This is a genomic window from Flammeovirga sp. SJP92 (genome assembly GCF_001583495.1).
GTDB lineage: Bacteria > Bacteroidota > Bacteroidia > Cytophagales > Flammeovirgaceae > Flammeovirga.
Window position 1 is genome coordinate 1 of sequence record NZ_LQAQ01000020.1, and the last position, 199,596, is coordinate 199,596.

Below are 199,596 nucleotides of genomic sequence, written 5' to 3' on the forward strand. Positions count from 1 at the left end.
GCCTGCTACGCTAAACATTAAAAGTGATGATGTAAAAAGATCATAACAATGTATCAAAACCGATACTGTAATCATACTTCACACAAACACGTAGCAGGCTACGTGGCTACGGGAGTTTACAACATCATACTAAACTTAGACTAAACCTGAAACCAGGGACACGAATGTGAAGCGAAAGCATCATCCGTGTCCTAGAAATTATTTTGATAAAAAAGGTATAAAAAATAAAACAATGAAAGCATCATTATACGAAGGAAATCAAACCTTCACTGTTGTTGAAAAAGAAATAGAAGCACCTGCTGCAGGTGAGGTGAGAATTAAAGTAGCCTATTGTGGGGTGTGCGGTACCGATGTACATATTTATCATGGTATGATGGACAAGCGTGTCAGCATTCCTGTAACGATCGGGCATGAAATGTCGGGTACGGTAGATGCGGTTGGTGAAGGTGTGGAAGGGTTTCGTGTGGGCGAAAAAATCACAGTTCGTCCATTAGACAACAGAGGTGAAACGCCTGCTGATAAAGGACACAGTCATATTGCAAAAGCATTGAAGTTTATCGGAATTGACAGCCCAGGCGCCATGCAACAATATTGGAATGTTCCTGCTTTCACATTGCATAAACTGAAAGAGGAAACGGACCTTAAGTTAGCGGCACTTATTGAGCCTCTATCAGTAGCTTGCCATGATGTACGCATGAGTAAATTGAAAAAAGGCGAAGTGGCCGTTGTTTTAGGTGGAGGTCCTATCGGTTTGCTTGTTGCAATGGTGGCCAAAAGCAAAGGAGCTAGAGTTATTATTTCAGAAGTGAATGATGCTAGAATTAAAATGGCAGAAGACATGGGCTTTGAAGTAGTCAATCCTGTCATCACTGATTTAGTAGCCTATGTTGACCAACAAACAGAAGGCGGATTAGCGGATGTTGTATTCGAAGTAGCTGGCGTGCAAGCTTCATTAGATGTAATGACGGAAGTGGCAGGTATCCGTGGCCGTATTGTAATGGTGGCCATTCATGGAGAGAAAAAGCCCGTGGACCTGTTTAAGTTCTTCTGGAAAGAATTAGAGTTGATTGGTGCTCGTGTCTACGAAAAAGAAGATTACGAAGAGTCAATCCAATTGATCACAGAAAACAAATACAATTTCGATAAGATCATCACGGGCACAAAACCACTGGATGAAATCCAACAGATATTTGAAGACATCGACAACAATCCAACAGGGATGAAATTCTTGATCGACTGTCAATAGAATTTATTCTATCGGGCACCATAGTTAAAACTATGGGCTGGTGATAAACAAACCATTCCAAGACTGAAGTCTTGAAGGTTAAAAACGGAAATAACACTTTAGTGTTGTTGGAGTCAATATCACCTGCCCATGACTTCAGTCGTGGTGCACAAAACACTTACATCACACAGAAAAAAAATAAAGCAATGAGCGTTTTAAATACATTTAGTTTAGAAGGAAAAGTAGCATTAGTTACAGGTTGTAAAAGAGGTATCGGCATGGGTATGGCCGTTGCATTAGCGGAGGCTGGTGCCGACATTATTGGCGTAAGTGCCTCTCTTGAAAAAACAGGAAGTAATGTGGAAAAGGCAGTAACGGCATTGGGTCGTAAATTCTCTGCTTACACTTGTGATTTCTCCAACCGAGAGTCACTTTATGCTTTCATTAAAGAAGTGAAAGCAGACCACCCCGTTATTGATATTCTAATCAACAATGCGGGTACTATCCTTAGAGCTCCTGCAGTAGAACATCCCGACGAAATGTGGGATAAAGTAATTGAGGTAAACCAAAATGCACAATTCATCTTAACGCGTGAAATTGGTAAAGAAATGGTGGCTCGTGGCTCAGGTAAAGTGGTATTTACAGCATCACTTTTAACTTTCCAAGGTGGTATTACAGTGCCAGGTTATGCCGCTTCAAAAGGAGCAATTGGTCAGATGACTATGGCTTTTGCAAACGAGTGGGCCTCAAAAGGCGTGAACGTAAACGCTATTGCACCAGGTTATATCGACACAGACAACACTGAAGCATTACGTAACGACCCAGTAAGATCGGAACAAATCCTAGCACGCATTCCTTCAGGTCGCTGGGGTAAACCAAAAGATTTCGCAGGTCCAGCAGTATTCCTTTGCTCGGAAGCAAGTGCCTACATGCAAGGTGCAGTAATGCTTGTTGACGGCGGATGGATGGGGCGTTAAATTAAACAAAGGTACCATTTGTAGGGACGTTGTATTGCAACGTCCTCGCGAACCACAACACGAACCACTTTCCGTCTGTCTTCCCTTATACTTAATCCCTTCATTTTAACTTTTAAAAAACAATCATGCATATAAAATCACAATTTTTCGAAGACTACACACTAGGAGACTATAGAGAAACTCTTGGCAGAACGATTACAGAAACAGACTTTGTTGTTCATGCAGGACAAACAGGTGATTTCTTCCCCCACCATATGGATGCGGAATGGTGTAAAACGCAACCTTTTAAGGAACGTATTGCACACGGCACATTGACATTTAGTGTGGCCATTGGGATGACCGCAACGGAGATTAATCCAGAGGCATTTTCTAAAGGGTATGATCGTTTACGCTTCGTAAAGCCAGTACATATTGGTGATACCATTCATGTGAAAGTGACAATTTCTGAGAAATCAGAATCCAAGAAGCCGGAATTAGGTCAGGTGATTGAGCACGTGGAAGTCATCAATCAAAGAGATGAATTGGTTCTGGTTTGTGATCATATATTGTTAGCAAAGAAAAAAGGGTAGTAGGTTAATTATTAGAATGAGAAAACATGTTTCAAGTGTTAAGCGAAAGCGTCACTTGGAACTATTCTTTGGCGAAGTCTCCCGACTTCGAAATGAATAGATATTTCACTTTTGTGTTTCGAAGTCGGGAGACTTCGCCAATGTGTCATCACAAGTGACGCTTTCGCTTAACACTTGCGATATAAAAAAAAGAAATGCTTGACCTACTACATTTCAACTATCTACATCCCAACTTGGTGTATATTACATCATTTTGGGATTATTCTTTATCCGAAGGAACACCGCCGATAGAAACATTGATAGCGTCCACAGTATTTAAGATTTCACTAATAATATCGTCTTGAGAGACATTCTTTAATTGGGAAGTCAGCCCCGATACCACCAACACGGCCATCACTTCATTATTGATATCATACACAGGCGCGGCAAAGTCAGTAACCCCTTCCGTCAACGTACTTTTCTGCACAAAACATTTAAGGTCTTTCAAAGCCGACAATTCTTTCTCCAAACCTGCTTTTTCACCTTTCGATAACGCTTGGTATTCCTCCGATGCCTCCAAAATTCGCTCTCTTTCCGCTTCCGATTTATGGGCTAAAATAATCTTTCCCGAATTGGTCTGAGTGATTGGAAATACGCCCCCCACTTCCACAGATAGCGAAATAGGTGTCATGCTCTTCGCTTGGCAAATAATCAGTAGTTTATTCTGGTAGAAAAAGCTCAAGTGACAAGACTGATTAATGGTCTGAGAAAGCTGTTCCAAATAAGGCATAGAAGCTTTCACCAAGTAATCAATGGAAGAGTGATGATGGGACAGCTGGAACAAACGTAATGTCAATTGATACTTGCCCGAAATAGGCTCTTTATTGATATAACCTCTCTCCTCAAGGCACACCAACATACGGTAAATCTCGTTGGGTTTACGGTTGATCCCCGTTCCAATCTCCACCTGAGATTGTGGGACCGATTGAGCAGATAAAAATTCTAAAATATCTAATCCTTTGTCGAGTGCGGGAGAGTTATAAGTAGGCATATGCTAAATTTAGTTTCAACAAAAATAAGAAATTGTTCAAATTACAGGGTGTAAATCCTTCAGTATTTTTGAAAGTCTTATTTTCAATTTTATATCACAAGAATAATAGCTAAAATCAAAGAAACAAACTTAATGAAATGAATTTTTACACATCATCATACACCGAACATGTTGGGCCTGGCCTGTCAGGAAACGGCATCGGCATTCAATATTTTAATATCAATCCAACCACTTCCAAAATCACTTTACTGGAAAGTTACGAGACCATCAACCCTGGGTATTTTGCATTAAACTCAAAAGAAGAATTACTCTATACTTTCCAAGAAAGACAGCAAAACTTAGCTCCAAAATTACTTTGTTTTAAAACCAAGCAAGGAAAATTAGAACTACTCCAATCATTAGAAATCAATGGAGGATTACCCTGCCATATTTTACACCTCAAAAAGTACAATTGCTTAATCGTGAGTTGTTATGAAACCGGCAATTTCTTGAAATATGATTTAGACGAAAGTGGCATTCCTCTCCCCTTTTCTCAAAACATAAAATATACAGGAGGAAGCATCAATCAAGAACGTCAAGAAGGACCTCACGCTCACTTATCCTATTACGACGAAGCCCATGATCTTCTACTTCTAGTCGATTTAGGAAATGATAAAATCTATAGTCTGAAATACCAAAACAATCAGTTCGTACAAACCAACGAAGTAAACGTTCCTGCAGGTGGCGGCCCAAGGCATTTGGTACAACACCCTAACAATAACTACAGCTTTGTATCTAATGAAATGACAGGTGAAGTCAGTCTCCTCAAATGGCAAAACGACGCTTGGCAGTGGATCAAAAACGTCTCCATCATGACGCAAGACCACAATAATGTCGCCTCCGCTTCCGCCATCAAATTATCAAAATGCGGTCGATTTGTCTACTGCGGAGTAAGAAGCACCAACAGTATTTCCATCCTAAAATTTGATCCCGAAACAGAAGATTTAAACCTTATCGAAGAGGTACCGACGCAAGGCATCACTCCTAGAGATTTTGAAATTTCTCCCAACGGAAAACTTTTGATTGTAGGAAATCAAGACTCTGAATCTTTAGTTGCTTATTCTGTTTGTGAGGATAGTGGAATGTTGGAGGTTGTAGAGAAAGTGGAAGGGGTGAGGTCGGTTTGTTGTGTGGGGTTTGGGTGAATTATAGAAATTAAATATTAAAAATGCCAACTGCTAATATGTTATTAAAAGCAGTTGGCATTTTTTTATTTTAGGGAGTAAATAAAATAATAATAAGACTTAAGATAAAGGGTCAAAGATTGACTTCTTTAAAAAATTGGGATATTATTTGTTTTTTAGAATCACCCCAAGGCATAACTTTCTCAACTGGATATGAAATATGTAATACTCTTTTTGCTCTAGTAACAGCGACATAAGCAGCATTTTTTTCTTCATCTAATTTTTTAGAGTCATTTAATGATGAGTAGTATGGAAAAGTCCCTTCATTCATTCCCATTAAAAATACCACATCAAATTCCTTTCCTTTAGCCATATGTACTGTACTCAAGGTCAGAGATACTTGTTCTTTTACCTTAGAATGATCACCGTAACCCATCGTAATATATTTTCTAAAATTATGGTAATCCTTTTTCGTGTAGTTTTTACTTCTCGTAAAGTTGCTCCATAACTTTTTAAAATACTCATAATCACCAATTAGCAACTCATAATCCTTATCATTTTCATCTAAGCTACCAATATATTTTTGTATACTTCTAAAGATTAAAGCAGGTGATTTCTCTTCTTTTAAGATAACTAAGACCTGTACTAAAAAATCACTTATTTCATTATTTTTCTTTAAATCTGATAAAATATTTATTGCTTTTGTTTCTTCAGTATATTCAATTCTATAAAGGTCAAGTAACTGTTTATAATGAAATTCATCTCGTTGATTAATAATCACTCTACTACCTAAGTCAAATGCTTTAAAAAATTTAGATTCGAATTGTAAACCATTAGATGACCCTAATAATTCATAGGATAAATTTCTTTCTTTTAGTTGAGTTATTAATTGATTGAATACATATCGATTTCTAGCTAGTACCACAAAACTATCCAATGAAACTTTTTCTACAATGTCATTTAAAAAGGTTTCATTAGATAAGTAGTAATCTATTTTGTCAAGTATATATTTCGCTTCTAATTCTTCATTATCAAATTCTTGTAAATCAACATAACCTTCAATTGGAATATTTGCAATTGTGGCTACCTTATCTTTCCTTAATTGATTAGCAAGCTCAACTACTTTTTTCGATGACCTATAATTATTTGTTAATGATTTAATAATTATTTCTTTGTGAAATACTTCCTCTAATTTTCTTTTAGAGAAAAAATAAGGACTTGCTCCATTAAATTGATAAATACTTTGATTTTCATCACCAAGCATCAATAAATCATCATTAACTAAGTATTTAATAATATTAAAATGTGCAAAGTTTAAATCTTGAGCCTCATCTACACATATATATTTGTAAATCCTTTTATATAGAGATAGAGTTTTTGGATTATCTCTAAATAATTCAAAAACTTTCAATAAAACATCATCATAATCAATTGCATTTTGAGCCTGAAGAGCTGATTTATAAGAATTGTATAACCTAATATTTAAAGCCCAATTTGGTTTGTCATTATCTAAGTCTGTTTCTAATTTCCTTTTAATTCTACTAAAAAAAGTAAGAGCATTTGAAAAAAAATATTTTTTCTTATTACCTTCTGGTAAATTTATATAAGCTTCTTCAAATTCAGGGTTATCTTGAATAAGATCAGCTAAAATAGATTGTTTATCAATATCAGATTCAAAAATATGTGGAACATTCTCATACCCTAACTCACGATATTTTGACTGAATTATATTCATGCAAAATTCATGTATAGTTCCAATAAATACTTTATCTTCAATTTTATCAATATCACTTAAACGACTATTCATTTCCTCTGCCGCCTTAGCTGTAAAAGTTAAGCATAGAATTTTACCTTTTACTTTCTTTTCATTAATTAAATATCTAACTCGTTCTGTTAGTACTAAAGTTTTCCCACTTCCTGCCTTAGCAGTAACTGATATTAATCCGCTTTCTAGTCGAATTATTTCTTTTTGTTCTTCAGAAAGTTTCATATTTATATATCTAATGTGTCTTTAATTTCTTGAAACAATTCATCGATAATTGTTGGCAATCTAACATCACCTTGACTAATTATTTTTTCAGAATATATTGGGGCTATTTTTGTTTTCTTTTGTCTTAACTTTTCTAATACTTCATCTCTTGTTAAACGTGTTATTCTTTGAACTGTTGATGGTCTAGCTCTTTCATCTTTACCTACCATCTCTAAATCAATAATACTTTCTTTTAAGAGGTCTAGAAAATCATCTTCAATCAAATATTCTTCAATATCATAATTTAAACAAAAAACCCTTCCATCATTTTCTAAATTTGAGATATTTGCATTACTTAAAGCAGCACTTAAATTTCTTCTAATGTTATCATTATCATAATCTGAAAGTATAAACCATGGTATTTTTAATCCTTCGCAGAAATTTAAGAACGGAAAATATTTTCCTCCTCCATCAACGCTAATTACATTGATCCCTAATTCAAATAACTCTTTTCCAAAGAATTGTTTTCCTAAAATTGGTAAAGCTTGTTCTTCACTTTCTCCTTCAACTAGAATAATAGCATTACTAAAATATAACTCACCTCTTGTGTTTAAAACTTCTCTCTGTATTTTTCTTAAATCTTCGGGAGTAGATCTAACTAATTGGATATCATTTATTATAGTACCTAGTTCATTTTTAACAAAAAATCTGACTTCAGAAAGTTGTACTAGAGCTGATATATATGGAGAATGTGTACTTACAATCACTTGTCCGTCAACATCACTTAATTGTTTATATAAATGCCTTTGAGCATTAGGATGTAGGTGTGACTCTGGCTCTTCTAATGCTAAAAAATGATTATATGCTTCCCCTTCTTCTTCAGCAACTTGCTTTTCCCATGAAACAAAAGCTTTAGATGCTAATAACGAAGCCCAACTTCTTGTCCCCATACCTAAGTACTCAAAACTAAAATCATCAAAGTGTAGTTTTACTCCCTTGTGTATATCATGAATTTTTTTGGGAAATGGAGATACAGCAACTCCTCCATTAAGATTGCTAATTGTATCATTTAAAGATAAAAGGTTATCACTAATGTGAGTTAATACATCACTATTTTCAGTTGCAGAATTATTTAATTCAGTTAACCGATTTTCAATTTCTTGCTTTGCATCTTCATCCCATTTTATTTGTTGAATTAATTTGCCTAATGGAGATGTTTTTAATTTAATATCCTCTTCAATATCCCTTCTTGCATCAATAAATCGAAATGGTAATCCTTTTAATGAAAATTTAATAGCTGCACCTTCTACTCCTTCCCAACCAGCTAGATTTTTTCTATTTATTTCGACTCCTTTTTCAGTAAGACTAAAAGTACTTCTAAAAATGACTTTTTCATTATCTTCAGTCGCATCGATCGCTTCTCCTCCAAAATATGAAGCCCAAATCTCTCCATCAAATTCTTCAATTCGCTCTTTATTATCATTAAGTGGAATTATTTCTATGTCAATTTTAATTTCAGAGGCTCTTTCTGAATTTTCATTAATATAAAAATCATCTAATGTAAGTTGCCGAATATCATTTCCTAAGGCGAAAGATAATGCTCGTAAAAATGATGTTTTACCTACGTTATTCATTCCTACAAGAAGTGTAAAATTTTCTAAAGTTACAGTTGCTTCTTTAAGTGATCTAAAGTTCTGTATTTTAACTCTGTTTATTCTTATATTCATTTCTAAAATCAGTTTAGTTTATTATTTCCATACTCTACACCTTTATCTCTCTAAAAACCACACTCTAAATTGTATTTATTTGGGAGTTCGAGTTTCTAACTTTGCTATTATAACAAGTCTATTTGATTCTTTTTTTAGAGTAACATTTTATATGTGTAAGAATAGTTTAACATATTCTTATATGTTTTTTAGCTTGTTATACAGAATTTAAAGATAGTTCAAAAGCAAGATACTTTACAACATAATATTTAACAATAAATCAATTGTGTTACCTTTTACGCTATACACCACCCCATTTTACAAACCATATGATGGATAGCATACCATAAACACAAAAAAGCCCCTCAATATACCATTTTATACAAAGAAATAATCTCAAAAACTTACTTATTCCGATACCTTACAAATAATCAAACTAAACTCTACAGACACTTCCAACATGTTCCTTCTGTTCCCATTACTATGGGAAAGTGTTTCCCATCTATAGGGGACACCTATTCCCATTACCATGGGACAGTCTTTCCCATGAATATGGGACAAGTCCAACAAAAAATCCTTCTTACTCACCTTTGATATAACTCATAGGAAAATAAGAAGGATAGCTCTAAAACCTGCTTATAAACTTATTTAGCCAACCACTAATGTCGATCCAAGCTTTTCGTACCTTGGTTCTTTTAATAGTCTACTTTTACTGAATTGAGTGGCTAACTCTAATTCATAATTACCACTACTCAAAGCAGGTGTCATAAAAATGACTGTTTTATTTTCATTACTGACTAATTGTGTCACCTTCGTTCTACTCTGATCATCAAGGTTGATGAAGAATAGACCAACTTGATCTTTATAGTCTTCTGTTCCTTCCACTTTTATTCGATCACCATAAAGCGTAACGGCATTATTAGGTGTAATCTGAGCATTGACTTCACTCGTAAAACTATCCACCACTTTTAGTAATACAGGCCCTGTTTTGGCCTGACCCAAGATCGTTACCTTAGTATCTCCTATCAATTCTCTGATGTTCGAAGATAAGTTGACAGTAGCATTCAGTTGATGCTGTTTCGGGTCAAACACCTCTTCATAAAACACGCCACTAATTCCCAATCGGGCATTGATAAACCCCGTATTGATGTTATATCCTTGTGCCAAACCCTCACCTTTGACACGGTCAGCACGGTTCAGTAATTCTATAATAGTCTCTGTCTGATATTCTGAACCTTCTTTTTTAATACGGCTCGCAATAGCCTTATTGTCTAAAGTTCCTTTGCTTCTTACTCTACCGAAATAGTCATTGGGATCGGGAGTGACAGTCAGATCATACAATTGTACGTCTACTTGATTTGTTTTATTTGCCATGATACTAGTTTGTTTTTAAGTATTCATAAAAATTAAAAAGGATTTGAATCATTTCATCAGCATTCCATTTGTGATGCTTTGCATACCTTAAGCAGATTTTAGTAACGTTAGTTTTTTGGTATAGCAATGGAGAATCGTTGCAGTGAAATTTGCTTTCTCAAATCTGAAAACAATGACAGTGAATAGATTAATGTATTACAAGTGTTTCTATTTGTTGAATGAAATAAATAGATTGATTACCGCAAGCAGATATACATTGGTATTATTATTCGTGATGAAACTTTTACTCCATTACACAACCCTACCTCCCAATCTTCCTCAGATAATAATTGATATATTTCTTCTTGATCGAGAATTTCATCATGTGCCATTATACATTGCAAATCAGCAATTTCACCCTCTCTTGTAACTGTAAAAGTTATAAATATTCTACCTTCAACCCCTAACTTTTTAATGTTAGTGGGGTATTTCATATTCTTTGCTAGCTTCTTATATAATTGTGGAAGACCTTTTAAAGGTTTTGCAGGCTTATCTACAATATCATATACAACACCAGTCTTTGATGTTTCATAGTGATCATTACAACTAATAAGATCTTGTTGTGAAAACGCATTTAATGATGAAAAGAGAAGTAATGTGAACAGTATACTTTTTAAGATGATACCATCTATTATATGATCTTTTTCAATTACGATATTTCGAACACCCTTTTCCATGTATGCTAATTTGGTTTGTATGATTTAAACATACAACAAATAATAGTAGCATTCCTCCATAATATGAATGCAAAGAAAGGGTTGAATACCTTTGTTATAAGAAACATCTGTACTGTTTCACGTATTAATTGATCATAAAAGCTTCTTCAAAGTCTCTGCATCGGGCAAAGCTTCTTTTAATTCAGGAGGAAGTGTCTCCGATGTTTTGAAAGTGGAAACACCCATTGGTTTTGATAAATCTCTAAAGCTGTATTCTACTTTTTTATTTTCCTTTTCTTTACATAGGATAATTCCTATCGAAGGGTTTTCATGAGGTTGTTTCACCAAGTCATCCAACGCAGATAAATAGAAATTCATTTTCCCAACATACTCTGGCTTGAACTTTCCTTTTTTCAATTCAAAGGCAACAAGAGACTGTAAGCTTCTATGATAAAAAAGGAGGTCAATAAAATATTCATCCTCTTCTACTACTAATCTATATTGATTACCCATAAAGGTAAAATCAGAGCCTAATGACATTAAGAACTTTCTAATATTCTGAACAATTTCCCCTTCTAATATCCTTTCATCAATTTCATCATCTGCATCTTCCACATTTACAAAATCCAATAAATACTGATCTTTAAATGACCTCAATGCTTTATTAGACAACTTTTGTTTCATGGTATGCTCAAAATTATTAGGCAGTTCATTTTGTAAATGAGATTGGTTTTTAATTTCAGTACGCAAATGACGAACGGACCAGAAGTTTTGGGCTGTTTTGTAGATTATAGTATCATCCCGCTTTTTCTTCTTTAATTTTAGTGATAATCTCTAAATGTTGAGAAAAAGAGACGGATAAAAAAGCCTTTAAATCAATATCTCTTAATTCGGTCGTCAGTGACGAGCTAATTCTATTTTCTCCTTTCTCTAATTTACTCGTCAATGACGAGCAAATTGCATATTCATCTTTCCAAACGTTATAAAAGGATCTCATTTTAGAGATATTCTTCCCTGAAAACCCTCTCAACCCCGGTAATTCTTGTTGAAGTTTAGAAGAAATATCCTCCAATACTTTTGCACCCCATTTATTATTTTGAAACGCTGTCTCTACTAATTCTCCAATCGTAAAATAAAGACGTAACATCTCTGCATTCGCAATTTTGGCTACGGCATATCTACTTTGTAAAATTTGTTGCTTAAGATCTTTAATGAAATTGGCAGGTACTAGCATAAAGTCAATAGTTATATGGTTACAAAAGTAAAGATAGATAAAATAGAACGGATGGTGAATATTTTAGAAATGCTAAACTATCCTTGATAGTACAAACAAAAAAATGCAAACCGCCCTAACGATACCGTTTAAGCAGTTTGCATTTTTTCCGAGTAGATTAAATACATACCTAGTAGCCCCACCGGGAATCGAACCCAGATCTTAAGCGCCGGAAGCTTACGTACTAATCCGTTGTACTATGGAGCCATTTTTTTGTTTTGTGCGAATATACGACCTTGTGCAGACTCAAACAATAGGATTATTTTCAAATTCAAGGTAAAATGATGTATTTTGTATGAGGTATTTCTTTCTTTTGATCAATCTAAACGCTGAATTAACTCGTTTTCAATGAGATTCTCTCTTAAACTATATATTTATCTAATTCCTGTTTTTTTATTGCTTTCTAATGAAGCTTTTTCTCAATGGATGAAAGCGCAGGTGAATCATGACGTATTTATGCGTGATAGTCATGGACCTAATGGACATGTGATGATGACCTTAAAAAACGGGAGAAACTTATTGGCACTTCCTATTGACAGTAACGAGTCTTATATACGTGTTTGGGATTATCAGACGGGAAAGCGAGGCTTTGTGTATAAAAAATACCTGACCTTGTATGAGATTCTGCCTAGGGTAGAGTTGAAAGAGCTTTCCAATCATGGCACGCTGAAACGTGGGGGAACGACCTTGCACTTGGAAAATCAGTTTAAGAAGGATATTAATTTTGAATTGGATCAGATTCCGTATCAGTTACAGCCTTATGAGGAAATCACTTTGAGGATTCGTGAGGGGGAACATGGTATTTGGATCAGCCGGGATGGTGCGTTTCCTTTTTGGGGAAGTTTGACGCTGGCCGACAGTGCGGAATATGTGCTAAAAATCAATGAAACGGAAGAGGTTTTGGTAAGTGAACTGTATCCTATTTTATCGCATCAGGATACGGTGCTGACAGAGTATTATTCTGTAGACACGGTAAATGTCACCCCTAAAGTGAGGGTAGATACGGCGAGGATTGTCAACAATAAACACCCTCAGGATTTGGAGGAATCGAAATCCAAAATTGGAATCAGAGGATATGTAAAATTAAATGCTATTTATGATTTCAATGGGCTTTCGGATGTGGACCGTTTTGTGCCGGTTGAAATTCCTGTTGGTGATGAGCGAAATACCATCGACAGAGGTTTTTATATGGGAGCAAGACAGTCACGTTTGGCGTTTTATTCTAATATCAAAGCGAAAACGGGCTATCTGAAAATCTATATTGAAGCAGATTTTGCGGGGGGAAGTACTATTCAGATGCTTTTCCGATTGAGGCAGGCTTATGCGGAATACGGTTTCCTTACCATCGGACAAACGTGGACCACTTTCGCCAACCTTGAAGCAATTCCTTTGACGGTAGACCGAGAAGGACCGAACAGTTCTATTGCCATTCGCCAAGGGATGGTCCGGTGGGAAAAGAAAGTGGGATATACGGACAATGAATTTGGTGTGGCTATTGAAACGCCCACTACCGCTTTTTCGGACTCCATTGCTGTAGATCAACGACAGAAATATCCTGATATTAGTTCCCGTTATAAGGTCAAATATGACAAAGGGCAGGTACAACTTTCTGGCCTGTTCAGAATCATTTCCCATACAGATATTAACACCAATCATGTCACCAACACGGCCGGTTATGGCATTATGGTGAGTGGTAAACAGTACATCGAAAACAAAGACAATATCCTGTATTTTCAAGCGGTATATGGAAAAGGCATCAGCAGATATGTGAGAGCATTTCGAAATTATTCTATGGACGCTTTTGTGAATCCTGCCGATAACAGCGTTTTTATTCCTCAAACGTCCGGTGGATATCTTTCATTTGAACACCATTGGTCGGAAAAGCTTTTCAGCAACATTACAGGTGGTGTGACTTGGTTGGAAAATGCAGAATGGCAAGCGGAAGACAGCTATAAAAGTAGTTACTACGGCAGTATCAATAGCTTTTGGTTCGCCTTCGATCGTATGCAATTAGGGGTTGGATATATTTATGGAATCCGAAGAAATAAAAACGATGTGCAAGGCTACGCTTCTCGGTTCCAAATGTACATTAGATACGATATTTAATGATGACCATGAAGCAGTTTTCATCCCCTACATATCGTCTTTTCATCACTCTTTTAATGGTTTTCATCCATCAAAATACCTTCGGGCAATGGATGCGTTCTACCGTTGAATATTCTACACATCTCCGTGATCATCGTTCCATCAACAGCCCTGCCTTGATGCATTTGGAAAAAGGTAGAGACATTTTGGCCCTGCCCTTACACGAGGAAAGTCAATTTGTAAAAGTGTGGGATTATCAAACTGGAAAAAGAGGTTTTGTATTAAGCAAAGAGCTAGTGTACATTGATACCCTCGCCAAGGCTGACTTATTTGTTCCCAACTTCCAAGGACATATTCATCGAAAAGAAGCATTGCTTCATATCGAAAACATTGAAGAATATTCCATCATTGTAGAGATAGATCAATACCCTTATGAGATTGCTCCTTACAAAGAAATCAAATTGGCTTTACCCGAAGGGCAACATGGCATTTGGGCTTACAGAGATGGTGCTTTACCGTTTTGGGGTGATATCGAATTAAAAGACAGTTCTGAGTATATCATCCAAATCAAAACAACGGAAGATGAAGATGTGATTATGGCGGATATTCAACCCGTAGAGCATGTGGTAGATACCGTAATTGTGGAAAATCGCTATGAAAAGACATTGACTTTCCTTCCAAAAATAAAGATTGATACCACCAAAATTGTAGACAATAAACACCCTCAGGATCTTGAAATGGCTCAAACCCCTTTTGACATTCGAGGCTACGTCAAACTCAATGGTTTATATGATTTCCATGGTCTGGCTAGAACAGGCGGTTTTCCACCCTACGACATTCCAGTGGGTGAAGATAATATTCTGAATCCCGGTTTTTACTTAAGTGCCCGTCAATCAAGATTGGGTATTTCTTCCAATATTCTCACGGACCAAGGCTACATCAAACTTTTTATTGAACTTGATTTTGTTGGTGGAGGAAATGCATTGGATTACGTTCGACTGAGGCATGCTTATGTCCAATACGGCTACCTCACCGTTGGGCAAACCTGGACCACTTTCACGGACCTCTACTCTACCCCACTGACAGTTGATAATGAAGGTCCCAGCAGTTCGTCTTCCACCAGACAAGGTGTAATTCGATACGAAAAGAAAGTAGGTAAAAGCGACAATGAGTTTGCAATAAGTTTAGAGACACCTACCCGCAATTTCTCTGATACAATTGCCGTTGATCAAAGACAATTATGGCCTGATGTTGCTTCTAGATATAAAATCACATTACCTAGAGGTCAGATTCAAGCGGCAGGACTTTTCAGAGTATTATCACAACACAATCCCGATGATCAAGTAATTTCTAAAATCGGTTATGGATTGATGATTTCGGGTAAAAATTCTTTCAAAGACAAACATAAAATCTACTATCAGATCATTGGAGGCCGTGGCGTCACCCGATACATTTCAGCCTTCTCTTCTTATAACCTTGATGCAGTAGCAAGCCCTACCAATGATATTTATGTACCGTTTTCTGCTGGTGGTTATTTCACCTACGAATATTATTTTAAACCTAATTTATTCCTCAACTTCGTCAATGGCGTCTCTTGGATCGATAATGCCGAGTGGCAACCCGATCATACTTTTGAGAAAAGTTATTACACCAGTGCCAACCTCTTTTGGTTTCCTTTTGACCGTTGCAGAACGGGGTTAAGTATTGTTCAAGGAGAAAGATTCAATAAAGATGGGCAAAGAGGCAGTGCTTGGCGATTTCAAATGTATATTCGATACGATATTTAATGCATGCTCTTCATGTATAAGAGTTCTGACGGATGCTATAATTTTGTTAGAAATCAGGAGATTTCTAGTGATCTTTTAGGCACGAATGACGCTGTCGCTTAACATCCGCGCCAGTGGTTCTGATTTCCTATTCCTAGCGCAAATGTTATGCAGAGCGTCATTTGTGCTTTAGTGATGAAAAGAAGTCTCTGACTTCTAGTAAAACATTTCTACATTAGTGTTATAATTAGTTGAATGAAAGCATGATGAAAATCAAAACCACTTTTACCGGTCTCTTTGGAGCAATCATTTTACTCCTCCTTATCCTTTCCCTGCTTTTTCTCGCTTTATTGAGCAACAGAAAAGAGTTTGGTAAAATGCAGTTCAATCGTCATGAAAGTATAATCGTCAAAAATGAGATTGAAGACAGTAGCCGGGAACTGCATCAACTGTTGTTGCATTACATTACAAGTGAAGATGAAAAATACCACCAAGAGTATAACAAGCTAAAAAATAACATTCAACTCATTAGCATTGATACGTTGCGATTGGATCAAACGGAAGAAAAAAAGATCAAGAAAGGGCTTCAAATGTTAGACCTTCAACTCGAAAAAGAAGCACAAATCCTCCAGCATTATCAGCAATATAATCGTGATTCAGCTTTTCAATATTTATATCAAGAAAGTTATTTGCAACTGATCACTACACTTCATCGAGAGTTGGATCAATTTGAAAGTGATATGATACGAAAAACCCAAAATGTTTGGGAGTTGAACCGAGCAGAAGGCTTCCAATATTTTTATTCCTCCCTTACATTTTTGTTGTTCATTCTGGTCTTTTCATGTATCTCATTTTATCTGATCCGAAAAAGATTACAGCGACAAGAAGTCATCGATTTTCGTTTCAAGGAAAGTGTTGAAGATCTCAAAAAAGTCAAACAGGAACTAGAGAAAAGTGACGAGCGTTTCACATTAGCCGTGGAAGGCACCGGACTTTTGATATGGGATTTTGATACACAAACTAAGATCATCAATTGGTTTCCCAAAGGCTGTAGCTTGTTTGATTATCCTTATGAAGAGATCATTCCAACGCTGGATTTTCTAAGAGGACATATACATAAAGATGATCTGGAGATTTTACAAAAACAGATCGAACATCATAAAGCCACAAGAGAAAAGATTTATTTTGATGCCCGTTTTTATACGAAAGATAAAACGCTGAGATGGTACAGATGTCACGGTGCTCCCGTATATCAGCAAGGGGAACTCGCACGCATTGTCGGTACTTTTAATGATATCACCGAACAACTCCATCAAGATGAAAAAATAGTGGATGCTATTCTCGAAACAGAAGACAAAGAAAGGAGTCGTATCTCTCGTGAGATTCACGACAATCTGCAACAAACCATGTCAACGGCCATTCTCAACCTTGAAAAAGTAAGAGCAGAAGCGGTGATTACGAATGAAGAAGAGGAAAAGCATTTTAATATTGCTTATAGCTATCTCAAAAAAGCCATTCAAGAAAGCCGAACTTTGGCACACAACTTAATGCCAAAAGTGGTCAGTGCTAATGGTTTGGTATCGGCAATTCAAGCTTTAATTTCTGCTTTGCAAGGCACCACCTCTACGGAAATTCATTTTTATGAAAATTTAGGGGAGGAAAGAGTGAAACTTTCTGTAGAGATGACGTTGTATAGAATTGTACAGGAAAGTATCAATAATATGATCAAACATGCCGAAGCTTCTCAATGCACCATACAGTTGTTGAAGCATCCTGATATGATTGTATTAACGATTGAAGATGACGGCGTGGGGTTTGATTTGAATACCAAAGTAGATTCTTTTGGGCTCAATAGTATGAAAACAAGGGCCAATGCTGTTGGTGCCTATTTCCAGATCTCATCACAAAAAACGAAAGGAACAGAAATCATTTTTGAACTTGGAATATAATATGAATACACCTATCAAATTAATATTGGTGGATGATCACATCATGATCAGAGAGGGATTGAAATCGTTCTTGCATCAAGACCAATTTCTAATTGTAGGAGAAGCTAACAACGGTCAGGAGGCATTAGAACTTCTGAAGGAAAACGAAGTCAATGTAGTGGTGACGGATATTATGATGCCCGAAATGGACGGCATTGAATTATCGAAGGCCATCACAAGAGAATATCCTGATGTGCAGGTACTCGCTCTCACTATGATGAATGAAAATTACAACATCAAGAAAATGCTGAGTGCTGGTGCAAAAGGTTATGTACTGAAAGACTGTACGCAAGACGATTTGAGAAATGCTATCAAAACTGTTGCTCAAGGAAAACCTTTTTATTCTTCTGAAGTCACCAATATCATTATGGAAGGACTTTCCAGCATTCCTTCTTCTAAAAAAAGAGTGTCTTCTGAAATCCCATTGACAGGAAGAGAAAAAGAAATACTCCACTTGATCTGTAAGGAATATTCTAATCAAGAAATTGCCAACGAACTCTTTATTTCTACTAGAACAGTGGAAACTCACAAGAGAAATCTTTTGGAGAAAACAGGTGTGAAGAACGTAGCCGGCCTTGTTTTATATGCTATTGAACGAAAACTTTTTGATGATTTGTAAAAAAGAAGGTGAGTTTTTCAAGCACCATAGTTAAAACTGAAGGAGATAAACAAAACCTTTCCAAAACTGAAGTCTTGAAGGTTCAAAGCGGAAACATCACTTTAGTGTTGTTAGAGTCAATATCACCTGCCTATGACTTCAGTCATGGTGCACAATAGAGCTACAATTTTTAAATCTAAGGGAAACACGCAAAAATCTAAACTCCGGTTTATACAGACCTATGCCTCAGCACTGTACTCTACCTTTGTAATATCAAAAATGAAAAATCGGTTTTAAATATTACAAACAATACAAATAGTACAGACATGAAAAAGTTCAAATTATTCGTTTTAGTGATCTCATTGTTTAGCCTTTCAACAATCACATCTTGTAATAACCAAGATGAGGAATTAGGACCAATCACACCGGAGCATCCGATCGTTGATCCTATTCCTACTCCATTCTCAGAATAAATTATAAGGATAGAAAATGAAATGAAGCCTTCATTACAATTGTAGTGAGGGCTTTTCTGCGTTTAGATTTATCCAAACAAAAAAGAGAAGTAAATTAAATTACCACTGGCGCGAATGTTAAGCGAAAGCGACATTCGTGCTTTTCAGATCATCAGAAATCTCCCGATTTCTAAATATTACGAACATTGAAAACATAGTCTACATCACTCTAAGGGAAACACGCAAAAATCACTTATACCGAAATTACAGAACCAACTCCACTACACGCCTATTACTTTTGCATCAGTAATAAAGAAAAAGCAGTAATTGAAAACAGTAACTTAATGGTTTTAGTAAGCGAAATCTTCAAGATGCTAAACTTATAAACCGTTTAGACCTGAGTGGTATTACTCGATTCCCATCAACACCCAGGTTCTAGACATCATAATTAATTGGTTTAAGCCTTCCCTACCTCTGTAGAGAAGGCTTTTTTTTAAACTTCAAATCAACTGTGTGATTCACGTAGATTTCTAAACTCCTGTTTTCCCTCTCAATTCTCCGCCCTGTACACTTTAGTTTTGTATCACAATCAATCAGAAAGAATTATGAAAAAATATCTATTTCTTGTCTTGCTTTTCGCTTTAAGTGAAATGACTTATGCGGACAAAAAGCCAAACATTATCATGATCATGACAGACGATGTGGCACCACAAGATTTGTCGATCTATCATAGAGGATTAGGAGCCGTAAATACTCCAAATATAGATAAGATTGGTAACGATGGAATGATGCTAACGGATTATTACGCACAACAAAGTTGTACTGCAGGAAGGTCTTCTTTTCTTACGGGTCAGTATCCGATCAGAACAGGATTGACTTCTGTTGGACAACCAGGTTCAAAACTAGGACTTAATGCAAAAGATGTAACACTAGGAGAACTATTACAAGATCAAGGGTATGCTACGGCACACTTTGGCAAAAGTCACTTGGGTGACCGAAACGAACATTTACCTACCGTTCACGGATTTGATGAGTTTTATGGTTTCCTATATCATTTAAATATGATGGATATGCCAGAACAACCTGAGTTTCCTGATGACCCCAACTTTGTTGGACGACCACGTAATGTGATCTACAGTAAAGCCACTACTACTGATGATACTACCGTAGATCCTCGTTGGGGAAAAGTGGGTAAACAAGTCATTGAAGACCGAGGTGAACTAGGCAAACTCAGACAAGAAACATTTGATGACGAGGTATTGGAATATTCTCAAAAATGGTTGACAGAAAAGAAAAAAGCAGACGAAAACTTTTTCTTATTCTTCAACCCATCAAGAATGCACCAAGAAATCTATGTCAGTGACAAGTGGAGAGGAAAAAGTGGACATAGCACCTACGCAGATGGTCTTTTACACCTTGACTATCTAGTAGGTGAACTCCTAAACACGTTGGAGGAAATTGGTGAAGCTGACAACACAATTGTGATGTTTACTGCTGACAATGGTGTCAACTTAGCACACTGGCCTAGTGGTGGTACGGCTTCTTTCAGAGGGGAAAAAGGAACTACTTGGGACGGTGGTTTCAGAGTACCAATGTTAGTAAAATGGCCTAAAAATATTCCTGCAGGAACATGGAGCGGTGAATTATTTACAGCAGAAGACTGGGTACCTACTTTAATGGCGATGATTGGAGAAGACAACATCAAAGAAGAACTTTTAGAAGGTAAAGAGGTCAACGGAACAGAGTTTAAGGTACATATTGATGGTTATAATCAGATGGATGTCCTTACTCAAAACGGAAAATCGAAAAGACGAGAATTTTTCTTCTATGCCGAAAACGAACTGCAAGCCATACGTGTAGATCAATGGAAAATCTACCTTGCCGTGAAGGATGAGTGGATAAAAGACTCTGAAAAATTGCCAGGAGGTATGATTGTGAACTTAAAGTTAGATCCTTATGAAAGATCTATTGATACTCCAGGGCATTTCTTATGGATGAAAGAGAAAACATGGGTGTTGCCTACAATTGCTCCTCCATTAAAAGCTTTTGCAGAAAGTATGAAGGATTTCCCTCCAAGACAGAAAGGAGCAGGAATTGGAGCGGCTGCCATCTTAAATCAACTGAATAAGTAGTATTTTATATAAATAAGGAAAAAGGATGTCGATAAAGACATCAACTTAGTTTAGGGTTAAAACCGATGTAAATGATGTAAGCCGAGTGTATTTTATACTTGGCTTACTATAATTTTATTTCAAACCTTTCCATCATTCTTTTGATATTACTATCAGGTACATTATGAATTGATTGCCCTCCATGTCTGTTTTCTACAATCAAAGAAGAAACTTGATAACCGTACTTTTCAGCCATAGAATAGTAATTTTTCATTTCATCTTCAGTAGTAAAAGTATTGGAAACTACAATCAGTTCCTGGTTTCTAGACATACAGAGTTTCACCATTTCTTCACATTGTTTGTGGGCAAAAGTGAGTTTTTTAGGATCAAACTGATATTCTCCGTTATCATTGATCATAAAGTCATCTGCCTCAATAGAACCGCCCATTGCTTGAGCAACTGTTGTCTTTCCTGCACCGGGTAAACCTCTTAGTAATATCAATTTCTTCATTTGTTAACAAAAATAAATAAGAGTTGTATTCAATTTTTAAAGATAAGCAGTAACTTTATATCAGAACTACATCAAAATAAACTTATACCATTTGAATTATTGTTTTGCGATTACTTCCCTACAAAATTTTTAAATAGAACGGCTATTACACTTTTTGCAGATGTATTCAACATAAACAAACCATAATCAGTAATAAGTTATTTCTGATGGAGAACTTAGAAACTAGATTTTTAATGATTACTTCCAAAACAACTAATGGTACGCCTTCAACATATTACCTTTAACAAATTAAGCTTAATCCAAAAAGCAGAAATCGTCCAGTACTTTTCAGACTTCCTTACCTCCATGTACAAGACCGGTAAAAAATTTGAACTTTATAATTATGACGGTGCCTATATACAGGTCAATTATAAGGAAGGGAATAGTATGGAAAACGAAATAGAATCGATCTATGAAATTGATAAGATATCACAATACTGCCCCTCAATTGACTGGAAAAAAATATTGAAATAAAAGGCTTAAACAGTATGTGCTATACTTCTAAGCCTTTTTTATATTAAATGCTCTGCTTTTCTACCCTCATCTAAATTAACGTAATCTTTCAAAGGAAGAGAAGTTTTAAACATGCCCCGTTTACTTTTCAATTAACTTTGCCGAAGCTGCATATTCTTCCACCATGCTATCCACTACTTCTTTTACAGAACGTATAGACTTCACGTATTCAATGGATGGGCCTGCACACCATACTGTTTTATAAGTGGCACTGAAAGCCGACTTCTCAAGCATCTTCATACCTTTGTAAAAAGTGAGCATCTTAGCAAATTTCTTCAACTTTTTGTTTTTATTGAGAAGAGATTCCAGCCAATTTTGTTTGGTTCCGATCTCCTGCATATAAGGTGTATTGATAACCGTACATGGTGTTCCTGAAAGCCTCGTGGTCATCACAATATCTTTGGCGCCATAATCTACACAAGCTTGCTTGTAAGCATCGTTGACACCTCCCTCATGCGTTGCTATAAATGGACTTCCCATAGAAATACCTACCGCACCAAGGTCTAGTTTTTCTTTCCATTGAACACCATTTCCTACTCCTCCAGCAGAAATTACAGGTATATCACAGGCCTTGACAAGTGCTGGCACCAACTCATTGGCAGAGGTAGGTCCTGCGTGTCCACCTGCTTCTTTGTTGACCGCAATTACTGCGTCAGCCCCCAATTCCTGTACTTTCAAGGCATATTTGGTATCCACTACATCACAAAAAACTTTGATGCCCAACGGCTTACACTTCTCAATGATTTTCCGTGGAGATCCCAAAGAGGTAATGATAAAGTCGACCCTAAGTTCCACGCAAGTATTCAATTGTTCTTGTAGCCGAACATTGGATTTGTTGGCAATGAGATTGACACCAAAAGGTTTATCACCAATCGCGGCTCTAATCTCATGAATAGCGGCTCTAAATTCTTTGTCGGTTCTATAGTTTAAGGCAGGAACGGTTCCTGTAATACCGCTTTTGGCGGCTGCAATCAGCATCTCAGCATTGGATACTAAAAACATAGGAGCCATAATTATCGGGTAATCAATACCCAACATTTCAGTTAGTGGTGTGGAAATTTTTTCCATAGTGTGTGTTGTATTGGTTGAAAATAGTATGCATGCATACTAAATATTTTACTACAATATGGACAATTATAATTGGAAAGTCAACCACACTAGCCTAGGCCTATGTAACTGATCGGGATGGAGGCAACTACATGTGACAGGAATTACATCAACAATATCAAATTTTACAATTGAAAAGCTTGATGATTTCTTATTAAAAGAGATGTTTCAAACATGCTCTAAAATATAATGGAGAATGAGAGGAACTTGTATTTTAAATTGAATTATATCATCTGCAATAAAAACCTTTTTGAATCGTGATTGTAATATTGGAGATTTTCAATTTACAGATGAGGCTGACTACCTATAAATGAAGTCCTATTTTTATCCCTTTTTAAATAGTTGTTACAGTATTTTAGGGTATTCGATATTCATACACGGGCAGATACATAGATTTGCTCCTACAGTAATCGATCAACAATATCCTGATGGTTATTGCTGAAATATTCTTTCATATAAGTATCCAACTGATCAAATTCCTCTTTTTCGAATGTTTGTTCTATTTTACCTTCTGAAAAGTGATATATTTTATCAGAAAGCTTTTGTAAAGCACTAAGTGTATGGGATGCAATAAGGATTATTTTCCCTCTCTCTTTTAAGGTATTGATGATTTTTTCTAAGTCAATTGAAGCTTCAACATCCAACCCTAGAAAGGGTTCATCAAGGAGGATAATGGGAGCATCAGCACTTAGCAACATCATCAGTGCAAGCCTTTTTTTCATTCCTGTGGAATAATAATCCACAATCTCATCTAAAGGTAATTCGAAAATGGTATTCCAACCTTCAATATCAAAATCGGGAAATCTTACTTTAAAAACATTGAGATGTTCCTGGCCTGTGATCATGGAATAAAACGTAGGTTTGGCCTCTAAGTAGCCTACCTGCGGTCTTGACAAGACCTCGTTATCCAATAAAGCTTCACCCTTAAAATTTTTCTTCCATTGAGCTATGATCTCAAACAAAGTAGTTTTACCTACACCATTCTTGCCCAATACACCTATGATATTTCCTTTTTCAATAGATATATTGATGTTTTGGAGCACTTTTTTTTCTCCATAAGCAAAAGATATATTTTTTAACTCTAACATAATATATGTATTAAAAATAATAGGATAATTGTCGATTTGCTCTCTTCCATGACCTTATTCCCACCACAAGAGGCAATGGTATTAAGAATGGAATAAAGATACTGATGTAGTAGAAGGCAATAATAAAAGTATTCGCCCTAAAATTTGTATCAGGTTCATAAGTAATATACTTCTGAAGGATCATCAAGAAAAGTACAAAAAACGAACCTAAAAAGAGATAAGCAATCACATAAAACACTTGAAGATAGAAAACCAGGCCTATAATCAGCCCAAAACTATTAATCATTAAGAAAAGAAGTGCCATTTGTCTGATCTTCTTTTTTAAAAATGAAGAAGAGGTATCTGCCACAGCATAAAGTATTTGCCTTGGCTCATTTTGAGTATAAAAACCAAATATAGAAATACTTGACACCACTATTCCTACCAACAAAAATTCAAATCGAAAAAGTCCCACAACAGCTAAAACGATGGAAATAATAATTCCCCATGCACCGCCATTTCTCATTCCCGCCTTCCAGTCATAAGCTGCTTTTGAGAATGGAATAGGAATCACAAAGCCTTGATTTTCCATGGATCTGTTGGTTGGCAAAAAGCTGGCTACCAATGGAAATAGAATGATGAATGGATAGATCGCATTGGAAGGAGAAAAAGCAATTCCCCAAGTAAATAAAACGACCCAGATGATATTTTCTAAAACATAATATAAAGAAGGAAACTTCATTAACTGCATTAAAATCTTCTCATCTTTTCTGTTCGCTTGTGCTGCAGAAAGAAGAGATAACAAAGCCGCATCCACAAAAAAGGCGTGCAACTCTTTAATGTGCATTAAGAAAAACTGGTAAAAACAATAGAAAACAAAAAGTATCACTAACCTTAAGATACCCAAGTCCACTAGAATTCTACCGATCTGTTTTCTTCTTATATTTAGTAAAGATAGAATTAATTTTAAAATCACATTGATCTAATTTAATGATAGTCTTACCAAGATTGTTGTCGCTCGTAAGTAGACAATGAAACGTGGAGATGGTCTCCTGTACCGTTATGTCTCACAATATTAAACCCCAAAGTATTAAAATAAATCTGACTAAACCAAATCATCCAGATCGGCCGGCCATTAGTTCTCAGGTCCATGGCATGCACATAACCGGTGTTTTGTACGAAATGCAAGGACTGTGATTTAGAGGCTAAACCCATTTTTTGATAATCTTCTGGCTCTCTACTCAAAGAGGTGATCAAGACATCTTTATCAAAAAGCAACAGCGTTCTTAAGCTGATTTTTAAGAAAGGATGTAATTGTGTATACTCTTGTTTGATCTGATCCGTTTTTGCATTTTTACCAGTAAAAGAAAATAACGCAAAAATTGTGTAAGTTATTACGAACAGGAAAATAGTCAGTACAATTCTTTTAATTCCTGTAAAACTGACTTTGTATTTTCTGAAGAAAAGCAGATAGCCCACCAACAAATAAAATAGTAAAATCATTGTCATAACCACCACTCCCGCTGAAAGTCCAAACCAAACCGACATGGCATATTCGTGATACATATAGATGCCACTTCTGATCATCATTGTAAAAGGTAATACACACAAAAAAAGGAAAAATGTGGTCAGAAAAAGGAATTTGAACAATGCTCCTTTCCATGAGAATTTCTTTGGGGGTTGTGAGTTTGCTTGATAAGAATGTGATTCGTAATTATAGTTCATTTTCTAGTTTTTAGATCTTTTAAGCCGTAAAGATAAAGAACTTGCTGTTGGCTTTCAAATGAGACTATATTAATAATTTATGACCAAGAGTCACCCAACTTACTTAGAGGTAGTTACTACGTTATTAATCAAGCCTTCGCTAACCACCCAACAAGTATATATTAAGTTTTGAAGTTACTTTTTCTTTTAAAAGTTTAGTGACGTATGGACATTACAAAGTAACGCCCATACTGCGAGTACTAATTTTGTATTTATTAACCGTATAATTAATCTGACACCGATTTTTGTTATTTTTTACAACGCCACCATTTGCCTACTGAGCTTGACAAGCTGATGGGCCGCTTCCATATCTTTTGCATGAGGGTTGGGCGAAGTCATTGGCCAACCACCTTTCCTGCATTCTTTATCTCTATACAAAACACTATGCTGGCTAAAATATGCTCCTGAGTGTTGAGGTGCATCCTCAGAAAGTAATACATGCAGTGAGGTCTGAGCAGACTCTTCATTGCTGTTGGTGATTGAATTTCGAAAAGGATATAAAAAGACTCTAAGTACTTTCATCATCACACCGCTACCGCCAAAATTACTTCTCGCCCAACCTGGGTGAACAGAAGCTGTGCTTACTCCTGTACCTTTCAGGCGTTCACCAAGTTCCATTGCATACAAATTGACCGCCACCTTTGCTTCACAATAAGCATCTACGCCATTGTATTTTCTATTCTTCCAATTGATGTCTTCAAAGTGTACCTTATAGCGGTTTTTGGCATTTCCAGCATGGCCCACTGAAGATAGAATCCCCACCCTAGCGGGTGCACTTTTTTTCAGTTGCTCCAAAAGGAGTTCTGTCAAAAGGAAGTGACCGAAGTAACTTACACCAATCGACATCTCAATACCATCTTTGGTGTATTGTGCCTGATCTCCTGAAAACAGAGCGCCAGCATTACACATCAAACCATCCAACCGGTCATATTTCGCCTTAAACTTTGCTGCAAAATTTCTCACAGATTGCAAGTCGGCAAAGTCCACTTTCATTACTTCGTAACTGCCTTTTAAATCACCAAAGGCTTTCGCTTCCTCCTCTCCGGCATCCACTCTTCTACACGCCATAATTACATGGCCACCTTGCTTGATCAACTGTTTTGAAGTTTCAAGCCCAACACCTGAATTGGCTCCAGTGACTACATATATTTTACCACTTATATCTTTTTGGAGTGTTTTCTCATCACACCAGATTACATTTTTATTCGCCATTTTTCTTATTTGAAAGTTTAAAAACCGAACAATACATTAATGTCTATCATACCAATCAAGCATCTGCTCTGGATGCTCAGAATAATAGGTATAACCATGAAAACGCTGTGATGTACCTTCTATCCAAAAAAGTTTTTTATCCTCTACTTCTATTGCATCATAAATGGCTTGAACATCTTCAGGAAATGTCATTTTATCTGCTTTCACTTGCGTCACAAACGTAGGTATTTTGATATACTTAGCATCAATAATTGGTGATGAATCCTCAATTCTAAAACCAAACTGCTCACGGTAAACTTCTTCAAAAGCTTTCTCTCCACTTTTGCCCAAATACATATTCTTACACAGTTTTTTGACAATGGCTTCACCCGAAATAGGCTGTATCAACATCATTGACTTTACGCCTTCAAAAGCTTCTGGATGTTTTTTCATTGCCACTAAAGTAGAGTTACCACCAAGACACATACTATGCAGATGAATGTTCATATCTTTAGTATCTTCACGTTGCTTCACATAATTCAGTGAACCTACCACATCTTTATATTCAAAAAGGCTTGGATTATACGCATTGCTTTGGGCAGGTGCACTGAAGCCATGGTTTCTTAGGTCATATGCCAACACATTGTATCCCGCCTCTGTCAGTGCTTTGTACTTTGGTAAAAAATTCACTTCAAATCCTCCTGCGTTCGTCCAGGGCTTTATATGTCCCGCATAACCATATCGGTTGCCAGGAGAAAAGTGATTACATATCACTATTTTATTCGATTTATTTTTGGCCGGCATGTACCATCCTTCCAATACAATTCCATCAATAGAAGTAAAAGAAATATCTTCAAAACGCATCCCGTATTCATCTGGTCTTCTTAAAATCGGTGAACGTCGAACAGTTGCAATCATTGGAACTATTCTTTTCATCATCATTCTAGCAATCATCATTGTTCGTTTTAGTGTTCTTAATAGGAAAATAGAAAATCAAGATGGCAGGAAAGTGCTTTTTAACCTTCTTGATATTACAAAGGTAGAGTGATGAGAAATGGAAAAAGTATACATATTGAAGCAATAGAGAAACATATTGAAGAAAGGATTGAAGTATCTTCTAAGGCCAACGGAGGCACTAATAAACTAATGGGTTGAAAATCCCTAGACGGGACTATTGAGAGTATGTTGCAAACATGCTCTAATATATTCTCTCTATTTTCTTGTAGATAAAAACAATCGGCACTATTTTGAATTATTATATCTATAAAAAACTCTCAAACTAATTATTTAAAAGCTATGAAAAAAGCAATTTGGAACGATGTCGTTCTAGCGGAAAGCGATGAGACCATCGTTATTGAAGGAAATCAATACTTCCCTCCTTCTTCTGTGAAAAAAGAATATTTCTCAGAGACAGCAACACACACTACATGTCCTTGGAAAGGGGAAGCTTCTTATTATACCATTGAAGTAGATGGTCAGAAAAATGTGGACGCGGCTTGGTTTTATAAACAGCCTAAAGAAAAGGCCAGTGAAATCAAGGATTATGTAGCTTTCTGGAAAGGAGTGAAAGTGGTCTAATTTTCTGATTTGAAATGAATCATCTGAATTTTAAATCATTCAAATGATCCAGGTATTTATGAATCCTCTCTAGTTTTAAGTAATAGGGAGGATTCTTTTTATTTACCCTCCATAACATTACCTACATCAGGTTGATTTACATTATAATCAAGATAAATTAACAAGCACACTGAAAGCCGTTTTCAATTTCTTTTTATACTCGATAGCAACTTTAAAGCATTACTAACATTCAAAATGACCCTATTTAGGACATTATATGTAAAATAAAAAACAAAGATTAGGGTATTACGAATAATATCCTTTAGATTGGCACTCTATCTTCAATCGAAATATTAAAACCTTCTGCATAAAGGCTAAATAATTAAATAGACAAGAACTCATTATTTAAGTACTAAGTCAAAAATAAATCATAGTTAATTCTAATTTATTTCTTTGTGAATACAACGCTAAAAAACGAATTAATAGTGGTTCTATTGAAAGTTTTTTGAAGGAAGTAATCGCAAAATAATAAATAGAATTAGTATTAGATAATTTTGAATTTGTACTTAAATATTCAAATCAATTACTTAACAATGAATAAACTCTCTTTTAATGCTACATGGTTACTAGCATTAATACCCATTGGTGTTGTCATCTTTGTCGTTGCTCCTCAAATCAAAAACACCTACGACAACTTCCAAGAAAGGGTGCTGGAACATCAGACGAATGTATATAAACTTGATGCGTTAACAAGCTTAGACAATCCTACAACTAAAGCGAAAAATGAGATCAGCAGGCTAAATATTTTAGTCACTGTACATGGAGAAGCACTCAGGAAAGAACGATTTACTTACTATAAGATCATGAGTATGCTTGGTATCATGGCGGTGATGTTTTTAGGTATGTTTGGTTCTAGCTTTTTAACAAGGCGACAAAAGTCTTCTCCCAATAATAAAGAAATCACCTTTCACTACGCCAACCCTCTTGAAGATGACATTGGCCAATATATTTCTTGGTCCGCTGTAAAAGGAAGCTCTAGTAATTTTAGGAGTGAATCTCTAAAGAAAACGAAATTGGGATACAAAATATCCTCTACCAACTATATGAAATTTTTTGCTTGGGGTTTCTTCTTCGTAGGAATCAATCAAGCAGTGTGGACTTTTGTTGAAGCAATAAAGTACGGCACAGATGAATTGACCATTATGAAAATAGGTGGCCTGTTTTTCACTTCAGGAGGCATCTTTATGATCGTAGGTTTATTTCTTTTAGTCCTAACAGGGACAAAAGTAATTATAGATACCCAAAATCAACGTATGATTTTTAGTGCTTCAGAAATAATCCCATTCCAGCAAATACATGCCTTACAAGTACTCCAGAAAATAAGCCGCAGCTCTTCTTCCTCAAGCAGCTACCCTTGTTATGAAGTGAATTTGGTTACGAAAAAGGGTGAGAGACATAACCTTTTCAACCATGGTGATAAAACATTTATTTTAAGCGATATGGCTAAAATCAGTAAGGAACTCCAACTTCCTGTATGGAATAGTGGTGTAGTTTAAGTTATTGGAAGGCATCAAGCACAAAAAAGGCTACCTGACGGTAGCCTAAATTTATTATAAATACTAAGACAAAGTTAAGCGAAAGCTTCATTCATGTCTTACAAGTCATCAAAAGTTCTCCTAATTTCTAAATATCATCAATATTCGAAAATTTAGTTTACAGTGTGATCAATGTCCTGCAAATCGGATCTGTGTCAATTGATGTGTTTTATAATCCATCGTAGATAAATCAGAGAAATTGAATTCTGTGAAGTCTCGATGACCACAAGCCCTTGCCACCACTTTCATTAACCCCGTAGTAGCTTCAAAGAAGTTGGACAATTGCTGAGCAGACTTTTCCATTTCCAACCGAGCTCTTAAATGATCCTTCTGAGTGGCAATTCCAACAGGACAATTGTTAGTAGAACAAGCTCTCATACCCAAACAACCGATGGCTTGCATGGCCGAATTGGAAACGGCAATTGCATCTGCCCCCAGCATCAAAGCTTTGGCAAAATCATCTGCTACTCTTAATCCACCCGTAATAATTAGTGTTATCTCTTTTGCTCCCATTTTATCCAAATGACGTCTTGCTCTAGCTAATGCCGGAATGGTCGGTACATTGATATTATCTTTTAAAATATTTGGAGCAGAACCCGTTCCACCTCCTCTTCCATCAAGGATGATATAATCTACTCCAACGGCCAAAGCGAAGTCAATATCTTCTTCAATTCTTGATGCGGCCATTTTAAAACCAATAGGAATTCCACCTGTCTGCTCCCTTACCTCATTGGCAAATTTTTTATAGTCTTCCACTCCGTGAAAATCAGGAAATGTAGCCGGAGATATCGCCGATTGTCCCTTTTCCAGACCTCTTACCTTTGCTATTTCCTCCGTTACTTTTGTTCCTGGAAGATGGCCTCCTGTTCCTGTTTTAGCTCCCTGCCCTGCTTTAAAATGGAAAGCCTGTGCCTTTTTCACTTTCTCCCATGAAAAACCAAATTTACCTGAAGCCAGCTCATAAAAATACCTTGAATTAGCCTGCTGCTCTTCGGGTAACATTCCTCCTTCCCCGCTGCAAATTCCCGTTCCTGCTTTCTCAGCTCCCATTGACAATGCAATTTTTGCTTCTTTTGACAGTGCGCCGAAGCTCATATCCGATACAAAAATGGGGATATCTAACTGCAAAGGCTTCTTCGCTTTTTTTCCAATCACAGTAGAGGTTGTCACTTCCTCCTCATCCAACAAAGGACGGCGGGATAATTGAGCTGGTAAAAACTGAATTTGCTCCCACCTTGGCAAAGTAGTGCGGTCTACCCCCATGGAAGAAGAAGGGCCGTGTTTACCGATTTTCTTCAAACCATTCTTAGCCAACTGCTGTATATAACTGGTGTAAGGCTCTGTCTCTTCAGGATGCGTATCAGCATACTGCCCCAGATAATCCTCTCTGTTAAAAGGTTGTGGAAATGCTTCTAAATAGGCATTGATCTCATCTTCATCCACATACAAGATACCCTCTTCAATCAGTGCTTGAAACTTATGCAATGCTTCTTCATTATTGTATTCACTTACACCCGTATCATACCGGTAATCCCATCCATGAAGACCACAAATAAGGTTATGCCCACTGATACTTCCATCAGACATCAGGGCTCCTCTATGCAGACAGCGTCCGTACAAAACAGAGACTTCTTCTCCATAACGGACCACCACCAAGTCCAATCCATTGACTTGAAATCCCACTGGCTTTTTTTCAGGAAGCCCAGCAACTTCGGTAAGTTTTACTTTTTTCATTGTGTTGTTTTTGGGTTGATAAGATATAGTTATTATGAGTAGAATGAGGGAAGAAATAGTCTATATCATTTTCCGATTGAATATCAAAGTGAAATCCCCTTTCTGCTCCACTCCTCATGCAAAGTATCGATTCAATAATTTACATATTCTTTTGCTAAAAAGAATCCTTATGTACCAGGAAAAAAATAATCGAACATTTTTAATGTTATTACCTCCCATTTCACACCCGGTAAAAATCTAATTTACAATATATTATAGTCTTGTGTTTGAAATTTTGATAGCACATGACATTTTGCACATTCAATAAACAATCACAAAAAAAGGCTACCATTAAGGTAGCCTGTTCATTAATATTTTTGGTTGGGAGTCAAAGTTTCTAACTCCTCTTTTTCTAGATCTTGTTCTTCTACTTGTTGTTCAACCTTTACTTCTTCTTTCACTTCCTCCTCCTCTTCTACTTTGAAAGATAATAAGACGATAGGAATACAAATAAGCATCACAATTGACCACAATGTAGTGCCAAGCATTATTTTGATATTTTTCATTTTCAATCGCAGTTCATTTCACTAAATCATATCATTAAAGAAATTTAATTTACAATTACGGGGAATCAAAGAAGAATGTTTCATTATTATAATTTTATAAGAAAATTGACTTTTTTTGAAAGATAAGAGTACTTTGATGTTTTACTCCATCAATGAGAAGTATGAACCAAAAGAACGCCAAAAAATTCTTATTTGAGACATTTGCATTACATCCCAAGGATGTTTTTCACCTTGCCCGTACAAGTATTGATCATCATGAGGATCTGATTATGCATTATCATGATTACTACGAGTTTTTTGTCATTTCTGAAGGAGAGGGAATTCATATGATCAACAATGAGGAGTTTACCATTCAAAAAGGATCTGCTTATTTTATACGTCCCAGTGATGTACACACCTTTAAAAAAACTTCCAAAGAGGAATTAGTAATTACTAATTTGGCCATTAAAGCCCACTGCATCCCCCACTATCAGCAACGCTATTTCGAAACTCCCAATCAGTGTTTCTGGAATGAGGACCCACTTCCATTTTCTTACAGCTTCAGTGAGAGTCAGCTTCAAACATTATTAGGACACTTGGAACAAATGAGTATCAGTGAAAACTCTCTACTCACTTTAGACCTTTTGCTTCTGCATCTCTTTGCTTTACTACAAAAACGTCCATACCAAGACGGCCAACTTCCTCCTTGGCTCAACTATACACTACAAGAATTCCGCTCACCTCATTATCTTAAAATGGGAATTGTTGGTTTTATTCAACTTTCCCAACGCTCAGGTGATTATATCAACAGGGTAATCAAAAAAACATTTCAAAAGACACTTACTGAACTTGTTTTAGAAGAACGCTTGAACTTTGCTGCACATCAGCTTGCTATGACCAATGCCACTATCAAAGGAATTTATACCAATGCTGGATTTGAGAATCACAGTTACTTTTTCCGTGTCTTTAAGAAGAAGTTTGGTGTAACGCCTTTACAGTATAGAAATAAAAACCATAAGGTGATATAATAATTATACATCAAAAGAGAAATGCTTTATAATATACTAAAGTGCAGTAATGTTGCAACATTATAACATTTGAAGAATTACTGTAAGCATTACTAAAAATGGAAACATCAAAGTTTTTTAAACACTGCCTCTAACCACTAGAACAGAACACCTCCCCCCAATCGAAACACACCGTTCCCATCAGTTCTCACATTGATAAAAGCTCGACTCTTCTTATAATATTCATAGTTCAAACTCACACCGCCAATCAACGTAGAGCGGCTTTCGATATTCTGTCCATTTTCTATAAAATAAGTAGAGAATCCTGCTTCTACTTTCGGATAAAGTTTGGTAGGAATTAGTCTATAATCAAATAAGATAGGAAAGTGCAATTGATATTTTTTCTCTTCACCAATGTGGTATTCAGAAACTAGTATTTCTGCCTGTATTGAAAAACGCTCATAAATGCCCGGTATATTTTGAATATTAACTGCCTCTCCTATAAAATAGCTTGGAGATGACTGATAATTATGTGTTCCATCCTCATCCAACAACAAGGTTTGGCCTAATCGCCCTCCTGTAACTCCAAAATTAATTTTGAGGGGTGTTTGTTTTTTTTCATAAATAATACACTCTTGGTCAAAACATACCTTATCATGATAGGTTTTAGCAATTTTGATAAAGGAATCATGAGAGTACTTTAGATTATTTACTTGATGTACCATTTTAGCATCCGCTAGAAGATAATTCATCAAATGTATATATTCTTTGAGCTCCTTTCTGTACGTTATCTTGCCATTGTCTACCACTTTTTCAGTGTTCTTCAGCTCATGTAACTCCCCTTCTTTTTGAATGTAATACCGGCCTTTTGCACCTTTATAAAAATAGATATTTACCGCACCACTGATTAGTACCTCCAAGAAAACCTGCTCTTCCTCCCCTTTCAGCTCAAGCGAGCTAGAAATATAATATTTTCCATCTACAAACCGGTAACCTTCTATCTCTCCAGGCAAATACCTCTTCTCAATAGATTGTTCATTAGTTCTAAAATCACATTGTGCACTATTAAACCTAGAAGCACGGTAATCAATTTGACCGTATACTTTCTTTCCTGATTTTTCGATAATATAGCCTGCCCTCCAGTCGTCCTGTGCGAAGGAATCAAAGCTCAGTAACAATAGTAAAATTGTAATCGTATTTCTCATCGTATAATGTTCTTACACTATAATATTAAGTTTGCTTGCAGTAGTTAAAATACATGGAAAGAAGCAAAGGGAGTGTTTGGTACACCATAGTTAAAACTATAGTACACAATATTATCTCTTCACTTTATTCCACATAATTGTCTGCTTTGAAACAGCTAAGTATCAATAATTGATGAGAACAAAAAACAATGCTTTTTGTAATTGGTCTATAAAATAATTTTCCCCTTGTATTGGTTTAATATTTTTGCTTTTGGGGTATGGTCGGGCTTAGTTTTGAAACCTATTCAAGTTCTAGGTAATGTTGATGCTCAACGCCTTGAATAGATATGGAAGACTTATTTATTTATCTACTACTCTAAACCATTTACATGCCCTTCTCTCTAGACCTCTGATATAATCAATTTTCCCATAATTATCTTCAATCCCCTCAGAAGCAAAAAAGCAATGTTTCCTTGATGCACCAACAACACCCTTAAATTGCCATATTTGTCTTCTTGGAATATTTTGAATGTTATATCTCAACCCTAACCAATCTGCTCCGTGAGTATACCATTCTCCGTCATTCAATGATTTTATAGCATCCTCATAACTCGGGTTATTTATATCATCATTTTCTTCTATCTGGGCTCTTTTGGCCATTGCCGCAAAACACAAATTGGCATAGTCAAAAACTTCTTTGTTTTCACCAAGAATAAATTTTGATCCGGTTGTAGCTAACTCTAATTCCTTTTTTGAAAAAGATAATTCGAATTCATCTCTCATGGTTACTTCGCACAAGTCATCATCCCATGTGTGATGAAAAATTTTATCAATCCCAAATATTTGGATTCCTGCTTTAATAATTGCTATTGAAACACAATTACCTGTACCACCTTGTTTAAATGCTTTAATTAATTCCTTTGTTTCCATTGTATATGTTTTACTCTAAGTACTATCATTATCAAAAAATTGAATTCAATCAATCACTTCAACGAAAAAAAACACTTTATCTAAGAGTGTTCGGTTCTGAAGAGGCATGTATTTTATGAGTTACAAACTATTACCTAGTAACCCAAGTCATTATTTTAAATTTCATTGAGTGTAATATTATATCATTACTCATTCTTTCATCAAAAGGATGTAACACAAAGAAAAAGATAGGCTAAACTACATGTTCCAACAACCATAATTTCAATTTCGGAAATAGAATCAAGTTTATTTATCTTTAAATGACATAGTTAGTTACATTTCTTACGTATAACGGTTAGTATAAAGGGTGTTTTAACACCCTTTATACAGTAGTACTTAGCTATATTTTAAAAGAAATCTCTATTGTCAGTGATTTGCTTTAGATTGCTGAATACACCTCTATCATAATCTATTTTACTGCCTTTAATTGCTATAGGAAAATATCCATTTGTACTGGCGACCATTTTAAGGCTTGTTTCACTTTCCATACTAAACCCAAGTTCAGCTTTTGCTATTTCATTAAAACTTGCCACCAGATCGGCATCAAGATTAAATGAAGTTTCGATAACAACTTCGAGGTTTTTGGCAAACATTACACCAGTTAAAATGATGATATTATTTCTATTAGCATTTTTCAAAAGTCTTCGGTTAGAATGATTAAAGTCAGCATTACTAAAATACTCTATGAGCTCACCAATAGGGTATTCTTTGGTTATGGCATTATTATAACTAATAGTGACTTTTTTTCCTTTCTTTAACTTAGCAGATACTTCTAAGTCACCCATTCCAAGAGTTTCTAAGATATTTTCTAAAACTGATATACCAATGTTGAACGAATACTCATCCTTTTTGGAAGTATTTACATCCAAGGCTTCAGCTTGAACCATATTCAAATTATCAGAACTTGAAAAAGCATGAGAAAGATGCTCATAATAAAGCTCAGCTTCATTGAAGGGTCTTTTTAACCATAATTGTAATGGTTTATGACTTCTTAGCGGACCGTCAATTAGATCGTACCCTTGATGCTTTAAGAATTTTTGTAATGACATAATTTTGATGATTAATTTAAAGTTTAGTATGAATAATTACCACTAATATTCTCTATACACCATTGTGTCATATTAAATATAATTGATTACACCATGGCATATATCTAATACACCCTTACACCACAACATCAAGTCTTTAGCTGGTTTTAAAAATAAGTTAGCTTGCTGTTTTAGTTTTCTATGTAAGAGATGCTTCAATATAAGCGCTTTGTTAATAACATCAAATAAAATGAATGATAAATTTGTATTTCACTTTAGAAAAAATTACATACGATACTCGTTAGTCATTTTTGATTACTGCTCCGCCCCATTCTACTAGGACTGATCCTTTTCTTTGGATCTTCGGTAATTTTGATTCAGGCAATGAGCCAATGTTCTTTTTTGATGCTTTTTTAAACTCCATGTACACTCTTAGGTGAGTGTCAAATTGGGGAACACAGGAGATAAAGGCTGTGTTATCTATATTGTCGTTGATTCTGAAATGGATGAAGCTGATTTCATTTTTATTCAATTCGGGTAGCCAATAGGCAATGAAATCGTTGGCTTCTCTGTCTGTTAGTCCGATGTGACTGAGTTTAGATTGTAAAAACGGTATGTAATCTGCTCGCCTTACATAAAAACCTGATTTGTAATCGTAGTGTTCTTTACTGAATGTATAGGTTCCATCCCAAAATAAGTATTCATGTTCTCTTCCATCCTTTGTGTCTATTAGTTTTCCGTCAGGAGAGGCTTTCACTGTCCAGCCTTTATCGTATTTTGGATAGGTATTCAGTAATTTACCTTTAAAATCTAATGTCAATTGAACGGTTTGTTCTTTTTCTGGATAGAGATAGATGATCGGTTTTGCTATAAGCACCGGAATATCATCCACCATTACAGAGAAATTCCTTTGAGATAAAGTATCGAGCTTGATAATATAATTGGAAGACAAATGCCTGCTGTAAAATTCAAGGTATTTATATCTCTTCAACTGTTTTTGACGTATCGTGAATTTGAAATTGTTGCTTTCTTTCGCTTTGAAGATCTTCTTTTGGACCGCATCCTGTTTTAAAGATTTTAAGAGATAAACTTTAAACTTCTTCAATGCAAGAGTATCCGTTTGTTCGGGCGTATCAAAGTTTATAAACGTTCTTTTTCCATAAAATACCTGACCGGTAAGCGTCATCTCTTCTTGTGCTTGCACTTTGCCTGAAAATGCAATGATAAAGCAGAACAGTGGGAATAGTATTAATTTTGATTTCATAAAAATGATAAGTGTACGTACTAAGACAAAATTATTTAATCCTGATTCCAATTTTTGTTTTGAGATTCCTCCCTTAAAAAAACGGTCAATAGAACCACTATTTATTCATTTTTTTGAGTCGCACTCACAAGAAATTATCAATTATTTTGGCTTAGTACTCAGTATTTGAAAAATCCCTACAGCATCACACTAAATTCTTTCATTCACCTCAATTCGTTTGCTTGTTGCTTTAGTTTTCTACAGAGGATGCTTGAATTTAAATATTTTATACATAACACAAAATAAAACACTCCGCAAATTAAAAGACAACTCCTTATTAATAAGTAGTCTAATCACAACCTGTTACACCACCACCGTACATTTTATAACTCTTCCAATCCGGATATTTTAAATAAGTAGAAATCCCTCCATAATTCTTATTTACAAATCCCAATATGTTATGTGTTGTTCCATTGATGTAAAAAGGTGAAAATTCAAAATGAGCCAGTTCTTCAAAATCATCGATAAAATCAATGGTATCACTTTTATTATTCCAAACAGCAAAAACATTTGTGTAAAAGAGTCCATCTTGTTGAAAGTAACAGTAATCACCGTAAATGACATTCATAAAAACAAAAGTGGTATCACCTAATGTCAATTGTTTGCTTTGTTTATCAATAGGAGGTTTTGGGGGATCATAGTCGTCCTCTAATTTTTTCATCGATTGAACCAATAGAGAATCATATTCGGTCATTTTGGGATGGTGCATCAACTTTTGAAAAGCTTCTTCCGTAATATCATCGTCTTCACCTTCTGTATTCCAAGTGAAATGGAAATCATTTTGCAAGTGTGCCACAGCTCCTTCCATATCAGGATCTAAATCTAGTTTTGCGGCAATTGTCATACGTCCCGTACTCATCAACTCTTTGGCGATATCAATTTCTGACCAATTTTCATTCTGCCAACGTACAATGTATCCCCAATAAGGAGTTGCAATATTGACAGCCAAAAACTCCTCAATTTTTGCTTTCGTTTGACGGCCGTCCCTATCGTAAACCACAAAATCTTTTCCCCTTAAATAGCTTAATTGAGCCGGCAGTTTTTTCTGATCAAATTTAGCTTTCACGAGGAATGCCTCAACTTCAACACCTTCATAACCGATCACCTCCGTTACCTCATCCACTTCAAACGTTGTCAGCATATACTTCCCACCCATAATAATAAAATGATTATCCAGAATGTAGGCATCTGTATCTTTATATTTCCCTGAATACTTTACATAACTTTTAAACCCTTGCTGATTTAAATCCTTGGATTGAGCCTTTGCCTGTTGTTGCGTTTCATGGGTTAAGACATTAATATACCAACCAGGATTGAGATTGTCGTATACTGAGGAATTCAAAATTTGCGTCTTAAAGTCATAACGTTTCTGAGATAGGACAGCGTCCTGCAAATTGTCCGCACCACTGAGTATCACCAACCATTTCTCATTCACATTTTCAACTTGTGCATACGCCACAGTATTCAAAAGAATGATAAACCATGTAATAATCACTTTCATTTTACTTTTCATCGTTTGCCTGCTTTAGTTCTTACTTTATCACACCTATTAAAAACAATATCTTCTTGCTGTGTTTAGTTTTTATAGGCATTAGCTGAAGGTAAATCATTTACTTATAACATAAAACAAAATAGGCTAACGAAAGAGATTTTTATATGAGTTTTAAACTTATTTAAAATAGGGTTACTACTTATTTCGTTAATAGCAAAACTGAATATTAGTTACAAGACTTTAATCGTTCTATTTGATTTTTTTGTTCCTCCCTTACGTATATTTCCAGTTTTTCATTATCAAGCTTCCCATCGGCTTTGCGTTCAAGGTTTTCTAAGTGGTCTACAATAGAAGGTTCGTTATCAATAAACTTACTTAATGGATATACCGGAATTTCCCTATCAAATTCCAATAAGAGCATCTGATGCATAGATGACCAAATTGTTTTGATTCCTCTTCGACCCCAATATCGATCATCCTTTGTATGATTAGTTGAAAACCTTAGCCAGGTTATAATTTTTGAAATATCCTTTAAGTTTTCATAAGGATATAAACCTACTGAATACTTTGGTCCAATATTACTAAAAACTCCCCTTAAAGAATCTATTACTATTGATAGGTCTTTTTGTGTTGCTGCAAAATCTTGATCAGTTGGATTACTTAAGTGAGTGTATTGAATTGATTGTTGAACAGCAGGTATTAAAATAGCCCACAGCTCTCTGAGTGCAGACAAATAACTAGCTCTCCTTTGGAAACAAAAACCTAACCACGCAGCAGGAATAGCAATTACAAAAGGTACCAAATCTTTAAAGGTTTGATAAACCACATTTACACTTCCAACCTTATCAGGAAATAGTATTCTTAAACAAATTCCTACAATAACTGCACATGAATAGAAACATACTACAATAACAGTCCACTTACGTAATGTTTTCCGTGTCATATCAACATATTTAGTTTTAGATAAGATGAGGAATCTCTCACACTAAGACTTTAGCTAAATTCAAAATTATGTTCGCTTGTTATTTTAGTTTTTTGTAAGAGATATTTGAATTTAAAAAATTAATGAATAACACAAAACAAAACGAATTCAGAATTTGTATTTCGTTTTCAACTCACAAACAGATATAAATTGCTTTTAAGAGGTGAAAAATGTGTATTCTAGCTAACTTTTGGAAAAAAAGTATAAGATAGGAGAGAATGGGGAAATCAGTTAGGAGAATTATGATAAGAATGCTTAGCCTCTATTTTCTTAAAACTTGATCCACTGTCCCAGCATTTATTTACGAGACAGCTTTTTTATCTAGTAAGTCATTTTATTCAAATTTCAAATATCCTAATCTCAACTCCTTCGGGTAGAATTGAAAATTTAGATTTTATTTTTTGTAATCTGTTTTCTAAAATATTGCGGTATCCACTTTGAACTCCTATTGCAAATACAATATTTATTTTTTTGTTCTTAAAGTTCCCCTCATTAACAATAAAAACATCTTTCATAAGTTGCTCTGCTCTATTTTGAAAACCTTTTCCTATTAACCCAAACGGAGGATTCTTTACATCGATGAATGTGATTTTGTTTTGCTTTTCGTTCACTCCATCAATTGTAATTGGAGAAGAGTTTTGAAAATTTATTGATACATTTCTTTTAACAGGACTACCTAATTCTAATTCAATACTATCAAGTATTGTATTTTCAACATTAAGATATTGTTCTTGAATATTCTTTGCGGTATTTGAAGCAAGGTCAACAAGATTTTTTATATTGACACTGTTATTCTTTTCATCAGATATTTTAATATTATTATTTTCCTCAATCTGAGTTTTTTCCTCTTCGTTCAATTCTTCTGTTACATCTAATTCTTGAGATATTTTAAATCCTTGATAAGCACCTGGTAAATAAGAAACCACAAAGTTATTTTCATCTTTAAAGTTATTTTCATCTTTATAGTCACCTGGGCCATATAACTTTTTGTGATGATATACTACTAAGTACAAGAATGCTACTAATACGATGATAGGAAATAACACCAAAAAACTTATTAATATAAACCTTTCTGTCTCTCCCAAACATTTCGTGGATGTCATTACAATTGAACTACAACCATAAATAAGACTAATAAATAGACCAATTATACCAAGAGGGTTTTTAGTAAATCCGACAGCGTTTGTCATGAATTCTTTCATAATCTTATAATGCCTATAAAAATTAGATAAACACCACAATGCGACTTTAATATATTTTACACCATGGCATGCATATCTATTATTAATAATCCTTACACCAATACACCAAGTCTTTAGCTAAATTTCAAAATATATTTGCTTGCTGTTTTAGTTTTTTTGTAAGAGATGTTTCAATATAAGCGCTTTGTTAATAACATCAAACAAAACGATTTGAAAAATTTGTATTTCATTTTCAATTCGTGAGCAAATGCAATTTTATTTTGAAAGAGCGGAAAATGAGAAGCTTGAACTAACTTTTAGAAAGTTGGGGCATAAAAAAATCCCAGAGAAGGGACGGAGATAAGGAAGAATAAGAAATCAGTTAGAGAAATTGGGGTGTGAAAGGGGAATTAAGCGACGTTTAGACGCACTTCTTCTGTTCCAATGTGTTGATTGGGTTTTTCCAGAGGGTAAATGGTGTTGCTTCTTTGATCAGTTCACGCATCCAATAGTATTTTGGACCGGGTTGGAGTTCTTGTACTCTTATAAGGCGGAAATGCTCCATCCAAAGATCGTAGTATTCCCAATCGTCTTGGTGATGGTAATACTTTTTGCCGATGCGATAGGCGTACCATTTTTTAAGATAGACAAAGTCATAGTCTTTGCCTTTCAGTTTGAGGTCATAATACTGATCTGAAAGCCAATAGATATATTTTCTTTCGGCGTAGAGTTCGTATTTGTTTTTTCGGTAGGGATGCGGTGTAAAGGGGTTCTTCTTTTTGGAACCTACCCACTTTTTTCGGGCGAGGTACAACTTATGAGCGTACTCTGCATTGTATTTTTTGGTTACAGGATGCGTATTGCGTTTGAGCTCGCGGTAAATGGTGGAAGGCGAGACTTCCAAGCCCTCTGCAATTTCTGCAACGGTAAACCGCTTGTCTTCGATTAAGCTTTGGATCACTTTTCTATGGTAGAGTTGAAGGTTTTTCATCGTTGTTAGTCTTTAGGACGAGAATGTTGAGTATCGCCTTTTACAACTTCGGCTTTGGAACTTATGAGTACTGATACGTTCGGATCGTTAAGCGTATCGTAAAAATTAATAGTTTGCATAGTTGCTTTCTTATAGAATTATTTAGCAGATTTTGGTTGTATAAATTTTGCGAAATATTCTTCTAAAGCTCACAATTTGTGCTTCATAAACTGACATTATCTTTATTGATGAATAATTTTTATTGGGAAAATGATAAGCGGTTGGGTATTAATATAAGCTTTGCTCTAAAAAAAAGAATAGCTCGCAGTGACACCTAATGGTAGACTCTACGAACTATTACATTATTAATCAACCTAGTTATTTGCTTTTAAGTACAAAGTCAAAAATAAATCATAGTTAATTCTAATTTATTTTTTGTGAGTACGACGCTAAAAAACGTATTAATAGTGGTTCTATTAAAAGTTTTTTGAAGGAAGTAATCGCAAAACAATAAATAGAATTAGTATGAGATAATTTTGAATTTGTACTTAAGTACTGTGACAAAAGAAATTGAACAATAATTACGTGCACCATGACTGAAGTCATGGGCTAGTGATACTGACTCCGACAACACTAAAGTGTTGCCTCCGTAATCAACCTTCAAGACTTCAGTCTTGGTTAGGTTGCTGTATCACCTGCCCATAGTTTTAACTATGGTGCACGAAACACCCGTTTTCATTTGTCCTAGTACTTATATTTTGTTATCAATCCAGTTGAAAACTTCTTCTTTTACTTTTGGAGGGAAAGAATGCTGTCCATTATTTTCATCAAAGTAAATTACTTCTATGTTATTTTCAACTCCTTTCTCACTGTTGGTGGTCTTTGCTTGTGCAACCATTTTTTCTGTTGAGGCTACATGTCTTTTACTGTACTCAATCTGCATGTCATTCCATTTACCATACTCACTTTTACCTCTTGTCAACAGCATTGGTCGTGGTGAAATACTTGATAAATAGGCAACATCACCTCCTGCTTCTGCTAGTCCAGGGATAACGATAGCTGCAGGTGGTCGTTGGGCACTGTTTTGATCAAAGTAATCTAAAAACTCTACTAAACCACATGAAGAAACACCTAGTTTGACTCTTTCATCGTAGGCCATAAAGTATAATAAGGCAACACCTCCGCCTGAGTGACCGATTGCTCCAATTTTACTTTGGTCAATGCAATCCATAGTGTATAAAACATCGGTTGCTCTTGATAAATCGTACGCCATTTTGCCTGGAACAGAGCGTCCTTTCAGCAAAAGTTGTGCTCCCCAAAATTCAAAAAGCTTCATATCTCTGTCGGCATTCACTTCTAGTGTGTCAGATTCATGTATTCTTCTTCTTTCTGCATGGTTTAATCGATCTGGACAAATTACAATATAGCCTCTATCAAAGAGTTCTTTACCGTAATGCATATCTTCTTGTCCTGCAAGTCCTGCCGTTTCAAGTTTTCCGATGTGTGAACTGCCACCGTCTTGATGAATGGCAATCATTGCTGGCAGTTTTTTATTTTCAGCTCCATTGGGGACAAAGAGATAAGCCTTGATTCTGTCCTCAGGTTCATCAAAAACACCTCCGGCAGGTTCACTTAGGTAACTAATTTTATACCTGGTTCCGTTTTCTAGCTTTACCGTTTCTAAGGTATCGATTTGTAATTCAGGCTTTTCGGGCATAACCCCAAGCAAATCAATTAGTTTTTCGTTTTGTGTTTTTTCTTTTGAACAAGAAAAGAGCATTAGTCCAATGACAATTAGAATAGTTTGTTTCATTTTCTTAAATATTTACGTTTGTATAGGTTATGATAATAACCTGCTTTCATTTCCACTTTGCACAATATTCATTTTGTACAACCTGTCACATTGTAGTTGTTTTTGTACAATAGTTTTGATTCATAATTAGTTATAACTCTTACACTAACCCACCAAATCTTTAGCTAAAATTCAATATAAGTTTGCTTGCTGTATTAGTTTTTTGTAAAAGTTGTGTGAATTTAAATAATTTATATATAACACAGATATTAAATTCGTATTTCATTTTCAATCTAAATAAGGAAATGGTTCGTATTGTGGGGCATAACATGGTTTTTATGGTGGTTCGGTGGACGTTGCAATGCAACATTCCTACAAAACCTCTTTCAATCAATGAGATACTTAAATCGGAAAGATAGCGCTATGTAGAGCCACAATGCCTTGTGGCTCACGAACCATCATAAAACAAAACCTCAAGATAGGTTACCTTGAGGTTTTGTTTGATTTTCACATTTCATTTGAGCATCAGGATATTCACCATATATCAAACCTATTCGATATTTACTTTTTTAAGCTAACATGTGTAGTGTTTGAACTAGAAGTCAGAGACTTCTTATGATCTGTCCAGCACAAATGACGCTATCGCTTAACATTTGCGCTAGGTAAGAATCAGAACCACTGGTGCGGATGTTAAGCGACAGCGTCATCCGTACCTAATGATCACTAGAAATCTCCTGATTTCTATAAAAATTGTATACGTTATTCTATTGCTTCGTATTTATTTCACTTCAAAAGAAGTTTCCAATCGGATATCATCAGAAGCGGCGCCGATCATTACTTTGAAAGTACCTTCTTCTACCACTCGTTTCATTTGTCTATTCCACAAACTTAGATCGTCTGGCGTAAGAATGAACTCAATCGTTTTTTCCTCTCCTGCTTTGAGGTATATTCTTTCAAATCCTCTAAGCTGCATTATTGGTGTGGCTACTGAACTCACTACATCTTGGATATAAAGTTGAGCGATTTCTGTACCGTCTACTGCTGAAGTGTTTTTTACTTTTACGCTCACCGAAAGGTTTTCGTCTTTTGCTATTTGAGTTTTTGCTAACGAAAGGTCTTTGTATTCAAATGAACTGTAGTTTAGTCCGTGACCAAAGGCAAATAGTGGCGTGCTTGCTTCATCAACGTAATGATGAGATGATGACCTTTTATGATTGTAATACAACGGAAGCTGTCCTTCACTTCTTGGGAAAGTGATTGGGAGTTTTGCAGAAGGATTTACTTTTCCTGTAAGGATATCTACAGTTCCCTGCCCGCTCAATTCACCGGCGTACCATGTTTCCAAGATCGCTGTGGCTTGATTCACTTCTTCTGTCAGTACCATTGGACGGCCATTTTGCAATACCAATACTATAGGAGTTCCTGTTTCATGCACTGCATCAATCAATCCTTTATGGTAGGTGCTTAATCGCAAACTTACTTTATCAAGACCTTCACCAGATTCTTCCAAAGATTCTCCCACTACAATAACCGCTACATCTGATTCCGAAGCCACTTCAACAGCTTCTTCATACATAGAAAATCTACTGACTTCAAGATCTGGCTTCACTTGCCAACGCAACCCGATTCCATTGGAGCCTTCCAAACCTGCATGCTCAATTCTGATCTTGTATTGCTCCCCTTTTTCTAATCTGATCGTACGTGTTCGAGTGACATTCCATGACTCTTCATTCCAGCAATCAATAAATAATTCATCTCCAAAATACATTCTCCCTAAATCATCAGCGACCAAAGCGAAAGTATAATCACCTGAGTATTTCGGAACGATATAACCTTCATATTTCGTAGAGTAATTAGATGCACTTACACCTGCCGCAGGACTTAGGTTATGCCAATTTCTGATCAATTCAGACGTTACTTCTGTCACTACTGCTTCACCTGTTAGGTCAGGCGTATTGAAGAATTGTCTTGTCAATCCACCTTGCTTGTTATCCATTGATACTAAAACTTCTGGATCAATATGTTCAAACGCATTGGCAGGTAATTTTGGATTCACGTAAGTCACATCATAATTGGTATTTTGAAAGGCTTCTACAATGGATACTCCTTCTACTTCTTTTGGAGAATAACCTCCTAAATTCACTTCATCAGCCATTTTACCAAGTACTGCAACTTTCTTAATATTGTCAGAAAAAGGTAAGATCTGCTCGTTGTTTTGCAATAATACAATGGATTTGTGTGCTGACTCTAAGGCTAATTCTTGATGCTCTTGAGTGTGATAACGTTGTTCTTTTAAAGAAGGGTCGATGTATGGATTTTCAAATAAACCTAATCGGAATTTCACATACAATACACTTGATACTGCTCTATCAATATCTTCCATACTTAGTGTTTTCTCTTCCAAAGCTTCTTTAACGGAAGTTTCAAATACTTCATGTGAGTAATCATAGAACTGCATATCCAAACCAGCTCTTATAGAATTGGCGATGGCATCTTTTGGAGTGGCAGCAGTGAAGTGACTGTTTTGTTGCTTAGCAATGGCACCTAAATCTGAAATCACCATTCCTTTAAAACCCCATTCGTCCCTTAATAAATCTTTTAATAACCACTCATCTGCAGCGGCAGGAATACCATCCCATTCATGGTAAGCCGCCATGGCTCCTAATGCTTCAGCTTCCTTAAATGCTTTTTCGAAAACATATAAGAAGTTGGTTCTTGCTTCTCTTTCGCCAATGTATACTGGTGATGTATTGCTACCTCCTTCAGGAATACTATGTACACCAAAGTGTTTTGGCTCTGCTACAATTGCATCATCTTTTGTAAGGTCATCACCCTGCATCCCTTTAATGATGGCTACTCCATTTCTTGCCGCTAAATAAGGATCTTCTCCGTAGGTTTCCTGCACCCTGCCCCAACGTGGCTCTCTACCAATACCCAATACTGGTGAAAGGACCATATGCACACCTACTGATCTTGTTTCTCTACCGACAGCATGACCGATTTTCTCCATTAATTCGACATCCCACATACTGCCCATTCCGATAGGTACAGGAAAAGCTGTTGATTTTTTTCCTTGGTAACCGTGCAATGCTTCTTCAATAAAAAGCACCGGAATACCTAAACGAGTTTCTTCTACAAAATACTTTTGCACTTCATTGGATAAAGCAGCGTTTTCAGGATAATAATCATGGATGGAACCCACGCTTTTATCCCCTAGCATTTGCTTTACTTTCTTTACTTCCAATATCCCTTCTTTGGTAAGATCTCCACCGGAATACATATCCAATTGCTGGATTTTTTCTTCTAATGTCATTCTTGACACTAAATCTTTCACCCTTGTTTCTATGGGTAAGTTTGCCTTTTTATAGTCGGGCTTTTTATCCGTTACTCCCGCTGATATAAAGAATAGGGATAGACATAAAATTAGATTTCTCATCTCAGTTTAGTTGTTGTAAAATCGTATTATTTCTGTACTGTCTTTAATTATAAAACATTAAAAGCCCACGACTGAAATCGTGGGCCGATGATCCTCGGTGGAATTGATTTTATTATTGTTCAAGATTTTCAAAAGCATCAATCACATCCAACAACACGCCAGCAGAACCTCTAAACATTCCTGATCCATTGGGTTTGTTGTCTTTGGTGTACCATTCAAAGAAGCCCTTGTTTTTGATGACTCTGTCGAACATAGGTTGTGCTTGTTCCCATGCTTCCTGTTCAAATCCATTGTCGATTAAAGCTGTAATCATTCTTGCTCCAAACCAAGTCCAGTCACCACCATTTTGATAGCCATAAGGATGCATTCCTTCGTTTTTGAAAGTGCCTTCTGGGTAAACAGGATATAAAGTCAAACCGATAGAAGGTGCTCCTGATTCCTTTACATTTTGAATCATTTTATCCAACTGCGTTTTGATTTGTGCTTTGTTCAAGAAGCCCGCTTGAATGGCCACTGCTGTTCCTCCATGATAAAACACTTCATCTTCATCAAAATCAGCAGGGAACGGTGAATCTGTAATGTAAAGATGTGGGCGATATTTCTGACGTTTTTCATCCCATAAATGCTTTGCTACATTGGCCGTGATGTCTTTTCTAACTTTCATCCACTTTGCTTGATCGATCTTATCTCCTCCCATTTCAATCAGATTATTTAATGCGATGACGAACATGGCATTGTCATAAATATCAATGGTCAAATGAGAGTTTTCATCTAACGCTACACCCCAATCGTGTTCGGGCTGTACGTCTCCCCAATCGGCGGTAGTGGCTCCCCAAAGTAATTGGTAATCTTCATCAAAACGTTCGTTTAATAAAAACTGCATGGAAGCTTCCAAGCGTTGAGCTACGGTTTTTCCTACTACTACCTCCTGTAAAATAGATATATCGCCAGTGGCTTTAATGTAGTTGTAAACCGTTTGTACCAAGGATGTTTCCTGGTCTGTTTCTACTGTATTTTTGTGGTAGGCTAAAGTCGGTTTATGAACGCTTTGTGTATAGTAATTCGAATTGAATTCTCCTTGAATGGTCACAAATCCATCTGCTATATTTCCGTCTTCTTCTTGAATATAAAAGAAGTTCAATATGTTTTCTTTGATCAATTGATGATCTACAACTTTGGCAGATTGGGCTACAAAGGTATTGAAATCTCTAATCCATACTTCTGCATAACCGTCTCCTGCATTGAAACCTGACTTCATCAGATTCAACCCCATTTTCTTGATCTCGGGCAATTGCTGATCGCTGGCAATTTGATCGGATAATGTTTCTTGATTTTGTGGGCTTGAGCATCCTATGGCTAAGGAAGCTAGGCCGATTAGTAAATAATTCTTCATTCTTTTGTACTGTTGTGGTTGTTTGTGTTGTTGTTTTTATCGTATGGTTTGTGTTGTGGTTCTTGTCAGGTAGACACATTCCTAATCGGATAGACATCTTCCTAATCGGGTAGACACATAGGTCTACCCCTACGAGGTCCACATGTTTTCGATTTCCTCTAGGGATTTTCCTTTGGTTTCAGGAATGTTTTTGATGATGAAAATGACGCATGGTATGCAAATCAACCCGAACAGCAGAAAAGTCAATGTAGCTCCTCCGCTTTCTAATAGCACCGGGAATACTTGCCCGACTACGGCATTGGCTCCCCAAAGAATTAGGGTACTTATGGACATGGCTTTGGCTCTGTATTTTGTAGGAAATACTTCTGCCGCCACTACAAATTGTACGGGGCCTAAAGAGAAGGCATAACAAGCAATAAATAATAGGATACTGCCTACAATCCATAATCCATTGGTCAAATCCAAAAAGAACAATACGCTTGTGGTCAATAAAGCAATCGTCACGCCGATGGCTCCAAATGTCAGTAATGGTTTTCTACCCCAATGGTCAATTTGCTTTAAAGCTAAGAACGTAAACATGCAGTTCACAATCCCAATGGTCACTTGTCCGCCTAATGAATCTGAAATACTCAAACCTGCTTCTGCTAAAATCGATGGGCCGTAATAAATAATGGCATTGATACCGCAAAGCTGTGAGAACATCATCAAGAAAATGGCAATGCCCATTGGTTTCTTCAGCCAACCGTTGAAAAGTGTATTCAAGGCTACTTTCTCTTTGTTATTTTCTGGCGTTTCCAAATCAATCACCAATTCCTTAGAAACAGCTCTTGCTTCTTCAATTTGTCCTTTGATCTGCAACCAACGCGGGCTTTTGGGAACGAAGAACATTCCAATCAAAAATACAATGGCCGGAATCAATTCTACAGCAAACATCCCTCTCCAATATTGACTGACCATCAACTCGTGCCACTGCCCATTGAATGAAGTTGTTTTTAAAGCAATATCCTGTACAAGATGATTTGAAAAATATGCTCCAAGAATCCCTAATGTAATAGTCAACTGGTAAATGGTCACCAATTTTCCTCTGTGCTTTTTGGGGGCAATTTCACTGATATAAAGCGGTGCCACCATGGAAGCAAAACCGATGGCTATTCCTCCCAAAATTCTATAGATCACAAGGGTTTGAAAACTATCAGAAACCGCACACCCAATAGCTGAAAGCAGGAACAATAAGGCAGAAGCAATCAGAATATTTTTTCTCCCAAAACGATCACTACACCAACCCGAAACACTTACTCCTAAGATAGATCCCAATAAGGCTGAACTAACAAACCACCCCGTAAGAGCAGCTGTTAGTTCATATTGAGATTGTACAAAAGGAATAGTCCCCGAAATTACAGCCGTGTCAAAGCCAAAAAGTAGCCCTGCCAATGCTGCAATAATGGTAACGATGATAACTTTTGTATTCATAAGCTTAGCATTCTTCTGATTTCACCCATGACTTGATTACTTTCACTCTCTCTCCTGATGTGTTCACTAATTTATAAGTACCACTTGCTGCTGGAACTACAAACGTCTCTGCGTAGTTCACCTCAAAAGTGTTGTCGTTAGTGATCACCGTAATGCTTTCTCCTTCTACCAAACTCATCACATGGCATTGATTGTTCAACTCCACTTCCATTTCATTGTCGAATTCCAGACGGTCCACGGCATAGAAATGCTCTTTGTGTGTTGGTAAATTGATGATTTGATAGTCATCACCTTCTTCCATTACTTTAGGGTGAGAAATTAAATCCTGTTGCACCTTGTCACCTTTACGGTCAAAGTACAAGTTTTCCATTCCTCTCTTGATGTTCATTGGTCTTGGTTTACCATCTAAATCCAAACGTAACCAATCATACATTTTAAAAGTGAAAATATAAGGCGTAGCACTGATTTCGAGTACCATTCCGTTAGTACCCGAACAGTGGATTGTACCGTTTGGAATCAAGAATAAATCATGCTTCTTCGCAGGATGCACCTGTACATAATTTTCAATTTGAAGCTCTTTTGCATTTTCAAAACTATCCGTCAATGCCGCTTCAAATTCTTCTGGAACAATATCTTCCTGGAAACCCAAATACACTTTTGCGTCTTCTTTGGCATCCAGCATATAATACGTTTCATCTTGGGTAAAAGTATGACCAAAATGCTCCTTCATATATTCAGGTCTTGGGTGACATTGTACCGAAAGATTTCCTCCACCTACGGTGTCTAAGAAATCAAAACGAATAGGGAAATCATACCCGAAACGCTCACTTGCTTCACCCAATACATTTTTATTATTATGGAACATCAAAAAGTCAAAAGAAACTTCCAATAAATTGCCGTTGGCTTCAAACACAATACCGTTTTCAGGAACAATCAATTCAAATGACCATGCGTAGTTTGGAACATCTTGTGCCAATCCACCAATTTTGTCTTTGATCCATTGACCTCCCCAAGCACCCGGCTCAAACCAAGGGCGTACTCTGAATGCATTTTTCGACATATCTTCCAATCCTTTACGGAACGTGTCACCATCTGTCCATGTAATGGCATCACTTCTTTGCTCATCAATGATATAATCGATTTTTGGAAGAATATCTGCTTTTTGATGGTTTAATACAATCCAATCTACAAAGTACATTCTTTTGTACTGCGGTTTTGGTGCAATACTTTCCTTAGCACCTAAATTGATCACTCCTGCCGCTCTCGAACGGAACTGGATCTCATTTTTAGGAACATCCAAATACGCCAAAGTAGCGTTTTCAATATTGATTAAGGAAGCACCACAACCGTAGATCACTGTCAAATAATCTTCTTCAGCTGTAATGGCCTCTAATTTTGATGCATCAAAAAAGTCATTGATTTTTCCTTCATAAAGCTTTCCGAAAATAGGATCATCTCCGCCTAAGAAAGGTGCAATCATTGTATCAATTTCTTCCTCTGATTTTAATGCTCCTTCAATATTTACAAAACGGATTTTCGTTAGTCCTTCTGCTTTAAAAGCATCTAATAATTGCGTAGTCACTGCTTCCCAGTTCACTCCCACATATCCATCAAGTAGAATACATGAATGCTGTTGCAATGCTTTTGCCAATGAAGTGTAGCCAATATTGATTTCTCCTTCTTTTATAGCATGAGAAGGGTAAATGTTGTACATCCCTTTTGATGGTTTATCCACCGAGGATGGCATTAGGTATTGTTTTGTGTTTCTTGTCATTTTTATATTGATAATGGAATTATTTTGAATCTGTTTGTTTGTGTTTTCTAAACTGTTTTCACTGAATACTTTAGTGCTTCGTATTAATTACATTGTAAACTAAGTTCTCGCTGTTTATAGTTTTTAGAAATCAGGAGATTTCTGATGACCTGTAGGACACGAATGACGCTTACGCTTAACATTCGCGCCAGTGGTTTTTAACGGCTCAATACATGAAATTCTTCACGCTTTTCCCTTCAAGGCCGGGGGAGGACCTGTAGGACACGAATGACGCTTACGCTTAACATTCGCGCCAGTGGTTTTTAACGGCTCAATACATGAAATTCTTCACGCTTTTCCCTTCAAGGCCGGGGGAGATACTACTAAATGATGGTCTGATTACAGATAGACAAAGGTTTTATAATTATCTCCGAAAATGCAGTACTGTAGGGACGTTTTCTAAAACGTCCTCACGAACCATTTAAGTCGTACAGTCGTATTTATTTTTTCTGTTGTAAAAAATGCAACGCCGCTCCAATCATTGAAGCTTCTTCTGTATGAGGGTAGGCGATGATTTCTTCAATATTTAATTGATTTTTTAATGGAGAAGAAAACCTGTCCAATGCATTGGTGATGTTTCCTCCTATGATCATTTTGGTGGGTTGGAACATTTCGCTCCATGGTTTTAGTGTGGCTGAAAGGTGGCTTCCAAATTCATCAAAAAGTTGTTGGGATGTGATTTTATCAGCTTCTGCTACTTCTTTTACACCTTTGATTTTTTCTCCTTCTCTTTTCTCCCATTCTTTCACAAACCAACGGGTAGAAATATAATCTTCTGCAATTCCTTCCTTGTAAGGTTGGCAATACATCAATCCACCTTTAGGTACTCTGCTGTCTTCGGTGATCAATTGACCGTTTTCAACAAAGCCTGATCCAAAGCCAGTACCAAGCGTCAGTCCAATGACTTTTTCATTTTTATAATTTTGAGACTGAACGGCCCCCAAAACAAACGCATCGGCATCGTTGAGAAAAGTGATACAAGAAGGATCAGCGATGTATTTTTTAAATTTCTCAAAAAGTACTAACCGAATGTTATATCCGAACATACTTTCATACTTCCCTACTCCTTTCATTACACAAATGCCTTCCTCGTAATTAAAAGGTCCTGGCATAGATAGAGCAATACCCTCAATTGTTCCTGCATGGTTTTCTAATGATTGCTCTAATGCCTTAGTCCAATCTGAAATAATATTTTCAGCATCTGCCTGACTGTCTACTTTTACAGTGGCTATGGTGTCTTTTAAAATTTGCATGGAAGAAAGTGCAATCACACCACTGCTGATATGACTTCCTCCTATGTCTGCTGTTAGTATAAATCTGTCCATCGGTTTAACATTTCATTTCTACTTTGTGTAGTGTTGGTACGCTATAAACTAACTTTCAAACTTCCTTCTTCTTCACGCTTTTCCCTTCAATGCTAGGGGGAGTACTACCAAACTAAAATGGTAGAAAGCTCAATGGCGCGAATGTTAAGCGTAAGCGTCATTCGTGTCCTACTGATCATCAGAAATCTCCTGATTTCTAGTCACCTTTATGATTCGAAAATTTAGTTTATCGCTAAATTCTTGCAAAGCGCAAGTAAGCTTCGAAACTGTAGACTTATAGCTATTTGATCTTGCTAAAATAGCTCTACAAAACCTACGTTATTTATTGATTTCAATCTGATACGTAAAGCGGTCCGCTCTGTAATATCCATGATTGATTTCTACTACTCTTCCTCCCGGATCAGAAACAATTCTTGATCGGAACAAGATTGGAGCACCTTCTTCTATTTTTAATAGCTCAGATAATTTCTTATCCGCTAACATGGCCGTCAGTTCCTCTGATGATTTTGTCAATACAATATTGAATTTCTCTTCGATGATATCATAAAGAGGTTTTTCAAATTGTTCTTCTTGATCAAAAGCGACCCTAGGGTGAAACCATGAAATGAAATAAACAAAAGGATCTGTTTGATCACCTCTTAAGCGCGTTAATCGGTGAATCTCTTTGCCTTCTTCAATAGTGAGAATTTCAGCCGTTAACTTATCTGCATTAACAGTATCATGCTGTACCAAGTAATTTTTAAAAGGAATTCCCTTAGCACTCATTTCTTGTGTAAAGCTATGCCATTCCGATAATTTCGTTCCGATTTTTCTTTTGGCTACAGTTGTACCTACACCCTTCTTTCGCTCCAATAGTCCTTCTCCTACCAATGTGTTGATCGCTTGCCTTACTGTATTTCTAGAAACACCCACACGGTTACTGATGTCTACTTCCTTCGGAAAAAGTTTCCCGTTGTCGTATTCGCCTGTGTCGATTAGTTTTCTTAACTCCTCTTCAATTTGCTTGTGAAAAGGGATTGATGATGTATGGTTAATAAGTATATTCATAATTCATGTTCATATGTTTGAACATATCAAAACAAGTTAATAATTCTATTAATGTCAATAGCACACTTTAAGTTTTCGAACTACTTCGTATTTGTTAACAGAAAGAAGAAACTTTATTCAATATCTCGCTTAAAGTGATATCTTACTATTAATGAACATTTTAAGGCTTTATATAAAAAGAAGTGAGAATTATTTTTACATAAATTAAGCCTTCCATCTTTTTTTTATATATTTCTAAAAAATCTATTCTCTCATTTGATCGTATACATCGAATGTCAAACATCGGTAGAGTATTACATTAATAAAATCCATTTCCCTTAAAATTATTATTGCAAGTGAAAGATCAAACACCAATTGGAAAGCAAATATTAAAATGGTTTGGTTATATCTTCGGAGCTGTTGTAGGTATATTAATCATCGCTGTTATTCTATTCTACGCGAATAGAGAAACTATCAAAGAAAAAGTAATGGAAGCCGCCAATCAAGAGCAGAATGGCGACCTTCAAATTGGGCAAATCGGTATTGCTCCTTTTGAAGATTTTCCCAACTTCACATTACAACTTCAGGATATTGTTTATCATGAAAAGAAAATTGAGGAACGAAAAGAGGACGCCAAGCCTATTGCCGCTTTGGGCAACTTTTATGTTTCTATCAACATTGTCAAACTTATAAAAGGTGATGTGCATATCGGTGCCATCAAATTAGAGGACGGGGAGGTCAATCTCCGTGCATACAAAGACAGTACTTTCAACCTTGTAAATGCTTTAGGTATTGACCTGTCAGACACCACCAAAGTGGAAGAAACTGCCGATACCACTCAAAGTGCTCCTCCAGCTTTTGATATTGCATTGGATGAACTGACTTTGAAAAACATCAAAATTACTGCTTATAACGGAATGACCGAAGTAGGCGTTGGAATGCAGGTACATCAAATCACTACTTCTTTAGAGTACAATGCTGATGAAATAACAAATCATCTATTATTTAATGTTGAATTATTGGGCATATTGAAAGAAAAGAAAGTGCTTTGGCCTAATAAAAAACTTGAATTTACATCAGACCTCCGCTTTGATAGACTGCATAAGTTCATTACCATAGATACTTGTGATGCAATATTAGAAGGTGCGGCCTTTGCCCTTTCTGGCACTGTTGACATTCCAAACGACATGTATTTGGATCTGGATATTCACGCCTCCCAAAAAGATTTGAATATCATCAACCTTCTAGCCAATGGTAAAATCGATGTAGAGAAACTTAAATCTAACTATTCGAGTACCCTTGACGGATTGGAGTTTGACGCTAAAATAACAGGTAAATCAGCTTCTACTCTTCCAAAAGTAGAAGCCAATGTAGAATTGAAGAAGTTTACCTTAAAGAGCTTAAAAACACCTTATGCTATTAATGATTTCAGTTTCAAAGCTTACCTTAATACGGGTGACTCTACTGATTTCTCACAGCTGAAGTTTGATTTAAGTCAATTTGTTATCGCATCTACAAATGGTGATACAAAAGGAACACTTTCTGTTTCCAACGGTATTCAACAACCGCATATTGATTTGCAGTGGGAGGCCAATATGGAACTAGACAATTTCAATGATCTTTTGACAGACCTTCCTATTGACAGTCTTGGCGGTAAGATTGAATTCCAGGCGGATGTAGCTTATGATATTGATCTTGTAAAGAAGAAATTCTTAAACCTTGATGATGCCGAGCAGAAAATTGCCTTGAAAGTGAATAACCTTCATTTCAAACACAAACCCACAGGCATGCAACCTCACAGCATGGGTGGTATTTTCTATATCTGGGACAATCACCTTGGTGTAAAAGACTTGAAAGGACAGCTTGATGGCAGTGATTTCAAATTCAATGGTAATATTGACAATCTTCTTTTCTATGCTTTGGGTATGGAAACTGATATTATTGCCAATATAAAATTGGAGTCTGAACACCTTATGGTCAAAGAGCTACTGCAGTACTCTGATTCAATTGATTCTAGCTTGGCGGAAAACCTTCATGATATCAATATTGATTTCACTTTAAATACGACATCAAAGGGCATCAATGATTATAAATTACTGCCTTACGGAACACTTAAGATCAATGATCTTCAAACTCATTTTGAAAATTTCCAACCGATTCACAGTGTAACGGGCCTGATGGGCATCACAGAAAAACACATTGGTGTGAAGTACTTGAAAGGAAATATAGGAAAGAGTGATTTCAATTTCCAAGGTGGTTTTGAAGATTATGATGGTTTAGTTTACAAAGATTCTACCATCACTATTAAGTCAGGTTTCAACATTCAATCTAACTCCATGAGAGTGGTGGACTTCTTCACTTATGGTGACTCGCTGTTGGTACCGAAGACCTTCCAGAATGAAAAGATGAACAACTTCCAAATTGCAGGAGGCGTAGATGTTGTTAACCAAGAGCTATTTTCTGGAAAGAAAGTTCCTAATTTCCGTTTATGGATGAAAGGTTTGAAATGGAGATTGAGTATTTCACCTTTATTATTCAGAAACTTTAAGTTTGAATTAGTCAAGAATGACAACGATATTTTACTGAATGATTTCACCGGAAAAGTGGGCCAAAGTGATATGACTTTCAATGCTCAATTGTACAATATCACTGATTCTACTCGAAAAGATTTCTACGGAAAATTCCAAGTAGATGCCAAAATGATCAACTTCAATGAGCTGTTGAAATTGACATTGCCAGCTGAAACTTATGAGGCTTCATCAGCTTCAAGGGCACAACAAATTGAAGAAGAAGAACCTATCGATATTTTTGCTATCAAGTATCCTAAATTGGAATTGGATGTGAAAGTAAATCAAATGAAACTGATGGAAATGGACATCAAAAATTTCAAAGGACAAGTCACTACCTCACCGGATCAAACTATTGCTTTGAATGATGTTCAAGTACGTTTGGGAGATATTGGCGGATTGGAACTTTCGGGTATGGCTAATCTTCAAAACCCTCAGCATGTGATCATGGACGGTAATGCAAAACTAAAGAATGTGGATCTTTCGCAAGTCGATTTTGAAGTGGAGTATGAAGGAGATGTCATCAATATTTCTGAAAACTTTGATGGTATTTTGAATTCTACCATGAAAGCCAAAGCACATATCAATAACGACTTAAGTATTGATATTGCCCAAACCACAGCTGATATTGATATGACTTTATTGAATGGTCGCGTAGTTGATTTTGCCCCACTGGAAGCTATGGCTACTTACTTCGGCAATAAAGACATGAACAATATCCGTTTTGATACTTTACAGAATAAATTCACAGTAGAAAATGGTATTTTCCATATTCCTCGTATGAGTATTGCATCTACGATTGGTCAGATTTATATGTCAGGTGAGCAACACTTGGATATGCAAATGGCGTATATGGTTGAAGTGCCTTTCAGACTTGTTCGTTCTGTAGCCTGGAATACATTGACAGGTGGCAAGAAGAAAAAAGATGACGAACCTGACGAAATCCAGCAAGATGAAGGCGGTAAATATGTAGCCGTCAGAATTGAAGGAACGGTTGATGATTATAACATCAAACTAGGCAAAGGAAAGAAAAACAAGAAGAAGGAAAAAGAGAAGAAAGGATAATAAAAAGGAGGAATGAAAACATCATATTTCATTCCTCTTTTTTTATATGAGTACAACTCTACAAAACAAATGAATAGCATTAAGACATCGCAAACTAATTTCTGATGATCTGTAGGACACGAATATTACTATCGCTTAACATTCGTGTCAGTGGGCTTTCTACCCCATTCGTTTGGTAGTACTCCCCCGTCCTTGAAAGGAAAAGCGTTAAGAATTTCATGAAGTGAACAGTTAAAAATGATTTTGCTGTTTGAACATCTCAAAACGATAAAGTTTTGATCGAGTTATCCTTTCAATAGGCGAGTGGAATGAAATTTAGCTTTTGACTTTTTTGCTTCGTTTTTGTGTTAAGACAAAAATGAAGAAGAAGGAAACTTGAAAGTAGATCCTATAAGTGATTGTAAATAGATCAATTAAAAATTAACTGAAAATCAGTTTACAATGTAATGACTATTTACAATAACTAAACAGTTTTAGCTTCACATCATCTTGTGTGAAATAATGTCTGAATTCTAATCCTAGTTTCAAGGCTATCTTTTCTGAAGGGATATTTCCGTCTTCTACAATTGCAAAAATTGGATTCACCTTCCAGTCATTCACTCCATAATCAAACGCCACCTTAGCGGATTCATAGGCATAACCTTTCCCTTGAAACTTACTGCTCAAAATCCACCCTATCTGAATATCATTTGTATCTGGCAATTGATTTAAATTGATCAAACCTACCAACTCCTGTGTCCCCTTTTCTCTCACTGCCCAGATGTATCCTTCTTTATTCTTCGCTTCATTGACTTTTCGGTGTAATTTCAAAACATGCTCTACACGGCTTAAATTCTGCAAAGGGGAAATATATTTGAAAATATCTTTCTCATTGAAAATTTCTAATATCTCATCGAAATCAGACGGTTGAATGATTTCCATTTGAAGTCTTTCTGTTTGCAGGGATAACATAAATAATGGTGAAAAGTGGTGAATGTTCTATGCTCTAAAAGTAACCAAAATTGTTATTATTTTAAATCTTATTTTTACTTTCAAATGACCATTTATCAACTTCAACGAATACGAGGGCGTAACAGGGTACACTTTTACAGGATCAATACACTTTAATTCTATCTTCGCACTTATTTGAAGTTGGTAAGAATTCAGTTTCGCAATACCCATTAAGTTATTGATTGCAATGATTTTATGATATATTTGCCAGAGGCCCAAATTGATATTTCATCTTACTATTACCTCTCTTTTTCCATGAAGCAGATCAAACTATTTTTCTTTTTATTTCTACTTTTCAGTCATCCCTATTTGTCAGCGCAAAACTTATTTCAAAAGTATTTTATTGACTCAACGGATCATGCTGTGGATGTCAGTAACTTTTTGAATGCAGGTTTTGGATTCCTTCCTGTTCCTATCATTATCACGGAGCCTGCAGTAGGTTTTGGAGGTGGCCTTACAGCCATTTATTTTCATGGGAAAAAGAAAAAAAGAGATACACTTGATACGCTCAATCGTTTTGCTCAAAGTAAAGATTTGCCACCTATCACAACAGGTGCTGCAGGTGCTTATACTGCCAATGGAACTTGGTTAGCGGCTGTTTTTCATCAAGGTTCTTATCATAATGACAGGTTCAGATATTTAGGAGCTTTTGCCTACCTCTCCCCTAATCTTACGTTTTATGGTTCAGGTATTATTGATGATGGAGAATACAGTTTCAATATGCAAGGAATTATGACTTTCCATGAGTTTCTTTTCCGGCCTAAAAAAGATCTTCCTCTTTTCACTGGTATCAATTACCTCTTTTTCAATAATAACATCACATTTATAGACAATGAACCTGAGACTGAACCTTTAAAAGAAGAAACTAACCTTGGAGGAATGAATGTGGTTTTGATGTGGGACAACAGAAATAATACGTTCACCCCCACCAAGGGGATTATGACAGCTACTGAGTTTGGTACTTTTAATAAAGCATTGGGCGGTGATAATGATTATTCTAATTTCACCCACAGAACTTATTATTATTTACCGATCAAAAAAGAAAAGCTCTTCTCTGGCTATCGTCTGCAATACCAAACGAAATGGGGTAATAATGTTCCTTTCTTCGAACTTCCATTTGTAAATCTCCGAGGTATCCCTGCCCTCCGTTATCAAGATCATAATGCATTGGTACTTGAGACCGAGTGGCGATGGCAAATGTTCAAAAGGTGGAGTGCTGTTGGTTTTGTAGGAACAGGATTCACCGCACCAAAAATACAAGACTTTGATTTTACACAATCTAGAATAGCGGGTGGTTTTGGCTTTCGTTATTTTATTGCTTCTGATTATGGTTTACATGCCGGTATTGACATTGCAAGAGGACCTGAAATTTGGGCTTGGTACTTGACTGTGGGCAGTAATTGGTTCAGATAGAATATTGCATTATAAGTACAAATTCAAAATTATCTAATACTAATTCTATTTATTGTTTTGCGATTACTTCCTTCAAAAAACTTTCAATAGAACCACTATTAATACGTTTTTTAGCTTCTATTTATTGTTTTGCGATTACTTCCTTCAAAAAACTTTCAATAGAACCACTATTAATACGTTTTTTAGCGTTGTACTCACAAAAAATAAATTAGAATTAACTATGATTAATTTTTGACTTAGCACTTAAACTATAATTACCCATAACTATCAATACATTTTTCTAAAAGTCCTTCATGTCCTATAAATCCCCTAATTACTATATATCATAAATATTTAAAAACTCATTTACAGTGTAATAGCTTCAACCAACATTTAATACCTTATAACCGAAATTTATAAATACCTTCCTCACTCACTCCGTTTTACATATTAAAATTTGCGGTTCTTCTTCAAAAGCTCTGCTCTGTTATACCTAAAATTCTTATTGTAAAAATGGATTATAAATTAATCAGCAAAGGTCTCTTGGATACGATCAAAAAGTTGATCTTGGTCTGTACCGGCCTTTATGCTCTCTATCTTTTAAAAGCAGTCATCATTTATATTGCTACAGCAGGTGTGATTGCATTGATGGCATACCCTTTCAAATCTTATTTAAAAAGAGAATGGCACTTATCCAATACTACAGCCGTAATGGTAGTCATTGGTAGTTTTGCAATACTCTCATTGCTTTTCCTAAGTCTTTTTATTCCACTGATCATGCAGGAGGCACATAATCTATCTTTAGGAAATATTGCGAAATTTAAAGAGAATGTAAACGCCGCCTTCGTTGAGATCAATCAATACACATTACGTTACGGAATTGACCTAACGATGTTTAATATCGGTGATGTTATTCATAAGAAAGTAAATAATACGCCAAAGGTGTTTACTTCAGTAATCAATTCTATTGGTTCTTTTAGTGTTGGCGTTTTTTCTGTGGCGTTTATTTCCTTTTTCTTTATTAAAGAAAGTGAGCAAATCGGGAATTTCTTTATTTCTATTATGCCTATTGAAAATGAAAAAGAGATTATGTCCTCTATTATCAAAACGAAGAAACTTCTTTCACGCTATTTTCTCGGACTGGCAGTACAGATTCTTATTGTTTTTGTAGCTTACCTTGTCTCACTTTTTATCATCGGTGTGAGTAATGCCTTGGTAATTGCTTTCCTTTGTGCCATTCTTAATTTAATCCCTTACGTTGGTCCTCTGATTGGATTGGGATTGATGGGACTGTTGGCAACCACAGAAAATTTAGGAATGGATTTTAAAACTGAATTACTTCCATTACTCGGAAAGATTGGAGTAGCTTATGGTTTGACACAATTCATTGACAATAACTTTTCACAACCTATTATTTTCTCCAAAAGTGTGAATTCTCATCCCTTAGAAATCTTTATTGTAATCTTCGTATTTGGAACATTGATGGGAATTGTAGGAATGATTTTAGCTGTCCCCATCTACACTGTCATCAAAGTTGTAATGAAAGAATTTTACCCAGAAAACCCCTTTGTGAAAGCTTTAACAGAAGATATTTAAGAGAAAGAAAAGGGAAAAGTAATCAGTTCTAAAGTGCACTTTTCCCTCTTTCTTAGAGCATATTTGAAAAATCTTATTTTATTAACTTCTTCCAAAATTTATGGCCTTCAGAAGACTCTAACAGTAGATAATATATTCCGTTTTCCATTGTAGAGAAATCAATTGCTAATTGTGATTGCTGATTTTCTCTTGATAGTAGTTTTTGGCCATTTCCATTAAACAAAACTACTTGATAAGTAGTATTTTGCCTTAATTGGATATGAAGTTGACTCACCACTGGATTTGGATAAATTTTGATATCTTCCAATACACTTCTGCCTATTGTGATTTTTCTTGCATTCGATGCATTACATTCGCCGATAGGCTTCCACCAATGATCCGCTGTACCTGGAGTTACATTGTACAAGTTATTGACCACTGATTCATACAGCATTCCTTGATAACTCACTACATCTCCACTCTGATAAATAGATGGGTACCCTGTATATTCTTCTACTCCATCACAATCTCCTACACTAGCTTTTTCTATTACTGTAATGGTCACCGAAACAGAAGCTTGACCACCCTCATTATCCTTCACTGTTGTATTGATTGTATGATTTCCAAATGAAGATGGAGTGAAATCGAATGTAGATTGATTGAAAGTATTACCATCCACAGTTGATACAATGGAAGTTATTTGACCATCAGTATCATTGGCTATAATGGAAACACTTATTGGAGCCAATACTTGTTGCTCAATATTCGTATCCACAATAATACTTGCAGTTGGCAACTGGTTTTCTGTTATTTCTTCTTGGAAAAGAATTTGAATATTTTGCGTTGTAGATTGACCTTTTGAATCCGTTGCAATGGCAGAAAGGATATATTGTCCAAATGCTGTAGGTGTAAAAGTAAATTGTGGTTGCGTGCTGATTTCTTGGTCATCTACTAAAATACGCCAAGTAATTAAACCTTTATCATCTGTGCCTTCCACTTGAATACTGACAGCAGAAAGTGAAGTATAAGTGGTGTTATTGGCAGGTGAAATGAAATTAACAGTCGGTGGATTATCTACTTCTCCACCACCTGAACATGTCCCCAATAATTGCCATGTCGAAGGATCTTGATCAGGTTGATTTCCTGTCGACCACCACTTCTGGAAAGTGTAAAGTTGATTGTTATACACCACTCTAATACCATTGGTCTGATAAGTTTTGGTGGCACTCCACTCTTCCACACCAGTACAATCAAAAGTAAAACCAGGGCAAGTCGCTTTGATTTTCCATACTCCTGCATCTCCAGGAAGATCTGTTTCTTTTGTTTCCCAAGCCGCACTGTACACAATTCCTCCGTACACTACTTCTTCTCCACCTGTATACACCTTAGGCTCCCATTCCGTACCACAATTCACTTTAGGATCAATCACATCCACTTCATAATTCAAGGTACTCTGCTCACCAAAACGGTCTTCAGCCACGATAGTGATTGTTACAATTCCATAAGCTATTGGGGTAAATGAGGCAGTTGTTCCAACAGTTGACAAAATATTTCCATTCACTGAAATAGATACATCTGCTATTGCTTGATCTTCTTTATCTAAAACACTTGCTTCAATTGAAATAGCTGAAAATGTTTCCATACGAATTTCATCAGATATTGGAGACAATAAGGAGATTCTTGGTCTCTTTGGTGTTGGTTCTGGCTCATTTCCTCCAAATGGACGTTGATTAGCACATCCACAAGCATTACAAGAAGATTGTCCATCCAAATCCGTTGTAATATTCAGGATGGTAGAGTGACGTTCATAATGACCAATTCGACTTAACACCTTCGCTTTTTCAGTACCTGATCCACATTCCAATCCTCCGTTAATGATATTGACTGTTACTCCGAAACCAGGTAATCTATTATTTTCCAAATCATAAGAAGTAGGTTCCCAATTACCCACCATTACATCATGAGCAGAAGGTTTTGGGTACTGAGGCGTCATCCAAAACCAAATGGCCGTTTGAAAAGCCAATGCCCCATCTTCAATGACTCTTTCAGGATTGGCCAACAATACATTTTTATTTCCATATAAAAACTGACTCACCTGACCGTAGTTATAATTCCATGAAAGCTGAATGGGTCCTCTACCGTGATACGACTTACCTGGTACAGCGGGATAATCGGGATGATTTTGCTCCACATAGCCAATCAAATCCGTTTCCGCATAACTTACTTCTTCTCTGAAATACAAACCCCAAGCGTATTTTCCTCCTGGAGCAGTGGCCCATCCGCCTGTTGTTTCCTGAGAGATATTGGCTAGAAACGCAGACAGTTCTCTACGACGCTGATCTTGCGTTCCTTCAGCCAAAAACAATGCATAGTCTACTTCCTGTAGAATAATACTTTTTTGTGAATTCCATGAATCATCAAAACCTGCATCCGTTCTGATCACTTTTGTTTCACCGGTAGTTTTATCTTCTCTTGTAACTTTGTAAAGATTGGTTCCTTCTCTTCTTTCCATATACACCTTGATGTTTTTCATTCTTTCTATCGCCTCTAAAAAACTGGCATAAGTATAAAAATCATTAGCTGGATTGAATACATATCCGCCATCAGGTGCAGATTCTGTACCGAACCGATAGGGAAACAGTTCGTTGTACTCTTGTTCGGTCAGTGGATTTTGTGCATTAGTTACTGAAGGTAGTAATAAAACTAACACACACATTGATAGTGTTGTTATGAACTTCATGTGTAGTAGAATAAGTTGGTTGAAATAGTAGCTTCATTTCAATCGAAGCTTAGCTTGTCACCAAAACTAGAAGGTAAAAAGTGAGTTAAAAAATCAGGAAGGGGTACAATTAAGAGGTCATTCCTAACGCTTAGTTTTGGTTTCATGGGTACAAAAAAGGGGATATTGAATCGATAAGAAAACTTTTTGAGGGTACACCTAAAAAATCTCAGGGCAAATGAGTCGGATTAAATTTTATTTTTTGAGAGGATGTTCCGTGTATCATTTAAAGATACACGAAACATCTTTTTAGTATTTAGAAACTACTCATAGCCTCTTCCAACCAAAGCGATTTCTTTTCCTTCTTCCAAAGACTCAATAAAATCTTCTGCTGACAGCGGTTGACTAAACATTGGGAAGTCGTGCTTTACAGCATTTTCATGTTCATCCATACTTGTGGCTGCACAGCAATCTGTCAATGTGATCACATTATAGCCTTTTTCATAAGCTGTACGCATCGTTGATTCCACACAGCAATTGGTTAAGAAGCCAGCTAATACCACATTTTGAATACCTTTACTTCTCAAGATAAAATCAAGGTTTGTACTGCAAAACGTGTCCAAGCCTTTTTTACCTTCAATAATGATGTCTTCAGGTTGAGGAGCAATAAAGTCGATCAATTGACTTCCCCATTCTTCTTTCAAAAACGCATTGTTGTCTACCACTCCCTTTAGGATACCGTAAGGTGTTTTTGTTAGTTCTCTATAATCACTAGAGAATGAAATTGGAACATAAATGATTTCCGTTCCTTTTTCTCTTGCTGCCTTTATGACTGCTTCTGTTTTTGTAAGCATGTCAGTTTGATACATTACTTCTTTGACTGCATCATGAAATACGCCTCCTGGAGTTGCAAAGTCGTTTTGGAACTCAATCAGCACTACGGCAGTTTGCTTATAATCCATTATTTAAGAATTAAATAGTTAGTAAAAATTGATTTAGCTATGATATTAAGGTAGTTGATAATGGAGGATTTCACAAGTTAAATCATTATGAACAATATAAAATGATCAAAAACAAAAAGCCCCCTGCACTTCTACAAGTACAGGGGGCAAGCACTATCTTAATTTATGAATTATTTTACGATTAGGCGTTTCATGCCTACACCGCTTTCGCTATTCATTCTTAAAATATAAACTCCTGTTTTCAAGTTTGAAATATCTAATTGATGCTGTAAAACACCTTGGATACTTTCCACTTTCAATACTTGACCTGAAGCTGAAATCAATGTCAATTCTACCTCTCCTTCAAGCACCGGCAATTGTAAAGTCACCTTGTTTTTCGCAGGATTCGGGAATAACTTCATAGACTCAGACAAATCATCCTCTAAAGATGTTGGAGGATCTGTAGTATTGTCTTCTGTCACGTTGAAAGTCACGCTCATTGAGTAAGCTTCATACATTGGGGTAGCTTCAGAAGATAATTCTACTTCATACGCTCCAATACTATTCAAACTTAACGTGTTGCGATCAATTTCGCCATCACCAGAAATGATTTTTGCAGTTAATTGTACTCCTTCTTCAGTGATAAACTTCGGCATAGTGTACTCACCTGTTACTTTAAGAGTATCGAAGAAACTTGTCTCATAACCACTCATTAATAACTTGCTCACTTCAATTACAATTGTTGAATCGAATGATGCATAATCATTATTTCCAGTGTTATAGATTCTCACTTGTACTTCACCTGATGCGTCAATTGATAATGTACTATCTGCAAAGTGAGCATTTGGTGTTACTGGTCTTACATTCAATGCAAATCCTTGATCAGTAATATAGTGCTCTGGAACTTTGTATTCCCCAACAGTTTTAATTACGCTGATAAACTCTTCTTTTTCTAAAGTTTGAATCGCTTTACTAAACACTCTGAAAGTGATACTTTGTGAGAAGGCTTCATACATAGATGTTGCTTCTGCTGAAAGTACAACTTCATATACTCCAACATTATGTACTGTCAAAGTATTTCCTTCGATTGCTACATTATTTGAATTAATGCTAGGTGTTAATACCACATTCTCACTTGTTACAAAATCAGGTAAAGTATAAGTTCCTGGCTTCGTTACGCTTTCGAAGAAGTCTGTTTCATACGCTTCAAGTGATAACTTGCTTGCTTCAAAAGTAAATGTTGAATCAAATGCCAAGTACGTTCCATTTCCTGCATTAGAAACTTTTAATTGTACTTCTCCTGAAGCATTGATGTTTAGTGTTCCATCAGCTACTGTCGCATTTTCAGAAACGGCTTCAACAGTCAATAATACACCTTGATCAGAACTGTAGTTTTCTGGAATTGTGTATTGACCTACAGTAGAAATAGTACTGATCAGTGCTTCGTCTACCAATGTTTGCGCTGCTTTTTCTGAAACCGTGAAAGTGAATGTTTTTGAGAAAGCTTCATACATTGGCGTAGCTGGAGTTGAAAGCATTATCTCAAACGTACCTGTTGCGTTAATCATTAAGGAATCACCTACAATCTCAGCATTTCCAGATACAACACTTGCTGATAAATCAAGCTGATCATCTACAGTGAATTTAGGCATTGTGTAAACTCCTGTCGCTGTTACGCCATCAAAGAAATCTGTATTATAAGTATCAATAGATAATTTGCTAACATTAAATGTCATTACAGTATCTACTGCATGGTACAATGGATCACCGGTATTGTAAACTCTTAATTTCACTTCTCCAGATGCATTAATATAAAGCGTTTTAGAAGCTACAGAAGAATTACTTGATACTGGTTCAATATAAAGCGTATAACCTTGATCTGATTTGAAGTTTGAAGGAATTGGATATTTACCTACCGTTGTGATATTACTTACAAAATCTTCCTTCAAAATAGTCTGTAATTTCTTATCAGGAATTACGAAAGTAAATGTTTTAGAGAAAGCTTTAACCATAGCTGTTTCTTCGGTGTAAAGTTCCACCACGTACTCTCCTACATCATTAATTTTTAGCATATTGCCATCAATTCTTCCGCTACCAGAAATAAATCTTGCTGTCAGGATTGCTCCCTTTTCTGCCTTGAACTCCGGCAAGAAATAATTTCCTGTCAGTTTAAGATTGTCAAAGAAGTCAGTTTCATAAGATGCAATTTCTAACTTTTCTACCTCAAAAGTTACGGTAGTATCAAAAGCATAATAGTTATTGTCCCCTTCGTTAGTCACTCTTAAAGTTACCTCTCCTGAAGCATTGACTAATAGTGTATCTTCAGTGATAATAACATTTTGAGAAACGGCTTCTATGGTAGATAAAAGGCCTTGATCAGTACTGTAGTCTTCTGGAATTAAATACTCACCAGCAGTATTGATATTACTGATGAACTCATCTTCCAAAATAGATTGATAAGGAGTTGTAATAGAGACAGTGATAACAGTATCTAAATCATAGTAATAAAGCTGATCTCCTATATTTGTTAAATGTAAACGTAGATCACCTGGTGAATTTACCGTAATTTTATTATCAGCTGAAATTGTCGCATCTCCTGATTCAACTTCTATATCAAAAGCATATCCCTGATCTGTGAAGAATCTTGTTTCATCGGTTAAATCATAAGTACCTACCACTCTAAAGTTAGAAGTAAATTGATCCAATGTCTGATCTTGCACCTTTGTAGTGTCAAATGACCAAAGGAATCCATAATTGTAATAATAAACAGTTTTCCAATTGATTTTTACTGCTTCTCCTTCTTCCATTCTAAAGTTCAGATGAGACTGAGGTTCTCTCCAAGTAATTTCCTCATCATAATACAACAAATTACCGCCACATTCATCATATACTTTTACATTAGTATATAAAGAAGTTAGCTCTTTTGAAGATAAGGTCACCACAAGATCCTGATCTGCTTCAAAATTATACCATACGTTGTTGTTAGTATCATTGACCAAAATACTATCTGTTATAACATAAGCTTGATCACAAGCATTCGACGCAAAGAATGGTAGATTACCCCAAGAGATAATATCATCAATCTCAGTGTTGGTAGGAATAGTTTTCAGATCAATAGTTCTTACAAATTTCTCACCTTCAGCATTCACTTCCCTCAAGCTGTCCGTTCTACCAATTGCAAAAGAAAAATTAATAGTATCTAAATCGGCGTCAAATGTAATTTCATAATGATCTGCTTCTCCACCAATATAGTTCAATCGATATGATGTATTTCTATAATTATGATTATTCATATCTCCCACAGCATAAATTTCTGTGAGCCAACGAATATTATTTGGAATATTTTTTACAATTAATGTTTTCGTTACTTTTGATGTCAACGTCCATTCAAAAGAATTATCATCACCATCATAATGATCAGCCCACTTAATCAATATAGTTTCACCTTTTGCTATATTATATTCAAGTGCCCCATCATAATCATAGGCATAATCAATTACATTACCGCCACAAACATCATATAGGAAAACTTTATAAAGCTGTGAATTATCGTATACATCAAAAGTAAGCTCCATATCTTCGATAGCTGTAAATGTATACCAATTATCACCCATTCCCTTCAAATAATCTCCATCTTCAGTTATTTCAAGGGCAGTATCGCAAGTATTTTCAGGTGAGGGAATTGTATTCCAAGCAATAATTGGCTCTAATGATCTTGTATCATTGTTAGTATCTACATTTCTTGAAATAAATTGACCTCTGCCATCTACCTCAGAAAAAGCTTCAAGTCCATTAAGTTCAAAATTGAACTCATGCTCACCAAGCCTTTCAGATAAAATCAATTCATAAAAACCTGTCTCTTCATTTTTTAGTAATGGATATCCATCTCCTTCATAATCATTAAAGGTTCCAACAGCATTAATTTTAGCTCCTTCAGGGGTATTTCTTGGTATTGATTTTACTATATAAGTATAAAGCTGTTCTGTAGAAATATTAAACTTGAAAGCATAATCTCCAATTGAATTATAATCCTCTAACTTTATATAAACCTCCTGATCTCTTTCTAATTCAACTGTACCATATAATGACCAATTCGAAGATCTAGATGAAGATAAAATTAATTCTCCTCCACAATCATCATAAATTTTGAATCTTGTTCCTACTCTAGAGTCTGATAATCTAATTGTCATTTTCATCCTAGTATCTGCCTTAAATCTGTACCACATAGATGAAGTTTCTACTAAATACGTTGAATCCGCTATTGCTTCAATACTCTCTTCACACACGTTAGGTAAGGCAGGAACATGATTCCATGCTAGGATATCATCTATTGTCAATTGTCCAGTGATTGTTGATAAATCAATTGTTCTTTTAAATAATTCCCCGCTATTATCTACTTCAGAAAACTCATTGTATTGTCTTAATGTGAAATAATATTCAAAGGCTCCTAAAGATTTAGGTAATACCAATTCATATTTCATTGTAGATTCATTCAATTCTAAAGGATATGATCGATTACCTTTCGAGTTATTTGTTAATCCTCCAACAGTATATATTCTATTTCCTTCAGGTGTATCACTTGGAATATTCTCAACAATTAAAGTGACTAATTCTCCTCTTTCATTAAATGAATTGGAATATAAAGAAAGATTTGGCCAATCAGAATTTCTAATTTCACATCTAAAATTAGCATTGATATTTTCATCATAATTATAAGTATATGATGATGAAGTAGCTCCATTAATTTCCACATTATTTCTATACCAAGTATATATATTACCCTCAGAAACATCTGAATTACTTAACGTTGTTGTTCCTTTATCAGGATCTTGAATCATAACTAAATCATATGTTCTTTGTGGAGAATAATCAATTCCATTAATATCATTCAAAATGGTACTTTGGTGAATTAAATCCTCGAATGATAAGTTATTGTTATCAAAATAAAAGTTATACAAGTTTGGCAATTCTTCTATGACAGAAGGTAAATGCTCAAATTGACAATGTTCAATATAAAGGTATCTTAAATTTGTACAATTACTTAATTCTGCTGGTAATTCAGAAATATCTGTATAACCTAAATCTAAAGTTGATAATTGGGTCAAATTCCCAAAGGCAGAAGGAATAGTTAAAAGTGAATTTTTTTCTAATCTTAATTCAACTAAGTTTGACAAATTTCCTATTTCAGAGGGAATTGAAGAAATTAAATTATTAGATAAATCTAATACTTCTAGTGATGTAATTTCATTGACTATACTTGGATAAAAGGTAAATCTATTACCATCTAGATGTAGATTTGATAATTTGGTTAAACTACTTATTCCGCTTGGAATTTTTTGAATTTGGTTATTACTCAAATCTATAAATTGAAGTTCTGATAACTTCAAAAGTTCCTCAGGAAATTTAGTTAATTCACATCCAGAAAATACAATTGTTTCGAGTGTTGTAAGATCATTAACAACTCCTAATGAAGAAGTGATACCAGAATTATCATAAAAGTATAGTTCCTTTAAATTTGATAAATTACTTAAAGATGCTGGTAAACCTTTAACATTACAGCTACTAAAGTATATTTTATTTAAATCACTCAAATATTTAAATTCTGTAGCTAGATCTCCATTGATTTTATTGTTCGAAAATTGAATCTTAGTAACAGTGTAATAGTCATTACCTAGAATGTCCACTCTACTTTCAGTAGTTACACCGGACCAAGTACCTACTGATTTGCTTTTTGATAGCCAATTCGACCTATTCGCCCAATTTTTTCCATTATTCTTTTTGTAAAAAGCTTCTAATGCCATGAATTGTTGGAATGGCACATTATTAATATATATATAAACAGGTATCTCAATTGAGCGTCTAGCATACTCTTCTGTCTCAGAAACACTCACTTGTAAAAGAATACTATCACTAAAAACTAAGTTTTCATTTAAACTTAAAGTATCTTCATACACATTAGCATTTTGTCCACCACTTAAGAAAGTATAAGTTAATTCAGCTGTTGAATTTGTCGCTCCTTCAATTTCAATTTTATCGCCTGGATCACCTAAAAAGGCAATAGGGAAACCTTCCAAGGACGGTCTTTTTTTACCAGTTGGATCTACTAATGTTGTAACAGTAAATGTTTTTTGATGAATAAGTTCACCATTATCATCATATATACTACCCATAACCTCCTGACTTCCTGCTAATGACAATGCTTCAACTGAGTCACCATCAATAGTAATTACTCTATTATCATTGCCTACAATAGAGAATTGGATAGTGTTACGTGTTTCGAATCTATTTTTAATTTTTAATTTTTCACCATACCATATTGAAAAATCATTGATATCAACCTCATTAGCCTTATAATCTCTACCTTGATCATCGATTCCAGCTAAATTCCAATCAAAAACTCCACCTATTCCGCTATATAACTCCCAGCGAATATATATTGTTTCTCCTTGGTATCTAGATACATCCAAATTTAAATAAGTCTGTAAAGTACCATTCGCATCATCATTTTGTGCGATATAAGATGTACCACATTGTCTATATACATATACCCTTGTATCACGGTTAGTATAACCTAAAGTGGAAAGAATAAGCCGATCCATATCCTTAGGAACATTGAATGTAAACCAATTAGGTGTACCTGTGGCTGAATTATCTCCAAGATATGATTTTATTGCGGTCTCACAAGTTTGATTTTGTGCATGAAGCAGATTAAGTACACCAGCGAATAAAAAGAGATAGGCGAACCAGCCTATTTTTAATAGTTTGTTTCTTTTCATTTTTGAAAAAGAGTTTGAAAAATAATTTTGTTTTTTAGTAATACACTTTACATAAGGCATGCAGAAAGCCCAAAATACCATCACTTCAGAGGCATCATTACTCCTATTTCACCCATAAGCACTGAATATTTTCTAGAATAAACAGGAAGTGATAATTACATCAAGTCCTATCAAGACTTCCTCTTGATTAGTCGTCTATTTATTCATCAATTACTTTTAGTTCGAGTAAAATACTTCTGTTTGTTTGTTTTTGTCCCAGTAGCTAACCTTATAGAATAAGTGTTTTGACATGATCTTGATGTACCAAAACATAATGGTACATTCAATTAAGAAGTAGAGATGGTTACATCAGCACATTCTTAAAAGTTTGTTTAATTTCATTTTTTGAAAAAGTTAGAATATTAATTTTTGCTTTTAGAGCTACACCATTGTATGGCTTTTGGTGTAAAAGGGTGTACTACTACAAATTCAATCGGGAGTCTTTATTCCAATAGTGGTGAGATTGAGCTCAATACTATTGATTTTCCTTATTTCAATTGCTTAGTAAAGTTACGGTTGTCAGTTACAGTCCTTTAGGGCATGATAAAGTCTAGAAATATTTCTACAGCAGGCATTCATCTACAATTGAAAACGAATTGTTTTCTCATTACAGATTAAAATAAGTCAATTGATACCTGATTATTAAATAATACACCTGTATGAAACATCCTTAAAACCTAGAGAACTTGAACTCTCGATTACTTATGATGCAGTACCTATAACATTAAAAGAGAAAGTCAGTAAAGTCTGTTCTCAATAGTCTGTTTAATTTCATTTTTTGAAAAGAGTTAGAATATAATCTATATAATTTAGAAATAGTGTTAGAATTTATTTTAAAGATTTTGCTTAAGCGTTACAAATATAAAGTAATTCTAAACACAATCCTTAAAATTTCATTATGTTTTATAATATTAACAATAATATTTTTAACATATAGATCCATATGAATAAAAGACAAAAACTTAAAGCATAAAATTGTAATACATTTTAAAGAAATAATCCTATTTTGAAATTTGACTTTTAAGAGAAGCCCTACAAAAAAACTTTTTCACTGACATAAAATATGTTCATTATCACTTCAACTTTTTAAACTACTACTTCAAGTCTACGCCATTACTGTCACTTCAAGGTATAATTATCAGCTTGAGGTCTATCTTTCACACAAAAACAAAATGAATATTTTAATTACAGGCAGTAGCAGTGGATTTGGAAAACTAACCACTGAAACATTGCTCCGAGAAGGATATACTGTTTTTGCTACAATGATCGGCGTTACAACCTTTTCAAAGCAAGCGATTGAAGAATTGGTTCTTTTAGCTCAAGAAACTAAAGGTACGTTACATATTATTGAGCTGGACGTCACAGCGGAAGCTTCTATAAATAATGCAATCAATCAAATTTACAAGAAAGTAGATCATATTGATGTATTGATCAACAATGCGGGTATTGGAGGAACCGGTTGGACAGAAGCTTTTCCAGAATCACAGTTTACAAAAATTTTTGATGTCAATGTTTTTGGTGTTCAAAGAATGATGCGTGCTGTTTTACCCCAAATGAGAAAAAGAAAAGAGGGTTTGATCATCAACCTTTCGAGTATTCAAGGGCGAGTGGTTTTTCCGTATTCAGGCATTTATACTGCCACCAAGTTTGCCGTGGAAGGCCTTACTGAAAGTTATCATTATGAACTTTCTCCATTAGGTATTGATGTTGTGATGGTACAACCTGGAGGATTTAAAACCAATTTCGAATCAGTACAATCTGGACCTCATGATCAAAAACGATTAGAAAGTTATGGAGAAATGATCAATGCTCCTGATCAAATATGGGGGGAGCCAAATGAAGAAAAGGATTTCCTTCCCCATCCTCAGCCTGTTCCTGATGCAATTGTACAATTAATAGAAATGACTAAAGGAACACGTCCACTCAGAACAACAGTTGATCCTTTGCTCAATGCTTTAGGAACTTCGGCTATCAATGAGGCCGCATTAAAAGCACAACAGGATTTAGCGACACATTTAGACTGGTAAAGCCCTATTTAAAATATAAATTCGTGAATAACTTCAATCTAAAACATTAATTTGACCAACATAAATTGAAGTTATTCACAAATTTAGAGTTATTCACAGACTTATTCACAATTCAACACTTGCTTGTGAACATTTTTAAACAATTGTTTTTATAACACTTTAAAAGGCCTTTTTATTCAAGAGTTATCAACATTGTTAAATAAAAAAGGATAAACTTTTGGTTCCCAGCTTTTAATTTCCTGTTTTAATTCTCTCTTTATTTCTGGATTATCCTCATATTTCAACAATGCCCTTCTGTAAGTTTCTTTCAGATAATCTCGGATCCAAGCCGTTGTTGTCCCTCCATCACTCAATACTTCGATGGCTGTTTCTTCATCAAGCTTTTTTCCATTCCTCTCTATATTACAGTTCCACACATCAGACAACATCACCACATATCTTATAAACTCAAAGGTGGGTACAGTTTTAAATTCCACAATATGATAACCATCTTCACGGTCTTTTCTAACATTGACTCTCGATTTTAGATTCTGTAAAAAAGGCAATTGGAAACTAGACACCTTAAGTCTGATCGTTGGAATATTATCTTTCATAAAGGCTGCATCAGGTGTATATCGATAAGGAAAGTCAGGAACAATCACTCCCACAAAAGACTGTATTGCGTGTTGGAATTCTTCTTTTAGTTGCTTTATTTTTTGTTGATTCTGCTTGCTTTCTGTATTGAAAAATTCTTTCCTTTTAGTGATTGATTTGATACCTTCTACTTCAATAATTGAAATATTTTCGTATCCAACATTAAATGGAAGATCATTATTCTGATTTACACGAATACTCATTAAGTACAATTTTCCATATAAGTTTTCCCTTACCTTCATTGGCAAAACTTTTTCCCTTCTTTCTTCCTCAAAGAATTGATATTCAATTTCTATAAATTCCAAACGGCCAATACAAAGCATCACATCATCAAACCACTCTAACCAGTTGTTTTGATTGATCCGTTGATTGCCTTTTTCAAAATCAATGTTCTCTAAATACAATTGAGGATCTTTCAATAACCTTGACTTCTCTTTAGTCTGACTTATAATGGCTTTGAGATTAAATAACTCTTGAACAGTGGATAAATATGCCTGATCTGTTTTAAGCTTGTAACCAATTCTCACTCCTTTTTCCTCTCCTCTCACAAATTGTCTATAGTTATCTATTTCCTGCCGTAACAAATGTTCCTCTAACTCCTCATGCGTAATTATGACCTCTTCGACTAACAATGAATACTCACTGTTTAATTTTTCATTATAACGGATAAATGTTTTGTAAAAAGCATCTTTGAGCTTCTTCTCTTCCTTCTTAGAAGAACAGACTGAGAGTTCTTCTTTCAGAGTATGATTGAATGCAAAAAAATAGACAATATCATTCTTATTCTTCAAAAGCAGTTCTACATACTCAATAAAAGAGAATAGATTTTGGTTTGAGTTTTTCATAGAGAAAGGTTAATTAAAACAGTTGAAAATCAACATCGATTTATTATTCGACAATTATAAAATTACGCTTCAGCAAGTTTTTCAATTCTTAATTCTAAGCTTCGTTTTTTTCTTATCACAAGAAAGTGTGACTAAAGTGATAAATGCGATTTATTTAATCGTAATAATTTACGAGTTTTTTTCTAAAAAATGAGTTTAAAAGCACTCCTGCGGGAATTTATTCAAAATGTTATCTACTCCTATATTAATCGCAATAATTCATTCTAACTTTGTAACATTATACAAAACGTGTCATTTCGATTTGAATATGATGTGTGGTGATTTACTTTGTACACAAACCTAATTCACTTGATTCTATTATTGTGTTATTATTATGCGACTTCTTTCTTTTCATTTGGATTGGAATAGGATAGCGTATGCAGAAGCAATACATAGAATGAGGTCACTTTAGTCAGATTACATAAAAAATAATACACCCAAACTATCCTTTTGCTGTAAAGCGAAATACTCTATTCTGTAGTTTCCAAACTACAATGGTTAATGTTCGGTAAATCATCTCTTTACCTGTATCGAACAAAGAAGGGTTAAGTTTTTACTTAACCCTTCCGTCAGGTGATTGATCAAAAACGGTTATTGCACATGCACAAAAGCCGCCCAATAATAAGGGTGTTCATACTCTTGTTGCAAGTCTTCCTTTGCTTTGGCCACAGCCAAACTGATATCAGAAAATTCAATATAATATTTATAGAAAAGCGTCATGAACTTTTGTGTTGCAGCATCATCCACTGTCCATAAACTGATGATTTGATTGTCAATTCCTGCTAATTTAAAAGCTCTTTGGAAGCCATAAACACCTTCACTTCTGGTACTCTGACCAATTCCTGACTGACATGCTGAAATAATGGCCAGACTGGTTTTTCGAAGATCATAATTTGACAACTCACTAGCCATTAAAATGCCATCACTTTTCTTTTCATAATTCTTTCCTGTTTCCCAAAAATAATTGGCCCCTGAGAACACAATTCCGGCTCTATTCATTGGGTCTGGATCTGAAAATATTTTTGCTGCTCCTTTGTAAGAACCTTCCTTGATATTTTCCTTTTTAACATAAGGAGAAAAATAAGCATGTGTGGCAATATGGAGTATGTCAGTCGGCGTTTTACAATATTCTAAAAATTGATCTTCAGTGGCATTATTTCCTGTATAAAGATCCACCTCTACTTTTGATGAAGTCAACTCCTCATTGATCATATCCACCTCTCTTAGTGTTCCTTTCAAATAATTAAAACCTCCGCCAATGGCGATCATTTCTTCCGCTGACTGTGCTTTATTGTTATTATTTTTCTTGTCTTTCACCTTCAATCCTCTGTCTGAGTCTTCGGATGTTGCCTCCTGCAATGCACTATAATTCATCCCTCCAAAAATTGTTGCTTTTCTGGGTGAAAGTTTAGATTTACGGGCCAGCAATGAAGTTTTTCCTACACGCTTCAATCTGAATTCTTTTCCTAAGCGTTTTGCATTAGATTCAGTTGAAGTGGACAATGCTTCTAGAGAAATACCATGAAGAATACCCGACGGTGAATAATAAATCGTTTTTACATCTGACAAATACGGTCTTAAAGGATCAATGATTTTTGCTAAAATCTGAGGTCCATTTTGATTGTATATAAAGTCAATCACGCCTTGCTCATTCAAACGAGTTTCTGGTTCTAATAGAGGCTTCAATTCTCCTTCTTTACACAATGGCAAAATCACGGGAGTCGACATCTCTTTTCGGAGTAAAAGGGCCGCATAATTGTCAGGAGCATAAAAGACATATTCTACTGCCAATTCATTAGGCCTCAAAGCTGTTTTCACTTGTTCCCACTCTACATTATTTTTTTCCATCTCTGAAAAAACTTCTTTTCTTGTTTTAATAGCAAGCTCTTTATGCAGGCCGTAGCTGATGTCTTTCAAACTATCTATATCAATTCCTTCTTCATGAAATAGAATCTGTTTTCTGACTTTCATCCACTTTTCAAAAAGGGTTTTGTAATCCTTATTCTTACTATCAACTGCATACTTTCTAATCGCAATAACAGAGGAAAGATCAATTTCTTTTGAGAGTAAAGTGAAATTATAAGCCAATTCCTTTGTAGCATCTTCATCCATATTCTGAGCAAGCAGATAAATAATATCACCACACTCTTCAGAGAGTTGTATCACCTGTTTTCTATCAAATTTTGAAGGATTCAGCATTATATTCCGAATCAAATATTCAAAATAATCATACTCCTGAAAAACGTTTTCTAAATCTATATCTTCTTTTCTGTCGATGTCAATCAGGAGACCCACATACTTCATGTAATAGTAAAACTTATACAATCTGATATTCAACAATGAAGTCACATCACTTCCACTTAAGTCAGGCAAGTTGTCAATTTCCTTCTTTGAATATTGATACGCTTTTTTGATATATTGCTCGGCCTGTTCAAGATCTTCATTATGCTTACAGATTTCTGAGAGTGTAAAATAGCTACCTGAGTTTACGTCCTTATTCTGATCATTAGAAATTTTAATCAACTCCATAGAAGCATCGTAAGCTTCATTGTATTTTTCCATTGCAAAAAGACAAGAGACCTTAGTATTCATAATACCAAGGTAATACGGATCACTTTGAGCTGTCTTCTTCAAATACTCTTCTGACATTTCCAGTGCTTTATCATAATTTTTCAATTGTAAATAAGAAAGAATCACAGTTGTTTCACTATTCAATAGTCCCAACTTCTCTTGCTTCAATTGTACCTCAAGCGTTTTCTCATAATCCTCCTGAAGCATATAAAGACTACTTAAATTCAATAAGAAACCTTGATATAGATAATGGTCTGTATTATTGGTTTCCTCCAATCTGTCAACGGCCCCTTTCACTAACTTAGAGGCTAAATAATACTGATTGGTAGTGTACATTTTGGAAACCAAGACAAAAATAGCTGGATAGTCCATGGTTTCTTTTGACAGCTCTTCTTGAATAATTCTAGAAAAGTTAAGTGACTGTTGCCTGGCGTTTTTCCAAAACGATTTCACGTCATTGTAAAAACTGTCATATTTCTCTTTGTCTTCTGTAGAAGCCTCCGTATAAAGTTTTTCAAGCCGAGATAAATAAGGTTGAATATAGAAAAACTTATCTGCTACTTTTTGTAAAGAATTGACCATCGGATCGACCTGAACTTGAATAAGCTGATAGGTCTGTAAAATTTTAAAAAGCTCTTCCAATTCATGAAAACTTTCTTTTTTATCCATTTTAAAATTGAAGATAAATCCTTGAATTTCTTCCAAGAACCTATTTCTCATTTGGGTAACTGCTTCATTTTCATTGGGAGCAAAAAAGCCCGAAACTTCTTCCGCATCAACAATTTTTAAATAGAAAGGCTTTCCCTCCATTTCTGAAATCACTTTTTCTGCCCACTTCTTCTTCCAATCCTTCCCTTGCTCTTGAATGTAATTGATTCTCAAATTGTTTACTCGTTCTCTTTCAGCCTGCATGTCAGGAAGTGCCACTCGTAACGCTTTGGAATTGTTGATTTTTTGAGAATGGACCTGATGATGATGGCTAAAAAATAGAATTAAGGTACACAATAATAGTTTTAAAATGATTCTCATCGATTCAATTAGTATAAGTCTGTTGATTTATTTTCGGAAGCATCTAAAATTAATAAAAAGAGATGGAAAAAGAACAAAAAAGCAACCGTAATACAAATGACTACGATTGCTCTATTTATCAGCATGTTTATTGATTATTTTCCTATTACACGGAATCGTTTATTTCTTCAACAATTTCTTCATGACAATGCGGTTTTCTGTTTCCAAATAAAGGAAATACAACCCTGCAGGTAGGGTTTTAAGATCTATAGTAGATGAATTTTCTAACAAACCACCTTGTAGTTCCTGCATTTTTGAATTGAAGATTTTGTAATTCAAAACATCTCTATGGCCCTCAATATGCAACTGATGTGATACTGGATTAGGGTAAACATTAATGTTTAATTCTTGTTCTAAATTAGCTGATAAAACCTCATCTGTTTTTTCGGCAACAACATAAAATTCAGCAGCAGCTGTAAATGGAATATCAGGATTATTCTGTGCTTCTGATAAGGCTACTATTCTTAAATACCTTCCAGTATGTGGTTGATCAAAAGTGATCTTCTGAAGCATTTTATAATTTTCCACCAAAGAACTTCCCCAATCCAATGTACCTGTTGCTACTGCTTCACCCCAATCTGAAGAAGAGTTACTCAAGTATATTTCATATTCACCAATGGCCCCATTTGGTCCATACGCATCTTGACGGTTGTAATAATGCAATTCTTCAATGACATATTCTGATTTCATATCAATTTGAATTTCATGAGGAATTGCCGCTTTTTGATCTCTCCATTCGGTATGCCAGAAAGTGGTCATATCATCGTCAATCGCATTTTCAGCCACTCCTTTTGTATCTTCACTGTCCACATATATCACTTCCCAGTCCGTTTTAAAAGGGTAATTATAGGTCCATTCTTGAAGATAAATTGTACCGAACTTTCGTGTATCTTCTTTTACTGTATTGATCCCTGTGTTATTGGCCCAGTTCAATTCGTTTTCAACAACAAGATTGACATCTCTATCCAAAACAGACATTTCAAAACCAATTTTTGAAAGTTCTAAGTTTGAGGCATCATCTAAAATCACAGTCCATGGAATTTTCGCTTCTAATAGGTAGCCATCAGTGGTCTTAGAAGTGGCGTATTCAAATCCATCAAAATTGATATCCTTCTTACTGCTATACTGTTTGAAAGCAGGGTCTCCATAAAATAAGCGTAACATTACATCTCCTTCATCATACGCTCCGTTTTCAAGATGCTCATTGTCTTGATTAAAATAAAGTTCAATTGCATCTCCATTTTCTTTGGAAGAAGAAGCGTCTACCTCCTGTACATTGTCATCTATCACATTAGCCAAAATGTAAAGGTTTTCCATATCATATGCCATTTTGAAAGTATATGACAGATCTGTCGCTGTAACAGCTTGTTCATTCACCTCATAATTTCCTTTTTCAGCACTTACATAATCCCAAAGTGTTTCTGCTGCACCATCTATCACAATTTTTTCATCCAATTGCTTGATATCATATTGACGGGCTGAAGCAAATTCTTTAAAAGAGTCATCTTCACATTCCAATTCCATTGCAGGTGTCGCATTCGCCATAGCCACTGTGCCTTTACCTTCCTGGAAAAGTGCTATTCTGTCAATAGGGTGAAACTTTGATCTTCCTGAGACTTTGATTTCATACACTCCAGGAACATCAAAACGGGCGTAAACATTCATTCCATTCACCCCAGCATGTTCACCAAAACAGTTCCAAGACCATTTATTCAAATCTTGAATCCACATCTTCATAAAATGATGGTCACTATTGACTTTCTTGTTAGTGCTCGCTTTGATACCGTAAAATTCAGCCGCTTCCACCATCAGCCAGCTGTCGTTTTCTTCATCAAATTTTACCGCATTTTTACCGTTTCTTGATCTCCATTTCACACGGTAAGTACCCGGATTTGTAATCTGAATTTTGTAAGTAATAATACTTTCCTCTACCACACTTCCATAACTGTTTTTTCCTTGATATTCAATATGCCCTTCGCCTAGAGCATCTTCATCAAATGAGTTGGCAACGAGCCAATAGTCGTTGAGTGTAGTGTTTTCTGCTTCAAAAACTACGTAGCCGTCTTTTTCTACAAAGACATTTTTTGAACAGGTTTCATGAGCATAGCTGGTTTTGTAAATCAGAAAAAATAAAGAGACAATTAAAAAGAGATTAGCGTTTTGTAAATATTTCATCATGTGTTATTTGTTTTTATGCACAGAGAAGTGCACTAAAGCTATTAACGGTTCAAGCTGTAGCCTAAAGTGTATAAATGGTAAGTTTCATTTCAGTTTTATAGAATGTATTACAATTTTATAGTTAATTACGTTTCATTTCATTCTTTTAAAGAATTCACTTCAAGTCAAACGGTTGTCATCATAGCTTAATGAATAATAGTTATTGCTGCACTTGTAAAAAAATGCTTGTTCAATCAAAACTACTATGTATTAACTACTTGAAAGGTCAATAATTTAGCATATAAAAAGGGGGGAATAATTTTCTATTTTTCAAATCAGTGATTTCACCAAAATGAATAAAATTACTCCCCCCAAATAAATATGATTTACTTTAATCTACTGAAAGTTGCTTTTCTTTTTTAACGGATTTTTTATAAACCTGAAGTAATAATAGGGTGACAATTAAACCTATCGACATCCCCACCCAAGTCATATCAAAACCTACAAAATCAACAGATTGCATTCCTAAATTATGCCCAACTAAATGAGCTATAGAGAAGGATATCGAGTATAAAGCAATATAATCTCCTTGATTTTTTCCAATAGAACGTTGCATAGCTTCGGTATTAGACAAAGGAAAAAGTAACATTTCTCCAATTGTCAGAATCATCATTCCAATAATCAAAAAGGTTACATTCATACTAAAAATCAATAGAATATAACTTACAATAACACAAACTACTGCAATCATCATTACGTTCATTTTAGAGACTTTCTTCTGTTTTTCAATCCAGTGCATCAGCGGCATTTCCAAAATGAAAATCACAAAACCATTGCTTGAGATTATTAACCCAATAGTCGCTTCACTCAGTTCATGTACTTCTTTATAGAAAAGGGGAACTGTACTGAAATATTGGATAAAAACGAGTCCAAATAACGTCAAGGAAAGAACAAATAAAAGATAAGATTTGTCTTTGTAAGGTGATTTCAAAGCAGGTGACTTTTCCTCAGCAGTTTCTTCTTTAGCGACTTTAACCGCCGTTTTTTTCAATGTTAAGACAAAGAATAACATCGCTAGAATACAACTTAAACCATCAACCCAAAAAAGGGAAGCATAACCAAATGAGGCAATAAGCATTCCCCCTGTTGCGGGCCCAAATGCAAACCCTAAATTAATGGCCAACCTTACTAAGGTGATTGATTTTGTTCTGTTTTCTTCTGTACAGTAATTGTTAACTGCTACAAAAAGAGGCGGTCTTAAAAGGTCTGCTAGCAAAATCACGAAGAAAAAGCCTAATGCCATTTGCACAAAAGTATCCAACTCTTTGAGTACAATCAGGCCGATTCCGGAAGACAATAAACTAAACACAATCACAGGGTAAAACCCAATTCGATCAGTCAGTTTTCCTCCCAGCCACGTTCCGACGACGGACCCCACACCGAAAGCGGTCATAATCCATCCGATTTCATTCAGAGAAAATCCTTTGCCATCGGACAAGTAAATAGACAGAAATGGGATCACCATCGCCCCAATTCTATTGATCAGTGATACTATGGAAAGTATCCACACCTCTTTTGGTATACCTCTATAGATATCCAAAAAGGAACTTCTAGTTTGAGCTTTCTTTTTTAGCATGTAACAGAATTGATGGAAGTGTTAGTTTTAATTTACAGCAACAAAAGTATTTTATTCGTTAGTATTTCTGAAAGTAAAAGGGAAGTATTTTCAATCAACATTAAACAAAACCTTAAAAAGTGGAATAAAAGTGATTTTTTAATCCAAAATAGGTACTTCTAAAGTAATGTGTGTACCCATTCCTACTCCGCTTTTTAAATCCCATTTTGCACCTAGTAATTCTGCCCTTTCTTTCATATTGGCTAGTCCATAGGAGTTCGAATTATTATCTGAGGAAAGCATTGATTGGGTAGAATAATCAAAACCTTCTCCATCATCTGTGATTTCCATGGTGATAAATTCAGCATCCGATTCTAGAAGCACTGTCACGTTTTCAGCATGAGCGTGTTTCATCACATTATTGAGGCTTTCTTGAAGTATACGAAACATGCCCATCTCAATATCAATGGATGTTTTTTCCAGTTCGAAATTATCAATAAACTGTATATTCAAGTTGGTACTCTGCTGAATGGAAAGGACCAAATCTTCGATGGCTGACTTCAATCCGAAATCCTCTAAAACGCTTGGCAACAATTCTCCACAAATACGGCGTGACTCTCCTATAATGTTTCTAATCATGCTGTCTACATCACTGTTTTCTTCAAAGATTTTAGGGTGTTCTTCTTCCAGCATTTCAATTTTCATTCTCAAAGAAGTCAACATCTGACCTATACCATCATGGATTTCTACCGCTACTCTTTTCCTTTCTTTTTCCTGACCTGCCACCATGGATTGCAATTTCACCTTTTTCAATTCCTTTTGATTCTCTAGCTTTTCTTTCATCAAAAGGTGCAATTCCTGTTCTGTCTTTTTACGTTTAGTGATGTCAATTCCAATCACTAAAAATTGGTACAATTGTCCTTTGCTATCGATCATCGGCATCAAAGTCACTTCCAACCAAAAGTCCGTTCCGTCAGAAGCTTGATCGAAAATTTCACCTTGCCATACTTCATTCCTTCTGATGGGGTCTTTGATATGATCGTAAATGATATTTTCATTATGCGTTTTTTCGTTGTAAAAAAGAGGTCTTCCCAGCAATCCGCTCATTTCATATTTTGTGACATTACAATACTTATCATTGGCGTAAATGATGTTTCCGTCTGTGTCAATTTTCACAAAGTAAGTCGCTTTTTCTAAGGTAAAATTAATGTCTCTTAGACTCTGATGAGACTTCTCCAACACATTGTTTGCTACTTTTATCTCTCTTGCCAATGCACGCGCATTTTTCTCAGAATCAGTCAGTTCTTCAAATGACAAACGTATTCTTTTTGCTAATGGTCTAAAGATAAAATAAGCTTCTAAAAGTAATAATATGATGACTGATGCGAGAAGGTACAGTTCTATTTTTTTGAGGAAAATAACGTTCTTTCGAGAGATTCTATCGTAGTCAAAAACAATCATTTCCATTCCTAAAAAGTACGCTTTTTCACTAATTAGAAGCTGATCTATCTGCTCTTCTAAGGCTTTTCGATCCAAAGGTTTTCGGTTGGCAGGTGCCGTAATATTGACGATTTCCCAAGCAGCATCAATCATTTCTTGATATGGATTTTCAATAATATTGAAGAGTTCAATCATATCCACATTGTGGTTTTCCGGTATATTTAGAAACTCATTGCCGTGTTGAAGGCTCTCATGTGTCTTCTGCAATTGCATTAAAATATTTTGAAAATCCTTGCGGTGTGTCTTGTTGCTTCTCTCACTTTCCAATAGCAATGCCAAGCGGGTTAAGGACTGAGAATTGGAGCGTAATCTTGTGGCAAAATTAATCAGGTGGGTGTCATGTAATTGATTTCCCAAATAGCTTTGAATCAGGAGTTGGCTGACGATAGAAATAATGGCTATGACCGATAATGCAATCGCATACATCAGGTTGTAATAGCGGATAGTTTGCTTGGTTTGAGTATCATTATTTCTATGCATAATTAATCCTTATTTTTTCAAAATTTACAAGTGCTATTTACAAAAAAAATTACTATTTTGTAGTGTAATTCAATCATTAAATTTGAATATAAATCTCAATTCATTTCAAATACTACAAACCATGACAACAAACTTAAAATTAGGCTCTTATATAGAAATAAAAAATATACAAAACACTTCTAAAGTAACGAGCCACTTCAATCAAAATCCTTTAAAAATACTATTACCCAAAACACATAACAAAGCGGTACATCTAGTAACGACCAACTACGGTGGTGGAATGGTGCAAGGAGATAATATTCAATTTACAATCAACGCTAACAAAGACACCAAAGCGTTGCTTACTTCTCAGGCCAATGCTAGAGTTTATAAATCAGAAGATGGGCGTTTTTGTAAGATGATTCAGAAAACCAATGTGCATGAAAATGCGGAATTTTATCAACTGAATGATCCATTGGTATTGCATTCTAATGGAAAATTAAAGCAATTTACTGAATTTGAATTGGGTAAAAACAGTGTTTTGTTCTTTATGGATTGGGTGCAGGCAGGAAGAGTGAGTACAGGCGAAGTTTTCCAATTCCATCATTTTTATTCTGAAATCAACATTAAAAAAGAAGGAAAAAGAGTGGTTGCAGATAAGTTTATGATTTCTCCCGATACACAAAAATGTACTTCTCCAGCCGTCTTTTTTAAGCATACTAATTTTATTAACATCTTCTTGGTTGGGAATGAGAAAAATGAGAAAGTGCAATTGATGGAGGAAAAACTAAGTACAGTCACACATCAAACGGTTCAAGCTAATATCACACAGGAACCAGAAGTGTTGGTTTCTTTTGACCGTATTAATAGCGAGGTAGTTTTAGTTCGATTATCAAGTATAAATCATGACAAATTATATGATTTTATACATGAATTCTCCAAAATATTTAAAAATAATTCTTTATTGAATTTCAACCCTTATGACAGGAAATTATAATTCAATTTAAGGGTAAATTCAACACATCATAATACTGATTCAAGCCTTAAGCCATAGGCGTGGCTTGGACCTACATTTGTAAAAAATCTGAAGCCTTTTAGATGTCAATGTGTACCTAAAAGTCTTCAGATTTTTTCATATTACCAACACAAGTCACGCCTATGGCTTAAGACTTGCACTAGTTTAGCTTTTAGTGCGTATGTGCTTCCTCCAAAGCATGTGCTTTTGCATGGAAAATATGGTCAATTACTTTATCCACATTATAACCATGGTAGGCTTTTGCGAAAATAAATGGTCCGTTTTGACGCATTTTCGTTGCATCTCTTTCCATTACTTTCAAATCAGCGTTTACTAGCTCTGCGATATCAATTTTGTTGATGACTAACAAATCCGCTTGCGTGATACCAGGACCACCTTTTCTAGGAATTTTATCACCACCCGATACATCAATCACATAAATCGAGAAGTCTACTAATTCTTTACTGAAGTGTGCCGCTAAGTTATCTCCACCACTTTCTACAAAAAGGATTTCTGTATCTGGAAATTTCTCCATCAAATCCTCCAATGCGTTCATATTAATCGAAATATCTTCGCGGATAGCCGCGTGAGGGCAACCACCTGTTTCCACACCTACAATTTTATCTGCTGGCAATGCTTCATTTCTTGTTAGGAATTCTGCATCTTCTTTGGTGAAAATATCATTGGTTACTACCGCAATGTTCGTTTTCTCTTTTAATCTACGGCACAACTGTAATAAAAGGGCTGTTTTACCCGTTCCAACAGGTCCGCCAATACCTACCGTAAATGCTCTTTTTTTATAATTTCGGTCTTCTTTACTCAACTCTCTGTTAGAGAAAAAGCCAGGACCGTCGTAATGTTCTTGATGGAATAAGTGAGGTAATGAACAACCAGGAGTGAATGAAATCATAATCTTAATTTTGAAAAAGTTTTGTGTATAAATATTTGTGTGAGAGCTGTGCCATTTCTACAATGTAAGTGCATTTATAGGCTTGCTCTACTGAAGGTATTTGGTCAATAGTAAACGTTTCTTCGAGTTCCTTCAATAGATCGCTCTGCATTTTGTGTCCTTGCGATGGACCGAGTGTTCCCAAACGAATGATGGCACTCAATTGATCCCTTACAATCATAAACAAGTAGAGGATACATACATTTTCTAATGAGTACCCCAATAGCTTGCAAGTGTAGCCGAAGATGATCAAAAAATCGGGATCGGTGTTTTCTACTGGCCAAAGGGCTACATCTTCACCATGCAGTTGCATGATGGCTCTTTTCCAGTTTTTCCCCAATACAACCCCTGCCTTTTTAATGGCCGGATTCAATAGCATCACATCATAGCTTTCGCATAAATGCGGTAAATCTTCTGCTTCTGCCTCAAAGGCTTCCTTTACAAAAGCCATATCAAACTTGATGATTTGATGAAGGTAATCTTTCAGGTATTGGTTTAACCCTTTTACATCCGAAATGATCCCCGACTTTACGGCATATTCTAATCCATTGGAATAGGCATAACCGCCAATCGGGAAAGCGGAATCGGCTATATGTAATATTTGATATAATTCAGTATTCAACATACAACGCTTTCTTAGAATAGGTTGTACAGTTGTGCCAAAGGAACTTTTGCGACCGGTTCACATGATAAATGTACACCGTCGGCAGTTACTTTATAGCTTTCTGGATCTACGGTGATTTCCGGAAGCGTGCTATTCAGTTTCATATCCTTTTTACCTATGTTTCTGCAGTTTTTAATGCCTACAATCTCTTTTGAAATACCGTATTCTTTTACGTTTTCAATAGAACTTTGAGAAACAAAAACAGCCGAAGTATGTGGAGCGGCTTTTCCTTTAAAACCAAACATCGGTCTTGAGTAAGATGGACCAGGAGTTGGGATAGAGGCATTCGGATCACCCATTTGAGCTTGTGCCACTACACCACCTTTGATGATGATCTCTGGTTTTGCACCAAAGAATTGCGGTTTCCATAATACGATGTCCGCCATTTTCCCTACTTCAATCGAACCTGTCACATGTGAAAAACCGTGAGCGATGGCTGGATTGATGGTATATTTTGCCACATAGCGCTTTACTCTGTGGTTGTCATTTCCTGATTGATCTTCTTCCAAGAAGCCTCTTTGCTCCTTCATTTTTGCCGCCGTTTGCCACGTTCTTGTAATCACTTCCCCCACACGTCCCATAGCTTGAGAATCAGAAGCGATAATGGATAGTGCCCCCATATCATGCAAGATGTCTTCTGCTGCAATAGTTTCCTGACGGATTCTTGATTCTGCGAAAGCAACGTCTTCAGGAATGTTTTTATCTAAATGATGACACACCATCAACATATCCAAGTGCTCATCAATCGTATTGACCGTAAAGGGTCTTGTAGGATTGGTTGATGATGGAATTACGTTCGGGTCACCACACAACATGATAATATCTGGCGCGTGACCTCCACCTGCACCTTCGGTATGGTACGTGTGAATCGTTCTGTTTTTCAAAGCGGCTTTTGAAGCTTCCACAAAACCACTTTCATTCAATGTGTCAGTATGAATACAGATTTGAACATCCATTTTATCTGCTACACTCAAACAGTTGTCAATCGCCGCTGGAGTGGAGCCCCAATCTTCATGTAATTTCAAACCGCAGGCACCCGCTTCTATTTGCTCTTCTAATGCTTCGGGGTGCGATGTGTTTCCTTTTCCTAAGAAACCAAAGTTCATCGGGTAATCATCTGTGGCTTGCAACATCATGCGGATGGCAAATTTTCCCGGAGTACATGTAGTAGCATTGGAATTGGTTGTTGGTCCTGTTCCACCACCTAAGAAAGTCGTAACACCCGAAGCCAATGCTTCATCGATTTGTTGTGGACAGATATAATGAATGTGCGAGTCAATTCCTCCTGCGGTGATAATTGCCCCTTCTCCTGCTACTACATCGGTGCTCGCTCCTACAATCATATCAGGGTGAACACCAGGCATAATATGCGGATTTCCTGCTTTACCGATGGCATGTATTTTACCATCTTTTATACCAATATCTGCTTTGATAATACCTGTATAATCGACAATCAGTGCATTGGTAATCACCATATCCAATACATCTTTTCGGCGTAAGCCTGAAGCTTGTCCCATGCCGTCTCTTAATACTTTCCCCCCTCCAAACTTGCATTCTTCACCATAAACGGTGTAATCTTTTTCTACTTCAATACAAAGGTTTGTATCGCCTAAATATAATTTATCGCCAGTAGTGATGCCGTACATATCGGCATACGCCTGTCTGCTAATTTCTTTTGCCATAATCATTTTTGTTAATTGATCGAATTGAAAGCTGTTGGAAAACCTAAACCGTTTTGGCTAGTCTTTCTTTTATTTCCTCTTCCGTCACCTGATCTACAGGACCGTTTACGATGTTGTTTCCTCCGTAAATGATCTTTTGACCAGCAATCTCTACCAACTCCACTTTTTTATTTTCTCCTGGTTCAAAACGGATCGCTGTTCCTGCAGGAATATTAAGTCGGTAACCCAGTGAAGCTATTCGATCAAAGGACAATTGAATATTAGCGTCAATAAAGTTGTAATGAGAACCTACCTGTACGGGGCGATCACCCATATTAGTTACATCTAGCGTGATAGTTTTTCTGTTCTCGTTGAGAATAATGACTCCTTCTCCTAATTCCTTTTTACCCGGTAAAGGATTGGATACATTATCCATCTCAATTTTTGTTTTCGATTTTGTCAGACCAGAACCGTATAATGCCCAATCATTGTCAAGGTTTTCATCGCAGATAGGTGAATGCACTGTAACGAGTTTGGTGCCATCCATAAAAGTACCTTCAATTTGTACTTCATGGAGCATTTTTTCCACACCGGGCATTACATCATCAATGCCTAGGATTTTCTTTCCTCTATCCATTAATTCTGCCACGGAAGCACCTTCACGGATAAACTCCAACAGTTGAGTGGAGATGAGAGCGACTGATTCGGGGTAGTTGAGTAATACACCTCTAGCGTAGCGTTTTTGTGCCACCACACCAGCATTGTGCAACATCAATTTGTCTATTTCTTTCGGACTTAGATGCATGTTAGTTGTTTTTAGTACTAAGACAAAATTATTTAATACTAATTCTATTTATTGTTTTGCGATTACTTCCTTCAAAAAACTTTAAATAGAATCACTATTTGTTCGTTTTTTAGCGTTGTACTCACAAAAAATAAATTAGAATTAATTATGATCTATTTTTGGCTTAGTACTTAGCTTAATGAAAATTATCTAAACTGATAAGTGCTTACGAATTCTATCGGCGTCAATAGTACTTGCTTCCATTTGTTCGATGACCTTACCTCTATCCATAATATAGAAGTAATCAGAAATTCGTAATGCGAAATCTAGTTTTTGCTCTACTAAAACTACAGAAATTCCTTTTTCCAATGCAAGTTTTTTCAGAATATCTCCTATATCTTGGGTGATTGAAGGCTGAATTCCTTCTGTGGGTTCATCCAAAAGCAGCATACTTGGTCTTCCGCACAATGCTCTTGCTATGGCTAACTGCTGTTGTTGTCCACCACTTAGGTTTCCTCCCGGTCGGTTTCTAAAATCTTTTAATATGGGGAATAGCTCATAGATTTCATCCTCTGGAATTTTCGCTTTTCTATTTGTACATGCATCCAAACCAATCAAAAGGTTTTCATAAACGGTTAATTTCGGAATGATTTCTCTTCCTTGAGGCACATAGCCAATTCCTGCTTTTGCTCTTTTATGTGAAGGAAGTTTTGAGATGACTTTTCCTTCAAATTCAATAGCCCCACTTTGTACATTAAGCAATCCCATTATGGTTTTTAAGGTAGTCGTTTTCCCTACTCCATTTCTCCCCATGATGGTAGTTACTTTTCCTTTTTTAGCTTCTAATTCTGTTCCCCAAAGCACTTGGCTTTCTCCATAAGAGGTTTCAAGGGCACTGACTTTTAAATGTGTTTCAAGTTTATTCCAAGAGGAAGTGATATTATTTTCTGTGGCTACGAGTTCCATTTTATTTCGAGATTAAGTGAGTCTTTTGATATAGAAATCGGGAGATTTCTGTTGATCTGCAAGGCACGAATGACGCTATCGCTTAACATTCGCGCCAGTGGTAGTACTACTTTCTAAATTAAGGTAGAATTCCCACCGGCCTTGAAGGGAAAAGCGTTAAGAATTACATGAAGAGAGCCGTAAAGAATGATTTTGCTGTTTGAGCGCAGCGAGTTTAAAATCATTTAGGCGAAAGAAATGTAATTTAGCTTTTGACTTCAAAGCCTTGAATTTTTTGCTTCGTTTTTGTTTCAAGACAAAAATGAAGAAGAAGGAAGCTTGAAAGTAGAGTCTTCAATGATTTCCTAACGGTCTGTCAAGCGTTGACAAAACGTATTAAACATACTATGCTGAACGTTGGGCCTGAGCCGAATCAGGTGCTCCCAAATAGCAATCAATAACCTGTTGATCATTTTTGACTTCCTGAAAAGTCCCTTGCGTCAAGATCGATCCTCGTACCAAAACGCTTACTTGATCAATGGCGATTTGCTCTACGAACTTCATATCATGCTCAATGACAATGACACTATGAGAATTGCTCAATTCACACAAAAGATTACCTGTTTTTTCTGCTTCGGAATCTGACATTCCAGCGGCAGGTTCATCAATCAACATCAATTCTGGATCTTGCAGTAAGACAATTGCTATTTCCAGCCACTGCTTTTTACCATGCGATAAAGAACCTGCTATTTTATCTAAATCATCCTGCAAACCTACCTTTAAGGCGATTTCATGGATTTTATCTAAGTGTTCTTTTTTTGTTTTGTAAAAGAAAGTGGAGATGATATCCTTTTTGACTTTCAAACCTAAAAGCATATTATCAAAAACCGACAAGCCCGTAAAGACTGTTGGTTTCTGAAACTTTCTCCCCACTCCCATTTCAGTAATTTTCACTTCACTCATACCGATCAATTCTTCTCCCTTGAATAGGATTGACCCTTCATCCGGTTTTGTCTTTCCACAAATTATATCCATAAAAGTAGATTTCCCTGCCCCATTGGGACCAATAACTACTCTCAATTCGTTTTCTTTTAAATCAAACTGATCCAATTTCAAAGCCTGTACTCCTCCAAAAGCCACGCTTAAGTTTTTTACTGATAACATAATTCTCTTCGTTTAGGTAATTTAGGCTGAAACATTAATAACTTCATTCTCCACATCTTCTGCTTCTTTGTTGTTTTTATCAGAGGCAAAAAATGTCTTTATATAGGCTTGAATTTGTTGAAATAAACCGATCATTCCTTTGTCTAAATACAATACTGTAATCACGAACAAGCCTCCTAAAACATACAACCATCCCCCTGGTAAAATAGAGGTGAAAATACTGTACAATAAATTGACTACGATAGCTCCTAACACGGCTCCTTTCAAGTTTCCTCGTCCACCCAAGGCTACCCAAACGATCATTTCGATGGAAGCCTGTACATCCATTCTTCCCGGTGTGATAATTCCGGTTTGAGGTAAATAAAGCATACCGCCAATTGCTGCTATCACTGACCCAATCATAAAAATGGTAATCTTGTAGGCTGATACACCATAACCTGTAAAACGCATTCTTGATTCGCTGTCTCTGATGGCGACCAAACCCTTTCCAAACTTAGATTTTGTAAGGAAAGAAGAGTAGATATAAATCAAGCATAACACGATAAAACTGAGGAAGTATAAACCTAGTTTTGTAGATGTTTCTCTAAGGTCAAACCCTAATAAATATTTGAAGTCTGTCAAACCGTTAGTACCCCCAAGCATTGTTTCATTTCTTGAGAATAAAAGGAACATCGCTAAGGCTAATGCTTGTGTAATGATGGCAAAATATACCCCTTGAATACGGCTTCTGAAGACGAAGAATCCGAAGATTAAGGAAAACAATGCCGGCACTAATAATGAAAGTATAAAGGCTAATGGAAAAGAAGAGAATGGAGCCCAGAATGTGGGTAATTCAGTGACCTGATTCCATTCCATAAATGCCGGCAATTGATGTCCTTCGGGTAAATTGGAAAGGGTCATGTACATACCGATTCCGTAAGCTCCCAAGCAAAAGAAGAAGGCTTGCGTCATACTTAGCACCCCCGTATATCCCCAGATCAAGTCGATTCCAATGGCGGCTATGGCAAAGCAAAAATAGCGACCCCACAAGGTCATGGTATTCGTTTCAACAAATCCTAAGAGATTGCCCAAGGGCATAAGTATTAGAAACAAGCCTATGAAGACTAAATGATATTTTTTCTGAATTAATGTTTTCATGATTTCAATTTCTTTGAACACGTTTTCGGATGAAGAATTTGATAATTAAGAATGTAGAATGAAGAAGTGATTCATGGTATAAAGAGAAGACTTATGAGTTTCTTCCCTCTTAACTCTTAACTCAATTTATTCTTCAGACAATCTTCCTTTGTCAGGAAAGAGTCCTTTAGGTTTGAACTGTAAGAAGAAGATGATGATGGCGAGCATTATTACTTTGCCATACACTGCTTCATAAAAGGATTCAAAGATTTTGGACAATACGCCCACACCCATTGCTGAAGCAATAATTCCTACGAGTTTTCCTACTCCACCTACTACCACAATCAAGAAAGAATCTACGATATAAGTCTTTCCCATATTTGGCACTACATTACCGATCAAAGTCATGGCACAACCCGCAATTCCTGCTAAACCAGAACCTAAGAAGAAGGTCATGGCATCAATTCTTTTCGTGGAAATTCCTAGACAAGCACTCATATTTCTGTTTTGAGTTACAGCTCTGATCTTCACTCCTAGTCTTGACTTAAAGAAAACAATGTAAGTCAGCACTCCCATAAACACCGTCAAACCGATGATAAACAATCTATTGAAAGGTAAAATCAAACCATCCATTACTTCTATACCTCCTGATAGTAATTCCGGTGATTTTACGGCAGTGATATCTCCGAAAATACTTCTACAAATCTGGATCATAATCAAACTCAATCCCCACGTTCCTAAAAGGCTTTCCAACGGTTTGTTATAAAGGTGACGGATAATTAATCTTTCGATTAAAAGTCCAATCAAACCTGCCGTGATAAATGATAATGGCAATGAAACCCAGAAATAACCTTCAAACCATGAAGCAGGCAAATAGGAAATAAAGCACTGCTGAATAACGTATGTTGTATATGCACCAATCATTAAGAACTCACCGTGACTCATATTGATCACACCTGCCAATCCATAAATGATTCCTAGTCCTAAGGCTACCAACAATAAAATACTGCCCAAAGAAATACCACTGAAAAGGTTTTGGGCTGTATTGATAAATCTTTCGCGGGCTTGTATAGTGCTGATCAGTTCACTTGCTAAAATATAAGACTGATCTTGTGGTGCATTTTCTTTTTTCTTTAAATATTGTTCCAAAGGATCTAACATTTGATCCGATGCTCCTTCACCCAATTGGGCTAAAGCATTCATCTCTAATTGCTCATTTCCACTTAAAAGCCAAATGGTATAAATGGCTTCATTTCCTGCTGCTTTGACTTTTTCATCACTTTCTGTTTTTAATTGTTCCGTCAAAAACGCAACATCCTCTAAAGTACCTGACTGCTTAAAGCGTTGATAAGCATTAAGCTTGCTTTGAGCAACAGGAGTGTACAATTGGGTATATTTTGATAAAGGACGAAACTTTAAAATATATTTTCTTGAGAGTTTTAATGGTGTTATTCCTGCCACATCACTCTCTGCTTCTTTAAATTCAGGATATACCTCATAGTATGATTTTATACCTGGAAACAGAGTGTATGCTTTCGTTCCTTTTACATAAAGTCTTTTTTCTAATACGGCACCAATGAGTGCGTAGGTATGGGGTGTTTTAGTTTCTACTAAGAAGTTAACGGCGCTGTCTAACTCCGTTTTATTATTGGATAATATCGTTTGTACACTGTTTTCTACCGTTTTCTCAAAAGAATAGGCAGTAAAGGAGAGGGTTCCCAAAATCAAGGTTAGGAACAGGAGTTTTGATTTTAACATCAGAAAAAAATTAAGTGATAGAAATGTGAGATGTGAGTGAAGTACTAATTACAATTCTTGATGTGAGAGGAGGTCATAGGCTTTACGATCACCTATGACCTAGAACTATTGACCACAGTTCTACTCACTTAAGTAGGAAACCATAAATAGTTGCTATAAATGCTTCCCTACTTAATTCTTCAATCTAACTACATAGCAAACTTGCTAAATGGTTCTGGCACCACGAGATCGTCTGTTCTTGAAATAATATCAAACTGACCATCTGCACGAATTTCTCCAATAAGTACCGGCTTCGACAAGTGATGGTTATCAGGGTGCATTTCTACATATCCGCCTGGTGCTTCAATCGAAAGACCTGAAAGTGCTTTGATCACTTGCTCTACATCTGTTGTTCCCGCTTTTTCAACTGCTTTTTTCCATAAGTATATACCTGCATACGACCAGTGAATCGGATCGTCCGTTACACGAGATTCACCGCCATGCAATCCATTTTCTTTACAATATTTTTTGAAGCTTTCCACAAACTTGAAGTTCTCCGGTGTTTTTACCGATTGGTAATAGTTCCATGCCGCCAAGTGACCTACTAAAAACTCTGTATCCATTGCTCTTAATTCATCTTCTGCTACTGACATCGCCATGATCGGGCAAGTAGAAGCTGATAAACCTTGGTTGGCAAATTCTTTATAAAAAGGAACATTACTGTCACCGTTGATCGTACTCAATACACATGCATCACCAGAAGAAGCAAAACGCTTGATTTTTGATACAATAGTTTGGTAATCTTGGTGGTGGAAAGGTGTGTATTCTTCAATAATATTTTCTTCAGGAACACCCGAATCCAATAAGAAGTTCTTTAAGATTTTGTTGGCTGTTCTTGGGAATACATAATCCGTACCCAATAAATAGAACTTTTTATAGTTACCACCCTCTTCGCTCATCAAATATTCAGCTGATGGAATCAACTGTTGGTTTGGTGTTGCTCCTGTATAAATGATGTTTGGTGATTGCTCTTGCCCTTCGTATTGTACAGGATAGAAAAGTAGTCCTTTGTACTCTTCGTATACTGGCAATACTGATTTTCTTGATACTGAAGTCCAGCAACCAAAAGTTACGTCTACTTTATCTTTCACTAAAAGTTCTTTTGCCTTTTCGGCGAATAGATCCCAGTCCGAAGCCGGGTCTACAATCACAGGCTCTAATTGTTTTCCTAATACACCACCTGAAGCATTGATTTCGTCAATTGCCATCATTAATACATCTTTTAATGATACTTCGGAAATGGCCATTGTACCACTCAATGAGTGCAATACGCCTACTTTAATTGTTTCTTGTTTTTCTGCTACAGTTTCTGAATTGGAAGATGCTTTTTTATTGGCACTACAGCTAAAAAATAGGCCGATTATAAAGATTAGAAGACAATGTCTGTTGATGATACGTTTCATAGTTAAATTATTGTTTGTTCTAAAATTGTATAGATGAGATGTTTATTCGATTTTAGATTTAGAATACAAAGATTTGAGCTTGAAGCCATACTTGACCGTAAGCTTTAGACTCATTTGTTGTGGCTACAGTTTTAGTTGTCGTAGTATAAGATAGTCTTAGATTGGTGTTATAGCCATTGAACCAATAGTTTACACCACCACCAAATACAGTAGTAGAATTATACTTATTGAAGTCTGAAATACTCTCATTTGCTCCAATCTGATTGCTTTCGGCGTTCATGCCCTGACGCTCGTAGCGCAACCATGGTTGTAATTTAAGATCTTTAAAGTAATATCCCAACTCCATGAATTGTGTATTTTGTGTAGGGATCATTGTAGCAAAAGAATATTCATTATCTGGGTTATTACCACCTGAAATATAAGAATAAGCACTATTCAAAGTGATTGAACCTAAATCTCCTACAGGCATATCTAAGAATACATCCACACCTGCAGCCAAATAATCTCCTTGTGTGTCAACACCACCACCAATTGATAATGTTTTACCTTTTCCTAAGTTGGTACCAGAGTAATAGAAGCTTTTGTCTTCGTCAAATACATTATAAACCAAACGGCCTACAGTACGGATAGGTGAAGAGCTTGTTCCTTCAAAGTTGGTTCTGCCTGAGAAGAAACCTAAACGATATTCTAATTTGTTGTTCGCAAAGAAACCTCTAAAGTTCACACCCAAATCCCTACCGAAATTACCTTGTAATGGGCTATCCGGAAACAAGTTGTAAGGATATTGATAATATGTAAAATCATTAGCCATTAAACCTGCTGCACCTTGAAGACCATTTCTGTTGTGTGATACTAACTGAAGACCACCAATTACAGAAAAGTAATCATTGAAAACATGCTCATACTGACAATCCAAGATAATCGGCGTTACAGCGACTCTTTTTCCACCATCAGCAGTTGTTGCTCCGTTAATTGGTGCTGGAATTTCAGTTTCCATAAAGAAATTACCTTTTTTTGTCAATTGTGCTCCCACCAGAATTCTTGCTCTGTAGACTGTAAAGTCTGTTGACCAATTGCTTGGATTTTCTCCTCCAGGATTTCCTCCAAATGCATAGCCATCTTGTTGGCTACCTGCAAACATGTGAATGATTGCTCCTACTGAAAAAGAGGGTTTAAATTCTTCTTCCTTTTGTTTTTCATCATTGTCATCTGCATTACTTGCAAAGATGCTCTTGGTCTCATTTTTCTCCGCATTGATTTCTTTTAGTAATGATATATCATCATTAATACGTAAGCTTGTCGATTGTTTCGATTGTGCTGATGCACTGTAGTTTACAAAAAAGAAAGTTAAGAGAGAGAAAGTAAAAGTTAAGTAGTTGGTTTGTTTCATAATAAAATTGTTATTCTTGATTACTTACGTAACAAACGTACGTAACAATACCTATCATTCCAATACTATTTTAAAAAATTACGTAATCACAACGCAAAAACATTAAAAACACTGCCATATCGCAGTTTTCAACAAAATCAACTATATATTTCAATATTTACAACAAAAACAATATATTATTACACATATTATGAAATAAAGAATAATTTATCTTACTTAGCATTTAAATAAAATAAAAAAATACAACATGAAATTACGTAAGTAACAAAACAACAATTAAGTATGCTAACAGAAAGCTTTCCTCTATTACTCTCCGCTCTTAGTATAGGAGTTATTCATACACTATCAGGCCCAGATCATTATATGCCTTTTGTTGCCTTAGCAAAAACTAAAAACTGGAGTACTACAAAAACATTAAACATAGTAGCTATCTGTGGTGTAGGTCATGTGATCGGTTCTATTGTATTAGGCCTATTGGGCGTAGCATTAGGTTGGAGTGTTTCTAATCTAGAAATTATAGAAGGACAAAGAGGCTCTATCGCTTCATGGTTTCTATTGATTGCAGGTTTACTGTATGCTGTTTATGGGATTTATACGGCCGTTAAAAACAAACCGCACTCTCATGTGGACACCAAAAAGTCACTTTCCTTTTGGGTCATCTTTATCATTTTTGCTTTTGGTCCCTGTGAACCACTGATTCCACTATTAATGTACCCTGCGGCACAGCTCAACCTCTATTTACTAGGGGCTGTAACTTTCGTTTTTGCCATTGCAACCATCGGTACAATGCTTACCAGTGTTTATACTTTAACGAAAGGTATATCGCTTGTACATTGGCATAAACTGGAAAGGTACAGTCACCTCATTGGAGGTGTTACTATCATGATATGTGGCATAGGAATGGTGTTTTTAGGGTTATAAGTCTTGCCGTTTTTATGGCATACTTCATTTTTTTAACTTTGAGTAATTGAATATTTTTTTATTACCTTACATTCTAAACTGATCTAAACCGACCTATGTTAAAGCACAGAATATTATTAGTGGATGACCATGAAATTTTCAGAAATGGTGTAAAACAACTCGTAAATAAGGAGGAAGACCTTGAAGTTGTAGCTGAAGCTAGTAATGGAGAGGAAGCCATTCCATTGGTTGCCAGTCATCATATTGATGTGGTTATCATGGATATTTCAATGCCTAAAAAGTCGGGACTGGAAGCCGCCGAACTTCTCTTGACAGAATCAAAGGAAACACGAATTCTATTTCTTTCTCTTTATGATCGAGAAGATTATATAGTGAAAGCAGTGAAAGTTGGTGCGTGTGGCTATATTCTTAAGGATGAATCCAATAAAACGTTTTTGAAAGCGATTAGAAAAGTAGCCGCCGGCAAGTATTATTTTTCAGGAGATACAAGTGATATCATCGTAAAAGGCATCCGTGAAGATAAATTCGGCAACTCTTCTTCTTCCATCAAAACACAAAATACCATCAGCTTATCCAAAAGAGAATCTCAGATTTTGAATCACTTAATGGAAGGGCTTGACAATAAAGAAATCTCAGAAATGCACTCCGTCAGTATTCGAACCATTGAAACTCACCGATTGAATATCTTGAGAAAATTAAGCGTTAAAACCATTGAACAGGCCATCGAAAAAGCAAAGAAACTTGGGGTTGTTTAGGTCGTGGCATAAATTATATATAAATACAATACCCATCCAATCTTATATCAAATACTAAGATTGGATGGGTATTGTATTTTATCAAACTTCTATTCCACTGGCAAAGAAATTCCAAATTGAAGAACATACGGCTTCCCTGTCAAATCCACTTTCATTTTAGATTCTAATGAATTAAAATTTAACACTGGAAGTATATCAGCAGCGATACTATTTCCTTCTTTATCCTTAAAAGTATAATCAATTTTATCACTAATTACCGGACAGTATGAAGAAGGGTTATAAAAATTGAAGATAATATCATTTCTATCGAGTATTATTTCTCCTATTTCATACTTTAGTTCTACAGTATAATTATGTTCATCTTCAACATAGAAATGTATATTTTGAGTTACTCTATGATTGTCTGTAATAATAGTATTTACTTCAGCTTTGACATAATTATTAATTGAGTACTGGAAAATATTAAGTTCCTCATTGTAAACTAAATCATTATACATGAAATCAGTCCTTGTTGAATTACTCTCTAAAGACACTCTAACTTCTTCTACTAAAGAATCATCCAAATCAAATAAAGGCTCTGCATTCTTATTATAATACATAAAAATAGAGCCTGCTATATGATTATAAGGTTCTATTAATTCATCATTAATCACATTTATTACATTGTTTTTTGTAAAAGTAATAATCTGTGAGAATTGATACAGATCCTTTAAAAGGTATTCAACATCATCATCATCTTGTCTTCCATCTCCATTAATATCTTTATACCTTTTCCAATAGGTATCATAAGAGACATAGATTCTGTTATGATCAATCACTTCTAAATAATTACTCGCACAGAGAACAGTTCCAATATTACTAGTATCATACATAAATTGTAAACCATCTTCACTGATTGATAATTTATATCCTCCAACTTTGTAAGTTCCAGGATAGAAGACTACCAAAGAAGTATCACTTGTTACTTTGTGATAAATAGTATCGTTTACCAAAACGTAAATACTATCATAAACTACAGTTCTTATAGTGTCATGATGAATAGTTGTTACCGTATCATAGGAAACATGATGAATAGTATCTGCTACAATAGTTTCGTTGTCTGTTGGTAATAAGTCTTTTTCACACGATACAAATAACAGTACACTCAGCACCATTAATAAAAAGTATTTCATATTAGATTAGTTAAAAGTTTCTATCAATCGTGAAAAAACTGTAAATATCCTTAAATCGCAACAATAACAGGTATTTTGACAACAAAGCACCTGATAACTGTCACAAATAGATTAAAAACCGACTAATCTAATTCTCTAACAAATATGTGAGCCAACTTTAAAGAAGTAAAAGACACACACTGAACGTTAATAAAATAATATAATGGAGTTATGCGGATGAGTAGTTCAAAATCGATTGAATCAAAGCTCGCTTTCTATCACAAAGCATCCTCCTCTAAATAATGAATCTTTTCAATTACCAACTAACCGAGTTTCTTTATAAAGTCCTACTTCTAGTTTTGCTTGAAGGAGTACACTTAATTATAGTTTGAACCCGATCACCGTAATATCATCTCTTTGATCTTCCTCTCCCTGATGTCTCTGTAGAAGGTATTCTAGTTGTTCCTTTTGTTTAGACATCTCTAATTTTGAGGTACCAGACAGTATATCTTCAAATAGTTTTTTACCAATTTTCTTTCTGAATTTATTGTTTTGATCAATATAGCCATCCGTTGAAAGATAGATTTTATCTCCTTCTTGAAGCTGAATGGAATGTGATGTAAATTTCTTCTCTTTTTTCTTCTTACTTCTACCTCCTATAGAAATATTGTCACCTTTTAATGAGATCAATTGATCTTCCTTTGTTTTATAGAAATAAACTGTGCTTTTTGCTCCAGTAAATGTCACTTCTGTTTCACCTTTTCCATCAGCAACAACCTTTAAAAGGGCTAGGTCCATTCCGTCATCAATATCAGAATTCTCCTGTTGGAGGTAATCAATGATAGAAGCATTCAGTTTTGTAAGAATCTCTACTGTGTCATATTCTTTATGTTCTTTGATGATTTTATTAAGAATTGAAATTCCCAACATCGACATAAAACCACCTGGAACACCATGGCCAGTACAATCTACCGAAGCTACAAAAGTAGTGTTGTCTTCAGGAATTGTCATCCAGTAGAAATCACCTGATACAATATCTTTAGGCTTGAAAATAATGAAGTGTTCAGCAAAGGCCCTTTGGAGCTTTTTAGCACTAGGGAGTAATGCAAACTGCATCGTTTTGGCATATCGGATACTGTCTGTCATCCTTTTATTTTTTCGCTTCATATCAGAATTAATAGACCTTACTTGCTCTATCAGCTCTGATACTTCAACGTTTTTAGCATTCAGTTCATCATTTCGCTCAGAAATCAGATCATTGGTTTCTGAAAGGTAATCTCTTTGTTGCTGAAGTTCCTCTGCTTGTTGTTGAAGTTCTTCAGACTGTTGCTGCAACTCCTCCGACTTCTCATAAATCTCTCTTGTTCTTTCCGTCACCTTCATTTCAAGTTTTACCTCTCTCAATTTGAATCGACGTACTCTCCAACGGTAAACAACAAACAGCACTAAAAAGAATGCTAATGTAAACAACACCTGAACTTCTAATCTTTCATAGAAAGTAGCCCGCTTATTAAACTCCAGTTTCACAGGGTTTTCTAACCAGGCATTATCTTGGTTTCCGGCAGAAATCAGAAAAGTATACTCTTTTGGAGGAAGGTTGGTATAGATAGCTCTCTTGCCTCCTTCAGCTTCAATCCAGTCTTTATCAAAACCCTCCAATTTATATTTATAATGAATGCCTTCGGGATGTAGTAAGCTAACCCCTTCATAAGCAATTTCCAGTCTTGTATTTCCTTCTGGAATTTCTAAATGATCACCTCGATGGTCAATTGTTCTTCCATTGACAGTTACTTTATTGATAATGACTGTTGGAGGAATTTTATCTGTCTTGATATTGTTGCAATCTACAATACTGACGCCGTCATACGTATGAAACCAAATATGGCCGTTGTCTCTGACCAGGCTTTTACCATTGGCCATCACACTTTTGGACTTCATTCCGTCTTTGGTACTGTATAATTTCAGTTGTGCTTTATCAAGCTTTCCTGCATACACCTGATCCAATTCATCAATATCCAAAGTATAAACACCCACATTACAACCTACCCACAGAAGGTTGTTCTCTTGATCTTCAATAATATTAAATGCCGATGTAACTTCTCCTTCAATCTTTCTATGATAACTAAAAACTTTATCTTCTTCAAACCTGAAAATACCATTATTAGTACCAAACCAAATCACACCTTTATGGTCTTCTGTTACTTTAAAAACAAGCTCAGAATTGAGACCATGCTCTTTCATAAAATTATGGAACTTACCCTCTTCATAAATTGTGATACCTGATTTTGTACTGATCCACAGTCTTCTTCGGCTGTCTTCAAAAATAGAAAGTATAAAGTTGTTGGCTAAACCATCTTTCGTTGTAAAAGTTTTAAAATGTCCATCCTGCTTCAGAAGGCTTAAACCATCGATGGTGCCGACCCAAATATTTCCAAAACTATCTTCAAATGTAAAGCGGGCATAAATATTACCAAGCCCGTCCAATTTGGTGTAATGCGTTGCTTTTTGATGACGGTCAACTTTGGTTAAACCTTTCTTTGAGGCAATCCATATGTTTTTCTTGCTATCGACGAGTATATCTTTCAGATTTCTTGTTTTCAATTTTGGATTATACCAGTGAGGGCTGAAAGTTTTGGTTTTGTCTTTGTAAACCGTGATTCCATTATTGGTAGCCAATAAAATCTCATCTTTTGACTCTCCTTGGGCAATGGAATATACAAATTTACCTGTTACACCTTGCTGTACTCCGTAACTGACAAATTGTCCCATGTTCAAACGGTAAGCACCGTGCTGGTACGTTCCTATCCAATAGTTGCCTTCATGGTCTTCAACAATACTACAGACAACATGTTTGTTGATTTCTTTATTTCTTGAAAATGAACTAATAGAACGGTTAAAATACCTTGCAACTCCTTTTTCTGTACCTATCCATATTGCTCCTTTTGAATCTTCATAAAGTGCTGTGACATGCTTTGAAGGAAGTTTATTCATTGCTTCAAAAACACTCAATTCAAACTCCTTATTCAGTCTTTTTAAAAAATTGTCTCCCCCAATCCACAAATTTTCTTTTTGGTCGACCACCAAAGCATTAATATTTTTGATCTTCTTGTTGACGTAATCAAACTTCTTATCATCAATTGCATATTTAAAAAGACCTTTTGCCTCTGTGCCAACCCATAGTTTCCCTGCCTTGTCCAGTAGTAAATCTGAAATGGAGGCATTTTTTAAAATAGGTGGAATGCCAGCAGTGATAAACTTCTGTTGTTTTATATCAAAATAGCAAAGTCCTTCCGGAGTACCGATCCATAAGTTTCCATTGCGGTCTTCTACTATTTTTTTGATTTCATTGTGAATTAATCCCTCTTTTTCAGTGAAGACTTTCCATTGATGATTACTGTATTTTACCAAGCCTGCCTGTGTGCCAAACCACCTTGCACTTTTGGTTTCCAGCATTACTGTAAAGGCATGAGTGGTCAACCCCTCAGTATTTCCCTGATTGATAATATACATTGATTCTCCATTATATCTAACGAGACCATTATATGTACTAAGCCATAAATATTTGTCTCTAGTTTGATAAATGTTCAAAACCCCATTGGTGGGTAAACCGTCTTCAGTAGTCAATGCTCCAAAGCTGTATTGAGACAGTTCTCTTTCATTATTCTCGTTAGCAAAAAGTAGATTACTAATAAGTAGGAAAATGATTGTAAGTACAGATCTACAAGTCATCGTTATTTATTAAATCAAGAAAAGTAACAAGTATCTATGGTGCTAAAAAAGTAATTTGCTTTAAACACCATCACCAAGCGTTACTAACCATTTATTTTAAAAGAATTGGAAGTTGTCGGTAATTAGCAAAAGAATTGAAATAAGGGAAAATACATAAATAAACATTAACAAATCACCCCTCTATCAACGGGTTTCTATTAACAAATGAATTCAGAATAGTATTTTATCATTGAATAAAAAACACATAATAAAGAAACTTTCATACGCTGTGTTACAGTAGAATAAAAGGCGAAAAAAGCTTTTTACCACTCCAACCCATTGATTTATTATTTTTAAATGAAGCTTAACAAAAACATTTTCAATAAGAGTCATAAAACTCCCTAAAAAATGGGGATAAATTATTTATACTTCTCAGTGATCGAATAATTTCCCTATTCTACTGTTAGGATAAAATATATTTAGTGTATTATTCACATAAATCAATATTCTATCAACATGGCAAACAAACTAGCAGTATTTATAAGTGTTTTCCTATTTCCTTTTTGGAGCTTCAGTCAAGATTTTAAAGACGTAAAAATGTATTATGTCAACTTTGACAAAGGAGAGGCTAATCCTTTAAAATCTCTTCCTTTTGAATCTTCAGACGGAAAAGTGAAATGGGGGCATGAAATTGTACTTTACCCTAACATTGAGCATCAAACTTTAGAAGGAATTGGTGGGGCATTTAATGAAATTGGAGGAGAGGCATTGTTGAGTCTTCCAGCGGAAAAACAGGATGAATTAATGCAAAATTTATTCTCCTCTGATAAAGCAGGTTTTACTTTTTGTAGAACTGCCATTGGTGCAAGTGATTTTGGGATTGATGCTTACAGCTATTCTGAAAAAGCAGACGATTATAAAATGAAATATTTCTCCATCGAAAGAGATCAAAAATATGTGATTCCTTATATTCAAAAAGCTTTCAAAATCAATCCTGAATTAACGCTTTTTGGCTCTCCGTGGAGTCCTCCAGCATGGATGAAAGTGAACAACTCGATGGTGGGGCTTACTGAAAAAAATAATTATCTGAAAGAAGATAAAAAAATCTATAAGGCTTATGCCAATTATTTTGTGAAGTACATCAAAGCATATCAGCAAAATGGGATCAGAATTGATAGAATTTGTGTGCAAAATGAAAATGATGCCAATACAAAATACCCTAGCTGTACCATGCCTCCTGCTCAAATGATGGATCTAGCAATCAATTACATTATCCCGACTTTCAAAAAAGAAAATATTACGGCTGATGTGTATGCAGGTACTTTGAGAACTGCCATTAAAACGGATATTATAGAATTACTTCAACTTGATGGTGTAGATCAATTGGCGGGTGTGGGTATTCAGTATACTTCTCCATTTTTCATTACAGATGCTGTAAGAATGCATCCCGACTTAAAGATGTTTCATACTGAAGGTCACTGTTATAATGGTAAAAACAATGTGGAACAGGCTTCGCATAGACTAGAAGAGGTGGCACAGTACATCAACAGCGGGTTGACCAACTTTTGTTATTGGAATATGATTTTGAATGAGACTACTGAAAGTGGTTGGGAATGGACGCAAAATTCCCTAGTGAATATTGACAGAGAAAAGAAAACAATTCAATACAACCCTGATTATAATGCAATGTACATCATCAGCCGTTTTATAAAGCCTGGCGATGTTCGTATTGCTTCCAACTGCTCTAAACCTATGATTACTGTAAAGGATAAGGATGGGAATGTGAAAATATTAATTCATAATACAGATAATAATGACTCTGTTTATCAGATTCATTTGAATGGGGAGAAAAAGAAAGTAGTATTGCCTAAAAATAGTATTACTGCAATGGTGATAAAAACGCAGGCTTAGGATAGTGCTTTAACATAGAAGATAAAGTAATACAAAATGAGTGATGAAGAAGAATTGAGTCAATAATCCTTCTTCATCACTTATTCTTTTTTATCTTATGACCACCGGCTCATAATTATGAGAAAAATGATTATTCAGCCCTGCCATTAAATAGACAAATGAAGCATTCCAATTGATGGCAATTTCATTTGTGGTGTAACTGCACCAAACATCGCTGTACTTTGTAGCTGGCAATTCACCATCATAGTCACAGCCATCATCATTGTTATTTTGTGGACCTCCCACCAATAAACCTGGATAAGGTGCCTTTACAGTATCTGCTTCTGAAATTCTATGGTGAGGATGCATAACCTGTCGTGTTCCTGCACCTGTAAGGTAAGAGATATCCAATGGATTTCGACCTAATAAATAATCAAAAACCCCTATAGCGGCATCAATATAACCCGCGTTATAATTCAATTTGTAAGCATTCAACAATAGCATGCCTTGATTGGCCGCTACGCTGTTTGATCCCCATACAAAATCACTGGTCAACTGTCCCATACTCACTTTCATAGATGAAGTTTTGTATTGTTCATAAAGTTGATTAGCCTTTTGAATGATGATTTTTTCTACTTTAGGAAAATCTTTATGTGAAACCGCTGATTCTGTTTTCTCATTGTAGGCCAGTGAGTACAGAGGAAGAAAAGCTACATTATCCCAACCCTGCACCTGATCATAATTGACCTTATCCCAATCTACCTTTTCATAATAGGTGTCATCACGCGTCAGAATATACAATTCTGTCGAAGCCCAGTTCCATTCATCATCAAGATTTTGATCACCGTATGCACCTGTAGTAATTTTTGGCTGATAGGTTTTATTGATTTGATCTTGATCATACAATACCGATGGATTTTGCTTAGCCCAATGATACGCTTTTATCGCAGCAGACTGATATTGTTTTGCTAAGGATTCATCATACTTTCTGTATACCCTTGAGGCATAAGCCATCACAGCCGCAAAATTGAGCGTGGCTGCTGTCGATTTTTGCACCACATACCTGGGTTTATTCTGCCCTTTGTGAGGCATTACTGCTCCATCAAAGTTTGCATGCGTCAATTTATGATAAACGCCCCCATCTTCCATGTCTTGCATAGTGATCAGCCAATCCAAATTCCATTTTACATTATCAAGATAAAGAGGCAAAGCTTTTTGCCCATGAGGAATCTTGAACGATATTTCCCCCAGCATTTCACCAAACTGTTCAAATGCCAATAAGAGGGTGTAAGTCGTTATACCTGAATTAACTACATATTTGTTATAATCTCCTGCATCATACCAACCTCTTGGGCTAGAAAGAGTTGTTTTAGGATCTTGACCTTCTTTCAAAGCAGAAGGATGGATCAAAACTTCTGTATCTGGGTGACCTCCTGGCCTTGCATACACTCCTGCATACTTTTCTTCTATAGGTGATGAGCATCGTATTAGATAATACGCTTCTACACTACTTTCTAATGCCTTTTTACCAGCATCTTTACTTATTTTAAATGATTCAGAGTAGCCTAGATCTTTCACCCAAATCGTATAAGTTCCTTCTTTTTTGATAGACGATAAATCAATGGTTCCATAACTTTCATTGGAATACTCCCATACTCCAATGTTTTCTACATCTCCCGCCAGAACATTCTTCTCTTCTCCTTCATCATACACCAGAAACTGCGAAGGGGCATCTGTTTTTATAGTAATAATTTTTTTAGCGGTTGGAAAATATCCTTCCTGATTGATTCGAAACTTATTGGTGTTCTCATTTTCACTTCCACAAGAAATCAACCCAAAAACAAAAAATAGAGTAATAATATTTAATTTCATTGTTGCTAGAATAGTGTTGGATATTGTTATTAAGTACTAAGATAAAAGTATGTAATACTAATTCTCTTTATTGCTTTGCGATTACTTCCTTCAAGAATTAATTATCATCTATAGTATTAGCTTAGCACTTACAAGTAAGTAAATATAATTATTCTAATAAAAAAATGACTTCTAATCAAGTATAAGAAATACAGCTTGTTACGATAGAAAAAGCATAAGATGATGTAAAAATGTAGTAAAAAAAGAAGCCTTCAATTTCAGAGTTTTGACATTAAAAGGCCTCTCCTAATGTGATATAAATGCCGTTGTTTTTATCCACGAGGCTCCAGGCAAAATCAATACGAACGTTTGCAGGGTCTTTTCGATTGATATTAAAACGAAGTCCAGTGCCTAATGCGGCTTTGAGAAATTGAAAATCAGAAATCTCATCATAAACCGTACCTGTACCCAAAAAAGCAGTTATACCCAAACGACCAATTATCCTTTGCCTCATTTCCGCTTGAACTTGTATGGAATGCTGATCTCTATACCTTCCCAATAAGTAACCTCTTAAAATTTGCTTTCCTCCCAACAACGCCAATTCATTGTAGGGCACATTGCCGAATGTGTTTTTTGCTACTAACTGCAAAGCTAAAACACTTTTACTGTCTTTTCTAAAGTCAATATATCGTCTTCCGTCAACCTCTATTGTTCCAAAAGCGCCTCCATTGGAATTCAGATAGCCTACTGCTACAATATCTAAATAATAGTTTTGAGTAGGCGTTAGAATACTATTCCGCTTATCCAACATCCAAATGGGACCAATACCTGGGTAATATCCACCATTATTTCCATTAAGAGCGGGAGCCGGAATATTTTCATTGTTTCTATTCTGATATGTAACATCGAAAATATGCATATAACGGACTCTCAACCCTACAAACTTGGATTTTTGATACTGTCTCAACACCCTTTCTTTCAACTCAAAAGAGTAATAGTTCACGTTTAAAAATTCATCTGAAGAAGACTGATTACCCAAGCCATATAGAATTTCAGGTGTATTCTTGTATTCAATAATCCCTTTCAAATAAAACCTTTCTTGATTGGTCAGAAGAGTATGTTCGGTAGACAGAAAAATATGGCCTTTGAAAGAGGTACCATAATAAAAATTGAAATTAGAAGGGCGCGTAAGGAAGTCTTTCTTATCAAATTTAAACTGATACAAACAGTATACTCCAAGTACAAAATCAGTACGCGGACTGTAAGTAAATGAGGGAGAAGGGAGAATATTGTTTTTATATACTTTGACAGAATCACCTTGTGCTCTTCCTTTTTCATTCAAAAACAGCACGAGTAAAAAGATAATGTATAGATAATTTCTCCACATTGAATACTTTAGAAAAATAGTTTGGGCTGGGGTATCAAGGCTTCAAATACACCTTGATTATCATCAAGTTAGCAAAGGCATTCTAATTTAGAAAGTAAACTGTGTAGTTATCATAAAGAAATGTTGATTATGTGCTTTTCCCGTTTGTGTATCCCAGAAGTACTGCCCTGGTGCCCACAGGTTATAAGTGGCACATATTTCCCAGTGTCGGTTGATAGAAATGATGGTTGATATCTGGAATGAATCTCCTAAGTCTCTTGAATTAGATTCTCCACTTCTTAGAATACCATTGGAAGTATTGTAAACGGCATCATTTAAGCTTGAACGCATAAAGTTCCAATACGTCAGACGGGTTTTTACCATTTTGAAAGCCGTAAAATCAACATTGGCTGAAAAGGAGGTTAAGTTCTTTCTATCCATAGCTCCATGTTCACCAAAAAACTGTGCTACTTGAGGAAATAAAGGATTGAAAGTATTCAGTGTGCCATCTCCTTTATTTTGATCTCCTGACGAATAATCAAACCCTAACCATACATGAGGTTGTAAAGCTACTTTTGGAAAACTGACACCAAACTCTGTAGTAATAGAATAGGCACTGATATTTTTATCACCAAATGTACCAAACTGATACATGGCTTCTACTTCATAATTAAAAACTCGTTGAATCGGCCCTGAAAGTAAGAAACCAACGGTATAACGGTTTTCATCGGCTATGCCTTCTTCATACACTGCATTTTGACGGTGCAATCCATAGATATAGGGCTCAAAATAAGTTTTACTGAAGGAAGACCAGCTCGGCACACCAAAGCCTGCATGAGAGTTGTAAGCGACATCATGGCTTTCATACCTCAAACCCCAAAATGTTGTATTCTCATCCCTAGTCGTATACCCATCCGGAACAGGAATCACAGGTTTTGATACAAAGCCGATAAACTTATTGTTTTCATTACCGAGGTAAAAGCCTGCTCCATCAAAAGTACGTCGTGTAATCAACCAATTTCCCGGTGATAACAGTCGTTCATGTCCTGCTTGCAACTCTCTTCTACCTGCCCAAACGCCTAATTCTGTTCTTTTATAAAGATTGAATTTATACTCTGCAAAAAGATTTAGAAATGCTCCTTTAGTAACAGGTGTTCCTGCCCCAAGTCTTTCCGAATTGTCTTTTGTGGTGTTAGAATAGATTCCTTCTGCGAAAATCCTGAAATTATCTCCAAAGTGGATATCAGCATGAGATCGTAACCGTAATGTAAATAAACCGGAGTTTTGTGGTAAGAACTCCTCATTCACTGTGGGCATATAACGCACACGCACCTGACCTCCAAAAGAAGCCCAAATTTTCTTATCTCTGGACAATGGCACATTCTTAATCTTATCCGACCAATCTTGTGCCCTTGCATCACGGTCTGACCACTCTTCTAACTTCCATACTTCTTTGTACCTTCTATCAGCATAAGAGGGAACTGGAAAAACAGTCTCAAGTTCCTGCCCTATTGCAGCTACTTCTATCAACAGAAGCATCAACAACCAACTTGAATACTTCAGTAATCTCGACATACTCTAAACGTTAAACTGTTCAATCAAAATACGCTCTTCCAAAGATTGATCTTGATCAAATAATAAATGTCTCATATCGTTTTTGTCCTGCCATACTTTGGCATGTACAGCATTCTTCACTTCCTTAGAATCCGCTGCCGCACCAATTGGTCTTTTTACAGGATCTAAATTTGTAATCTCAATGCTTACATCATCTGGGAGCAATGCTCCTTTCCATCTTCTTGGTCTAAAAGGACTGACAGGGGTCAAAGCCAATAGATTAGAATTTAATGGAATAATAGGTCCATGCGCTGAAAAGTTATAAGCCGTACTCCCTGCCGGTGTAGAGACTAAAACACCATCAGCATGCAAAGCTTCCAGCATTGTTTTCCCATTGACTGCTATTTTCAAATTGGCACTTTGACCCGAATAACGTATCACAGAAACTTCATTGTAGGCTTTGTAATGATAATGTTCTCCTTGATCGTCTTCAATATCAACAGAAATCGGACATAAGTGAATGTCTTTAGAGTGGTTAATACGCTCTAAAAGATCTACGTCCTCTTTGTATTCATTCAGAAGGAAACCCAAAGTACCTCTATTCATCCCAAAAATAGGGATGTCTAAATGCGGATAAGTATGCAGTACTTGCAACAAAAAACCATCTCCCCCTAATGCTACAATTACATCAGCATCTTCAGGTGCGTGGTTTTCATATTTTGAAAGTAATAGTTGATAAGCCTCTTCTGATTTAGGGCTACCTGATTTTAAAAATGCCAATTTCTGATATTTCATAATAGGTCAGTTAATGTTCTTATCGAATAAAGTTGAAGACAGGAAAGTTACTTAGTCGTAAATGATCTCATATTTCACATCTGCAAAATGCTGTTCACCCAAACTTGTTTTCACTACTACCAAAGGGTATTGGTGCCAGTCCTCTACATAAACTTCTTCTATTATTCTTGTTTCATCTCCAAGAAATGCTTCTCCAATGATAAAGTCTTTTTTCTTGCCATCAGTATCTATGATAGATACGCCTTTAAATGTTTTCATCGGTCTGTTTTATCTATGAATGAATAAGATATATGAAGTGCACCATAAAGAATATTATGGTGCACACTATGAACTATGAAAGTTTAAGCAGTCACTTCGTCTGTTACTTCTTCTTCTTGGTTTCCTAATTTCATTCCCGGTAAGAAAAAACTTAAGAGTAATGAAATGACAGTGAAAATACTGACAATCCAGAAGGTATGTCTAAATGCGTTTTCTGCGGAGTTATTCACAATTTGCTGATACGCTTCTTTCGTTTTCTCTGATAATTGTTCGTTTACCCACACCTTTTCTTGTTCAGGCGTGATTTCCATAAACGTATCTTCCAATTCGATAATGATATCCTCTTTATCCTCTTTTGTTATTTGTAGTTCTTCTATTTTTTCATAATTGTCTACCATATTCGAATACACGGCTCCAAAAAGGATAGAACCTGCAAAAGCAATGGCAAAACCCTGCCCTACAATCTCCTTCATTGTTTCAGACAGCCCTGAAGCTTCCCCATCTTGCTCTGAGGGAACTTTGATCATGGTTAAAGTAGCAATTTGAGCCATCACCAATCCGCAACCTGTACCAAATACCAATGAACCTGTCATGGTTGTAAATGGTGTCATATCTACAGAAATTTGCTGTGTAATCAGATAAGTTCCTACTAGTACAATTACAAAACCAACGATGGTAATTAGTTTTGGAGAAATTTTGCTTCCTAAGTTAGCGGTAAAGAATGCCGCTGCCGCAACGCTGATAGAGATCGGTAATGTAGTCAAAGCGGTATCAAAGGAATCTAATCCTGCTGCAGACTGTACAAAGACTGATACTGTAAATAATACGGCCGCGATCAAGAAGTAAAGTAATGCTTGGATTGTCATCCCAATCGTAAATGGAATGTTTTTCAAAATAGAAGCACTCAATAATGGTGTTTCTCCTTTAGCTGTCAATGACGCTCCTCTCTTGAAGAAAATAACCAATAATACCACAGCAATCAAATACATCACAGGAACAATCGACAATCCTCCTAATGGGATCACTGAAGCTCCAATTTCAAATGGTCTTTTCTCCATTAACCATCCATATTGTGATGCCATAGTTGTGGCAATCAAAAATGTTCCGAAGGCAATTACAGACAAGAACACTGAAGGAATATCAATTTTGATAGATGGATCTTTTTCTGTTTCTGGCAATGTAAACGCTGCAATAATCGTCAATACACCAAATGCCGGAGATAACCCTAATGCAATTCTCCATGAAACAATTGAGGCTAAATAACCAACGACTACAGGTGCTACAGCCGATACAATCGATAATACCGCTCCATAAATACCAAAGGCCATTGCACGTTGTGATCCTTCATAAAAATACATGATAATGGCAATGGAAGTCGGTATAATCAATACCATTCCGAAAGGCCAAATCAACGCCCAAGCTATACTGAAAATCGTAGAGTTTGGTGCTAATACTACAATCGTCAGACCAACTGTATAAATTATAGATCCCACTAAAAAGACCTTTTTCTTTCCTATTTTATCTCCTAATCTTCCGGCGGTCACCATCAATGTTCCTGCTATCAAAGAAGCAGAAACAATCACCATCTGCAATCCCGAAACGGACCAATTCAATTCCTGCACAATCGGTCCTATCAATACGTTAATACTAAAAGATGTAATGTACATCATCACCATCGAGAGGATGATTACGATTAACGGTTTCCAATTCATTTTTTCTTGCGTACTCATTTGTTTAGTCTATTTATGGTCTCACAATTTCTTTTTCTCTATTGATGTAATATTCTTTTGTCTGATCAATCCACGTTCTCAGATAAGGACGGAAAGCATCCAACATTTCTTCTGTTCTGTCTGGACTTTCCCAAGCCTCATTGTCATGTCTTTCATACTTCATTTCCTTTACCTGTTCCAATCTTTTCAAAAGCATATCGATGATTTGAGGTGCCTTTTCTTCGGACCAAGTAGGCTGTCCATCTACTTCTATATAAATGGGTGAAGTATGTGCCTGTATTCGTTTGGTAAAATCACTTTGAAAAACAATGTCATGCGATTTTTCTCCATGTACTTTCACCGCTATCCAACAGCTTTTATCCGCCGGCAATTCCAATTCGATAAACACTTCTTTCTGTCCTTTTTCTAATTTGATTTCTTTCACCACATCACCATTGACAATGATGCTGGCATATTGCAGCAAATCCCAACTCGGCACGATATAACCTTTTGCTTTGATGGATAACGTTTCACCTTTCTTTACTTGAAGCGTGGAACCTATATCTTGACCATTGACATTGAAGTCGATCATCGGCCCATTAGAAACAAATGATTTTCCATCTTTCAATGCCTTGTTCCATGCGTCTGGTGTGAATTCTCCATCTACTTTCACAAAGGTTCTCACCGCTCCTGGCAACGACATATAAGGCCAATCAGAACCTGCCGCTGCACTTAATTTGAAACCCAAATTCAAAAAGGCGTACCAGTCATTTAAGTTCAGAGAGTGATATTGGAAGATCTCTACAAAGTCCACTTCGTTTTCTGGAGCCAGCATTGCTAAAGCAATATTCTGTTGGAATTGAGCAAAATCCATATGAGCCACTCCAAAAACGCCACCTTGTTTATGTACTTCTTTTGATACTTTATCATAATGGAAATACTCATTCGGATAGCGAACAAACTCATCATGTCCCATCGCTAAAACATGTCCTAGAAAATCGGTTCTTGGATCTTCCTGTCCTGATGCGATAAAATAATCTTTCTCTTTGTACTGTCCCTCTTTGCCCCATGCATATTGATCAAAGTGGGTGGTGACTGAGTTTCCTAAAGCATACAACCAATGCATGTGTAAATCAGCCGCTCTTGCATGTGCTATCTGATTCGGATTCGCTGTAGCATTTCTTCTTGAGAAGTGATTGTGGACATCTCCTGAATACCAGCCTTTTTTAGGCATATCTAATACATGTTCTATTTGTATTTCTATAGGATTATTTTTTCCTGCTTTGATTTCTATTTCCTTTTGGAGAATAGGATACTCCGGTCCTTTCATTACAATCAAAGTGTACTTTCCTGCCGGAATGTTGGCTTGATAAAAACCATCAATGTACATCGTATAATGATTATCACTTGGCCAATACACTTGATCCAATTCTTCTCTGATCTCAACAGATCTTACTTTTGTTTCAAAGAACTGTAGCTCAATAGCACTTTCTGTTGGAAGTGGCATTCTGCCTGTAACATCATACAACCCAATCTGTGCCGCTACTCTTTCTTTCGATTTCTTTTCAAATAGGCTTAACTGTAAATTTCCATTAGCATTTCTTTTGGCTGTTTCTCCTATTAATTCAAATTTGATATCACGAATAAAAAGGAGCTTATTCGACATATCCAACCCTGCCGAAAGAGCAAAATCTGTTTTACTATAACCCCTGTTGGCAAAACGGGCTCTTTCTAATACAAACTCATATTTCTGAAACCCTTTAGTACCTTCTGCAATTTCTACTCTATGTACTGATTCCACCACACCGTTTCTATCATAAGCATAGAAAAACTCTGTCAGATTACTAGCATCCAACTCCACTGTCACCTTTACTTTCTGATCAATATCAAAAGCAAACTGATCATCTACACTAAACCCCAAAGCAATGCCATAAAGGATTTTTTCTCCGCCAACTTCTTTTACTCCTGCTCTTGAAGGATCATTATCTACCCTCAATCCCATGGTTTGAAAAACACCTGTAGCAATGGTTCTATCAATCTGATATGTATGCCAATCCAGCTCAAAAGTTCCTGAAGCATTATCAGGCTGATGGGCGGTTAGCATCAATGGTAAAGTAAAAAGCAAGCAAAAACTTAGTAGTAATTTTTTCATTCTCTTCTTAGTAATCAATATAGAGTTTTGATTGAAGGTGGTTCGTGAGCCACAATACCTTGTGGCTCACGGATCACAACATGGTCTTTTTAAAACTATGTAATTAAATATCTTTCAAACGCTCAGGAACAACGTGTCTTGAGAATACTTCCTCTTGTGTTTCTGGCCTTTTCACCCACTCCACACTATCACCTTTTACCATCACCATTCCCGGTCTAGGAAGTGCATTAAAGTTACAAGTGTAAGGCTCAATGTAAGAACCTGTATTTAAGAACGCCAATGTATCTCCTTTCGCCAATTGAGGCATTTTGTATTGCTCAGCAAGACAATCATAATTACAAGTGATACCCACTACGTCAACAGGAGTGTCATATTTCTTGTCCGCTTTATTACAAGCCACCAAATCAAATGGAGGAACAACATTCAAACCACCAATACTCAAGAACGTTTCCGAAGTATCTGTTTCAGCCCATTGGTAATCCATTCCGTTGGCTGTTTCGTGCTTCATGTTATGTACCTTGAACAAGTGAATACCACTTTCGTTGTACATTGCACGGCCTGGCTCGATTTCAAGAATTACACCATCTGAAGAAAGACCGATACCCTTCATACCATTTCTGAATGTTTCTGTAATTACTTTCGCGAAATCTTCTAAATGAGGCGTTTCATAATCTGTCACCGCCACACGGCTTTCTTTGTCCATTTCGGCAGGGAAACCACCACCAACAGAAACAATAGAAGGCGACCAGTTATTACCTACACCATCATGAATTTCTTTGATCATATCTACAACCGACTGTACTAATGACTGCCAGAAAATAGGTTTCTTAGAGTGACGGCCTGCATGTGTGTGAACACCTACTAATTTTACATTAGGACAATCCGCAAACTGTGGTAACATTTCTCTCACTTCAGAAGTAGGAATACCATATTTTACAGTTTGTGTCATTTCACGGATCAAACGGGCAGGGAAGAAATCAGAAGGCTCATCAAGGTCTTTCATATAAGGCTTGATACGCAACATCACATGTGCTTCCTTTCCTAATTCCTTCGCGATTCTTTCACAAACTCCTAATTCATCCTTATTGTCCAATACAATATGAATTCCTAAATCAATGGCTTTACGGATAATATCATCCGACTTGATAGAACCATTTACAGCAATATCTTCATAAGGCACACCGCCTCTGATCGCTGTTTCTAATTCACCTGCTCCAAAAGTATCACAACCACAACCTGCCTTTGTCAATACTCTTCTCACCGCTACGGTAGGATTGGCCTTTACAGCGGCCATTACTCGGATACGTCCTTCAGGGTAAAACTGCTGGAATGTATTTTGGAATGCCAGGTAGTTTTGTACTAAAATATTTTCTGATACTACAAACAGTGGAGTACCAAACTTCTCTGCGATTTCAACAGTATTTACGTCTTCGATGTATAAATCACCATCTTTAACGCTTAACAACGGATTCATTTTGATATCACTCATGTTCTTTATTTTTTATAGTTTTTCAATGTCTTATTAAAGGAATACTACAAGGGCCAAGCGGGCGGTATGATTATCATCTTTGAAGATTCCTCTGTAGAATCCACTCAACTGTAACTTGTCTGATAATGCATATTGAGCAATAAACTCTTGTATATATCTGTCATTTCGTTCCATTCCAAGGTTACTTGCGGTATAAATGGGAGTGACTTGTAAAAACATTTTTTCACTCAAAATAATTGGTGCAATCACCTGAAATGAGATACCATGCTGAGGATCTTGGAAAAGGCCAGGTCTTTCAATCACTGGACTTGAAGTGTACTGATAAGAGAGAATCGGAAACGCCTGAATCCAATCTGCAATCATCAACCCCACTGTAACACCGGGCTGTACCAACCAAGCTCCCGTTCCTAAGCCATGGTCATAATTTCCTGTTGGAGCAAAAATGTCTACTGATGGTCCGAATGCTCCAAGGAACTTATCGTAGTTTTTATAGGGCAAGTAAAAGTACCTTGCTCTAAAGTCTCCAATACCTGTTTTGTCTGTACCTGTATTGTATAACAATGGAAGCTCTGCTAAAATTAAATGTGCTTCACTTGGTGCAAACATAAACTCCGCTCTATACCCATAAGTATCAGGTCCATTTTTCGAATAGTTATATTCTAAATGATTGTACAGTTGAGTATAAAAGTTGGTTGGTTTAGAGGCATCTATTTCTTCTTGTGCGAAAATGAAAGTTGTTGAAAAAAGAAGTGATAAACAGATGAATATTTGTTTCATTGTAAAAAAATTAAAATCCAGCTTTAATACTGATTCTTGTAAGTATATAATTGGCAATTGGCACTAAGGCGATCATACCTATAAGCCATGCAGTGAAAGAAATGTAAGACAAACCTACACAGATAAAAGCGACTACTGGATCTGCTAAAATTTCATTAGACAAGACCTTCACTCTTTCGTTGGTTAATTCATCTTTCAACATTCCATTATGTTTTGCGTGATGCAGTTTCCAAAAAGAAAACATTCCTAAAAGGCCCCACACCATACTGAAAATGGCTCTTGAATGCGGTTGATCTGAAGTGAATTCTATATTCATCTCGAAGTAAGGATACAAACACAACAAGAAGAAAAATCCAAAAGTGATCAGTATCTGATTAAAATCGATATTCTTCATAGAGTGATGTACTTCCACAAACTTAAACCAGTGAATAACCAGAATGACAAACCCTGCCACATAAGGCAGAAAAGGTTTATCCCAAATCAATTGTGAATCTATTACCTTATCTCCCTCTACAATTTCTGTTTCTACATCAAAGACCACCAAACCTAAAATGGGAGTGGTCATACTGATGGCAAACAATAGCATTCCTAAATGCTTTAGATAGTCCAGAAAGTAGGAGTAATCTCTTAATCTCTTTGTTTGTCTTGATCTCATATTAGTACCTATCTAACCACTCATCCACACAATGATCAATGGAATTTAACCACACCTGACGAGCTATTTCTTTGAGTTTCGGAGAACAATCCGCCTCTTCCACCACTAGCCTTGATCCTAAGATTTGAAAGCCTTCAGGCAACCTTTCGTAGTTCGTTTGAGCACCCGCTTCTATACTGTGAGCATCTCTGTATACATAATAGGTTTTGCCTACTTGGCTGAAACAGATTCTGGCCAAACACATCGGACAAGGTTCTTGAGAGGTGAATAAGGTATAGTCTCTCATTCTTGGTGTTTTATCGTCACAAAGTCTATCTTCCAACTCATTTAATAGCACCATTTCAGCGTGTAAATCCAATCGGTGATAAGGTGAGTTTGCTTTCGACATATTCTCTGCAATTACTTCATCATGATGTAAAAGACAACCACCTACGGCCACACTCCCTGCTCTTCCTGCTCTGATTCCTTGTCGGATGGAAATGATAGAAGGTCCATCGTGTTTATATCCTTCAGGATTCGCTTCATAATCGGCTAATTGTTGCTCTAACTCCTCATAATTGTAAGAAGGAGTATCAAATTTTAGTATCGGTTTTTCATTTGTATTACACATAATAGTAATATTTTAATTTACCAACCTATTCTTTTCCTATCGGTGAAAAAACCTGCAGTGGGTCCCTCTTTGTCAAGTGTTGCTAACCAAACGGATGTATCAGCACCTTCTCTCAAGGTTTTTGGTCTAGCTTCATCACCGTAATCGGGAAGATCTTCTGTATTCATTGCACTGTCTACCCAACCCGGACAACAACTGTTGACTTTTATTCCAAAAGATTCTAATTCCTTAGCATACAAAACAGTCATTGCGTTTACACCCACTTTAGAGCTTTGGTAAGCGGCACAGATATCTTCTCTCAATGGTGAATTCATATCTGAAAGTTGGGCTAATTGGGCTACTTGAGTAGAAAGGTTGACAATTCTCCCTGCTTCACTTTTCTTTAGTAATGGCACTAATTTCTGAGTTAATAAAAAAGGTCCAATGTAATTTACTTCCATTACTTTTCTGAAAAGTGTTTCTGATAAATCAGAAGGGTGTTTTCCCATATCTACCAGCATTGCCGCATTATTGATCAAAGCATCTAAGTGACCAAAATTTTCAGTAATGAAATCAACTAAAAGCTGAAAGGTAGATGAATCAGATAAATCAAATTCCAATGAATAAGCGTCCATTCCTAGCTCCTTAAGTTCATCTGCTTTCTCTACCACATTGGGTTGTACATCTGCCAAAATCACACTGTAATTCTGCTCTCCCAATAATTTTGCGGTTTCAAAACCAATGCCTTGAGCGGCGCCCGTAATTAATGCAACTTTTTTCATCTTCATTACTTTATTTGAGGGAAGAAGGAAGAGGGTAAATAGTCTATATTATGACCCAAGATCCATCATAAAAACTACGCTATAAACCATAACACGGACCATTCCTCCTCACTCTTAATTCTCACCTCTTACCTTAATTTCTTACAAGCCAGGAGCCATGCCACCGTGTACCGGAAGTACAACACCTGTAATGTAACTTGCTGCAGGAGAAGCTAAGTAAACAATCGCTTCTGCAATTTCACTTGGCTCAGCCGGTCTACCTAATGGAATACCAGCGTTCTCTTTAGCTGCCGCTTCTTCCACTGTACAACCTTCCGCTTCTGCAATCGCTTTGTACGCTTCTTGCAACATATCCGTATTGATTGCACCTGGAGCAACAACATTAGCACGAATACCTTTCGATGCTTGCTCAATCGCCAATACTTTAGTTGCTCCAACCAATGCGTGCTTAGTAGCAACATAAGGGTAAGGCATACCCATACCTGCTGCAATACCCGCTGTAGAAGCCACATTAACGATAGCTCCACCTCCTGATTTTTCCATAGCAGGAATAGCACCTTTACATACTGCCAATGCACCTTTTACGTTTACAGCGTAGTTTGCGTCCCAGTCTTTATCAGTGTTTTCATCCAATAAAGCAGAACCAAATCCTACACCTGCATTGTTTACCACGATATCCAATGTACCGTAAGCATCTAATACTTGTTGAATAGCAGCATCTACTTGAGCTGAATCTGATACGTCAACCAAAACACCCATTGCTTCACCTCCATTTGCTTTGATAGCAGCAACATTAGCTTCCATACCTTCTTTAGAACTATTACGTCCTGTCAGTACTACTTTAGCTCCTAGTTCAGCCAATTTATCCGCAATGGCTTTACCTAAACCTTTTGTTTTTGTTGCTCCTGTAACTAGTGCTACTTTGTTTTCTAGAAGATTCATTTTCTATATTTTTATCCGAAGAAACAGTCTGATAGTGGGGCGTTACGATGCAACGCCCCTATAACAATACAAGAATAGTTTCAACGGTTATTATCTAAATTATTTATTGTTTTGAGCTTCCCACTCAGCTCTTAAGCTCTCTTCAGAAAGACCGTATCTTCCTGCTTGAGTTTGGAAGAATGGCTCCCAGTGCGAATCTAATACTTCAACGATTTCCTCGTTTTTAATAATTGACTCATAGCCTCTTGCACCTGGCATACCTGGCTTTCTTTGGCCAGGACGAGCTGGTGAATCTTCGATAGCTTGAGCAAAACGATCTGATTTCGCCAATACGTCACCCAATGGACCAAATACTGAAGGATCGATACAGATAAAGTAAGAACCACCTACTGAAGTACCGTCTGCTTTTTTGTCCACAATATCACCTAGTGATGGAACCTCTGGAGTGATGATACCACCTGGGTTGATAATACCTGAAAGTAATTCGTTGAATAAGTTCAACATGTAAACTCTAGGGTTAGATAATTGTTGGAAAGCCGATTGGTTGTACACACGACCGTATCCTTCGATTGGCTGAGCATAAGGAGCCAAGTCATTTGATAATTCACCTGTTTCAGGGTCAATTACATAATCACCTTTCAGCTTCGTACCTTGAAGAACCGCTTGTGCAGTATCTGCATCATACCACTCACAAAGTTTTGTTGACATCCATACTGGAGGCTTCTCACCTGCTGGGCCAATACCATCAAATGGAGGTACTGAAATGGTGTTTGACATACCACCTAGAGGCGAACACATCGGTACAGAGTTGTTAGAAGTTAAAGCCACACAACCTGCTTTTGATGCCATCCAAGTGTAAGCTCCAAATGAACCTGCATCATTATGATTGTGACCGAATACGATAGCAATACCATGCTTTTTCGCTTTCTCAATGGCCATATTCGCCATTTTTGTCAATGTCCAGTATCCAGAAGAACGCTTACCATCAATTGATGCCCAAGTATCGCCTTCGCCTACTACTTCTGGCTCTGCATTGATATCCAATAAACCTGATTGGTGCATGATATCAATTGCTTCGTACACACCTAAACCTTGGTTTAATTTTCCTTGGCGGATACCTAACATTAATGCGTCTGCAACTGCATCACCATGTTCTTCTGATGCACCTGCTGTCATCCAAGTTCTTTTTAAAGCATAGCGTAAGAAGTCTGCATTTGTCGATTTTGTTTTTCCTTGTGCTCCCATCGTAGTGTTTTGTTTTTGATATTTTGATGTGGGTACAACCGTAGTTGCACCCTTTATATATGTATTTTAAGATCGCTTATTCAGCGGCTAATGTGTTGTAAGCGTCAATGCTCATACCTGCAGTAAATCCACCGTCAACACCTATTACCTGACCATTGACAAAGTCACAGTCTTTAGCGGCTAAAAAGTGGATTAGTGAAGCTACTTCTTCCGGTTCAGCAATTCTTCCTAATGGTACAGCTTTGTGTTCCATTCTTAACTGAGGCTGTCCTTCTGGAGTGTTAGCCATAGGCGTATTTACAGAAGTAGGTGCAATTACATTGGCTCTGATACCTCTGCTCCCCAACTCTACTGCTGCTGTTTTTGTGATACCTACAACTGCCCATTTAGAAGCTACGTAAGGGGCTAGATAAGCCACACCTTGTACCGCAGCCGCTGAAGCTACATTGACAATTCTACCGCCGTCATTCATCTGAGGCACTCCGAATTTGATACCATGCACCACACCTTTTGTGTTGATCGCAAAGTTTTTATCGAAGTTTTCAATGTCCGTTTCCATCATTGTGTCATAACCGAAGTTGGCTCCGGCATTGTTGACAAGAATATCAATCTTACCGTATACTTCTACTGTTTTATTGACCATTGCCTCAACAGATTCAGCACTTGAAACATCACATTGAACGAAAGTAGCTCCGATTTTTTCAGCGATTTCAGTACCGTCTTTACGACCTGAAATTACTACCTTGGCACCTGCTTCAATAAAGCGTTCAGCCGTTTTCAAGCCAATACCAGAAGTACCGCCAGTCACAATCGCAACTTGGCCTTCTAATGAAAAGAAATTTGCCATGATATATTTATGGATTAATAATTTAGATCAAACAGAAAAGATTATAGCGTTACGTTACCAAACGCTTGTGGCCAGTTCGTAGGGTGGTTTTTACCTCCGTTTCTACGCTTCACATCTGCCGCTAACCAGCAAAGGATTTTCCAGCTTAAGCCTGCGGCAATGTAGCCGAATGTTTTGGCAGGGTCATTTTGTGGAGCATACTCTACTACGTCTGCACCCACCAAGTTTACTTTACCTGACATACGTACTAATTTCAATACATCATGCACCCAGTTGGCATCTAAACCAAATGGCTCTACAGCTGATGAAGCTGAGTTGTAAACTGGATCAAGACAGTCTAAGTCTAATGAGATATACGTTGGTCCATCACCTACTACTTCAATGATTTTATCAGCCATTTCTCTTGGCGACATCACTCTTGCTTCATCAGCAAAGTAAACGTTCGTACCGAAATTTTTCGCATGACCACCCACAAGACCAGTCATTCTACCACGAATACCAATCTGAATCATTCTTTCAGGATCTACATTACCTTTTGCAAAGTTTTGTGTAAACATGTTTCCTGAGTGGTAAGGATAAGGGAAATCTGCCTCTGTTACCAAATCATAGTGAGCATCAAAGTGAATAACAGAAAGAGGTCCGTAAGTTTCACCTAACGTCAATAAAGGAGCTACTGTAACAGTATGATCACCACCCCACATAAATGGTACGATATGATTATCACAAACAATTTTTCTGTAATGTTCGATGGCATGTTCCATTTCACCAGCCAAATCAAATTGACCGTATGTATCAATTGTACCGTAATCGATGATATTGGCAAAATCGAAAGGAATGTCAAACTCACCATTGATCCAAGGTTCAGTCGTACCCATAAAGTTTTTAGAAAGCTCTCTTAATGCTTTAGGACCGTACTTATGAGAAGAGTTCATTGGTGCCGACTTTTCAAAAGGCATACCAATCACAGCAATGTCAGCGTCTTCTAGATCTCTGGAGAATGGAGCCATAAAAGCACCCAAATAATCTTTATTGATATTACTCAAGAATTCAATTCCTTGACCGCCACCCATTGTTTTCACTCTATCTAAATGGGCTTTCACATCAGGATGCACCCCATCTCTACTTGTAGAGTTTTTCCAAAGGTCTTGGTACTTTTCTAATCTTTCTTGAGGAATCGGTGGATACTTTTTGATTTCCTTTTTCATAGTAATCTTAAATTTATCTTAGTAATAATTTTATTATAAAGTAGTGTAGGTTTTGTAGCTAAACCTTAAAACTATTCAATCGTTCGAATAATAATTCAGTAGTTAAAAAACAGAAGCCGTTCTGGCATCTGCACCTAACTTAACGGTACTATGGAGAATAAAGTTTCGGAATTAGGTGTAACAATTTTGTGAATAACATTGAAGTGAATAGTTATTGGGTTTCTTTAATCATCATTTAAGAGAAGTATTCATTCTCTTTTGGTTATACAATACTAAAAACTAAAATCCAGTATCTCAAAATAAAAAAAACATTTCGAACAATAAACAATCAAACTACTGAATAACAGAACATTGCAATTAGTTATACATAAAAAAAAGTGTATAATTTTCGTGATATATCACTAAAAGAAACATGATTCATTGATTTTTATTTACAATTATTCTTCACTGTACTAAACATACTTCTTGATTTTATTTTCCTTTCGAATAGATAATTTCTTCATTTTAGATCTTAATGTTGCCTCATTAATTCCCAAAACTTCAGATGCACTATTCTTTCCACTTATTTTCCAGTTCAATGAATTCAATATTTCAATGATATACTTCTTTTCGTGATCATCAAGACTCAAAAATATCTGCTTTTGCTTTACCTTCTCTTGAATATATTCTTCAAAACCTTTTAACCGAAGCGTTTTACCAGTGGAAGACAAAACTGCTTTCTGAAGAATAAATCTCAATTCTTTAATATTTTCAGGCCAATCATAAGATTGTAATTTTTTTATACTAGCCATTGAAATAGAAAGTGGTTCAATATTATTTCTCTCACAAAATTGCTGGACAAAATAATTAGTTAAGTAAGGAATGTCAGCCAATCGGTTTTTCAATTTCGGTAAATGAATTGTGTAGATACTCAGGTATTGATACAGCTCTGTATTGAAAGCACCTTTTCTTACTAGCTTCAGTAAGTCGGTGGTTGTAGTAATGATAAATCTGATATCATATTTCAGTCTTGCATTTTCTTTTTCTTTCAAAAGGTCTAATAAATGTTCTTGATCTTCCACAGACATGTTCTCAATATTTGACAAAGTTAATGTTCCATGGTTGGCCACATCTAATATACTTTTGTTGGAATATTCAGCACCAGATTTGCTTTCATAATAACGTGATCGGAAAATAGTTTTAATAGAAGAGTGACAATTATAAACTATACTAGGTTTATCTGATCGATTACTTTTTGCAATAATCATATCCGCCACATAATTCTTTCCTGTGCCCTCAGCTCCTTCAATCAATACAGTACTTTTGTGATTGGCTATCCGCTCTACTTCCTGTTCTATACTTGACGCAAAACTGCCCACAAAAAGTTCATTCGGTTTATTTTTCTGAGATTCTACTTTCAAAATAGTGTTCTCCTGTTCTAATTCTTCCGTGATTAGATGTAACTCATTGAGTGTCTCCTGCAATTTTTTTTGTTCTTTTCTTCTTTCTGTAATATCATAACCTATCAAGTAAGATTGTTGCACTCCATTGGTATCTAATGTAATAATGGAGCTTTTCAGGTACTTAACAGGCCTACACTTACTCTTATAAATAATAAGTTCGTTTTCAGTATCTTGATGACACTCTTCAAAAACAGATGAAATATCTTCTTTCAGCAGTTCACTACCTAAAATATTCTCTGCGAATTGATTGATAAAATTCACATTATTTTTCTCATCAAAACCAATCACATACAAACTTACTTCTTTGATCAATCGGTTAAAATTCTGGGACAAAAGGTATAATTCTTCTTTGTTTTTGGTACCAATATAGAGATCGGAAATCAAATCAAGGTTAAATAGTAGGATTGAAAAAATAATGGCATACTCAGAAGTATAAACTGATACTTCAATCATTCCTATATCAATAAAAACATCGTATATATTACTGACTAGAAATAGTAAGAATACAATAATGTGAAGCTGATATTTGAAATTACTTCTATTAAAATTAGAAATTGAAATCATCCAAATAAAATAAGTGATGGTGCTTACATAAAAAACGAGCACTGATATTTCATAAACCTCTGAAGAGGTGGCTTTGAGAATATAGTATTTCTGATGACCAAGAAGTAATAATTCAACAATTTCAAATTGACCATCAAACATAAAACTTGTGTTCTCAAAGAAAAGAATGGCAGTAATGAATAGTGTAATGGTAGAAACTATATAAAAAGGAATTTTTCCTCTCTCCTTATTATAAAGGTAAATAACCAAAAAAATGGCCTGCATCAACATCAAATAAGTAAACACAACCAAAGCCAGCATTTTCCGGTATTGCTCCACATCATTTTTCATATGCATAAAAGTGGTCGACAAAATAAATAAACTAGAAAGGATACATATACCGCTGTAAGTAAATTGAATTTTCTTTTGCTTCGTTAATACATAATTCAGTATATACAATATCGATAAGGCAATAAAAACCCCTGCAAGGATAAGATTGACAGTGTTGATAATTCCCATTTTGTAGTTTTTGGTATAGTTATATTCGTTTTTTGAACAAAATTTTTGAAGAAGTTGTAAGTTGTAAATGCAGGAAATTAAAATGTTCCGTTACTTCATTATCCCTTATCATTCCTAACGTGCATTCATCTCATTTACTTTTGTTCTAGTACTTAAAAATAAAGATTTATAAGAATTAAAATTATAGAAAACTTACTTAAAACACATCATTTACTTTGTTACTCCAATTATCACTTAATAATTGCGAACACCTTAACATATAACACAACAAATTTAATTAATCATTCGTTCGAATTATAAACTTAATAATCCTAATTGCTTTAATACTTTATACCATGTTATGTAAAATCAAATTGAAGAATACGGATGAATGTGTACTTATTTCAAGTCAAACGTTCGAATTTATAGAGAACAATGAATATTATAAGGAAATAAAACTCCTAGAAAACCTCAGAAAACATGTGAGTGGCTACATATTCTTCCAAAAGAATTACCCGAAAGTGGATGGAAAATATCAGAACGTGACCATCTACCTTCATAAACTTGTAGCTGAACGTTTCGTTAAAAAACCCCTTACAGATAAAAGGCTTTTTGTCAGAAATAAGAATGGAGATACACTGGACTGCAGAGAAGAAAATCTGGAATGGGTTACAATGGCAGACTTAAGGAGACATCAAACACACCGAAATAAAACAGGCTATAGAGGTGTAGTTCAAGTAAGTAAGAATTCTTTCCGTGCTGTATTGTATTCAGGAGGCAAACGGCATGACTTAGGAGTATACAAGTCGGCTCAAGCCGCCGCCGATGCTTACAATCAGTATTCTGAAAAACTTTTCGGTGAAACCAAGGGACTAAACAGGGTCCACGCTTCTTCAGTAAAAAAATGAATGAAGTCAAATCACCTCACTATATAATAAAGGCCTAAAGTGAATTTACACCCTAGGCCTTTTATATTTTTCTTGAAATTTTCTATTGGAAAATCGTTGTCCAATCTCTTATGCTCAACGTGCCAAATCCCTTTTCTTTACATTCAGCAATATACTGATCTGGTTTAGCATACTCCCCTGACTCTTTGTGATCATGGATAACCAAATATGATTTTTTGGTAGCAAATTCCATCATTTCATAATCTCCTGCTGAGTTTCCGAAAGCAAACATTGGTTCATATCCCGCTTCTTTCAGGTTTTGTACCTTCCCTTCATACTCATTGACCCTTACTGCCATGTTAGTACCAATCACATCATCAAACATTGGAAGACTTGTCTTCGCTGCTACTTGAGCAAAATACTCTTCTGAAGCAGTACATAAAATGACTTTAAAATCATTTGCTTTCAAGTACTCTACTAATTCAAGCATGGGCTGATACACTTTCGCTTTATTATCCGCAAAGTATTCATCCACGTACTTTTTATAATTTTCATCTTTTGTCAATGCGACTAAAGCTTTCACTAAATCATCTTTTGATTTGACCTCAGCTTTAGAATATTTTTTAGTAAAAAGAGCAATCTCATAGGTAGGCGATTCTGAAATCATCGTACCATCCATATCAAATGTAGCCACTCTACCTTTTTTAGGTGCTTTTTTGACCATTTTGATCAATTCGCTCCTCATTGGTTCATTCCAGCTTTTAAGATCCTGTGCATTAATCATGCTTGCAGAAAGAAATGTAATTAATGGTAACAGGAAAAGTTTTAATGTAATCTTCATATCAAAATTCAGTAGATAATTATGTTTATAATCAAACTAAACGTTTAACATCAAACAATGTTTCATTTTCTTATAAAATTTACCAATTTCAATTAGTAATTGCTTCATACAGCACAAATTGTTTATAACTTCTCTTGAAAAGTTCAAAGGTGATGTTTTTCTATTAAGAATAATCCATTTAGAACATATCAGCCCATTTCATGAACATATAAGTACATTCTTAACCATTTTCTATACCGTTTATCTAAGAGTATTATTTGTACATACGTGATTTAATTAATTCATTTTTAGATACGGAGATGAAAAAAGTATTATTATCTATCCTAGCGTTTATTACTATCCTTCCTGCGATGGCTGGTGATAAACCAACTAAGAAGTCGCCAAAGAAACCTAACATTGTCATTCTTTGGGGAGACGACATCGGACAATTCAACTTGTCTTTCTGGAACAGAGGACAAATGGGGTATATGACTCCTAACATCGACAGAATCGCTGAAGAAGGTATTGCATTTACAGACTACTATGGCGAGCAGTCGTGTACAGCAGGTAGATCTGCATTTATGACCGGTCAAAGCCCAATCCGTTCGGGTTTATCTAAAGTAGGTTTGCCTGGCGCACCTGCCGGATTCAAAAACGAGCACCCTTCTATTGCTTGGTTATTGAAGAGAGAAGGATATTCTACGGCACAATTTGGTAAAAATCACTTTGGTGATAAAGATGAGCAGTTGCCTACCAACCACGGTTTTGATGAGTTCTTTGGTAACTTATACCACTTGAACGCTGAAGAGGAGCCAGAACACGAGGACTACCCTAAAGAGGAGTGGTTCAAAGAAAAGTTTGCTCCAAGAGGTGTAATCCACTCTTTTGCTGATGGTAGAGTTTCTGATACAGGTCCATTGACAAAGAAAAGAATGGAAACTGTTGACCGTGAAATCACTGACAGAACTTTAGAGTGGTTAGACGAGAAAGCAGATGACGATAAGCCATTCTTCTTGTGGTACAACACGGTAGGTATGCACTACCCTACTTACCCTTCGGAAGATATCAAAGGTATTTCTGGAATGGAAGGTGATACTTTCTATGCTGACGCAATGGTAGATCACGATAGAAACATCGGTAAGGTATTAGCAAAATTAGAGGAATTGGGTATGATGGAAAACACGATCATCATGTACTCTACTGACAACGGTCCTCACTACAACGAATGGCCTGATGGTGCTGTAACTCCATACAGATCAGAGAAAAACACCAACTGGGAAGGTGCCTACAGAATCCCTTGTCACGTAATGTGGAAAGGCACTATTCCTGAGGGAAAAGTATTAAACGGTATTGTTTCTCACCAAGACTGGTTGCCAACATTATTATCAGCAGCAGGAGTTGAAAACATCAAAGAAGAAATTGAATCAGGTATTTCTTACATGGGAAGAAACGTTCAAACTACAATCGATGGCTACAACATGCTTCCTTACTTCAAAGGTGAAGTAGCTGAATCTCCAAGAGAAACTTTCATTTATACATCTGATGATGGTGATATCACGGCAATCAGAATGGGTGATTGGAAAGTAGTTTACATGGAGCAAAGAGCGAAAACTTTAGCGTTATGGTTAGAGCCATTTGTAGAGTTAAGAGCTCCAAAAGTATTCAATATCAGAAGAGATCCATACGAGCGTGCAGATACAGATTCGAACTCGTACTGGCACTGGTTATCGAAGAGACCATTCTTCTTATACAAAGGTGGTTACACTGCAGGACAGTTTATCCAATCATTATATAAATATCCACAAATCCAATCTATTGACAGTTTCACTATCGATAAGGTAATGGATCAGTACAATAAGTGGAATGAGGATAGATTAAAATCTCAAAAATAGCTTAGAACATGTTTGGAGCCTTGATTTCTAGAAATTAAAGGTTCCAAACTAAAGCTTCGGTAATTGTAGAATAAATGACTACTTAACTAAAAACTGAAACCAATTATTAGTACATAACTGGAACCTATATTTTAGAAATGAGGTTATAAACATTCTCTCAACAAAGAGCCTCTAGTTTTAATAACTAGAGGTTTCTTTATAAATTGGAAATATGAAAGTCTTAAACTTTAAAGAAGGTTCTATGAGGGGATTGATCGACCAACTACAAGAATTAGTTGGTGGCAATTACCACAAGCAACTTTTTACTGTAAATAGTAAATACTTAAAATGTAAAATCAGGTATTTTCAACTTCATCCAGGACTTGAAGTTTCGACCAACTCGTATACCTTTGATGAAGACACAAAGATTGTTTTCAAAGGAGACAAAGAATCGCAACGTTATCTATGTTTCCGTTTTTCTTACACTGGGGATCTCGTAAAAAGTAAAATATCAGAACAACCCGAACTTTCTCCTTCCGGTGGAATGATTGCTTATGACACTACCGTAAGTACTGAAATACTTATTAAAAAAGGATTTCATTATCAATGGGTAGGTGTACGTATCAAAAGAAATATTCTCGAAAATGAAGAACATCTATTTAAAGAATTTTTGGGAGATTTCTTTTCAAATGATAAAGGACAGGAGTGGCTGATCTACGATAATATCCCTTTAGAAACTCATGTACTATTAAAAGATACTTTTGCTATTGATGAAACAAAACCTAACCTTGTCATCAACCCTTTATTAGTGGCTAAAGCAAGTGAGATGCTGAGTATTTTCTATGACAGAATACTGAGCAGAAGCCATAAGATTACTTCTAAAAATCTGCATTCGGAAGATTTTGAACAATTGATGAAAGTAAAAGACTACATCCTCTCCTCATTAGATTATGTTCCAAGTCTTGAAGAGCTTGCAGAAATGTATGGTTATTCTGTTTCAAAACTAAGAAGGGATTTCCAACAAGTTTTTGGTACATCAGTAATTAAATTTCACCTTAATTATAGATTAGAAAGAGCAAAAATTCTTTTAGCATCAGAGGCCAATAATATCCAAAATATTTCAAGAATGTGCGGATTTAAATCAAGCTCAAAATTCTCTTTCTATTTCAAAAAGAAATATGGGATTACACCTAAAGAAGTTGCTAAAAGATATCAGAGTAATCTTCTCTAATCTATTAATATCAATAATTCTTTCATGTCTTTAAAGACTTTAATGCCTTTAGAAGTATACTTCTCCTCTTCTTGATGTCCAACATAAACCATCACATCAAAACCTCCATTTTGTGCTGCCACCACTCCAGACATGCTGTCTTCAATCACTACACAGTCTGATGGTTGCATTCCTAAATGCTGTGCTGTCGTTACAAAAACCTTTGGATCAGGCTTCCAAGCTTGCAAATCGTAAGCACTAAACATGTTTCCTTCAAAATAGGGGTAAAGCCCTGTAGTCTTCAGGTTCAGCTCCATTTTGCTCATTGGACCATTTGAAGCTACTGCAAAAGGTATTTTTAATTGTGACACAACCTCTTTAATCCCATCAATAGGCTGAATGTCGTTCTTGAAAGCTTCAAATGTTTTCTGGCGAAACTGCTTTTCAAAGTCTTCATTAAGTGTAATTTGATACTCTTCCTCCACATATTCCACAATTTGATCAAACGCCTTTCCTGTCAAGGTTTTAATCGCATAATCATAGCTCATTTCCACTCCATAAGCACTAAAAAGTTCGATGAAGACATTCATAGTGATCGATTCTGAATCTACTAACACCCCATCGCAGTCAAAAATTATAGCTTTGTATTTCACGCTTCAAAAAAATAGTTATCAAAAAAAGAGACTGACCCAACCTTATATTGAATCAGTCCCCATATTAAAAATCCCTCTCAAAAAAGGATTATAGTTTCTTTACTTCCGGCAATTCAGCATCACCTTCTTCTTTGATGATCTCAATAGAACGAATTTTATCGTTAGGGCGGATATTGTCTACTACTTCAACACCTTCAACTACTTTACCGAAACAAGTATGGTTACGGTCTAAGTGAGAAGTTTGAGTACGGCTATGGCAAATAAAGAACTGAGAACCGCCAGTGTTTCTACCTGCATGTGCCATTGATAAAACACCACGGTCGTGGTATTGGTTATCACCATCTAATTCACAAGCAATTCTATAGCCTGGTCCACCTGCACCTGTACCGTCAGGGCAACCACCTTGAATGACAAAATTAGGAATTACTCTGTGGAAAGTTAATCCATCATAGTAGTTATGCAACGCTAAGTCTACGAAATTCGCTACCGTGTTTGGAGCATCATTTTGGTAGAACTCTACTGTCATATCTCCTTTTTCAGTTTTAATGATTGCTTTCATCTCAATGTTTTTATGAATGATAAATTAATCAACGTGCAAATGTAATCAATTCATGCGTTGAATAATAAGTACTTGGTCAAAATATCACCTAAACTGTTTTCTGATGATTAGGTCTAAGCGGTGTAATATTGATCAACGCCGAAATTACTACATCTTTTCCATCAAGATCTGTGTACACAGAATTTCCTTTTTCTAATACTAAAATTCTTCTGCTGTCTCTCAGTGTTAAAGTATAAGTCTCATAATAAGACTTGCCATTCTGTACTGCTTCTTGGATATTTTCCATAGCTGACTTAAACTTCTCCTGATCTGCACCGCTTACAAAAGACGTTAAATCAGAAACACCTCCAAAATAGCTCTGCCAAATACCTGTAGTCTTTTTAATATTTTTGACGTCTTCAACAGATCTATAGGCTATAGAAACTGGAACTTTATCAATACTTTGGTCATCACCAAAATCTTCAAACTCTAGCTGTGAAGCAATACTACACATAGCATAAATCTTACCGGAAGAATTGACCATAGGGAATTTCACATACTTGAATTTCGTTCCATCTTTTCTCTCTTCCACGTAAGCAACCTCTGTCTCCTGCTCTGCGATTCCTTTATCCAGTTCCCAAATCAAGCTTCCTTCCTCTTCGCCAAAAATTTCAACATCAGTCTTTCCAATAATATCGTAGCCTAAGTTCAAACGTTTAGTGAGTGTTTGATCCACCATAATATACTTTCCGTCGAGGTCTTTCATATATACCTCTGCTTCATAAGTATCAAAAATGGCTTTCAGCTGTCTTCTTGATTCTTCCAAGTCAGCTTCCCTTTTCTTTCTTTCTGTAATGTCATGGAACATGATCGTTGCTCCAATGATGGCACCATCTTCTCCGTGAATTGGGTAGTAACGGGAATCCATAATTCTCTTACGCACTCCAAACTGGAAAGTCATTTCATCTGTGAACGAATGACCGTCTAATGCCTTCTTACAATTTTCTTTATAACGGCCTCTATTTTCCGGTCTCACAAGGTCAAGCATCACCGTTTCACCTTCTGTGATTTCCACTCCTCTTCCCTTCAACTCATCCTTAATAGCATTGTTTGCTAAAGTAACGACCATCTTTTGATCAATAGCAATTACAAAATCACTCGTTACATCCAAGAAAGCCTTCAAATTGGCCTCACGAATGCTTAGTTTTTCTTGTGAAATCTTCAAGTCTACTGTACTTGAAATATCGTTGATTGCACCTGCAAATCGTTGTGCCACTCCATTTTCATCATGTTTAACAGCTCCAGAAACATAGAACCATTTAAATGTACCAGATTTTAATCGAAGACGAACCTCAATTGAATTAGGAGCAATACCTAAATGATCAGCAATCAATCCATTAAATACCTTAATGGCCTTTTCTCTATCTTCAGGGTGAATATTGGCTACAAATGACTCAAAATCATTTTGCAATTCACCTTCATCATATTCTAAAAGCTCTTCAAAGCGATGTGACCACCAGAAGTTAGTTGTTTCATCCAGCACACCATTTTGAAGCACGGCATCCCAAATACCTTCTGAAGTTCCTTTGAAAGCCAAATCAAAACGTTCCAAAGTTTTGGCCAGTTGTTCCGTTCTGTCTTTTACTTGATTTTCAAGACTCGTACGCAACGCTTCCAATTCGTTTTGTCTTCTCTCCATCTCCTCCTGCGTCGCTTGAAGTTCTTCATAGTTCTGACGCATTTCCTCTTCTTGACTTCTCAAGTGATCTCTTTGTTGCTGTGAAGACATCAAAAGTTCTTTCGTACGCTGATTGTTTTTAGCAGTTCTCAACGTAGAAGCAATACTCTCAGCTACTCTTTCTACAAACTCAATTTCAAAAGGCTCGATCTCTTTGAAACTTGCGATTTCTAACGCTCCTTCAACCTCATCATTGATTTTCAAAGGCACAATTAAAACCGCACGAGGAGTTGAATCTCCTAAACCTGAAGTAATTTCAGTATAACCTTCAGGTACGTCATTCAGGTAAATTGTTTCCCCTAGTAGATAAGCTTGCCCTAAAAGTCCTTCGCCAAAACGGCCGTCAATATGGATTTTCTTTTCAATAATTCTTTTTCTCTCAAAAGCATAAGTGGCTTCAAGATTTAAGAATTTCTTTTGATCTTCTGTTTCGTCTAAGAAATATAATTCTCCTTGGTTAGCATTGAGGTAAGAGACCAATTCACTGATAATAGCATTTGATAATTCTTTCAGGTCTTGGTTTGTTCTTAAAATCTCACCAAAGTGAGCCATACCTTTTGTAATCCAGTTTCTTTTTTCATCCTGATAAGCTACATCTTTCAGCTTATTTCTCATCTGCACCAAGGCATTACCCAAAATGTCATAGTCACTAGCAGGTTTGAATTTGGCTTCAAAGTGTCCTTCACCAATACTCAAGGCAAATCGACTGGCTCTGCCCAAATTATCCCTCAGTTTATTACTTGACAAAATGATATCGTTCATCTCATCACTTGTTTCATCAATATCCTGTCCTAAATCTCCAATCGATAAACGATCCAACTGATTGACAGGACGTTGTAAGGATGTATTCAGCGTTCGAATTACAAGAAGTGATGAACCAATGGCAAGAATAGAGAAGAAAAAAGTAACAAAGGCAATAGAAGAGTTGGCAGACTCAATATCTTCATTGATCCTTTTCACGTCATCCAGCATGGCTTTACGTTGCTGTTGTGACAAAGGACCTAAATAATCTCTGATTTCAGCTTTGAGGGGAGAAATTGTGGTAAGTAAATAATCAACTATGTATTCATCCACTTCTGCTTTCTTTTTGAAGCTTTCCAACTTCAAACGTAAGGTGAGGGAATCATATGTATCTACATCTTCCTGAATAGCGGCAAAGTCTGTGATATGTTGTTCAAAATACAACTCCAAATCATCCTGACCATGCTTGTATTCTTTCAAAAGGATACCAAGAGCATCAATTGATCTTCGGTCTTGAGAGGTAAGATGTTTTCCTAATTCTTCTAATTTTTCTAAGGCAGGAAGGATGTCTGTGTCCCAAAGTGAGTTTCTTTCATCTTTGTAAGAATCATCCTTTGTCAAAAAATAGCCTCGTTGAGCAGCAGAAACACGGTCCAAGCCCGCATTAATTCTAGAAGTCATGACAGTGATAGGGTTTCTTGTTTGGATTACCCTATCACCGACATCACTCACCAAGTTGTTTTGATAAACAACAAGGATGGTAAATGTTATTAAGATAAATAAGTAGGAAGTAGTTAATAAAACATTTCTTCCTTGTATAGTTTTGAAACTAAAGTAACGCGAAAATTGACGTCCTAAATTATCTGTATCTATTCTTTTCTGCATCGAGAAGTTTATTTTTCTGCCAAGTCTGTGTAGAGACTAAAGCAAAAAATAACTTAAGAATCTCTACAAATCAAGAGTTTGCACTTCGAGAGGACATGCCTTTCTGATAACATTTTCGACATCTCGCCTCATAAGAATCCGTCTCACCTAAAAGCACTTGTTCATCTGAAGCTGATAGTCGGTATGAATATAGCGCAGGTTCACCACATTTTACACAAATAGCGTGCAATTTTGTTACATATTCTGCAATTGCCATCAATTGAGGCATTGGTTCAAATGGTTTTCCCTGGAAATCCATGTCCAAACCACAAACAATAATACGGTGCCCGGCGTTGGCCAATTCTACACAAACATCTACTAGTTTGTTGTCAAAAAATTGAGCCTCGTCAATAGCTATAACTTCATTTTTGCCAACATATTGTGTGATTTCCTCAGCAGATTTGACTGGAGTTGAAATAATTGAGTTGGCGTTATGAGAAACTACATTTTCCTCATGGTATCTTGTATCAACAGCTGGCTTGAAAATATGAACAACTTGTTTGGCAATAGTAGCTCTGTTCACTCTGCGGATTAGTTCTTCAGTTTTTCCTGAAAACATTGATCCACAGACTACTTCTATCCATCCGATGGGTTTCTCTTCTGTGCGGTCTTGAAATCTAGGTTCTACAAACATGTTATTTAATTTATAATAGGGCTGTAAAGGTAAGTCATTGTTTTCATCTTTCCCTACTTTGTTTAGAATTGCTATATTAATTTTTAGCGTGCCGATTATGGTTTTCTACTTGAGGTTAACTTTGTATCTTTGTGACAAATTATTTTGATATTGGAAAAAGAAAAAGTTTTAGTAGTTGTAGTAGGTCCTACTGCTGTAGGTAAAACCGACTTTTGTGTAGAGTTAGCCCGTGCTTTATCCACAGAAATTGTTTATGCCGATTCACGTCAGTTTTTTAAAGAAATGCAGATCGGCACTGCACGCCCCACCGAAGATGAAATGCAGGAAATACCACACCACTTTGTGGGGCATTTGTCTATAGAACAAGAATATAGCTTTGGGCATTACGAAAAAGATACACTTCAATTACTGGAGCAACTATTTCAAAAACATAAATATGTGATCCTTTCTGGCGGATCAGGGATGTATGTTGATGCCATCTGCAACGGTATCGATCCCATGCCTACAAGTGATCCTAAAGTAAGAGAAAAACTGAACACCCGTTACCAGCAGTATGGAATTCAGCCATTGCTGGAAGAACTGGAACAAAAAGATCCTGAATATTACAATCAAGTAGACAGAGCCAATTATCAAAGAGTGATCAGAGCACTTGAGGTCATTGAAATCACAGGAAAAAAGTATTCTGGACAGCGCAGTCAATACAAAGCCGACCGCCCTTTTAAAATTGTAAAAGTTGGATTAAACAGGGACCGCCAAGAGCTTTATGACAGAATCAATCTGAGAATGGACATTATGCTGAACAATGGCCTTTTGAAAGAAGTAGAAAGCCTTTTTCCTCATAAAGAAAAAAACGCACTTCAAACAGTGGGTTACAAAGAAATTTTTGATTTCTGGGACGGTAAACAGGATTGGAATACTACCGTTGAACTGTTGAAAAGAAACAGCAGAAGATACGCCAAAAAACAATTGAGCTGGTTTAAAAGAGATTCCTCTACCCATTGGGTTCATCCTTCTCAATTAGAAGATGTAATAAATTATATTAATTCCCTCAACCTATAAAACAATGCCATCTAAAATATTAGAACAAAACAACTTCCTCACACCATTATTTTACGCCGCTTCGGAGGGAATTATTATTTGCAATAAAAAAGGACAAATAGTAGCCATCAACCCAATGGGTAACACAATCTTTGGCTACGAAGAGGGTGAGTTGGTTGGTCAGGAACTTGAAGCACTGCTTCCGGATGCTATTAAGACTATGCACAAGAGCCTTAGAAATGCTTACTTTGAAAAACCTGAAGTAAGACCCATGGGGCTTGGCAAAGAATTTATCGCACAGAAGAAAAGTAAAGAAGTTTTTTATGTTGAGGTAAGTATCAGTCACATGACCATTGAAGATGAGTTTCATGTAGCGGCTTTTGTTCATGACATTACCAAAAGAAAAAATGTTGAGCTTCAAGTTGTCAAACAGCAACAGCTTTTAGAATATTATGCCGATTATGCACCTGCGGCAATTGCAATGCTAGATAAGGATTTAACTTACCTCATTGCAAGTAACAGATGGAAGAAAACTTTGGGAGTTACAGTAAACCTGGAAGGGAAAACCATACAGGAAACTTTACCTAATTTCCAGAAAAGATGGTATGAGGTGTTTGAGCAGGTCTTAAACGGAGAAAAATCCGGAGTGCAGATGGATTATATTGACCGAATAGATTTGAGCAATATATGGATAGAATGGGAAGCACACCCTTGGTACAATAGTGACAATCAAATCAGCGGTATTATCATCTTTGCGGAAGATGTAACAGAGCGTGTAGAGAACGAACAGAAAGTGAAGCAGTACATGCAGGAGTTGATTCTCAAAAACAGGGAATTAGAGGATTTTGCTTATGTCAGTTCACATGACTTACAAGAACCGTTGAGAAAAATACGTGCTTTTGGTGACCGTTTAAGCAAGAAGGAAAAAGAAAATCTGTCTCCTAAAGGACAAGATTATATCAATAGAATGTTGAATTCTGCAGAAAGAATGCAACAGCTCATTACAGACCTTTTAAGGTTCTCAAGAATATCATCCAAAGCGAAGCCTTTTGAGCAGATTGACCTGAATGAAGTGTTAAGAGATGTTATTTCTGATCTTGAAATTGCAATTAATGAATCTGAAGCGGTAATTCGTACTGTAGAACTTCCAACAATTAAAGGAGACATAACTCAACTAAGACAACTTTTTCAAAATCTTATTTCAAATGCTATAAAATTTAGAAAAGACGATACTACTCCTCAAATCAGAATTGATTCTAGCATTGATGAAACAAAACCTAACGAAGTGGAAATTTCTATTGCTGATAATGGAATTGGTTTTGATGAAAAATACAACGAGCGTATCTTTCAAATTTTCCAGCGTTTGGAAGGAAGAAAATATAATGGTTCTGGTATTGGTTTGGCTATCTGCAAGAAGATTACACAACGCCACGGTGGTGATATTACGGCAAGCAGTCAGATTGGAAAAGGAACAACTTTCACCTTTACGCTAAGAACCGATTTAGAAGAAGAGTAATAGAGTAAATACATAACTTTCAGATTTTTTCCACTTAATTTAAAAAAGTATTCATGACAACTACCATTCTTTACGCTGATGATGATCCTGAAGATCGAATGCTAACCGAAGAAGCTTTTGAAGAAGCTTTTGCACAAAAAAGTAATTTGTCTATTCAACTTCAATTTGTTGAAGATGGAGAGGAACTAATGAGCTATTTGCAAAATAATGGCAAGTATAATGACAATAGCAAATATCCAACCCCTGATCTCATTTTGCTTGACTTGAATATGCCTAAAAAGGACGGCAGAGAGTGTCTAAAAGAGATCAAAAACAATGATCATTTGAAAAAAATACCTGTAGTTGTATTAACAACTTCAAATGATGAAGAAGATGTCATAAAAACTTATAACTTAGGGGTCAGCTCGTTTATTACTAAGCCGGTAACTTTTGAATCCATGGTTGAGGTCGTTGAATCGCTCAACAAATATTGGTTTCAAGTAGTAAGGTTGCCTCATTAATAGTTTTTAGAATTTATGCCTTTTTCACAACATACTGATCCGCATAATCAAATAGTGAAGGTACTTCTCATCGATGATGATGAAGATGATTATATCATTACCGAAGATGTATTGGATGATATACCTTTCAGAAGTTATGAGCTTGATTGGGTCTCTAACTATGACGATGCTGTTGAAATCGTTAGTGAAGGAAACCATGACGTCTACATTGTAGATTATCTACTTGGGGCTAAAAGTGGCCTGGACCTTATCATTGAATGTCTGAAAGATCATCCTTTTAAACCTTTCATCTTATTGACTGGTCAGGGAGATGTAAAAGTCGATGAACAAGCTATGGTTGCAGGTGCTTCAGATTACCTTGTAAAAGGACAAATCACGCCTCAACAATTAGAAAGGGCAATTCGTCATAGTATACTGCATAGTAAACACCTGAATCATATTCAGGAGCTCAATGAGAAACTGGAGCAACGAGTGCAGGATAGAACACGTCAATTAGATAATGCAATCAAGACATTGCAACGTTCCAACGAGGATCTTGAACTTCAAATTTTCGAAAGAAAAAAAGCTGAAGAAGAACTTTTAAAAAGTCAGGCAATTTATAAAATCATTGCCCACAACTTCCCTTATGGGTTGATTTCTGTATTGGACGAAAACTTGAATTATCTTTTTGCCGATGGTACTGGCTTTAAAGATCTGGATTTAGATGCCGATAAAATTGTAGGTGCTAAATTCTTCAGGTTCTTATCTGAAAATGACCCGTCAAGAGTAGAAGAATATCAGAAATGTTTCAAACTTGCCCAGGAAGTCATCACTACGGGTGAAGAAGCAATTTTTGAATTCAAATATAAAAACCTCAACTATTCAACGATCATTGTACCGATCAAGAATAGCAGACAGCAAACAAAGCAGGTACTTGTGGTGATGCTCAATATCACACAGCAAACTAAGGCAGAAGAAGAGATACGAAAAGCCCTGACAAAAGAACGTCAACTGAATGAACTGAAGAGTAGATTTGTGTCTATGGCTTCACATGAATTCAGAACACCTTTGAGTACCATAATGTCTTCTGTTTCATTAATTTCTCGCTACAATTTACCTGAACACGAGGAGAAAAAAGAGAAACACATCAAACGTATCAAGTCAAGCGTTAATAATCTTACACAAATCTTGAATGATTTCCTATCTATTAGTAAATTGGAGGAAGGTAAGGCATTTGTGCATCGATCGACGATAGATGTGGATTCTTACATAGATAATTTGTGCGATGAAATGTCTTCTGTTACTAAACAAGGACAAAAAATTATAATCAGTCATGAAGGGGTTTCGCAGTTTAAAACTGATCCTCAGATACTGAAAAACATTATTATAAATTTACTATCAAACGCCATCAAATACTCTGGTATTGGAGATAGGATTTGGGTAGATTCATGCATAGACGACAATGAGCTACGTGTGAGCATTAAAGACGAAGGGATGGGAATTCCAGAGAAAGATCAAGTTCACCTATTTGATCGATTCTTCAGAGCTGAAAATGCAATCAACATTCAAGGAACTGGCCTTGGACTCAACATCGTGACGAAATATATAGAAATGCTGAATGGCTCAATCTCCTTCGAGAGTAAAGAAGACGTGGGTACAACATTCTCAATTAAAATACCGAAAAAGTTTATTCCAAATGAAAAAAATACTATTGATAGAGGATAATTTAGAAATGCGTGAGAACACATCGGAAATTCTAGAATTATCAAATTACGAAGTAATTACAGCTGACAATGGTAAGGTAGGCGTTGAAAAAGCAAGAACATCAAGCCCTGACTTGATTATTTGTGATATTATGATGCCTGAGTTAGATGGTTATGGTGTATTATTCGCTTTATCTAAAGACCCTAATACTGCTAGTATTCCTTTCATTTTCTTAACAGCTAAAGCTGAAAAAACAGATTTCAGAAAAGGAATGAGCCACGGTGCTGATGACTACATTGCTAAACCATTTGATGATGTTGAGCTATTAGATGCTATTGAAAGCCGTTTGAAAAAATCAGACACTGTTCGTAAGCATTATGAGCAATCTCCAGAAGGTTTTGATTCATTTATCAGCGATGCTAGAGGAATGAATAACTTAGATAAACTTTCAGAAAATAGAAAATCACGTACTTACAAAAAGAAAAGTGTATTGTTTTATGAAGGAGATCATCCAAACGCACTTTTACAGATCGTAAGCGGTAAGGTAAAAACTTATAAAACAAACGAAGATGGAAAAGAGTACATCACAGGTATTCACGGTCCTGGTGAGTTTTTAGGTTATGTGGCTTTATTGAAAGATGTAACTTACCCTGAGAGTGCAATGGTATTGGAAGAGTGTGAGATCACTATGATTCCTAAGGAAGACTTCTTCTCACTAATTCATAACAACAGAGACGTTTCTCATGCCTTCATTAAGCTTTTAACAAAAGAGGTGATTGAACAAGAAGAAAAGCTATTAAAGTTAGCTTATGGCTCCGTGAGACAACGTGTTGCAGAAGTATTACTTCAGTTAGACAAGCGTTACCAACAAGGACCAAACGAAAGAATGTCGATCACAAGAGATGACTTGGCAAAAATCGTAGGTACTGCAAAAGAAACATTGATCCGTACTTTGTCCGATTTTAAAGATGAGAAACTCATTGAGATCAAAGATAAAAATATCACGATTATCAACTTGGCAAGATTAGAGAGATTAAGTCATTAATCCTCAAGCAACGGTCAATATTGGTATTTCAATCAATATTTAAGAAGTCTACATTGAAAAAATGTAGGCTTTTTTTGTAATATTACATTACTAAAGTTGGAACAGAAGTATATTTTATTGGATTTTTTCTATTTGTAACCTTATTCAGAATTATCATAATATTCTCACCTTCAATGTTGAGGGCCTGAATATTAAAAAAACAATAGCATCTATTAATAAATTGGTTAAGGATAACTACTATGAAAACTAATAGTGTTTTTGTATATTCATATAAACAATAGGATTGAAGCTACAATACTTTTAGTATTCATCTATACAGACACAGAATTTTTAAAGCATCCAATTATTTATACTATCTTATATAGATAATTTATTTTGAAATAGCATATGGCAAGTACGAATGTACAATCACCGTTAAAAGATAAATTAAAGGAGGTATTCGGTTATAATCAGTTCCGTGGAAATCAGGAAGTGATTATACAGCATATTTTAGATGGCAAAAATACATTTGTAATTATGCCTACTGGTGCTGGAAAATCTCTTTGTTATCAATTACCCGCGGTAATGAAAGAAGGAACTACAATTGTAATTTCTCCTTTGATCGCATTAATGAAAAACCAAGTGGATCAGCTTCAGGCTTTAGGAATTAATGCTAGCTTTCTTAATTCAACATTAAGCAAAAGTGAATCAAATAGGGTAAAGAAAGAGACTCTGGAGGGAAAGACGAAACTGCTTTATGTGGCTCCTGAATCATTAACAAAGCCTGATAATATTGAACTTCTGAAAAAGTCTAATATTTCATTCATCGCTATTGATGAGGCCCACTGTATTTCAGAATGGGGACATGATTTTAGACCTGAATACAGAAGAATAAAACAAATTATAGAAGAAATTGGCGACTTGCCAATCATTGCTCTTACAGCTACTGCTACTCCTAAAGTAAGAGCGGATATTCAGAAAAACCTTAGAATGGAAGATGCCAACATCTTCTTATCTTCTTTCCATAGGGACAACTTATTTTACGAAGTACACCCCAAGAAAGATCCAAAGGTTCAACTGATCAAGTTCATTAGAAAACATCAGAACAAATCTGGAATTATCTACTGCCTCAGCCGTAAAAAAGTGGAGGAAGTAGCAGAGTTTTTGAGGATCAACGGCATCAACGCTCTCCCTTATCATGCCGGTATGGAATCTTCTCAGAGAATGGGCAATCAAGATGCCTTCTTGAATGAAGACTGCGATGTAATTGTGGCTACAATTGCCTTCGGTATGGGTATTGACAAGCCTGACGTTCGTTTTGTAGTGCACTACGATGCTCCTAAATCATTGGAAGGATATTATCAAGAGACAGGTAGAGCTGGTAGAGATGGTTTAGAATCGTACTGTATGATGCTCTTCAGTCCTGAAGACATCTCAAAACTAGAGAAATTCCATAAAGATAAATCCATTACAGAAAGAGAGAATGTTCATATTCTACTTCAAGAAATGAGCTATTATGCTTATTCATCTGTTTGTAGAACGAAGCAATTACTTCATTACTTTGGTGAGCACGTTGAAGAAAATTGTGGACATTGTGACAACTGTAAAGCCAAACACTCTTCTTTCAATGCCAAAGATCAAATACTACTAGCCTTACAAGCAGTCGAAGAAACGGAAGAACGTTTTGGTATTGAGCATATCTGCAATGTATTGACAGGTACTCGTACTGATTATGTGGAAAGCTACAATCATTTTGACTTAAAGTCTTTCGGCAAAGGAAGTGAATTTGATAACAAACATTGGGAATCCATCATTCGTCAATCAATGATTAATGGATTTTTAGCCAAAGATGTTGATCAAATTACAATAATTCGTATTACAGAGAAAGGTGAAGGATTCTCAAAACGCCCTTTTGATGTTGATTACACTCAAGATTATCAATGGCCTTCTGAATTGGAAGCATTGAATGAGGAAGCTGTAGTGACGAATGCCTTTGATAAGGAGCTTTTTGATATCCTGAAAGCGAAAAGAAAGAAAATCGCTCACCAAAAAGGAATTCCTCCTTATGCAATCTTCCAAGAACCTTCTTTGGAGGAAATGGCAACAACTTACCCTGTGACCAATGAAGAATTGATGCAAATCAATGGTGTTGGAGCTGGAAAAGCCAAGAAATTTGGTAAACCTTTCCTAGATATTATTCAAGACTATGTGGAGCAGAATGAAATCACTACGGCTAAAGATGTAGTGGTCAAAAGTACTGTCAACAAGTCGAAAGCCAAGATTGCAATCATTCAGCAAATCGACCGCAAACAAGATATTGAGGACATTGCAGAATCATTAAAAATCTCTTTTGATGATGTTTTGGATGAAATCGAAAATATTGTGGATTCGGGCACAAAGCTGAATCTTGATTACTATATCGATACTATCATGGATGAAGATCGTTTGGATGAAATCTATGACTATTTCATGAGTGCTGAAACCGACGAATTGGATGATGCTTATGATGAACTAGATGAAGATATCGGTGAAGATGAAATTCGCCTTGTGAGAGTGAAATTCTTATCTGAGGTGGCAATGTAGTTTTTGAATTAAGATTTAACAATGAAGAGCTTCACTTTTGATTCATTGTTCATGATATAAAAAAGCCTTCAATATTTTGGATATTGAAGGCTTTTTCTTTTTGTGTAACAGCGGGTAGACACGTAGGTCTACCCCTACGGTTATTTTGTTGGGAAACCTCTATCTCTCATTAGGGCTTCGATACGTGCATCTCTACCTCTGAATAATTTATAGGCTTTTGCTGGATCAATTGCATTTCTTGGGGCAAATAAGTATTTCACTAACTTGTCAGCTACTTCTTTGTCATAGAAACCTTTTGGTGCATTAGCAAATACCTCAGCGGCATCTGAAGTCAATACATCTGCCCATAAGTAACCATAATATGCCGCCGCATAGCCTTCTCCTGAGAATACGTGACCAAATTGAGTAGAACGGTGACGCATTACAATTTCCTTAGGCATACCTAAAGCCGTCAATGTTTCCTTCTCAAATTTCACTGGATCGATTCCAGTTGGATCAACTGTATGGTATTTCATATCCATCAATGCTGAAGCAAGGTATTCTGTAGTATTGAAACCTTGGTTGAATGAAGCAGCTGCCTCAATTTTCTTCACTAATGATTTCGGCATTGGCTCACCTGTTTTCTGATGTGTCAAGAAACCATTGATTACTTTATCCGTCGACAACCAACGCTCTAATAATTGCGATTGGAATTCTGTATAATCTCTTACACCGCTGTTAGATGTAGGGTATTTTACATTGGCAGATAAGAAGTGAAGAGCATGCCCAAATTCATGGAAAAACGTCTCTGCATCACTCCATGAAACCAATGATACTTCACCTGGTGCTGGCTTAATAAAGTTGGAGTTATTAGAAGCTAATACAATTTTCTTTCCTTCATAAGATGTAAAACTTCTGTAAGTTGTAGCCCATGCTCCTGAACGCTTTCCTTTACGTGCATATGGATCTAAGTACCATAATCCAATCACATCACCCGAAGTCTTGTCTGAAACCTCCCACACTCTTACATCTTCATGAAATACAGGAACCTTACCTTCTTCCAAAGCTCTGAATTGGAAATTGAATAATTCTCCAGCTACAAAGAACATTGCCTCTCTTAGCTTTTCTAATTGAAGGTATTGTTTTACCTCATCAGAATCTAAGTCATATTTTGCTTTACGTACTTTTTCAGCATAATAGCGATAATCCCAAGGCTCAATTGTGATTTTATCACCACGTTGATCTGCTACCTTTTGCATGTCTGCTACTTCTTCTTTCACTCTAGCAGTAGAAGCTACCCATACTTTCTCCATCAAATCCATTGCATTCTCTGGCGTCTTGGCCATTCTATTCTGCAATCTCCAAGTAGCATAGTTATCATATCCTAAAAGTGCTACCCTCTCGTTTCTTAACTGAAGAATCTCCGCTATAATTTTGTTGTTGTCGTGCTCATCTCTGTTGTCCCCTCTTTTAATATAGTTGGTCCAAACCTGCTTTCTTAAATCTCTTTCATCAGAATACATTAAGAATGGCTCCATTGATGATCTTGTATTTGTGATAGCATACTCACCTGCATGTCCTTTTTCCTCCGCTGTTTTAGCGGCAGACTTCACAAATGATTCCGGAAGACCACTCAATTGATCTTTTTTCAAATACACTACATAGTTTTCTTCATCAGCCAAAACATTATTTGAAAATGAATTGTACAATGAAGACAATTTCTTGTCGATAGCAGCATATTGCTTTTTCTTTTCAGCATCTAAATCCGCACCGTCCATCACAAATCCAGTATAGATCAGCTCTACAATTCTTTGTGCCTCATCTTCTAACGGCTCTTTTTGAGAAGCTTCATAAACCGCTTTGATACGTTTGAAAAGTTTCTCATTTTGCTTGATTTTTGATGAGTAATCTGAGATTTTTGGTGCTAAAGCTTTCGCAATTTCTCTTAATTCAGGCGAAGAGACATTACTTCTCCAGATTCCATAATACGTAAAAGCTCTGTCTAATGCCGCTCCTGATTTTTCCATAGGAATAATCGTATTCTCAAATGTAGGAGCATCTGAGTTGTTGGCAATGATATCGATTTCCTTCAGTTTCATGGCCATTCCTTCTTCGATTGCTCCCTGCAGATCTTTCAATTGCATTTTATCAAAGGCAGGCACACCGCCATAAGGGCCTTGCCACTCTTGTAATAATGGATTTTTTGACGTCAATTGTACTTCTTCTTGTTTTTCAGATGTGCAGGAAAAGAAGAGGCACATCAGCATCCCTATTCCTAATAAAGGTTGAATTGTTTTTCTCATTTCGATGAATTGAATTGTTGTATTTAACAAGTACCAGTTTCTAAAAGTACTTACTAGTTTTAGAATATATTTGAAACCATCAGTTAAGCTATAGGTTTCAAATACATTTTAGTTTCTGTTGTCTAACCCCCAGTTTAACTTTTTTCTTAGGGTATCTAAAAAATTATCCTGTCCTCCAATTTTCACAAGCTTCGCTTTGAATGGACATTTTCTTACTGCCAGTTGAATAGAAGCGTCAACAGCTTCAGATCTTGAATCAAGAGATACTAAGAAATTCTTACTTCTTCCCTCAATTTCAAAAGAAATGATACTGCTGTCAGATACGATAAGTGGTCGTACATTTAGATTGTGTGGGCATACTGGAGAGATAATAAAATTCTCTGACCCAGGAATCACCACAGGACCTCCTACACTCAAAGAATACCCTGTTGAACCTGATGGAGTTGAAACAATCAACCCATCTGCCCAATAAGAGTTCAGATATTCCCCATTTAAGTAAGTATGTACTACAATCATAGAAGAAGTATCTCTTTTCAGAATTGTAAATTCATTCAGACCAAATTTAATTCCTCCAAATAAATCTTCTCTATCACTTACCAAAGCAAGCATTGTTCTTTCTTCAATGGAATAATAACCATTGACCAAAGCATCTATTGTCGTTTGAAAATTTTCTCTTTGAATGGACGCTAAAAAGCCTAGACGTCCCGCATTTACACCTACAATAGGTATTTCAAGCTCTTGCACGTAAGTTAAAGCCTGAAGTAAAGTTCCATCACCTCCAATTGAGATCATAAAGTCGACTCCTCTCAAAGACTCGGTGTTGCTGAATACTTTTAACCCCTTAGAAAGTTCTGGTTCGATTTTCTCCAAATAAGGAGCCAAGGCATCTGAAATCACCAATTCTAATTCTGCTTTATCAAGAATATATTTGATGGAATCGATAATAAATTTGCTGCGTTCAGTTTCTAGCTTACGGCTATGTAATGCAATTCTCATTTTTAAAGTTCTAAATACCTTAATAGATTATCCAATCTGTCTTTGCTATCATCTTTCCCTTCTGTAAAGGTGGAAGAATAAATAACATTCAGGTTAAAGCGCTCAAAAGTAGCTATTACTGCATCCACTTCCACTTTATTTAATTTTAAAGTGACAATGACCATTTGAGGATCATCAGGATCAGATTCTACAAATACGCTTAAGATTTTCACATTATTAGACTCTACCCATCGGCTCAAATCCTCCAATGAATAATGAATTGCTTCAATACGCAGGGCCACGATGTTACCTAAGATTTGATCGGCATGTAATCTTGCCAACTCTTTCATCATGTCCTCTACCACAATCACACCGTGATATTTTTCTTCTTTATCTACCACAGGTACAATTTCAATATCAAACTCATCAACCACTCTCAAAACATCATAAAGATGAGTGGCTGGCAGTACTGAAGCTTCCTCATAAGACAATGGTAGTTTCACAGACTTCACACCCTCGTTAATATCAAGGTCAAAAAAGTCACTTTCTACCACTAGTCCAAGGTACTTTTCATCCTTCACCACAGGGAGTGACTGAATATTGTTTTCTTCAAAATAAGTAAACACACATTCTAAAGTAGTACTGGGATCGATACTGGGTAATGTTTGTGAAATTAACTGTTTTGCTATCTGCATACCATCGTTTTTTTGATTCTAATGATAATTATAAACAAAATGGGAGATAAACCATTGATTTTCATCAATTTTTACCTCCCAATCTGAGAATAGTCATCAACACTATTCTAAATTCCCTTTGTAAATTTAGAGAAATTATTTGAAGGTTTCTCTAAACTACATTATTGTTAGTTATTTCTCAAGAAATCATCCACTAACATGTTGAATCTATTTGGATGCTCCATCATTGGAACATGGCAACACTTATCAATAAAGTGCAATTCAGAGTTTGGAATTCTTCTGTGGAATTCGTGTCCAGCTGATGGAGGAGTAATGGTATCATTCAATCCCCAAATCAATAATGTTGGACATTTAATATCATTCAACTCATCTCTAAGGTTGTGCTTCTGTGCAGATCTTGCATAGTATACAATTCTCAAACATTTCGCACTGTCAGAAGTTACTTCAAATACCTCGTCAACAAGTTCTTTTGTTGCTACTTCAGGATCATAGAAAGTATAACCTACTCTATCCTTGATGAATTCATAACTACCTCTTTTAGGGTAAGACAAGCCCATACCCGACTCATAAAGTCCAGAGCTACCCGTAAGAATTAGTTTTTCTACCTTATCTGGGTTTGCTAAAGTAAATAACAAAGAAACATGACCTCCTAAGCTATTTCCCAATAAAGAAAACTTCGTTAAACCGAAATCCTCTACAAACTTTTCAGTATAAGCGACCAAACCTTCCAAATTTGACTCATTTCTTGGAGAATTATAAATTGGAAGCATTGGAATGATCACACGGTAACGTCCAGAGAAGTAACCCAACACCTCAGACCAGTTACTTAACGCACCAAATAGGCCGTGTAACAGGATTAAAACTTCACCCTCACCTTCATCTATGTATTTAAATCCGTGCTTTTCTCTAATTGTAAGACTCATATTTGTACTTAACTGTAATCGTTATTTCGAAAATACGTGCAAAGATAAGATTAAATTTGACCTTTATGCATATAAATGGCATGTTTAAAAATTACTTCATCTTATTTTCAGAATTATTTGCAAATATTAATTTATCAAATTCTGAAAAAGAAACGGCTCCTTCCATAAAAAGGGGTTTCAACTCACTCATAACACGCTGAATATCATTCGACTTATCTTCTATTACAATATAACTTTCAAATAAATGCATTCCAAAACCTCGTGCTACTCCTTCACCGATTGAAGAGGACGAAAAATCGACAATATTCTCAGATTCACCTTGTGTTAATATTGATTTCTCATAGACATACTCCACAGCCTCCTTTTTGGTCCACAGGTAATTATGTATTCCAATATCGCAAACCATGTACACCAAATTATGTACTTTCCAAAGTTGGTAACGTACCTTTTCCTTCAGTGGTGCATTGGCATAATAGTTATATAAATAGACATTTTTCCAAAATTCTTCTAAATAACGGAAGGTCAGTCCTCTTCTAAAAAATGGTAAGCTTGTGTTTGTCACTTTTAAACTACTCCATTGATTTAAAGCAGCCAAACTTATGGCTGTGGGTTTTAAAACCAATTTATTGTAAAAACTCACAGAGTCTGAAAAATAAACCCTGCCGTACCTGCTATTATCAAAGCTTCCTTCGTAATAAAAAGGTTCAAAAAAAGTTGTTGAAATTGGGGACGGAAGGTGTGTAAAATTGACTTTCTTCTGTGATGTGAAAATAGATGGAGTTTGAAGGAATGTCTCTTCAAACTGCTTTAAATATTCTGTATGTGTGATATGGTTCTCTCCTGTATATAATGAATCTATTTTTGCTCTTAACGAACCTTCATTCACACCTAGCTCTCCCAGCATCTGATGCAGTCTAGCTGTTTCTTTGTGCAATAGGTTTTTCCCAAGAAAATATAAATTCTTGGGTCTATGTTTGAAATCCAAATGAGCATCATTCATTCCCAGTTTATTACGCAAACGGTGCTGATAATACATCTCACCAAGAGCATATTGCATAGATGTGATTTCCTCAGGAGCTTGCATCTCCAACTCTGCCACTGTTCTAAACAACGCATCGAATGACGGAATCACTGAGCCTTCTATTGCTTTTTTGATTTCATACTTCAACTCAGAGCGGTTATTATTCAACTCATCATTGTCTACTTGATCCAACTTACTCATAAAGTCCTTAAAGAAAATATTATCCTCCACCTTCTTTTCTTCTAAAAAGACCTGTAGTTGTTCTCTTACTCTTTTCAAGACACTTTTAGGAGGAATAGTCAGTTCTTCATTGATATGAAAATGATGAATGGACTCTTCCAAGGTCTCTCCATTCCTTCTGTAAAGGATATTTTTTGTGGTGATATCCGCATATTCTTCCGCTGGATTGAGGCGGTTTCCGGCAATTAATTCTGCTATTTTATCTTGCACATCAATCAATCTGTTGATATAGTTTTTGGCATCACTGATATCTTTGATGGTATGACAGTTCAGCATCAAGAGAGGGAGCTGTACTTGTATACCAGAAATATGATCAATGGGGTATTTTGTATTCTTAAACAGTAATTTTTCTAGTATTTCCTGTTCTATAAGATAACGGAAAGTTTGAGCAGATAACCGCTCTTCCTCTGACATATTTTTTAGATCGTAACGATCTAGGAATTCATATTCTTTTTGTACATAAAGAGAATCATATTCTACCTGAAACGTAGAAACATCATTCAATTTACTTTCCGACTCATTGGTGATATAAGGCCACTTAAAAGCTTTTGTTCTCGTTAATACTTCTGGGTGCTCTTTGGCATAATCATAAAAGAAGCGATCTAAAAGTGTATAGAGTTTGGAAGGTTTAAAATACCATACATTCACTCGGTCAGCAATAAAAAACAAAGCCCCAATAAAAATCAGCACACGCAGATAAGCACCCCATTTCATCAGAAAGTGCCTTTTTACTTTTGAGAGGTAATATTTTTTATAAGCTTTATTGAGTCTATAATTGTTCATTGAAGTGAAATGCAGTCTTAATATATGTAACCTTAGAGTCTAACAAAATTGAAGCCATGAAAAGGTAAAGTACTAGGACAAAAGTAAACGCTGAATTTTAGGTTGTGATTTTTCATCTTAAACTAGATTATTCTGTAATTTATAGAAGAAAAACCAAATACATGCCTGAAATAAAATACCTATATCAACTTCATTCTAGTGTCTATTATTAACAAGTTTATTTTCATGCTATAGGCAAAAATCAACCTTATTCTAATACATTTGCAAATACTAGGCTAATAAATACTAAATGAATATAACTATATCCTTCATTTTTTAGTTATTCATTTAAGTAAAAGTCCTAAAGTAAGCGGAGGTTTATATTTGCCTTGGTGCTTTACAGTAAACAAACAGAATAGATTTGGAAAAGAGAGTGGATCAGAAGATTACGAAAGTGAATAATGCTCCTCTTCATTTTGATGAGGTGCTTGGGACAGCGTTGGATAGTGGACAACCTTTTGCCGCTTGGAAAATGCCTCAGGAAGCTACTCAGCAAATTGTAGTTTCTCTTCAGAAAGAAGCTTTGAGAGTTGAGGTGGATTTGGAGGAGTTACCTAAAGGTTTTTTAGCAAGACCTTTCCAAGACAAAGAAGACAAAGCCTACTTTATTCCAGCTGATATTTATTACACTTCTGATTTAGCTCAAGTTGAATTTTCTAGTGATTATGATTTCGAAACAAAACTGAATGTTGAAAAAGCACTCAGCAAGTTTGATTACACACAGCACAAGGACCGTTGGAAACGACAAATGCTTAAAACCCATTTCCCTCCAACCTCCAAAGAACATTTTACCAACATTGTTCAAGAAAGCGTCAACGCTATGAATAATGAAGAATTCTTGAAAGTTGTACTCTCAAGGACAAAAGAGGCTCCTTTAAAAGAAGGCTTCTCTCCTATTGAGTTTTTCCACCGACTTTGCAAGGCCTATCCAAATGCTTTTGTCTCAATGTGCTACCTTCCTACTATTGGACTGTGGATGGGTGCATCTCCTGAGACTTTAATCAGTATGGATGAAAATGGAATCTTCAGAACAGTTGCTCTTGCAGGTACTCAGGCAAGCAACGGAATTCTTCCTAAAGATGCCTCTTGGAAAAGTAAAGAAATTGAAGAGCAAGCACTAGTAAGTCGATACATTATCAACTGTTTTAAGAAAATCAGATTGAGAGAGTTCGAGGAAAGAGGCCCTAGAACTGTAGCAGCCGCACACCTTTTACATCTCAAAACTGACTTTAAAGTGGACACCAAAGCAACCAACTTCCCTCAATTGGGTACTGTTATGCTCAAGTTGCTTCACCCTACTTCTGCTGTTTGTGGTATGCCTAAGGAAATTGCCACTCAATTCATTTTAGAAAATGAAAAATACAACCGTTCGTTATACAGTGGTTATTTAGGGCCTGTTGGAATTCAAAACAGAGACCACCTCTTCGTTAATTTGAGGTGCCTACAGTTGTTTGAAGATCATGCTTTGCTGTATGCCGGAGCTGGTATTACATGTGATTCAGACCCCGAGAAGGAATGGAAAGAAACAGAAATTAAAATGGATACAATGCTCAAGCATTTAAATGGTTAACCCATTATTCCTAAAAGATATACAAGCCGTATCAAAATATATTTTGATACGGCTTTTTTATTTCAGCATAACAGAGGCCTGATTAATCTTTCAAAATCTCACCTCAAAATCATTAGCAAGAATATAAAATGATGACATTATTCGTGTCCTATCCTCTACAATTAATTGTCTTAAAAGAACAATCACCTGTAAGGATCTAAGATTTAAATTGACTAATTATCAAATTAATCACTTTTTTAATCTTAATATCCTTTGTATTAAAAATTACTAATACACTTAAACCTATGAAATACATCATCTTTTCACTGTTGCTTAGCTTCAGCACTCTTGTTTTTGGTCAAGAAAAAGACATTTATAAAAAATACGGTATAGAAGTAGAAACATTACAACCTGGATTGAAAGTGGGAGATTTCGCTCCTGATTTTGAAGGAGTTGATCAAAATGGAAAAACAAGAAAGTTATCTGAAATGATTAAAGAAGGACCTGTAGTAGTTAACTTTTTTAGAGGAAGTTGGTGTCCATCTTGTTACAAGCACTTGAAAAGTATTAGAGACTCCCTAGATTACATCACAGCTACTGGTGCACAGGTCATTATGGTAAGTCCTGAAGAAAAGGAAAGCTTAGATGCTTTTGCTGTCAAGAAAGGATTCACTTTTCCAATGATCACAGACAAAGACTTAGGAATAATGAACAGTTATAAAGTGACATTTCAAGTCACTGAAAAATACCAGAAGAAAATCAAAACATTTATGTTCACAGACATAGCGGCAAATAATGCTATCAAACAAGCCTCTCTGCCTGTGCCAGCCACTTATATTATAGGGCAAGATCAAAAGATTATTGCCATGCAATATGACCCTAAGTATTCTAACAGAATGAGTCCAACGGCAATTATTAACGCATTGAATCAAGAATAAATAGAATTTTTATATTGAATTGCGTAATATTGAAGCGAGTTACTTTTATTTATAAGGTAACTCGTTTTATTTTAATGGGTATCACCTATTTTTCAATTAGAAAATAAGTTGCTTTCCGAAAGGCAAAGTACAAAAAACATAAATTAAAATAATATGTCTGCATCAATAGGAGCTGGAGAATTTATTGTAGAAGGAGGCCATCAATTAAGCGGGGAAATTATTCCTCAAGGCGCTAAAAATGAAGCTTTACAGATTTTATGTGCTGTTTTGCTTACTGAAGATAAAGTAACTATTCACAATATTCCTAATATTATTGATGTCATGAAATTGATTGACATCTTAGCTGATTTAGGTGTTAGAGTAGAAAAGTTAGGAGAAGGCTCTTATGAATTCGAAGCAAGAGATATCGATATTGAGCACCTTCAAACAAAAGAATATTCTGAAAAGGCTTCTAAATTAAGAGGTTCAATTATGGTTTTAGGACCACTTTTAGCTCGTTTTGGTAAAGGAAAAATTCCAAAGCCAGGTGGAGATAAAATTGGACGTCGCCGTTTAGATACTCACTTCTTAGGTTTCAAAAAACTAGGTGCTAAATTCAATTACACTCAAGACGGTTTCTTTGAAATTGATGCAACACACCTTGAAGGTACTTACATATTATTAGACGAGCCTTCTGTAACAGGTACAGCCAATATCATTATGGGAGCTGTAATGGCAAAAGGAAAAACAACGCTTTACAATGCGGCATGTGAACCTTATATCCAACAGCTTTGTAAGATGCTGAATCGTATGGGGGCCAATATCAGCGGTTATGGTTCTAACTTATTGACGATTGAAGGTGTTGAAAGACTAGGAGGTACTACCCATACTATGCTTCCAGATATGATTGAAATTGGCAGTTTCATTGGTATGGCAGCCATGACACAGTCGGAATTAACAATCAAGAATTGCCGAATTGATGAATTAGGGCAAATCCCTACTGTTTTCCAGCGTTTGGGGATTCAAATGGAATTCAGAGGTGACGATATTTATATTCCTGCTCAAGAGCATTATCAACTAGACCGTTTCATTGACGGTTCTATTCTTACAGTAGCTGATGGCCCTTGGCCGTTATTTACACCCGATTTATTGAGTATTGTGTTGGTTACTGCTATTCAGGCAAAAGGTACTGTTTTGGTACACCAGAAAATGTTTGAAAGTCGTTTGTTCTTTGTGGATAAATTAATTGATATGGGAGCTCAAATTATCCTAAATGATCCCCACAGGGCTACTGTTATTGGCCTAAATCGTCAATCACAATTAAGAGGAATTAAAATGACATCTCCAGATATCAGAGCTGGCCAGGCACTATTGATTGCCGCACTTTCTGCTAAAGGAACAAGTGTCATTTCTAATATTGATCAAATAGATAGAGGGTATCAGTTTATTGATGAGCGTTTGAGAAACATCGGTGCTCATATTGAACGTAGATAATTTTTTATTCAAACAGCTATAACAAGGGGTATGAAGGAATTTGTCTTTCATACCTCTTTCTTTTTTCATTGATTATTTTCATGACCAAATACTAAAAATCAAGCCGTATTACTAAAAACATACTGAATATTCAATAATGAAGTGCCTCCATAGTAAGAACAAATTGTAAATCTTTCTTATTGCATTAAAAATTTGATTAACTTCAAGGCTAAATATAATCTATAAGAATAGCGATGAGTGTGAAGTATTCTAAAGGAAACAGTTATCCTCTTGGAGCTACTGTCAAGAAAAAAGGTACTAATTTTTGTATTTACTCTAAAGGTGCTACAGCAATCGAACTACTGCTTTTTGCAGACAAGGACAGCCCCAGACCTTATCATGTAATACGTTTAAATCCCGAAACCAATAAGACTTTCTATTATTGGCATGTATTTGTTGAAGGCGTAGGTCATGGTCAAGTCTATGGTTACAGAGCCTTTGGTGATTTCCTTCCAGAAAAAGGACAATGGTATGATGGAAGCAAAGTTTTAGTAGATCCTTATGCAAAGGCTGTTTGCATGAATGACAAGTATTCAAGAAAAGCAGCAATTAGACCTGGTGACAACTGTCTTCACGCTTTAAAAAGTATTGTAATTGATGATAGTAAATATGACTGGGAAGATGACAAACCGTTATCGAGACCTTATTCAAAAACTATCATTTATGAAATGCACGTGGCTGGATTCACTAAAGATCCATCTTCAGGACTTTCGGATGATATGCGAGGTACTTATAAAGGGCTGATTGAGAAAATCCCTTATCTGCAAGAACTTGGAATTACAGCTGTAGAGTTACTTCCTATTTATCAGTTTGATCCTCACGATGCACCAAAAGACAGGATCAACTATTGGGGATACAGTCCTGTCAACTTCTTTGCTCCTCATTCTGCTTACGCAATGGACAAAGATGACCCAACCAGTCCTGTAAGAGAATTCAAGGACATGGTGAAGGCACTACACAAAGCAGGTATTGAAGTGATTCTTGACGTGGTATACAATCACACCACTGAAGTAGGTCCTAAAGCAGGTCCAACAATCAACTTCAAAGGACTGGATGCTACCACATATTATATTACGGATAAGAACAACAATTACGAGTTCCTTGACTTCTCAGGGTGTGGCAACTCTTTCAATGCCAATCACTCTGTGGTAAGAAGAATGATCATGGACTCTTTAAGATATTGGGTTTCGGAAATGCACGTGGATGGTTTCCGTTTTGACTTGGCTTCCGTTCTTTCAAGGGATGAAGAAGGGAAACCTTTAGAAAACCCTCCAATTTTATGGGAGATTGAATCTGATCCTATCCTTGCCGGTACAAAAATGATTGCTGAAGCTTGGGATGCCGCTGGTTTATACCAAGTAGGTTCATTTGTTGGTGACCGCTGGAGTGAATGGAATGGTGTGTACAGAGATGTACTTAGAAGATTTGTAAAAGGGGATATGGATCAAATTGGTCCTTTTGCTGGTTGTGTTGAAGGTTCGCATCATATTTTCCAAGATCAAGAGCATAGAGATCCTAACCGTAGTATCAACTTCATTACTTGTCATGATGGGTTTACAATGAACGATTTGGTGTCTTACAACCAAAAACATAACCTTGACAACGGCGAAAATAACAATGACGGTAGTAATGACAACTTCAGCTGGAATCACGGAGAAGAAGGCCTTACTGATCTACCACAAATCAATAATTTAAGAGAGCGTCAAATCAAGAACTTCTTCACCCTTCTTTTATTATCACAAGGTACACCAATGATTTTGATGGGAGATGAAGTTAGAAAAACGCAAAACGGTAACAATAACGCTTACTGTCAAGACAATGGTTTGAGCTGGTTCAACTGGAACGACCCTCAGAACAACGCTGAGTCTTTACGCTTTGTGAAAGAACTGATTCAATTCAACCTTAAACACGGTGTATTCCAAACTGAGCGTTTCTGGAGTTCAAAGGCTAGAGCTAGAAGACCTATCATTTCATGGCATGGTGTAGAGTTTGATTATCCAGACTGGAAAGGTAACTCTCATGCGATTGGTTATATGTTGACATCTCCCAACACCGGAGAGCAGCTCTATATTATGGTCAACACGTATTGGGAACCTTTGAGTTTTGAAATTCCAGAACCTACTATCAATAATACCAAAACACAATGGAAACGTATGATTGACACAGGCCTTCCTTCACCTCAAGATATTGTTGATTTTGATGAAGCAGTATTAATTATACCAGGACATTATACTTTAGCGCCAAGATCGATTGTGGTATTACAATCATTTTAGATAAAAGTTTTGATGATATTAAGTACTAAAATAAAATCATGTTTAGCTTAGTACTTACGGCATTCAGAAATGCCTCCATAGTATTAGAAATAAAAAAGCCAGCGTATGAATAAAAATCATAAGCTGGCTTTTTCTATATCTACATTCAATATTAATGAACTAATAGTTTCTTAGTGACACTATTTTTCCCATTTGTGATTTTCATCAAGACAACGCCTTCAGGACTTTCTGGTATCACCATACTTTTGGTCATTACCCCTCCTTCACCATTTGAAATTTCAACGATGCCAAGTAGTTTGCCTTCCATGGTATAAAAAGTACCGATCGCTGGCATATTAGTATTTACACCTGATAACTGTATAAAAAGTTCTTCTCCATTCGTTAATTCCGTTGGATAAACATTAACGCTAAACTCTAGATCATCACTATTAATACTTACTACTCCATAATAACTTACTGCTCCATCTAAGTCATATTGAGCAAGTCGATAATACTGATGTGTCATTTTAGTGTCTATAAAGTTATAGATAAGAGGTACATTGCTATTTCCTGCTGCCGCAACTGTACCAAGCACACTCCAATTTCTTTTATCATTGGAAATCTCTACATCAAAGTGACTCGTATTTTGCTCCGTTCCTGTTTTCCAAGATAAAAGGTGCCCCTCTGATGTCTTTTCACCTTTAAAATAAAGAAGTGTAACAGGCAGATCTACATTTTCGCATAAATCTCCTCCCTGGTTTTCATCACATACTGTACATCCTTCTCCTACACTGACATTACATGCACCGATAATGTTATTTGAACTGTTACACTGAAAGTCAAAATTTCCTCCAATTTCTAGTCGGCCAAAATCTTGATCAGACACACCTACACATTCGCAAGCCTCTTCATCAAAATTAGCACAACCACAAGTTAAATCAATGATCAATCCTCCATTCAAATTTACATCACCGCTAACGGCCATATATCCACAAACATTAAAGTTCACTCCCCAGTTTGTATGATTGACATCTCCTCGAACCTCCAGAGATCCTGTCTTATTTATATTAACCGATGTATTCGAATTACCAAGAGATAAATCATTATAGATGATTACATCACCACTGATATCCAGAAAAGTACCATGCTGTTGATAAGAAATTTCACCTTGAATAATCAAAGTACCACCTTCTTCTACAACAATTCTAGCCGGTTGAGAAGGTTGATTAACACTGCTCAGGATATCAAAATACCCATTTTCTTTCACAGTGAGGTTCAAAGGAACTTGAGTAGATAAAGATGCACTTACGCTTCCATTAATAATTAAATTAGTACTGCTTCCTCCCCAGCTTGAATTTAGAAAGGATATTCCATTCAAATTAGATGGAAAATTAAAATTAATCTCAATCGTATATTGATTGAAATCTAGATTATCAGCCGATGTAGGCATACTCCCTTCATTCCAGGAATAGTCGACCCAGTCTTGATAGGTTTCAAACTTCACATTTTCATATAACTTATAAGTTGTTTGAGAATATGAATGTATTGATAAAATTAGGCAAAGAACAAATAAAATATTCTTCAGTTTGATTGTTGTTAGGTTTATCATGACGATTGTGTTTTAGTGGAGTTTCAGCAAAGCAAAAGTTGGAAATTTAGATGAGAAAAAAATACTCATTAACATTAATTTGCAACTTACTTACTTCTTTTAGAACACTTTATATTTCAATCGTATCAAAATAGCAATATATCAAAAAGTATGAACATCAACTTCTCACACTCTCCCTCATCTATTCACTCTACTTTCGTTTACAAGAAAATACAAATAACACACTCAAAGCTAACACTTTACACAATAAAAGAACCGATAATGACTCAAATCATCAAGAAGCCTATTTCTAACGCAATATTTAACATCAAACATTTATATAGATATAACTAATCGTAGATAGGCATAAAAAAAGTTCTATACCTTTCTGTTTTGGTATAGAACTCAATAAATATTTTCTGGTTTTATAGCTATTTCCTCACTAACAAGAATTCAATCCTTCTATTTTCAAGATGCTTCTGATTAGAGCATCTCACTCCATTACCACACTCATTCATCAGTTCTGACTCACCGGCTCCTTTTGCTATTAATCTGTTTGCTGAAAGTCCTTTTGCCATCAATAGTTCACGGATATATTCTGCTCTTCTTCTTGTCATTTCCAAATTGAACTCGTCTGCTCCTCTAGAATCTGAATGTACTGTGATATAAACTGTAACATTTGGAAAGTCTTTTAAGAGATCACCTAGTGCATCTATTTGATCTTCATTTTTGATCTCAAACGTACTATTAATTTCAAAATCAACAGTATTCAGCATATAAGGGACGTTCAACTTCACCTCATTAATAGTATAGGTCACGTCGATCACATCACTTTCATCTTTTCCTATTGTAGAAAAAGAATGTACTTTTTGATCAAAGTATTTTTTCTTGGTACCATGTACAGTAAAGTCGGATTCACCATTTAAGGTCAAAACAAATTTTCCTTCTTGATCCGTGTAAATAGTTGTCTTGGCACCACTTTTGGTATTTACAACACATACCTTCACACCTTCAACAGTTAAACCAGTATTACTGTCAAGGTAAAGCCCTTTTAGGGTATACTCTTTTACAGATGCATTTGTGACTAAGGAGAAACAACAAATGAAAAGAGTGATGAGTGGGTATAAAAAACGATTGGTAATTCGCATAACAGTAAGTTTATCAACACACAAGGAGATTGATTATCTAGAAGTTCTTGAAACAAATATACAAATTATAAACGCTTGTTAATAGAATAAGTTGTTCAAACTGCAAAATAATCTTACTCTTTCTAGAAATTGATAATCATGAAGTTATCAATATTTCGCTCGGGTAAAGATATAAAAAATCAACCAATTTAATCAGAAATGAAGAACAGCATATTTAAGAAATACTTCTTTTTTCTTTATTTTCTTACTTGTTCCTATTGTTTTGCGAGTAATAAAGTGGCTGTTCACGGGGTTGTATATTCCCATAAATCCAAAATTATTGACAATGTGGAGGTTGTTGTATATTCTTTTGTTAAAAATGAGAATATGACAGTGCTTACTCCTATTTCAAGCACGTTATCAGATGAAAATGGAAAATTTGAGCTTCAATTAGAAAATCACTCCAATTATCAAATCAAATGCTTCAAAGAAGGGTGGAAAATGGAAAACAATGCCATTATCCTTGCCAAAGAAGCACATGGCACTCAAAAAATTAAAATCAACTGTCAATTGAAAAAAGCCGATAATTACGAATTACTCGGTGAGTTACATCAAGATAAGAAAGATAAATTCAGAATTGAGCTTTTTGACGCTGCAACTAATACTGTCATTACTTTAAAAGATAAAGTATTTGATTTTAAATTTCAGCTCGATAAACAAGGTGGATACATCCTTAAGGTGATCAATGAACAAGATCATATCCTATACATGAACCGCATTGATATCAAACAAACTGTAAGCAAAACGATTATAGACCTTCCTTCTGATCAGAAAAAGCGTTTCCCAATTTATCCTTTCACTGTTAACACCTCCAATATCAATGAGGAAGCACATACTGAATTAAATTTGATTGTGAAAAGAATGAAGGAAAAAGAAAATATTGATATCAAAATTGAATGTCACACCGATTCTAGAGGTGATGATGATTTTAATCTAAAAATTTCACAAGAACAGGCAAAATCCATCAAAAACTATTTAATTTTACAAGGAGTATCTTCTGAAAGAATCATTATTGAAGGTTTTGGTGAGAACTTCTTACTCAATGAATGTAAGAATAATGTAAAATGTTCTAACTTGAAACATCTTGAAAACAGGAGAGTGGAATATTTGTTTTTAGTAAGTTCAACACGATAACTTACGCTTTTTAAACATTAGAATGACCGTCAACACGTTACAAAAATATACGATAGGCTACGCAGCACAGAAAGAAGATGTATCCAAATACTGGTTGGATAACATCAGTGAAGACAGCTTGCAAATAGGTGCCGTATATACTGATCAGCTTATAAATTCTGAGCAAGAACTTAACATCTCCACTGCTTTCAAAGAAAGTCATAAACCTCAACTGGCACTGAAAAATGCGGCTAAGGTAATCAAGGAGAACACCGGCGATCATTATGCTTTAGTCTATATCAAAGACCGTAGAATGTGGCACACAAGAAGTGGCAATATTCGTGTTTTCGTATTTAGACAAGGTCGTTTTCTATCTCCTCCTCACCATAAAGCTACATCCGTTTCCACTCCTTTCCTTTTAAAAGAGGAAGATCAATTGATTTTAGCATCGTCAACATTATTGTTTGACAATGATCCTAAAATTCTTAAAGAGATTTTTCATTCCTCATTACCTCAAGAAATTGCAGAAAAGTTACTTTCCACAGGAACGCCTGCTGGTGAAAATTCTATCTGTACTATTTTACCTTGTGAGTTTTTAAGAGACAATACCCCTTCTCGTGATAGAATGAAGGTATTGGAGGAAGTTTTTCCTTTTGAGAAAGAGGCAGAACAACGATTAGCCAATCCTAATCAACAACGCAATACTATTTACAATTTTGCGGGGTTTGTCCTTTTCACTCTTTTGGTCATTTTTATGTACAATAAGAATAAAACCAATTGGAAAGGGGAACTTGATGTCAAACAACAAGAAATTGCACAGTTACAGAAAGCATTGAATAAGGCCAATGATAAAATCCATTCTTATGACAACTATCAAAAACTGCACACCCAATCCATTGCGGAAAGAAACTTTGATGCTTTTGATAGTGAGAGGTACCGTATGTATGCACTTTTCAGAGACGTAAGAAATAAGTTTGACAGAAATCAGGTTGCTGAGAAGTTTAATATTTACAATCCATTGGCCATTGAAACAAAAGTGGTGATGGGTGAGAATTGGTTTATTGTTCCCGTAAAAGGAACTCACCTTGTACAGAAAGGGGAAACGTTGAAAAAAATTGCCTCCCTTTATTATGATAACCCGAAAGAAGGTATTCAACTTATACAACAGTTTAACCCTCAGGTAGTGGAAGGTCATTCTATTTTCCTGCCTTTCGAAATGGAAAAATAATGCCTGGATTACTCCTATTCCTAAAGAATTTGAAAACATTCTCGCTTCACAATTCATTTTTTGCCTACAGCAATTCTACTTCATTTTATTATTTAAAATCAAAAGAACGTTAATACGCTCATTCGATTAGGGGTTAACTAACCTCTTTTGTAATTTTGCCTTTAGGTTAATAACCACCTACATTTCAAACAAAATTCACAATGATCCACTCTTTTATAGGTGATTTAGGACACACATCGATCATCGTAGCATTTGTCGGAGCAATTCTCTCGGCCATTGCATATAGGCTTTCTGCTATAGAAAATAATTCAGTTGAAAAGAATCAATGGCTGAAATTAGCCAGAGGAACATTCTTCCTTCATGGATTCTCAGTCTTCAGTATTGTATGTATTCTATTTTATATGATTTTCAATCATTACTATGAATACCACTATGTATGGAGCCACTCATCCAATAATCTACCAGCATATTATATTGTTTCAAGTTTCTGGGAAGGACAGGAAGGTAGTTTCCTTGTTTGGTCTTTCTGGCATGTGCTTGTCAGTATTTTTGTGATAAAAAAGGGCGATCAATGGGAAGGCAATGTAATGTTTATTATTGCAGCAGTACAGGCCTTTTTGATGTCAATGGTATTGGGGATTGATGTTTTCGGAAGCAAAATCGGTTCTTCTCCATTCATTCTTTTAAGAGATGCGATTGAAGCACCAGTATTTGCAAGCAATCCTAATTTCGTTCCTGAAGATGGTACAGGTTTGAATCCATTACTTCAAAATATTTGGATGGTTATTCACCCTCCTACCTTATTCATGGGTTTTGCGTTGACAATTGTTCCTTTTGCTTATGTGATTGCCGCGTTGATTCAAAAACAGTATTCAGAATGGGTAAAACCTGCAATGGGATGGGTTGTTCTTGCTGTTTCCGTATTAGGTTTAGGAATTATGATGGGGGCTTACTGGGCTTATGAAACCCTTAACTTTGGCGGTTACTGGAACTGGGACCCCGTGGAAAATGCAGTGTATGTACCTTGGTTAATTCTTCTAGCCGGACTTCACTTGATGGTTATTCAACATAAGAGCAATACAGCCTTAAAAACAAGTATGATCTTAGTAGTATCGGCATTTATCCTTGTTTTATACTCTACATTCTTAACAAGAAGTGGAGTATTGGGAGAAGCGTCGGTTCATTCTTTTACTGACTTAGGGTTATCTGGACAGCTGTTATTGTATTTAGTATTTTTCACTACAATTGCTCTTGTATTATTCTTTGTACGCTGGAGTGAAATGCCTAAAGATAAAGATGAACCAAGTGTATACAGCAGTGAATTTTGGTTCTTTATTGGTGCTACTACATTGACCTTGATGAGTTTCCAAGTTTTGGTTCCTACGTCTATTCCTGCATGGAATGCACTGGTTTCTAACTTCGGAATTCAATCCAATATTGCTCCTCCTGCAGACGCAGTTGCTTTTTACACTAAGTTTCAGCTTTGGTTTGCCGTTGCAGTTGCGATTGTTTCAGGTACTACACAGTACTTCTTCTGGGTCAGAATTGATAAGAAAAATATCTGGAATACACTATCCATTCCTTACGTTGCCACTCTGATTGGTGCGGCAGCAATTATTGTTTTGGGTAATGTTTACCAGCCAACTTATATTATTTTACTAACGGCTTCTATTTTCTCATTAGTGGCCAACATTCAGGTATTGATCCAATACACTAAACTGAAACTGTCTATTTCAGGCGGTGCAGTATCACACATTGGCGCTGCGTTAATGCTCTTAGGTATTTTAAGTTCTAGTGGATTTGAAAAAGTGGTTTCTTTAAACCTTTCAGGCAGAATCTATAACAGTGAATTCCCTGAAGAAATGAATAAAGAAAACGTACTACTTTTCAGAGGTCAGCCTAAGAAAATGGACCGTTACTTATTAACGTATAAAGGACCACGTTTGACTTCAAGAGATATTCCTGGTTACTTTGACAAAGAGAAAGTAAGAGCTAAAATCAACGATCCTTACCACGCCATTGTAATGGAAGACCTTATTTCTAATGGAGAAACTATTGCAAAAGCAGGTGACGAGATCCAGATTTACAATGAGAATATCTACTACGAGATTGAATATACTGATGAGAAAGGTAAATCATTCTCATTGTTCCCAAGAGTTCAAGACAATGAGCAGATGGGACCTATTCCATCTCCAGATATTGCCTCTTTCTGGAATAAAGACATGTACACTCACATTACTAACCTTGCTGTTGACGAAGAGGAAATAGAGTGGAGTGAAGAAGAAGCTTTAAACATGTCCTTAGGCGACACTATTTTCCTTAATGACTATGTTGTGATCTTTGATGGTGTAAAACCACTTGAGAAAGCTCCTGGGTATGTAATAAAGGAAGAAGATGTGGCTCTTCAAGCCAACTTACGTGTATTAGTCGGAAATGGAAGAAGCATCGACCTTAAGCCTTCTTACATTTTGACAAAAGTGAAAAGAATGGGAATGGGTGGCGTCACTGAAGATTGGGATGCTGGAATTATTTCTGACACCAATAGAGAACTTGGTCTTAGAGTGGCATTAAAGGAAATCAAACCAAAAGAGAATAAGTTTGTTTTCTCTGCTGAAACTACTCAGAAAGATTGGGTGATCATGAAGGCTGTGGAAAAGCCATTTATCAATTTACTTTGGATAGGCACAATTCTATTGACTATTGGTACAATCATCTCTACAGTGAGAAGATTCAAAATGAGTAAAGTCAGCACTAAACCTGAAGTCAAAGAAAAAGAACTTCAGTATTAGTTTTACTAGATTAATAGATTTCATAAAGAGGTAAATGATGTTTACAACCACAACATCATTTACCTCTTTTTTATTCTAGATCACTTACATTAAGCCCTAAAAACCACTTAAAAACCTGATTATCAGGTTAAAAATTAGAGAAATAAAAGCATTCTTGATACCAAAAGAACTTACATTTAAAAACCTTTCTTTTAGTTCCCTCGTTAAAACTCATTAACTATTATTCTCTCAACTATGAATACTGAAAAACAACTAACATGGAAAAGCGGAACTTTTAGTAATAAAATCAAAGTGTACGAAGACAATAATATTATCGGTTCCCTTGACATGAGTATGATGTCTAAAAACTCGAAAGTGACATTATACAACAATGAATTTTGTGTAGAAAACAAGAGTATTTGGAATAGTGACTCATTAATTATTGACCTAAATACAAATGAAGTAATTGGTGAACTGACCTATACCAAACTGTTGGGTAAAGCTAAAATAACATTGGATGGAAAATCCTATAAGTGGAAAACTAGAAATATTTTCACTTCAAAATGGGATTTGGTAGATGATGAAGACCGTGTTTATGCATCGTATCATTCATCACTTTCCTCTGGCAAAATAACGATCTCAACACCTCACCCTACACTCATTTTAATAGGTTTGTACTCTTACGTGTACATGAACCAAGTAAGTATGCTTTCCTCAGCTGGTATTGCATAAAAAAAATCCCTTTGATTATTTTTCGCTCAAATCAAAGGGATTCTTATTTCCAAGAAGAAATTAAACTTTAAATCTTAATCACTCTCACCGCTAAGATCACGTCCAAACCTAACAACAACATTGCAATTGCTAAGAAGTAATAATACTTATTAGCTGAAACATCGGCCATCTTTGAACCTTTCAATTCTCCTTCTATTTTGTTGATTGAACTGATCAATCGGTTAATATCATTTTGTTTATCACTGATCTCAAAATACTCTCCACCAGTTACTTTAGCAAGTCTTTCTAATGAAGATGAATTCAATTTTGTGATAATATCATTGCCCATTTTATCTCTTTTGAAACGGTATCCTGCTGGAATTTTAGAACCAGTCTCAGTACCAATACCCATGGTAAACAATTTCACTTCCTGATTCCTGATTTCCTTCACCATATCTTCAGTATCCTCTCCGAAATCTTCTCCATCACTGACCAAGATAATCACCTTTGAAGCCTTTTTTGCTGTAGGCACTCCTTCTTCTGCATCCTCCAGTTTCGTGATTGCCATTTCTAGCGGAGGACCAAAGTCTGTACCTGAATTCGAAATCAAAGACGTAGACATGGTCTCTATGAACATATTCAAGGCATTGCCATCATATGTCAAAGGACATTGTAAAAAGGCATCACTTGTAAAGACAATCAAACCGATTCTGTCCGAATTGAAAGACTTTACAATCTGTTTTAATTCAAATTTTAATTTCGCTAAGCGGGAAGGCTTAATATCTGTTGCATCCATTGATTTTGATAAATCCACACAGATATAAATATCCTTACTCACAGCTTTCACTTCTTTTTTCATCTCTCCAAAAGAAGGTCCCAACAAAGCCACTATAAAAAGACCAAAGTAAATGGTTCTTAAAATAAGCTTATACAGCGTAGCGCCACCTTTTGCTCTAAAAGATTTACGCGCTCTAAGGATTCTATAAAGATAGAGGCAATAAAACAGGAAAAATATTGCAATCAGTGCAAATTCTAACCCTCCGAGTTCCCTTGCTAACGTCATACTTTATGTAAATAGAATAAATTTGTTCATTAATATCATCTGCTAATTTAAAAGATTTATTGATGCAATAGAATAGGTAAAAGAAAATTGCACTTTTTAATCATTGAATATCAGATCAATGAATAAATCCTAAATTTAATTAACACTTTTTTATGGATTTTGATTTGGAATAATGGAATTTGACCGCTTATATTTGCATCGCATTAAACGGAAAGGGCGTCAGAAATGACAAACAAAATCGTTTATGGAGAGTTGCCAGAGTGGTTAATGGAGCGGTTTGCTAAACCGTCATCGGGAAACCGATGCATGGGTTCGAATCCCATACTCTCCGCATCGTTCGGGATGTAGCACAGTCCGGTTAGTGTACCTGGTTTGGGACCAGGGGGTCGCAGGTTCGAATCCTGCCATCCCGACAAAAGCGATCTTCTTTAAGGAGATCGCTTTTTTTATTTATAACCTTCCGTCTCTTTCATCACACACTAAAACTGAAATGTATGAAAAAGATTGTCCTTATTGCCAATCCTATTTCTGGGCAAGGAAAAGCTAAAAAAGCCGCACTTCTATCAAAAGAAGTATTGGATCAGAAAAATCACGAAGTACATATAGAGTATACAAAACATGCAGGGCATGCTACTGCATTAGCGAAAGATCTAAGTCAACGCTATGATATCATTGTGGCAGTTGGTGGAGACGGCACAGTCAATGAAGTAGCACAGGGATTGCTTGACACCAGTAAAACCCTCGGCATTATTCCTACAGGTTCTGGTAATGGACTAGCAAGGCATTTAAAAATTCCAATGAATACAAAAAATGCTGCTTTGTGTATTGACCGCTTTACAACGAAAGAGATCGACACTCCTACTATTAACGGTAAAAATTTTTTCTGTACTGCAGGCATCGGTTTTGACGCACACATTTCTCATGTTTTTAGTGAAATGAGCGGAAGAGGCCTATCCAACTATGTGAAAGCCATATTTACAGAGTATGGTAGTTACAAGACTGGAGAATACACTATTCAGTATGATGATAAAACGGAAAGGGAAAGTGCTTTTGTGATCACCGTAGGTAATGCAGCACAATACGGTAATGAGGCTATGATTACACCATTGGCTTCCATTCATGATGATCATCTGGATGTCACTCTTTTAAGAAAACCTTCTTTGTTTACGGCTATGAATTGGGGAATGCGATTGTTTTTTAAAAACATCCACAAAGCCCCCCGTTCAAAATACTTCAAGACAAAGAGACTGAAAATTCATTCTTCAAAAGGTCTTTTAGAAATTAATGGGCACAGAGACGGAGAACCGGACCTATGGGAATTTCCCCTTACATTTGACATTAATGAAGGAAGAAAACTAAGCGTTATTGTCAATTCTAACAATATATAAACCCAGCATTTTAAATTAAAAAAATAATACAAGTACTAAACATTAAGCACTTTACACTATTCCCACTTCTTATTTTGCGGTTATGATCTTCAAAAAACGTTAGATAGAAATACTATTCATTCGTTTTTTAGCACTGAACTCACAAAAAATAATAAAGAACTAGTGATAAGTTAATTTTACTTTAGTACTTGCACCATCATTAAGAAAGATAAGAATATGCAACAGAGTAAAGAATCAAAACTATTGACCTATTCCATCTTGGTCATGTTTATCCCTTACATAATTTCTATAGTTACAAAAGAAACGCAGAGTGCTTGGTGTGTGCATTTATTGAATGACAACCACACTACGTTTTTTGATTATTTCTTTAAATACACTACCAACTTAGGTGATGGTCTGGCATTAATTCCTTTTTTATTCATTCTATTATGGCTTAGAAAAGAATACTGGCCAGTATTGGTAATGGCTTCTGCCCTTCACGGTATCTTTGTATATGTAGGCAAAGAAATCATTTTAAAAGGAACTGAATTCGCTTTAAGACCTGCAGGACTTCACGGAGAGGACGCTTTCACTCAAATTTTAGACGTACATATTCACCTTATTGACACCTTCCCTTCTGGACACTCTACTACAGGTTTTGTAATTGGTGCCATGTTTATGTTGATTATGCCCAACTGGAAAGGGTTTGCAATTGGTATGACTTACGGATGGATTGTTGGAATTTCAAGAATGTACTTGGCACAGCACTTCTTGGTTGATGTCTCTTTCGGTGGCATCTCAGCATTCGCTATTGTATGGCTTTGCTGGTTTATTTGTGATAAAAAAGGCTGGTTGAAATTAAAGCCTTGGGAAAAATAAATAAAAAAGGGAAGCGACTTCAAACCGCTTCCCTTTTTTATCGACTGTACCGTTCTATTTTGAAGGTACCATTTTATTATCAATTGCTCTTAATGAAAACTCTTGCATAATTCCTTTGGCCAAATCTGTCAACTTTTTCTCTTCAGGAAGACCTGTACCTTTCAAATCATGCTCCTGCATTCTATCTGCTACAAAGTTGTACATAAACTTCACTTCTTTACCATCAAAACCCAGTACATAATCACCTTCTACTACTTGAAATACATTTGGACCAATAAAGTTGACCGCGAAGTGCAATGCAGCAGAATCCATTGCATCTGATCCAAAAGCCACATAATCTTGATCTACTCCTAAATAATCAACAACTGTAGGGAAAATATCGATCTGCTGCGTCACTGTAGAATCAATCCCTACTAGAGCATCATCAGATGGAGCATAATAAATGATAGGCACTTTGAATAGACCTAAACTTGTAGAATATTCTGGATAATGCACCTGATTGGTATGATCTGCTGTAATCACAAACAGTGTATTTTCAAACCAAGGCATTTTTGAGGCGGTCTCAAAGAATTGCTGTAAAGCATAATCTGTATATTGTGTTCCTTTATTCAACGGAAGTGGCCCACCTTTAAATCGACCTTCATACTCTTCAGGTATCTTAAAAGGATGATGCGATGATAGTGTAAATAGAGAAGTATGAAAGGGTTCTTCAAAAGTATTCATTGTCTCTGCAAAAAACTGTAGGAAGGGCTCATCCCAAATTCCCCAAGTACCATCAAAATCATCATCATTATCATATTCTGTCATACCATAGTACTCTTGATACCCTGCAAGATTCATGAAGGCTTGAAAACCCATTGATCCATTGGGTGCTCCATGGAAAAATGCTGTTTTATAACCTTCTTTACCCAATACCGACGCCATACTATTGATGGAATTGGTAGAATAATGAGAAAGTACATAAGGCGAATAGAAAGATGGAATACTTGCCACCACAGAAGGTAATGCATCAATAGACTTTCTACCATTTGCGAAGGCATTGGTAAACGTTTTACTATGCTGAATCAACGAATCTGTAAATGGTGTATATCCTTTGTAATCTTCCGATAAAGAATTCTGATTTAAAGCACTGACATATTCTCTACCAAAACTTTCAATTACGATCGTTACAACATTCATCTTCTTTTTCTCCTTCCCCTTTACTCCTTGATGATAAGCCGAGTAAACTTTCTCTAGCTCTTCTGCTGTAAAGAACTCATGCTTATTAGCGACTTTTTTATTCAATGTACGCAATACTGAGAAGGGCGTATTCAACACAATAGCCATCTCCAAAGGCTTCTTCACAAACTCACCTGCATTATTCAATGAAATAGGGCGGGTAGTACCATCAAAACCTCCTCGTGCACCACCAAAAATCAGAAAAGCACACACTAATAAAAGTGCAATATGTTTGACCAAATAAGAAGACATATTAATTCTTCTTCTTGGCTTTTCCACTTTTACTAAACTATAAGCTTTGATAAATATAAACATCAAGACTACCCAGATAACCGTCATATACCAGTAGTCTACAAAAAGGAATCTAAAGGCTAATGTTGCTCCATTTTGCTCATGAGCAAATTCATCAAAGATGGAAGCTGTCGTTCTTTTGGAAGTAAATCTGAAGAAAATCACATCAGCAAGGTTCATGGCCAGCGTGATCGCATTGACAACATACACAAACCATTTGATTACATTTTGATAACCTTTATTATATCGGGCTGTAATTGGCAACAAACTCATCAAAATAAAAACACTGTTTGTATAAATCACAGCAGGCAAGTCAAACTTCAACCCTCCTAGAAATAATTCAAATAAATCTGCACCTGGAAAATACGAGGCGTTGAATACATAAAATATTGCTCTACTAATAGTATACAAGAGCATAATCAATATGAATCGATAAAAAGATACCCCGAAAATGTTTTTTGATTTTATATTATGAAGCATAATTGATTTGAAAATTTCTATTTCTTATTTAAGCTTTCAAAGTTAAAAAAAAAGATTTCAGAAAATGATATTAAAACTAAAACAACTCTCCTATTTTTGTCATTACACTTAAGTACTAGGACAAAAGTTATTCATGGGAGAGTCACACCACATTCGTCAAATTGAATTAAAAGAATTAATCAAAGCTTATAAAAAGGATAGTAATACTGCATTATTGCTCAATCAATTAAAAAAAGATACACCCTCTGCCACCTACCTCAAAGGATTATCAGGAAGCTTGGATGCCATCATTGCTGCATCTGCTTATAATGAACTACAAGGTTGTCATCTTTTTGTAATGCATGACGTAGAGGAAGCAATTTATTTTACGAATGACTTACAAAACCTATTGCCAAAAGAAAATGTATTGTATTTCCCGTCTTCTTATAAGAAGCCTTTTGAATTTACGAGCGTAGAAAATGCAAATGTGCTTCAAAGAGCGGAAACACTAAGTACGCTCAATGAAGTCAAAAATAAAGGTGCACTTTTGGTCACTCACCCTGATGCCCTCACTGAAAAAGTAATCAATAAGAAGTCTTTGGTTGAAAATACCTATGTGGCTAGAGTTGGAGAAGATATTGATCAAGCTTTTATCAGAGAATTATTGATAGAATATGGTTTTGAGCCTTCTGATTTTGTGTATGAAGCTGGGCAATTTGCAATTAGAGGCGGTATCATTGATATCTACTCTTATGCTAATGAACTTCCTTTTAGGATAGAATTGTTTGGGGATGAAATAGAAAGTATCCGTACTTTTGATCCGATCACCCAATTATCACAGGAAAATAAAGAACACGCTCCTATTGTTCCTAATGTTCATAATAAGCTCATGCAAGAAGTAAGAGAGTCTATGCTTGAATTCCTGCCTGACGCAACAGTTTGGATCAAAGATTATGAACTGCTTACAGATACGATAGATCAATACTATGAAAAAGCCACTGAAAAATTTGAGGATATTCTTAAAGTCAGCGGTGGGACGCATGTAATTAATAAACCGGACGAAATTTTTGAAACGAAGAAAAGTTTCACACAACAGTTAAATAAATCTCATAAAGTTCTTTTTGGTAAAAAGAAAGGTGTGAGGAATGCTGAAACCGTTCTTTTTGAAAGTAAGCCTCAACCTTCTTTTAATAAGAACTTCCACTTACTGGGAGAAACATTAGAAAAACAGCAACATGAAGGTGTCCGAAATATTATTATCTCTGACCTTCCAAAACAGCTAGAGCGACTTCAAACTATTTTTGAGGAAATCAAACCTGATCTTTTCGTACAGGAATTAAACTTAAGTTTAAGAGGTGGTTTTATCGATAAGCAAATGAATATTGCTTGTTTTACAGATCATCAGATTTTTGAGCGTTTCCATGCTCCAAAAGGAAAGCAAAAGTACTCGAAGACCAAATCCATGACCTTAAAAGAACTCCGTGAATTAAAAGCGGGTGATTTTGTAACGCACATGGATCATGGTGTTGGGCGTTTTGGCGGAATGGAAAAAGTGGAAGTCAACGGTAAAATGCAAGAAAGCATTCGTTTGATTTATAGAGACAACGATCTTTTGTATTTGAGTTTGCACGCTCTTCATAAAATTTCAAAATACTCTGGACAAGAAGGAAGACAACCTACTATCAGTAAATTAGGTTCTCCTGAATGGGAAAATAAAAAGAAGAAAGCAAAAAAGAGAGTCAAGGACATTGCCAGTGAATTGATTCAGCTTTACGCGAAAAGAAGAGAATCTCAAGGCTATCAATTTGACAAAGACGGTTACTTACAAGCCGAATTGGAATCTTCTTTCCTTTTTGAAGACACTCCAGACCAAGCTAAAGCAACACAAGAGGTAAAGGAAGATATGGAAAAACCGTATCCTATGGACCGATTGGTATGTGGTGATGTAGGTTTTGGTAAAACTGAAGTAGCGGTAAGAGCCGCGTTCAAAGCTGTATGTGATAGTAAACAAGTAGCGGTATTAGTCCCCACAACTATCCTAGCGATGCAACATTATAAAACCTTCTTGAACAGGATTGGTGACCTACCTTGTACCGTAGATTATATCAACCGCTTTAGAACTCCAAAACAGATAAAGGAGATTCTGAAAAAAGTGAAAGAAGGAAAAATTGACATATTAATAGGTACACACAGAATCACCAGCAAGGATGTGGAATTCAAAGACCTTGGTCTGATGATTATAGATGAGGAACAAAAGTTTGGTGTAAAGACAAAAGAAAAGCTGAAGGAAATGAGAGTAAATGTAGACGCTTTGACGCTGACAGCTACTCCAATTCCAAGAACACTTCACTTTTCATTGCTTGGAGCCAGAGACCTTTCTGTCATCGAAACGCCTCCACCCAACCGTCAACCTGTTACGACACAAATTTCCACATTAAATGATGAAGTCATCAGAGATGCAATCCACCATGAATTATTAAGAGGCGGACAAGCTTTCTTTGTACATAATAGAGTGGCAGATATTGAACATTTTGCTAATAAAATCATGACACTTGTCCCCGATGCAAAAGTCACTTACGCTCATGGACAAATGGATGGACCTCAGTTAGAGAAAATAATGATGCGCTTTATTCAAGGAGAATACGATGTATTGATTTCTACTAACATTATTGAATCGGGTCTGGATATTCCAAACGCCAATACTATTATTGTCAACCAAGCACATATGTTTGGGCTTTCTGATCTGCATCAGATGAGAGGACGTGTCGGTAGATCCAATAAGAAAGCCTACTGTTATTTATTAACGCCTCCAACAATTGCTTTAACATCAGATTCTAGAAAACGACTTTCTACACTAGAAGAGTTTTCTGATTTAGGCGATGGATTCAAAGTAGCTATGAGAGATCTGGATATTAGAGGTGCTGGTGATTTATTAGGCGGAGAACAATCTGGCTTTATCAATGACCTTGGTTTTGATACATTCAATCAGATTTTAGAAGAAGCGGTACAAGAAATTAAACAAACGGAGTTTGCTAATTTGTTTAAAGAAGAACTCGAAAAACAGACCATCAATGTAAAAACTGTTATAGAAACTGATTTTGAGATCTTGATTCCTGACACTTATGTTTCTAATATATCTGAAAGACTCAACTTATATATGAGAGCAGACAAATTGAAAAATGAGAAAGAAATGGAGAAATTCACTCAAAGTCTCACTGATCGATTTGGCCCAATTCCAGTTCCAGTAGAAGATTTACTGAAAACAGTGAGGATGCGCTGGGTAGCTCAAAAAATTGGAATGGAAAAACTAATTCTAAAAAATGAGTCGTTAAAAGCCTACTTATTAGAGCATACACATGCTGCATATTATCAATCAGATGAGTTCGGTAAAATTTTGATGTATGTTCAAACCCACCCTAAAATTTGTCAAATCAAGGAAACAAAAAAGCGTTTAATCCTTAATATTGAAGAAGTTAACAACTTAAACAAAGCTATAGAGGTACTCGACAACCTAAGAAAATAAACACATTATTTTTAAAAATATTCACAACTTCGACTTTTGGGTACAATTATTGAATAAAGTGTATTTGTCGCGGTTTCATTATGGGAATGAAACACACTTTTTGAAAATTAGTATGTACCGTACTGGGTACATTGAAAAAATAGAGATCTGAATATCATGAGCAAAAGGAATCTGCTTTATTTGGCTACGGTACTACTAACCGCTTTTTTAGTTACTAGCTGTGCCAAAAATTCAAAGCCTGACGCAAATAACCCAGGTGGTTACAGTACAATAACTGGAATGCAGTACAATGGTAAAGACGACAATAGTTTTTCAGTAAGAGACTATAGCGGAATGCCAGAAGTACCAAACATGAAATACATTGAAGGTGGTCGTTTTGTATTAGGTTCTTACGAAGAGGACTTAATGAAATCTCGCGACAACTTAGAGCGTACAGTATCAGTTGCTTCATTCTGGATGGATGAAACTGAAATTGCTAACGTTCACTGGTTAGAGTACCTTCACTATGTAAGTTCTGATTCTTCAGTTTCTGGTATTTCATTAGAAGAAGCATTACCTGATACTACTGTTTGGGCTGAACAATTAGCTTTCAACGACCAATATGTTGATCACTACTTACGTTACCCTGGTTTCCGTTTCCACCCTGTAGTTGGTGTAACATGGACACAAGCTCAAAACTTCTGTGCTTGGAGAACAACAGTAGTAAACAAGAACTTAGCCGTTAACAACGGTACTGACGAAGAGGCTGAAGCTGCTGAAAACGGCGAGTCTATTCCTTTAGAGTCAGGTGTTGTACTTCCTGCTTTCCGTTTACCAACTGAAGCAGAATGGGATTATGCATCACAAGCCTTAATCGGTTTACAAGATATTGACGAAAACTATTCTGAACGTCGTATTTACCCTTGGTCAGGTCACTCAGTAAGAAACCCTTACGGTGAGCAAATGGGTGATATGATGGCCAACTTCAAACGTGGTCGTGGTGACTACGCTGGTATTGGTGGTCAGTTGAATGACGCAGCAATGGTTACAACTTGGGTATATGACAACCCTCCAAACGACTTCGGTCTTTACAACATGGGTGGTAACGTTTCAGAATGGGTGGAAGATATCTACCGTCCTTTATCATACGCTGATATGGATGACTTAAACCCAGTTCGTAAAAACGATTACTTGGATGGTCCTAACCAAGGTTACAACTACCAATCTTACGGTTATGTTCGTCAGTATGACTCATTCATCTCTAACTCAATCCGTGTTTACAAAGGTGGTTCATGGAAAGATGTTGCTTACTGGATGGCTGCAGGTACTCGTCGTTTCTTAGATCAAGATTCAGCAACAGCAACAATTGGTTTCCGTTGTGCGATGATTAACCCAGGTGAAAATTAAAAAAATCTCCTTTTAAGGAGCTGTAAATAAAAAAAGCCTTCAATTTCGATAACGAAGTTGAAGGCTTTTTTATGTTTAAAGGGTTGTAGGTAAGTTCTTAAATTCTTACAGTAATGTAAACGGTCATATTAAGAAAAACCCTTTAAAATAAGCTCATAAGTTTTAATAATTTATTTTGAGTAGGTCCTTAAAAAGTTTATTTTCGCATTCTATACCCTTCTTAAAAATGTATATTTTTTACTTTTAAAGAAGCTTGTCAAGCATTGTTAGAAATGCTTTTTTAAAGACCCTTTTGCATCGTAATTAATACTATGGTGAATATCACAAACAAAATTGCTCAGGCCCTGAGCATATCAGAGAAGCAAGTAAAAGATACGCTTGCTTTATTGGATGAAGGAGCTACTGTACCTTTCATTTCTCGATACAGAAAAGAAGTTACAGGTAGTTTGGATGAAGTTCAAGTTGCTGACATTAGAGACAAAGCACTCCAGCTCAGAGAACTTGATAAAAGAAGAGAAAGTATTCTTAAGAGTATTGAAGATCAGGGTAAATTAACGGATGAATTAAAAGATAAAATCCTTGCAGCTGAAACTATGTCTGTCCTTGAGGATATTTATCTTCCATATAAACCTAAAAGAAAAACAAAAGCCAGCATCGCCAAGGAAAGAGGCTTGGAACCTTTAGCTGATATTTTACTTTCTCCAGATTTATCTACTGACATTGAGGCTGAAGCAGCAAAATATGTAGATCCAGAAAAAGAAGTAGGAGATGTGGAAAAAGCACTTGCTGGTGCTAGAGATATTATTGCTGAGAAAGTAAATGAAGATGCTGAAACGCGTGCTGAAATGCGTGAACTTTTCATGAACAAAGGAACTTTCAAGGCAAAAGTAATTCCAGGTAAGGAAGAAGAAGGTGCTAAATACAAAGACTACTTCGATTGGAATGAGTCATTGAAAAATGCTCCATCACATCGTGTACTTGCTATGAGAAGAGCAGAAAAGGAAATGATCATTTCTTTGGACTGTTCTCCTGAAGAGGAAGATGCATTATTCTTAATGGAAGACATTCACGTAGATCAAAGAACTCCTAGTGCAGTGCAAATCCAAATGGCGGTAAAAGATGCTTACAAGCGTCTTTTAAAACCATCTATGGAAACTGAATCACGTTTAGTTTCTAAAAAAGATGCAGATGAAGAAGCTATTGGTGTATTTGCTGAAAACTTAAGACAATTATTATTGTCGGCACCATTAGGGCAAAAAAGAGTATTGGCACTTGATCCTGGATTCAGAACAGGCTGTAAATTGGTTTGCTTAGACAGACAAGGTAAACTTTTAGAAAATACAGCTATCTTCCCTAACGAACCTCAAAGAAAAATTGCTGAGTCAGGTTCTATTGTAAAAAGATTATGTGAAAAGCACGACATTGAAGCAATTGCGATTGGTAATGGTACAGCAAGCCGTGAAACAGAATCTTTTGTTAGAAACCTTGGGCTTTCAGGTGTAGAAATCGTTGTTGTGAATGAAAGCGGTGCTTCAATTTACTCTGCTTCAGAAACGGCTAGAAACGAATTTCCTGATCTTGACCTTACGGTAAGAGGTGCGGTTTCTATTGGCCGTAGATTAATGGATCCACTGGCTGAATTGGTAAAAATTGACCCTAAATCAATTGGTGTTGGTCAGTATCAGCACGATGTGGATCAATCTGCATTAAAGCAAAGTTTGGATGATGTAGTAATGAGTTGTGTGAACGCCGTTGGCGTGGAAGTGAATACAGCAAGTAAAGAATTACTTTCATACGTTTCTGGTTTAGGACCAAGCATCGCTCAAAATATTGTTGACTTCAGAAATGAAAACGGTGCATTTACGAATAGAGCACAATTGAAAAAAGTACCTCGTCTAGGACCAAAAGCCTACGAGCAATGTGCAGGTTTCTTAAGAATTAGAGATGCTAAAAACCCATTAGATGCAAGTGCTGTTCACCCTGAAAGTTACAGTATTGTAAAACAAATGGCGGATGATCTTGGAGTTACTATCAATGAGTTGATGTCTAATGAGAATCTTCACAAGCAAATCAAGTTAGACAACTACGTAACAGAAAGTGTTGGTATTCCTACGTTGACGGATATCCTGAAAGAATTAGCAAAACCTGGTCGTGATCCTCGTGAAAAATTTGAGGCATTCCAATTTGCTGATGGTGTAGAAAAAATCACTGACCTTACTGTTGGAATGAAGTTACCTGGTATCGTTACAAATATCACTAACTTTGGAGCCTTTGTAGATATTGGAGTACATCAAGACGGCCTTGTTCACTTAAGTCAAATGGCAGACCGTTACATCTCAGATCCAAATGAGGTAGTGAAAGTACATCAGAAAGTACAAGTAGTTGTCACAGATGTTGATATCTCTAGAAACAGAATTGCTTTATCAATGAAAAGTGGTGATGGAGTAGGCAATTCTCAAGGAAGATCACAAAGCAGAGGGAAATCAAATTCAACAAACAGGAGACCTTCAAACCAAAATAATACGAGAAGAAATACAAACGATAATGATGAAAACCTATCGATGCAAGATAAGTTAGCCATGTTAAAAAATCGTTTTAAATAATAGTTCTCCCCTATTTTCAGTTATTGGAAATAGGGGAATTCTCTTTATTCCTTAAATAGCTGGAAACACAAAACCAACTAACCCAACAAAATATATTTTACTGAAAACAACTGATGAAAACTGTTCATCATCAAAAGAAATCACAACACAAAAATTCAAAATCAAATGATTACATATAAAGAAAAAGTAGAAGAGTGTGTTCAAAAGGTACAAACACTTTGTGATGGTTTTCAACCTGAAGTGGGTATTGTATTAGGAACCGGTCTTGGAGGGTTGGTGGAAGAGTTGGACATCAAATATGACCTCTCTTATGAAAAACTACCTCACTTTCCTTTATCTACAGTAGAATCACATAAAGGACGCTTGATCTTTGGTTACCTCAATGGAAGAAAAGTAGTGGCAATGCAGGGTAGATTCCATTATTACGAAGGGTATGATATGAAAGAAGTCACCTTCCCAATTCGTGTTTTAAAACTGCTCGGTATCTCTGCTTTGATTATTTCTAACGCAGCAGGAGGTATAAACCCTAATTTCCAGAAAAGTGATTTGATGATTATCAATGACCATATCAATTTAATGTTTGGCAATCCATTGATTGGTAAAAACGTGAACGAATGGGGCGACCGTTTTCCTGATATGTTTGAACCATATAGCAATGATCTTATTGAAAAGGCAAAAGAGGTTGTAAAAGAACACAATTTACCTGTACATGAAGGAGTATATGCTGCGGTAACAGGTCCAAACCTTGAGACAAAAGCTGAATATAAATATTTAGGAATTATTGGTGCTGATGTAGTGGGTATGTCAACTGTACCAGAAGTGATCGTTGCAGTGCAAATGAAACTACCCGTTTTTGCCGTTTCAGTAGTCACTGACTTATGCTATGAAGGGGCGTTACAACCTGTTGATTTACCAGAAATTTTGAAGAATGCTAGTAATGCTGAACCTCATCTTTCAAAATTAATTGGTGGTTTATTGACAAAAATCATATAAATATGTTAAATTAATAAAAATAAGCACGTAATTTGCATATTTAAATCCATAATTTAATCGGAACAACCTTCTTACTACTGAAGAATAGTAGAATATGAACAAAGCACTATCAGCACTATTACCTATAGACCTAACGTATATTGACGATGCCATTATGCGTTATTCTCTAACTGCCGCACCTGTATTTTTAGTACAGAAAGTTATCCTTATGCACGTCATAAGAGACGGTTCAGCGAAAGAAGAAGTAGAGTATAAAGGAATACTTGTGACTAAAAAAGACATGATCATGCAGAAAATGCAAGAGCTTGTCGATAAATTCCAAGACCTAAACGACAGAAATATTGAATTTGTATTCCAAGTTTCTGAATCAAGTGATCCAACATCGAAAATTTTAAAAGCCATCCAAAAAAACAAGGTTGATCTTGTTATTGCTGGTAAGAAAAATATCGCTGAAGGAAGTGGTACAATTGCTCGTCTTTTAACAAGATATGCTTATTGTACAGTGTTAACGGTTTCGGAAAACCCTCAAGTACCAATTAAAAAAGCCATCGTTCCTGTTGATTTTTCTGAAATGTCGAAAATGGCCATGAAAAATGCCATTCAGATTGCCAATAGAAATCATATGGAACTGACCATTCTTCATGTGTATGCCCTGCCTACAGGTTATACTGCATCAGGTAAAACACCAGAAGAATACTCTCAAGTATTATTACAACATGCAGAAAAGAGGTGTAAAAACTTCTTGAAGCAATTTGATTTCGGAGATATTGATTATAAGACAAGACTGCATTTTGATATTTACGGAAATAATGAAGCTAAAATCATTTCAAACATTTCTCTAGTAGAAGACGGAGACTTGATTGTGATGGGATCAAGAGGTAGATCTGCACTTGCCGCCACTTTTATTGGCAGTACAACAGAAAGTTTGCTAAAACAGCATACTACAATCTCAACTATGGTCGTTAAAGACAAAGTTAGGAACTTAGGATTATTTGGAGCTTTATTAGAAATTTAATCTCCTGAACTATAAAAACTTAAAGAAGCTCTAAGATCACGCCCTGATTTTAGAGCTTTTTATTGCTATTAATTTCAACTTAAAACACTAAAATGGAAGCACTCTTCACAACAGCTGGATTGATCAGCTTGATCACACTAACATTACTAGAAATCGTACTCGGTATTGACAATATCATTTTCATTTCTATTGTAAGTGGAAAACTACCCCAAGAGCAACAAGACAAAGCCAGAAGTTTAGGCATCATGATGGCCTTAGTGGTTCGTATTGGCCTTTTATTCTCTATTTCATGGCTTGTTGGATTAGAAGATCCACTTATTACAATTCCTTTCTTAGACCTTGTTGGAGTAGATGGAGCTCTGAGTGGTAGAGACCTTATTCTTCTCGGTGGGGGATTATTCTTAATCGCCAAAACTACAAGCGAGATTCATGCACATGTAGAGGGAGAAGACGAAGAAGAAATGCAAGTCAAAAAGGTAAAGTCATTTTGGAGCGGAGTCGTTCAAATTGTATTGATTGATATTGTTTTCTCTTTTGATTCAATACTAACAGCAGTTGGACTTGTTAAAGAATTGCCAATTATGATTGCCGCCGTAATCATATCGCTTGGAGTGATGTTATTCTTCTCTAAGAAAATTGCCAATTTTGTAGATACTAACCCTACCATTAAAATGCTGGCCCTTTCATTTTTAGTAATGATTGGTTTCCTATTAGTGATCGAGGCATTTGGTGTTCACGTTCCTAAAGGATATGTTTACTTCGCAATGGCTTTTGCATTTGGAGTTGAACTTCTTAATATCAGAAGTAGAAAAAAGAATCCTAAAGTAAGCAATTCAGAAGAAGAATCTGTATCAGCTTAATCTTGATTACTATATAGAAAAATTCCCATCAAAATTGATATTCATTTTGATGGGATTTTTTTTATTAGAGAACATCTATTGTATCTCGTTCATTAAAATAAATATTACCATACCAACGTCCTTCTCTTTTTCTTCGATTGTAGCTTGGTAATACAAATTCACTTGGTTCTTGAAATTGTTTTAGATTGATGGTGCCTTCAATAACATTTGAATACAATATCTCTTCTTCATTGTTTACCTTCAGTCGTATTTTTGTTTTGTATTCTCCTTTATAAATCGGCATTGTAAAATAGGTGTAAGTTAGACCCGAAAGTGGATTAGGCCTAATGCTATTTCCACACCAACTATGTGCCCAATATTCTATAGGTTTCCATTTTCCTTCGGGAGTTAAAGCTTCTTGTATAGCCATAATATCACCATCTTGGGTGAGTATATATTTTATGCTATCGGATAAATTAGCAACCCATACTCTATACCCTTTCACATCTTCATATACAGGAGTAGATAGATGTCTTTGAGGATAAATTTCTTTACCATAAGAAAAAGTTGGAAGCTTATAACTATGCCACTTACTTACCTGATAGCTAATGGTTCTTGTAGTATCAATAATTATAGAAGGTCGGTAAGAAATCAATGTGTCAGTAGGGTCAAGCCATTCTTCTTCATCTTCTTCCTCATAAGAGTTATAAACACTATCAATAAAATGATTAAACCTTGCTCTCAGGGAATCATCGGATATAATTTTCTCATAACCTGTAGATGCCACTTGCATAATTTCAGTTTCGAAAAAGGGCAAACTATCAATATCATATAGTTCTTTATCCTCTATCTGAGGTGGATCAAAAGCATATGTTTTGGGCTTGTTCTGTAATTGACAATTCCATAATAATAGACTTAAAAAGAGAAGTGTGATTATTCTGTTCATAGTTTACTTTTTATTTTTTAAATAACGAGCTATTTCTACCATTGTATCTACCCAAATATCTTTTTTATGCTTTGATAAATACTCAATCAGTTCGATGTGTGCATCATTAGAAACATTCAAACTATGTTCCCCTCCAACGCCATGAAATAGAAATACCACCAATGCATTTTGAGCTTCCGCTTCTTGAACTAGCTTGATCATCTCCTCCCCTGTTTGTCCATGCATACTGAAACATTTGATATTATTCATATCAATGGTCTTGCTTGATTCCAAACCATGAAAAGTTCCTCTTGCCGCTACAAACTCACTTTCTACTTGATCATAAAAAGTTGTTCCATTAATTGTCAAATCACCGCACGGATAAGCGAACGTTCGCTCGTCTTTTCCATCAATGGCTTTTAGTAAAGTGTTTGTTGTTTTGATTTCATTGACGGCTCTAAAAATAGTGTATTTACTAAGGTCTCTTTCAGGTATCACCCAATCTCTATGATCAATACTCCCATCACAAGGATGTGCTAAAGTATGATTGCCTAATTCGTGTCCTTTTTTGGATGCTTTTCGCCATTCCTCCATTCTCTTATTCAGAATTTCGGTGTCACCCATTACATAAAAAGTACCATTGAAATGATGCTTGTCTAAAACTGGCATTACACTGTCTAAATGTACATTCAAAGCATCATCGTAGGTCAGTACAACGGCACATTTTTTCCCATTCCAAGGCGTATCACTTTGGGCATAGATTATATTGATTACAAAAAAGAAAAGAAGAAAGGTAGTAGTTATTTTTCTCATTACTGAAACTAGTTTGCACTAAAAAAAGATTCACTTGTACAGGATTAGTACTTGTTTTAAATGTAGAACATATTCTATCCTCTAACAATTCATTAGTGGTAAATTATGTTTAATCTAAAGAATATCAACGCAATCTATTAAGTGCTAAAGTAAATCTAATTTGGTACTTGACTGTAAACTATTTCAGATGAAAACCTTAATTATGAGAAAAACTATTCTAGTATTACTCTCGCTAGGAATTGTATTTTGTTCCTATGCTAGTGAAAAACCTGAGAAAAAAACACCCAAGAAACCTAATATCGTCATTTTATGGGGAGACGACATAGGACAATTCAATCTATCATTTTGGAACCGTGGTCAAATGGGATATATGACACCCAATATTGACCGAATTGCGGAAGAGGGAATTGCTTTTACAGACTATTATGGAGAGCAATCTTGTACTGCCGGTCGTTCTTCTTTTCTGACAGGGCAAAACCCGATTCGCTCTGGCCTTTCAAAAGTTGGTTTACCTGGTGCAAATGCAGGTTTTAGACCTGAACATCCTTCTATGGCTTGGTTATTAAAGCGAGAAGGATATGCTACTGCACAGTTTGGAAAAAACCACTTTGGCGACCGTGACGAGATGTTGCCTACCAATCATGGTTTTGATGAATTCTTCGGCAACTTATACCACTTAAATGCAGAGGAAGAACCTGAACACCCTGATTATCCTCAAGACGAATGGTTTAAAGACAAATTTGGTCCAAGAGGTGTAATCCACTCTTACGCCGACGGTAGAGTTACAGATACAGGCCCATTGACTAAGAAAAGAATGGAAACGGTGGATAGAGAAATCACGGAAAGAGCAATTGAATGGGTTGGCGAAAAAGCGAAAGAAGATGCTCCTTTCTTTTTGTGGTACAATACCGTTGGGATGCACTTCCCTACTTACAGAGCGGATGATATTAAAGGTATTTCTGGTCAAGGTGGTGATTCTTTTTATGCCGATGTAATGGTAGATCATGATCGAAATATTGGAAAGATCTTAGCAAAATTGGAGGAATTAGGTGTGATGGAAAATACCATCATTATGTATTCTACAGACAATGGTCCGCATTATAATGAATGGCCTGACGGTGCAGTTACTCCTTACAGGTCAGAAAAAAATACCAACTGGGAAGGTGCCTATAGAGTGCCTTGTCATGTGATGTGGAAAGGTACTATTCCTGAAGGGAAAATACTTACTGGTATCGTTTCTCATCAAGATTGGTTGCCGACGGTAATGGCTGCTGTTGGAGTGACGGATATCAAAGCTCAATTAGAAAAAGGAGTAGATTATGCCAATCGAAAAGTACAAACTACAATAGATGGCTTCAATATGCTTCCTTATTTCAAAGGAGAAGCCAAAGAAAGTCCTAGGCGTAACTTTATTTATACGTCTGATGATGGTGATGTAACGGCAGTCAGAATGGACGATTGGAAAGTAGTATTTATGGAACAAAGAGCACGTACAATGCAAGTATGGGCTGAACCATTTGTACCACTTCGACTACCAAAAATCTTTAATATCAGAAGAGACCCTTATGAAAGAGCTGACACTGACTCCAACTCTTATTGGGCTTGGCTGGCAAAACGTGCCCCTTATATCTACAAGGCAGGTGCTACGGTAGGAGAATTTATCCAATCGCTTTATAAATATCCTCAAATAGAAAAAATTGATTCTTTCTCCATTGATGGTGCTATGGACGATTTTAAAAGATGGAATGAAGAAAGATTGAAATCGAAGCAGTAATACTGCATTTTAAGTAATTATACTTTTAAAAATGGGAAATGTTAGATTATTATTTTTTTGACTAATCAAGGCAGAATTGAAGAGCATAGCATATGCTACGTAATGAAATTCTAACGCAGAGTAGTCAAAAAAAAGAAAGTCTAAAACTTCCGATTTTGATTGTATAACTGCATAGTATTAACTTGCGGCTTCATTTGGCATTAGGTCAGATGAAGCCTTTTTATTAATTCAAATATCCCCATGCAGAAGGAACAATTTTTATATACCATCAAATACAATTCAAATGAGATCTCCATGTGTGAGCTTGAAACAAAAATCCTTTTTGATCAAGCACTCCAAGGCAATCATTTCTTCTCTGATGTAAAAATTGAACCGGACAGCAGTGCTTTTATCAAGAAAAGAATTGATATTCTCTTTGCTACTGAAAATTATGATGAACTCCTTGAAAATATTAAGGCGAAAGATATATGTGCTGAAGGCTTCAAATTGGAATATGAAAAACTGAAAGGAGATGAAATTGGCTATAAACCCCGTCTGAATAAACTTCGCGATATTGGTTATATCATCACCGGAGAGCCTGATTATTACAATCCCACGGTCACTTATGCTTTATGCAATTATGAAGACGTTTGGTATTTTGGAGAATCGATCCGTGATGACGCTGAATGGCAAAAACATAATGACAAACCCTGTTCTTTCAGTAATTCATTGAGTATGAATACGGCCAAAACATTGGTCAATATCGCCTCTAAAGGTAGTAAAGAAAGCAGATTAATAGATACGTGCTGTGGTGTAGGAACTGTTATGTTAGAAGGCTGTTATGCCGGTTTTAACATAGAAGGATGTGATATCAACTGGAAGGCTTACAATCATACCACAAAGAACTTAGAGCATTATGGTTATTCGGCAAAAGTCTATAACGAGGATATCAAGAATATTACTCAAAAATATGATGCAGCCATTATTGATTTGCCCTACAACCTCTACTCCGTTTCAAGTGATGAAATTGTAGAAAACATCATTGCCTCTGCCTCAAAAATCGCCTCAAGGTTAGTGATTGTTTCTATCTCTGATATTAAGGCAATTTTAGAAAAGTATAATCTTGAAATGGTAGATTTCTGTACTGTTGATAAAGTGGGGAAAGTGAAGTTTACTAGAAATATTTGGGTTTGTGAATTAAAAGCTGAATTATAATTCTCTTTCCAATAGATATTTTCATTTTTCTATGAAACAGTTCATTTCTTCTCTAAAAAATGATAATTTATAGTTTTGATTATCAATTAAATATCAATTCACTCAAATACTATGAAAGAAAGAGAAGTCATCAGAAACGGAGAAGGAGAAAACTACAACTATTCACAAGATCACTGCTTTGTAAAGCTCTCGTCCAACCACACTAATGGGGAACTCAGTTTTGTAGAAGACACCCTGAAACCAGGCTTTTTCCTTGCACGTCACCACCATAAAATCATGACTGAGATATTCTATATTCTTGAAGGAGAAGTAGAGTTGATTTTTGATGATGAAACGGTAATTGGCAAGCCTGGTGATACCATCACGGTGCCTCCAAATGTATGGCACGCGGCAAAATGCGTGGAGGGTGGAAAAATGCTCACTATCTTCAAAAATGGTCAGTTTGATTTATACCTCGAGAAACTTTCTAAACTCACCGATGCCGACTTTGAAGATGCTGAATTGATGAAATCTATTTCGGCAGAGTTTGATATTTATGAGGAGTAACCTACTCTTTCATTATACATAAAATGAAAAGTCAATCTAGCTTTAGGTTGGCTTTTTGTTTTTACATCTAGTTCAAACCAAAGACAAATTATCATTCCTACTCCAAATATTTTTTATACATCATAAAAGTTTTTTTATACCTACTTCCTTTGCGTAACCGCGACATTTGTTTTCGTAATCAATTTAAAAACAAATAGTTATGAAAAAGAAAGTAATCAACTTCAGCATTTTAATTTCTCTGATCCTTAGTTATGTAGTAGTACCATCAATAGCATGTACTCGTATTTTATGGAATACTGGAGAAAAAGTAATTGTAGGAAGAAACGAAGATTTTGCTTCAGCATCCAATCCAACATTAGTGCTTTCAGGCAGAGGAACTGAAAGGGTGGGAACATCAGATGAGGCCAAAATTGAGAAAGCGGTAACATGGGATATCAAGTACGGATCATTAGTCGTGTTTGCTAATAACCGCTTCCCAATGGACGGTATGAACGAAAAGGGATTAACTGCTCGAACGCTGTTCTTCTCCGATGGAGATCCCAACCAACATTTGTCAGAGGAAGAAAAGAATGAGAAAAAATTATTGGACTCTGACCATTGGATCAGCTATATCTTAGATAACTTCTCTACAGTCAATGAGGCGGTAAACTCAATCAAAAATGATGTTTATTTAGCAAGTGTTCCTGGTAGAAAAAAGTATAGTTATGCTACGCCAAAACATATCTCGATTGCCGATGCCACTGGTAACTCTGCAGTTATTGAGATTCAAAATGGTGAAGTCAAAATCTTTGAAGGAAGCCAATACAAGATCATGACTAACCCTCCAAAATATCAAGATATGATGGCTAAAACAGAAGCTTCTCAATTAGATATTTTCAGTCCTGATTTCCCTACTACATTTTCTGGTGAGGATCGTTTCCTAAGAGCGAACTACTGGGTAAATCAACTTCCAAAACCACATAATAGTGACGATGTCAATACAGCTTATGGCTTTATGTATATGGCGTTAGGTAACGTAGCATTTATCCCAGGTATGCCACTTCCTGATGAAGATCAACCTCTAATGGATGATATTGTAGCCAACTTAAGCCACCCAGACGAATCTTACGGTAGTGCTACTTATTTCCAAAGTATCTCCAACCTTACAGACCTTCATTATAGATTCAAATCTTTGACTGCTCCGTCTGATATCTACTTTGACTTCAGCAGTGTTGACTTCAATACGCTAAATGGAGTAAGCATCATCAAAAGAGTTGAAAATTATGCTCAAAACGGATGGTCAGGAGAAATCAATGATCACTTACAAGAGATCGAAGGAGATATTTATGCTCAAGAAATCGAATAATTAAATACACCCACTTTATTGCTGTAGGCTATGGTTTGAGGACCATAGTCTTTTTTGTTTTCATAATAAAAGGTAAATTCATTAGAAGCATTTTTCCTTTTTATGAAAAGAGTAAGTATCAACCAAGGTGTCATTGACCCAAAATTCCTGCACATTAAAGAAGTGGTAGGTGGAGCGTTTAAAAATGAATATCAACTTCAGATCAAGAATGAACTGTTTGATGGAAGTATTTTTATGTTTCATCAAGAAAAGTTCAAGATCTTAATTCTTGACCTAAAGGTAAATCAAGACATTACTTTTGACATTTATAGTGCTCAAGCATTTGACTTCTCGGTCTTCTGTTTTGCAGATGAAGTATCTTACTTCAAAGATCAAAGTGATCTTCTAAAATTTAGTACTGCACATGGATTAGTCTTTTTAAAGCAGGAGGAGAAAGTATCATTTACCTATCATAAAGGGGATGCATTAAAATGTGTTTCCTTTTATATGAATAACGATAAAATCAATCCTAAAATACTCGACTACATTCATCAATTGCATCAATTTGTATTTCATAAAGGCGATGCTCACCTCTTACTCTGGAAAAAATCAACCTATAATTACCACTCCCTCCATCCTATTTTATTACCAGATTGGTTTATGGCAAAAGGGCACGAACTATATATCATCATACAAAATATACTTCTCAATGTAGATATAATAGATCAAAATGAATTGTTCTCTACCGATGAAGTTGAAAAAGCTTTTGAGGTAAAAAATAAGATCCTATCTGATTTAAGAACGAAACCCAAAATCCATCAGCTTCAAGAGGAGTTGGGGATTAGTACCTCAAAATTAGAAGCTGTATTCAAGCATTTATTTGATCATACCATCTATCAGTTTTATCAGGAAAAAAGGATTGGGGTTGTAAAAGAAGATCTAAAGGATCAAACCAAAACCATTTCTGAAATTGCCTATGATTATGGTTTTACAAATGTGCATCATCTATCGAAAACTTTTAAAGATTACTATGGCATGAGCCCGACGGTTTATCGAAAAAACATATAAAAATATCCCCTCAAAAATGTGCTTTTCACTCATTTTTGAGGGGATATTTTTTCTTCTTTAAAATTCTAAACTAAATACTTAAACGGACACCTGCAGCGATTTGCTGTCTCTTATTTTCATTACTTTCAATAAAAGTGGAAACGAGATAAAGTTTTATCTTATCGGTGATTTGAGGTTGATATACTAAAGCCATTGTGAGGGCATTGAACACTTCGTCAGGGGTGTTTTCTTGAGAAGTATTCCACTCTATTTTATTATAACTGTATTTGATAAAAGGCTCCAACCTCCCCCATTTAGCTTTTAGTTTAATGGGTACAGATTGGTAAGAAGCATTTTCATAAAAACCAGGCATATTTTGAACTAAAGAACAATCCGTTTCCAAAGAATACTTTCCAAAGTTCCATTGTAAGCCAAGATTTAAAGCAAACTTTTTAGGACCATGATCAGAAGGAATCCAAGAAATACTGTTTCGAGTATTAAGCTTGTCTTTGATGATAAATCCATACCAATAGGCATTGTACTCCAACTGATGCAAAAAACCGGTACTGTCTTGAGTCGCATTTATAACTTGAAAACCGAAATTCTGACCGCTTTTTGTAAAATAGTCAATGGTGACTCCTGTGGTAAATATGTCCAATAACATTCCATTCATCGAAAACTGAAAGATGTCACAAGGGTTATACTCTTGCTCAAAAGTACCCACATTCATAAAGCCTCTCCCGAGCGTAAAAGCCCACCTTTCATTATTCGTTTTGTAGGTCAAGCTGGCAAAGGTGACACTCTCTGAAATATTACTTTCAGCGATACCAACATCTACCGGCATAAACTGGAAGAGGTAAGAGATATTGGGTGAAATATTGCCATAAGCCCCTATAAATAAATAGGGAAACTGAAACTTTTGTTCATTTTGAAATTGATCACTTTGCTGATCATAATGCATAGATGAATACTCTACCCGAGCATCAATCATGGGATTAAATAACTTTATTTTTTCTTGTCCAAATACTTGAAACGAGACAAGAAAGATCACAATGATGAATAGCTTTTTCATAATAAATACTTTTTACAAAGGACGCTATTCATCCGTTTTTCCATGTTCAAAAAAAATGGAATGTGTATAAAAAACCTGTACACCAGACAAATAGAAAAGACTTAGCAGAGCAGAAACACCCTAATAAAACCTGCAATAAAGTTGCGTTTACATTCAATTGATTTTATTTTGCGACACCATCGCACTTTAAAACTTTAAACTTATGAATAGGAAACTACCTGTAACTGTTTTGAGCGGATTTCTCGGAGCAGGGAAAACTACTCTTCTCAATCACATTCTACACAACAAAGAAGGACTGAAAGTAGCCGTCATTGTCAATGATATGAGTGAAGTAAACGTTGATGCAGAATTGGTCAAAAACGAAAACACTTTATCGCGTACAGAAGAGAAATTAGTAGAAATGAGTAATGGTTGTATCTGTTGTACACTCCGCGAAGACCTGATGGTAGAAGTAGAACGACTCGCAAAGGAAGACCGTTTCGACTATCTACTAATAGAAAGTACTGGTATTAGTGAACCTGTTCCTGTAGCTCAGACCTTTTCGTTTGTTGATGAGGAAAATGGTATTGACTTATCTAAATTCAGTTATATTGATACTATGGTGACTGTGATTGATGCCTTCAACTTCTTTAAAGATTTTGATAGTCCTGAACGATTAGTGGATAGAGAGTTAACGGATATTGATGGAGATTACAGAACGATTGTGAATTTACTTACTGATCAGGTTGAGTTTGCTAATGTGATTGTCTTAAATAAAACGGATTTAGTCACTGAGGAACATCTAGGTGTTTTACGTGCCGCTATTCAAAAATTAAATCCATCTGCCAAAATCACTGAATCGACTTACAGTAAAGTCGACCCTGCCAAAATTCTGAATACTGGATTGTTCAACTTTGAAGAAGCGGAAGAAAGTGCGGGCTGGATTGAAGAACTTAATAAAAAAGAACATACTCCTGAAACAGAAGAGTATGGAATCTCTTCTTTTGTCTATCGTAATACAAAACCATTCGATCCAGAACGTTTTTGGTATTATATACAATATGAGTTTCCAAATACTGTGATCCGTAGTAAAGGATTATTTTGGCTGGCTTCACGCCCTGATCAAGCATTGGTATGGAGTCAAGCAGGAGGTTCATTAAAAGCAGATAGTGCTGGGGTTTGGTGGAGTAGTATGCATCACAAAAAACGACTTCAATACTTGGCTTTTATTGAAAATCAAGAAACGATTGAAGCAGGTTGGGATGAGATGTATGGTGACCGAAAAAATGAATTGGTTCTAATTGGACAAGATATGGATAAGGAACAGATCCTTAAAGATCTCAACGAATGTATTGCTACGGATGAAGAGCTGAAAACGCTTCGTTGGAAATTAGGATATGAGGATGATTGGCCGGTAGAAAGGTCTTATGCTTTTGAGTAAAAATATTCGACCATAAAAATGCCTATTCCAAGTTAATTTTAGAATAGGCATTTTTAATTCTATGGATCTATTAAGTACAAATTCAAAATTATCTAATTCTATTTATTGATTTGCGATTACTTCCTTCAAAAAACTTTTAATAGAACCACTATTCATACGTTTCTTAGCGTTGTGCTCACAAAAAAATAAATTAGAATTAACTATGATTTATTTTTGACTTAGTACTTATTTCAACTTGATCGTCACAATAACAGGGTTGTGATCTGATACCAATTCATTATTTGTTTCAATAATTTTGGTATGAATGCCATTATCTTCAGCCACATTAGAAGACAATAAAATATGATCAATCTGCTCTGGTTCTCCCTTATAATTATAAGTCCATCGCACATCAAAATCTTTGAAATACTCTGACCTTCCAGTTTGAATCAACTCCTCATAAATGTCATCAAAGCCTCTCACTCTATACACTGAAGGGCTTTTTTTCTCAGCATTCAGATCACCTGTAACAATTACTCTTCTCCCTTGATTCAATTGTTTTATAATGGACCTTCTAGCAATGCTCGCTTGAGCAATTCTCTTGGCGTCACTCTCAAATCCACCTCTTTCACTTTTGAGATGAAGAACAAAAATATCAACTTCTTTCTCTTCGATTGTAGCCGTTACTTTCATCCCCTTACTTACCCCAGTTTGTCCTTCTGTGTCTCCATCGAGTTCTTCAAGGTAAATTGAAGTTCCTTCGATCTCATACCAAGTATCTTTTAAAGGGTATTTTGATAAAACAGCCACATGTTGACCTGTAAAAGTATCCTTACTATCACATACCTCCCAGTAATCATAAGTTACTTCGATTTTCTTTAACTCATCTACGAGTACTTTAAGGTCTTCACGCGTACCTACTTCTGTAAGTGTGATGATGTCTGCATCAATTTTCTTGATCATTTCTGCAACATTTGCAGAAGCTTCTTGAAGCTTTTCTACCCTATTTTCTTCCTTGCTCCAAAATTTCTGATCTTTTTTGGAAGCATATTTCATATCGTAAGGTAAACCAAACTTGATTTGGACTTTCTTCTTATTTAAAAACTCAGCGTTAAATGTTGCAATTGTAAACTCCTGAGCAAACAACGAGCTAAGAGTTGTAAAAAATAGAAGAGAAAGTAATTGAATTTGTTTCATTATTAGTTTTTATTTCGATTAGACCTGCAAGTAAATCAAAAAAAAAGAATGATGTTATTTATTTCTAGCTTTTATAATATCATCCACAATAGCCATATGATGTTTGGTATGGATCATTAGGAACTTTAGTGCCTGTTTCTTTTTTAAATCGCCAAAATAAGGGTGCTTAAAGTATTTCTCTTTTTCAAGGGTATTTAAATCTGCTATTTTCTGTTGCGTCACTTTTAAATCAGCTTTAAGAGAAGCTTCATCATACGTTTCAGGTCTTACCATTTTTGGAGACTTTCCTTTTCCTCTTGGTATTTTGTTCATACCAAAAACAATCAATCGAGGTATTTTAAATGACCATTTATATTTTTGAGGATCAGATTTTTTCATGGCTTCAATAACACTATCCAGTACTAATAAGCTATGTTTTATGTGCCAGCCAACATTGGCCTCAGAAACAGTTGATTGAAGAAGATGGTGGTTCTCTATTTTGGATTCAATATCTATAAGTAAAGCTTCTATTTTTTTCATAGTTCAAGATTTGAAGTCATAAATTTTGATTTGGAATCTAATGTAGTTTTTTTCCTCAAGATAAGTACTAAATTATAATCAACTTTCAATCAACTTCTTTACAAGTTGTCTATGACCTACTTTCAAGCTTTTCCCTTAAAGGCCGAGGGAGTACTACCAAACTAAAAGGATAGAAAGTTCACTGGCGCGAATGTTAAGCGTTAGCATCATTCGTGCCCTACAGATCATTAGAAATCTCCTGATTTCTAAATGTCAAAAACATTTGAAAATGTAGTTAATCAATCATTATAATGTTTCCTCAACATATCAAAAAACACTTCCTGCTTTTTATGGGCAATCAAGTAATAATCTCTATCAGGATAATCATCCGTTTCCCAGAGTAATTTCAATGAATTATTATCAATAAATGCTTGAGCATTTGCTTTCAATGCTACTGCCACTCCTTCTATCTTTGTTAGTTCTTGAAGCATAAAATATTCATTAGGAATCACATAATTAGTGAATATTTTAGGGCGTTTTTTATGAAAACAATGCAACCAAAAGAACTTAATAAAAGGGTTAGTAGACATATGCGAAAACCAAACTTGATGCTCTAACCACTTTTGAATTTTCCCCAAATCATTCTTTAAGATATACTGATCCAGTTCTTCAGTGTTTAGATTAGGATTTCCGACAATGACCAATTTAGAACTTGCAATTTTCTGAGAAAGCACGTCAAAAGTAGGATAATCTTCCCTGACAATAGCCGCATCTACATCCCCTTGATTGACCAAACCAAATAGTTTTTTATTATCATTTTCGAAGTGAACCGTAAGGTGCTTAAAAGAAGACAGAACCTGTCCTGAGATAAAACTTTTATAGAGGTCTTCACTAATTCCGAAAGTATATAGCCGCTCTTCTTTTTGTACCGATTTGCTATAACTCGCCTCCACTTTTTCAAGAGTATCTAATGACTCAATGATCAAATTATTGAGGAATTTAGCATTTTCTGTAGGGACGACTCCTTTCGATTTTCGAGTAAAAAGCTTATGTCCTACCGCTGCCTCAAGCATGCTCATCTGATTGCTTACAGTAGGTTGCGTAAGGAATAATTCTTCTGCTGCTTTAGAATAACTTCTGTGTTTATAGACTGCTTTAAAGGTGCGATACCATTCTAGATTGACCATAGTGATATTAATATTTTTATATCATGATCAAATTTAAACGATTTCATTTTATATCACAACCCCTCTACATTTGTATCATCATCATTTAAACATTAAACGAAAATAACTATGAAAAGAATAGCATTAGTAACAGGAGCGAATAAAGGTTTAGGTTTCGAAACAGCACGTCAATTAGGTGCAAAAGGTATCAAAGTATTGATCGCCTCTAGAAATAAAGAAAGAGGAAATACTGCTGTTGAAACATTGAAAGCAGAAGGACTTGATGTTGAGTTGGCACAATTAGAAGCTACAAATCAAGCTGAGATTCAAGCCTTGGCCCAAAAGATCGAAGCGGAATATGGTAAACTCGACATTTTGGTCAATAACGCCGGAATCATCCATCAGGACGAGCCATTAGGTGTAAATACTGCTGAAGGTATTTCTGATGAAACATTGAAGGAGACTTTTGATGTCAACTTCTTCAGCATCGTCAACCTAACACAAACGTTATTGCCTCTTCTGAAAAAGAGTGATGCCGGCAGAATCGTAAACCTTTCAAGTATCCTCGGTTCTAATACAGAACAAAGTGACGTTGAGTCTCCTTACTACACCGTAAAGCCATTTGCTTATGATGCTTCAAAAACAGCACTCAACTCCTTTACCGTTCACCTTGCCGCTTCGCTTGAAGACACCAATGTCAAAGTCAATTCCGCACACCCAGGCTGGGTAAAAACTGACTTAGGTACCGAAAATGCCCCAATGGAAATTGTGGATGGTGCAAAAACATCAGTAAGCCTTGCATTAGCAGAAGAAACCGATTTCAATGGAAAGTTTGTTCATATGGGAGAAGAAGTAGCTTGGTAAATTGCAATGATCCTCAAAAGGTCTGGTAATCATAAATTATCAGACCTTTTTTTATGCCTAAAAATATAGAACCTAAACGAACGACACGTCAACTAACAATTAAAACTCTTATTCAATCCTCTATTTCTGTTTTTACAGCAACAGCATATTAGAATTGATTTTTAAAAAAAACTGGTGTATGGTGTAAGTCCCTGCATGTACAACGTGTGAGTCCTTGCTTGTACAATGTGGAAGTCCTAGCTTGTACAACGTGTGAGTCCCTTGCTTGTACAACGTGTACGTAACTAAATGGAGTTATTTCCTACTAAATATATCCACTGCGAAGCTTAACGCTTTAGTAGTTAATGTATAATACTGTCCCAATAAATTGAATTCTGTATGAACTTTTTCAGCTAATGACTCATTAAATACTCTATTCGAATTAACCAGTAAATTTAAAAAGATAAAAGAGGCTTCTCTACTATATAATTCATGTGATAATGAGGGTGAAATAGCAAGCCTTTTTAGAAAATTTATATATATTTCTCTGATATCGTAGCCAAACTTGCCCATCAAATTAATATTATCACAAGCTCTATCATAACTCATATCTTTATTAACTAATTTAGAAATATAAGCATTATATAAAATCTCACCGTCTAGGGTCAAACCCATATATTGATTATTAAGCAAAAAAGTTATAATGTTTCCATAATCACTTTTAAAGTTTAACTTTAAGAATTCCTCTGTTGATAATATTAATTTATTAAAGTGTTTTGTATAAACTATATCATCTGATATTAGATAATAATTTTCCCTCTCAGATAGAATTACATTCTCTATAATTCTCTCTATAAATACATCATATGATTCCTTTTCAAATATTGATCGAAACTTTAATTTTTCATTTGGAATGATCACTTTACAATACTTTTCAGTCCATCTTTTATAAAATTTCAGTTTATCTATTCTCCGCTGATGAAATGCTTCATCATAAAAATGTCTTCTTATATTATAATCATCAGAAAAAGAAAGACTTACTCTCACATTTCTTTCATTGTTTGCCTTCGAAATTAAACGATCTAAATGTCCTATAACATGAGAAGTGGTTATAAACTGTCTGTTCTGAAAAGAGATTATTTTATTCTGATCTAAATCTGAAAATAAAACTATAGCCGAAAAGTCTAAAATATAATTGTTCTCCTCTGAATTAGATACAAAAGGTGCATTATTAATATAATTTGGCCTTATATAAAAACCTAGACTAGAATTTGAAGTTAATTCTGAATACGCTGTTATATAACAATCATTGAATAATGACCTTACTATATCTGTAAAGGAAGTCTTATAGGATTTATATTCTGATATTTGACTTTTTTGATGTTCCTTATCTAATAATTTTTGAGCTCCATATAATTTAAAAAGTTGTTCATTAATACTACCATAAACATCATTTTCGTCTATCTTAAAAGACTGAAACGGTAATTCATTAAATTGACTTCCTATCGATAAAAGCAGTTCGTCAAATAAATTCAGAAACTTATTTGCTATACGGGTTATTTCTACTTTTTTTAATTCTTGATCTAACTCTCCAATTTGAACGAATAAAGGCTCCCCTACCTTCTTATTAATTGATTTTTCAACAAATTCCTTATTTAATGTCTCATCATCTACAAGTATGGTTTCATGATCATCACCAATTTTAAAAGTCACATAATAGTTTTTCTGAACAATCTCATATTGTTTAAAAAACTGATTAAATTGAGTTAAAGTGTATAGTTACCCCATCAAAACGGACTGCAATCTAAATTAATAATTAAGTAAATTGCAGTGTTATGAAAAGTAAAAGAAAATTCACCTCAGAATTTAAAGCCAAAGTAGCTTTAGAAGCCATCAAGGATTTACAGACTACTACAGAATTAGCCCAAAAGTATGATCTTCATCCTACTCAGATCAGTACATGGAAAAAGGAATTTCTAGATGGTGCATCCAGTGTTTTTGAAAAGTCTAGAGAGAAAAAGAAGCTTCAAAAAGTGAGTGAAGGGAAAGAAGAT

General features: G+C 35.8%; 144 protein-coding genes and 3 tRNA genes. 56 read left to right on the plus strand and 91 right to left on the minus strand.

Translation table 11 applies throughout. The features are described from left to right. Positions 1–232 precede the first annotated feature (232 nt). From AVL50_RS06440 to AVL50_RS06450, 3 genes are all read left to right on the plus strand, one after another. Complete coding sequence (locus tag AVL50_RS06440) at positions 233–1,246, plus strand: zinc-binding dehydrogenase (RefSeq protein WP_062615670.1); 1,014 nt, start codon at positions 233–235, stop codon at positions 1,244–1,246. 185 nt (positions 1,247–1,431) lie between these two features. Then, entirely contained in the window at positions 1,432–2,202 is a 771-nt protein-coding gene (locus AVL50_RS06445) for an SDR family oxidoreductase (RefSeq protein ID WP_062615803.1), read from the plus strand. 125 nt (positions 2,203–2,327) lie between these two features. Continuing rightward, positions 2,328–2,771: a MaoC/PaaZ C-terminal domain-containing protein gene (locus tag AVL50_RS06450; RefSeq protein ID WP_044211250.1), complete on the plus strand. Its 444-nt coding sequence runs from the start codon at positions 2,328–2,330 to the stop codon at positions 2,769–2,771. A 259-nt stretch (positions 2,772–3,030) separates the two neighbouring features. Here AVL50_RS06450 and AVL50_RS06455 read toward each other — a convergent pair whose 3' ends face one another. After that, positions 3,031–3,801 (minus strand): IclR family transcriptional regulator, encoded by a 771-nt coding sequence (locus AVL50_RS06455; protein ID WP_062615671.1) that lies wholly within the window; start codon positions 3,799–3,801, stop codon positions 3,031–3,033. Between the two features lie 137 nt (positions 3,802–3,938). Here AVL50_RS06455 and AVL50_RS06460 point away from each other — a divergent pair, with 137 nt between their 5' ends. Then, the gene (locus tag AVL50_RS06460) at positions 3,939–4,985 is read left to right on the plus strand and encodes a beta-propeller fold lactonase family protein (RefSeq protein WP_062615672.1); all 1,047 of its coding nucleotides are present in this window, start codon (positions 3,939–3,941) and stop codon (positions 4,983–4,985) included. A 112-nt stretch (positions 4,986–5,097) separates the two neighbouring features. Here AVL50_RS06460 and AVL50_RS06465 read toward each other — a convergent pair whose 3' ends face one another. The 7 genes from AVL50_RS06465 to AVL50_RS06495 form a co-directional block, all read right to left on the minus strand. Then, positions 5,098–6,954, minus strand: a complete 1,857-nt coding sequence (locus tag AVL50_RS06465) for an ATP-dependent helicase (protein WP_062615673.1) — start codon at positions 6,952–6,954, stop codon at positions 5,098–5,100. Between the two features lie 2 nt (positions 6,955–6,956). After that, a complete protein-coding gene (locus AVL50_RS06470; protein ID WP_062615674.1) occupies positions 6,957–8,660 on the minus strand; it encodes an ATP-dependent endonuclease in 1,704 nt (567 codons plus the stop codon). Positions 8,661–9,287: 627 nt separating this feature from the next. Next, a complete protein-coding gene (locus AVL50_RS06475) occupies positions 9,288–10,013 on the minus strand; it encodes a DNA-binding domain-containing protein (RefSeq protein WP_062615675.1) in 726 nt (241 codons plus the stop codon). 236 nt (positions 10,014–10,249) lie between these two features. Next, a complete protein-coding gene (locus tag AVL50_RS06480; RefSeq protein ID WP_062615676.1) occupies positions 10,250–10,729 on the minus strand; it encodes an energy transducer TonB in 480 nt (159 codons plus the stop codon). Between the two features lie 132 nt (positions 10,730–10,861). Beyond that, positions 10,862–11,392, minus strand: coding sequence for a PDDEXK nuclease domain-containing protein (locus AVL50_RS32690; protein WP_062615677.1), 531 nt, complete (start codon positions 11,390–11,392; stop codon positions 10,862–10,864). A gap of 112 nt (positions 11,393–11,504) precedes the next feature. Then, the gene (locus AVL50_RS32695; RefSeq protein ID WP_062615678.1) at positions 11,505–11,942 is read right to left on the minus strand and encodes a DUF1016 N-terminal domain-containing protein; all 438 of its coding nucleotides are present in this window, start codon (positions 11,940–11,942) and stop codon (positions 11,505–11,507) included. A 173-nt stretch (positions 11,943–12,115) separates the two neighbouring features. Then, a tRNA-Arg gene (locus AVL50_RS06495) sits at positions 12,116–12,188 on the minus strand. A gap of 141 nt (positions 12,189–12,329) precedes the next feature. Between AVL50_RS06495 and AVL50_RS06500 the strand changes: the two genes are divergently transcribed. The 6 genes from AVL50_RS06500 (at position 12,330) to AVL50_RS06520 (ending at position 21,002) form a co-directional block, all read left to right on the plus strand. Continuing rightward, complete coding sequence (locus tag AVL50_RS06500; RefSeq protein ID WP_062615679.1) at positions 12,330–14,087, plus strand: DcaP family trimeric outer membrane transporter; 1,758 nt, start codon at positions 12,330–12,332, stop codon at positions 14,085–14,087. 8 nt (positions 14,088–14,095) lie between these two features. Beyond that, complete coding sequence (locus AVL50_RS06505) at positions 14,096–15,853, plus strand: DcaP family trimeric outer membrane transporter (protein ID WP_157491177.1); 1,758 nt, start codon at positions 14,096–14,098, stop codon at positions 15,851–15,853. Between the two features lie 242 nt (positions 15,854–16,095). Then, positions 16,096–17,781 (plus strand): PAS domain-containing protein, encoded by a 1,686-nt coding sequence (locus tag AVL50_RS06510; protein ID WP_062615681.1) that lies wholly within the window; start codon positions 16,096–16,098, stop codon positions 17,779–17,781. Between the two features lies 1 nt (position 17,782). Continuing rightward, the gene (locus AVL50_RS06515; RefSeq protein WP_062615682.1) at positions 17,783–18,439 is read left to right on the plus strand and encodes a response regulator transcription factor; all 657 of its coding nucleotides are present in this window, start codon (positions 17,783–17,785) and stop codon (positions 18,437–18,439) included. Positions 18,440–18,744: 305 nt separating this feature from the next. Continuing rightward, positions 18,745–18,891 (plus strand): hypothetical protein, encoded by a 147-nt coding sequence (locus tag AVL50_RS32895; RefSeq protein WP_157491178.1) that lies wholly within the window; start codon positions 18,745–18,747, stop codon positions 18,889–18,891. Between the two features lie 584 nt (positions 18,892–19,475). Beyond that, positions 19,476–21,002 (plus strand): arylsulfatase, encoded by a 1,527-nt coding sequence (locus AVL50_RS06520; RefSeq protein ID WP_062615683.1) that lies wholly within the window; start codon positions 19,476–19,478, stop codon positions 21,000–21,002. A gap of 106 nt (positions 21,003–21,108) precedes the next feature. Here the strand turns inward: AVL50_RS06520 and AVL50_RS06525 are convergent, their stop codons facing one another. The 7 genes from AVL50_RS06525 to AVL50_RS06560 form a co-directional block, all read right to left on the minus strand. Next, a complete protein-coding gene (locus AVL50_RS06525; protein ID WP_062615684.1) occupies positions 21,109–21,492 on the minus strand; it encodes an AAA family ATPase in 384 nt (127 codons plus the stop codon). Between the two features lie 633 nt (positions 21,493–22,125). Beyond that, positions 22,126–23,112, minus strand: coding sequence for a nitronate monooxygenase family protein (locus AVL50_RS06535; RefSeq protein WP_062615686.1), 987 nt, complete (start codon positions 23,110–23,112; stop codon positions 22,126–22,128). 440 nt (positions 23,113–23,552) lie between these two features. Further along, positions 23,553–24,239, minus strand: coding sequence for an ATP-binding cassette domain-containing protein (locus AVL50_RS06540; protein ID WP_062615687.1), 687 nt, complete (start codon positions 24,237–24,239; stop codon positions 23,553–23,555). A 10-nt stretch (positions 24,240–24,249) separates the two neighbouring features. Further along, a complete protein-coding gene (locus AVL50_RS06545) occupies positions 24,250–25,065 on the minus strand; it encodes a hypothetical protein (RefSeq protein ID WP_062615688.1) in 816 nt (271 codons plus the stop codon). Between the two features lie 152 nt (positions 25,066–25,217). Further along, positions 25,218–25,943 carry a hypothetical protein gene (locus AVL50_RS06550; protein WP_062615689.1) on the minus strand — a complete coding sequence of 242 codons (726 nt, stop codon included), beginning with the start codon at positions 25,941–25,943 and terminating at the stop codon, positions 25,218–25,220. A 294-nt stretch (positions 25,944–26,237) separates the two neighbouring features. Continuing rightward, on the minus strand, positions 26,238–27,194 hold the full coding sequence (locus AVL50_RS06555; protein WP_082795694.1) for an SDR family NAD(P)-dependent oxidoreductase: 957 nt from the start codon (positions 27,192–27,194) through the stop codon (positions 26,238–26,240). Positions 27,195–27,230: 36 nt separating this feature from the next. Next, the gene (locus tag AVL50_RS06560; protein ID WP_062615690.1) at positions 27,231–28,130 is read right to left on the minus strand and encodes a S9 family peptidase; all 900 of its coding nucleotides are present in this window, start codon (positions 28,128–28,130) and stop codon (positions 27,231–27,233) included. 339 nt (positions 28,131–28,469) lie between these two features. On the opposite strand from AVL50_RS06560, the gene AVL50_RS06565 reads away from it, so the two are divergent. After that, a complete protein-coding gene (locus tag AVL50_RS06565; RefSeq protein ID WP_062615691.1) occupies positions 28,470–28,751 on the plus strand; it encodes a DUF427 domain-containing protein in 282 nt (93 codons plus the stop codon). A gap of 572 nt (positions 28,752–29,323) precedes the next feature. Further along, positions 29,324–30,286, plus strand: coding sequence for a hypothetical protein (locus tag AVL50_RS06570; RefSeq protein WP_062615692.1), 963 nt, complete (start codon positions 29,324–29,326; stop codon positions 30,284–30,286). Positions 30,287–30,454: 168 nt separating this feature from the next. Here the strand turns inward: AVL50_RS06570 and AVL50_RS06575 are convergent, their stop codons facing one another. Then, the gene (locus tag AVL50_RS06575; protein WP_062615693.1) at positions 30,455–32,059 is read right to left on the minus strand and encodes a glutamate synthase-related protein; all 1,605 of its coding nucleotides are present in this window, start codon (positions 32,057–32,059) and stop codon (positions 30,455–30,457) included. A gap of 347 nt (positions 32,060–32,406) precedes the next feature. After that, positions 32,407–32,604 (minus strand): hypothetical protein, encoded by a 198-nt coding sequence (locus AVL50_RS06580; protein ID WP_062615694.1) that lies wholly within the window; start codon positions 32,602–32,604, stop codon positions 32,407–32,409. Between the two features lie 161 nt (positions 32,605–32,765). Here AVL50_RS06580 and AVL50_RS06585 point away from each other — a divergent pair, with 161 nt between their 5' ends. Next, the gene (locus AVL50_RS06585; RefSeq protein WP_172826779.1) at positions 32,766–33,611 is read left to right on the plus strand and encodes a helix-turn-helix domain-containing protein; all 846 of its coding nucleotides are present in this window, start codon (positions 32,766–32,768) and stop codon (positions 33,609–33,611) included. Between the two features lie 137 nt (positions 33,612–33,748). Here the strand turns inward: AVL50_RS06585 and AVL50_RS06590 are convergent, their stop codons facing one another. The 15 genes from AVL50_RS06590 to AVL50_RS06660 form a co-directional block, all read right to left on the minus strand. Continuing rightward, positions 33,749–34,795 (minus strand): hypothetical protein, encoded by a 1,047-nt coding sequence (locus tag AVL50_RS06590; protein WP_157491179.1) that lies wholly within the window; start codon positions 34,793–34,795, stop codon positions 33,749–33,751. 339 nt (positions 34,796–35,134) lie between these two features. Next, positions 35,135–35,704, minus strand: coding sequence for a hypothetical protein (locus tag AVL50_RS06595; RefSeq protein ID WP_062615697.1), 570 nt, complete (start codon positions 35,702–35,704; stop codon positions 35,135–35,137). 386 nt (positions 35,705–36,090) lie between these two features. After that, positions 36,091–36,792 (minus strand): hypothetical protein, encoded by a 702-nt coding sequence (locus AVL50_RS06600; RefSeq protein WP_062615698.1) that lies wholly within the window; start codon positions 36,790–36,792, stop codon positions 36,091–36,093. A gap of 280 nt (positions 36,793–37,072) precedes the next feature. Continuing rightward, entirely contained in the window at positions 37,073–38,035 is a 963-nt protein-coding gene (locus tag AVL50_RS32700; protein ID WP_062615699.1) for a hypothetical protein, read from the minus strand. Between the two features lie 328 nt (positions 38,036–38,363). Further along, positions 38,364–39,587: a hypothetical protein gene (locus AVL50_RS06610; protein ID WP_062615700.1), complete on the minus strand. Its 1,224-nt coding sequence runs from the start codon at positions 39,585–39,587 to the stop codon at positions 38,364–38,366. Between the two features lie 205 nt (positions 39,588–39,792). Then, positions 39,793–40,509 carry a hypothetical protein gene (locus tag AVL50_RS06615; RefSeq protein ID WP_062615701.1) on the minus strand — a complete coding sequence of 239 codons (717 nt, stop codon included), beginning with the start codon at positions 40,507–40,509 and terminating at the stop codon, positions 39,793–39,795. Positions 40,510–40,886: 377 nt separating this feature from the next. Continuing rightward, the gene (locus AVL50_RS06620) at positions 40,887–41,750 is read right to left on the minus strand and encodes a hypothetical protein (RefSeq protein ID WP_062615702.1); all 864 of its coding nucleotides are present in this window, start codon (positions 41,748–41,750) and stop codon (positions 40,887–40,889) included. A 400-nt stretch (positions 41,751–42,150) separates the two neighbouring features. Beyond that, a complete protein-coding gene (locus AVL50_RS06625; RefSeq protein WP_062615703.1) occupies positions 42,151–42,720 on the minus strand; it encodes a helix-turn-helix domain-containing protein in 570 nt (189 codons plus the stop codon). 730 nt (positions 42,721–43,450) lie between these two features. Further along, positions 43,451–44,512 carry a S9 family peptidase gene (locus tag AVL50_RS06630; protein ID WP_157491180.1) on the minus strand — a complete coding sequence of 354 codons (1,062 nt, stop codon included), beginning with the start codon at positions 44,510–44,512 and terminating at the stop codon, positions 43,451–43,453. Positions 44,513–45,269: 757 nt separating this feature from the next. Beyond that, positions 45,270–47,927, minus strand: coding sequence for a glycoside hydrolase family 3 N-terminal domain-containing protein (locus tag AVL50_RS06635; RefSeq protein WP_063850587.1), 2,658 nt, complete (start codon positions 47,925–47,927; stop codon positions 45,270–45,272). A gap of 112 nt (positions 47,928–48,039) precedes the next feature. Next, entirely contained in the window at positions 48,040–49,320 is a 1,281-nt protein-coding gene (locus AVL50_RS06640; RefSeq protein WP_062615706.1) for a GH36-type glycosyl hydrolase domain-containing protein, read from the minus strand. 129 nt (positions 49,321–49,449) lie between these two features. Next, the gene (locus AVL50_RS06645; RefSeq protein WP_062615707.1) at positions 49,450–50,790 is read right to left on the minus strand and encodes a sugar porter family MFS transporter; all 1,341 of its coding nucleotides are present in this window, start codon (positions 50,788–50,790) and stop codon (positions 49,450–49,452) included. A gap of 4 nt (positions 50,791–50,794) precedes the next feature. Continuing rightward, positions 50,795–52,564 carry a class I mannose-6-phosphate isomerase gene (locus tag AVL50_RS06650; RefSeq protein WP_062615708.1) on the minus strand — a complete coding sequence of 590 codons (1,770 nt, stop codon included), beginning with the start codon at positions 52,562–52,564 and terminating at the stop codon, positions 50,795–50,797. 479 nt (positions 52,565–53,043) lie between these two features. After that, positions 53,044–53,928, minus strand: coding sequence for an ROK family protein (locus AVL50_RS06655; RefSeq protein WP_062615709.1), 885 nt, complete (start codon positions 53,926–53,928; stop codon positions 53,044–53,046). Positions 53,929–54,246: 318 nt separating this feature from the next. After that, positions 54,247–54,975 carry a GntR family transcriptional regulator gene (locus AVL50_RS06660; protein ID WP_062615710.1) on the minus strand — a complete coding sequence of 243 codons (729 nt, stop codon included), beginning with the start codon at positions 54,973–54,975 and terminating at the stop codon, positions 54,247–54,249. Between the two features lie 335 nt (positions 54,976–55,310). Between AVL50_RS06660 and AVL50_RS06665 the strand changes: the two genes are divergently transcribed. After that, the gene (locus tag AVL50_RS06665) at positions 55,311–58,586 is read left to right on the plus strand and encodes an AsmA-like C-terminal region-containing protein (RefSeq protein WP_157491181.1); all 3,276 of its coding nucleotides are present in this window, start codon (positions 55,311–55,313) and stop codon (positions 58,584–58,586) included. A 450-nt stretch (positions 58,587–59,036) separates the two neighbouring features. Here the strand turns inward: AVL50_RS06665 and AVL50_RS06670 are convergent, their stop codons facing one another. Next, positions 59,037–59,507 (minus strand): GNAT family N-acetyltransferase, encoded by a 471-nt coding sequence (locus AVL50_RS06670; RefSeq protein ID WP_172826780.1) that lies wholly within the window; start codon positions 59,505–59,507, stop codon positions 59,037–59,039. A 324-nt stretch (positions 59,508–59,831) separates the two neighbouring features. Between AVL50_RS06670 and AVL50_RS06675 the strand changes: the two genes are divergently transcribed. Together AVL50_RS06675 and AVL50_RS06680 are read left to right on the plus strand one after the other, a co-directional pair. Then, on the plus strand, positions 59,832–60,989 hold the full coding sequence (locus AVL50_RS06675) for a BamA/TamA family outer membrane protein (RefSeq protein WP_062615713.1): 1,158 nt from the start codon (positions 59,832–59,834) through the stop codon (positions 60,987–60,989). 492 nt (positions 60,990–61,481) lie between these two features. Continuing rightward, the gene (locus AVL50_RS06680) at positions 61,482–62,564 is read left to right on the plus strand and encodes an AI-2E family transporter (protein ID WP_062615714.1); all 1,083 of its coding nucleotides are present in this window, start codon (positions 61,482–61,484) and stop codon (positions 62,562–62,564) included. Between the two features lie 73 nt (positions 62,565–62,637). Here the strand turns inward: AVL50_RS06680 and AVL50_RS06685 are convergent, their stop codons facing one another. The 3 genes from AVL50_RS06685 to AVL50_RS06695 all read right to left on the minus strand — a co-directional run bounded on the left by AVL50_RS06685 (position 62,638) and on the right by AVL50_RS06695 (position 72,979). Continuing rightward, positions 62,638–65,283, minus strand: a complete 2,646-nt coding sequence (locus AVL50_RS06685) for a glycoside hydrolase family 19 protein (protein ID WP_157491183.1) — start codon at positions 65,281–65,283, stop codon at positions 62,638–62,640. Positions 65,284–65,585: 302 nt separating this feature from the next. Then, positions 65,586–66,224, minus strand: a complete 639-nt coding sequence (locus AVL50_RS06690; protein WP_062615716.1) for a cysteine hydrolase — start codon at positions 66,222–66,224, stop codon at positions 65,586–65,588. A 170-nt stretch (positions 66,225–66,394) separates the two neighbouring features. Then, positions 66,395–72,979: a T9SS type A sorting domain-containing protein gene (locus AVL50_RS06695; protein WP_172826781.1), complete on the minus strand. Its 6,585-nt coding sequence runs from the start codon at positions 72,977–72,979 to the stop codon at positions 66,395–66,397. Between the two features lie 1,211 nt (positions 72,980–74,190). Between AVL50_RS06695 and AVL50_RS06700 the strand changes: the two genes are divergently transcribed. After that, positions 74,191–75,045, plus strand: a complete 855-nt coding sequence (locus AVL50_RS06700; protein WP_062615718.1) for an SDR family oxidoreductase — start codon at positions 74,191–74,193, stop codon at positions 75,043–75,045. Positions 75,046–75,221: 176 nt separating this feature from the next. Here AVL50_RS06700 and AVL50_RS06705 read toward each other — a convergent pair whose 3' ends face one another. From AVL50_RS06705 to AVL50_RS06725, 5 genes are all read right to left on the minus strand, one after another. Continuing rightward, positions 75,222–76,523 carry a hypothetical protein gene (locus AVL50_RS06705; RefSeq protein WP_062615719.1) on the minus strand — a complete coding sequence of 434 codons (1,302 nt, stop codon included), beginning with the start codon at positions 76,521–76,523 and terminating at the stop codon, positions 75,222–75,224. 630 nt (positions 76,524–77,153) lie between these two features. Continuing rightward, positions 77,154–80,162 (minus strand): CHAT domain-containing protein, encoded by a 3,009-nt coding sequence (locus AVL50_RS06710; RefSeq protein WP_082795696.1) that lies wholly within the window; start codon positions 80,160–80,162, stop codon positions 77,154–77,156. A 159-nt stretch (positions 80,163–80,321) separates the two neighbouring features. Further along, on the minus strand, positions 80,322–82,379 hold the full coding sequence (locus AVL50_RS06715; protein WP_062615721.1) for a sugar-binding protein: 2,058 nt from the start codon (positions 82,377–82,379) through the stop codon (positions 80,322–80,324). A 370-nt stretch (positions 82,380–82,749) separates the two neighbouring features. Further along, the gene (locus AVL50_RS06720) at positions 82,750–83,994 is read right to left on the minus strand and encodes an MFS transporter (protein ID WP_062615722.1); all 1,245 of its coding nucleotides are present in this window, start codon (positions 83,992–83,994) and stop codon (positions 82,750–82,752) included. A 138-nt stretch (positions 83,995–84,132) separates the two neighbouring features. Further along, entirely contained in the window at positions 84,133–85,953 is a 1,821-nt protein-coding gene (locus tag AVL50_RS06725; RefSeq protein WP_062615723.1) for a PAS domain-containing sensor histidine kinase, read from the minus strand. A gap of 121 nt (positions 85,954–86,074) precedes the next feature. On the opposite strand from AVL50_RS06725, the gene AVL50_RS06730 reads away from it, so the two are divergent. Beyond that, positions 86,075–86,929, plus strand: a complete 855-nt coding sequence (locus tag AVL50_RS06730) for an urease accessory protein UreD (protein ID WP_062615724.1) — start codon at positions 86,075–86,077, stop codon at positions 86,927–86,929. A gap of 190 nt (positions 86,930–87,119) precedes the next feature. Here the strand turns inward: AVL50_RS06730 and ureG are convergent, their stop codons facing one another. From ureG to AVL50_RS06780, 10 genes are all read right to left on the minus strand, one after another. After that, entirely contained in the window at positions 87,120–87,857 is a 738-nt protein-coding gene (ureG, locus tag AVL50_RS06735; protein WP_044212651.1) for an urease accessory protein UreG, read from the minus strand. 4 nt (positions 87,858–87,861) lie between these two features. Next, positions 87,862–88,521: an urease accessory protein UreF gene (locus tag AVL50_RS06740; RefSeq protein WP_062615725.1), complete on the minus strand. Its 660-nt coding sequence runs from the start codon at positions 88,519–88,521 to the stop codon at positions 87,862–87,864. An 11-nt stretch (positions 88,522–88,532) separates the two neighbouring features. Beyond that, positions 88,533–90,242, minus strand: coding sequence for an urease subunit alpha (ureC, locus tag AVL50_RS06745; protein ID WP_062615805.1), 1,710 nt, complete (start codon positions 90,240–90,242; stop codon positions 88,533–88,535). Between the two features lie 43 nt (positions 90,243–90,285). Continuing rightward, on the minus strand, positions 90,286–91,026 hold the full coding sequence (ureA, locus tag AVL50_RS06750; RefSeq protein ID WP_062615726.1) for an urease subunit gamma: 741 nt from the start codon (positions 91,024–91,026) through the stop codon (positions 90,286–90,288). A gap of 189 nt (positions 91,027–91,215) precedes the next feature. After that, the gene (gene urtE, locus AVL50_RS06755) at positions 91,216–91,971 is read right to left on the minus strand and encodes an urea ABC transporter ATP-binding subunit UrtE (RefSeq protein ID WP_062615727.1); all 756 of its coding nucleotides are present in this window, start codon (positions 91,969–91,971) and stop codon (positions 91,216–91,218) included. Between the two features lie 384 nt (positions 91,972–92,355). Next, a complete protein-coding gene (urtD, locus tag AVL50_RS06760; protein ID WP_062615728.1) occupies positions 92,356–93,114 on the minus strand; it encodes an urea ABC transporter ATP-binding protein UrtD in 759 nt (252 codons plus the stop codon). A 21-nt stretch (positions 93,115–93,135) separates the two neighbouring features. Then, positions 93,136–94,251 carry an urea ABC transporter permease subunit UrtC gene (gene urtC / locus AVL50_RS06765; RefSeq protein ID WP_062615806.1) on the minus strand — a complete coding sequence of 372 codons (1,116 nt, stop codon included), beginning with the start codon at positions 94,249–94,251 and terminating at the stop codon, positions 93,136–93,138. Between the two features lie 126 nt (positions 94,252–94,377). Beyond that, positions 94,378–95,988, minus strand: coding sequence for an urea ABC transporter permease subunit UrtB (gene urtB, locus AVL50_RS33480; protein WP_216639016.1), 1,611 nt, complete (start codon positions 95,986–95,988; stop codon positions 94,378–94,380). Positions 95,989–96,176: 188 nt separating this feature from the next. Further along, the gene (gene urtA / locus AVL50_RS06775; protein WP_062615729.1) at positions 96,177–97,430 is read right to left on the minus strand and encodes an urea ABC transporter substrate-binding protein; all 1,254 of its coding nucleotides are present in this window, start codon (positions 97,428–97,430) and stop codon (positions 96,177–96,179) included. A 58-nt stretch (positions 97,431–97,488) separates the two neighbouring features. Continuing rightward, positions 97,489–98,820: a hypothetical protein gene (locus AVL50_RS06780; RefSeq protein WP_062615730.1), complete on the minus strand. Its 1,332-nt coding sequence runs from the start codon at positions 98,818–98,820 to the stop codon at positions 97,489–97,491. A 282-nt stretch (positions 98,821–99,102) separates the two neighbouring features. On the opposite strand from AVL50_RS06780, the gene AVL50_RS06785 reads away from it, so the two are divergent. Together AVL50_RS06785 and AVL50_RS06790 are read left to right on the plus strand one after the other, a co-directional pair. Further along, positions 99,103–99,741 carry a hypothetical protein gene (locus AVL50_RS06785; protein WP_062615731.1) on the plus strand — a complete coding sequence of 213 codons (639 nt, stop codon included), beginning with the start codon at positions 99,103–99,105 and terminating at the stop codon, positions 99,739–99,741. A gap of 95 nt (positions 99,742–99,836) precedes the next feature. Then, positions 99,837–100,496, plus strand: coding sequence for a response regulator transcription factor (locus AVL50_RS06790; RefSeq protein WP_062615732.1), 660 nt, complete (start codon positions 99,837–99,839; stop codon positions 100,494–100,496). An 89-nt stretch (positions 100,497–100,585) separates the two neighbouring features. Here AVL50_RS06790 and AVL50_RS06795 read toward each other — a convergent pair whose 3' ends face one another. Further along, positions 100,586–101,668 (minus strand): hypothetical protein, encoded by a 1,083-nt coding sequence (locus tag AVL50_RS06795; RefSeq protein WP_157491185.1) that lies wholly within the window; start codon positions 101,666–101,668, stop codon positions 100,586–100,588. Between the two features lie 360 nt (positions 101,669–102,028). Then, positions 102,029–105,376 carry a two-component regulator propeller domain-containing protein gene (locus AVL50_RS06800; RefSeq protein ID WP_062615734.1) on the minus strand — a complete coding sequence of 1,116 codons (3,348 nt, stop codon included), beginning with the start codon at positions 105,374–105,376 and terminating at the stop codon, positions 102,029–102,031. Between the two features lie 495 nt (positions 105,377–105,871). On the opposite strand from AVL50_RS06800, the gene AVL50_RS06805 reads away from it, so the two are divergent. Then, entirely contained in the window at positions 105,872–107,266 is a 1,395-nt protein-coding gene (locus AVL50_RS06805) for a hypothetical protein (RefSeq protein ID WP_062615735.1), read from the plus strand. 90 nt (positions 107,267–107,356) lie between these two features. On the opposite strand, the gene AVL50_RS06810 is transcribed toward AVL50_RS06805, so the two are convergent. The 17 genes from AVL50_RS06810 to AVL50_RS06890 all read right to left on the minus strand — a co-directional run bounded on the left by AVL50_RS06810 (position 107,357) and on the right by AVL50_RS06890 (position 127,965). Beyond that, on the minus strand, positions 107,357–109,117 hold the full coding sequence (locus AVL50_RS06810; protein ID WP_062615736.1) for a glycoside hydrolase family 9 protein: 1,761 nt from the start codon (positions 109,115–109,117) through the stop codon (positions 107,357–107,359). Between the two features lie 271 nt (positions 109,118–109,388). After that, complete coding sequence (locus AVL50_RS06815; protein ID WP_062615737.1) at positions 109,389–110,483, minus strand: hypothetical protein; 1,095 nt, start codon at positions 110,481–110,483, stop codon at positions 109,389–109,391. An 87-nt stretch (positions 110,484–110,570) separates the two neighbouring features. Then, positions 110,571–112,037 (minus strand): alginate export family protein, encoded by a 1,467-nt coding sequence (locus AVL50_RS06820; RefSeq protein WP_062615738.1) that lies wholly within the window; start codon positions 112,035–112,037, stop codon positions 110,571–110,573. 3 nt (positions 112,038–112,040) lie between these two features. Further along, the gene (locus tag AVL50_RS06825; RefSeq protein ID WP_062615739.1) at positions 112,041–112,811 is read right to left on the minus strand and encodes an NAD kinase; all 771 of its coding nucleotides are present in this window, start codon (positions 112,809–112,811) and stop codon (positions 112,041–112,043) included. A 51-nt stretch (positions 112,812–112,862) separates the two neighbouring features. Next, entirely contained in the window at positions 112,863–113,069 is a 207-nt protein-coding gene (locus AVL50_RS06830; protein ID WP_062615740.1) for a hypothetical protein, read from the minus strand. An 83-nt stretch (positions 113,070–113,152) separates the two neighbouring features. Continuing rightward, positions 113,153–114,799, minus strand: coding sequence for an MFS transporter (locus tag AVL50_RS06835; protein ID WP_082795697.1), 1,647 nt, complete (start codon positions 114,797–114,799; stop codon positions 113,153–113,155). Positions 114,800–114,812: 13 nt separating this feature from the next. Further along, a complete protein-coding gene (locus AVL50_RS06840) occupies positions 114,813–116,930 on the minus strand; it encodes a CehA/McbA family metallohydrolase (RefSeq protein ID WP_157491186.1) in 2,118 nt (705 codons plus the stop codon). A gap of 103 nt (positions 116,931–117,033) precedes the next feature. After that, positions 117,034–118,419 carry an alanine racemase gene (locus AVL50_RS06845; protein ID WP_062615743.1) on the minus strand — a complete coding sequence of 462 codons (1,386 nt, stop codon included), beginning with the start codon at positions 118,417–118,419 and terminating at the stop codon, positions 117,034–117,036. A 33-nt stretch (positions 118,420–118,452) separates the two neighbouring features. After that, complete coding sequence (locus tag AVL50_RS06850) at positions 118,453–119,196, minus strand: hypothetical protein (RefSeq protein ID WP_062615744.1); 744 nt, start codon at positions 119,194–119,196, stop codon at positions 118,453–118,455. Between the two features lie 10 nt (positions 119,197–119,206). Further along, positions 119,207–119,851, minus strand: coding sequence for a TMEM175 family protein (locus tag AVL50_RS06855; RefSeq protein ID WP_062615745.1), 645 nt, complete (start codon positions 119,849–119,851; stop codon positions 119,207–119,209). Between the two features lies 1 nt (position 119,852). Next, positions 119,853–120,461: a hypothetical protein gene (locus tag AVL50_RS06860; protein WP_062615746.1), complete on the minus strand. Its 609-nt coding sequence runs from the start codon at positions 120,459–120,461 to the stop codon at positions 119,853–119,855. 17 nt (positions 120,462–120,478) lie between these two features. Further along, positions 120,479–121,222, minus strand: coding sequence for an SDR family NAD(P)-dependent oxidoreductase (locus AVL50_RS06865; RefSeq protein WP_172826782.1), 744 nt, complete (start codon positions 121,220–121,222; stop codon positions 120,479–120,481). Between the two features lie 141 nt (positions 121,223–121,363). Then, on the minus strand, positions 121,364–122,164 hold the full coding sequence (locus tag AVL50_RS06870; protein WP_062615748.1) for an SDR family NAD(P)-dependent oxidoreductase: 801 nt from the start codon (positions 122,162–122,164) through the stop codon (positions 121,364–121,366). 99 nt (positions 122,165–122,263) lie between these two features. Continuing rightward, the gene (locus AVL50_RS06875; protein WP_062615749.1) at positions 122,264–123,409 is read right to left on the minus strand and encodes an Ldh family oxidoreductase; all 1,146 of its coding nucleotides are present in this window, start codon (positions 123,407–123,409) and stop codon (positions 122,264–122,266) included. Positions 123,410–123,485: 76 nt separating this feature from the next. Beyond that, positions 123,486–124,256 carry an SDR family NAD(P)-dependent oxidoreductase gene (locus AVL50_RS06880; RefSeq protein ID WP_062615750.1) on the minus strand — a complete coding sequence of 257 codons (771 nt, stop codon included), beginning with the start codon at positions 124,254–124,256 and terminating at the stop codon, positions 123,486–123,488. A 41-nt stretch (positions 124,257–124,297) separates the two neighbouring features. Next, positions 124,298–125,461: an arginase family protein gene (locus AVL50_RS06885; RefSeq protein WP_062615751.1), complete on the minus strand. Its 1,164-nt coding sequence runs from the start codon at positions 125,459–125,461 to the stop codon at positions 124,298–124,300. Positions 125,462–125,913: 452 nt separating this feature from the next. Then, positions 125,914–127,965: a sigma 54-interacting transcriptional regulator gene (locus AVL50_RS06890; RefSeq protein WP_082795698.1), complete on the minus strand. Its 2,052-nt coding sequence runs from the start codon at positions 127,963–127,965 to the stop codon at positions 125,914–125,916. 353 nt (positions 127,966–128,318) lie between these two features. Between AVL50_RS06890 and AVL50_RS06895 the strand changes: the two genes are divergently transcribed. After that, on the plus strand, positions 128,319–128,852 hold the full coding sequence (locus AVL50_RS06895; RefSeq protein WP_253764258.1) for a Pathogenesis-related transcriptional factor and ERF protein: 534 nt from the start codon (positions 128,319–128,321) through the stop codon (positions 128,850–128,852). A gap of 82 nt (positions 128,853–128,934) precedes the next feature. Here the strand turns inward: AVL50_RS06895 and AVL50_RS06900 are convergent, their stop codons facing one another. After that, positions 128,935–129,672, minus strand: coding sequence for an HAD family phosphatase (locus tag AVL50_RS06900; RefSeq protein ID WP_082795699.1), 738 nt, complete (start codon positions 129,670–129,672; stop codon positions 128,935–128,937). Positions 129,673–129,971: 299 nt separating this feature from the next. Between AVL50_RS06900 and AVL50_RS06905 the strand changes: the two genes are divergently transcribed. Further along, positions 129,972–131,543 (plus strand): arylsulfatase, encoded by a 1,572-nt coding sequence (locus tag AVL50_RS06905; protein WP_062615755.1) that lies wholly within the window; start codon positions 129,972–129,974, stop codon positions 131,541–131,543. A gap of 211 nt (positions 131,544–131,754) precedes the next feature. Further along, entirely contained in the window at positions 131,755–132,753 is a 999-nt protein-coding gene (locus AVL50_RS06910; protein WP_062615756.1) for an AraC family transcriptional regulator, read from the plus strand. Here AVL50_RS06910 and AVL50_RS06915 read toward each other — a convergent pair. The 4 genes from AVL50_RS06915 to AVL50_RS06930 all read right to left on the minus strand — a co-directional run bounded on the left by AVL50_RS06915 (position 132,750) and on the right by AVL50_RS06930 (position 137,960). After that, positions 132,750–133,385: an HAD family phosphatase gene (locus AVL50_RS06915; RefSeq protein WP_062615757.1), complete on the minus strand. Its 636-nt coding sequence runs from the start codon at positions 133,383–133,385 to the stop codon at positions 132,750–132,752. The two genes, AVL50_RS06910 and AVL50_RS06915, sit on opposite strands and share 4 nt — an antisense overlap. A gap of 88 nt (positions 133,386–133,473) precedes the next feature. Next, complete coding sequence (locus tag AVL50_RS06920) at positions 133,474–133,944, minus strand: peptidylprolyl isomerase (protein WP_062615758.1); 471 nt, start codon at positions 133,942–133,944, stop codon at positions 133,474–133,476. Between the two features lie 88 nt (positions 133,945–134,032). Continuing rightward, positions 134,033–137,287 (minus strand): PAS domain-containing protein, encoded by a 3,255-nt coding sequence (locus tag AVL50_RS06925; RefSeq protein ID WP_062615759.1) that lies wholly within the window; start codon positions 137,285–137,287, stop codon positions 134,033–134,035. A 70-nt stretch (positions 137,288–137,357) separates the two neighbouring features. Next, complete coding sequence (locus AVL50_RS06930; protein ID WP_062615760.1) at positions 137,358–137,960, minus strand: thymidine kinase; 603 nt, start codon at positions 137,958–137,960, stop codon at positions 137,358–137,360. Positions 137,961–138,110: 150 nt separating this feature from the next. Here AVL50_RS06930 and miaA point away from each other — a divergent pair, with 150 nt between their 5' ends. From miaA to recQ, 6 genes are all read left to right on the plus strand, one after another. Beyond that, complete coding sequence (gene miaA / locus AVL50_RS06935; RefSeq protein ID WP_216639017.1) at positions 138,111–139,019, plus strand: tRNA (adenosine(37)-N6)-dimethylallyltransferase MiaA; 909 nt, start codon at positions 138,111–138,113, stop codon at positions 139,017–139,019. 4 nt (positions 139,020–139,023) lie between these two features. Further along, positions 139,024–140,514, plus strand: coding sequence for a PAS domain S-box protein (locus tag AVL50_RS06940; protein WP_062615762.1), 1,491 nt, complete (start codon positions 139,024–139,026; stop codon positions 140,512–140,514). A gap of 53 nt (positions 140,515–140,567) precedes the next feature. Next, the gene (locus AVL50_RS06945; protein WP_062615763.1) at positions 140,568–141,014 is read left to right on the plus strand and encodes a response regulator; all 447 of its coding nucleotides are present in this window, start codon (positions 140,568–140,570) and stop codon (positions 141,012–141,014) included. Positions 141,015–141,029: 15 nt separating this feature from the next. Beyond that, positions 141,030–142,718: an ATP-binding protein gene (locus AVL50_RS06950; RefSeq protein WP_062615764.1), complete on the plus strand. Its 1,689-nt coding sequence runs from the start codon at positions 141,030–141,032 to the stop codon at positions 142,716–142,718. Beyond that, positions 142,690–143,742, plus strand: a complete 1,053-nt coding sequence (locus AVL50_RS06955) for a response regulator (protein ID WP_062615765.1) — start codon at positions 142,690–142,692, stop codon at positions 143,740–143,742. The genes AVL50_RS06950 and AVL50_RS06955 overlap by 29 nt, the downstream gene beginning before the upstream one ends. Before the next feature lie 387 nt (positions 143,743–144,129). Next, a complete protein-coding gene (recQ, locus tag AVL50_RS06960) occupies positions 144,130–146,304 on the plus strand; it encodes a DNA helicase RecQ (RefSeq protein ID WP_062615766.1) in 2,175 nt (724 codons plus the stop codon). Between the two features lie 140 nt (positions 146,305–146,444). Here the strand turns inward: recQ and AVL50_RS06965 are convergent, their stop codons facing one another. The 5 genes from AVL50_RS06965 to AVL50_RS06985 all read right to left on the minus strand — a co-directional run bounded on the left by AVL50_RS06965 (position 146,445) and on the right by AVL50_RS06985 (position 153,223). Beyond that, the gene (locus AVL50_RS06965; protein ID WP_062615808.1) at positions 146,445–148,586 is read right to left on the minus strand and encodes a M3 family metallopeptidase; all 2,142 of its coding nucleotides are present in this window, start codon (positions 148,584–148,586) and stop codon (positions 146,445–146,447) included. Between the two features lie 108 nt (positions 148,587–148,694). Next, the gene (locus AVL50_RS06970; RefSeq protein ID WP_062615767.1) at positions 148,695–149,582 is read right to left on the minus strand and encodes an NAD kinase; all 888 of its coding nucleotides are present in this window, start codon (positions 149,580–149,582) and stop codon (positions 148,695–148,697) included. Positions 149,583–149,584: 2 nt separating this feature from the next. After that, entirely contained in the window at positions 149,585–150,256 is a 672-nt protein-coding gene (locus AVL50_RS06975) for a CBS domain-containing protein (RefSeq protein ID WP_062615768.1), read from the minus strand. 167 nt (positions 150,257–150,423) lie between these two features. After that, on the minus strand, positions 150,424–151,179 hold the full coding sequence (locus AVL50_RS06980; protein WP_062615769.1) for an alpha/beta fold hydrolase: 756 nt from the start codon (positions 151,177–151,179) through the stop codon (positions 150,424–150,426). Between the two features lie 91 nt (positions 151,180–151,270). Continuing rightward, positions 151,271–153,223, minus strand: a complete 1,953-nt coding sequence (locus AVL50_RS06985) for a DUF885 family protein (RefSeq protein WP_062615770.1) — start codon at positions 153,221–153,223, stop codon at positions 151,271–151,273. Between the two features lie 400 nt (positions 153,224–153,623). Here AVL50_RS06985 and AVL50_RS06990 point away from each other — a divergent pair, with 400 nt between their 5' ends. From AVL50_RS06990 to glgX, 4 genes are all read left to right on the plus strand, one after another. Beyond that, on the plus strand, positions 153,624–154,832 hold the full coding sequence (locus AVL50_RS06990; RefSeq protein ID WP_062615771.1) for a chorismate-binding protein: 1,209 nt from the start codon (positions 153,624–153,626) through the stop codon (positions 154,830–154,832). Positions 154,833–155,116: 284 nt separating this feature from the next. Continuing rightward, positions 155,117–155,749: a peroxiredoxin family protein gene (locus tag AVL50_RS06995; protein WP_062615772.1), complete on the plus strand. Its 633-nt coding sequence runs from the start codon at positions 155,117–155,119 to the stop codon at positions 155,747–155,749. Positions 155,750–155,902: 153 nt separating this feature from the next. Continuing rightward, positions 155,903–157,222: a UDP-N-acetylglucosamine 1-carboxyvinyltransferase gene (gene murA / locus AVL50_RS07000; RefSeq protein WP_062615773.1), complete on the plus strand. Its 1,320-nt coding sequence runs from the start codon at positions 155,903–155,905 to the stop codon at positions 157,220–157,222. Between the two features lie 233 nt (positions 157,223–157,455). Continuing rightward, entirely contained in the window at positions 157,456–159,534 is a 2,079-nt protein-coding gene (gene glgX, locus AVL50_RS07005; RefSeq protein WP_062615774.1) for a glycogen debranching protein GlgX, read from the plus strand. Between the two features lie 151 nt (positions 159,535–159,685). Here the strand turns inward: glgX and AVL50_RS07010 are convergent, their stop codons facing one another. Beyond that, the gene (locus AVL50_RS07010) at positions 159,686–161,122 is read right to left on the minus strand and encodes a hypothetical protein (RefSeq protein WP_062615775.1); all 1,437 of its coding nucleotides are present in this window, start codon (positions 161,120–161,122) and stop codon (positions 159,686–159,688) included. 410 nt (positions 161,123–161,532) lie between these two features. Continuing rightward, positions 161,533–162,249 carry an OmpA family protein gene (locus tag AVL50_RS07015; protein ID WP_062615776.1) on the minus strand — a complete coding sequence of 239 codons (717 nt, stop codon included), beginning with the start codon at positions 162,247–162,249 and terminating at the stop codon, positions 161,533–161,535. A gap of 198 nt (positions 162,250–162,447) precedes the next feature. Between AVL50_RS07015 and AVL50_RS07020 the strand changes: the two genes are divergently transcribed. The 4 genes from AVL50_RS07020 (at position 162,448) to AVL50_RS07035 (ending at position 168,129) form a co-directional block, all read left to right on the plus strand. Then, positions 162,448–163,422, plus strand: a complete 975-nt coding sequence (locus AVL50_RS07020; RefSeq protein WP_082795700.1) for an OmpA family protein — start codon at positions 162,448–162,450, stop codon at positions 163,420–163,422. A 22-nt stretch (positions 163,423–163,444) separates the two neighbouring features. Further along, positions 163,445–164,629: a hypothetical protein gene (locus tag AVL50_RS07025; RefSeq protein WP_062615778.1), complete on the plus strand. Its 1,185-nt coding sequence runs from the start codon at positions 163,445–163,447 to the stop codon at positions 164,627–164,629. A gap of 200 nt (positions 164,630–164,829) precedes the next feature. Beyond that, positions 164,830–167,418 (plus strand): cytochrome c biogenesis protein CcsA, encoded by a 2,589-nt coding sequence (ccsA, locus tag AVL50_RS07030; RefSeq protein ID WP_062615779.1) that lies wholly within the window; start codon positions 164,830–164,832, stop codon positions 167,416–167,418. A gap of 234 nt (positions 167,419–167,652) precedes the next feature. Further along, positions 167,653–168,129, plus strand: coding sequence for a hypothetical protein (locus AVL50_RS07035; protein WP_062615780.1), 477 nt, complete (start codon positions 167,653–167,655; stop codon positions 168,127–168,129). Positions 168,130–168,196: 67 nt separating this feature from the next. Here the strand turns inward: AVL50_RS07035 and AVL50_RS07040 are convergent, their stop codons facing one another. Next, positions 168,197–169,171: a VWA domain-containing protein gene (locus tag AVL50_RS07040; RefSeq protein ID WP_062615781.1), complete on the minus strand. Its 975-nt coding sequence runs from the start codon at positions 169,169–169,171 to the stop codon at positions 168,197–168,199. 246 nt (positions 169,172–169,417) lie between these two features. Here AVL50_RS07040 and AVL50_RS07045 point away from each other — a divergent pair. The 4 genes from AVL50_RS07045 (at position 169,418) to AVL50_RS07060 (ending at position 171,417) form a co-directional block, all read left to right on the plus strand. After that, positions 169,418–169,502 (plus strand) — tRNA-Ser (locus tag AVL50_RS07045). 7 nt (positions 169,503–169,509) lie between these two features. Continuing rightward, positions 169,510–169,584: transfer RNA gene (locus tag AVL50_RS07050), tRNA-Pro, on the plus strand. A gap of 81 nt (positions 169,585–169,665) precedes the next feature. Further along, a complete protein-coding gene (locus AVL50_RS07055; RefSeq protein WP_062615782.1) occupies positions 169,666–170,559 on the plus strand; it encodes a diacylglycerol kinase family protein in 894 nt (297 codons plus the stop codon). Positions 170,560–170,775: 216 nt separating this feature from the next. Continuing rightward, positions 170,776–171,417 (plus strand): phosphatase PAP2 family protein, encoded by a 642-nt coding sequence (locus AVL50_RS07060; RefSeq protein WP_082795701.1) that lies wholly within the window; start codon positions 170,776–170,778, stop codon positions 171,415–171,417. Positions 171,418–171,471: 54 nt separating this feature from the next. On the opposite strand, the gene AVL50_RS07065 is transcribed toward AVL50_RS07060, so the two are convergent. Continuing rightward, positions 171,472–173,343, minus strand: a complete 1,872-nt coding sequence (locus AVL50_RS07065; RefSeq protein WP_062615784.1) for an LTA synthase family protein — start codon at positions 173,341–173,343, stop codon at positions 171,472–171,474. Positions 173,344–173,539: 196 nt separating this feature from the next. Between AVL50_RS07065 and mfd the strand changes: the two genes are divergently transcribed. The 6 genes from mfd (at position 173,540) to AVL50_RS07095 (ending at position 183,765) form a co-directional block, all read left to right on the plus strand. Beyond that, positions 173,540–176,908, plus strand: a complete 3,369-nt coding sequence (gene mfd / locus AVL50_RS07070; RefSeq protein ID WP_082795702.1) for a transcription-repair coupling factor — start codon at positions 173,540–173,542, stop codon at positions 176,906–176,908. A gap of 156 nt (positions 176,909–177,064) precedes the next feature. After that, positions 177,065–178,294, plus strand: a complete 1,230-nt coding sequence (gldJ, locus tag AVL50_RS07075) for a gliding motility lipoprotein GldJ (protein ID WP_062615785.1) — start codon at positions 177,065–177,067, stop codon at positions 178,292–178,294. Positions 178,295–178,605: 311 nt separating this feature from the next. Beyond that, positions 178,606–180,897: a Tex family protein gene (locus AVL50_RS07080; protein WP_172826783.1), complete on the plus strand. Its 2,292-nt coding sequence runs from the start codon at positions 178,606–178,608 to the stop codon at positions 180,895–180,897. Positions 180,898–181,062: 165 nt separating this feature from the next. Then, positions 181,063–181,890, plus strand: coding sequence for a purine-nucleoside phosphorylase (locus tag AVL50_RS07085; RefSeq protein WP_062615786.1), 828 nt, complete (start codon positions 181,063–181,065; stop codon positions 181,888–181,890). A 94-nt stretch (positions 181,891–181,984) separates the two neighbouring features. Beyond that, a complete protein-coding gene (locus tag AVL50_RS07090; protein WP_062615787.1) occupies positions 181,985–182,905 on the plus strand; it encodes a universal stress protein in 921 nt (306 codons plus the stop codon). Positions 182,906–182,997: 92 nt separating this feature from the next. Next, positions 182,998–183,765: a TerC family protein gene (locus AVL50_RS07095; protein ID WP_062615788.1), complete on the plus strand. Its 768-nt coding sequence runs from the start codon at positions 182,998–183,000 to the stop codon at positions 183,763–183,765. Between the two features lie 64 nt (positions 183,766–183,829). Here AVL50_RS07095 and AVL50_RS07100 read toward each other — a convergent pair whose 3' ends face one another. Continuing rightward, positions 183,830–184,690 carry a hypothetical protein gene (locus AVL50_RS07100; RefSeq protein WP_062615789.1) on the minus strand — a complete coding sequence of 287 codons (861 nt, stop codon included), beginning with the start codon at positions 184,688–184,690 and terminating at the stop codon, positions 183,830–183,832. Between the two features lie 3 nt (positions 184,691–184,693). Then, positions 184,694–185,482, minus strand: a complete 789-nt coding sequence (locus AVL50_RS07105) for a polysaccharide deacetylase family protein (protein WP_062615790.1) — start codon at positions 185,480–185,482, stop codon at positions 184,694–184,696. Between the two features lie 187 nt (positions 185,483–185,669). Here AVL50_RS07105 and AVL50_RS07110 point away from each other — a divergent pair, with 187 nt between their 5' ends. The 5 genes from AVL50_RS07110 to AVL50_RS07130 all read left to right on the plus strand — a co-directional run bounded on the left by AVL50_RS07110 (position 185,670) and on the right by AVL50_RS07130 (position 191,388). Further along, positions 185,670–187,256: an arylsulfatase gene (locus AVL50_RS07110; RefSeq protein WP_253764260.1), complete on the plus strand. Its 1,587-nt coding sequence runs from the start codon at positions 185,670–185,672 to the stop codon at positions 187,254–187,256. Positions 187,257–187,496: 240 nt separating this feature from the next. Beyond that, positions 187,497–188,450 carry a TRM11 family methyltransferase gene (locus AVL50_RS07115; RefSeq protein ID WP_062615792.1) on the plus strand — a complete coding sequence of 318 codons (954 nt, stop codon included), beginning with the start codon at positions 187,497–187,499 and terminating at the stop codon, positions 188,448–188,450. 111 nt (positions 188,451–188,561) lie between these two features. Next, a complete protein-coding gene (locus AVL50_RS07120; RefSeq protein ID WP_044207664.1) occupies positions 188,562–188,996 on the plus strand; it encodes a cupin domain-containing protein in 435 nt (144 codons plus the stop codon). 199 nt (positions 188,997–189,195) lie between these two features. Beyond that, positions 189,196–190,341, plus strand: coding sequence for a linear amide C-N hydrolase (locus tag AVL50_RS07125; RefSeq protein WP_062615793.1), 1,146 nt, complete (start codon positions 189,196–189,198; stop codon positions 190,339–190,341). A 102-nt stretch (positions 190,342–190,443) separates the two neighbouring features. Next, positions 190,444–191,388 (plus strand): AraC family transcriptional regulator, encoded by a 945-nt coding sequence (locus AVL50_RS07130; RefSeq protein WP_062615794.1) that lies wholly within the window; start codon positions 190,444–190,446, stop codon positions 191,386–191,388. A 70-nt stretch (positions 191,389–191,458) separates the two neighbouring features. Here AVL50_RS07130 and AVL50_RS07135 read toward each other — a convergent pair whose 3' ends face one another. Then, positions 191,459–192,439, minus strand: a complete 981-nt coding sequence (locus AVL50_RS07135; protein WP_062615795.1) for a porin — start codon at positions 192,437–192,439, stop codon at positions 191,459–191,461. Positions 192,440–192,641: 202 nt separating this feature from the next. Here AVL50_RS07135 and AVL50_RS07140 point away from each other — a divergent pair, with 202 nt between their 5' ends. Next, positions 192,642–193,859: a GTP-binding protein gene (locus tag AVL50_RS07140; RefSeq protein ID WP_062615796.1), complete on the plus strand. Its 1,218-nt coding sequence runs from the start codon at positions 192,642–192,644 to the stop codon at positions 193,857–193,859. Between the two features lie 225 nt (positions 193,860–194,084). Here the strand turns inward: AVL50_RS07140 and AVL50_RS07145 are convergent, their stop codons facing one another. The 3 genes from AVL50_RS07145 to AVL50_RS07155 all read right to left on the minus strand — a co-directional run bounded on the left by AVL50_RS07145 (position 194,085) and on the right by AVL50_RS07155 (position 196,720). Continuing rightward, on the minus strand, positions 194,085–195,035 hold the full coding sequence (locus AVL50_RS07145) for an endonuclease/exonuclease/phosphatase family protein (RefSeq protein ID WP_082795703.1): 951 nt from the start codon (positions 195,033–195,035) through the stop codon (positions 194,085–194,087). A 54-nt stretch (positions 195,036–195,089) separates the two neighbouring features. After that, positions 195,090–195,554 carry a hypothetical protein gene (locus tag AVL50_RS07150; protein WP_062615798.1) on the minus strand — a complete coding sequence of 155 codons (465 nt, stop codon included), beginning with the start codon at positions 195,552–195,554 and terminating at the stop codon, positions 195,090–195,092. 278 nt (positions 195,555–195,832) lie between these two features. Continuing rightward, positions 195,833–196,720 carry a LysR family transcriptional regulator gene (locus tag AVL50_RS07155; RefSeq protein ID WP_062615799.1) on the minus strand — a complete coding sequence of 296 codons (888 nt, stop codon included), beginning with the start codon at positions 196,718–196,720 and terminating at the stop codon, positions 195,833–195,835. A gap of 108 nt (positions 196,721–196,828) precedes the next feature. Here AVL50_RS07155 and AVL50_RS07160 point away from each other — a divergent pair, with 108 nt between their 5' ends. Beyond that, positions 196,829–197,563 (plus strand): SDR family oxidoreductase, encoded by a 735-nt coding sequence (locus AVL50_RS07160; RefSeq protein WP_062615800.1) that lies wholly within the window; start codon positions 196,829–196,831, stop codon positions 197,561–197,563. Between the two features lie 294 nt (positions 197,564–197,857). On the opposite strand, the gene AVL50_RS07165 is transcribed toward AVL50_RS07160, so the two are convergent. Continuing rightward, on the minus strand, positions 197,858–199,255 hold the full coding sequence (locus tag AVL50_RS07165) for a hypothetical protein (protein WP_062615801.1): 1,398 nt from the start codon (positions 199,253–199,255) through the stop codon (positions 197,858–197,860). A gap of 122 nt (positions 199,256–199,377) precedes the next feature. On the opposite strand from AVL50_RS07165, the gene AVL50_RS07170 reads away from it, so the two are divergent. Further along, positions 199,378–199,596, plus strand: a 219-nt coding sequence (locus tag AVL50_RS07170; RefSeq protein WP_062615802.1) for a transposase, incomplete at its 3' end; no start/stop codon positions are given.

Excerpts from the sequence above, each read along its gene's own strand:
- AVL50_RS06440 (WP_062615670.1), top strand. The coding sequence starts at position 233 with ATGAAAGCATCATTATACGAAGGAAATCAAACCTTCACTGTTGTTGAA.
- AVL50_RS06445 (WP_062615803.1), top strand. The coding sequence starts at position 1,432 with ATGAGCGTTTTAAATACATTTAGTTTAGAAGGAAAAGTAGCATTAGTT.
- AVL50_RS06450 (WP_044211250.1), top strand. The coding sequence starts at position 2,328 with ATGCATATAAAATCACAATTTTTCGAAGACTACACACTAGGAGACTAT.
- AVL50_RS06455 (WP_062615671.1), bottom strand. The coding sequence starts at position 3,801 with ATGCCTACTTATAACTCTCCCGCACTCGACAAAGGATTAGATATTTTA.
- AVL50_RS06460 (WP_062615672.1), top strand. The coding sequence starts at position 3,939 with ATGAATTTTTACACATCATCATACACCGAACATGTTGGGCCTGGCCTG.
- AVL50_RS06465 (WP_062615673.1), bottom strand. The coding sequence starts at position 6,954 with ATGAAACTTTCTGAAGAACAAAAAGAAATAATTCGACTAGAAAGCGGA.
- AVL50_RS06470 (WP_062615674.1), bottom strand. The coding sequence starts at position 8,660 with ATGAATATAAGAATAAACAGAGTTAAAATACAGAACTTTAGATCACTT.
- AVL50_RS06475 (WP_062615675.1), bottom strand. The coding sequence starts at position 10,013 with ATGGCAAATAAAACAAATCAAGTAGACGTACAATTGTATGATCTGACT.
- AVL50_RS06480 (WP_062615676.1), bottom strand. The coding sequence starts at position 10,729 with ATGGAAAAGGGTGTTCGAAATATCGTAATTGAAAAAGATCATATAATA.
- AVL50_RS32690 (WP_062615677.1), bottom strand. The coding sequence starts at position 11,392 with ATGAAACAAAAGTTGTCTAATAAAGCATTGAGGTCATTTAAAGATCAG.
- AVL50_RS32695 (WP_062615678.1), bottom strand. The coding sequence starts at position 11,942 with ATGCTAGTACCTGCCAATTTCATTAAAGATCTTAAGCAACAAATTTTA.
- AVL50_RS06500 (WP_062615679.1), top strand. The coding sequence starts at position 12,330 with ATGAGATTCTCTCTTAAACTATATATTTATCTAATTCCTGTTTTTTTA.
- AVL50_RS06505 (WP_157491177.1), top strand. The coding sequence starts at position 14,096 with ATGAAGCAGTTTTCATCCCCTACATATCGTCTTTTCATCACTCTTTTA.
- AVL50_RS06510 (WP_062615681.1), top strand. The coding sequence starts at position 16,096 with ATGATGAAAATCAAAACCACTTTTACCGGTCTCTTTGGAGCAATCATT.
- AVL50_RS06515 (WP_062615682.1), top strand. The coding sequence starts at position 17,783 with ATGAATACACCTATCAAATTAATATTGGTGGATGATCACATCATGATC.
- AVL50_RS32895 (WP_157491178.1), top strand. The coding sequence starts at position 18,745 with ATGAAAAAGTTCAAATTATTCGTTTTAGTGATCTCATTGTTTAGCCTT.
- AVL50_RS06520 (WP_062615683.1), top strand. The coding sequence starts at position 19,476 with ATGAAAAAATATCTATTTCTTGTCTTGCTTTTCGCTTTAAGTGAAATG.
- AVL50_RS06525 (WP_062615684.1), bottom strand. The coding sequence starts at position 21,492 with ATGAAGAAATTGATATTACTAAGAGGTTTACCCGGTGCAGGAAAGACA.
- AVL50_RS06535 (WP_062615686.1), bottom strand. The coding sequence starts at position 23,112 with ATGGAAAAAATTTCCACACCACTAACTGAAATGTTGGGTATTGATTAC.
- AVL50_RS06540 (WP_062615687.1), bottom strand. The coding sequence starts at position 24,239 with ATGTTAGAGTTAAAAAATATATCTTTTGCTTATGGAGAAAAAAAAGTG.
- AVL50_RS06545 (WP_062615688.1), bottom strand. The coding sequence starts at position 25,065 with ATGCACATTAAAGAGTTGCACGCCTTTTTTGTGGATGCGGCTTTGTTA.
- AVL50_RS06550 (WP_062615689.1), bottom strand. The coding sequence starts at position 25,943 with ATGAACTATAATTACGAATCACATTCTTATCAAGCAAACTCACAACCC.
- AVL50_RS06555 (WP_082795694.1), bottom strand. The coding sequence starts at position 27,194 with ATGGCGAATAAAAATGTAATCTGGTGTGATGAGAAAACACTCCAAAAA.
- AVL50_RS06560 (WP_062615690.1), bottom strand. The coding sequence starts at position 28,130 with ATGATGATTGCTAGAATGATGATGAAAAGAATAGTTCCAATGATTGCA.
- AVL50_RS06565 (WP_062615691.1), top strand. The coding sequence starts at position 28,470 with ATGAAAAAAGCAATTTGGAACGATGTCGTTCTAGCGGAAAGCGATGAG.
- AVL50_RS06570 (WP_062615692.1), top strand. The coding sequence starts at position 29,324 with ATGAATAAACTCTCTTTTAATGCTACATGGTTACTAGCATTAATACCC.
- AVL50_RS06575 (WP_062615693.1), bottom strand. The coding sequence starts at position 32,059 with ATGAAAAAAGTAAAACTTACCGAAGTTGCTGGGCTTCCTGAAAAAAAG.
- AVL50_RS06580 (WP_062615694.1), bottom strand. The coding sequence starts at position 32,604 with ATGAAAAATATCAAAATAATGCTTGGCACTACATTGTGGTCAATTGTG.
- AVL50_RS06585 (WP_172826779.1), top strand. The coding sequence starts at position 32,766 with ATGAACCAAAAGAACGCCAAAAAATTCTTATTTGAGACATTTGCATTA.
- AVL50_RS06590 (WP_157491179.1), bottom strand. The coding sequence starts at position 34,795 with ATGAGAAATACGATTACAATTTTACTATTGTTACTGAGCTTTGATTCC.
- AVL50_RS06595 (WP_062615697.1), bottom strand. The coding sequence starts at position 35,704 with ATGGAAACAAAGGAATTAATTAAAGCATTTAAACAAGGTGGTACAGGT.
- AVL50_RS06600 (WP_062615698.1), bottom strand. The coding sequence starts at position 36,792 with ATGTCATTACAAAAATTCTTAAAGCATCAAGGGTACGATCTAATTGAC.
- AVL50_RS32700 (WP_062615699.1), bottom strand. The coding sequence starts at position 38,035 with ATGAAATCAAAATTAATACTATTCCCACTGTTCTGCTTTATCATTGCA.
- AVL50_RS06610 (WP_062615700.1), bottom strand. The coding sequence starts at position 39,587 with ATGAAAAGTAAAATGAAAGTGATTATTACATGGTTTATCATTCTTTTG.
- AVL50_RS06615 (WP_062615701.1), bottom strand. The coding sequence starts at position 40,509 with ATGACACGGAAAACATTACGTAAGTGGACTGTTATTGTAGTATGTTTC.
- AVL50_RS06620 (WP_062615702.1), bottom strand. The coding sequence starts at position 41,750 with ATGAAAGAATTCATGACAAACGCTGTCGGATTTACTAAAAACCCTCTT.
- AVL50_RS06625 (WP_062615703.1), bottom strand. The coding sequence starts at position 42,720 with ATGAAAAACCTTCAACTCTACCATAGAAAAGTGATCCAAAGCTTAATC.
- AVL50_RS06630 (WP_157491180.1), bottom strand. The coding sequence starts at position 44,512 with ATGAAACAAACTATTCTAATTGTCATTGGACTAATGCTCTTTTCTTGT.
- AVL50_RS06635 (WP_063850587.1), bottom strand. The coding sequence starts at position 47,927 with ATGAGAAATCTAATTTTATGTCTATCCCTATTCTTTATATCAGCGGGA.
- AVL50_RS06640 (WP_062615706.1), bottom strand. The coding sequence starts at position 49,320 with ATGAAGAATTATTTACTAATCGGCCTAGCTTCCTTAGCCATAGGATGC.
- AVL50_RS06645 (WP_062615707.1), bottom strand. The coding sequence starts at position 50,790 with ATGAATACAAAAGTTATCATCGTTACCATTATTGCAGCATTGGCAGGG.
- AVL50_RS06650 (WP_062615708.1), bottom strand. The coding sequence starts at position 52,564 with ATGACAAGAAACACAAAACAATACCTAATGCCATCCTCGGTGGATAAA.
- AVL50_RS06655 (WP_062615709.1), bottom strand. The coding sequence starts at position 53,928 with ATGGACAGATTTATACTAACAGCAGACATAGGAGGAAGTCATATCAGC.
- AVL50_RS06660 (WP_062615710.1), bottom strand. The coding sequence starts at position 54,975 with ATGAATATACTTATTAACCATACATCATCAATCCCTTTTCACAAGCAA.
- AVL50_RS06670 (WP_172826780.1), bottom strand. The coding sequence starts at position 59,507 with ATGGAAATCATTCAACCGTCTGATTTCGATGAGATATTAGAAATTTTC.
- AVL50_RS06675 (WP_062615713.1), top strand. The coding sequence starts at position 59,832 with ATGAAGCAGATCAAACTATTTTTCTTTTTATTTCTACTTTTCAGTCAT.
- AVL50_RS06680 (WP_062615714.1), top strand. The coding sequence starts at position 61,482 with ATGGATTATAAATTAATCAGCAAAGGTCTCTTGGATACGATCAAAAAG.
- AVL50_RS06685 (WP_157491183.1), bottom strand. The coding sequence starts at position 65,283 with ATGAAGTTCATAACAACACTATCAATGTGTGTGTTAGTTTTATTACTA.
- AVL50_RS06690 (WP_062615716.1), bottom strand. The coding sequence starts at position 66,224 with ATGGATTATAAGCAAACTGCCGTAGTGCTGATTGAGTTCCAAAACGAC.
- AVL50_RS06695 (WP_172826781.1), bottom strand. The coding sequence starts at position 72,979 with ATGAAAAGAAACAAACTATTAAAAATAGGCTGGTTCGCCTATCTCTTT.
- AVL50_RS06700 (WP_062615718.1), top strand. The coding sequence starts at position 74,191 with ATGAATATTTTAATTACAGGCAGTAGCAGTGGATTTGGAAAACTAACC.
- AVL50_RS06705 (WP_062615719.1), bottom strand. The coding sequence starts at position 76,523 with ATGAAAAACTCAAACCAAAATCTATTCTCTTTTATTGAGTATGTAGAA.
- AVL50_RS06710 (WP_082795696.1), bottom strand. The coding sequence starts at position 80,162 with ATGAGAATCATTTTAAAACTATTATTGTGTACCTTAATTCTATTTTTT.
- AVL50_RS06715 (WP_062615721.1), bottom strand. The coding sequence starts at position 82,379 with ATGATGAAATATTTACAAAACGCTAATCTCTTTTTAATTGTCTCTTTA.
- AVL50_RS06720 (WP_062615722.1), bottom strand. The coding sequence starts at position 83,994 with ATGCTAAAAAAGAAAGCTCAAACTAGAAGTTCCTTTTTGGATATCTAT.
- AVL50_RS06725 (WP_062615723.1), bottom strand. The coding sequence starts at position 85,953 with ATGCATAGAAATAATGATACTCAAACCAAGCAAACTATCCGCTATTAC.
- AVL50_RS06730 (WP_062615724.1), top strand. The coding sequence starts at position 86,075 with ATGACAACAAACTTAAAATTAGGCTCTTATATAGAAATAAAAAATATA.
- ureG (WP_044212651.1), bottom strand. The coding sequence starts at position 87,857 with ATGATTTCATTCACTCCTGGTTGTTCATTACCTCACTTATTCCATCAA.
- AVL50_RS06740 (WP_062615725.1), bottom strand. The coding sequence starts at position 88,521 with ATGTTGAATACTGAATTATATCAAATATTACATATAGCCGATTCCGCT.
- ureC (WP_062615805.1), bottom strand. The coding sequence starts at position 90,242 with ATGGCAAAAGAAATTAGCAGACAGGCGTATGCCGATATGTACGGCATC.
- ureA (WP_062615726.1), bottom strand. The coding sequence starts at position 91,026 with ATGCATCTAAGTCCGAAAGAAATAGACAAATTGATGTTGCACAATGCT.
- urtE (WP_062615727.1), bottom strand. The coding sequence starts at position 91,971 with ATGGAACTCGTAGCCACAGAAAATAATATCACTTCCTCTTGGAATAAA.
- urtD (WP_062615728.1), bottom strand. The coding sequence starts at position 93,114 with ATGTTATCAGTAAAAAACTTAAGCGTGGCTTTTGGAGGAGTACAGGCT.
- urtC (WP_062615806.1), bottom strand. The coding sequence starts at position 94,251 with ATGAAAACATTAATTCAGAAAAAATATCATTTAGTCTTCATAGGCTTG.
- urtB (WP_216639016.1), bottom strand. The coding sequence starts at position 95,988 with ATGTTAAAATCAAAACTCCTGTTCCTAACCTTGATTTTGGGAACCCTC.
- urtA (WP_062615729.1), bottom strand. The coding sequence starts at position 97,430 with ATGAAACGTATCATCAACAGACATTGTCTTCTAATCTTTATAATCGGC.
- AVL50_RS06780 (WP_062615730.1), bottom strand. The coding sequence starts at position 98,820 with ATGAAACAAACCAACTACTTAACTTTTACTTTCTCTCTCTTAACTTTC.
- AVL50_RS06785 (WP_062615731.1), top strand. The coding sequence starts at position 99,103 with ATGCTAACAGAAAGCTTTCCTCTATTACTCTCCGCTCTTAGTATAGGA.
- AVL50_RS06790 (WP_062615732.1), top strand. The coding sequence starts at position 99,837 with ATGTTAAAGCACAGAATATTATTAGTGGATGACCATGAAATTTTCAGA.
- AVL50_RS06795 (WP_157491185.1), bottom strand. The coding sequence starts at position 101,668 with ATGAAATACTTTTTATTAATGGTGCTGAGTGTACTGTTATTTGTATCG.
- AVL50_RS06800 (WP_062615734.1), bottom strand. The coding sequence starts at position 105,376 with ATGACTTGTAGATCTGTACTTACAATCATTTTCCTACTTATTAGTAAT.
- AVL50_RS06805 (WP_062615735.1), top strand. The coding sequence starts at position 105,872 with ATGGCAAACAAACTAGCAGTATTTATAAGTGTTTTCCTATTTCCTTTT.
- AVL50_RS06810 (WP_062615736.1), bottom strand. The coding sequence starts at position 109,117 with ATGAAATTAAATATTATTACTCTATTTTTTGTTTTTGGGTTGATTTCT.
- AVL50_RS06815 (WP_062615737.1), bottom strand. The coding sequence starts at position 110,483 with ATGTGGAGAAATTATCTATACATTATCTTTTTACTCGTGCTGTTTTTG.
- AVL50_RS06820 (WP_062615738.1), bottom strand. The coding sequence starts at position 112,037 with ATGTCGAGATTACTGAAGTATTCAAGTTGGTTGTTGATGCTTCTGTTG.
- AVL50_RS06825 (WP_062615739.1), bottom strand. The coding sequence starts at position 112,811 with ATGAAATATCAGAAATTGGCATTTTTAAAATCAGGTAGCCCTAAATCA.
- AVL50_RS06830 (WP_062615740.1), bottom strand. The coding sequence starts at position 113,069 with ATGAAAACATTTAAAGGCGTATCTATCATAGATACTGATGGCAAGAAA.
- AVL50_RS06835 (WP_082795697.1), bottom strand. The coding sequence starts at position 114,799 with ATGAGTACGCAAGAAAAAATGAATTGGAAACCGTTAATCGTAATCATC.
- AVL50_RS06840 (WP_157491186.1), bottom strand. The coding sequence starts at position 116,930 with ATGAAAAAATTACTACTAAGTTTTTGCTTGCTTTTTACTTTACCATTG.
- AVL50_RS06845 (WP_062615743.1), bottom strand. The coding sequence starts at position 118,419 with ATGAGTGATATCAAAATGAATCCGTTGTTAAGCGTTAAAGATGGTGAT.
- AVL50_RS06850 (WP_062615744.1), bottom strand. The coding sequence starts at position 119,196 with ATGAAACAAATATTCATCTGTTTATCACTTCTTTTTTCAACAACTTTC.
- AVL50_RS06855 (WP_062615745.1), bottom strand. The coding sequence starts at position 119,851 with ATGAGATCAAGACAAACAAAGAGATTAAGAGATTACTCCTACTTTCTG.
- AVL50_RS06860 (WP_062615746.1), bottom strand. The coding sequence starts at position 120,461 with ATGTGTAATACAAATGAAAAACCGATACTAAAATTTGATACTCCTTCT.
- AVL50_RS06865 (WP_172826782.1), bottom strand. The coding sequence starts at position 121,222 with ATGAAAAAAGTTGCATTAATTACGGGCGCCGCTCAAGGCATTGGTTTT.
- AVL50_RS06870 (WP_062615748.1), bottom strand. The coding sequence starts at position 122,164 with ATGAATCTTCTAGAAAACAAAGTAGCACTAGTTACAGGAGCAACAAAA.
- AVL50_RS06875 (WP_062615749.1), bottom strand. The coding sequence starts at position 123,409 with ATGGGAGCACAAGGAAAAACAAAATCGACAAATGCAGACTTCTTACGC.
- AVL50_RS06880 (WP_062615750.1), bottom strand. The coding sequence starts at position 124,256 with ATGGCAAATTTCTTTTCATTAGAAGGCCAAGTTGCGATTGTGACTGGC.
- AVL50_RS06885 (WP_062615751.1), bottom strand. The coding sequence starts at position 125,461 with ATGAAAAAGGAAATCAAAAAGTATCCACCGATTCCTCAAGAAAGATTA.
- AVL50_RS06890 (WP_082795698.1), bottom strand. The coding sequence starts at position 127,965 with ATGGGAATTATCAACACTGTCAATCTTATCCTTGCAGGGGTTTTTATT.
- AVL50_RS06900 (WP_082795699.1), bottom strand. The coding sequence starts at position 129,672 with ATGAAGATTACATTAAAACTTTTCCTGTTACCATTAATTACATTTCTT.
- AVL50_RS06905 (WP_062615755.1), top strand. The coding sequence starts at position 129,972 with ATGAAAAAAGTATTATTATCTATCCTAGCGTTTATTACTATCCTTCCT.
- AVL50_RS06910 (WP_062615756.1), top strand. The coding sequence starts at position 131,755 with ATGAAAGTCTTAAACTTTAAAGAAGGTTCTATGAGGGGATTGATCGAC.
- AVL50_RS06920 (WP_062615758.1), bottom strand. The coding sequence starts at position 133,944 with ATGAAAGCAATCATTAAAACTGAAAAAGGAGATATGACAGTAGAGTTC.
- AVL50_RS06925 (WP_062615759.1), bottom strand. The coding sequence starts at position 137,287 with ATGCAGAAAAGAATAGATACAGATAATTTAGGACGTCAATTTTCGCGT.
- AVL50_RS06930 (WP_062615760.1), bottom strand. The coding sequence starts at position 137,960 with ATGTTTGTAGAACCTAGATTTCAAGACCGCACAGAAGAGAAACCCATC.
- AVL50_RS06940 (WP_062615762.1), top strand. The coding sequence starts at position 139,024 with ATGCCATCTAAAATATTAGAACAAAACAACTTCCTCACACCATTATTT.
- AVL50_RS06945 (WP_062615763.1), top strand. The coding sequence starts at position 140,568 with ATGACAACTACCATTCTTTACGCTGATGATGATCCTGAAGATCGAATG.
- AVL50_RS06950 (WP_062615764.1), top strand. The coding sequence starts at position 141,030 with ATGCCTTTTTCACAACATACTGATCCGCATAATCAAATAGTGAAGGTA.
- AVL50_RS06955 (WP_062615765.1), top strand. The coding sequence starts at position 142,690 with ATGAAAAAAATACTATTGATAGAGGATAATTTAGAAATGCGTGAGAAC.
- recQ (WP_062615766.1), top strand. The coding sequence starts at position 144,130 with ATGGCAAGTACGAATGTACAATCACCGTTAAAAGATAAATTAAAGGAG.
- AVL50_RS06965 (WP_062615808.1), bottom strand. The coding sequence starts at position 148,586 with ATGAGAAAAACAATTCAACCTTTATTAGGAATAGGGATGCTGATGTGC.
- AVL50_RS06970 (WP_062615767.1), bottom strand. The coding sequence starts at position 149,582 with ATGAGAATTGCATTACATAGCCGTAAGCTAGAAACTGAACGCAGCAAA.
- AVL50_RS06975 (WP_062615768.1), bottom strand. The coding sequence starts at position 150,256 with ATGCAGATAGCAAAACAGTTAATTTCACAAACATTACCCAGTATCGAT.
- AVL50_RS06980 (WP_062615769.1), bottom strand. The coding sequence starts at position 151,179 with ATGAGTCTTACAATTAGAGAAAAGCACGGATTTAAATACATAGATGAA.
- AVL50_RS06985 (WP_062615770.1), bottom strand. The coding sequence starts at position 153,223 with ATGAACAATTATAGACTCAATAAAGCTTATAAAAAATATTACCTCTCA.
- AVL50_RS06995 (WP_062615772.1), top strand. The coding sequence starts at position 155,117 with ATGAAATACATCATCTTTTCACTGTTGCTTAGCTTCAGCACTCTTGTT.
- murA (WP_062615773.1), top strand. The coding sequence starts at position 155,903 with ATGTCTGCATCAATAGGAGCTGGAGAATTTATTGTAGAAGGAGGCCAT.
- glgX (WP_062615774.1), top strand. The coding sequence starts at position 157,456 with ATGAGTGTGAAGTATTCTAAAGGAAACAGTTATCCTCTTGGAGCTACT.
- AVL50_RS07010 (WP_062615775.1), bottom strand. The coding sequence starts at position 161,122 with ATGATAAACCTAACAACAATCAAACTGAAGAATATTTTATTTGTTCTT.
- AVL50_RS07015 (WP_062615776.1), bottom strand. The coding sequence starts at position 162,249 with ATGCGAATTACCAATCGTTTTTTATACCCACTCATCACTCTTTTCATT.
- AVL50_RS07020 (WP_082795700.1), top strand. The coding sequence starts at position 162,448 with ATGAAGAACAGCATATTTAAGAAATACTTCTTTTTTCTTTATTTTCTT.
- AVL50_RS07025 (WP_062615778.1), top strand. The coding sequence starts at position 163,445 with ATGACCGTCAACACGTTACAAAAATATACGATAGGCTACGCAGCACAG.
- ccsA (WP_062615779.1), top strand. The coding sequence starts at position 164,830 with ATGATCCACTCTTTTATAGGTGATTTAGGACACACATCGATCATCGTA.
- AVL50_RS07035 (WP_062615780.1), top strand. The coding sequence starts at position 167,653 with ATGAATACTGAAAAACAACTAACATGGAAAAGCGGAACTTTTAGTAAT.
- AVL50_RS07040 (WP_062615781.1), bottom strand. The coding sequence starts at position 169,171 with ATGACGTTAGCAAGGGAACTCGGAGGGTTAGAATTTGCACTGATTGCA.
- AVL50_RS07055 (WP_062615782.1), top strand. The coding sequence starts at position 169,666 with ATGAAAAAGATTGTCCTTATTGCCAATCCTATTTCTGGGCAAGGAAAA.
- AVL50_RS07060 (WP_082795701.1), top strand. The coding sequence starts at position 170,776 with ATGCAACAGAGTAAAGAATCAAAACTATTGACCTATTCCATCTTGGTC.
- AVL50_RS07065 (WP_062615784.1), bottom strand. The coding sequence starts at position 173,343 with ATGCTCTTGTATACTATTAGTAGAGCAATATTTTATGTATTCAACGCC.
- mfd (WP_082795702.1), top strand. The coding sequence starts at position 173,540 with ATGGGAGAGTCACACCACATTCGTCAAATTGAATTAAAAGAATTAATC.
- gldJ (WP_062615785.1), top strand. The coding sequence starts at position 177,065 with ATGAGCAAAAGGAATCTGCTTTATTTGGCTACGGTACTACTAACCGCT.
- AVL50_RS07080 (WP_172826783.1), top strand. The coding sequence starts at position 178,606 with ATGGTGAATATCACAAACAAAATTGCTCAGGCCCTGAGCATATCAGAG.
- AVL50_RS07085 (WP_062615786.1), top strand. The coding sequence starts at position 181,063 with ATGATTACATATAAAGAAAAAGTAGAAGAGTGTGTTCAAAAGGTACAA.
- AVL50_RS07090 (WP_062615787.1), top strand. The coding sequence starts at position 181,985 with ATGAACAAAGCACTATCAGCACTATTACCTATAGACCTAACGTATATT.
- AVL50_RS07095 (WP_062615788.1), top strand. The coding sequence starts at position 182,998 with ATGGAAGCACTCTTCACAACAGCTGGATTGATCAGCTTGATCACACTA.
- AVL50_RS07100 (WP_062615789.1), bottom strand. The coding sequence starts at position 184,690 with ATGAACAGAATAATCACACTTCTCTTTTTAAGTCTATTATTATGGAAT.
- AVL50_RS07105 (WP_062615790.1), bottom strand. The coding sequence starts at position 185,482 with ATGAGAAAAATAACTACTACCTTTCTTCTTTTCTTTTTTGTAATCAAT.
- AVL50_RS07110 (WP_253764260.1), top strand. The coding sequence starts at position 185,670 with ATGAAAACCTTAATTATGAGAAAAACTATTCTAGTATTACTCTCGCTA.
- AVL50_RS07115 (WP_062615792.1), top strand. The coding sequence starts at position 187,497 with ATGCAGAAGGAACAATTTTTATATACCATCAAATACAATTCAAATGAG.
- AVL50_RS07120 (WP_044207664.1), top strand. The coding sequence starts at position 188,562 with ATGAAAGAAAGAGAAGTCATCAGAAACGGAGAAGGAGAAAACTACAAC.
- AVL50_RS07125 (WP_062615793.1), top strand. The coding sequence starts at position 189,196 with ATGAAAAAGAAAGTAATCAACTTCAGCATTTTAATTTCTCTGATCCTT.
- AVL50_RS07130 (WP_062615794.1), top strand. The coding sequence starts at position 190,444 with ATGAAAAGAGTAAGTATCAACCAAGGTGTCATTGACCCAAAATTCCTG.
- AVL50_RS07135 (WP_062615795.1), bottom strand. The coding sequence starts at position 192,439 with ATGAAAAAGCTATTCATCATTGTGATCTTTCTTGTCTCGTTTCAAGTA.
- AVL50_RS07140 (WP_062615796.1), top strand. The coding sequence starts at position 192,642 with ATGAATAGGAAACTACCTGTAACTGTTTTGAGCGGATTTCTCGGAGCA.
- AVL50_RS07145 (WP_082795703.1), bottom strand. The coding sequence starts at position 195,035 with ATGAAACAAATTCAATTACTTTCTCTTCTATTTTTTACAACTCTTAGC.
- AVL50_RS07150 (WP_062615798.1), bottom strand. The coding sequence starts at position 195,554 with ATGAAAAAAATAGAAGCTTTACTTATAGATATTGAATCCAAAATAGAG.
- AVL50_RS07155 (WP_062615799.1), bottom strand. The coding sequence starts at position 196,720 with ATGGTCAATCTAGAATGGTATCGCACCTTTAAAGCAGTCTATAAACAC.
- AVL50_RS07160 (WP_062615800.1), top strand. The coding sequence starts at position 196,829 with ATGAAAAGAATAGCATTAGTAACAGGAGCGAATAAAGGTTTAGGTTTC.